A 224,526-nucleotide genomic window follows, 5' to 3' on the forward strand; every position below is an offset into this window, starting at 1 on the left:
CACGACGAACGCGCGCGTCTTCGCTCGGGTAGGGCGAGCTCATGGGTCACGGCCGGGTTGGCGGCGAATCGGGAACGAACTCAAGCGCGGAGCGTTGCTGCGTCTCCGGGCGAATGAAGCCTCCGTCGCACACGGCCATCGGGGCCGGATGCTCTGCCGCCGAACCGTACGTTTCGGCATGCCGATTTCGGAATGCTGGAACGCGGACTGGGCGATGCGGTCTTGCAGGACCGGGGACTACGCTACCGAGGTCAGCCGCCCAACCCCAAATCGAGTCAGCAGAATTGAGCTTTGATCAGCGCTTCTGCGCGATGGGCGGTGCTGCCGGGTCGGCAGCGGACTGCAGCAGGGTGCAGTTCGCGCACAGTCCGAACACGTCGACGACGTGCGCCGCACCGGTGAACCCGTGCTCGGCGGCCACGGCCTTGGCCCAGGCCTCGACCTCGTCGGCCGCGATCTCGACGGTGAGCCCGCAGTTGCGGCAGATCAGGTGATGGTGATGTCCCGTCGTGCTGCACGCGCGATAGAGCGCCTCGCCGTCGGGGGACTGCAGCGAATCGGCTTCACCGTTCGATGCGAGGTCGCCGAGGGCGCGGTACACGGTGGCGAGACCGATCGGCGAGCCGCTGGCGTGCAGCGTCGAGTGCAGCGCCTGCGCGCTGATGAACCCCTCGGTGTCGTCGAGAGCCTCGCGAACGGCCTCTCGCTGCCAGGTGTTGCGCTTCATGTGATGCGTGCGTCCTCTGCGGTCTCGACAGGTATGGAGACTCGCTTCAACGGTAGCGCCCTCAGCTTGGAGATTCCCAGAGACAGCAGGAAGAACGCGGTCGCCGCGAGGGCGATCGCAGGTCCGGCAGCGATCGCAAGGCCGCGCGAGGCGACGACGCCGAGCACCCCCGCCGCGGCGCCGATGACCGGGGCGACGACGAGCAGCCCGCGGAACGACGTCACGACGAGGCGCGCGGCGGCGGCTGGTGCAGCGATCAACGCGATGGCGAGGATCGCCCCGACGGCAGGCAGCGAGCTGACGACGGATGCCGCCGTCAGGCCGAGCACGAGCAGCTCGACCGGCCATTCGCGGAACCCGGCGGCCCGGAACCCGTGCGGGTCGAACGTCGAGAATGCGATCTGCTTGCCGAACAGGACGACGCACAGTGCGGCGACGACCGCGACACATGCTGCGAGCAGAATATCTCCGTCACCGACCGTGAGGATCGAGCCCACGAGCAGCGACTCCGCCCGCACCGGCAGCCCCGGAACCAGCGCTTGCAGCAGGGCTCCGGCCGCGAATCCACCGGTGAGCACGATGCCCGCCGCGACTTGCGCCCCCTGCCGACGAACGCGGGCGATCCCGGCCATGACACCGACCAGGGCCACGGATGCCACGGCGGCGCCCGCCGGCACGCTCACGCCGAGTGCCGCAGCCGCCACCGCCCCGGGGTAGGTGCCGTGGGTGAGCGCCTGGGCGAAGAACGTGCGACGGCGCACCACGACGAGTGCCCCGACGAAGCCGGCTCCCGCGCCGATGACGATCGCGGCGAGCAGCGCTCGCTCGAAGTACCCCATCAGCGCCCCTCCCCCGGTGCCGCCGGTCGATCCGCCGTCGGTCGAGCGGTCTCGGCCGGTCGAGGAGCGCCCGACGAAGGAGGCCGCGTATCGGGACCCGCACCCCGACGCGACCGCCGTTCGCGCCCGAACACCCGACTGCCGAACAGCACCAGCCCGTACCCGACCACGAAGACCGCCACCACGGTGCTGCCGGCCGGCAGGTCGAGCCCGGTTCCCACCGAGACGGCGAAGCCGAGCGCCAGACCGAGCCAGGCCGCGATCGCTGCGAACACCGCCGCGACCGGAAACAACCACCACAGTCGGATCGTCATGAGGCGGGCGGCCGCGCCCGGCACGATCAACAGTGCGAGTACGAGCAGCGTGCCGATCGTGCTCGCCGCGGCCACCACCACGAGCGCGATCGCGGCGTTCAGCACGAGATCGAGCACGAGCGCCGAGTCCCCGGCAGCACGGCTGCCCTTCGCGTCGAAGGCGCGATAGAGCTGCTGCTTCACCGTGATCGACACCGCGACGAGTGCCACGACGCTCACCAGGATCAAGGGCAGCACCTCGCCGGGCGGGATCGTGAGCACTCGTCCGAACAGCAGCGCCTCGAGCTCGCCGGCGTAGTCGTCGCTGCGCGAGACCACGATCACACCGACGCTGAATGCAGCCGTGAGCACGATGGCGATCGCGGCATCGGACGTGATGCCTGCGCGATCGAGCCAGGTGAGCGCGAGCGCGCCCCCGAGCGCGGCGATCGCCGCTCCGGGCAGGAGCCCTGCAGTGCCTCCGAGCGCGAGGCCGATGGCCAGTCCAGGGAAGACCGCGTGCGTGAGACCGTCGCTGATGAACTCGAGCCCCCGCAGGTTCACGAGGACCCCGACGACGCCGGCGACGACGGCGAGTACGAGCATCACGAGCAGGGCGCGGCCCATGAACGGTACGGCGAATGCCCCGAAGAGGGCGTCGGTCAGCGACATCCGTCACCGCCTGCTCCAACGGAGAGCGTATATGTCGATCTCGGCATCAATGACCTTCGTGGCCGGGCACGACGAGAGTGTGCTCGTCGAGTTCGACCTCGAGGCCCTCGAAGCACTCCTGCACGTTGCCGAGCGTCAGCACCTCGTCGACGGGACCGCTCGCGAGCTGGGTGCCGTTGACGAGCACCACCGAATCGCAGACGAGCCGTGCCAGTTCGAGGTCGTGGGTCGAGACGAGCACCGCCACTCCGCGCGTCTTCAGGGTGCGGATGGTGTCGACGAGCGCGTCGCGGTTCGCCTGATCGAGCCCGTTGAACGGCTCGTCGAGCAGCAGCAACGCGGGCTCCGACGCGAGCGCCCGCGCGAGCAGGCCGCGTTGCCGCTGTCCGCCGGAGAGTTCCCCGAACGGGCGGCGGGCGAGGGCGGTCAAGCCCACCGTCTCGAGTGCGTCGCGCACCGCGGCTCGATCGGCGCGCCCGGGCCAGCGAAGCAGGCCGAGCCGCCGGTAGCGACCTTGCATCACCACCTGTTCGAGGCTGATCGGGAAGTCGGGGTCGAGTTCGGCCGACTGGGGGAGGAACGCGATCATGCCACTTGCGGCATGCGCCGTGCTCGAACCGCCGGATGCCGCGGAGTCCGCGCCATCCGGAGCGCCGAGCTCGATCGTTCCCGCAGTCTTCGGCACGAGCCCGAGCACGCCCTTCAGCAGCGTGGACTTGCCGGCGCCGTTCGGCCCGATCAGCGCCACCGCCTCGCCCGGCATGATGTCGAGCTGCAGTCCGCTGACTCCGGAGCCGCCCGGATACGTGAAGGCGGCACCGCGCAGACGCAGCACGGGGGAGACGCTCATAGTGTCATCCTTGCAGTGCTGCGGGCACCGCGGTAGGCGTCACGCCCCAGGACTCGAGGATCAGGCGCGCATTGTGCATCTGGCTGCCGATGTAGGTCTCACCGTCGCTGCCGTCGACGCCGAGTGAATCACCGTAGAGTGCGTCGGGTCCGGAGTAGACGGTGACGCCCGCTTCTGCGGCGATCGTCTCGGCGGCCTTCGGCGAGATGGACGCCTCGGAGAAGACGGCCTTCACGCCGGTCGCTGCGATCTTCGCGACCAGGTCGTCGATCTCGGCGGCGCTCGGTTCGGCGTTGTCGTCGAAACTCGGAATGACACTGCCGACGAAGGTGATGTCGTACGCGTCGACGAAGTACGTGAACGCGTCGTGGTTGGTGACGAGCAGGCGATCGGCCGGCGGCACGGCCTCGACGTTCTCCTCGATCCACCCGTCGAGAGCGTCGAGCTCGGCGAGATACCCGGACTCGTTCTGCTCGATGGCGGCGGCGTCGACGCCCGGCACGTCGGCGAGACCGTGCGCGATGTTCTCGACCATCTGTTCGGCGAGCTCGGGGTCGGTCCAGATGTGCGGGTTGCCGGAGCCGTGGTCGTGGTCATCGTGCGAGTCGTCGGCGTGCTCGTCGGCGTGCTCGTCGGCGTGTTCGTCGGGAGCGTCCGTCTCGGCGGCATCCGCATCGTGATCGTGGTCGTCGACGGCTGCGTCGCCTTCTGCAGCGTCGTCGTGAGCATCGTCGTGGTCGTCGGTACCGAAGAGCTCGATGCCCGTACTCGCGTCGATCACCGTGCCATCGAAGCCGGACGCCTGCACGGCGTCATCGAGCCAGCTCTCGAGCCCGGCCCCGTTGACCACGAGCGCATCGGCGTTCGTGAGCGCGAGCAGTTGTGCCGCCGACGGGTCGAAGCTGTGCGCACTCTGCCCCGGTGAGAGCAACTGAGTGACCGAAGCGGTGTCGCCCACGAGCTCGCGGGTGAAGTCGCCGACCTGGGTCGTCGTCGCGACGATCGTGGGGCCGTCGGCGTCATCGGATGCCGCGGGTGCCGCGCACCCTGCGAGCACGAGTGTCGCCGAGATGAGCACCGCGCCGCCGGCGATGCAGACGAGGGGACGGCGAGGCGAGGTGCTGGATGGTGCGGTCATGATTCCACGGTAGGCTTATTGATAATGATTGTCAAAACCACCAGACAACGGCGGGCGGCACTCTGGGTGAACACCCGAGTGAGACCGGGGCATTCCCGGCGTCATCCTGTGCAGAGATCTGGCGAGTGTCGCACCGACGTGGGAGAGTGAAGCACGTGGATACGACGACGACCCCGCTCACGTTGCATCCGTTCACCGTCGCCGATGCCGAGCGAGTGCTCGCCGGCGAGGTCGACCCGCACGACGGGTGGGAGGGCGCATACGCCTTCACCGACGAGCCCGAGCTGCTCGCCGAGTACCTTCGTGCGGTGCAGGAGAACGGCGACCCGATGCCCTTCGGGCCGTACCTCGTGCGGCGCGGCCACGACGGCGCGGCGATCGGGGGAGTGAACCTGTTCGGGCCGCCCGGCGACGACGGGGCCGTCGAGTTCGCCTTCGGACTCGTGCCGGCCGTGCGCGGCCAGGGGCTCGCGCCTCACACGGTGACCGCTGTGATCGAGCTGGCGCGTGCCGCCGGCGTCGCGATCCTGCGCGCAGAGGCAGAGGTGGGCAACCTGCCTGCGAGGCGTGCACTCGAGAGCGCCGGCTTCACGCAGGCAACACGCACCCTCGACGCGATCACCTACGAGCTGCAGCTCTGACCTCACGCTCGGCTTCGGTGGGCATGCCCCCTCTCGCGGCTTCGACCGCGTAACCTGTGAAGCCGGTTACTCGAGGAGCAGCGCGGGTTCCTCGATGATCGAGGCGACATCGGCGAGGAAGCGCGACGCCACATCGCCATCGACGACGCGGTGGTCGAACGACGCACCGATCGTCGTGACGAAGCGCGGGCGCACCTCGCCGTCGACGACCCAGGGCTTCTGCTTGATGGTGCCGAGCGCCACGATGGCGACCTCGCCGGGGTTCAGGATCGGGGTGCCCGTATCCATGCCGAAGACCCCGATGTTCGTGATCGTGATCGTGCCGTTCTGCATCTCGGCCGGCTGCGTCTTGCCCTCGCGCGCGGTGAGCGTGAGCTGCTCGAGCGCAGTCGCGAGCTCGACCATCGACATCGCCTGCGCGTCTTTGACGTTCGGCACGATGAGCCCGCGCGGCGTCGCCGCGGCGATGCCGAGGTTGACGTAGTGCTTGACCACGATCTCGGAGTCGGTCCACTGCGCGTTCACCGTGGGATTGCGCCGCACCGCCCAGACGAGGGCCTTGGCCATGATGAGCAACGGTGAGATCTTCACGCCCGCGTAGTCGGGTGCGGCCTTCAGGCGCTTGAGGTACTCCATCGTGCGACTCGCGTCGACGTCGACGAAGAGGCTGACGTGCGGCGCCTGGAACGCGCTCTGCACCATGGCGTTCGCGATCGCCTTGCGCACGCCCTTGACCGGGATGCGCTCCTCGCGGCCCGACGGCCACTCGGGCGTCTGGATGTTGCGGAACACGCTGGCCTGGCTCGCCTCGCGAATCACGTCGTCGCGGGTGATGTCGCCGATCGGGCCGGTGGGCGCGACGCGCGACAGGTCGACGCCGAGGTCTTTCGCGAGCTTGCGGATCGGCGGCTTCGCGATCACGGGTACTCGTGCGGCCGGACGGGTCGGAGCCGGAGCAGGGGCGGCGGATGTCGCAGCGGCGACCGACCCGGCGGCGGGGCTCGCCGGTGCCGGCGGGGCCGGGGGAGTCGGAGCCGGGGGAGCGAGGTGCCCGTGCGCACCTTCGGGCGTGGGATGGCGACGGCGACGCGTCGCAGCGGGGCCCGAGCTGCCGTGGCCGACGAGCACCGCGCCGCTCTCTTCGGCGGCAGGCGCGGCAGCGGGGGCAGGCGCCGCGGCGGCGGTCGCGGTCGCGGCGGTCGCGTTGGCTGCCGCCACCGTCGCGGATGTCGACGGTGCCGCGCCGGCAGCGGCGTCGGCCACGGCGCCACCGGTGGGCGCATCGGTCGCGAGCCCCGCGGCATCCGTCTGGATCACCAGAATGGGCGTGCCGACGTCGACCGTGCTGCCCTCACCGACGAGCAGTTCGGAGACGACGCCTTCGAAAGCGCTCGGCAGCTCGACGAGCGACTTCGCCGTCTCGATCTCGACGAAGACCTGGTCGAGGCTGATGCGGTCACCGGGTGCGACGCGCCACTGCACGATCTCGGCCTCGGTGAGACCCTCGCCGACATCGGGGAGGGGGAATCGGATCTCGCTCATGCTCTTTACCCTCGCAGTCGGTCTATGCCGTCATCGTCATGTCAGTGCGCCGCGGCGCCGTCGTCAGAACGCCAGGGCCCGATCGACGGCTTCGAGCACCCGGTCGGGGCTCGGCAGGTACTCGGTCTCGAGCGCCGCCGGCGGGAACGGCGTGTCGAAGCCCGAGACCCGCAGCACCGGCGCCTCGAGCGCGTAGAACGCCCGCTCGGCGACCGTCGCGGCGATCTCGGAGCCGATGGACACGTTGCCGTACGCCTCTTGCGCGACCACGAGTCGGCCGGTGCGGTGCACCGAATCGAGCAGGGGGCCGTAGTCGATGGGGGAGAGGGAGCGGAGGTCGACGACCTCGAGGCTCCGACCCTCGGTGGCCGCGATGTCGGCGGCCTGCAGCAGGGTCGCCACCATCGCCCCGTGCCCGACGACCGTCACGTCGGTGCCGGGCCGCATGATGCGGCTCGCGTGCAACGGCAGGCCGGTGTGGTCGAGGTCGACCGGGCCCTTCGGCCAGTACCGGCTCTTCGGTTCGAAGAACAGCACGGGGTCGTCGGAGCGGATCGCCTCCTGGATCATCCAGTACGCGTCGTGCGGGTTCGACGGGCTCACGACGCGCAGCCCGGGGGTGTGTGCGAAGTACGCCTCTGGACTCTCTTGGTGGTGCTCGATCGAGCCGATGTGCCCGCCGTAGGGCACGCGGATCACGACGGGCATCGAGATGCTGCCGTCGTGGCGCACGGTCTGTCGGGCGAGCTGGGTCGTGATCTGGTCGAAGGCCGGGAAGATGAAGCCGTCGAACTGGATCTCGATGACGGGCCGGTAGCCGCGCATCGCGAGCCCGATCGCGGTGCCGACGATCGCCGACTCGGCGAGCGGGGTGTCGAGCACGCGCTTCTCGCCGAACTCCGCCGAGAGGCCCTCGGTCACGCGGAAGACGCCGCCGAGCGGGCCGATGTCTTCTCCCATGAGCAGCACCTTGTCGTCGGCGCGCATGGCGTCGCGGAGGCCCGCGGTGATCGCCTTGGCCATCGACAGGGTCTGCACGCCGCGCACGCCGGGCGCCTCACTCGTCGCGGCGGCGTCGGTCGCGGCATCCGTCACGGGGGTCTCCTCTTCGGTGCGGGCGCTCATGCCGCGCTCCCGTCAGGTGCGGTGTCGAACGAGTTCTCGAACTGGTCGAGCCACTCGGCCTGTTCGGCCATGAGCGGGTGCGGCTCGCTGTAGACGTGCTCGAAGATCACCTCGCGCGTGGGCGCCTGCAGTTCGAGCGCCCGGTGCCGGAGGTCGGCGGCGATGTCGTTCGCCTCGTCGTCGACGCCGGCGAAGAAGGCTGCGGATGCCCCGCGACCCTCGAGCCATGCGCGGTAGCGGGTGATCGGGTCGCGTGCCTCCCAGTAGGCGACTTCGTCGTCGGTGCGGTACTTCGTGGGGTCGTCGGCAGTGGTGTGGGCACCCATTCGGTAGGTGACGGCCTCGATGAGGCTCGGGCCGTCGCCGGCGCGGGCCTCTTCGAGCGCCTGACGGGTCACGGCGTAGCTCGCGAGCACGTCGTTGCCGTCGACGCGAATGCCCGGCATGCCGAAACCGCCGCCGCGCAGCGACAGCGGGCTGCGCGACTGGCGCGAGACCGGAACCGAGATCGCCCACTGGTTGTTCTGGATGAAGAAGACCTGCGGCGTCTGGTAGCTCGACGCGAAGACGAGGGCTTCGCTCGCGTCACCCTGCGAGGTCGAGCCGTCGCCGTAGTACACGAGCACCGCGGCATCCGTCTCTGGATCGCCAGTCGCGGTGGCGCCGTCGAACTGGAGGCCCATGGCGTACCCCGTCGCGTGCAGTGTCTGCGACGCGAGCACGAGCGTGTAGAGGTGGAAGTTGCCGTTCTCCTCGGGGTTCCAGCCGCCGAGGGTCGCGCCGCGCAGCAGCGCGAGGATGCGCACCGGGTCGAGGCCGCGGATGATGCCGACGATGTGCTCGCGGTACGACGGGAAGAGGTGGTCTTGCGGGCGCGCCGCGTGCGCGGAGCCGACCTGCGCCGCCTCTTGCCCGTGACTCGGCACCCACAGCGCGAGCTGGCCCTGCCGCTGCAGGTTGGCGCCCGCGACGTCGATGCGCCGGGAGACCGCCATGTCGCGGTAGAAGCGCTCGAGCTCGGCGTCGCTGAGCGCCTCGACGAGCGGGAGGTACGCCTCGGCTTCGGGGGTGGGGCGGAGTGCGCCCTCGGGGGTCAGGAGCTGAACCGTCGGCGCGGTGAACTCTCTCTCGCGGGCTGCCACCGTTCCACGCTACCCGTTAGTCGGGGAGCCCTTCTTGTGACGCAGGTACAAGCTCACTGAGAATCGTAAGGAGGATCTCCACAGACTGCTCCTCGCCGATCGAGACTCGAATGCCCTCTGGGGCGAAGGCCCGCGTCACCACCCCTGCGTCGAAGAGGCGGTCGGCGACCGCCGTCGTCGCCTCGCCGCTCGGCAGCCAGATGAAGTTGCCACGAGCCACCGGCACGGGCCAGCCCTGTTCGAGCAGTGCCTCGCGCACGCGATCGCGGCGCTCTGCGATGACGGCGACCCGCTGGAGCAGCTCGGCCGCTGCTGCCGGCTCGAGCGAGGCGAGGGCAGCGGATGCCGCGGCCGCAGTGACCCCGAGCGGGATCGCGGTGGCGCGGGCCGCGTCGAGCAACTCGATCGGACCGACGGCGTAGCCCACGCGGAGCCCGGCGAGCCCGTACGCCTTCGAGAAGGTGCGGAGCACGACGAGGTTCGGGTAGCGGCCGATGAGCGCGCGGCCGTCGACCGGGGCGTCACCGCCACGGTCGGCCGCTTCGCCGGCGTTCACGAACTCGATGTACGCCTCGTCGAGCAGCACGAGCCGGTCGGCGGGAACCTTCGCCATGAACGACTCGAACTCGGCGGCGGTCACGATGACGCCCGTGGGGTTGTTAGGCGAGCAGACGATGACGACGCGGGTGCGATCGGTGACGGCGGCGGCCATCGCGTCGAGGTCGTGCCCGTGATCGGCGCGGTTCGGCACGGGCACGCTCCTCGCGCCGGCGACGGTGACGAGACCGGGGTAGGCCTCGAACGAACGCCACGAGTAGACGACCTCGTCGCCGGGGGACGCAGCCGCGAGGATGAACTGGGCGAGGAGCGAGACCGACCCTGCGCCGACGAGCACCTCATCGGCGCTGACGCCGAAACGCTCGGCGAGCCGTTCGCGCAGGGCGAGGGCGGTTGCATCGGGGTACCGGTTGATGTGCTCGGCCGAGGCGGCGACGGCATCGACCACTGACGGCAGCGGGTCGAACGGGTTCTCGTTGCTCGAGAGCTTGAAGCCATCGGCCGGCGCCGGGCGCCCCTGACGATACGGCGGGAGGGCGGCGATCTCGGGGCGCAGGCGTACGCGTGCGCCCGTGGGCTCCAGTGCGGTCACGAATTCCACCGTACCCCTTCGCCCGGCGGGCGCCGTCTGACAAGGTGGAGGTATGCGGTTCATCGTCAAGGTCATCGTCGTCGCGTTCGCCCTCTGGCTCACGACCCTCATCGTCGCTGGCGTCAACGTGGTGCCCTACGAAGACACCACGGTCGCCAGCGTGCTCACCTACCTGCTCGTCGCGCTCATCTTCGGGTTGGTCAACGCGGTCATCGGCAACCTGATCAGAATCGTCGCCTTCCCGCTCTACGTGCTGACGCTCGGCCTCATCTCGTTCATCGTCAACGGGTTGCTGCTGCTGCTCGTCGACTGGATCAGCGACCTCATGGGCTTCGGTCTCGTGGTCGACAGCTTCTGGTGGGGCGTGCTCGGGGCACTCGTGCTCGGACTCATCAGCTGGCTCATCGGCCTCGTGGTTCGCCCGTCGTCGAAGGACTGACCTCGCGGGTGCCGATCCAGCGGCTCATCTCCCCGCTGCGGTCACCGGTGAACCCGGCGAGCCGCTCACGGAACGCGACGAGGCGCAGCTCCTCTGACGCGTCGACCAGCGTGCCGGTCTGCTGGTAGCGCCCGAGTTCGTGCGCCGGCACGGCGGTCTCGTACTCGACGCCGGGCTCGAGCACGCTGCGTGAGACGGTCAGGCGGTCGGGCGACGGATGCCCTGTGCCGCCGGTCGCCGGCACGAAGTCCTCCTCGTGCTCGATCGACAGCAGCGGCACGCCGTCGCGAAGCGGGGCAGTGGCGACCGGGCCGCCGACGCTGACCGCCGCGACCACGTTCAGCTCGGGGTCACCGGCGAGCGCGGCCGCCACGACGCCACCACCGGAGTGCCCGACGGGGATCAGTGGGTCGCCGGGCCGGGCGCCCGCCTCGGCCAGGGCCAGGCGCACGGCACGTTCGCCCGCGCCGGACTCTGCGCCCGAGAAGCGCAGGGTGTCGAGGGTCGAGTCGTCGGCGATGCCGTGCAGGTTGTTCGTCATGTCGTGCGTCTCGACGCCCGCCGTCAACCCGAAGTCGACCGTGCCGCCGATGTAGACGACCCAGCGGGCATCGTCGGGGTCGCCGTACCGTTCGACGCGGATCTGCGCCCCGGCGTCGGTCGTCGGGATGCGCTCGACCAGTTCGCCGATGCCGGTCGGCGGGGTCACCGGCCCCTGCTCGGGGTGGGCCGCACCCCGGGCGGCGGGCTCGCGGGCGCTCTGGTCGGCGCGACCGTCGGGCAGCGCTCGGGTCACCCGCACGGGAGCATCGACGAGTACCCGGCTGCCCGTCGCGGCACCGATCACCCCGGCGACGCCCAGGAGCATCGATGCGCTCTCGGGCGCGCCGACGGTGATGCCGGCCTGGGTGACCGGGCCCGGCAGGTGGAGGAGACCACCGGCGAACTCGTCGGCGGAATCCGCGGCCACTCGCACGAGCCTGACGAATGCCGGATCCGAGAGCAGCTCGCGGTGGTCGGCGAGCCAGTCGGTCAGCGGGCTGCGGCCACCGGTGATCGCGCTGATCGCGATGGAGGGCAGTGCTGCCACGACGATGAACGGCGCCGCCCAGCCCAGTGCCCACGCGCCGACCCGCCCGGCCATCGCCCACAGGCCGTCGACCATGCGCTCGGTGAAGCCGTACCGCTCGGCGCTCTCGATGAGCGAGTACCGCAAGAGGCCCGCCTCTGCGTGCGCCGAGGCGAGTCGGCGGATGGCGAGATCGAGCTGCCAGCACGGATCGGGCTGCACGCTCCACGCCGAGCCTCGGGCGATATCGAGCCGTGAGATTCCGCGCATGATGACCCCGGCACGTTCCGACCAGTCGCCGACGACGTGCTCGACCGTCATGAGCCGCACCGCCTCGGCGAACAACTCGTCGACGGCGACCGCGGTCGAACCCCCGCCGGAGAGGATCAGCGCGTCGTCCACGCTGCCGCTGCTTCGACGTCGACGCGGTGCGCCCGCGACGCATCCTGGCGAGCCGAGTCGGCCTGCAGGTCGAGCGCGCGACGCTCCTCGACGCGAACGGCCTTTTCATACGCCGCGAGCTCCGCGCGCATGTTCGCGATGCACGTTTCAAGCTCGGACTCGGCACCGGCGAGCGTTCCTTCGACCGAGGCGAGGGTTGCACGAAGGGTGTCGAGGCGTTCGAGATAGCGGTCGGCCGCGGTTGAACGCCAGCCGTCGGCACCGACCGGAACGATGGCCGGCCAACGGTCGCGCACCTCGGCGAGCAACGACCTGAGCATCACGAGGTGACGGGCGGCTTCTTCGGCGCGTTCCGGTGTGGCGGCGGTTCCCGTGAGTGCGGCGATCAGGGGATCGAGATCGGACATGCTCCGAGTCTCATCGGCGCGAGGCATCCGCTCATCGATCACCGCGAACGCTCGTGCGATCGGCGCGATGCAGCGGCTGTTGAGGCCGAGTCGGGCAACGTCCGACGCCCTCAGTCGGCCAGCACCTGCTCGAGCGCGTGCACACCCACCCGACCCAGGCGTCCTCCGGTGCCGATCGTGTCGACGATCGAGCTGCCGAGCACGAGCGCCCAACCGCGAGCGCGCTCCCACATCGCGGCATCCGTCGACCGTCGCCGGTCGACCTCGGCGCGGAACACCGCGCGAGCCGGGCCGTCGAACGTGAGCCACGCCGTCGCGAGGTCGCACGCCGGGTCGCCGGCGCAGACGTCTCCGAAGTCGACCACTGCAGCGAGACCGCCGGATGCGTCGAGCATGAGGTTCGCCGGGTGCAGGTCTCCGTGCAGCCAGGTCGGCGGGCGCGTCCATTCCGGTGCGGCGAGCGCCCGGTGCCACACCGCGCGCAGCGCGTCGCCATTCGGAAGCCCGCGCTCGAGCCTCGCCCGCACGGCCTCATCGCGCGCAGCGAGTGGTACGCCTCGATACTCGTTGAACGGTGCTTCGAGCGGTGCCGGCACCCCGAGCTCGACGACGAACCCCGCGAGCGCCGACGCCGCGGTCGTGCGCGCTGCGGCGGGCACGTCGGCCGCGGAGTCGCCGTCGAACCACGGCAGGATGCTCCACGGGAAGTCGAAGCCGAGCTCCGGCGCCGGCCGGCCGATGCGCACGGGAGCGGGCACCGGAATGTGCACGCGCTCGGCGATGCCGGGCAGCCACCGCTGCTCGTGCAGCACGAGACCGGCCGCGACCGAACGGCGGGGCAGCCGCACCACATGGTGCTCGCCGAGCCGGAACATCACGTTGTCCCAACCGTTGGCGAGGCGCGCGATCGGGGCCGCGAGGTCGGGATGCTGCGCCGCCACGAGCGCCTCGGCGAGCGCTTCGTCGACATGGATGTCGGGCTCGGGGGCATCCGTCATCGTCGCTCCCTTCGCATCTGACCGAGCTCGCCCCATCGCAAGGCGGCTCGCCAGCGTACCGCCCCCGAATTGGCTGCTGTGCGCTCGGCCGATGTCGTCCAGAATGGAACCCATGACGCGAGCGGATTCCGCTGGGGACGCCGCGCAGCCATTCCGGGTTTCCTTCGTGTGCACGGGCAACATCTGCCGATCACCGATGGCGGAGGTCGTGCTGCGCGCCCACGCCGACCGTGCCGGGCTCGCCGGCCGGCTGGCGATCGAGTCCGCGGCAACCGGCGACTGGCACGTCGGCGAGCCCGCCGACCCCCGCACGGTCGACGCGCTCGCCCGTGCAGGCTACGACGGTCACCACCACCGAGCCCGTCAGTTCGACGCCGCCGACTTTCCGCGACTCGACCTCGTCGTGGCGTTCGACCGGGGGCAGGCGCGAATCCTGCGCAATTGGGCACCGAACGCGGCCGAGCAGGAGAAGGTGCGGATGCTGCTCGAGTTCGAGCCCGAATCGACCGCGCTGGAAGACGTTCCCGACCCCTACTACTCCGACGCGGTGATGTTCGATCGAGTACTTGAGATGATTGAACGGTCGACGTCGGCGCTCTTCCGGCAACTCGCACCCGCACTCAGACAAGGAATTCGATGACTACGCTGCCTCCCCAGCCGCTCAGCCCCCTCGACGGCCGGTACCGCTCCGCGGTCGGCGAGCTCGGCGAGCACCTCTCCGAGGCGGGGCTCAACCGGGCGCGCGTGCACGTCGAGGTCGAGTGGCTGATCGCGCAGACCGACCGCGGGTTCTTCGGTACCTCGACGCTCTCGGAGCACGAGAAGGCAGCACTCCGCCAGGTCGTCGCCGACTTCGGCCAGGCCGACATCGACGAGCTCGCCGGCCTCGAGGCGACCACCCGCCACGACGTCAAGGCCGTGGAGTACTACGTGCGCCGCCGCCTCAGCGACCTGGGACTCGACGCCATCTCGGAGCTCACCCACTTCGCCTGCACGAGCGAAGACATCAACAACCTCTCGTACGCCGTCACCGTGCGCGACGCCGTTCGCGACGTGTGGCTGCCGAAGTACCGCGGAGTCATCGAGACGCTCGAAGCGCTCGCGCGCGAGCACCGCGACGCCTCGATGCTGTCGCGCACGCACGGCCAGCCCGCGACGCCGTCGACCATGGGCAAGGAGCTCGCGGTCTTCGCCTACCGCCTGCGCCGCATCGAGCGGCAGATCGAGGCGACCGAGTACCTCGGCAAGTTCTCGGGTGCGACCGGCACGTTCTCCGCGCACGTCGTCGCGGCTCCGGATGTCGCGTGGCCCGAGGTCTCACGCGAGTTCGTGGAGTCGCTCGGCCTGACCTGGAACCCGCTCACCACGCAGATCGAGTCGCACGACTGGCAGGCCGAGCTGTATGGCAAGATCTCGCACGCCAACCGGGTTCTGCACAACCTCGCGACCGACATCTGGACCTACATCTCGCTCGGCGTCTTCCGCCAGATCCCGGCGCCCGGCGCCACCGGCTCGTCGACGATGCCGCACAAGGTCAATCCGATCCGCTTCGAGAACGCAGAGGCGAACCTCGAGCTCTCGTCGGCGCTGCTCGACTCGCTCGCCGCGACGCTCGTGACCTCGCGCATGCAGCGCGACCTCACCGACTCGAGCGCGCAGCGCAACATCGGCGTCGGCTTCGGGCACTCGATGCTCGCGCTCGACAACATCCAGCGCGGCCTCGGTGAGATCGACCTCGACCTCGTCGTGCTCGCTGCAGACCTCGACTCGAACTGGGAGGTACTCGGCGAGGCGATCCAGACGGTGATCCGCGCCGAGGTCGTCGCCGGTCGATCGACGATCGCCGACCCCTACGCGATGCTCAAGGAGCTCACCCGCGGCAAGCGCGTCGGCGCCGCCGAACTCGCCGAGTTCGTCGAGGGCCTCGAGATCGGCGACGACGCCAAGCAGCGACTGCTCACGCTGACTCCGGGCTCGTACACCGGCATCGCTTCAGAACTCGTCGACCGGCTCGCCACCCCGCCGGTCGAGTAGGCGCGCAGCGCCGCCCGCCGGTCGAGTAGGCGCGCAGCGCCGTATCGAGACCCTGCGAATGGTCTCGATACGCTCGCTGACGCTCGCTACTCGACCGACGGCGGCCGCGGCTCAGTGGCCGCGCTGGGAGGGGGCGTCGGGGTCGGGCGGGACGTCACGGGATGCCGCGTCGCCGTCGAGCTCGGCGGTCTCTTCGGCGTTCGGCTTGACCGCCATCGACAGCAGCGCGAGCACCACGAGCACCACGATGAACACGATGCCGGCGACGATGAGCGCGAGCATCGGCTCGCGAGCCGTGATGAGCACCACGAGTCCGGTGAAGATCGCCGCGATCGCCGCGCCGCCGACGTACTCGGCGGGGCGCAGCACGTCGCGCCGACTCGGCTTGTAGTGATCGGGGTTCTGGGTCACGAGGTCTGCTCCGTTCCGGATGCGTGAGACGCGGCATCCGCTGGGCTGGTGGCCCACTTCAGCGAGAACCCGCCGATCAACAGGTAGACGCCGAGGATGACGAGGTAGCCGCCGAGCAGGCCGACCGTGGTGACGGCGTCGAGCGGGAACACGAGGAAGACGATCGCGAGAATCGCGGTGAGGGCGCCCACGGCGATCCAATCGCGAGCGGCCGCCGACCGGCCGCGCGCACGCAAGCCCGCGAAGAGCTCGACGAAGCCGGTGACGGCCGCCCAGACACTCACGAGGTAGAGCAGGAACGGCAGGCCGCCCGGCACGCTCACCGCGAGCAGACCGGCGGCGACGGTGACCACGGCCACGATCACGAAGAGCGAGCGGATGCCGCGTTCCGTCGTCAGTCGCAGGGTGAGCGCCCCGACGACGAGCCCCGACACGATCGCCCACGCACCGAAGACGAGCAGGCCGAAATCGGGGGAGTGGTTCTGCGAGAACGTGATGACGGCGGCGGGCACGAGGGCCAGGATGCCGCGAACGACGGGGACGACCCAGTACCGGGCACGCTCGGGGGCGGCGGCGATGGCCACGACGACCTCTTTCACATCGGTTGGGGTACCGATCCATCCTACGCGGGAGGCACCTGTGCGGAGTCCGGGGGCGGCGTGCTCGATGCGCGCGGTGCATTGCGGACGACGAGCGCCTCGCCGAGGCGGGAGAGCTCATTCCGAAGCGACTCGGGCTCCACGACCTCGAGGTACTCGGCCCATCCGGCGAGCCCCCGCGCGATCATCGCCGCGGTCGGCGCCGTCACCCGCACTCGTGAACGCCCGGGGTCGAGCTCGGCCTCCTCGACCGCACGCTGGCCGAACTGCGTCTGCAGCAGCGGCACGATGCCGGAGTCGACGATGATCGTCGCGGTGGCGCTCGCCCGCTGCCGGTCGACGGCGGCGGTCACGCGCTCCCAGACTTCGGTGAGGTCGAGGCCGTCGGGCCGGTCGGCTGCCTCGTCCGTGCGCACGGCATCGAGCATGCGGTCGACGCGGTAGGTGCGCTCGGCGCCGTCGACGGCGCCGAGCAGGTACCAGTGCTCCTGCTTCTGCACGAGGCCCCACGGGTCGACGATGCGTTCGACGGGCTCGCGGTTCCACGCGGCGTAGCGGACGCGAAGCCGCACTCGATCGACGATCGCCGTTTCGAGCACGGGCAGCAGCTCGGGTCGCACGGGCGACGGCCGGCCCCATTCGCCGGCATCGATGACGACCGCTTCGGCGGCCGCCTCGGCGTTCGTGCGAAAGGTCTCTGGCAGTGCCCGCACGAGCTTGCGGAGGGCGGCCTTCGCTTCGGGGTCGACGGATGCCGCGGGCCCGGCCAGCAGGAAGAGCGCGCGTGCCTCACCGGCCGAGAGCCCGCTGAGGTCGGTGCGCGCCCCACCGAGCAACTGCCACCCACCGCCACGGCCGATCTGCGGATACACGGGAATGCCCGCGGTCGAGAGCGCCTCGAGGTCACGGCGGGCGGTGGCGACGGAGACCTCGAGCTCTTCGGCGAGCTGCGCAGCGGTCACCCGACCCCGCGCCTGCAGGGTGAGGAGGACGGCCACGAGACGATCTGCGCGCATGTTCTCATTCTCGTCAGAAAAGTAGTCAAGAGGTGAGCACTTCTGCATTCGAGACTGTATTCATCACCTCGGAACACGGATGCATCACACGATGCGCACTCGAAAGGAACCCGCTCATGCTCAGAGGATTCGCCACCGTCAGCTACTACGCCGCCGATCTCGAGGCTGCCGCCGCCTGGTACGCCGAGGTGCTCGGCATCGAGCCCTACTACCGGGTGCCCGGTTACATCGAGTTCCGCGTCGGCGACGACGAAGACGAGCTCGGCCTGATCGACGCGAGGTACCGCCCGCCGGCACCCGAGGGACCGGCCGGCGAGGTCATCCACTGGCACGTCGACGACGTGCACGGCGCGTACGCGCGCCTGCTCGAACTCGGCGGCGCGAGCTACCAGGAGCCGACCGAACACGGGCCCGGCTTCGTCACGGCCTCGGTCGTCGACCCGTTCGGAAACATCCTCGGGGTCATGTTCAACCAGCACTGGGCCGACGCCCACACGCAACGACCCGCGCCGGTCGAGTAGCGAACGCCAGCGAGCGTATCGAGACCCACGACTGGTCTCGATACGCTCGCTTCGCTCGCTACTCGACCGGCGGGAATCGCTGCCTACTCGACGGGCGGAGTTCGTTCCCTACTCGACCGGCGGACTACAGCGACTTCACCGCCGCGAGCACCTTGCCCAGCGAGTCCTTCGCGTCGCCGAAGAGCAGTGTCGTCTGGGGCTCGAAGAGCAGCTCGTTCTCGATGCCGGCGAAGCCCGGCCGCATCGAACGCTTCAGGAACACGACCTGCCGCGCGGCGTCGACCTCGAGGATCGGCATGCCGTAGATCGGTGAGCCGGGCGTGGTCTTCGCGGCCGGGTTCACGACGTCGTTCGCGCCGACGACGAGCGCGACATCCGCCGTCTTGAACTCGGGGTTCACCTCGCTCATCTCCTTGAGCGACTCGTAGGGCACGTTCGCCTCGGCGAGCAGCACGTTCATGTGCCCCGGCATGCGACCGGCCACCGCGTGGATGCCGAAGACGACCTCGATGCCGCGCGACTCGAGTTCGCTCTGCAGCTCGGCGACGGTGTGCTGGCCCTGCGCCACGGCGAGCCCATAGCCGGGCACGATGATGACCTTCTGGGCATAGCCGAGAAGCACGGCCACATCTTCGGCGCTCGACGAGCGCACAGGCCGGTCGGAGGCCACGGTCGACCCCGCCGTCGAGCCGCCCTTGAAGGCGCCGAAGAGGATGCCGGCGACGCTGCGGCCCATCGCCGACGCCATCGCGCGGGTCAGGATCGTTCCGGAGGCGCCGACGAGCGTGCCGGCGATGATGAGCACCACGTTGCCGAGCACGAAGCCCGACGCCGCGACGGCGAGGCCCGTGAACGCGTTCAGGAGCGAGATGACGATCGGCACGTCGGCGCCGCCGACCGGCAGCACGAGCAGCACGCCGGTGATCAGCCCGAAAGCGAGCAGCACGACCGCGAGCCAGCCCGCACCCGTGAAGATCACGGCGACGGATGCCGCGAGTGCCACGAGTACCGAGGCGGTCATGATGACCGGCAGGCCGGGGAAGATCACGGGCCGGGTCGTCATGAGCTCCTGCAGCTTCGCGAAGGTCACGAGCGACCCCGCGAACGAGACGGCGCCCACGAGCAGCGTGAAGACGATCGCGAGGCGCACCCACGGGTCATCCGTGTGGGGCAGTTCGAGCAGCGCGACGAGTGCGGCCGCGCCACCGCCGACACCGTTGAAGAGGGCGACGAGCTGCGGCATCTGCGTCATCTGCACCCGGCGCGCGATCGGCGCGGCGATGGCCGAACCGATTGCGATCGCCGCGAGGATCCACGGGATGTTGTCGAGCTTCATCGAGAGGAACACGGTCACGACCGCGACGAGGGCGCCCGCCGCGCCGATGAGGTTGCCGCGGCGAGCGGTCTTCGGCGAGCTGAGGCCCTTCAGGGCGAGGACGAAGCAGATCGCGGCGACCAGGTAGAGCAGCGCCGTCCAGACGGGGGAGAGGAGCGTCATCGACCCGCCTCCTTGCGACCGCGGAACATCTCGAGCATGCGGTCGGTGACGACGAATCCGCCCACGAGGTTCGCGGTGGCGAGCACGACCGCGAGGAGCGCGAGTACGAGCGTCCACCCGTCGGCTGCCTGCCCCGCGACGATGATCGCACCGACCAGGATGATGCCGTGGATCGCGTTCGCGCCCGACATCAGCGGGGTGTGCAGGGTGCTCGAGACCTTCGAGACCACTTCGAATCCCACGAACACCGACAGCACGGTGATCGTGAGCAGGGCGATGCCGTCCATCAGTCGTGTCCTTCCTGGTTGAGGGCCTCGGCCGTGGGCGCGTGCCGCACCTCGCCGGCGAAGGTGAGGCAGGCCCCCGCGACGACCTCGTCGTCGAAGTCTGGTTCGACGACGCCGTTGTGCGTCATGAGCTCGACGAGGTTCGCGACGTTCTTCGCGTAGAGCCGCGAGGCGTCGGCGGGCATCGTCGACGCGACATCCTTCATGCCGACGATCGTCACCGTGCCATCGCCGCCGGCGGTCGGCACCGCGACATCCGCCCCGGCGACGGAGCCCTCGACGTTGCCGCCCGACTCGGCCGCAAGGTCGATGACCACCGAGCCGGGCCGCATCGCCGCGACCATCTCGCTCGTCACGAGCCGCGGTGCCGGGCGACCAGGGATCGCCGCGGTCGTGATGAGCACGTCGGCATCGGCGATGTACGGTGCGAGCAGCCGCCGTTGCGTCGCCGCACGGTCTTCGCCGAGCTCTTTCGCGTAGCCGCCCGCCGCGTCTGCGGCCGTGTCGAGCTCGAGGTTGATGAAGGTGCCGCCCATCGAGGCGACCTCGTCGGCCGACGCGGCGCGCACGTCGTTCGCCGACACCCGGGCGCCGAGCCGCTTCGCCGTGCCGATCGCCTGCAGGCCCGCGACGCCGGCGCCGAGCACCACGACCTTCGCCGGTGGAATCGTGCCGGCCGCCGTCATGAAGAGCGGGAAGAACCGGGGCAGGCGCATGGCCGCCTCGAGTACGCACCGATACCCCGCCACGAGCGCCTGGCTCGTCAGCGCGTCCATCGACTGCGCCCGCGAGATGCGCGGCACGAGTTCGAGCGCGAAGGACTTCACTCGGGCATCGCGCAACGCCCGCACCGTCTCGAGCTCGCTCGACGGCGAGGCGAGCCCGACCGTGATCGTGCCGCCGCGCAGTGCTGCGACGGTCTCGGCCGTGAGCGGGCGCACGTGCAGCAGCACGTCGATCGCGCCGAGGTCGAGCCCGTCGACGAGCTCTGCTCCCGCCTCGGCGTACCGCACGTCGCCATGGCCTGCTGCCTCACCGGCACTGCGCTCGATGGCGAGCTGCAGGCCGAGCGCGGCCAGTTGCCGAACGGTCTCGGGTGTCGCCGCCACCCGGCGCTCACCATCACGCCGCTCTCTCGGGATACCGACTCGCACGAAGCCTCCTTCAGACATGGGAGTGCAGCGGTGCCGTCGGCGAAGAGGGATCTCCGGTGCCGCGGCGCTGCTGCACGTGTCGTTCAGCGTACGGCTCCACGGGGCATCCGTTCGATGGATTCGCCGCATTCCCGGTGGAAAGTTCGTGCGTTCTTTCGGTCGGCGGAAATCGAGCGTCGATCGCGCTCGAGGCGCGGGACGGATGCCGCCGGGCGGCAGCGCGCGCACCGGGCGTATCCGAATACCGGTCGCGCCGTCCTAGTATCGGACGAACGACGCCGTTGGAGCCGACGGTCGGGGCGCGCACGTACGAAGGGCAGGGCGATGGCGGACAAGCCGGCAACGCACGCGGGTTCGCAGACGCTGAGCCGCGGCATCCGCGTGCTCGAGATTCTCGCCGCCGCCGACCGCAACCTGACGATCGACGAGCTCGCGGGTTCGCTCGGTGTGCATCGCTCGGTCGCCTACCGGCTGCTGCGCACGCTCGAAGACCACGGGCTCGTCACCCGCGACGCCGCCGGCCGCCTCGCCCTCGGCACGGGGCTCGCCGCACTCGCCTCGGGCGTGGCCCGGGATCTGCAGCACCTCGCGCTGCCCGAGCTCAACGAGGTCGCGAACGAGCTCGGCATGACGTGCCTGCTCGCCGTACTCGTCGACCACGAGGAGGCGGTGACCCTCGTGAGCGCCTCGCCCCGCCAATCGGTCGCCGTCGTGTCGTATCGCCCCGGCCACCGGCATCCGATCACACGCGGCGGGCCCGGCAAGGCGATCCTGCTCAGCCTTCCCGAGAGCGCATGGCCGGCCGAGCTGCCCGACGGACTCCGCGACGAGATCGCCGAGAGCCGGGAGCGCGGCTACGCGCGAAGCCACGACGAGGTCGTGCCCTCGCTCAGGTCGGTCGCCGTTCCACTGACCCTGCCGGGCCAGCCGCCGGCCTCGATCGCCGTGATCCACGTCGCGTTCACGCGCCCCGAGGCCGAGATCGCCGAGCGCCTGCAACTCGCCGCGGCGAGCATCGCCAGGGCGTACGGCGCCTGACGGCGACTCAGCGGGCGAGCAGGATGCCTCGGAAGAACTCGGCCAGTTCCCCGACCGCGTCGAACGGCAGCACGTTCGCGACGTAGTGGTCAGGGCGCACCACCACGACCGCACCGCCGCGGTCGATGCCGCGCGATTCGAAGATGTCGTGCTGGGGGTCGGCGGCATAGACCTTCTCGTAGTCGATCAGCTCGAACGGCCCCGTGCGCGGGAAGAACACCCGGGGAACCCGGCCGAGATCGACACCGGTGTGGTCCTGCTGGTAGACCACCTTGACGTCGAACAGGCTGTCGAGTTCGGCGCCCTCGGGGGTGAAGGCGACGACGGGCGAGTCGGATGCCTCGGCGAGCCAGTTCGCCCAGTCCGCGAGCGCCGTACCGTGCTCGGCGGGCGCCGCGGCATCCGCGAAGGCGTAGATGCGCCACCGCCCGTCGGCGCGGTGATGGTGACCGAGCTGCACCGGATTCGTGTCGGCGACTCGCTCGACCTGAGCCGATGTGAAGCGCTTGCCGATCGGGAAGCCGGTCGCGAGCGACTGATGCGTGTCGGCGGCGATCAGCATCGACGGCGCATACCGGGTCATGAACCCCGCCGGGAACTCGGCGGTCTGCACGTAGAAGTCCTCGAGCTCCGACGGGCTCGCATACTCCTCGGGCTTCTTCGCCATGAGGGTCGACCACTGCCGGTCGAAGTCGATGAGGTCCTTCGCGACGACGTGCCGCTCGGCGTGGTAGGTCTCGAGCAGCCGTTCGGGGCTCCGGCCGTCGAGCACGTGTCCGAGCTTCCAGCCGATGTTCCAGCCGTCCTGCATCGACACGTTCATGCCCTGGCCGGCCTTGGCACTGTGCGTGTGGCACGCGTCGCCCGTGATGAAGACCCGCGGAGTGCGGCTTCCCTGCTCGTCGACGGGAACGTCGTCGAATCGATCGGTCAGGCGGTGCCCGACCTCGTAGACGCTGTGCCAGGGCACGTTCCGCACGTCGAGCGAGTACGGGTGCAGGATCTCGTTCGCCTTCGCGATGATCTGGTCGAGACTCGTCTGCCGGACCGCACCGTGATCGGCGGCCGGCACTTCGCCGAGGTCGACGTACATGCGGAAGAGGTGCCCGCCCTCGCGCGGGATGAGCAGGATGTTGCCCGCTTCAGACTGGATCGAGCACTTGGTGCGGATGTCGGGGAAGTCGGTGACGGCGAGGGTGTCCATGACACCCCACGCGTGGAACGCCTGGGCGCCGAGGTGCTTCGCGCCGATCGCGTCGCGCACGGCGCTGCGGGCACCGTCGGCGCCGACGACGTACTTGGCACGGATGACACGGTGCCGGCCGTCGAGCGCACCGCCCGTGTGGATCAGGGTGACGGTGACCGGGTGGTCGCTCTGCTCGCGATCGTCGGCGACCTCGAGCGTGTGGAACTCGTAGCCGTAGTCGGGCGTGATTCGGGCGGGAGAGTTGCGTGCGAATTCGGCGAAGTAGTCGAGCACTCGCGCCTGGTTCACGATGAGATGCGGGAACTCGCTGATGCCGCTCGGGTCGTCGGCTGCGCGCGCCGCCCGGACGATGCGCGACGGGTCGCTCGGGTCGGGCTTCCAGAACGCCATCTCGGTGATGCGGTAGGCCTCGGCGGTGATCCGCTCGGCGAACCCGAACGCCTGGAAGGTCTCGACGCTGCGCGCCTGGATGCCGTCGGCCTGGCCGATCGCGAGTCGGCCGCCTCGGCGTTCGATGATGCGCGTCGTGACATTCGGGAACTGCGCGAGTTGGGCTGCGGCGACCATGCCCGCCGGGCCCGAGCCGACGATGAGCACGTCGACCTCGTCGGGCAGGTCTTCGGGCCGATCGATGCCGACGCCCGCGGCGGGTTGCACGCGCGGGTCACCGGACACGTAGCCGTAGTGGTGGAACTGCACCGCGTCTCCTCTCCTGCCCTGCGTCGCTGCAGGGCGAGTTCGATAATAGAATGGGAGATTCTCATATCGCGCAGTCAGCTTAGGCTGCCGGGCGCGCGGCGACAAGCCCGCTCAGCGAAGCGCCAGTCGAGTCTGCGTCTGAGCCGCCCCGCCCTCCTTCTTCAGGCTTCGGAGGAGGCGGTCGAGCGCGGCGGTGTCGCGGACCCGCACGTGCAGGAGATAGTCGTGCGGTCCGGTGACGTGCACGGCGTCTCGGATCGCCGGGAGCCGAGCGGCCCAGGCGAGAAACGCGTCGGAGTCCGCCCCCGGCTCGAGGCGGACGTCGACGAATGCCTCCAGCGCTGCGCTCGAATCGACCACATCGTCGGCGAGCACGACGCGGTACCCGAGGATGACGCCCTCACGCTCGAGCCGGCGCACGCGTGCCGCCGTCGCGTTCGTGCTCAGCCCGACCCGGCGACCGATCTCACTGAACGATGCCCGCCCGTCGGTGCGCAACACGCCGATGATCTGCTCGTCAAGTTGGCTCATGCGGTGAATTCTCTCACCCAGACGGCGCATTTGCGCAGTTCGCCCGCGCGCTCTCGGCCACGCTTGGCTCATGGAAGCCCTCACCGCACTCGGCCTCGGCGTGCTCGCCGGATTCGCCGTCGCGGTCCCGCTCGGTGCGATCGGCGTGCTCCTGGTGCAGGAGGGCGCGACCCGCGGTGCCAGGCGCGGGCTGGCGGCGGCGGCAGGGGTCGGCACCGTCGATGTCGTCTACTGCATCGTCGCCGTGACCGTCGGCTCCCTGCTCGCACCCGTCATCACCGGTTGGGGCCCCTGGCCGGGCATCGTCGGAGGCGGCGTGCTGATCGCGCTGGGTCTGCACGGCCTCCTGAAACTGACGCGGGCACGCGTGGGCGAGCCGGCTGAGACCGAACTCCCGGGCCGGCGGCGGTACCTGCTCTTCTTCGCGCTCACCGCGATCAACCCCGTCACCCTGCTCTACTTCGCCGCGCTCGTGACGAGCCTCGGCGAGACGATCGCGTCACCCGTCGCCGCCACGGTCTTCGTCGCCGGGGTCGGCGTCGCATCACTGAGCTGGCAAGTGCTGCTCGTTGCGCTCGGGGCGGGGATGCGGCAGAAGTCGGGTGGCGGCCTCAAGCGATGGACACCCGTCGTCGGCAACGGCATCGTCGCCGTCCTCGGCGCGGCGATGATCGCACACGCCTTCGCGTAGGGCGGCTCGAGCGCGCGCGGCGGCACGGGCGCGCGGCATTCGATCGGGCAGGATCGGAGAAGCGTGCGACGGATGTCCCCGCCTAACCTGAGATCGATGTCGCACGATCCGCGGCGTCGCCGACGAATCGCCGAAGGAGAGCACGACGATGGCCACCACCGACTCAGGACTCAGCAAAGACGAGCGCGACGCCGTCAAGCAGCGCGCGAAGGAACTTCGCGAGCAGGAGAAGGCCGGCAAGAACCGGGCGGCCGGCGACAAAGCCGTGCGCGACGCGATCGCTGAGATGGAACCCGACGACAAGTTGCTGGCCGAAGGGCTCTACAAGGTCGTGACCGACGTCGCGCCCGACCTGATGCCGAAGACGTATTACGGCATGCCCGGCTTCGCGAACTCCGAGGGCAAGATCGTCGTGTTCATCCAGGCCGCCAAGAAGTTCAAGACCCGCTACGCCACGATCGGGTTCGAAGACCGGGCCGCACTCGACGACGGCGACATGTGGGGCGTCGGCTTCGCGGTTCGCAACTGGACTCCGGCCGTCGAGCAGAAGGTCGCCGAACTCGTGCGCAAGGCCGTCAGCTGACGGCGGCGGTGACCTGGGGCCGCGCGTACTTCGCGGCGCAGGCGATCGCGGGGGCGGCCTGGTGGGTGGGCGTGTTCCTCTCGCCGTTCGTGCGCGAGACCACGCTCGGCGGCCTCGATCCCGTCGTCGTCGCGGCCTTCGACATCCCGTTGTTCGTGGGCGCCTCGGCACTGGCCGCGCTCGGGGCGAGGTGGGCTGCCGTCGTGAGCACCGCATGGACCGTCTTCGTCACCCTCGCCCTCGCGAGCTACGCGACCGTGACGGCCGAAGCCGGCTGGGGCGTGCTCCTGATGGCCGGTGCCACCTGCGGTTCGGTGATCGCGCTGTGCCTGGTGCTGCTCGGACGAGTGCCGACGGAGTGGATCCTCATCGGCCCCTTCGCCTTCCGTCCCGCCAGGATCGAGGTGGGCGCGGCCACTCACGTGGCCGCCACCGCCCTGCAGATCCTCGTGTTCTGGGGGGTGTTCCTCGGAGGGCTCCCGCTCCTGATCTCCGTCTTCGAGCGGTATTGGGGGCTGTCCGCGCCGTTTCCCCCGATCGTCGGCGCCGTCGGTGGCGCCGTCGGTGGCGCCGTGTTCCTGCTCGCAAGCGCGCTCGGCCTCTGGTCGGCGTCCGTGATGTCGACCCGCGGCGGCGGAACACCGCTTCCTGCGGCGATGCCCAATCGGCTCGTCATCGCGGGGCCGTACCGTTTCGTTCGCAACCCGATGGCCATTGCCGGCATCGTGCAGGGCGTCGCAGTCGGCCTCATGCTCGCCTCGTGGCTCGTCGTGGTCTACGCGATCGCCGGCTCGCTGGTCTGGAACTACGTCGTACGTCCTCACGAGGAATCCGACCTCGAGGCTCGTTTCGGCGAGGACTACCGGCGATATCGCTCGGCGGTGCGCTGCTGGTGCCCACGGCTGGCCGGCGGGTGGGTCCCCGCGTCCTGAGTTCAGCTATATTTAGAATATGCTGAATTTAGACCAGCACCTTTCGGTTCCGGGATGCTCCATCGCATTCCACGACTCCGGTGGCGCCGAGCCGGCCGTGCTGTTCCTGCACGGGGCGGGCGCCGATCACGTGATGTTCGCCGATCAGGCCGACGCCGTCGCTGCGGCCGGGCGCAGGGTCGTGCTGCTGGATCTGCGCGGCCACGGCCGATCCCGCCCGAACTCGTCGCCGCTCACCGCGGAAGCGCTCATGGGCGACACCGAGGCGTTGATCGGCGCGCTCCAGCTCGACCGACCCGTGCTCGTCGGCCACTCCCTCGGCGGCAACCTCGCCCAAGCGTTGGTCCGGCGGCATCCCTCTGCCTACTCCGGCCTCGCGGTGCTCGACTCGACGTGGAACACCGGCCCGCTGAGCTGGATGGAGCGGCAGTTGCTCCGCCTCGCGGCGCCCGGTCTCGCCCTCATCCCGGCGAAGCGCCTTCCCCGCATCATGGCCAGGGCTTCGGCGACATCCGACTTCGCCCGACGCGACGCCGAGCGCGCCTTCGGCCAGGTGAGCAAGCCGGAGTTCCTCGAGATCTGGCGAGCGACCACGAGCTTCGTCGACCCCGACGCGTCGTATCGCACGCCGGTGCCGCTGTGCCTGATCCGGGGAGCGGACGACCGCACGGGGAACATCTCGACCGCGATGCCTGCGTGGGCACGCCACGACGACGTCGATGAGCACGTGGTGCCGGACGCCGGCCATATCGTGAGTCAGGACGACCCGGCTTCCGTCACCGCCGAGCTCCTGCGGTTCCTCGCCTCGATCGAGGCCACGCGATGACGTCGGCCGAGGAGCACGAGTTCATCACTGCTGTGGGCGACCTGCTCGCCTCATGGAGCCTGTCGCGAGCGACCGGACGCATCTACGGCGCGCTGCTGCTCGAGGAACATGCGGTCTCACTAGATCGCGTCGCCGAGGTGGTCGGGCTCAGCAAGGGCCAGGTCAGCACATCCACCCGCGAACTCGCAGCCTGGGGCCTCGCCCGCACGATTCCTCAGCGCGGGAGCCGCCGCCTCCTCGTGGAGGCGACTCGCGGACTCGACGCCCTGCTCGAGGCCTCGCATCGCCGGGCTCGGACACTGATCGATGCGCTGCAGCTCGGGCGCGGACTCGTCGCGCAGCAGCCGGTCGCGCAGGGCCGGCTCGACGACATCATCACCCTGTTCGACGGCTACGTCGCCGCGGGCGAACAGATCCTCCGGCACGACGGGGATGCCGCGGCACGACGAATGCCGCCCGCATCCCGGTGAGGGAAGTTGGCGGCATCCGCTGCGTGGTCGTGAGGCCGGCGGACAGTGCTCGACCTCAGCTGACCTTGCGACGGTAGATCGCGATGGCCCAGACATAGGCGACCACGAGGATGCCGACGAGCCAGGCGAGGGCGATCCAGAGTTCGCTGCCGACCGGCTCCTGGGCGAACAGGGCGCGGATGCTGTTCACGATCGACGTCACGGGCTGGTTCTCGGCGAACCAGGCGACCGGGGCGGGCATCGTGTCGGTGGGCACGAATGCCGAGCTGATGAACGGCAGGAAGATCAGCGGGTAGCTGAACGCACTCGCGCCGTCGACGGTCTTCGCCGAGAGGCCGGCGATCACCGCGAGCCAGGTCAGGGCGAGGGTGAACATCACGAGGATGCCGACGACGGCGAGCCAGGCGCCCACGGATGCTCCGGTGCGGAACCCCATGATGAAGGCGACGCCGATGACGATCGCGATCGAGATCAGGTTCGACACGAGCGACGTGAGCACGTGGGCCCAGAGCACGCTCGACCGCGCGATCGGCATCGACTGGAAGCGTTCGAAGATGCCGCCCTGCATGTCGAGGAAGAGCCGGTACGCGGTGTAGGCGATGCCCGACGCGATCGTGATCAGCAGGATGCCGGGGAGCATGTAGTTGATGTACGACTCGTCTGAGCCGGTGTTGATCGCGCCGCCGAGCACGTACACGAAGAGCAGCATCAGCGCGATCGGGGTGACCGCGGTGGTGATGATCGTGTCGGGACTGCGGAGGATGTGGGTCAGCGAGCGACCGGTGAGAACCCGGGTGTCGCTGAGGACGTGGGTGGTCATCGTGCTTCCTTTCCTGCGGGCACTGCACCGTCGGTGCGGGCATCGGCGGTATCGGTCTCGCCGGTCTCCCCGACGAGGGCGAGGAACACGTCCTCGAGGGAGGGCTGCTTCTCGATGTACTCGACCTTGGCGGCCGGGAGGAGTTGCTTGAGTTCGGCGAGCGTGCCGTTCTGGATGATCGTGCCCTTGTGGAGGATCGCGATCCGGTCGGCGAGCTGCTCGGCCTCATCGAGGTACTGCGTGGTCAGCAGCACGGTCGTGCCGCCCGCGGCGAGCTCCTTGACCGTCTGCCACACCTCGATGCGCGCCTGCGGGTCGAGTCCCGTGGTCGGCTCGTCGAGGAAGATGATCGGCGGATCGCCGATCAGGCTCATCGAGATGTCGAGCCGGCGGCGCATGCCTCCCGAGTAGGTGCCGGCCCTGCGGCCGCCTGCTTCGGTGAGCGAGAAGCGGGCGAGCAGCTCGTCGGCGATCGCCCCCGGGTCTTTCAGGTGCCGGAGCTTCGCGATCAGCACGAGGTTCTCGCGGCCGGTGAGCACTTCATCGACCGCTGCGAACTGGCCGGTGAGGCTGATCGACTCGCGAACATCGCCGGCATTCGCCGCGACATCGAAGCCGTGCACCGTCGCGGCGCCCGCGTCGGCCTTCAGCAGCGTGGACAGGATGCGGACGAGCGTGGTCTTGCCGGCGCCGTTCGAGCCGAGCAGCGCGAAGATGCTGCCCGCCTTCACGTCGAAGTCCACACCCCGCAACACGTGCAGGTCGTTGAACGACTTCTCGATGCCCCGCACGCTGATGGCTGGTGCCGTGGTCATTTCCGTTCCTCTCGTTCTGCGTCGTCGATCGCCTTGGTGAGGCGAGCGCGCTCCTTATCGATCCACCGCTTGCCGGTGTAGGCCAGTGCGAACGCCTCGGCGAACTCGACCGGGTCGTCGCCGACGATCTCGCGCACCGGCGTGCCGTCGGTCGCGGCTCGGTCCCAGAGGTCGGCGAGGTCGCCGATCATCAGCGCCATGGTGTCGCCGTCAGTCACGTCGCCCCGGTAGAGGAGGTAGCGATGCACGGCGTTCGCCGCGGCAGCGTACGGTGCCGGCAGGTCGTCCATGCGGGCCTTGGCCTGCTTGTACTGCTTCTTCTGCTCGAGCGAGCCGGTGACGGCTTCGATCCACTTGGCAGCCATGACTACTCTCCTTCTTCGTTCGTGCGGTCGATGCGGTTGCGGAGCTGTTCGATGCGTTCGGCGAGGAAGCCCCAGGTGACCCAGAACTCCTCGAGGTACTCGCTGCCCGATGCGTTCAGCGTGTAGACCTTGCGCGGCGGGCCCTTCTCTGACGGGACCTTCTCGACGTCGACGAAGCCGCGCTGTTCGATCCTGACCAGCAGGGCGTATACGGTGCCTTCGGCGATGTCGGAGAAGCCCTGGTCGCGGAGTCGTGCGGTGATCTCATAGCCGTATGCCGGCTGGACTGCCAGGATCGCGAGCACGATGCCCTCGAGCGTGCCCTTCAGCATCTCGGTCGTCTGCTTGCCCATGGAACCCCTCCTTTCACTACTCGGTGTGGGTGAGTACTAGTACTCGGTGATGTTGACTACTGGTACATAGTAATCACAGGTACCGGTAGATAGCAACACTGAATAGCAAAGAAGTCCCCCGCGTTCCGAACGCGGGGACTCGAGCGGCAGAACGCCGATCAGTGCTGCATCCTGGGGTCCTCCGTGGGGTCGGCGTACATCGCCGGGCAGCCCTGATCGACGGCCTCGGGGAGCAATTCGTAGTGCCAGGGCTCGTTCGCGTAGACCTGGCAGAGTCCGTACGCCGCACCGTATTGCGACAACCAGTACGTGGCGTCGAACGGGCCGACGTCGACCGCGTCGCCCGACACGTGGGCGGATGCCTCGGGCGTGGCCACCCATCGGGCGGCTTCCTCAGCCGACCCGTACGTCGAGACCGCCTCGCGAAGCAGCTGATCCTGATACGCCGGGGAACGCCAGCCGTCGACGATGAGGAACTCGATGCCCTCCTCGGCGGCAGCGGCCGCCGACGCATCGCGGAGTGCCTGCACGAGGGCAGGGTCGAGATTGGCGATGCCGGCGTAGGCGCCGTCGTCGAGCGTCGCGCCGTCTGGCAGGACGCCGTCGGCTTCGGTCGCCGCACCACCGTGGAGCATCTCGCCGAAGGAGCGCGCGGCCGATGACCCCGGTTGCGCGGCGAGCACCCCGACGATCACCGCGGCGACGACGACCATCACGACGACGGTCAGACCGAGAAGCCGGCGGAATCGGGCGCGTGCTGCTGTCTGGTGACTCATGCTGCCAGTCAAGACAGCGTGGTGTTCCCAGCCCGTATCCGGTTCTCGATACGCCCACGATATGCGCCGGCTCCTAGCATGGGCATCATGCGCGTGCTGGTGGTGGAGGATGAGCCCTACATGGCAGAGGCCATCCGCGATGGGCTGCGCCTCGAAGCGATCGCGGCCGACATCGCCGGCGACGGGCACACTGCGCTCGAACTGCTGAGCATCAACTCCTACGACATCGCCGTGCTCGACCGCGACATCCCTGGGCCGTCCGGGGACGAGATCGCCGAACGCATCGTCGCCTCCGGGAGCGGGATGCCGATCCTCATGCTCACCGCCGCCGACCGACTCGATGACAAGGCCACGGGGTTCGGGCTCGGCGCCGACGACTACCTCACCAAGCCGTTCGAGCTGCGAGAACTCGTGCTGAGGCTGAGGGCGCTCGACCGCAGACGGGCGCACAACCGCCCGCCCGTGCGGGAGATCGCCGGCCTGCGCCTGGATCCGTTCCGCCGCGAGGTCTTTCGCGACGACCGCTACGTCGCGCTCACGAGAAAGCAGTTCGCCGTGCTCGAGGTGCTCGTCGCCGCCGAGGGCGGGGTGATCAGTGCCGAGGAGCTGCTCGAACGGGCCTGGGACGAGAACGCCGACCCGTTCACCAACGCGGTGCGCATCACCGTCTCGGCCCTGCGCAAACGCCTCGGCGAACCCTGGCTGATCGCCACGGTGGCCGGCGTCGGCTATCGCATCGACGTCGGACCAGACGCCGGCCCCGGCGCCGGGGGAGTCGAGCGTGGCTAGGGCGCCGGGCATGAGCGTGCGTCTCAAACTCACGCTCAGCTATGCCGGCTTCCTCATGCTCGCGGGCGCCCTGCTCCTCCTCATGGTGTGGGTGTTCCTCCTCCGCTACGTGCCCGCCAAGGCGGCGTTGACCATCGACGGATTCGTTCCCGGGCGCGACGACCTGATCCGCGCCTTCGCTCCGGCGGCCGGCGCGGCACTCGTCGCCCTGCTGGTGTTCGGCCTCGTAGGCGGGTGGTTCCTCGCCGGCCGCATGCTCGTGCCCTTGGCCCGCATCACGGACGCCACCCGGAGGGCCGCGAACGGGTCGCTCTCGTACCGCATCGAGCTCGACGGCCGCAACGACGAATTCCGCGAGCTCGCCGACAGCTTCGATGCCATGCTCGCGCGGCTCGAGGCGCACGTCGCCGAACAGCAGCGGTTCGCCGCGAACGCCTCGCATGAGCTGCGCACGCCGCTGGCGATCACCCAGACCCTGCTCGAGGTCGCCCGCAACGACCCCAAGGGCGTCACGGGCGAACTCGCCGAACGCCTCCTCGCCATCAACGCCCGGGCGATCGACCTCACCGAAGCGCTGCTCCTCCTCAGCCGGGCCGACCAGCGGTCGTTCAGCCGAGAGCGCGTCGACCTGTCGCTCCTCGCGGAGGAGGCGACCGAATCGCTCCTGCCGCTCGCGGAGCAGCACGGCGTCACCATCGAGACCTCCGGGGAGATCACCCCGACCGTCGGCTCGCCCGCGCTCCTGCTGCAGCTGACGACGAACCTCCTGCACAACGCCATCGTGCACAACCTGCCCGAGCACGGCACGGTGCACATCCACAGCGCCGCGGGCGCCGAGTTCGTCACGCTCACGATCGCCAACACCGGCGAGCTGCTCAGCCCACAGCTCGTCTCGACGCTCACCGAGCCGTTCCAGCGCGGCACCGAGCGCGTTCGCACCCACCACGCAGGGGTCGGTCTCGGCCTGGCGATCGTCAAGAGCATCACCCAGGCGCACGATGGAGTTCTCTCGATCGCGCCGCTCGCCGCCGGTGGGCTCCGCGTCTCGGTGCAGTTGCCCGCCGCGCCGCCTCCGCCTCGTGTCGCGTGACCACTACCCGATCGGGAAATCGAAGTAGGTGTCGGGAAACGGTTCGTCCCGCAGCGTGTAGTGCCACCACTCGGTCGGGTAGGGGCTGAATCCGGAGTCCTCCATGACCGAGCGCAGGTGCCGGCGGTTTCGCGCTTCGGCTCCCCGGATCCCATCGGCGTCGTGATGTGAGACCGAGTCCATCAGATCGTGGTCGCCGCCCATGGCGACGAGTTCACCGGTCTCCAGGTCGAAGAGCGTCAGGTCCACGGTGCTGCCCCGACTGTGGCCCGACCGGGCGGCCACGTAGCCGAGCTCGAACATCTCGGACCGGTCGATGTTCGGATAGTGCCGGCGCTTCGTTCGGCCGTCCTCCGCCTGCCGTGACCAGCGCAGAAAGCCGTCGACGGCTCGCTGGGGTCGATATCCATCCCACAGGAGCACGCCGAAACCCAGCGCTGCTGCCTTCTCGCGCGCGCACTCCAGTGCTCCGCACAGCGCGCGAGTGCCGACGATGCGATTGGCGGCGTATCCGTCGACCGGCTTGCCGGTGAAGTTGTCCCACGTCGCGTACTTCGCATCCCACCGGATCCCCGGCACCAGCTCATCCACGAAGACGAACTCGTCGATCATCGGCGTTCTCCGTTCAGTGCGAACGCCACCAGCCGGTCGATGACCCTGCCGAGGGGGATCCCCGCTGCCGCCATCATTCGCGGATACCGGCTGTACGAGGTCATGCCGGGGAATGTGTTGACCTCGTTGAGCACGACCTGTCCGTCATCCGTCAGGAACATGTCGACCCGCGACAGCCCCCGGCAACCCAGCGCCCGGTAGATCGCCTTCGCCGTCTGCTGCACGAGCAGGCGCGTCTCTGCGGGGATGTCGGCGGGAACGACCACGGTCGAGTTCTCGGAGCGGATCTCGGGCGCGTTCTCCTGGTGGATCCTGAAGAACCCGTGCGACAGCCGGATCTGGTCCACCTCGCCGACGATCAGCCCCGTGTCGGTCTCGAGCACGGCGCATCCGATCTCACTGCCGAGCACCGCCTCCTCGACCAGCACCTTCGAGTCGTACTGCCGCGCGTCGTCGACCGCGCCCGGCAGGTCTTCCCGGCGGTCCACACGACTGACCCCGAAGGAGGACCCCGATCGGGCCGGCTTCACGAAGACGGGGTACGTCAGGCGTTCGGCGTCGACATGCCCGTCGGCCGTCACCGTCCAGAACTTCGGCGCGGCGATTCCCGCGCTGCGAACGACGAGGTAGGCGAGCGACTTGTCCATGCACAGCGCCGAGCTCTGGATGTCGCATCCCACGTAGGGGATTCCGGAGAGTTCCAGCAAGCCCTGGATGGCGCCGTCCTCGCCGAGCGTGCCGTGCAAGACGGGCAGCACCACGTCCACGCGGATCGTCTCGAGCCGCCCCTCCGACTGCACGAGCAACCCGTGCACTCCTCGGTCGGGCGAGAGCGAGGTCGAACGGAAGGCGCTGTTCTCCCAGTCGGGTCCGGGGCTCTCGCAGAGCCGCCATTCGCCACTCGTCGTGATGCCGACGAAGAGCGGCTCGTACGCATCTGGGTCGAGGTTTCGGGCGACCTCCTGCGCCGACTTGACCGAGACGGGGTGTTCTTCCGAGGCGCCTCCGAAGAGGATCGCGATCTTCAACTTATCCATGCTGCCGTCCTCCGAATGCAACGCAATTGCGAATGGTGTTCGTGATCGTGTCGTGCAGGGCCTGCTCCGTGTAATAGGCGGTGTGCGGCGTGATGAGCACGTTGGGCAGCGCCTGCAGCCGCAGAAAGAGCGGGCTCTCGATCGGCCGGTTCCGGCGGTCGGCGTAGAAGATGCCCTCCTCGTCTTCGACCACGTCGAGCGCGGCGCCGCCGAGCCTGCCGCTCTCCAACGCTGCGACGAGCGCCTCGGTGTCGATGAGCGAGCCTCGGCCCGTGTTGACGACGATCGCGCCGGGCTTCATCCGCTCGAATCGCTCACGGTTCAGCAGATGTCTCGTCTCCGCAGTGAGGGGCGTATGCAGTGTCAGGATGTCGCTGCGCTCGAGCAACTCGTCGAGGGTGACGGAGCCCGCGGGCGTCGTGGGGCTGCGGTCGTGGGCGAGCACGAGGCATCCGAAGCCCTGCAATCTGTTCATGACGGCCGCGCCGATGCGACCGGTGCCGACGACGCCGACCGTCAGGTCGCGAAGCTCCCTGCCCCGAGTGGCATTCAGTCGGAAGTCGTGCGCTTCTGCGCGAGTGACGATCGATCGCGCGTTCCGCACGGCCATGAGCATCAACATGAGGGTGAAGTCGGCGACACTGTCGGGTGAGTACTCGACGCCCTCGACGGCGATGCCGACGCTCCGCGCGAAATCCACGTCGATGTGGTTGCGCCCGGCGCTTCTCGTCGAGATGTATGCGACCCCGGCGTCGCTCAGCAAGCGGAGCGTGGAGTTGGCCACGGGCGTCTTGTGGCCGACGCTGATGCAGCGATTCCCGAACGCCAGCCCGACATTGTCTTCGGCCACCGCGGCATCGATGATCGTCGGGATGACCCCGAAACGAGGCGCCACCTCACGGAACGCGGCGGCCTCATCGGGCCCGCATCCGTACACCGAGATGCCGGTTCGGGCGTGTATGCGGTAGGCCATGCCTCCAGTCAAGGCAGCCGGCTGTTGTCACGGCGTATCCGGATTCCGATACGCCCGCGATACGCCCCCGCGACCGGGCCTGCCCTACCGGGTCTCCTCCACGACCATGACCTCGCCGGCGGGCACGGTGATCGGCGCGTCATGGGCGATGCCGGTCAGCAGGTCTTTGCCGCGGGCCTGCACCGACCGCGGCACGTCGCTGTGGTTGATGGCGAAGAGGTACGAACCGGAGACTCCGACCCGACGCACGACCTCGAGGCCGGTTTCGGCCTCGGCGATCGGGTGGAGCCCGGCGAGTTCGACCAGCTCGTCGACGAGGGCGAGCAGGCCTTCGTCGTTCGGTCGGGTGGCCAGATACGTCGCCGTGCCCGAACCCTGGCGATTGCGCGTCAGCGCGGGCACCCCGCTCAGTTCGCCCGTGGTGTATGCAGCAAGAACCTCGGCGCCTCGCACCTCGAGCAGTTCCGTCCAGGCGCCGGCCGACCACCCGTTGTCCAGCGTGACCGACTCATCGGGCACCAGCGGGAAGAACTCGTCGACGAAGATGCCCAGCACTTCGCGGAATGCCCCGGAATAGCCGCCCGCGATCACGCGACCGTGCTCGTCGACGATTCCGGAGAGATAGCTGATCAGGGCATGACCACCGGCGTCGACGAACTCCGTCACCGCCGACGCCGTCCTGGCGTCGGCGAGGAAGAGGGTCGGCACGACGAGCAGGTCGAAGTGATCGAAACGGTCGTGTGGGTGGATCACCTCGACGGCGATCCCGCGAGCTGTCAGCGCACGATGGATCGCGACGGGCAGGTCGATGTAGTCGATCGTCTGCGAGCCCTTGCGAGTCGAGCGCCATGCGTACGCGGCATCCTGGTCAAAGAGGATGGCGACGCGACCGCGCTCGACGGTCGTCCCGACGGCCGGTGCGAGCGCTCGCAGTGAGGCGCCCAGACGCTCCACTTCGCGAAAGACCTTCGAATCGGCGCCCGAGTGGGTCAGGATGCCGGAGTGGAACTGCTCCGCTCCAGCGGTCGACATGCGCCACTGGAAGAACAGCGCGCCGTCGGCGCCCCGAGCGATGTGGGCCAGGCTGTGCCGAGTCAGTTCTCCCGCCGACTTCGCGCGATTGACCTGCTGCCAGTTCACCGCGCTGGTCGAGTGCTCGATCAGCAGCCAGGGTCGCCCGCCGCTCATCCCGCGGACCCGGTCGCCACTGAAAGCGAGTTCGGTGTGGCGGTGGGGGTTGGTCGAGATCGTGTAGTGGTCGTTCGCGACGACATCGACCTCCTTCGCCCAGCGCGCGTAGTCATCGACGCCCGGGTTGTTCATGACCATGAAGTTGGTCGTGATCGGAGTGTGCGGAGTGAGCTCGCGAAGCAGGTCCCGCTCGGCGCGGTAGTGGCCGAGCAGGGCATCGGAGGTGAACCGCTCGAAGTCGAGCAGGAGCCCCGGGTTGTGGTGGGTGCGGGCATGTCGAGGCGGGAGCACCTGGTCGAACGAGGTGTAGTGGTGCCCCCAGAATGCGGTGCCCCACGCGGCGTTGAGCGCCTCGGTATCGGAGTACTTCTCGACGAGCCAGGCCTGCCACGCGACCGCGGTCTCGTCGCTGTAGCACCGCGCGTTCTCATTGCCGATCTCATTGCTGACGTGCCAGAGCCTGAGCGCCGGGTGCGTTCCGTATCGCTCGGCGAGCGCGCGCACCATCCGCAGGGCGTAGCGCCTGAACGTGGCGGAGCTCGGGCTCCACGCGAGCCGGCCGCCCTGCGATGTGCGTACGCCGAACTCATCGACCGTCGCGATCTCGGGATGCGCCCGCATCAACCACATCGGAGGGGCAGCGGTGGGCGTGGCGAGGTTCACACCCACGCCGTTCTCGTGCAGAAGGTCCATGACCCGATCGAGCCATCCCCACTGGAACTCGCCGTCGGCGGTCTCGAGCAGCCCCCAGGAGAAGACGCCGAGATTGACGGAGTTGACGCCCGCGCGGCGCATGAGGGCGACGTCCTCCAACCACACGTCTTCGGGCCACTGCTCGGGGCTGTAGTCGCCCCCCAGCGCGAATCCGTCGGCGATCCAGGGGAACTGCTTCGGCTCCGGCAGGTCGGCGGAGTGGGAGGTGAACTGCGTGGTCATTTCGTGAAGGTCTCTCGTAGTGCGGTCGGAAATTCATCCCAATCGGAAGGTCCGGGCGGATCCTGCCAGACCTCCGGGCTCGGCCGGAGGCTCTCCAGGCGGGCCCAGAGCCCGTCGGGAATGGGGTGAGCGGCGAGGGCCATGGTGCGCTCGAGTTGGGCGGGCGAATTGATGCCGACGACCGTGGACGAGACACGCGGGTCGCGCATGCTGAACTGCAGGGCCGCGGCGGCGAGGGGCGCTCCAGCCTCGGCCGCGGCTCGACCCATTGCGTCGATCGCGTCGATCATCGCCGGCGGAGCGGGTCGGTACGCATACGACGTCGCCGGGGCCGGCCACTTGGCCAGCGGCGCCGACCCGTAGGGCGCGGCGTTGAACACCGTGACGCCGGCCCCGGACGCGAGGTCGAGCAGGCGGTCGGCGGAGCGGTCGACGAGTGTGAACCGGTTGTGCGTGATGACGGCATCGAAGAGGCCCGATTCGACGTACTTCTCGAGCATGCGGGCGGGGCCGCCGGAGATTCCGATGCGCGCGGCGCTCCCCTCGGCCTTCATGCGCACGAGCGCCTCGACGGCGCCGCCTGCGGAGAACGCTTCGGCGTAGGTCATCGACTCCGGGTCGTGCAGGTAGAGCAGGGGGATGACGTCGATTCCCAGCCGCTCGCGCGATTCGTCGAGCGAGCGGCGCATACGATCGCCGGAGAAGACGCCAGTGACCGGGTCGCGGTCGAGTTTGGTGGCGATGGTCACCCCCTCGGGAACCCCACCGCGGTGACGGATGGCGTCGCCGATGAGGCGCTCACTCAGACCGCCGCTGTACTCGTTCGACGTGTCGATGACACGCAGAACGGGTGCGGTGGCGCCATCGAACACCGCCGCGAGCGCGGCAGCCGGGTCGTCCCCCCGTGCGACGGCGGAAGCGAATGCGGACGTGCCGAGAGTCAGTGCAGAGAGATCGGTCGCCACGGTCATCCCTTCAGGCTGCCGCTGATGAGGTCGAGCTTCCAATAGCGCTGCAGGAACAGCATGATCGCGATGAGCGGGATGACCGACACCAGGGCGCCCATGATGGCGAGGCTGTACAGCGCCGGCGACCCGGTTCCGCGGTTGAGGAGCAGGTAGAGCCCGGTCGTCAGTGGGAACTTCGACTCGTCGCTCAGCATGATGAACGGCAGCAGGAAGTTGTTCCAGATGCCGATGAACTGCAGCATGAACACCGTCACCAAGCCGGGCACCATGATGGGTAGAGCGACCGAACGGAACGTGCGGAACTCGCTCGCGCCGTCGATCCGAGCCGCCTCGACGAGTTCCTCGGCAACCGAGCCCTGCGCGTAGATGCACGCGAGGTAGATGCCGAACGGGTTGATGACACTCGGCAGCAGCACCGACCAGTACGTGTTCGCCAGACCGACTTCCGACATCAACAGGTACTGGGGGATCGCCAGGGTGATCTGCGGTAGCAGCACGCCCGCCAGCAGCACGGCGAACACGAGTTGCCGGCCGCGGAACCGATAGCGCGCGAGGGCGTACCCGGCCGACGCGGAGACCAGTGTGGACAGCAGGGCCCCGCCGCCGGCGAAGATGAGGCTGTTGCCCGCCCACTGCCAGAACTGGCCACCCCCGTAGGTCGACAGGTCCGCGAGGTTGTCGAGGAACCCGGTGCCCGGAATGAACGAGAACGTGGTGAACAACTCACCGGGCGTCTTCGAACTCGCGGTGATCACCCACACCAGGGGAATCAGGGTGTACAGGGCGCCGATGAGCAGCAGCACGGTCGGGATGACCCGGGCGTCTCGACGGCGGCGGGAGGGTTGCGACGAAGTGGGGACGACACGGACATCGCGGCGGTCGCGAGTGGGTTGGAGTGTTGTGGTCATGATCACTTGCTCTCGTCGAATGTGCGCTGCTGGAGCAGTCGGAGAAGCCCGATCGAGATGACGAGGGTGCCGAGGGCCAGCACCACCGACATGGCTGCCGCGCCTGAGGCATTGTCGAGGGCGAACGCGTCGCGGTAGACCTTCATCAGCGGGAAGAAGGAATGCGAGATCGCGCTGGACAGGGACTTCAGGGTCGCGGGTTCGGAGTACGCCTGCAGCGTCGCGATGAGCGAGAACAGCAGCGTCAGGATCAGGGCCGGCGAGAGCAGCGGGATCTTGATCCGCCAAGCGATCTGCCACTCGGTCGCGCCGTCGATCTTCGCTGCTTCGTAGATCTCGCTCGGGATGGAACGCAGCGCCGTGTACAACACGATCATGTTGAAGCCGACTCCCGCCCAGATCGCGATGTTCGACAGCGATCCGTAGATCGCCGAGGAGTTCAAGAAGTCGATGGCCGGCAGTCCGACCGCTTGCAGCACGTAGTTGAAGGGACTCGTGCTGGGCAGGTACATGAACCCCCAGAGCAGCGTGGCGATCACCCCGGGAACGGCATAGGGAATGAAGATCGCAGTCCTCGTGAATCGCGTGAATCGCACTCGCGGCAGGTCGAGCAGCAGGGCGAAGAGCAGGGCGAGACCGAGCGTCAGTGGCACGGAGATGAATCCGAAGATGGCGAGTCGGCCGAGCGAGGCGAGGAGTTCAGGGTCGGTCAGCGCGTCGATGTAGCTCTCGAATCCGACGAACACCGGGCGCCGGATGCCGAAGGCTCCGCCGTCGACCTTCAGTTGCACGAAGCTCAGGTAGATCGCGTAGCCGATGGGGATCAGGAGGAAGACGGTGAAGAGCACGACCGCAGGGCTGAGGAACACCCACGGCGCAAGACGAGGTCGGGAGCCGCTCAGGCGGCGGCGCACTGGTGCGGTGATGTGCTGGGTGGTCATGGTTCTGCTTTCGTTGAGCACGGCCGGTGGCGGCGCGGGCGGGCTGCACGCCGCGCCGCCATCGGTTGCCGGCGCTACTTGACGGTGAATCCGGACTTTTCCAGGTCGGCGACGACCGCGTCCTGTGCCTTGCCGAGCACGTCCACGTACGAGCCCTTCGAGGCCGTCGCAGACTTGATCCCGTCGCTGTAGGCGTCGAAGGCGACCTGCACGTTGGGGCCCCAGGTGACGGGGGCGGTGTCGGCCGCCACCTCCGCGGCGAACGTCCAGAAGTCGGCCTGTCCGCTGACGAGCGCCGGCACCGGCTGGTCGGCGAGGGCGTCCTGGCCAGCGGTCGAAGCGGGGAAGAGTCCGCCCTTGTCGATGAGCTCGGTGGAGCCTTCTTCCGAGCCGTTGAGCCACTGCAGGAACTGCACCGCCTCCTCGGGGTGCTCGGAGGACTTGGTCACGAGCACCGAGGATCCGCCCATGAGTCCGACCTGGGTCTCACCGTCCCACGACGGCATCGGTGCCGCTGCCCAGAGGCCCGCGGTGTCGGGAGCGACCGACTCCATCACGCCGGGGGCCCAGACACCGGCGGTCCAGCTGAGCAGGGTGCCGTCGTTCATCATCGTGTTCCACTCGGGAGTGAAGAAATGTGTCGTGTCGGCGTAGCCGCTCTCGACGAGGTCCTGCCAGAAGGTCGCGACGCGCTCGGATGCAGCGCCGTCGATATCGACGGACCAGGATTCGCCATCCGTCGCCCACCACTCGGAACCGAGGGCCTGCGCGTACGCGGCGAAGGTCGATGCGTCATCGGGGTAGCCACCCAGGAAGGAGTTCGGTGCGACCTCCTTCACCTGCTTGGCAAGGGCCGCGTACTCGTCCCACGTCGTGGGGGGCGTAAGACCGTACTGCTCGAACAGGTCGGCGCGGTAGACGAAGATCATTGGCCCGATGTCCTGCGGTACCCCGTACACGCCCTCGCCCACTGTGACGAGGCTCATGGTGCCGTCGGAGAAGTCGGAGCTGAAGGTGTCGGCGTACTGGCTGATGTCTGCCGCCACATCACTCACGACGAGGTTCGGGAGCTTCTGGAACTCGGCCTGCGCCATGTCCGGGCCCTCGCCGGCGCGCTCGGCGGCGAGGAGCTTGGCGATCATGTCGTCGGCTCCGGCCGCCTCGGTGACCTTGACCTGGATGTCGGGGTGCTCGGCGTTCCAGACATCTGCCATCTCCTGAACGTTCGGGGCCCAGGTCCAGTAGTCGAGGGTGATGGGGCCGGAGGCGGTGTCTCCGCCGCCACCGGAGCAGCCGGTGAGGAGAAGCGCGCCGGCCGTGACGGCGGCGACGGATACTGCGCGGAATGTGTGCTTCATGGGTGCGTGCTACTCCCTTGTAGTGGCGATGATGCGCGAATTGCTGCGGGTGGCGAGCGTTTCGAAGGTCGGAGCTGATGGGGGACTGCCCTGTCCGTCGTGCGCTCTCGCGCGTGCCCGCCCATTTTGTACTCTCATGAAACAATATGTCAAGAGGCACAACAAATTCGCCGCATGAACGCGGAAACCGGCGTTGGAACCGTTAGACGACCCGTCGGATCGCGCTGACCGCTGCCGCCCAGGCGTAGTCGGCGAAGGAGAAGTCGTGGACTTCGATCTCCGGGCGCTCGGAGGCGGGGTCCAGCCTTTCGGCGAGCGCGATGTGCATCGCGGACCCGCCTGCACGCGCGACCGCGAGTCCCTCTCCCGTTACGATCACCTTTTCAGGATCGATGACGTTTGCCAGTTGGGCGATGACGACACCGAGTGCGTATCCGGCATCGTCGAGCGCACTCTGCGCCTCGCGGTCACCTGCGGCAGCACGCTCGAGGACCCGCGCGAAGCTGGTGTCGGCCGCGTTATGCAGGATGGCGGGGATCGTGACGTATGCCGACGCACATCCGACGTGACCCCGATCGCACGTCGGACCGTCGTGCCGCACGGGGATGTGACCGACCTTGCCGGGATGCCCGTTCGCGCCGCGTACGAGCTCGTCATTGACGACGATGCCCGCACCGATGCCGGCGCCCAGGCCGATCAGTACGAGGGAGCTGCGCCCGACCCCTGCTCCAAACCAGTGATGTGCGGCGGTGAGCGCCTGCACGTCATTGCCCATCGCGATAGGCAGGCCGGTTTCCGCCTCGACGAGCGACTCGAGGGGCACGTTGTCCCACCCGAGGAAGTGCGACCCCACGATGACCGATCGGCCGCGCACCTGCTCGACATCACCGGCGAGGCACACTCCCACAGATGTCAACCGCGGGTTGGCGGCCCTGAACCCCCTGACGACCTCTGCGATCTGGGTGACCACGTCGGGCGCGTATCGAGAGACGAGTGCCCGCTCCTCGATCTCGATGACGTTCGCCTGCAGGTCGGTCACCACCGCGTACAAGGCCTCGCCGGTGAGTTTCACCCCCGCGAACTGGGCCGAACTCGGCTCGAGATTCAAGATCTCCGACGGGCGTCCCCGCCCATTCGGGGCGTTGGTCTCGCCCTCGGTGACGAATTCGAGCTCGACGAGATCCCGTGCGAGGCGGGTGAGACTCGTCCGGGACAGCCCCGTGCGGCGAGCAAGCTCGGCGCGCGACGTCGACCCGTTGATGAGCAGCTCGAGAAGTACCGTTCGTTGGGCGTCATGGAGATCCGGCCAGGCCCACGCGGGCTCACTGCTCGACTCGACCATGAGGGGAGCCTACTGTCGCAACCGGCGAAGCGATGCGCCCCCGCTAGGCCGAAGTCGCGGCTCGCTCCATGCAGACGAGGCGGGGTCGCTCGTCCCACGACGGTACTCGGACGAAGCCCCGCCCAAGATAGAGCCGCAGCGCGGAGTCTCGCCAGTCCCAGACCGAGAGGCGCAGCGGTTCCTGCTGTTCCTGCTGTTCCTGCAGCACGGCATCGAGAAGCGCGGATCCGACCCCGCGCCCACGCGCACCTGGATCAGCCCAGAGTCGCTTGATCTCCATCGCATTCTCGGTTCTCGTGAGCACCGCGACGCCCACAGCGGCAGAGCCCAGCTCTGCGAGGGAGACCGACGCTCCCGCGTACGCCGCCGCCGGACGTGCGGCCTCGGCCTGGTAGCTCGCGGGGAGCTCGTCGTCGTCGCGGAAGGGCGCGCGCTGCAGGTGCGCAGCCTTCTCATGCTCCGTCTGGCGCAGGTATGCCTCGACGAGGCGACCCACCGTCGCTGAGTCGTGACCGCTCATGACAGCCCGACGAACGAGCGGGGGAGTCGAGACAGAGTGCACCCCTCATCATCACACCGGCCGTCGTTCCCGCTGCAATCCACCCAAAGACGGCTTCGGCGTCAGGCTGTGCGTCGACCATGACGACCTCCCTTGACAAGGTTACTGAGTTGACTCATAATTGAGCATACTCGGGTATCCGAGCAAAGAAGTCGTCAAGAAGGAGCACCATCGCATGCGAGCGTTCGTCGTCACCAAGTACACGGAGCCAGTCCAGGAGGCTGATGTCCCCGAGCCCGTCGTCGGCGAGCACGATGTCCTGGTGCGGGTGGACGCGGCCGGGCTGAACCCGCTGGACGAGGGGATCCGCACCGGTCGGTTCAAGCAGATCCTGCCGTACAGGCTGCCCCTGATCCTCGGCAACGATCTCGCCGGCACCGTCATCCGCGTCGGCGCGAAGGTGCGCCAGTTCAAGCCCGGCGACGAGGTATACGCCCGGCCCGACAAGGACCGCATCGGTACGTTCGCCGAGCGCATCGCCGTCGCTGAGGCCGACCTGGCACTCAAGCCTGCGTCGATCAGCATGGAGGAGGCGGGCTCGCTACCGCTGGTGGCGTTGACCGCGTGGCAGGCGCTCGTGGAGCGCGGGAACGTGCAGCCGGGGCAGAAGGTCCTCATCCACGCCGGCGCCGGCGGGGTCGGAACGATCGCGATCCAGCTTGCCAAGTACCTCGGCGCGACCGTCGCCACCACCGCCAGCGGCTCCAGCGCCGACTTCGTCCGCGAACTCGGAGCTGACACCGTCATCGACTACCGCACCCAGGACTTCGAACAGCTCCTTGACGGTTACGACCTGGTGCTGGACAGCCTCGGCGGGGAGAACCTCGAGAAGTCCCTGCGCGTCCTCAAGCGCGGCGGCAAGGCCATCGGCATCTCCGGCCCACCGGACCCGAGCTTCGCCCGCGAGATCGGCCTCAACCCCCTGATGCGCCTGGCGACCGCCGGGCTCAGCAGCAAGATTCGCAAGCAGGCGAAGAAGCTCGGTGTGAACTACGAGTTCCTGTTCATGCGCGCCAGCGGTGACCAGCTCAGGCAGATCACGGCACTCGTCGACCAAGGCGTGTTGCGCCCGGTCGTGGGCAAGGTCTTCGACTTCACCCAGACCCCGCAAGCCATGCAGTCCATCGCCACGGGCAGCATTCGCGGGAAAGGCGTCGTCACCGTCACCGGCTGATGCGCCTCCGACAATTCACCTCACCCCCCCCCATTCAGAAGGAAGAAACATGATGAGCAATACCAACACCTCACGAGAACCCGTGATCACCTCGTATGCGGAAGCGCCCGCCCGCACGATCAGCGCGAACGGCGTGACCTTCGCCTACCGCGAGCTGGGACCGAAGGGCGGCATCCCGGTCGTCTTCTTCGTGCACCTCGCCGCGACGCTCGACAACTGGGACCCCCGCATCGTCGACCCGATCGCGAAGAACCACCACGTCATCACCTTCGACCAGCGGGGTGTCGGCGCCTCCACCGGCAAAGTGCCCGACAGCATCGAGGCGATGGCCGACGACGCCTACACCTTCATCCGCGCGCTCGGGTTCGACAAGATCGACGTCTTCTCGTTCTCCCTCGGCGGCATGGTCGCCCAAGCCCTCGTGGTCAAGCACCCCGAACTCGTGCGCAAGCTCGTGCTCACCGGCACCGGGCCCGCCGGCGGGAAGGACATCGATAAGGTCGCCGGCACGACCTATTACGACATCCTGCGCGCGACCCTGACCCGGTCGGACCCGAAGGAGTTCCTGTTCTTCAACCGCGACACCTCCGGCAAGCGCGCCGGCAAGGCGTTCGTCAAGCGTCTCCAGGAGCGCACCGTCGACCGGGACGCCCCGGCCACCGTAAAGGTTCTCCAGACGCAGCTGAAAGCGATCAAGAAGTGGGGCCGCTCAGCGCCCGCCGACCTGTCGAAGCTCACCCAGCCCACCCTCATCGCGAACGGAGACAACGACCGGATGGTGCCCTCGGTGCTCTCCGAAGACCTGCACCGCCGCATCACGGGATCCGAACTGATCATCTACCCCGACTCCGGCCACGGCGGCATCTTCCAGTTCCACGACAAGTTCGCCCCTGTCGCGGCCGAGTTCCTCGCCCGCTGACCGGCACCCGACGTGCGGCGTCAGGCGTTCGTGCGCTGCAGTCCCGGGTAGAGCGCTTCGACCGGGCCGCTCAGCGCGGCCTTCAGCTGCACGGACGTCCCGTCGGCGAGCACCTCGTACTCGCCGGCTTCGACGGCATCCACTACGGCGCGCACGAGATCAGCCGGATCCATCTTGGGATCGCTCGTGTGCGCAGCCATCGCCGTGTCGACCCACCCGACGTGCACGCCCACAACATGGACTCCCTCAGGGGCGAGTTCCAGGCGCAGCGAGTTGGTGGCCGACCACAGGGCCGCCTTGGTGGCGCTGTAGATGCCGGCGACGGCGTACCAGCTCAGCGCGGAGTGGATATCGATGATCACAGACTCATTCCGTGCTGACAGGATCGGTGCGAACGCGCGGGCGAGGAACAGTGGGCCGAGGAAGTTCGTCTCGACGTTGTTCCGGATCTCCTCGTCGGTGTGGGTGAGGATTCCCGGGCTCTGCGTGGTCGCGCCCGCGTTGTTGATCAGCACGGTCACATCACCCGCGGCCGAGACTGCTGCCTGGATGGATGCGGGGTCGGTGACGTCGAGGGTGAGCGGCACGATGCGCTCGTCGTCCCAGGTGCGGGGGGTGCGAGCGGTGGCGTAGACCTTGCGTGCGCCGCGGGCGAGCGCTTCGTACACGAAGTGGGTTCCGATGCCACCGTTCGATCCCGTGACGAGGACGACGGCTCCGTTGAGTGAGGGCATGTTCACGTGCTTTCTCTTGGGGGTGGGATCCGCATCGCGGTACGGATCATCGTGGGAGAATGAACCGAGGCACATCCGAGTCCACACAGTTTTGACTATAATCAGAACTGAGCAAAGTCAGAGTCTATTCCCAGAGGAGACGCGCCATGACCCTCGCCCCACAGCCGATCGGACGGCGCGAGCGGAACAAGCAAGACAAGCTGGAGCGCATCACCGCCGCCGCCGGCGAGCTCTTCGCGAAGCACGGCGTCGACGAGGTCACGACCCAGCAGATCGCCGACAAGGCCGACATCGGCACGGGCACCCTGTTCCTCTACGCCAAGACCAAGGGCGAGCTGCTCCTGCTCGTGCAGAACTCCAGCTACAACGACGCCCTCGTGAAAGGCCGGGCAGCCGCCGAGGGGAGCTCCGACCCGCTCGAAGCGGTGATGGCAATCCTGCGTCCGGTCGTGGAATGCAACCGTACCCAGGTCGACAACGGGCGCACCTACCTCCGGGAGATCGTCTTCGGCGACCCCGAAGAGCCCTACCACCGCGACGCTCTCGCCCTCACCGTGCAGACCGAAGAGGCGATCGCGGAGGTGTTGAAACGCGACCAGCGCACCAGCGCCGATGACGCGGCCGCACTCGCGCACATCGTCTCCGCCGTCATGTTCCTCAGCATGGCGGCCACGATCTACATCGACCGCTCCGTCGACGAGATCCTCGACGACATCAGAGGCCAGGTGCGCGTTCTCCTGCCGCGCTGACCATTTCGCCGCCCGCAGCGCGACGAAACCTCGTCGCAAGGCGGTCGAACGCCACCGCGAGCTCGTCGCCCTCGATCACTTCGATGTCGGCGTCGAGCTGTGCCATCCACAGCGCGAGCCGGTGCGGGTCGTCGGAACCCAACTCGACACGGCAGGTCGACTCGTCGACCACCTCGATGTCGACCGGGATGTGGAGCTTCGCGGCGACCGCGGCTGCGGGAGCGTGCACGAGTATGCGAGCGCGGTACGTCCAGGCCGCCGTGATGACGCGCCTGACGACGTACTCGACGACATCGTCGTCCGGAATCACGCGTGGCCGGAACCGCGCACCCGTCGGCGCGTGCGGAACCATGCGATCGACACGGAAGACCCGCCAGTCCCCACGGTCGAGATCCCACGCCAACAGGTACCAGAGCGGCCCCCAGCACACCAGCCGTTGCGGTTCGGTGTGGCGCCCCGCTTCCTTGCCCCCCGGCTTCGTGTACCCGAACCGGAGCCGTTCGTGGCCGCGGATCGCGGAAGCGACCGCGGCGAGCGCCGAGAGATCGAGCGGCGGTCCAGCGCCCGCAACGACACTCGTCGCCTCACGTACCGCGTCGACGCGCCGACGTAGACGCGTCGGCAGCACCTGCTCCAACTTCGCGAGCGCGGTGAGGGATGTCTCTTCGACGCCGAGCCTCCAGGTCGCGACCGCGCCCAGCCCAACCGCAACAGCGACGGCCTCGTCGTCGTCGAGCAGCAGCGGGGGCATCGACGTCCCGGCGGCCAGCCGGTACCCGCCCGCGACGCCGGGCCGCGCGTCCACGGGATAGCCGAGTGACCGCAGCTTGCCGATGTCGGCGCGCACTGTGCGCGTGCTGACATGGAGCCGGCCGGCGAGCTCGGAGCTCGTCCAGTCGCGCTTGAGCTGCAGCAACGAGAGCAGCTCGAGCAGGCGGGCCGAGGTCTCCAACATGTTCTCGATCATCCCAGCAATCGCGGAAGCTAACCTTCCGCATTCCTTGGCACCGTGGATGTCATGACTGAGAACACCGCACTGACACCGTTCCGCATCGACATCCCGCAGGCCGACCTCGACGACCTGCGCAGCCGGCTGGCGCACACGCGCTGGCCGATCCCCGTCCCGGGCCGAGACGATCCCACCGACTTCAGCCGCGGCATCCCGCTGGGGTATCTGACGGAGCTCGCCGAGTACTGGCGCGACGGGTTCGACTGGCGCGCGCAGGAAGCGAAGCTCAACGAGTACGAACAGTTCACGACGGTCGTCGCCGGCCAGAGGTTCCACGTCGTCCATGCGCGATCGGCGAACCCCGAGGCCACCCCGCTCATCCTGAACAACGGCTGGCCGAGCTCGTTCGTCGAATACCAGCGACTCATCCCGCTCCTGACCGATGCGTTTCACGTGGTCATCCCATCGCTGCCCGGCTTCGGGTTCTCCACCCCGCTGTCAGGGACCGGCTGGCAGCTGGCGCGGACGGCGGACGCCTATGCCGAGATCATGACGCGTCTCGGCTATGAGCGGTTCGCGGCCCACGGCACCGACGTCGGCGCGGGCACCACCGGGCACCTCGCGGCGGTCTACCCGGAGCGCATCATCGGCACGCACTTCGGCGCAGACCGCGTATGGCTCGGGTTGGTCGGTGACAAGTTCCCCTACCCCACCGGCCTGTCGGGCGACGAGATCGCCCAGATCGAGGCGCTGCACACCGAGAGCGCGGCAGAGCGCGGATACATCGGGATGCACAATCACCGGCCCGACACGATCGGCCCGGCACTCACCGACTCGCCGGTCGGTCAGCTCGCGTGGATCGCCGAGAAGTTCAAGAGAAGGACGAGTGGCGGCTACCGAGCGCCGAACGTCGACCGCGACCAGCTCCTCACGAACATCAGCTTGTATTGGTTCACCCTCAGCGGCGCTTCGATCGCGCAGTTCTACTACGAGTCCGAGCACTCCGACCGCGGCATGGTCATGGCCTCCGGGGTGCCATCGGGATGGGCCGTGTTCGACACCCATCCGCTCGTGCGTCGCGCACTGGACCCCGGGAAGTCGATCGGCCACTGGAGCGAGTTCACAGAAGGCGGCCACTTCCCCGCGATGGAGGAGCCGAAGCTGCTCGCGGACGACATCCGCGACTGCTTCCGCGGCATTTCCTGACCGCTTCGGGGTTCGGAGTTCACAGAAGGCGGCACAATACAAATTGTGTGCACACGGTGTCCACGGTGTGTGAGGATGGTGAGATGCGCTTGATCACCATCCTGCTCACCATCCCCGTCGTCGGGCTGCTCACGCAGCCGTTGTGGGCGCCGAGCTGGGGCGCGGGCATCCTCGGTGAGGTCGCTGCGCTCGGCCTCTGGGGTTCGGCGGCCGCGATCTCCGTCTTCTTCGGCCTCGTCGCGCTCTACTGCCGCACACTCCAGCGCATGCAGGCGACAGTTCGGCCCGAGGCACGGGTACGCTCACCCCGCTCGGTGTGGCTGATGTTCGCGGTTCCGTTCAACTTCGTCGAGGACTTCTTCATCATCGCCGACCTCGGGACGAGCCTCCGGCGCGACGGACGCACTGGGCTCGGGGCCACGCGCGTGTGGCTCGCGCTTGGATTCCTGTGGTGCGCCCTTCAGATCGCCTCTCTGCTCCCCGGCGTCGTCGGAGTGGCTACCGGCGCGCTCGCCCTCGCGGTCTGGGCCGCGCATTGGTGGTTCACCATCGTCACGCACCGTCGGATCGCGGCACTCCGCCCCGAGGCCGCCGCATAGGCTGTGGCCGTGGTGCTTCCTCGATTCCGTCGACTCCCCAGTGATGAGCAGGCCCGCATCCTCGCCATCGCGGCCGATCACCTCGCCGAGCGAGGCCTCCCGGACATGTCACTCCTCGACGTCGCCGAGGCCGCCGGCGTCTCGCGCTCGGCGATGTACAACTACTTCGACGGCCGCGACGACCTCATCGATGCCGTGCGCGACGATGCCCGCGGACAAGTGGGGGCGGCGCTCGGGGAATGGACCCCCAGCACGACGGTTGCGGAGTTCTGGAGTGCATTCCACGCCGGCGCAGGCAGGCTGGGTGCGCTCCTCACCCTGCGCCCTGCGCTGCGCACCGTGCTCGCGGGGACCGACGTGGCCGCCGACGACTCCTGGCTCGCTGCGTTCGTCGCGAACGCAGCAGCGCTCGACCTCCTCTCCTTCGAAGACCGGGAACTCGCTCTCGCCGTGACCGCCGCGGTGCTCGGCGCGGTCGACCGGCTCGAAGTCGTGGAACCTGGCCGCGTCCCGCCCGAACACATCGAAGCGCTGCTCTCCGCCCTCTGGGCGGCGACCGCCTGAAGTCAGGCGCACTGTCGCCGCGAAGGGTCGTCTCTCGGGCGATCCGGCGGCTCAGTGTGCGACTGCGGCCCTGCGTGCTTCGACGTCGACGAGGACATCGACATTGTCAGTCCGTTGATCGACCGACCCGCGGCCTCGCGGCAGACGCCGGACGCTCTGATCCACTACCCCGGCAAGGAGTTGGGCAACGATTTCCGGGTCGGGATGCAGATATGGCCGATCCCAGAATGGGATCGTCGCTCGTGTCGTCGCGGTCAAGGTGAGGGCATTCTGCCGCTGGAGGAGCGACTCCAGTACGGCGGCGATGCCGAGCTGTCGACCGGTCAGGTCGTCGGCGCGGAGTGCGGAATCGAGCGCCTCACCCACCTCACCTGCGCACTCCAAGGTCTGGAAGAGCGTGCCGAACCACTTTGCATACGGCGGCCAGCGGCGTTCCAGCATGAACGCCATGTGCATTGCGGTGTGGACCAAGCGAGCAGCGATGATGCGGGAGCCTGCGTCGTCACCGACGTCAGCTGCGCGTCCCATCAGAGGGAGTTCCTGCTCGATGCGAATCCAGTCGCAGGCGAGCACGTACCGCCAGATATCGTCGGGATACCATTCGAGCGCCCGTCGAGCTGAGACAAGTTCATCGGAAGTCTCGGTGAAGAGCGGACCGGCGACGACTTCGAGTGCAGCCTGCCCTGAGAGCGATAGCCAATCATGGGCCGACGCGTCCGCACGAGGATCGAAACCCAGATGCGCGTTCAGGAAGTCGGAAACACTACGCACTTCGACCTGGTGCCGCCGCTCCGTCTGACCGGTGAAGGTGAATCGGATCGGCAACCCGCGAAAGCTGCCGGGGAGAAGCCGCTCAAGCTCCAGGTCGACGTCAGCTACTGCGGCATCCGGCACGAACAGGTTGAGCCGCAAGCCCCAGTCGTGATCGCGCGATACAGCGTCGTCGAGACCGAGGACATCAGAGCCAGCGCCAAGTCGACCAGCGGAATAGGAAAGGTTGGGGAACCGCTCCGCCAGTATCGGGCCCACGACTTCGAGGAAATACGCCCGCGAGAGGGCGAGGCCGTTCGTATCCGTATCGGTCACCTCCCCATCCTGCACGCCGGACCAAGGACCGGGAGTATCAGCCGTGTTCCTTCGCGTGCCGACTCGGCGCAGGATGCGATGTCCGGTTCCCGCCGGAGCAGCGCCGACGTTGCTGCTGGAATCCGAGTATGTCCTCTGACCGACGCCGTCCGTTTCCCGCCCGGTTCACCCGCATCGCCTGGTCGAGCGTCCTCACCCAGTTCGCCGAGCAGATCGCTCTCGTCGCTGCGCCCCTCGCGGCAGTGCTCGTGCTCGGCGCCGGAGCGACGGAGACCGCCCTCCTTCAGGTCGCGCAGACGCTCCCGTTTCTCCTGCTGTCCATTCCGTTCGGATTGATTGTCGATCGGTCCTCTGCGAAACGTGTGCTGGTCGCCTCGGAAGCCCTGCGTGCGCTCACGCTGGGGTGCACGGTCGTGCTGATCCTCATGGATTGGCTTACCTTCGAGGCGTTGCTCATCGTGGGTTTCGTCGGCGCGATCGGGACCGTCGGGGTCGGAGTGGCGATTCCTTCAGCCGTGCCGCAACTCGTCGCCCGCGATCGGCTGTTGGATGCCAACCAGTGGCTCGAGCTCGGGCGCAGCATCGCCTTCATCTCCGGGCCGGTCATCGCGGGTGCGATCGTATCCGTCGCCGGCGCCGAGACGGCCTTCGTGGTGGCGACGATCACCTGCAGTGCCGCGGTGGCGCTGCTCGCGCGGATCGACATCGCCCGTACGGCACCGACGTCCCGGAGAGTCTTGGGAGAGATCACCGACGGTCTGCGGTTCGTGCTCTCGCACGAACTTCTCCGCCCGATGATCGTGACATCGATGATCTTCAACGTCGGGTGGTTCCTCATCCAGTCGATCTTCGTCGTCTACGCCCTGAGGAATCTGGGGATGACACCGGCGACCGTCGGGATCGCCATGGGAGTGTTCGGAGCCGGCATGGTCATCGGTGCGCTGGCAGCCCGGCCACTGTCGAAACGCATCACTCTGGGGCGGATGTCGGCGCTGGGACCGGTCGGCGGGTTCGTCGCCGCGTGCCTGATGATGACCACCCTGTGGTTGCCGACCCCGGTCCTCGCACTCGGATCGTTCTTCCTGTTCGGGCTGGGACCCGTGCTCTGGTCGATATCCACCACCTCACTGCGACAGGCCGTCACTCCGTCACGCATGATCGGCAGAGTGTCATCTCTGCTCGTTGTCTCCACCTACGGTGCTCGCCCGATCGGCGCCGGATTGGGTGCGCTGATCGCGGCCGCCTTCGGAATGGAGTGGTGCATCGCCGTGGCCGCCGTGGTGTTCGCCGCGCAGCTGGCGGTCGTGCTCGCGTCCCGGCTCCCGGCGGTGCGAGAGCTTCCCGAGCTCCGCGTGGCCGTCTCTCGCTGAGCGACATCCGGTTCGTGGCCAGCGATACCGACCGTGTTCAGGCGTCCGCCGCGCTCGTAAGCTGAGCCGATGAGGAAATGGGTGGTGCTGGCATCGGCGGCGTTGGGGCTTGCCGGACTCGCGGCGCTTCTTGCCTGGCGAGGGCCCCGTCTGCCGCCCGGCACCGAGAGAACGATTGCCCGCATCCGTTCCGGTCCCGTGACGGGAGTCGTCAACGGCACGACCGGGTACGCCCAGTCCGGCGGGGTCCGGATCTGGTACGAGTCCATCCCTCCTGCCGGTGCGGAGAAGGGTGTCGTATTGCTCAACATCGCACTCGGTGTGGGCTCGTTGTTCTGGCCGCCCGCATTCCTGCGCGCCCTGTCGGCGGCGGGATACCGAGTGGTCAGGTACGACCACCGGGGTACCGGCGCATCGAGTTGGATGACGGGATGGAGCCGAGAGCATCCGTACTCGCTGATCGACATGGCGAACGATGCGATCGCCGTCCTCGACGAGCTTCGCATCGACCGCGCTCACGTGCTCGGGCTCTCCCTCGGAGGTTTCATCGCCCAAGAGGTCGCGATCGAATACCCCGAGCGTGTCCAGTCGCTCACCCTCATGTCGACATCGGCGGACCCCACCGACGCCGCTATGCCCGGACCACGGACCTGGCCGTTGATCCAGTCCGCGATAGCGGGCCTTCCGCTGTTGCGGTACCGCTTGCTCGGCGGCGAAACGAATCTCGTGAAGGAGATGCTCGCGGGGCTGGTCTCGCAAGGCGGAGACGAACCTGTCGACGTGGAAGAGTGGACCAGGATCGTTCTCTACGACCTGCGCGAACGAAACGGACTCAACCTCCGTGCACTGCTGCAGCACCAGGCTGCTGTCGCCGTGACCCGCTCCCGATACCCGCTTCTGGGCACGATCACGGCACCCACCCTCGTGATACATGGGAACGCCGACGCGTTCCTGCCGATCGAGCACGGGCACCGACTCGCCGCAGCCATCCCTTCCGCCCGCGGACTTTGGCTGGAAGACACCGGTCACCCGTTCCCATACCCTGACATGGGCGAGGTGGTGACGGCGATCACGAGCCACCTCGACGCCTCCGATCCCTGCACTGAAGCCCCAACGTGACAAGCACGAGACCGGATGCCGTCCCGGCCACGAGGACGGACCGGCTCATGACATCGCCTCCGCCGTCGCGCGCGCCGGTGCGGCGGTGCCCGCGACGTCCAGCTCCTCACGCCACCCGAAGCGATCGTGGAAGCGGCGGAGGAATGGTGGCGCCCACCAGTTGGCGCGCCCGGCCAGGCGCATGAACGCCGGCACGAGCACCCCGCGGATGATGGTGGCGTCGACGACGACCGCAAGGGCCATGCCGATGCCGAGCTGCTGGAGGAAGGTCACCTCGCTCGTCGCGTAGACGCCGAACGAGATCGCGAGGATCAGCGCGGCGGAGCTCACGAGTGGCGCCGAGCGTGCGATGCCACGCGGCACCGAGGCGACGACATCGCCCGTGCGGTCGTAGTCCTCCTTGATGCGGGCGAGGAGGAAGACCTCGTAGTCCATCGAGAGCCCGTACGCGATGCAGAACATGAGGAGCGGGATGCTCGGCTCGATCGCGCCGGTCGGCGCGAATCCGAGGATGCCGCTGAGGCCGCCCTCCTGGAACCCCCAGACGAGCACCCCGAACATCACCGAAAGCGACAGGAGGTTCAGGATCGAGGCTTTGAGCGGTGCGACGACGCTCCCCGTCATGAGGAAGAGCATGACGAAGGTGACGAGCAGGACGAGCCCCGCGACGAGCGGGAATCGCTCGAGGACGCCGGCCCGGTAGTCGGCGAGCTCGGCGGGGTAGCCGCCGACGACCGCGTCGAACTGCGCATCGAGGGCACGGATGTCGCTGACGAGGTCGATCGGGTCGGCGGCGAGTCGCTCGGTCGTCGGGAGCACGGCTATCCATGCGGCGTCGCCGTTGCGGAACCGGTCGGCGCCGAACGGCCCGGGGTCGCCGATACGCTCACCGTCGACGTACGCGCCGGTCGCGGCATCGACGCGCTCGATGCCGTCGAGCCGTGAGGCGGATTCGGCGTACGCGGCGATCGCGGCATCCGTCGCCGACTCGGTCACGATGTAGACGGCATCGGCGTCCTCCGCCGTGAAGTCCGACCGGATCGTGTCGTACATCGCGCGGACCGGCTGCGTCGCGCGCAGGATCCGATCGTCGGGCGGGCCGAAGTTCGTTGCGAGCGCCGGCGCGCCGAGGGCGAGCAGAACGACGAGTCCGAGCCCGCCCGCGAGTGCGGGACGGCGCATGACGCGCGTCGCGGTGCGGTACCAGAAGCCCTGCTCGGGCGCCGCCACGGCCGTGCCGGCCAACGCCGCCCGCTCGGGCCGCGCGACCCGGTGTCCCAGCAACCGCAGCGCGGCCGGGAGCAGCACCGTCGATCCGATGACCGCGGTCACGACCACAGCGATGCCCGCGTAGGCGAACGACGAGAGGAATGGGAACGGGAACACGAAGAGCACGGCGAGTGCCGCCGCGACGGTGGCGCCACTGAAGACGATCGTGCGCCCGGCCGCGCGCACTGAGGCCCGGACCGCGTCGGCGACCTCGCGGCCGGCGGCGAGCTCCTCCCGGAAGCGGTAGGTCATGAAGAGCCCGTAGTCGACGCCGAGGCCGATGCCCATGACGAGCGCGATGTTCGACGCGAAGGTCGAGATGTCGGTGAACTCCGACACGATTCGCAGGATCGCGAGCGTGCCGGCGACCGAGAAGAGCCCGACGGCCATCGTGACGAGCGCGGCGCTCAACCTCCGGTAGACGAGCCAGAGCAGCCCGATGACGAGCGGCAGGATGATCAGCTCGGCACGGAGGAAGTCGGTACGCGCCTGCTCGGCAACGGCTCGGAACACCTCATCGCTGCCACCGAGTTGCACGGCGATGGCCGCATCCTCGGCACCCGCGATGACCTCCGCCTCGAGTGCGGGGAGGAGTTCGCCGCGCACGTGATCGGCGTCGCCGCCGGCCCAGGCGAGGATCACCGCGGAATCGCGCTCGCTGCTCGCGAGGCTCGCCGGACCCTCGGGCGACCAGTACGACCAAACATCCCCGATGCCATCGAAGGCGGCGATCTGCTCGGTGAGCCCCGCTCCGGCCGCGGCGACGTCGGCATCGTCGACGTCGCCCCGCTTCGCTTCGACGAGCACGGCGATGTTCGGGCTGCTCGTGTTGAAGCGCTCCGCGAGGAGCTGGCGCGCCGCGACCGACTCCGAGCCCGGGGCGTCGTAGCGATTGAGCGAGAGCGACTCGATGGCGGTGACGGCGAGCGCCGCGAACACGATGAAGACGGCAACGGATGCCGCGACGACGGACTTGGGGAACCTGGACACCGCACGGGCGATCACGTCGAACCTCACCTAGAATATGCGAGCAAGTAGTCGCAAAAAAGAATACGAGCAGTTACTCGTGTTTGTCGACGTATGGAGTGCGATGTCAGCGGATTCCCAAGAAACGAAGCGGCAGGCCCGCGGTCGCGCGCGGATCGACCAGATCCTGCTCGCGGCGGCCGAGACCTTCGGCGACCTCGGCTACGAGTCCGCCACGACGAATGCGATCGCGGCGCGAGCCGGCATCTCGCCGGGCTCCCTCTACCAGTTCTTCAAGAACAAGGAGGACATCGCGAACGCGCTGTCCGAACGATATGCCGAGCAGCTGAGCGGCGTCGAGCTCGGCACGGGTGGCGTCGAGCCGGCGACCCTCGAATCCGCCGTGCACGCGGCCATCGTGCCCCTCGTCGAGTTCAACCGGGCGAACCCCGGCTACAAGGCTCTCTTCGCACGCACCGACATGCCGGCGAGCATGCTCGAGGCGGTCGCCCCCGTCAGGGAGAACCTTCACGGGCGCATCCGAGTGGGAGTCGCGCGCCTCCTGCCGCAACTCGACGACGGCGACCTCGAACGCACGGTGCTCGTCGTCATGCACATGGTGCAGGGACTCATGCCCCTGATCGTCGCCGCGCCCGACGCCGAGCGCGGCGCGCTCGTGCGCGAGCTCGAGCGGATTCTCGTGGCCTACCTGCAATCGCTCGCGTAGGGCCGAACGCTGCGACTGCGACGAGAGATCGACTGGCTGCGTGAGAACTTACAACTTGGCGGTTACGCCTGGACCATGTCGGCGAACCGCGAGAAGTGGCCATGGAACGCCACCGTGATGGTGCGAGTCGGCCCGTTGCGGTGCTTGGCGACGATGAGGTCGGCCTCCCCGGCACGCGGGCTGTCGCGCTCATAGGCGCTCTCGCGGTGCAACAGGATCACCATGTCGGCGTCCTGCTCGATCGAGCCCGATTCGCGCAGGTCGCTGAGGGCTGGCATCTTGTCGGCGCGCTGCTCTGGGCCACGGTTCAACTGCGACAGCGCGATGACCGGTACCTGTAGTTCTTTCGCGAGCAGCTTGAGCGCACGCGAGAACTCCGACACCTCCTGCTGGCGGCTCTCGACGCGCTTGCCGCTCGTCATCAGCTGCAGGTAGTCGATGACGACCATCTTGAGCCCGACGCGCTGCTTGAGCCGCCGGCACTTGGCGCGGATCTCGACGAGCGTCATGTTGGGGGAGTCGTCGAGGTAGAGCGGTGCGTCGTTGATGCGCCCTCGCGTCGCGGCGATCGTGGTCCAGTCGCGGGAGTCGACGGTGCCCTTGCGCATCATCTGCAGCGGCACGGATGCCTCGGCCGAGAGCAGTCGCATCGCGATCTCGCTCTTACCCATCTCGAGTGAGAAGAACACCGATGGCAGGTCGTTGGTGATGGATGCCGCGCGGGCGAAGTCGAGCGCCAGCGTCGACTTTCCCATGGCGGGTCGCGCCGCGACGATGATCATCTGGCCGGGGTGGAACCCGTTGGTCAGGTCGTCGAGGTCGGCGAACCCAGTGGGCACGCCCGTGAACTTGCCGTCGGTGTGCTTGGCCGCTTCGATCTCGTCGATCGCCGCGGTCACCGCGTCGGAGAGCGGCACGTAGTCTTCGGTCTCGACCGAACCGGTGACGCTGTAGATCTCGGCCTGCGCGTTGTTGACGAGGTCGGTGACCTCGCCCTCGCCCTGGTACCCCATCTGCACGATGCGGGTGCCGGCCTCGACGAGGCGGCGCAGCAGCGCGCGCTCGGCGACGATCGAGGAGTAGAAGCCGGCGTTCGCCGCGGTCGGCACGATGCTCGTGAGCGTGTGCAGGTACTCGACGCCGCCGGCACGCTGCAGATCGCCGGTCTTCGTGAGTTCATCGGTGACGGCGATCACGTCGGTCGGCTCACCGTGCGAGTACAGCGTGAGGATGGCGTTGAACACGACCTCGTGCTTCGGCACGTAGAAGTCGACGCCGCGCACGGTCTCGATCACGTCGGCGACGGCGTCTTTCGAGAGCATCATGCCGCCAAGCGCGCTCTGCTCGGCGAGGAGGTCGTGCGGAGGAACGCGTTCGCCCCGTCGGGCGGAACCCTCGTCGTCGGCCGGTTCTGCGAGCCCGATGTGCGCGATCGACAACTCCATGACCTCCGGTTCGGCTCAAACGGGCGAGCGACCCGCGCCCGCCACCCAGTCTCCCGGGAGCCGCCGACATGGCTGGCCGACCGGATCTGCAGACGAGGTGGAAGGGACGCTGCTTCACGATAGGGAAGGCCTGTGGAGTACACAACCTGGCCTGTGGATAACTCTGGGGACAAACTGGGCGAAACGCCGTAGAAGGTGTGCACTCAGCCTGTGGACAACTGTGGAATTCGTGTGAATTACACGAGTTGAATTTCAACCTGACCTGGCATTTTTTCTATACACACCTGTGAGTGAAAACTTCTTTGAAACTCCACTGCCGCTGTGGGTCGACCTGTGTACAACGGTCTCAGCAAACTCCGATCTCGACTTGCGCGACAGACGCGACGGGTGTACGCGAAAACGACGAAGCGGCGGCCCGGACCGAAGCCCGAACCGCCGCTTGCGTGTGCTGCGAGTTACTTCGCCGAGACCACCTGGAGGGTGATCGTCGCCGAGAGCTCGTCGTGCAGACGAACCGTCGCCTCGTGGTCACCGGTCGCCTTGATGGGCGCCGTGATCTCGATCTTGCGCTTGTCGATCTCGCCGAGACCGGCTGCCGCGACGGCGGCCGCGATGTCAGCGGTCTTGACGGAGCCGAAGAGGCGACCGCCGAGACCGGACTTGACGGCCAGCTTGACCTTGCTCGACTCGAGCTTGGCCTTGAGGGCCTGCGCGTCTTCGAGCGAGTGCAGCTCGCGGGCGATGCGGGCCGCCTTGATCTGCTCGACCTGCTTCTCGCCACCGCGCGACCACGCCACAGCGAAGCCCTGGGGAACGAGGTAGTTGCGAGCGTAACCGCTCTTGACCTCGACGACGTCGCCGGCCGTGCCGAGGCCGGTGACCTCGTGCGTGAGAATTACCTTAGCCATTGTCGTGCTCCTTAACGGCCAGAGCCCGAGTAGGGCAGAAGGGCCATCTCGCGCGCGTTCTTGACGGCGCGGGCGATGAGGCGCTGCTCCTGCACGGAGACACCGGTGATACGGCGGGCGCGGATCTTTCCACGCTCGGAGATGAACTTGCGAAGGGTTGCGACGTCCTTGTAGTCGATGACACCGACCTTGATGGACTTCGCCGGGGCGGCGTTCTTCGCGCCCTTCCCGCGGGTCGGCTTGCGGCGATCGCCGCTCGACTTTCCAGCCATTGTCTTTCCTGTCTGATTGAAAACGATTCGAGCGAACGGATGCTTCGAGGCATCCGCTCACCGGCCTCTGCGCCTGCGAGCAGGCTGGGCCTAGAAGGGGGTCTCGTCGCCGTAGCTCGTGCCGGGGGTGTTCCAGACATCGCCGCCGCTGCCGCCACCCTGGGGGGCTGCTGCTGCGGGAGTGCTGGGTGCCCACGGCTCGTCGGCACCAGCGCCGCCCCCGAAGGAGCCGCCTCCAGCGCCGCCTGCGCCACGGTTGGACTGGGCGCGCGTCACGGACGCGGTGGCGTAGCGCAGGCTCGGGCCGATCTCGTCGACCTCGAGCTCCATGGTGGTGCGCTTCTCGCCTTCCTTCGTCTCGTAGGAACGCTGCTTGAGACGCCCGGAAGCGATGACCCGGGAACCCTTGGTGAGTGAACCGGCGACGTGCTCGGCGAATTCACGCCAGACGCTCGCGCGCAGGAACAACGCTTCACCGTCTTTCCACTCGTTCGCCTGACGGTCGAACGTACGGGGAGTGGATGCGATGGTGAAGTTGGCAACCGCGAGGCCGTTCTGCGTGTAACGCAGCTCGGGATCTGCAGTGAGGTTGCCCACCACGGTGATGATGGTCTCGCCGGCCATGGGGACTAGGCGTCCTTCTCGGCCGATGCGGGAGCGGCGGCGACTGCAGCAGCGGGAGCGGCGGCAGCAGCTGCTGCCTTCGCGCCGGCCTTCGCCGAAGCGGCGGCCTTCTTCGCGGCCTTCGCCTCCTGGGCCTTCTGGTGTGCGGCGACCTGAGCGATCGCCTCTTCCGCACGCAGGACCTTGGTGCGCATGACGGCTTCGCTGAGGTTCAGCTGGCGGTCGAGCTCATCGGTGGTCTTGGACTCGGCGGTGAAGTCGACGACGGCGTAGATGCCCTCGTTCTTCTTGTTGATCTCGTACGCCAGACGACGGCGTCCCCAGATGTCGACCTTGTCGACAGTGCCGCCATCGTTTCGGATGACGTTGAGGAACTTGTCAAGGCTGGGAGCAACGGTGCGCTCATCGATCTCGGGATCGAGGATTACCATCAGCTCGTATTGGTGCATGACTAACCCACCTCCTTCGGACTCAAACGGCCACAGGATCTCTGCAGCAGGAGGGTTGTGCATACGTCACCAGTGGAGGCCGCACAATCGCGGCACACGGGCAACCTTGACAGCATAGCGGATGCCTCGTGCCGACGCCATTCAGCCGCGGGCGCCCTCGGCCGTGTCCGGCGCTGCGTCGGCGCCACGCGCCGCCCACCAGGCGCGCAACCGTTCGGTCGCGACATCCGGGCCGATGGGCCCCTCATCGAGACGCACCTCGAGCAGGTAGCGGTAGGCCTCGCCGACGACCGGACCCGGCTGCACGTCGAGCAGGCGCATGATGTCGGCGCCGTCGAGCTCGGGGCGCACGGCGGCGAGCTCCTCTTCTTCGGCGAGCACGGCGATGCGCTCCTCGAGGTCGTCGTAGGCGAACGCGAGCTGATCGGCCTTGCGCCGGTTGCGCGTCGTCACGTCGGCTCGCGCGAGGATGTGCAGTCGTTCGAGCTGGTCTCCGGCATCACGCACGTACCGGCGCACCGCCGAATCGGTCCACGCAGCGTCGGTGTAGCCGAAGAAGCGGAGGTGCAGCTCGATGAGGCGGGAGACCGCGGCGATCGTGTCGTTGTCGAAGCGCAGCGCACGCAGGCGTTTGCGGGCGAGCTTCGCGCCGACGACGTCGTGGTGGTAGAAGCTCACCGCGCCACCCGGCTCGAATCGCCGGGTCGCGGGCTTGCCGATGTCGTGCAGCAGCGCCGCGAGCCGCACGACGAGGTCGGGGGAGTCGAGCACGCCGCGCGCGATCTCGTACTCGATGGCCTGGTCGAGCACGGTGAGGCTGTGCTCGTAGACGTCCTTGTGCCGGTGATGCTCGTCGCGCTCGAGCGAGAGGGCGGGCAGTTCGGGAAGCACGCGTTGCGCGAGACCCGATTCCACGAGCAGACGGATGCCGCCGCGGGGCGACCGCGTCAACAGCAGCTTCGAGAGTTCGTCGCGCACTCGTTCGGCCGAGATGCGGTCGATCTCTGGCGCGAGCGTTGTCATCGCCTGCAACGTCGCCGGTTCCACCGTGAACTCGAGTTGGGCCGAGAAACGCGCGGCACGCAGCATCCGAAGCGGATCGTCGCCGAACGACTGCTCAGGCGCGGCGGGGGTGCGCAGCACACGCGCCACGAGGTCTTCGACCCCGCCCGACGGGTCGACGAGCTCGAGCTTCGGCAGGCGCAGGGCGAGGGCGTTGACCGAGAAGTCCCGGCGCGCGAGGTCGTCTTCGAGGGTCGTGCCGAAGACCACCTCGGGCTTGCGCGAACTGCCGTCGTAGGCGTCGGCGCGATACGTCGTGATCTCGACCTGCTCCCCGGCGATCTTCGCGCCGATGGTGCCGAACGCACGCCCGATGTCCCAGGTCGACTCGGCGATCGGTTTCACGATCGAGAGGATCTCGTCGGGGGTGGCGTCAGTCGTGAAGTCGAGATCGTTGACCGCGCGGCCGAGGAATGCGTCGCGAACGGGGCCGCCGACCAGTGCGAGCTCGTGGCCCGATGCCTCGAACGCGACAGCCAGTCGTGAAACCGTCGGCGAAGCCGCCAGCTCGCCCAGCCGGTCGAGGGCCGCCGCGACACTCTGCATGCATCCATGTTAAACGGCCACCGGAGTCCCCTGTGGACGGCCGGGCGAACGCCATGCGGCCACGCCGTAGAATCGCCAGCATGGTGCCCGAGTCGAACCCTGCGCGCCGTCGGCGCTCACGGGTCGAATCGACGGATGCCGCGCGCCGATGCTTCGCGCGTCTCGCCGACCGTCCCCGCCGCACCATGGCCGGCATCGGCGCCACGGGCGCGGCCATCGCCATGCTGGTGACGGCGCCCCTGACGGCCCACGCGTCGCTGGATGCGTCGACGGCCCGAGTCGCCTCGGCTGCCGTTGCGCCCTCGACCGGCGGTGTCGTCATGCGCGTGGCACCGACGGTCGGCACGACGATCACGCCCGGCGCCCCGATCACCCTCGAGATCGAGATCGAGAACACGACGACCGAGACGATCGCTGCGGGCAGCCTTCGCGTCATGCGCTCGGCCGACGCGATCGACGCAGTCGTCGAGCTCGACGCGTGGCTCGAGCAGGGCGGCGACGACGCCGAGGCACCCGAGGCAGAGGCCGTGGCGCCGCAGGCGCTCGATGGCATCGCCCTGGCCGATGCCGAAGCGGGTGCACTCGCTCCCGGCGCGGTCGAGGTGATCTCGGTCACGCTTGCGCCCGACGTCATCGACGAGGTCGACGACGCTCCGGTCGTCGGGCTCGGCGCGGAGCTGGTGGTCGACGGAGCACTCGTGGCGGCCGCGACCGACGCCTACGCCAACAGCGCAGCGGCCGCGTCCGACCCGATCTCGCTCGCGCTCGCCTATCCGCTGACCGTGCCCGCGTCGAGCGCGGGCATCATCGGCGCCGATGATCTCGAGAGCTGGACCTCGCCGTTCGGCCTTCTCGCCCGTCAGCTCGATGCGGTGGCCGGCCGGCCGGTCGCGATCGCGATCGACCCGCGTATCGTCGCATCGATCCGCGCCCTCGGCACCGCAGCGCCGCCGTCGGCGCTCGCCTGGCTCGACCGTCTCAGTGGGCTGCCGAACGAGATATTCCCGCTCGCGTATGCAGACGCCGACGTCGCAGCGCAGGTGCAGCTCGGCCTTCCGTCGCCGCTCGCACCCATCTCCTTCGCCGACATCCTCGATCCAGACGACTTCACCGTCGACGCTTCGGGCGAGGGCGGCGGCGACGTGCCACCCACCGACGCGACACCAACGCCCACCGCCACGCCCTCGACCCCGGCCCCAGGCGGCGTGCCCAGCACCGAAGACCTCCTCGCGTGGCCGTACACCCGCACCGACATCACCTGGCCCGCCGATGACACGGTCGCCGTCGGCAATCTCGGCGTTCTCGCCGCCGCGGGTTCGACCACGGCGATTCTCGCCCCGGGCAACGTCGTGCCGGTCGAGCCATGGTCGAACGCAGCGTCGAACGTCGATGCGGCGACGGCGGTCGCCGCCGACTCGCGGCTCACCGCGCCGCTGCGCGAAGCATCCGAAGCGCTGACCGACGCCGAGTGGCGCGCAGCGGCCGGCCTGCTCGGCGCCGAACTCGCGCTCGGGGGGGCGACCACGAGCGCTCGCCCGCTCACCCTGCTCGCCACCTTCGACCGGAGCGCCGGCACGCAGTCCGCCAGGGTCGCCGCGACGCTCGACGCGCTCGCGGCGAACGCCGGGGTGATACCCGCTTCGCTCTCCGACGCCATCGGTGCTCCCCCGGTCGATCGCGCACTCGTCGATCTTCCCGAGCAGGATCCCCGCCGGTCCAACGTCGACCGGCTCGTGCGAGCCGAGGCAGACGTCGCCGCCTTCTCGACAGTGCTCGACGACCCCGGCCTCCTGTCCGGGCCGGCTCGGCGCGACCTGCTGGCTCTGCTCGACGTCGCGTGGCTCGATGACCGCGAGGCGTGGGACACGGCCGTCGGTCAATGGCTGTTGACGCAGCGCAGCACGATCGGCGCCGTGTCCGTCGTACCGAGCAGCCCGATCACCGTGGTCTCGAGCGAAACGGGCGTGCCAACGACGATCCTCAACGCCCTGCCGTATCCCGTGACCGTCGTCGTCGACGTCGACCCGTCGAACGGCCGCCTCATCGTCGACGACCAGGCGACTGTGACGGTGGAGCCCGAGTCGCGCCGCATCGTTCGCGTCCCGGTCGCCGCCGGCATCGGCAACGGCAAGGTGAATCTCACGGTCTCGCTCGCCTCCACGGCCGGGGTCCCGATCGGCTCACCGGTCGTGATCCCCGCGAACGTGCAGGCCGACTGGGAGGGACTCGGTGCCGCGATCCTCGGCATCGTGGCCGTCGCCTTCTTCGGCATCGGCGTGTGGCGAAACATCCGCCGCCTTCGCAAGCAGCGGGCCGAGAAGGCTGACGCGGCCGCGGACACGACTGCTCCCGACACCGCTGCACCCGACGCGGATGCCTCGACGGATGCCGCGGCACCGGTCGACGAAGCGGGCACCGGGGACCCCGACAACGAGCGCCGTGATGGCTGAGGATCGCATCGGACGCGCAAGCGTCTTCCTCGCGTCGGGAACGATCGTCTCCCGCCTCCTCGGCTTCGTGAAGACCGCGCTGCTCGCTGCCGTCATCGGCGCCAGTGGTGCAGGTGCGAACGCGTTCGCCGCAGCGAATCAGCTCCCGAACACGATCTACGTCGTCGTAGCCGGTGGCGTGCTCAGCGCGGTGCTCGTGCCGCTCATCGTGCGATCGGCAGCGCATGCCGACGGCGGCTCGGCCTACATCAACAAGATCGTCACGCTGGGGTTCACGATCCTGGCCGGAGCCGCGGTGCTCGCCACGCTGCTGACCCCGGTGCTGACGCTGCTGATCGGCTCCCGAATGAGCGACGGCGTCTTCTCGCTCGCGGTCGCGTTCGGGTACTGGTGCCTGCCGCAGATCTTCTTCTACGGCATGTATTCGCTGCTCGGAGAGGTGCTGAACGCCCGTCGCGTGTTCGGACCGTTCACCTGGGTGCCGGTGCTGAACAACCTCGTCGCTCTGGCCGGTCTCGGACTCTTCGCGGTGATCTTCGGCGCCGATCCCGATGGGCTCAGGTCGGCGGGGGAGTGGAGCGCCGGCATGGTCGCCCTTCTCGCCGGCTCCGCCACGCTCGGAGTCGCACTCCAAGCGTTGATCCTGTTCTGGTTCTGGCGGCACGCCGGCTTGCGTTATCGGCCCGATTTCCGGTGGCGGGGCGTCGGCCTCCGCTCGACCGCCGGCATCGCCGGCTGGACGTTCGGAATGCTCCTCCTCACCACGGTCGCGGGATTCGTCGAGACCTCCGTGGTCGGCGTCTCAGCGAACTCGGGCGACGAAGCTTCGGTGTTCGTCTTGCAGACCGCGTGGCTGATCTTCATGCTGCCGCACTCGGTGATCACCGTTTCGATCGCAACGGCCTACTTCACGCGCATGAGCGAGCATGCTGCTGTCGGAGAGGTCGATCGGGTCCGCGCAGACCTCTCGAGTGCCGTGCGCGGCGTCGGTGTCATCATCGTGGTGGCGGCCGCGGTGCTCATCGTCTGCGCCTACCTCTTCGCACGGGTCTTCACCGAGGTCGAGCCGCTCATCTGGTCGATGGGCAACGTGATCATCGCCTACGTCATCGGTCTCATCGGTTTCAGTGTGCTGTTCATCGTGCAACGCACCTACTACTCGCTGGGCGATACGAAGACGCCGTTCTTCTTCACGCTCGTGCAGGTCGTGTTGTTCATCTCCGGAGCGCTCGCGTGCATCGCCCTCCCGACCTCCTGGGTCGCCTTCGGCATCGCGGCCGTCACCACCCTGGCCGGTCTGGTGCAACTGATCGTCGCCATCGTGCTGCTTCGACGGCGCATCGGCCCGCTCGACGGCCGGCGCATCGCGGTCACGTTCCTCCGATCCGGCGTGGCGCTCGTTCTGCCGGTCCTCGCCGGCGTGACCCTGCTCTTCGTGCTCGGCGGAACTCAGGCCTCCGGCTTCGCGCTCTCGAGCGTGTTCGGCGCGATCATCTCCATGGCGATCATCGGAACGGTGATGGCGGTGCTGTACTTCGCCGGCCTCTGGGTGCTTCACTCGCCCGAGCTGCGTGGATTCGCCGCCCCCGTCCTCGCGCGTCTCCGTCGGCGCTGAGCACGCCGACCACGCCGGGCGCGGGTACCCGAGACGACCCCGACCACGGTGCATCCGTCACACACGGGATCACCGACCGGGTGCGGAATACCCGCCGCTTAGACTGTGTTGAGCATGTCGTGGCATCCGATTCGTTGAATGCTACGAACCACCAGCAACGACGGGAGCGGGTTTGCGCGACATCATCATCATCGGTTCCGGCCCGGCCGGATTCACCGCCGCGATCTACGCCGCCCGCGCGCAGCTGAAACCACTGCTCATCGCGAGTTCCGTCGAGATCGGTGGCGAGCTGATGAACACGACCGAGGTCGAGAACTTCCCCGGGTTCCCCGAGGGCATCATGGGTCCCGACCTCATGACGAAGCTGCAGGCACAGGCCGAGCGCTTCGGAACCGAGGTCGTCTACGACGACGTGGTCGAGCTCGAGCTCGACGGCCCCGTCAAGCGCGTGAAGCTGGGCAACGGCGACGAACACGAGGCCGCCGCCGTCATCTATGCGACCGGTTCGGCCTACCGCAAGCTCGGCCTCTCCGAAGAAGAGGTGCTCTCCGGGCACGGTCTCTCCTGGTGCGCGACCTGCGACGGCTTCTTCTTCCGTCAGAAGACGATCGCCGTGGCCGGTGGCGGCGACTCCGCGATGGAGGAGGCGACCTTCCTCACGCGCTTCGCCGACAAGGTCTACGTGATCCACCGTCGCGACACGCTCAAGGCGTCGAAGATCATGCAGCAGCGCGCGTTCGACAACGAGAAGATCGAGTTCATCTGGAACGCCGAGATCACGGCGATCCACGGCACCGACGCCGTCACCGGAGTGACGCTGCGCGACACCGCGACCGGTGACGAGCGCGGCCTCGACCTCGATGGGCTGTTCATCGCCATCGGAAACGATCCCAGAACGCACTTGGTGCACGGCAAGCTCGATCTGACGGCCGAAGGCACCATCGCCGTCGAGGGTCGGAGTTCGAAGACCTCGCTTCCCGGCGTCTTCGCCGCAGGCGACGTCGTCGACCCGCACTATCGTCAGGCGATCACGGCGGCGGGCTCCGGCGCGGCCGCTGCGCTCGACGCCGAGCACTACCTCGCAGCCCTCGGCAACGAGAACGCAGCCGAGGCAATCCTCGAGACCGAGTTCGCTGCCGTCAACTGAGCGGGCGCGCCCGGTCCCGGCGACACGGATGCCGCCACGCCACCTGACCGCGGCATCCCCTCGGACTCACGAATTCCACCGCAAGGCTTCACGAAAAGGGAGAACGCAATGACTGCACGTGCAGTGACCGAGGCCACCTTCGAGCAGGAGGTCCTCAACAATGAGAAGGCTGTCCTCGTGGACTTCTGGGCCGAATGGTGCGGTCCGTGCCGTGCCGTCAGCCCGATCCTCGACCAGATCGCGAGCGAGCACGCCGACAAGCTCGACATCGTCAAGCTCAACGTCGACGAGAACCCGCAGCTCGCGATGAAGTACCAGATCACCGCGATCCCCGCGTTCAAGGTCTTCGAGAAGGGCGAGGTCGTCAAGACCGTCATCGGCGCCAAGCCGAAGCCCGCACTCGAGGCCGACCTCGCCGCCTACATCTCGTAGTCGGCGGTCGAACTTCAGACCCGTCCGGCGAAAGCCGGGCGGGTCTTTCGCGTCTTCGGCACGCGACGAACGTGGAGTCCCGCGAAAGATCCACCCGGTGGCCAGCAACTAGCATGGACATCCTGAACAGAACGGAAGCAGCGCAGTGGCAACTGACGGCGTCCCCCAGCGGACCGGCAACAATCTCGACCCTTGGTACGCGAATTACGCCGAGCGAGCCGCCGGGCTGGCCGCCTCAGAAGTTCGAGCCCTCTTCGCCGTCGCCTCCCGGCCCGAAGTGGTGTCGCTCGCCGGCGGCATGCCGTTCGTCTCCGCCCTCCCGCATGAACTCATCGTCTCCTCGATGGAGAAGGTCATGCGCGAACAGGGCGCGATGGCTCTTCAATACGGCTCTGGTCAGGGAATTCCGCAACTTCGCGAACAGATTCTCGAGGTGATGTCACTCGAGGGCATTCGCGGTGCGGTCGACAATGTGGTGACGGCGACCGGCTCGCAGCAGGCGCTCGACCTCGTCGCGAAGCTCTTCATCGACCCCGGAGACGTGATCCTCGCGGAGTCACCGAGCTATGTCGGTGCGCTCGGCGTCTTCCGGTCGTACCAGGCCAACGTCGTGCACGTCGCGATGGACGAACAGGGCCTCATTCCCGAAGCACTCCGGCAGACCATCGCTGCGCTCCGCGGCCAGGGCCGACGCATCAAGTTCCTGTACACGATCCCGAATTTCCATAACCCCGCCGGCGTGACGCTCTCGGCGGAGCGGCGCCCCGAGATCCTCGAGATCTGTCGGGCGAACGAGATCCTCGTGCTCGAAGACAATCCGTACGGGCTGCTGCATTTCGACGAGCCGGCACCCAATGCGCTGCGATCACTCGACCCCGAGGGCGTCATCTATCTCGGCTCGTTCTCGAAGACGCTCGCCCCCGGGTTCCGCGTCGGTTGGGCTCTCGCACCACATGCGATTCGCGAGAAGCTCATCCTCGCGGCCGAATCAGCGATTCTCTCACCGAGTTCCTTCAGCCAGCTCGTCGTCTCCGAGTATCTGGCGACCACCGATTGGCGAGCCCAGATCGATACGTTCCGCGGTGTGTATCGCGAGCGGAAGGACGCGATGATCGACGCGCTGGGCGAGCACCTGCCGCAGTTGAGTTGGACGAACCCCAACGGCGGCTTCTACGTCTGGGTCACCATGCCCGATGTGCTCGACTCGAAGCAGATGCTGCCTCGAGCGGTGAAGGAGTTGGTCGCCTACACGCCCGGCACCGCATTCTTCGCCGATGGGCGCGGGCGCCACGCGATGCGATTGTCGTTCTGCTATCCGACGCCCGAGGCGATCCGGCTCGGCATTCGCCGCCTCGCGACCGTCATCAACGGTGAACTCGACCTCCTCGATACGTTCGCCGGCACTGGACAACTCCAGCTCCCGCCGAGTGCGGACTACGATTCCGCGCCGCCGTCTGATCTGAAGTAGTGGAGAAAACCCTGATCATGAGTGATTCCGCCGATCTCTTCGTCGTCGTGCTCGCGGGCGGCATCTCACATGAGCGCGACATCTCGCTGCGCTCAGGACGCCGGGTCGCCGACGCCCTGACCGCGGCCGGACATCGCGTCGTGCTTCGTGACCCTGATGCGAGCTTGCTCCCGTACCTGGTGAGCGAGCAGCCCGACGTCGTCTTCCCGGCACTGCACGGATCGAGCGGAGAAGACGGCTCGCTGCTCGATCTGCTCCACTCCATCGACATGCCGACGGTGGGATCATCGGGAGCTGCGGCCAGGCGAGCGTGGTCGAAACCCGTCGCGAGTTCGCTCCTCGGCGCGACCGGCGTCGCGATTCCCGAGTCGATCGTGCTCTCGCACGAGTCCTTTCGTGAGCTCGGCGCATCCAGCGTTCTGCACGTCGTTCGATCCGCTCTCGAAGGCGGTATCGTCGTCAAGCCGGCGTCAGGCGGGTCCGCTCAGGGCGTCTCGATCGTCGAGGACACCGATGACCTGCCCCGAGCGATGGTCGAGGCGTTCACCTACGCCGACGTCGCCGTTGTCGAACGACGCATCGTCGGGACGGAGATCGCGGTCGCCGTCGTCGACACCGGAGACGGCCCGCGCGCCCTCCCGGCCGTCGAGATCGAGCCGACGACCGGCGTCTACAGTTTTCAAGCGCGATACAACGCGGGGGAGACCACGTTCTACGCGCCTTCACGGCTCGATGATGCGACCATCACCGCCGTCTCGGAGGCCGCCGTGCTCGCACATCGCACGCTCGGACTTCGTGATCTCTCGCGCATCGACTTCATCGTCGACGCGTCGGGCACTCCATGGTTCCTCGAGGCCAACGTGATTCCAGGCCTCACCGAGACGTCACTCGTGCCGCTCGCGATCGAGGCATCGGGCACGGATGCTTCAACGCTCTACAGCTCGCTGGTGAACGCCGCCTTGGCTCGCGCTCGCTGAGTGCCCGACCGAGTCACGAAGGGCCGGCCCATTCGGGTCGGCCCTTCGTGCATTTCAGCCCTGTCTCCGAAGTCGAACGATCCGGCGGCGGGGCGAACCGCCTGATTTCAGTTCGTCAGGAACGATTCTCCGCGTGAATTTCTGTCACACGCCATCGAGATTCTCTCCGAGTTCCGTGAGGATGCGGCGAAGATCTTGCACTGTTGCGAAATCCACTGTGATCTGGCCTTTTCGAGCGCCAAGCGCAATCTTGACGCGGGTGTCCAGTCGATCGCCGAGACGATTCGCCAGATCCTCGAGGAAATCCTGGCGCTTGCCGGCGGAAGGCTTCGGCCGTGACGGTTTGGGCTCCTTCGTGGCGACGGCCTCGGCTGCTCGAACCGACAACTCCTCGTTGACGATCTTGTCGGCGAAGCGCTGCATCGCCGAAGCATCATCGCCGATCGAGAGGATGGCTCGGGCATGACCAGCGGTCAGCACCCCAGCGGCAACACGGAGCTGCACGGCCTCGGGGAGCTTGAGCAAACGGAGCGTGTTCGAGATCTGTGGCCGTGAGCGACCGATGCGCGAGGCAAGTTGCTCTTGCGTGATGCCGAAGTCGGCAAGGAGCTGCTGGTAGGCCGAGGCCTCTTCGAGCGGATTGAGCTGGGACCGATGCAGGTTCTCGAGCAGCGCATCGCGCAGCATGTCTTCATTCGCGGTGTCTTTCACCACGGCGGGAATCGTGTCGAGCCCGGCCGCCTTCGTCGCCCGAAGTCGCCGCTCGCCCATGACCAGTTCGTACTTGCCGGGAAGGTCGGGGTGACGTCGAACGACGATCGGTTGCAACACCCCGAACTCGCGCACGCTGTGCACGAGTTCGGCCAGGTCGTCGGGGTCGAACACGCTCCGCGGCTGCTGGGCATTGGGAACGATGTCGTTCGGATCGAGGCGCGCCAGATGAGCGCCGGGAACGTTGAGCAGGCCCTCGTTCGCCGCAGCCTGCTCGACGACCGCGACCGCTGCCGTCGGCTGCGACTCGGAATCAGGGAAGAAGACGTCGACAGGACGCGCCCGGCTGCTGTCGTCACCGCTCGGAATCAGAGCGCCGATTCCGCGGCCGAGTCCGGTTCGTTTGGTTGCCATTAGTTCGACTCCTCGGGTTTCGCAGCTCCGCGACGTGCAATCTCCGCGGCTGCCTCTCGGTACGACAGGGAACCGCTCGACGCGTAGTCGTAACTGATCACGCTCTGCCCATAGCTCGGTGCCTCCGACACTCGAACCGAGCGGGGGATGATCGTCGCCAGCGTCTGGGTCGGGAAGTGGTCGCGAACCTCTTGAGCGACCTGTTGAGCCAGATTCGTGCGGGAGTCGTACATCGTCAGCAGGATCGTCGAGAGCCGGAGCTCGGGATTCAGGTGCTTCTCGATGAGCTCGATGTTGCTGAGAAGCTGGGAGAGCCCCTCGAGTGCGTAGTACTCGCACTGGATCGGGATCAACACCTCGCGAGCGGCGACGAACGCATTGATCGTCAGGAGCCCGAGGGAAGGTGGGCAGTCGATGAACACGTAGTTGTAGGGATGCTCCATCGCTGCGAGATGTGCGTCGAGGGCACGTCGGAGACGCTGCTCTCGGGCGACGAGCGAGACCAGCTCGATCTCCGCGCCGGCGAGATGGATGGTGGCGGGTACACAGTCGAGCAGCTCGTGCTCAGTCGACTTCTGCACGACTTCCGCGAGTGCGAGATCGGCGACGAGTACCTCGTAGACGCTCTTGCGCTCCGAGCGATGGTCGACGCCGAGAGCGGTCGAGGCGTTTCCTTGCGGATCCAGATCGATCACGAGCACCCGGGCTCCAGATCGAGCCAGTCCGGCTGCCAGGTTCACGGCAGTCGTCGTCTTGCCAACGCCGCCCTTCTGATTGGAGATCGTCAGCACGCGAGTCGAAGGGGGCAGCGGAAGGACCGCTTCTTCGAGGGCAATGCGCCGACGCGTCTCGTCGGCGAGTTCGTAAGCCAGGGGAGTTCCTCCGTGCTGTGGAGACGTTTCACGTGAAACATCTGGGTCGTGAATGGGGGCTTCGGGGACGGGAGTGGGGGACTCGCGGGTGTTCGCGCTTGCGTGCGCGAGCGGGGCATCGCGTTCGTTCATGGCCGGTTCACCGCGTCGCGCGATGGATGCGGGGTCAGCGGCCTGATCGTGCCCGAGGGCAGCGTCGAATCGTTGGGGCTCATCAAGCCTCTGTGCGGCCGCCGGTGACGCCGGACTGTCAACTGGTCGCGGATACACCGTGGCGGCGAGCGTCGATGGTGCCTCGGTCGTTCCGAACGGGTGCGCCGGCGGGAGACGCTCGGCAGATGGGATCACGGAGTCGATCTCACTCGCATTCGTGGTGAGCGCATCGTCTGCCTCATCCAACGCCCGCGCCGGGTGCAGCGCCGACGCCGTGTCAGCCGTTGCATCACCGACGATCTCGCGGATCAGGTCTTCAAGCAGCCGGTCGGGCGCGGGAGCTGCGCGGGGATCATCGCGAGCACTGAGTGGCTCGGCTTCGTCAGTGAGTGCGGCTGCCGTCGCCGCATCCCAATCGATGCTCGTCGCCGCTGCAGCCGGGTCGACGACCTCGCGACCTGGCGCCGGTGAATGAGACGGTGCTGCCGGGGTGTCTTCCGCAGAGACGTCAGTCTGATGAGGATCGATGATCGTCGGCGTCGTATCAATGGTCATCTGCTCCCCGGCCGCGGTGGGGATATCGACCGTCGAGCTGACACGAGCTTCTGGGCTCCAGGCGGGGTACTGCTTCGCAATGCCCGCTGGGCGAATCGAGGGGAGAGACTCGGCGGTTGCCGATTCGGGCGCGGACCGCGTGGCCTCGAGTTCGGGAGCCGGACCTGAATGATCTGTGTTGCTGTTCATCTCTTCTGGCGTGGGCTGAGGGCGCTTGCGGTGAAACCAGCCACGTCCCCCGCCTTGTGCCATACCGACCGCTCCAACCGTGTGCCGAGGGAGTTTCCGGTGATCTCCGGAGGTCTCGACCCGAGAGTCCAGCCTAACCGCCGCAACCGACTCTCGACCTTTCGACGAGCGAACTGGGACGAGATCCGGACTGATCCTCGCTGGGAAAGACTCCCGGGCGGCATCGGGAGGGTTCATAGACCGTCGGTCCGTGCCTTCGGCGTCAAGGGGCGTGGGCGTTGCGGGGTGCGAGTGCCCGGCATCGTACGCTCGGCACGGGCGGGTCTTCCTCGGCGGAGTGGGCGCGACGGCGAACCAAGGCTCCGAGTTGCACGAACTGTCGGGCACTCGGCAGGAGTACGCAACGTGTTGGTCTCTCGGCGAGACGATCTCGCCGTGCGCACCGCCTGAAGTGTCGGAGGACCGCAGGCCCTGCGAATGGGGCGCGGTTGATTATGGGTCGCAACAGCTCCCAGCCGGAGCGTAATCCCTGCACTTCCAGACGCGCGCGGCACAGCGGTGCGCGGACTCGATCGCGTCCCAGCATGTCGGTGACCGGGCACGGAGATCAGCAGAGACCAGCGCTGGTCGGAGGGTCAGTCGGCCGAGCGCAGCGGGACGTGCATCACCTGCAGGACTGGGCAGTTCGAACGGCGTGGATGCCGTCGATCGCCGCGGGGGCGGAAGTGGCAGCGTGGTCGGTGGGTTCGCGCAAGGAGCGTTGAGATGAGCGGACATGGTTCGCGAGACGTCGTGTCGAGCTTCTCAGCCTGATGTTGACGGACATTGGGGGAGCGGCCTGGCAACTCGAACCGGACGTACGAACCGGTTAGCGGCCGAAGAGGTCCGGTGGCCCTCGCCATGCGAATGCTGCGGCGCTGGTGAGTGGACGCTCATCGAGGGTGTTTCACGTGAAACATGCCCCGGCTACCCGGAGCGAACGTATCGCGAATGAGCCCGCCGGCCTCACTGGCTGATGTTCATTCCGTTGGTCGCTGTCACTGAAGGCCGAACGCGCTCGAGGGACATGAAGGTGTTTCACGTGAAACATGAGCCGGTTGTGACCACGAGAGTGATATGCATCGGCCTCACATGCGCGGTGTCATTTGCGCGGGCAATCCCGTTGAAGGCGATCCAGGCTTGAGAATGCGCTGGCGTGGTGGCACTCGACGCGGCTGTGGGGCGGGTGAGGGGAAGGGAAGGGTCGTCTGGCGAAGACCGTGGAGCGGCCGCAGTACACACCGGCGAGTGCGTTCAGGCGCACTGGGCGGCGGGGCACACAATCCCGACGGGCCGTCGATCCCGGGTGAGGTTTGGGCTGTTCTGGAGCCGTTGGTGCCGGTGCCGGTGGTGCGTTCGCGACCGTGGACGGATCATCGACTCGCGGTCGAGGGTATGGCCTGGAAGTGCCGCACGGGTGCGACCTGGCGGGATGTGCCGGAGCGGTTCGGGAAGTGGAACTCGATCTACAAGCGCTTCACGTGCTGGGCCGAGGACGGCACCTGGGAGACGCTCTTCGCTGAGGTGCAGAAAGTCCGACGCGGCCTGGAAGCTCGAATGGGTGGTGTCGATCGGCTCTCTATCGCGCGCGTGCACCAGCACGGTGCGACCGCGGCCGGCCACCGGCGTCCGTTGAGCTGGGTGATCACCGGCGGGGACATCAACGACACGACGATGATGGCTGCCACGCTCGATCAGATCAGCGTGCCGCGTCCGGTTGGCCCGCCGCGTCAGCGTCCCGATCGCGTGATCGCGCACAAGGGCTGCCCGTCGAAGAAGACCCGGGCTTGGCTGCGGGAGCGGAAGATCGCCGCGACGCTCCCCGAACGCGACGACCAGATCGAGCACCGCCGGAAGACGCCCGGCAGACCGATCGAGTTCGGCGACGAGCAGAAGGAGCGCTACAAGAGCCGCGACGTCGTCGAGCGGTGCTTCAACGAGCTCAAACAATGGCGAGGCATCGCGATGCCCTCAGACAAGACCGCCCGCGCCCACCATGCCGCGATCACCCTCGCCGCCACGCTCATCTGGATCAAGCCCGATCTGGCTCACACGGCGTAGCGGACCACCTCGAGCGGCCCCTCCTCGGGCGTCGGCGGCTCGAACCGCTCGAAGTACTCCGTCGCCGTCTGCTCGGTGAGCGGCCAATCGTCCGCCCGCCTCCCGTGTCGGTCACCGACTCGGCTCAGGATGGTGTCGAGGGTCGTTGCGATATAGACAGTCTCCGGCGCGATGCCCTGGGGTGCGAGCAGTGCGCGGAACTCATCGCGTTGTCGCCGGAACCAGAATCCGAAGTCGAGCACGACGTCGTTCCCAGCCGCGACGTGGCGCAGCAAGCGCGCCTTCAGGTCTGCGGACACCTCGGCGACCACGTCGGTGGAGGGCATCGTCGTGATTCCGCGATCCCAGAACTCCACCTCGAACGACAAACGCGTCCAACCCTCGCGCTCCAGGCGCTTGGCATAGGTGGTCTTGCCAGCACCACCTGGCCCGCACATCATCACGACGCGGGGTCGGAGAGTCTTGTTCACTGCCACCGGGCCGAGGTTACGCTCTGCCACTGACGTTGAAACTTGCAACGCTCCGCCCATCGCTGATCTGGATCAGATCGGACTTGATCCACACGCCCTAGGGGAGTGGTCGGCCGCAAGGCGATGGACCCGTCGGGACCCGAGGCTTCCGCGCACCGCTGGAGCATGAGTTCAACCGCGACGACACGGGTGGGCCACACTCGTTGGGCGTGGCGCTCCCTTCGCCATCGCGAACGGTACTGCGGCACGGCACTGCTGGTGCCGAGATATCAAGCCAGAGCCTGATCGCCGGGTATCCGAACAAGAACTGGGGGCGCGGATCGCCGGCGAGTGACGATCGTGGTTCGGCGGTGGCAACCGGCACTGCCCAAGCGTGGGCCGTCACCGGCGATGACCCTCTCGCTCGATCTGGGTGCACTCCAACACGGACGATGTGTGCGCCGAAGACTGCGAGGACGAGTCACCGACCGGCACCGAAGCGCCTGACGCGAGAGCCGGTCCACTCCGGATGGCTCAGCTGGTCCCAAGCTGAGAAGCGGCCGGACGTGTGGAGTTCTCGTACACGTCCATCAAAGCGAAGACGTCCGCTCCGACTCGCAGACCCCTGCCGTGACACTGAGGCTGAGTTTCGAGAGCGCCGGTGGACTTCGGCACGCGACGGGGTCATGCACGAGATCATCGCTCTGCTGAGTCCAGGGCGAGACCGCCATCGGGTGGAAGTGCCGGGGAATGGTGACGCCCCTCTTCGTTTCACGTGAAACGCATCCCTACGTCGATCTGGGAAGCACGCGTCACGAATGCCGGTCACTGGCGGTCGCCGCGAACACGCACACCGAGTCCCGACAGTGCGCGTCGAGGAAGGTCGATGATCTGCGCACCACGCACTCTCGCCCGCCCGCCCGATTGTTGCTCGACTCAATCGCTCAGTGAAGAACGGGGGCGGACCCTCGATCGTAATTCAGGTCGGCGAGGTCTGGCAGAGCCGCGTACCGAGAACTGAAGCGATACCGGCTGCCGCATCGACTCCGACCCGGCAACCTCATGCGTCCGGCGTGATCGACGTCGACCTGATGGGCAGCGACCATGGCGCGTCGGTGGACGTCACGCCCAAGCGTTCAGCGCGCGGTAGCGCGGAAGACCCTGGTCACCTCGGACACGACACCCTCGCCGAGTACGAGCACCTCGACATCATGGAGTTGATGCTTGCGGATGACCTTCTCGGCGGCACCGATCTCGCCGTCGACGCCGGCGCCCTTCATGAGCACGAGCTCACCGCCCGGACGAAGCAGGGGAGCGGTTACGGGAATGAGGGTACGGAGCGCACTCACTGCTCGCGCAGTCACCTGATCGAGTGAGTCGAACAGCTTCGATTCTTCGGCGCGAGCCCTGACGACGGTCACGTTCTCGAGTCCGAGTTCGCCCGCCTGACGCTCGAGCCACGCGACGCGACGTTCCATCGGTTCGATCAGGGTGAACGAGACGTCGGGGCGGATGATCGCAAGGACCAGACCGGGGAGACCGGCACCCGAGCCGACATCACCGACTCGACCAGGGTGCAGCAGGGGCGCCACCAGTGCACTGTTGAGCACGTGCCGCGTCCAGAGTCGGGGGAGTTCGAGCGGGCCGATCAGGCCGAGCTCCTCACCGTGCCGTGCCAGCGCCTCCGCGAAGGCGCGTCCGGATTCGATGTGCTCCCCGAAGAGCACGGCGGCTGCAGCAGGCTCTGGCTCCAGCACGGGTTCGACGTCGTCGGTCATGGTTTCACGTGAAACATCAGCCCACGCGAGTGATGACCGTGTGGCGCTCGGCACCCTCGCCGCGCGACTCTGAGTGGAGTCCGCGCTCAGCGACGAGATCGTGCACCAGCTTGCGCTCATACGACGACATCGCCGGCAGAGACGCCTCGGCCGCTCCGCCTTCGATGCGCTCGGACGCCCGCTCGACCAGGCTTGCGAGTTCATCGCGTCGCGCGTCACGCGATCCACCGATGTCGAGGATCAGGCGCGAGAACGCACCGGTCTTCGTCTGGACGGCGAGACGGGTGAGCTCTTGGAACGCACTGACCGTGTCTGGCTTCGACAGCAGATTGAGATTCGCACCCTCGCCTGCGTTGACCGAGACGTATGCGCGCCCGTTGCGGGCGTCGATGTCGATGTCACCATCGAGGTCCATGATGTCGAGCAGTTCTTCGATGTAGTCGGCCGCGATATCGCCCTCTTCTTCGAGTTGCGCGGTCGACCGGTCGACGGTCTCGTTCTGTATGTCGGTCATGGGTCTACTTCCCCTGCTTCTTCGCGCGGTTCTTGCTGACGGGCTGCTGGCGCTGCGTCTTCTTCGGTTCCTGCGGCTCGATCTCGGTCTTCTCTTCGACCACGAGCTTGCCCTTGCGTGCGAGTCGCTCCTCGCGCGCCTTCGCCGCCTCGCTGCCCGGAGTCGGCATGTTGCGGATGACCACGAACTGCTGACCCATGGTCCAGAAGTTCGAAACGAGCCAGTAGAACATGACGCCGATGGGGAAGGCGACACCGGAGAACGCGAAGACGAGAGGAAGCAGGTACAACAGGATGCGCTGTTGCCGGAACATCGGGCTCGCCTTGGTCTCGGGCGACATGTTCTTCGACACGATCTGCAGCTGCGTGATGAACTGCGACGCCGTCATCAGCACGATCATGACGCTCGCGACCACCATGACCTGCCACGGCTGGAACCCGTTGTTCCATGCGTTGATGAAGGTTTCGTTGAGGGGTGCACCCAAGAACACGGCGTTCGAGAACGAGTCGGCAAGCGTCGGTGTGAGCACGCCGACTCCACCGCGATCGGAATGGATCGAGGCATCGTTGAGTACCGAGAAGAGGCCGAAGAAGATCGGCATCTGCAGAAGCAGCGGCAAGCAGGAGGAGAGCGGGTTTGTGCCCGTCTTCTTGTAGAGCTCCATCGTCTCGCGGGACATCGCCTCGCGAGAGAACTGGTCTTTCTTGCCCTTGTACTTGTCCTGGATCTTCTTGAGCTGTGGCGCAACCTCGAGCATGCGCCGCTGGCTCTTGATCTGCCGAACGAAGATCGGGATCAGAGCGGCACGAACGACGATGACCAGACCGACGATCGACAGCACCCAGGTCAGTCCAGCGTCGGGGTCGAGCCCGACGAACCCCCACAAAGAGTGGAACGCGACGAGGATCAGCTCGATGACCCATTTGATGGGCCAGAGGACAATGCTGATGATGTCCATGTGGTTGAGTCAGTCCTTTCGGGACACGGTGGGGGAGAGGTGCGCGAAATCGCGATCGTGCGTGTGCTCGTGGTGAGCGGTCGCGGCGAACGCCGGTTCCGCGGCATCCGATGACCCGTGCCCCGCTGGAAGCACCCAGCCGAAGTCGGTCACGCGATACCGCGAGTGAGAGGCCTGCCGAACGTCATCGATGCCGCCCGCGGTCCAGGGGTTGCAACGGAGAATCCGCCACGCGGCGAGCACCGATCCTATGAGGAGGCCGCGCTGCTGAACAGAGCCGAGACCGTATGCCGAACAGGACGGGTAGTAGCGGCACACGTCGCCGTAGAGCGGCGAGATCACCGCGCGATAGCCGCGGATGACGAGCACGCCGAGATTTCGGGGGATGAGCGCGGCGAAGAGGACGGCGTTCTTCACGCTATTCGCCCTTCTCCGGAACCGGGGTAGCTGAAGCTCGCGTGCGACGTCGTGCGAGAGCGCCGAGCACCTCGGATCGGATCTCGCTCCACCGGGCGTCGGATGCCGACGGGAGAGCGCGCACGACCACGTCGACGTCGGCAATGCCCTCACCCAGCGCTTCGTGGCAGACCGCCTTCAGGCGGCGGCGCACGAGATTGCGACGAACGGCGCCGCCGACCTTCTTCGAGACGATGAAGCCGAAGCGCGCGTCGGTGCCCGACTCCCGTGAGCGCACATAACTCACGGTGTGGGCCCCGGCAACCTTCGCACCGCGGCGCACGATGACTCGATAGTCGTCGGCGCTCGTGATGCGATTGGCCTTGGCGAGCACCGAAGAACTATGCGGAGAGCTCGGTGCGGCCCTTGCCGCGACGTGCCGACAGGATGGCACGGCCGGCGCGGGTGCGCATGCGAAGGCGGAAGCCGTGCTTCTTGGCGCGACGACGGTTGTTCGGCTGGAAAGTACGCTTGCTCATTCTTCTTCTCCGGCGTTCGGATCTCCTCGCCGGGATCGCTCTACAGCGCGAAGGCGGGAAAACTGGGTGCCCTGATGGGCTGGGGTCAACTGATTAAAACTACGGCCTCGCGGCCTCGCGGTCAAACTGAACCTCATTCGACCGAGCGCAGTGCAAAAGAGACAGTATCGCGCCAACCTCGGGATCGCCTGTGGAACGACACGCCGACGCAGTCGAATCCCTCAAACGGCATTTGTCGCGGACGACTTCATTGGATAGCGTTTGACACCAGTTATCCCCAGCTCGGTGCGCGGAATCTCGGGCTTCTTCCGATTTCTCCCCACAGGGGGTGGATAACCTACTGAACACTCGCCTCGCGCCGCTTGCTCCGTCGATCGGGGGATCGATGAGCGGCAGACGACGGCACCGGATTGAATGCGGGGAACGATGACAGAACAGCCCATCTCGGATACGTGGGCGACGATCCTCGATCGGCTGTCAGACGACGACGCGATCACCCCGATGCTGCAGGGCTTCCTCAATCTGGTCGAACCGAAGGGAATCGCGGCCGGCACCTTCTACCTGGAGGTGCCGAACGATTTCACAGCGAGCATGCTGAACCAGCGCATGCGTGTGTCGCTGCTCTCTGCGATGAGCGTGGTCGAGGCACCCTCTCCGGTGACATCGTTCTACGTGGTCGTCAATCCCGAGCTCGAAGAGTCACGGGCTCCCGAGCCGCAGTCACCGTTCGTCGATGAACTGCTCGACCCGGTCGAGATGCCCGCCTCACCGCAATCGGTGTTCGAGAACACCAATCCGGTCGCGTCTCGCGACACCCGGCTGAATCCGAAGTACGCGTTCGACAGCTTCGTCATCGGGCAGTCGAACCGCTTCGCCCACGCCGCAGCGGTCGCCGTGGCGGAGGCTCCGGCGAAGGCCTACAACCCGCTCTTCATCTACGGCGACTCGGGGCTCGGCAAGACGCACCTCCTGCACGCGATCGGCCACTACGCGATGAGCCTCTACCCGGGCATCCGAGTGCGGTACGTGAGTTCCGAGGAGTTCACGAACGACTTCATCAACTCGATCGCGAACAACCGCGGCTCGCTCTTCCAGCAGCGCTACCGCAACATCGACATCCTGCTGATCGACGACATCCAGTTCTTGCAGGGTAAAGCGGAGACCCAGGAAGCCTTCTTCCACACCTTCAATACCCTGCACGATCACAACAAGCAGGTCGTGATCACGAGCGATGTGCCTCCCAAGCACCTGACCGGCTTTGAAGATCGCATGCGCAGCCGGTTCGAGTGGGGACTCATCACCGACGTGCAGGCACCCGACCTCGAGACGCGCATCGCGATCCTCCGCAAGAAGGCGCAATCCGAGCGACTCCAGGTACCCGACGACATCCTCGAATACATGGCGTCGAAGGTGTCGAGCAACATCCGCGAGCTCGAGGGCACGCTCATCCGTGTCACGGCCTTCGCGAGCCTGAACCGCACGCCGGTCGACATGCCCCTCGTACAGACGGTCCTGAAAGACCTCATCACGGATGACTCGGACAATGTCGTCTCGCCGGTCGACATCATCACGGCGACCGCCGACTACTTCAAGTTGACCGTCGACGACCTCTATGGTTCGAGCCGATCGCAAGCCGTGGCCACCGCTCGTCAGATCGCGATGTACCTCTGCCGTGAACTCACGAGCCTGTCGCTGCCGAAGATCGGTCAGCTCTTCGGCAATCGCGATCACACCACGGTCATGTATGCGAACAAGAAGATCTCGGAACTCATGAAGGAGCGACGCTCCATCTACAACCAGGTCACCGAGCTCACCGCGCGCATCAAGCAGGTCAGCCGCTACCGCTGAGTTCGGATGCGGTCCGACTCATTCAGCGCGCCCGAAAACGGGCACCGACGCCTGTTCCGCGTCGATTCAACACGATTCCCACAGTTGTGGAGAACCTGTGGATTGTTAAGGGGCAACCGCCCAGTGCCTGTTGAGACAGGGGCTCTGCCTGTGCAGAACAGTGTCATGCATTCGGCGACGGCAGGAGTCATCCGCCCATGAACCCACACACTGTGCACAGTTGCGATGGTCCGCGTTCGGCGTCGTTCCGCGGGTCTCCGAACACCATCCACAGTTTCCACAGCGGTTAACACTGTTAAGAGTTAATGGTTTAAGGGGAGATTCCCACAACCTCGAGATCGACGGACCTCGTTCGACAGTCGCGGCCGCACCGCGCCATCATCGATTCGCCCCACGTCGAGCCGAACTCTGCGGATAGCATGGGAGCCACCCAGCGACATCCACGACGGGAGAACCGTGAAGTTCCAGGTCAACCGCGACGTCTTCAGTGAGGCCGTTTCCTTCGCCGTCAAACTGCTGCCCCAGCGCACCACGTTGCCGATCCTGTCGGGAGTGCTGATCCAGGCGAACGCCGACGGACTCGTGCTGTCCTCCTTCGACTATGAGGTGTCTTCGCAGACCGAGATCCAGGCCGACGTCGAAGAGACCGGAACCGTGCTGGTCTCCGGGCGACTCCTCGCCGAGATCGCCGGCCGACTGCCGAACGCACCCGTGCGGGTGGCGACCGAAGACAGCCGCATCTCCGTGAGCTGCGGATCCGCGAGCTTCACCCTGTTGTCGATGCCGGTCGAGGAATATCCGTCGATTCCCGAGATCGGTCCCGAATCCGGTGTCGTTCCAGCCGAAGAATTCGCCGCCGCCGTCGCACAGGTCGCCGTCGCGGCCTCGCGCGACGATGTCACCCCGGTCATCACCGGCGTACAGCTCGAGGTTCACGCGAACAACCTGAGTCTCGTGGCCACCGACCGTTACCGCGTCGCGGTGCGGGAGCTCGACTGGGACGGGGGCACTGTCGCCGGCGACGAGACCGTCACCGCCCTCGTGCCGGCACGCACCCTGCAGGAGGTCGGCAAGACCTTCGGCCACTCCGGCACGATCTCCGTCTCGATCACGAGCCGCGACGACCGCGAGCTCATCGCCTTCAGCGCTGAGAAGAAGACCGTCACCTCATTGCTGATCAAGGGCAATTTCCCGCCCGTACGTCGGCTCTTCCCCGAGACGGTCGATAACTACGCGGTCGTGAACACGGCCGAACTCATCGAAGCCACCCGTCGTGTCGCGCTCGTGCTCGAGCGAGAAGCGGCGCTGCGCTACAGCTTCACCGCAGACGGGCTCACCCTCGAGGCCATCGGCAGCGAGCAGGCTCAGGCCTCGGAGTCGATCGACGCGATCCTCACTGGAGACGACACGGTGGTGTCGTTGAAGCCGCAGTTCCTGCTCGACGGTCTCGGCGCCGTGCACTCGGAGTTCGTGCGCGTCTCGTTCACGAAGACCGAGAATCCCAACAAGCCGGGTCCGGTGCTCATCACGAGTCAGTCCTCTCGCGAACAGGCGGGTGCCGACAGCTATCGCTACCTGCTGCAGCCGAACCTGTTGCTGCGATGACACCAACGCCGGTCGAGTAACGACGAAGGAGCGTATCGAGAGCCGATGGCGATCTCGATACGCTCGCTACTCGATCAACGCGAGCCGAGTCGGCGGTGCGGGGTAGCGTGGTGAATTGCGATTCCGGCGGCCGCGTGGCATCCGGATGCCTCGTCGTCGAAGGGAGTCGAACGTGCACGTCACCCGGCTCTCACTGACCGACTACCGCAACTACGAACGGGCCGATCTCGAGCTCGGACCGGGTGCCACGGTGCTCGTCGGCCGCAACGGACAGGGCAAGACCAACCTCGTCGAGGCGATCGGCTACCTCGCCACTCTGAGTTCGCACCGCGTCTCGGGTGACCAGGCACTCATCAGGGCTGGCGCCGACGCCGCGATCGTGCGGGCCCTGCTGTCGCACGGTGATCGTGAGCTCCTCGTCGAGTTGCAACTGAACCGCCAGGGTGCAAATCGGGCGCAACTCAATCGTTCGCCGGTGAAGACGAGAGAGCTCCCGCGATACGCGCACAGCGTGCTCTTCGCTCCCGAAGACCTGGCGATCGTACGGGGCGAGCCGTCGGTGCGGCGCCGGCTGCTCGATGAGCTGCTTGTGCAGCGCACCCCTCGGCTCGCCGGCGTCATGACCGACTACGAACGCGTGCTCAAGCAACGGAACTCGCTGTTGAAGAGCGCACGCGCACGCGGCCTCGCGGTCGACAAGCTGACGACGCTCGACATCTGGGACGAACGCCTCGTGACACTCGGTTCCGAGCTCATCGACCAGCGGCTGGCGCTCGTGGCAGAGCTTCGCGAGCCCCTTGCGGCGGCGTACCGATCGATCGTGGACGCGGATCATTCGCCGGGAATGAGCCCGTCACTCTCGATCGACGGTGCCGACCCCGACGGTGAGCCCGACACGTCGACCGCGTTCTCCGACCCCGGGTCGGGCACTCGCGAGCGGTTCGCCGATGCGTTGCAGGCGCTTCGCCCGAAAGAACTCGAGCGCGGTGTCACGCTCGTCGGCCCGCACCGCGACGACGTCGTGCTGTTGCTCAACGGTTTGCCGGCAAAGGGGTATGCGAGTCATGGCGAGTCATGGTCGTTCGCGCTCGCGCTCCGGCTGGCTTCGGCTGAGCTTCTCCGTCGCGACTCGATGACCGGCGACCCGGTGCTCGTGCTCGACGACGTCTTCGCCGAACTCGATCGGTTGCGGCGCGAACGTCTCGCGAGTGCCATCGTCGGCTTCGAGCAGGTGCTCGTGACGGCCGCGGTGATCGAAGACGTTCCCGCACCGCTCACCGCGCGAATCGTGCACATCGAGGGTGGTCGCATTCTCGATCCGGGAATGCCCGGGAGTGATGGCGGCCCTTCGATGGCTTCAGAGCTCAGCGCCGGGGAGGTGAGCGATGTCTGAAGCGTCACGCGTCTACCAGCACTTCCGTGAGATCTTCGGCGGCGAACCACGATCCCGCACGGGCCGGCCTGGTCGGGTACGCACACGCGAAGCGTCGGGCAGCCAGCCGTTCACGCCGGGGCGTGACCCGAGACCCCTGGCCGACACGATCGATTCGCTGAGCACCCAGCTCGGCTGGAACGGTCCGCTCTCGCAGCACGACGTGCTCGCCTCATGGGCTGACATCGCCGGCGAAGAGACCGCACGTCACTCGGAACCGATCGCGATCGAGGGCGGCATGCTGCAGGTGCGGTGCGAATCGACCGCGTGGGCGACCCAGTTGCGCATGATGCGCACGCAACTGCTCACCGAAATCACGACGCGGTTCCCGGGCGCCGGCGTCGAGACCATTCGCTTTCAAGGCCCTGATGCCCCCACCTGGAAAAGGGGCCCCAGATCGGTTCCAGGGCGTGGTCCGCGCGATACCTACGGCTAGGCAGGCAAATTCGGTCACTTCGAATCTGTTATCGCCCCAGATCGGCGCTTCACGGCACCCGTCGACCCCTGATTTGATAGGATCGAGAGTCGCCAGAATGACGGTCAGGAGCCCGATTCACACATGACAGCGGAACCCACGAAGGCCCAGTCACCGGCTTACGGTGCTGATGAGATCCAGGTACTCGAGGGCCTCGAAGCGGTTCGCAAGCGGCCGGGTATGTACATCGGCTCGACGGGTCCCCGAGGCCTGCACCATCTCGTCTCCGAGATCGTCGACAACTCGGTCGACGAAGCGCTTGCGGGCCATGCCACGACCATCGACGTCACGATCCTTCCCGATGGCGGCGTGCGCGTCATCGACGACGGTCGAGGCATCCCGGTCGACATCCACAAGGCCGAGGGCCGCTCCACTGTCGAGGTCGTGCTCACGGTGCTGCACGCGGGCGGCAAGTTCGGTGGTGGTGGGTATGCCGTTTCCGGCGGGCTGCACGGCGTCGGATCATCCGTCGTCAACGCCCTCTCCACCAAGCTCGATGTCGAGGTTCGCCGTCAAGGCCATGTCTGGCGCCAGTCGTTCACGGTGGGCGTGCCCGATGCCCCGCTCTCGAAAGACGAGCCGAGCGACGTGACCGGCACGACGATCACCTTCTGGCCGAGCGCCGACATCTTCGAGACCGTCGAGTTCGACTACGAGACGCTGCGTGCTCGATTCCAGCAGATGGCCTTCCTCAACAAGGGCCTGCGGATCACCCTGACCGATGAGCGCGTCGGCCACGTCGAGATCGATCCCGACGATACGGCAGCGAGCGAAGCAGAGGCCGGACCTCCCGGTCAGCGCACCGATACCTTCATGTACGAGCGGGGCCTCGTCGACTACGTCGAGTACCTGAACCGTTCGAAGAAGTCCGATGTCGTGAACGACGAGATCATCTCGTTCGAGACCGAAGACACCGATCGCAAGATCGCGCTCGAGGTGGCGATGCAGTGGACGACGTCGTACACCGAGTCGGTGCACACCTACGCGAACACGATCAACACCCATGAGGGCGGCACACACGAAGAGGGCTTCCGATCGGCGCTCACCACGCTCGTGAACAAGTACGCCCGCGAGAAGGGCATCATCAAGGAGAAAGACGAGAACCTCTCCGGCGACGACGTGCGCGAAGGTCTCACCGCGGTGATCTCGGTCAAACTCTCCGAGCCGCAGTTCGAGGGCCAGACGAAGACGAAGCTCGGCAACACCGAAGCGAAGTCGTTCGTCCAGAAGGTCACCGCCGACCAGCTCGGCGACTGGTTCGAACGCAACCCCACCCAGGCACGCGACATCATCCGCAAGGCGATCCAGGCGGCGACCGCTCGTCTCGCCGCACGCAAGGCTCGCGAAGCGACTCGTCGCAAGGGACTGCTCGAGTCGGGCGGCATGCCCGGCAAACTCAAGGACTGCTCGTCGAAAGACCCGTCGCTCTCCGAGATCTTCATCGTCGAGGGAGACTCGGCCGGCGGCTCCGCCGTGCAGGGACGCAACCCCGAGACCCAGGCGATCCTGCCGCTCCGCGGCAAGATCCTGAACGTCGAGAAGGCCCGGCTCGACCGCGCGCTCGGCAACGCCGAGGTGCAGGCCATGATCACCGCGTTCGGTGCGGGCATCGGTGAAGACTTCAACACCGACAAGGCCAGGTACCACAAGATCGTGCTCATGGCCGATGCCGACGTCGACGGCCAGCACATCACGACGCTCCTGCTCACCCTGCTGTTCCGCTACATGCGCCCGCTGATCGAGTTCGGGTACGTGTACCTCGCGCAGCCGCCGCTCTACCGGCTCAAGTGGACGAACGCCGATCACGAGTACGTCTACTCCGACAAGGAGCGCGACGCGCTGCTCGATGCGGGCGTCGCGTCGGGCAAGCGGATCCCGAAAGACAACGGCGTGCAGCGCTACAAGGGTCTCGGCGAGATGAACCACCAAGAGCTGTGGGAAACCACGATGAACCCCGAGACCCGCACGCTGCTGCAGGTCACCATGGACGACGCGGCCGCTGCCGACGAGATCTTCTCCACCTTGATGGGCGAAGACGTCGAGAGCCGCCGCAACTTCATCCAGAAGAACGCGAAGGACGTGCGTTTCCTTGACATCTGATGTGATCAACCCCGGCGACGAGGGGTACGAGGGCCCCGGCGTGCACGGCAGGATCGACCAGGTCGACCTGCAGCTCGAGATGCAGCGCTCCTACCTCGACTACGCGATGAGTGTCATCGTCGGGCGCGCCCTGCCCGACGTGCGCGACGGGTTGAAGCCCGTGCACCGACGCGTCATCTACGCGATGTACGACGGTGGCTATCGACCGGACCGCGCCTTCTCGAAATGCGCCCGCGTCGTCGGCGACGTCATGGGCCAGTTCCACCCGCACGGCGACACGGCGATCTACGACGCGCTCGTGCGGCTCGTGCAGCCGTGGAGCCTGCGCTATCCGCTCGCACTCGGCCAGGGCAACTTCGGCTCGCCGGGCAACGACGGCGCGGCCGCTCCCCGGTACACCGAGACGAAGATGGCTCCGCTCGCGCTCGAGATGGTTCGAGACATCGAGAAGGAGACCGTCGACTTCCAAGACAACTACGACGGCCGCACGCAGGAACCATCGATCCTGCCTGCGCGCTTCCCGAACCTGCTCGTCAACGGTTCGGTCGGCATCGCCGTCGGCATGGCGACGAACATCCCGCCGCACAACCTGCGCGAAGTGGCATCCGGAGCCCAGTGGTATCTCGAGCACCCCGAGGCCTCGCGCGAAGAGCTGCAAGAGGCGCTGATCCAGCGCATCAAGGGGCCCGACTTCCCGACCGGGGCGCAGATCCTCGGCGTGAAGGGCATCAACGACGCGTACCGCACCGGCCGCGGCTCGATTACGATGCGTGCGGTCGTCTCGGTCGAAGAGCTGCAGGGCCGTACGTGCCTCGTGATCACCGAGCTGCCGTACCAGGTGAACCCCGACAACCTCGCGATCAAGATCGCCGATCTCGTGAAAGACGGCAAGGTCGGCGGCATCGCCGACATCCGTGACGAGACCTCGGGTCGCACCGGCCAGCGCCTCGTGATCGTGCTGAAGCGCGACGCCGTGGCGAAGGTCGTGCTCAACAACCTCTACAAGCACACCCAGCTGCAAGACAACTTCGGCGCGAACATGCTCGCGATCGTCGACGGCATCCCGCGCACGCTCTCGATCGACGGGTTCATCGCGCACTGGGTCGACCACCAGATCGAGGTCATCGTTCGGCGCACGCAGTTCCTGCTGCGCGAGGCCGAGGCGCGCATGCATATCCTGCGGGCCTACCTCAAAGCGCTCGACGCACTCGACGAGGTCATCGCACTCATCCGCCGTTCGCCCACCGTCGAAGACGCCCGCGACGGGCTCATCGAGCTGCTCGACATCGATGAACTGCAGGCGCGAGCGATCCTCGATCTTCAACTGCGCCGCCTCGCTGCCCTCGAACGGCAGAAGATCAACGAAGAGGCCGAGAAGATCGCCGCGGAGATCGCCGACTACGAGTCGATTCTCGCCTCGCCCGACCGTCAGCGCACGATCGTCTCCGAAGAGCTCGCCGAGATCGTCGCGAAGTACGGCGATGAGCGTCGCACCCATATCGTGCCCGGCTTCGATGGCGACATGGCGGTCGAGGACCTCATCCCCGAAGAGGAGATGGTGGTCACGGTCACGCGCGGCGGCTACGTCAAGCGCACGCGCAGCGACAACTACCGCTCGCAGCACCGGGGCGGCAAGGGCGTGAAGGGCGCGCAACTGCGCGCCGACGACGTCGTCGAGCACTTCTTCGTCACCACGACGCACCACTGGCTGCTGTTCTTCACGAACATGGGCCGTGTGTACCGCGCGAAGGCCTACGAGATCCAAGAGGCCGGCCGCGATGCCAAGGGCCAGCACGTCGCGAACCTGCTCGAGATGCAGCCCGACGAGCAGATCGCCGAGATCCTCGATATCCGCGACTACGGGGTCGCGCAGTACCTCGTGCTCGCCACGCGCGACGGGCTGGTGAAGAAGACCGACCTGACGGCGTACGACACCAACCGTTCGCGCGGTGTCATCGCGATCAACCTGCGTGACGGCGACGAGCTCGTCTCGGCGATGCTCGCCGACGAGCACGACGAGATCCTGCTCGTCTCGAAGAAGGGCATGTCCCTGCGCTTCGAGGCGACGGATGAGGCCCTCCGCCCGATGGGCCGGTCGACCTCGGGTGTGAAGGGCATGTCGTTCCGGGCGGGCGACCAGTTGCTCGAGGCATCCGTCGTCGCGGGCTCGCAGGCCGAGGTCGCGCAGGATGTCCAGGCCGAGGTCTCCGCTGATGACGACGACGCTCGGTACGTCTTCGTCGTCACTGAGGGCGGCTATGCCAAGCGCACCGCCGTCGACCAGTACCGCCTGCAGAATCGCGGTGGACTCGGCATCAAGGTGGCCAAGCTGAGCGACGATCGAGGCGATCTTGCAGGCGCGCTCATCGTCGGCCACGACGACGAGGTGCTTGTGGTTCTTGCCAGTGGCAAGGTGGTACGCTCTGACGTCGCCGAGGTTCCCGCCAAAGGCAGGGACACGATGGGTGTCGTGTTCGCGAAATTCGCGGACGACGACCGAATCATCGCCATCGCGAAGAATTCCGAACGGAATCTCGTGGAGGAGGCCGCAGAGTCCGAAGCGGCCGAGCCCGCGCGAGAGGAGTAGCCGTACATGAGTAGCGTCGCCGAGAAGCTGGCCCGCAAATCGAACCGAAAGACCCCTGCCAAGCAGGTGCGCCTTCGGCTCGTCTACATCGACTTCTGGTCGGCGGTGAAGCTGTCGTTCCTCATCGCGGTGTGCCTTGCCGTGGTCAGCATCGTCGCCACGTTCCTCATCTACACGGTGTTGAACTCGACGGGCATCTTCAACAAGCTCAACGAGCTGGTGCAAGACGTCGCCGGCGCCGGCGGCGACCTCACGTCGATCCTGTCGCTCGGCAACGTCATGGGCTTCGCCGTCGTCGCCGCGCTGCTCAACCTGGTCGTGACGACTGCGCTCGGTGCGATTCTCGCCGTGCTCTACAACCTCAGCGTCAAGATCACGGGCGGCATCCTCGTCGGTTTCACGAACAACTGACGTCGACTTCGGCCGGATTCGGAGATTGCCAGAACGTCCGGTAGTCTTTCCTTCGGCCGAAATTCGGGGATATAGCTCAGGCGGTTAGAGCGCTTCGCTGATAACGAAGAGGTCCGAGGTTCAAGTCCTCGTATCCCCACTCCACAACTTCATAACCCAGGAATGCGCGGCATTCCACTCGGGGCCTTAGCTCAGTTGGTAGAGCGCCTGCTTTGCAAGCAGGATGTCGGGAGTTCGATTCTCCCAGGCTCCACAGTTTTCTTTCTCCTCCGTGACCGCCAGGCTTCCCCAACGGGCCCTGCCGATCAACGTCGATGACGTCCGCGCGTCCGAGAGTAACGTGGGGCCGGTAGGTCCACCGGTGCTGTCGGACGAGCCTGTTGAGCCCTCCAGGCACGAATCGCTTCACTTCTGACAGGATGATCCGATGATCCGAGAAGTTGGGGTGCAGGTGTGATCGATCCGTCGATCTCAGCGGAGGGTCGTCGAATTCAGGCCCTGCCGCCGCGGGCATCTCGAGAGTTGGAACGGTCGATCGCCCGGCTCACTTGGGAGATCTGGCCGTGGATGAATTGGATCGTGCCGGCGTTCGTGTGTCTGCACGGCCTGCTGGGAAACGGAGGTTGGGAGAGCCTGGTGCTCATTCCCGCCTCGGTGGTGCTGGTCCCCGGGACAGCGCTCCTTGGAGCGCTTCCTCGCTTCTTGCTCCGGAAACGGGGTCATCTGAGCACCCCGCTGCCGATAGTCCCGCTCCTGTTCGTCATCTGGTGGGGGTGGATCTGCTTCGGGGGCGCAATGCCCGGCGCGACGGACAGCGCCCCGCTGCCTTCGATCTTCAATACCCTGTCGGGCGAGAGCCTGCCGTCCGTGATCGAGGCGGCGCTCATGGTCGGCGGTGCCGCTGCTGCGATCCTTGCCTGGATCGCGGTGTTGATGATCGCGATAGTGCGAGCGAAGAAGGAGCCGAAGAACCCGCATCGCGCAAGCATCATCGTGGCCTGGGCTGCCGCATTCCTGATCCCGGTCGCCCTCATCGCGACGTGCGTGGCCGGTGCTCGCCTCGGAGCATCAGCCGTGGACGCGAGTGGCGACACCTTCGCAGCTGCCGAAGCGCGGGATCGCGACGCCCGGGACGACCTCGATCGGAAACGGTACGAGGCGACGCAGCAGGCTCTCTCGGAGGTCCGCGGACTCATCTCGCCAAGCGACTGGACCGGCGCGGAGGCGCACTCGACATCCTCGAGTCAGTGCCCATGGGCTACGGCAGCAACCGATTGTTACTCCTTGGATGCGCGCTTCGTCTTCGAGTCCTCCGGCGTGCTCGATTTCGCGACCCTCGCCGACTCGCTCAGCGCAAGAGGATGGGGTGTGCAACAGGTGGCTACAGATGAGTGGGGTGCAATGGAACTCGACACGCGCAGCTCTGATGGGGTTTCCGTCACGATCCGCTACTCGCAGGTGGAATCCGGGGAACACTTCGTCAACACCCGTGCGACGAGTCCGGGCTGGTGGGGTTCGAAGTACGACGTTCGGCTCGACGTCTACGACATCGATGGCGAAGCGACCTTTGCCGCCGACGAATATCCACAGCTTGAGGTCAGGGAGTAGCCACGGCAACGACCAGGTACCGCGGCACGCGAACTGGGTGCCGCTACAGTGTCCGAATGGACATCCGCATCGCTGCGTACGGGGTCATCATCCAAGACGGCCGCATACTGCTGTCGCACTGGAACGAGCACGGCCGATCGGGGTGGACCCTGCCGGGTGGCGGCATCGAGGGTGCCGAGCACCCGGTCGTTGCGGCCCGTCGGGAGATCGCCGAGGAGACCGGCTACGAGGCATCGATCGATCGCCTCTTGGGCATCGACACGATGATCGTGCCTGCAGCGAAGCGTCACGTCGGTGCCTCGCCCCTCTACGCGATGCGCGTGGTGTACCGGGCGACTGTCGTCGGAGGGGCGCTCCGCAACGAGGTCGACGGATCGAGCGATGAGGCGCGTTGGTTCGCGCTCGACGATGTGCCGCAGCTCAAGCGGGTCAGCCTGCTCGACATCGCTCTTCGATTGAACGCGGCCGAACCGGTCGACGGTGTTCCACCGGGAGCGGGTTCGTAGTATCCGGGTGAAACGCGCGGCCGTGTCGTCAACGGTCCGGCTGTGCCGGGTGAACCGTTCGCGACACGACCGCGAGACGCCGAGCTCCCCGGGGGTCGATGCCGTCGCGTGTGCGACGACCTCGGCCCGCGGGGGCCGGCTGTGGGGGTGCGTGATGGTCTGCATGGGAATCAGATCATCGGTTGCGCGATGAGCGCGATGCGCTGGAACTCGGCGGCCTGGAGGCGCGCCGCGACCAGCTCGTTGTGTCGACGCTCGGAGCTCGCCGAGTGGCTGCGCTGCTCGTCTTGACGACGACCCCAGGCGATGAGGGCGAGCCCGACACGGCGAGCGACGCGTTCGCGCAGCCGACGTGCATCAGCACGGAGGGTGACGGTCTGGGCCTGTGGGCTGCGACCGGCGATGAGAGTACTCGTATTCACGGTGATTCCTTCTGATGTGTTGTGTGTTGTGTGGTGGTGCGTTGTTGGCGACGAGTGTGAGGTGTCGTCGCCGGACGGCATCGCGGAACGCTGCCGAGAGCGATCGCTTCGAGCAGCGGATCGTCGGGGTGGCGCCGGCGCGGGCGATCGTCGGCCGGCGAGGCAGGCGATGCGCGCGCTCGAACTCGAGCGCCGGGCAGCATGACCCAGGGTTGGCAGCTCACCGGAGCATCCGTTCGTCACGATCGGTGACGTCGGCGACCGAAGTCGCCAGTGGAAGCGCGGTGGCTACCGCAGGGTCACGCCCGAAGGGCGGAGTGGGCGGTCAGCGCGAGTGCGCGTGATGCCCGGGGCGAACTGCTAGCAGGCCCGAGACGAAAGGAGGACTCCCGTGTGGGCCGCGGCAAACGCTGGCGTGAAGATGTGCTTCATCATGGGTATCAACTCCTCTCAAGTTCGGTGCAAGAACACCGGTGTCGACATTAGCGGGATCTTCACGCCAACCGCAAGGTGAATTCTCAGATTCGCTGAAAGTCAGTGCCCGCACTGAGATCTCGGGTCGCGGAACGACGATGGCCCCGCTTGATCAGGCGGGGCCATCGGTGAAGCTGAGAGCGATCAGATGTCGCTCGGAGATGCCGCGGACGGCTCATCGTCGGCGACCCAGAGCTCGTCGTCGGCGCGGAACGTCTGCCACACGGCGTACGCGACACCTGCGGCGGCGACGATACCGGCGCCGATGGCGAGGTACGTGCCGAAGCCCGGGCCGTTCTTCTGCTTGACCACGGCTGCCGCTCGAGGCGAGACCCGCTCGATGGCGCGACGGACCCGCGCATCGTTGGCGATGTCGCCGATCGACAGCACGGAACCGAGGGCGGTGCCTACTGTGCGCTCGACGGTGTCACCGGCGCTGCGAGCGACTCGGCCGGCCTGCTGGACCCCCGGCCGAACATAACTTTCGTAGCCGGTGCGTACCCGGGGAACGACCTCTTCGCGCGTGAGCTGACCGAGCTGGCGGCTCGCCTCGCGAGCGACGGCGTTCGCGTGCTCGAGCACGTGCTGCTGGTTCTCCCAGAGCTCCCCAGCGTTGCTCTGCAGTCGCTTGAGTTCCTTCCGGCGCTTGCGTGACAGGCTCATCTCGACCTCCATCGTTGTGAGCGAACTCCTCCATCTTGCCATCGAAACGGCTGGAAGCGGGGTGGGAGTCCGAATACGGCATGCGGCTTGACGAATCGGCCCGTGACAGAATATGAGGATGCCGATTCCCACCGCAGTTGCGACGCTCAACACCAACCACGGCCCCATCAAGGTCGACCTCTACGGCGACCACGCCCCGAAGACGGTCAAGAACTTCGTCGGCCTCGCCACCGGCGAGATCGAGTGGACCCACCCCGCCACGGGCGAGAAGTCCACAGCACCCCTCTACGACGGGGTCATCTTCCACCGCATCATCCCCGGATTCATGATCCAGGGCGGCGACCCGCTCGGTCAGGGCGTCGGCGGTCCCGGCTACCAGTTCGACGACGAGATCAACCCCGAGCTCGACTTCACCGAGCCCTACGTGCTCGCGATGGCCAACGCCGGCATTCAGATGGGGCGCGGCACCAACGGATCGCAGTTCTTCATCACCACCGGCCCAACCACATGGCTGCAGGGCAAGCACTCGATCTTCGGCAAAGTGAACGACGAGGCGAGTCGCGCGGTCGTCGACCGTCTCGGCGCGGTCGCGACCGACGGTCGTGACAAGCCCCTCGAGGACATCGTCATCGAGAGCGTCACCGTCGAGCAGCTCTGAACCGCGGGTGAGCGACTCGGGGCCTGATCGGGCGAACTTCTGTTATCGGCATCCCGATCGGCAGAGCTACATCCTGTGCCAACGGTGCGGGCGCACGATCTGCCCCGAGTGCCAGACCCAAGCCGCGGTGGGAGTCGTCTGCCCCGAGTGCATGCGTGAGCAGCGGGCCACGGCTCCACGCACGAAGCCGGCGGTCCTGACCCGCATGCGCTCCGCGGCAGGCCGTGGAGCCCCCGTGGTCACGTATTCCCTCATGGGAATCACATTCGCCGTATTCCTGCTGCAACTCGTGCCCGGGCTCGCGATCACCGATCGGCTGCTGTACGCGGGCGTCTACTCGCTGCCGGGCAATCTCGAGCCGTGGCGCATGATCACGTCGATCTTCGTGCACTCCACCGGCCTGATCTTCCACGTGCTGCTCAACATGTACACGCTGTGGATCTTCGGACAGCTGCTCGAAGGGCTGCTCGGGCGATGGCGGTTCCTGGCCCTGTACCTCATCGCCGGGTTGGGCGGTTCGATCGGCGTGCTCTGGCTCGGCGATCCTCGCGTCGCGGTGGTCGGCGCCTCAGGAGCGATCTTCGGCCTCATGGGTGCGTTCCTCGTGATCCAGCGGCGAATGGGCGGGCAGACGACGCAGCTGTTCGTGCTCCTCGGCATCAACCTCGTGATCGGCTTCGTACCCGGCTTCAACATCGCCTGGCAGGCGCACCTCGGCGGCCTCGCCGTCGGCGCGGTCATCGGGTTGATCTTCATCGAGACTCGCAAGCGTTCGCAGCAGAAGCTGCAGATCTGGCTGCTCGTCGCGGTTGCACTCGTGCTCGTGCTGTTGAGCTTCCGGTACTTCCTGCTGCCGATCGGCTGACGCCGTTCGAAGTTATCCACAGGAGTTTCCACAGCTGGGGAGAGTTACACAGGTGTAATTGTCGTCATTTCGGGGGACGAGGGGATGACCGGCTTTTCCACACCTGTGGATAAACCTGGTTTCCCGCTGGCCGTCTTCGGCAGGAGCGGCAACACGAGAGAGGGGCGGATGCCGCAGCATCCGCCCCTCTCTTGGGTGTCGTCGAGCCGGTCAGCGCCAGCGGGTGGTCATGAGGAAGCCGATGAAGGCGATGCCGAAGCCGATGAGGATGTTCCACGAGCCGAGGTCGGCGATGGGGAAGCGGCCCTGGCTCACGTAGAACACGATGATCCAGGCGAGCCCGACGAGCATGAAGCCGAACATGACGGGCTTGAACCACACCGGGTTCGGAGCCTCTTCGCCGCTCGGCTGTTCTGCGCGCGCGGGCTTCGGGGATTTCGTACGTGCCATGGGGGTGATTCTAGCCGAGCTTGGGCTTGCGAACACATTCGACTGAATGGCATGCGGGATAGAATCAGCGCTATGTCCGAGCCGCAACCCGACGCCCGGCGTGAGCGCCGCTTGTCGGAGCGTCAGCGCCCCCGCGTGAGCGTCGTCGGCGTGCTCGGCGAACTGCTGCTCACCGCCGGTGCGCTGATCCTCCTGTTCCTCGGCTGGCAGCTGTGGTGGAACGACGCGATCATGGCCGGACAGCAGTCGTCGGCGGCTTCCGAACGCAGCGCCGAATGGCTCGAACAGGCACGCGAGACGCAGGGAGATGCGCCACCTCCGGCGCCGGCCGACTACGGCGATCCGGTCGTCGACGCCACGGACTACGGCAACGGCGAGGCGTTCGCGGTGATGTACGTACCGCGCTTCGGCGAGGATTCGCAGCGCAACATCGCCGAGGGCTACGGGCTCGACGTGCTCAACAGCTTCGATCTCGGTGTCGGGCACTACCCCGACACGCAGATGCCCGGCGAGGTCGGCAACTTCGCGATCGCTGCGCACCGCAGCGCCTACGGCGGTGGCATGCACGAGATCGAGCAGCTGCAGCTCGGCGACGCGATCTACATCCAGACCAGAGACGGCTGGTACACCTACCGATTCCGTGACTTCGAATACGTGACACCCGAGACGGTCGACGTGCTGGCGCCGGTGCCGCATCACCCCGACCTCGCGCCGACCGACCGCATCGTGACGCTCACGAGCTGCAACCCGCTGTATTCCACGGCGGAGCGCATCATCGCCTACGGCGTGCTGGAGTCGTGGCAGCCGGGTTCAGCCGGACCGCCGGCCGAGATCGCGGCGACCGTCGCCACCTGGGGGAGCTGACATGTACGGTGCCCTCTGGCGCATTCTGCCCGGACCGGTCTGGCTGCGCATCATCCTCGTGCTGCTGCTGATCGCCGCAGCGGTGTTCGCCCTCTTTACCTGGGTGTTCCCCTGGGTCGACGGCATACTGAATCCGATCAACGTCACGGTGGAGCAATGACCCGCATCCTCGTCATCGACAACTACGACAGCTTCGTCTACACCCTCAACGGCTACCTGCAGGAGCTCGGAGCGGAGACCGAGGTCGTGCGCAATGACGCGTTCGACGTCGCCGAAGTATCGGCGCGGATCGCCGCGTACGACGCGGTGCTGATTTCTCCCGGACCGGGCAAGCCGTCGGACGCAGGCGTGTCGATCGCGATCGTCGAGGCCGCACTGGCCACGGGCCAACCGATTCTCGGCGTCTGCCTCGGCCATCAGGCGATCGCCGAGGCGTTCGGCGCCGTCGTCACCAACGCCGAAGAGCTCATGCACGGCAAGACGTCTCGCATCACTCACGACGCAAGTGCCTTCTACGAAGGTGTACCGCAACCGTTCACCGCGACGAGGTACCACTCGCTCGCGGTCGTCGACGACACGGTGCCCGCCTCGCTCGTGGTCACGAGCCGCACGCAGGGCGGCGTGATCATGGGACTTCGGCACGTGACGGCACCGATCTACGGCGTGCAGTTCCATCCCGAGTCGGTGCTGACCGAGGGCGGCTACCGCATGCTCGGCAACTGGCTCGCCGTTGCGGGGCTGCCCGAAGCACGCGAGCGTGCAGTTGGACTCAGCCCGCTGGTACGGGCCAACGCCACGAGTTCAGCGGTCTGATCGGCCCGGTTTCGGCGAGCTCGACGCGTGACTGGGTTTCGGTGAGCTCGCCCGTCGAGGAGTGTCAACCAGCGCAGTAGGTGAGTTCGACCGAGGAATGCTGCGGCACGTCGCCGGGCGGGATCGACTGCTGAGTGACCGGGGAGCCCGGTTGCGACTTGCACCCGGGATCGGGCTTCGGCACGGCGGTGAGCTGCAGGTTCTCTGCGGCGAGATACGAGGAGGCCGCCGCGAGCGTCTGCCCGGTGAGGTCAGTGAGCGTCACCATTCCGCTCGAGATGCGGAAGTCGACCGTCGATCCGGCCTCGACTGATGCACCGGCCTCAGGGGTCGTGCCGAGCACGGTATCGCCCGGCACCGTCGGAGACGGTTCTCTCGTCTCGGTGCCCGCCACGAGCCCGGCGGCAGCGAGGTCGGCCTTCGCCTGTTCGAGCGTCTTGTTCTGCAGATTGGGGATGGTGACCGCCTGCCGGCCCGTCGAGACGTACACGGTGACGGCGGTGCCCGCATCGACGGTCTCACCCGCGGGCGGGTCGCTTCGGATGACCTGGTCGGCGGGAACCGTTTCGCTGGTCTCGTCGATGCGGGTCGCAGGAAGGCCGAGTTCTTGCAGCGTTGCGACGGCCTCTTCGTAGGTCGCGCCGGTGAGCACCGGGATCTCTTTGACATTGGACGGCAGCTCGTCGGTCGGCTGCAGGTTGAACGCCCAGTACATGACGGCGATCACGATGACGATGACGCCGATGATGCCCGACCAGATCCAGATCGCCGGAGGGCGGCGCTGGGTGCGGGTCATCGTCTCGTCTTCGGCGAGTTGGCGCAGGGCGAGTTCGGAACTCGACAACGAGGACGTCGGGGCTCCGAAGAGCATCGTCGCCTGGTCGGGCTCTCGGTGCACGGGCACACGACCGGATGCAGCCGTGTCGACGTCGGCGCGGAACTCTGCAGCCGTCTGGTACCGCTGGTCGCGGTGCTTCGCGAGTGCGTGCAACACGACCGCATCGAGTGCGGGAGAGACCTTGGGGTTGATGACGCTCGGCTTGACCGGACGCTCGCTCACGTGCTGGTACGCCACCGCGACCGGGGTGTCGCCGCGGAACGGCGGCCGACCGGTCAGCATCTCGAAGAGCACCACGCCCGTGGAGTACAGGTCGGTGCGAGCGTCGACGGTCTCGCCTTTCGCCTGCTCGGGTGAGAAGTACGAGGCGGTCCCGAGGATCGCCGTGGTCTGGGCCACCGTCGTCGACGAGTCGGAGACGGCACGTGCGATGCCGAAGTCCATGACCTTCACCTGGCCGGTGGTGGTGATCATGATGTTGCCCGGCTTGATGTCGCGGTGCACGACTCCGGCGCGGTGCGAGTACTCGAGAGCGGTCAGCACGCCGTCGATGACCCGCACGGCCGCGGCGGCTTCGAGCGGCCCGTCGTGGATGATGTCCTTCAGGAGCCGTCCTTCGACGAACTCCATCACGATGAACGGCAGCTGCACCTCTTGGCCGGAGGCATCGACGACCGTCTCTTCACCCGCGTCGAAGACGCGAACGATCGTCGGATGCGCCATGCGAGCCGCCGACTGCGCCTCTTGACGGAAGCGCATGCGGAACGCCGGGTCGGTCGCGAGCTGCGGCTTCAGCAGCTTGATCGCGACCTGGCGCCCGAGCCGGGTGTCGGAGCCCACGTGCACGTCGGACATGCCGCCGCGTCCGATGAGGGCGCCGACGCGGTACCGACCCGCGAGCACTCGTCCTTCATCGTTCACCGTGGTTCCATCCCTCTCGTCGTCGTTGCTGCCGGCCGTCAGTTGTCCGTGTCGACGGTGACGGTCAGCGCCGGTGACGACGGTGAATTGACCTGGCCGCAGAAGTACTGGAACGTAACCTGGAACTCCTGCTGGCCGGCCATGACCTGCGCGCTGAGCGTCCCCGGGCCGACCGGTGCCGGTGCAGTTGCATCACCGGTCGTCTGAACCGCGTAGCCGGTGAGCTCTTGGCCTGCGGGGCACTGCTGAGCCGGCCACGAGATCGTGACGGGAACCTTGTTCGCCGGATTGTCATCGGGCGTGAACGGGTTCGGATTCGCGGTGGGCGCTGCAGACGGAGCGCTCGGCGCTTCGGGGTCGACGAAGTACGTGATCGTGACCTCGGAGCCGATCTTCATGTTGCCGGTCGGGTTCACGTCGTAGACGCGGCCGGCCTCGTCGGCTGTCGCCGCGGGGTTGCCCTCGACGGCGTTGACGATCATGCCGAGCCCCTCGAGCTTCGCGCGCGCCTCGTCGACCGTGAGGCCGAGGTAGTCCTCGCGATTGACCTGGGCGTTCGTGGGCGCCTCGGACGTCGGCGGCGGGGTGCTCGCCGGTGTCGACGGGCTCGACGCAGGCGTGCTCGGCGGGGTGCTCGGAGCATCCTTCGCGCCGCCGTTCATCGCGAACGCGATGATCGTGCCGATGAGCACGATCGCCAGCAGTGCGATGAGCACGATGAGCGGCCACGTCCAGGGGCTGCGCTTCTTCTTCTCTTCGACCGGCTCGTCGACGTCGGTCACGACACCGGCTGCCGACGGGAGCACCGTCGTCGCGGCGGTGGCACCGGCCTGCGGCATGAGCATGGTCGCGGCGGTCGCGCCTGCGGCACCGAGCACGGCGGGCACGGCGGCAGCCGCGGCCTGCACGTCGCCACGGCGCAGGGCCGTCGCGGCACGTGCGAGATGCGCGGCCGACTGGGGCCGATCGGCCGGGTTCTTGGCGATGCATCCGTAGACGAGGTTGCGCACCGGCTCGGAGACCGTCACCGGGAGGTCTGGCGGAGTCTCGTTGATCTGCGCCATCGCGATGGCGACTTGCGACTCGCCCGTGAATGGACGACGGCCGGCGAGCGCCTCATAGGCGACGATGCCGAGTGAGTAGATGTCGGTGGTCGGCGAAGCCGGGTGACCCGACGCCTGCTCGGGCGAGAGGTACTGCACGGTGCCCATGACCTGGCCGGTGGCGGTCAGCGGCACCTGGTCGGCGATGCGGGCGATGCCGAAGTCGGTGATCTTCACCCGACCGTCGGGCGTGATGAGCAGGTTGCCCGGCTTGATGTCGCGGTGCACGAGACCGGCGGCGTGCGCGGCCTGCAGGGCGGCCGCGGTCTGCGCGACGATGTCGAGGACCTTGTCGGTGGAGAGCACGTGCTCGCGCTCGAGAATGGTGGAGAGTGCCTCTCCGGGCACGAGTTCCATGACGAGGTACGCGCTGCCGTCTTCTTCGCCGTAGTCGAAGACGTTGGCGATGCCCTCATGGTTGACGAGTGCGGCGTGACGGGCTTCGGCGCGGAAGCGCTCGAGGAAGCCGGGGTCGCCGAGATACTCGTCTTTGAGGATCTTGATCGCCACCTGGCGACCGATCACGAGGTCGGTGGCCTGCCACACTTCGCCCATGCCGCCGATCGCGATGCGCGATTGCAGCTCGTAGCGCCCTCCGAAGGTGAGCCCTGCGCTCGGTCTCATTTGTTCAGCACCGCCTCTAGTACCTGCTTTGCGATGGGTGCGGCAACGAGATTGCCGTACCCCTCCTGGCCAAGTCCCCCGCCATCCTCAACGAGCACTGTGATCGCATACTGAGGATTGTCGGCGGGGGCAAAACCGGTGAACCAGAGAGTGTAGGGGTCACTCTCGCCGTTCTCCGCTGTACCTGTCTTACCGGCCACGCTGACGCCGTCTATTCTTGCATTACTCGCGGCCCCGTTCTCGACGCCGTTGATCATCATCGATACCATCGTGTTCGCCGTCTCCTCGCTGATCGCACGGCCGAACTCACGGCCCTCGAACTCCTGCAACGGAGTGAAGTCGGGTGCGGTGATCTGGTCGACGAGGTTCGGGTTCATCACGATGCCGTCGTTGGCGATCGCAGCCGAGACCATCGCCATCTGCATGGGCGTTGCGCGCACCTCGTACTGGCCGAACGCCGAGAGCGCCGTCTGGGCGTCGTCGAGTGCTCGGGGAAAGACGCTGGGCTCGGTCGCGGTGGGGATCTCGAACTCCGAGTTGAAGCCGAACTTCTCGGCCTGCTCGCGGATCGCGGCGTCGCCGAGTTCGATGCCGAGTTCGGCGAACGGGATGTTGCACGAGAGGCGCAGCGCCGTCGCGAGGCTCACGGTCGCACCGCCGCCGCAGTTGCCACCCTCGGTGTTGCGCACCACGGAGTCGGTGCCGGGCAGCGTGAAGGTGCCCGGGTTCGGCAGTTGGCTCTCGGGGGTGTACTTGCCCGACTCGAGGGCGGCCGCGACGACCACGAGCTTGAAGACCGAACCGGGCGGGTTCATGTCGCCGCCGGTCGCCCGGTTGAAGAGCGGGTCGCCCGGGTCGGCCAGCAGGCCCTCGTAGGTCGCGGTGACCTGGTCGTCGTCGTGCACGGCCATCGTGTTCGGGTCGTACGTCGGCTTCGAGACCATCGCGAGGATGCGGCCCGTGGATGGCTCGGTGACGATGACTGCGCCCGACTGTTCGCCGAGCGCATCCCAGGCGGCCTGCTGCGCCACGGGGTCGATCGCGACCTCGACGGATGCCCCCATCGGGTCCTGCCCGGAGATCAAGCGGTTGAGCGAGTCGAAGAACTGGCTCGACGACTGCCCGCTGAGGTAATCGTTGAGCGACCGCTCCAGCCCGGTGGCCTCGCCGTTCACCGGGATGAAGCCCGTGATCGGCGCGTACAACGGCCCGTTCGCGTAGACGCGCTGGAACTTGTAGTTGTCGTCGGAGGGCTGCGACGAGGCGATCGGCACGCCGTCGACGAGGATCGGGCCGCGCTCGATCGAGTAGCTCTCGTAGAGGGTTCGCGCGTTGCGGGAGTCGGCCTCGAGGGCCTCCGCCTGCACGTACTGGATGATCGTCGACGAGACGAGCAGCGTGAGGAACATCAGCAGCGCCACGATCGAGACGCGCTTGAGCTCGCGGTTCATCCGTCGATCACCAGCCTCGGATGGTTGCGGACCGTGTCGGACAGACGAAGCAGCAACGCCACGATGATCCAGTTCGCCACGAGCGACGAACCACCGGCGGCGAGGAACGGCGTGGTGAGACCGGTCAGCGGGATGACGCGGGTGACACCGCCGACGACGATGAAGACCTGCAGGGCCACGACGAACGCGAGCCCGACGCCGAGCAGCTTTCCGAAGTCGTCCTGGCCGGCGAAGCCGATGCGGAAACCGCGGGCGACGAAGAGCAGGTACAGCGCGAGGATCGCGAAGACGCCCGCCAGCCCGAGTTCCTCACCGAGACTCGCGATGATGTAGTCGCTCTGCGGCACCGGCGTGAGATCAGGTCGACCCTCGCCCCATCCCGTGCCGATCAGGCCGCCGTTCGCGAGTCCGAAGAGCCCCTGCACGAGCTGGTAGCTGCCGCCGGGGTCCGCGTTGAATCGTTCGTCGCTGAACGGGTCGAGCCAGTTCGCGAAACGGTTGCCGACGTAGTCGAGGGTCTGGCTGGCGATGATGGCGCCACCGATGAAGAGGCTCAGCCCGAGCACCACCCACGACAGCCGGCTCGTGGCCACGTAGAGCATGACGAGGAAGAGGCCGAAATACAGAAGCGCTGTTCCGAGGTCGCGTTGGAACACGATGACCGCCATCGACAACGCCCACACGATGAGCAACGGTCCGAGGTCGCGAGCGCGGGGGAACTGCATGCCGAGGAACTTGGTGCCCACCATCGACAGCGAGTCGCGGTTGCGCACGAGGTAGCCGGCGAAGAAGACGGCGAGGGCGATCTTCGCGATCTCACCGGGTTGGAACGTGGCGATGTCGCCGAAGCCGATCCACACGCGGGCCCCGTACACCTCGCGCCCGAGCCCGGGCACGAGCGGGAGCAGCAGCAGGACGATCGCGACGAGTCCGGCGAGGTAGGTGTACCGGAACAGCACGCGGTGGTTGCGGATCACGAAGATCGTGGCGATCGCGCAGATGATCGCGATCGCACTCCACGCGATCTGCCGCACCGCGGCCGAGTCCCAGCCGGCGTCGCCCTCGGCGATGTCGATGCGATAGATCATCGCGATGCCGAGGCCGTTCAGCACGGTCGCGACCGGCAGGAGGAACGGGTCGGCGTCGCGCGCCACGAAACGCATCGCGATGTGCAGGCCGAATACGAGGAGCGAGAGGCCGGCACCGAGCAGCACGAGTTGCGTGTCGACTCGGCCGAGTGCGCCGAACTGCACGAGCACGATAGCTGCGGCATTGATGAAACAGGCCACGAGGAGCAGCCAGAACTCGAGGTTCCGCAGCTTCTGCGGCATCCGGATGCGTCGGATGCCGTCTGGGGGAGTCGGGGGTCTCGATTCGCGGCCGACGTCGCCGGCGGTTCCGCGGCCGGCCTGCAGGTCACTCAACGGAATCCTCCAGCCGCTGGACGATGCGATACGCCTCGGAGAAGGAGCCCGCGCTGATGGTCTGCTCGACCCGCTGCTGATCGTAGGTGCGGAGCTCTGCGACGTCGAGCGCGGTTTCGGTGTGCAGTTCGTGCAACGAGATCGGCCCGAGGTCTTGCTGGATGCCCTGGAAGATCGCCACCCGCCCGTTCGATTCGCCCACGTAGTACCGGGTCTGCGTCCACTGGTAGCCGAGCACGAACGTCATCAGGATCGCGCCGATGAGCAGCACGATCCAGAAGCTCCAGACCCATCGGCGGCGGCGACGACGACGGGCATCCTCTTCGATGATCTCGTCGAAGTAGTCGGCCGAGTCGGGCTCGAAGTGCGTCTCCTGCACCGGGTGCGGCCGGAATGGAGTGAGACGGATACCGCGCGCACGCACCGGCTCGGGCTGGCCGAACGCGAGGGGGGCGGCCGCCGAGCCGACGATGAGCGGCGGGGTCGCCGGTGCCGGGGGCTCGCCGATGTCGAGGACCACGACCGTGACGTTGTCGGGAGCGCCGCCGTCGAGCGAGGCCTTCACGAGCCGGTCGGCGATCTGCTTGGCGCCGGCTTCGGCCGACATGAACTCGTGGATGTCATCGAAGGAGACGACACCCGACAGCCCGTCTGAGCAGAGCATCCAGCGATCGCCGGCACGAGCGTCGAGCACCATCGCGTCGATCTCAGGCGAGGCCTCGACGTCGCCGAGCACGCGCATCAGCACCGAGCGTCTCGGGTGCACCATCGCCTCTTCGGCGGTGATGCGGCCGGCGTCGACGAGTCGCTGCACGAAGGTGTGGTCTGTCGAGATCTGGCTGAGCTCGCCCGATCGCAGCAGGTAGATGCGTGAATCGCCGATGTGCGAGATGACGACACGGTCGCCGACGAGCAGCACCGCGCTGACGGTCGTTCCCATGCCGGTGAGTTCGGAGTGGTCGGCGACGGTCGCGGCGAGCTGCCGGTTGGCGGCGATCAGGGCACCCTCGAGGGCCGCGGCGGCTTCGGTCGTGCTGTCGTAGTCGACGTCGGCGTCGGCGATGCGGCGCGTCGCGATCGCGCTCGCGACGTCACCGCCGGCGTGTCCGCCCATGCCGTCGGCCACGACGAACAGCCGGCGCCCCGCGTAGCCGGAATCCTGGTTGTTCGAGCGGATGCGCCCCACATGCGAGACCGCTGCGCTCGCCTTCACCGTCGCCATGGGCTACCGCCGCAGCTCGAACGTCGTCGCTCCCACCTTGACGGTGGCTCCGAGCGGGATCGGGGTCGGCACGGTCACTCGGGAGCCGTTGAGGAAGGTGCCGTTGGTCGAATCGAGGTCTTGGATCATCCAGCGGCCGTTCCACTGCATGAGGCGGGCGTGATGGGTGGAGGTGTAGTCGTCGCGGATGATGATCGCCGAATCGCTCGACCGGCCGATCGTGATCTCGTCGTGGCCGAGCGGGAATTCGGCGCCGCTCTTCGTGCCGCTCGTGATCACGAGGCGGGCGGCGTTCTCGCTCGAGGCGAGTTCTCCATTGCCGCCGGCGGATGCCGCGGGCGCCTGGGCGACCGCCGCGGTGGGCGCTGCAGCGGACGCAGAGACCGGGGAGCTCGGGAACGCGGACGCGGCCGCCGGTGCGGCAACGGCTGCCGAATCGGGCTGCAGCTTTCGCACGCGCTGGCCGAACAGGTCGCTGCGCAGTGCGTAGACGATCGCGAAGATGAACACCCAGAGCAGCAGCAGGAAGCCGAGCTGGAGGACGAGGAGGGTCAGTTCGCTCATTCGCCGGGCCCCCAGAACCCGCCCATGTCGTGTCGTTCGGTGGCAGGGTCCGCGCGTCGGCGCGCGTCGCTGCCGCCGCCCCCCGACGCCTGCGCGAGCACCCGGAAGACGATGCGGGAGCGACCGATGGTGATCACCGAATCGGGTTCGAGGATCGCCTCTTTCACGGGCGAACCGTTGAGCTGGCTGCCGTTCGTCGAGCCGAGGTCGCGCACGCGCGCACGGCTGCCGTCCCACTGCACCTCGGCGTGCCGGCGCGAGGCGCCGGAGTCGTCGAGCGTGATGTCGGCCTCACTGCCACGGCCGATGACCGTGCGGCCCTTGAGGATGGGGTAGCGCTTGCCGTTCACCTCGAGCACCGGGGTCCAGGCGACCTGGCCCTTCACGTTCTGCGAATCGACCTGAACCATGCCGACGGCGAGGCCGTCGTCGGGTTCGAGCGCGATGGTGATGCCGCCGGCGAACTGGAAACGCTGGCTCGCTGCGTGCTTCTGCACGAGGTCGATGAGCTCGTCGGTGAGTGCCGGACCGAGGCTCGCCATGCGAACGTGGTCGTCGCGCGACATGCGCACGACGAAGCTGTTGGGCACGAGCACGCGGTCGCGTGAGACGACCGCAGCCTTCGTGTCGATCTCCCGCTTGAGGGCGGAGGTGATCTCGACGGGTTGCAGCCCCGAGCGGAAGGTCTTCGCGAACGCGCCGTTGACGGCTCGCTCGAGACCCTTCTCGAAGTTGTCCAGTAGGCCCACAGGTCTCCCGTTCCAGTTGCGCTCCGGCTCAGCCGTGACTGTGACATGGTAGCCCGAAGGGCTGTGAAGACTCGCGAATCAGTCGATCTGGATCGTCGAATCCGCCTCGTCGACGTCGAGCGAGAGCGTCGGGATCGACGCGGTCAGCAGGGTTCCGTCGGAACGACGCGAGCCGGCGACGTCGCGCATCGTGGGTGCTCCGTAGAGCCGCGGACCCTGGCCTTCAAGCGGAATGGAGACATCCGTGCCGCTCGTCACGGTCACGTCGACCCCGCGTACCCGAACCCGCGCCTCGGCCCCGTCTTCGACCGCGAACGTGATCGTCTCGGGTTCGAGGGTCACGCGCAGCCGCGTGCCGCGCAGTGTCACGCGGAACGTCAGCTTCGGCCAACCGTCGGGCAACCGCGGGTCGAAGGTGAAGGCGCCCTTGTGGTCGCGGAACCCGCCGAAGCCCGAGACGAGCGCGCTCCAGACACCGCCCGTCGATGCGACGTGCACGCCGTCGGCCGCGTTGTGATGCAGGTCGGCGAGGTCGACGAACAGCGCCGAGCGGAAGTAGCGCAGCGCGAGCTCGTGATAGCCGACCTCGGACGCGATGATCGACTGCACGACCGCCGAGAGCGTGGAGTCGCCGGTGGTCAGCGGGTCGTAGTACTCGAAGTTGGCACGTTTCGCCTCGGTCGAGAATCGATCGCCCTGCAGGTAGAGGGCGAGCACGACGTCCGCCTGCTTCAGCACCTGGAAGCGGTAGATGACGAGCGGGTGGTAGTGCAGCAGCAGCGGTCGGCGGTCTTCGGGGGTGTTCTCGAGGTCCCACAGCTCCTTCTGCAGGAACTGCGAATCCTGCGGGTGGATGCCGAGCTGCTCGTCGAACGGGATGTGCATGTGCGCCGCCGCCCGCCGCCAGCCCGCGACCTCGGCGGGCGTCACCTCGAGCCGCTCGACGAGGCGGTGGTAGGCGATGGGGTCGAGCACCTGCAGGTTGTCGACGGCGGATGCCGCGGCGGCGAGGTTCGCCCGCGCCATCACGTTCGTGTAGAGGTTGTCGTTGACGACCGTGGTGTACTCGTCGGGGCCGGTGACGCCGTGGATGTGGAAGATGTCATCGGTGTTGTTCGACCGCCAGAAGCCGAGGTCCTCCCACATGCGGGCCGTCTCGACGAGGATGTCGATCGCGCCGCGACCCAAGAAGTCTTGATCGCCCGTCGCGGCGACGTACTGGCACAGCGCGTAGGAGATGTCGGCATCGATGTGGTACTGCGCGGTGCCGGCGGCGTAGTACGCGCTCGACTCCTGCCCGTTGATCGTGCGCCACGGGAACAGGGCCCCGAGCTGGTTCAGCTCCTGCGCGCGGGCGCGGGCGGCAGGAAGCATCCGTTGCCGGAATCGCAGCACGTTGCGCGCGACGATCGGGGCCGTGTAGCTGAGGAACGGGAGGACGTAGACCTCGCTGTCCCAGAAGTAGTGGCCGCCGTACCCGGAACCGCTCACGCCCTTGGCGGCGACACCGTCGCCGTCGGTGCGCGCGGTGGCCTGCGCGAGCTGGAACAGGTTCCAGCGGGCCGCCTGCTGCAGGGACGCCTGGCCCTCGATCTCGACGTCGGCACGCGCCCAGAAATCGTCGAGCCAGGTGCGCTGCTGCGAGAACAGCGCCGCCACGCCCTGCTCGACCCCGCGGTCGAGGGTGCGATCGCACCGGTCGACGAGCTCTCGCGTCGGCACCGTGCGGGCCGTGTGATAGCTGATCGTCTTCGTCACGCGGATCGGGTGACCCTGCCTGGCCTGCACCCGGTAGGTGTGCTTGGCCAGGTCGTCGCCGATCGAGCTCGACTCGCTGTACTCGTTCTCGGTCGCGATCTGGTGCTCGGCGCCGACGGCGATCGTCATGCCCGAGTTCGTGGTCTGGTACCCGAGCACGTAGCGGCCGTTCTCGGCGCGCTTCACCCGCGGTTGCAGCACGCGCTCGTTGAACATCTCGGCCTTGCGGGGGTCGAAGGTGCCGACCGCCTCTGGCACGCCCGAGCGGTACTCGTCGCGACCGTCTTGACGGTTCAGGATCTGGCTCGAGATGGTGACCGCTGCGTCGGCGTCGAGCATCTCGACCTCGTAGTCGATCAGCGCGAGGTGCCGGTCGGTGAAGCTCACCATGCGCCGGCTCGTGATGAGCACGCGCTTGCCCGACGGGGTGCGCCACACGATCGAACGGCTCAGTGCGCCCAGGCGGAAGTCGAGTCGGCGCTCGTAGGAGAGGATCTCGGCGACCGTGAGCACGAGCGGCTCATCGTCGACGTAGAGACGGATGACCTTCGCGTCGGGCGCGTTCACGATCGTCTGCCCGACCCGTGCGAAGCCGAACGCCTCTTCAGCGTGCCTGATGGGCCAGGTCTCGTGGAACCCGTTCACGAAGGTGCCGTGCACGTGGCCGTCACGGCCCTCTTCGACGTTGCCGCGGAGGCCGAGGTAGCCGTTGCCGACGGCGAAGAGCGTCTCGGTGCGGCCCATGTCGGCCTCGCCGAACTCGGTCTCGACGAGCGCCCACTCGTCGATGGGGAACCGGGTGCGGTTCAGCGGGTCGTGGTCGGCGAACCTCATTCGCGTTCCTCTCGGGGGGTGGTGTTCGCGGGGGAGTCGTTCTTCGGAAGCTGGGGGATCAGCTCGTCGAGTTCGTCGACCACGATGTCGGCGCCGAGGGTGACGAGCACGTCGCGGCCGACGCCGCGATCGACCCCGATGACCACGCCGAAGTCGCCTGCCGCGCCGGCCTTCACGCCGGACTCGGCGTCTTCGACGACCGCGCACGCCGTGGTCGGCAGGCTGAGCAGCTCGGCGGCGCGCTCGAAGGTGTCGGGGGCCGGCTTGCCGGGGATGCCGTCGCGTGCCGCGACCGCCCCGTCGACGACGACCTCGAAGCGATCGGCGAGCCCTGCCGCGGCCAGCACCGACGGGGCGTTCTTCGAACTCGAGACGACGGCCACGAGGCATCCGCCGGCCTGCACTGCGTCGAGGAAGGCGACGCTCGCCGGGTAGGCGGCGACGCCCTCTTCTGCGAGGGTCTCGTTGAAGGCCTCGTTCTTGCGGTTGCCGAGGCCGTGCACGGTGTCTTCGGTGGGAGCGTCGGTCACGTCACCTTCGGGCACCTGGATGCCACGGCTCTCGAGCAGGCTGCGCACCCCGTCGTACCGGGGCTTGCCGTCGATGTACGAGAAGTAGTCGGACTCTTCGTACGGCGCGGCGCCATGCTGCTCGAGGTACGGCGTGAAGAGGCGCGCCCAGGCGTGCATGTGCACCGTCGCGGTCGGCGTGAGCACGCCGTCGAGGTCGAAGAGGTAACCGCGGATGTCGCGGAGAAGGGAGGCGTTGGAGGAATCGTTCATGGGGGAGTCGCGCGAGGTCACGGGCGGTCCTTTCGTCGCGTCGGTCGGGGGGCACCGAAACCCGCTGCTCGATGCTATTCCCGCGCGGCAGGCCAGCGCGACGTGGGAACCAGACTCGGAGGAATCACCAAGGGTCGGGAACGGACCGTCGCCGCGAGGCATCCGCCGGCCTCGAATGGCATTGCCGACGGTGAGATGTTAGTCTCGCTTGGTTGGAAGCACCTCGGTGCTCCACACGTGCGCGAGTGGCGGAATTGGCAGACGCGCTGGCTTCAGGTGCCAGTACTCGCAAGGGTGTGGGGGTTCAAGTCCCCCCTCGCGCACCACCTGACAACGGCCCCGACCTGGATGAGATCTCCAGGCGAGGGCCGTTCTCCATTGGCGCCGGGTTCCGGTACCGGCCGGTCGCCGCGAGCGGCTCAGGCGGTTTGCGCGATCGGCAGGACCTGGGCGGCGGGCAGCGACGCGAGGAACGCGCCGGTCACGAGCAGCTTCGAGCCGCGGATGCCGCTGCCGACGATCAGCCGGTCGTGCTCCGCGACCGAGGGGTCGATGAGAATCGGCCAGTCGGCGGGCAGGCCCGCGGGGGTGATGCCGCCGTATTCCATGCCGCTCAGCTCGACGGCCGCGTCCATGGGGGCGAAGGAGAGCTTGCGTGCGTCGAGGTGGCGGCGCACGGCGCCATTGACGTCGAGCCGGTCGGAGCCGCGCACGAGGCACGCCGCGTACCAGGTGCGTTCCCCGCGGCGGGCCTGCACGATCACGCAGTTCGCGCCGTCGGCCATGGAGATCTCGTAGTGCTCGCAGAAGGCGGCAGTGTCGGCGAGTGACGGGTCGATCGCGGCGACGAGCGCGCCCGGGGCATCCGTCGCCGACCCGCCGAGGCCGGCGAGTGCCGTTGCGGTCGGCGCGGCGAGCAGCGCGGGGGAGTCGAGTGCGGGCGTGAAGTCGAGGGTTCCGAAGCGCATGGTCCTCTCAGGCTACGACGGATGCTGCGAGTGGCGGACGGGCCGGTCGGGCGTCTTCGGCCGGCCCGTCTCGATCAGGCCGCCGACCAGCCGCCGTCGCTTGCGAGCACGATGCCGTTGACGTTCACGCCATCGTCGCTGAGCAAGAAGGTGAGAGATGCCGCGAGGGCCTCGGCCTCTGCGGCATCCGGCAGGAGCGTCATCGCCAGCTGCACGCGCTCGGCGCCGAGCGGGGACGCGAACTTCGCCTCGATGTTCGTGATGGTCGGGCCCGGTGCGACCGCGTTGACGCGCAGCCCGCTCGGGCCGTACATGAAGGCCGTCGACTTCGTGAGGCCGACGACCGCGTGCTTCGACGCCGTGTACGCGACGCCCGCGGCCGATCCACGCAGGGCCGCCTCCGAGGCGGTGTTCACGATCGATCCCGTGCCGCGGGCGACCATCACGGGCACCACGGCGCGCATGAGCTTCATGGTGCCGTCGACGTTGACCGAGAAGACGCGCTTCCATACTGCGTCGGTGAGCTCGCCGATGGGCGTCATGTCGTCCATGATGCCGGCGATGTTCGCGAGCCCGTCGATGCGGTCTCCAGCGGCGGCGACGATCTCGGCGACCTTGGCGTCGTCGGTGATGTCGGCGACGAGGGTCGTGATCTGCGCGCCGGCGTGCTCGGCGGCGAACTCGTCGAGGCGCTCCTGGGAGACGTCGACGGCGATGACCCGGCCACCCTCGCGGGCGATTCGCGACGCCGTGGCTCGACCGATGCCCGATCCGGCTCCCGTGACGATGATCGTCTTGCCCGTGAAGCGTCCCCGGTCGAGGCGCTCGACCCACTCGGGCGCCGCCATGGCGGGAGTGGCGGGAGCGGCCGGGGTGGCGTCGGATGCTGCGGCGTCGGTGGTGCCCGCGGCATCCGTCATCGCCGAAGCCCCGGCCGGCACGTCACCGGCGGCCGCGCGCGCGACGAGCTGGTCGACCGTCTCCTGGCTGAACTGGCCCTTGCTGAGTTTGATGAGGCGCTTGATGGCGAGGCGCTGCACAGGCCGCATCACATCGGCGTCCTGGCCGGCCTGCGCGAGCAGGTCGCGGAGGATCGGGCCGCCGACCGGGTGCTCGAGCCAGGTCTTGATGGAGTCGTCACCCGTGAGGGGCTTCGTGGTGCTCATGTCGGGATTCCTGCTCTTTCTGCTGCTGCGATGCTGCGCTCACCTACTACCGGACACGATTGTCCGGTAGTAAGGTAGCACTCGTGCCTGAACGTGGGGAGGGAACTTCCGAGGCCCGCAAGGCCAATCGCGGCCCGAGTGCCGGCCCCGAGAATCGGCGCGCGATCATCGATGCTGCACGGCGGGTGTTCGCCGTCGACGGACTGCAGGCGCCGTTCAACGCGATCGCGAAGAAGGCCGGGGTCGGGCAGGGCAGCCTCTACCGTCACTTCCCCGATCGGCTCGCCCTCGGCGTGGCCGTGTTCGACGAGAACATCGACGAGCTCGAGTCATCGGTGGCGCGCGAAGGGGCGACCCTCGACGACCTGCTCGACGCGATCATCGAGCAAGCCATGGTCTCGACGGCGCTGATCGACTTGATCTGGCGCCACCGCCACGACGACCGAGTCACCCACCTGCAGGACCGGATCGCCCGCATCGCCGAGACGATGCTCGCCCGTGAACGCGCCGCCGGTCGACTCGGCGACCACGTCGAGGTCGCCGACGTGCTGCTCGCGATCACCATGCTCTCCGACGTGCTCTCGCGTACGGACGAGGCCGATCGGCAGCCGGTCGCCCGGCGGGCGTGGGCGCTCTTCCACGCGGCGTTCGCCCCGCGCTGACGCGGCACTCGCCTCGAGCCGTCAGTTCCCCGCGCGGCGGAACCGCTCCGCGCCGAGTCGCAGCACCCGATCGGAACCGTCGTCGCCCACCGGCAGGAAACCGAGCCGCTCCGCGAGGGCGATCGATCGAGCATTGCCGGCGTCGACCACCGCGGTCACCCATTTCGCGCCGAGTCGCCCGAACGCGAGGTCGAGCATCGCAGTCGACGCCTCCGTCGCATAGCCGTGCCCCTCCCAGGCAGGCGCGAGGATCCAGCCGATCTCCGCCGAGCGCTCCCCGGCACCGACATCGCGCAGGTGCAGCGAGACGTCGCCGATGAGGATGCCGTCGCGCTCGACGCCGAGGGCGAGGAAGTCGTCCCGCTGCAGCAGCCGGGTATGCCGGGTGCGATGCGCGAGGTGCCGCGCGGACTGACGGCGACTGCGCTCGGGCCAGGGCAGGAACTCGAGCACCGTCGGCTCGCATTGGAGGGCGTACCACGCCGCGGCATCCGTCATGCGATGCGGGCGGAGCAGCAGCCGGTCGGTCTGCAGTGTCGGCGCGACGACCGGAGTGTCGAGGCGCGGACCTCGCAGCCAACGGGGTCGGCGCGGCGCGGCGAGTCGCAGCCGGCCGAGAGCTCGGGTCAGGGCGTGCAGTGCCCGGTCGCCGGAACGGCGGGTCGAACTGCCGACGAGGGCGGGAGCGAGAGCGCGCGTCATATGGCCCGACGTTAGAGAGCCGAGAATTGACCGCGGCATGCGATCATGTGAGCTCGCTATGAACTGGTGCGATTCCGACGGCATCGTGCAGTGTCGAGTCGATAATTGAGCGTGATCTCGCCTTCCCAGCTGCCCGTCGACGGCTCGCCTCGCCGTCGTGCGATGCTCGCGCAGTTGCCGCGGATCACCCGGCCCGACGGTGCACCGATCCGCGTGCTGTTCGTCGACGACGAGGTCACGCTCACCCGGCTCGTGAGTCTCGCACTCGCCTACGAGGGGTGGATCGTCGATGTCGCGCACACCGGCCACGACGCCCTCGAACTCGTCAGTGCCGCGCGACCCGACGTCGTCGTGCTCGACATCATGCTGCCCGACATCGACGGCATCACGGTGCTCCGACGCCTGCGTGAGTCGGGCTCAGCGGCGCCGACCCTCTTCCTCACCGCCCGCGACTCGGTCGACGACCGCATCATCGGCCTCACCGCGGGCGGCGACGACTACATGACGAAGCCGTTCAGCCTCGAGGAGCTCGTCGCCCGGTTGCGCGGGCTGCTCCGCCGCATCGTGCACGCACCGACCGAGGGCCTGCGGCTGCAGGTCGGCGACCTCGTGCTCGACGAGCGCAGCTACGAGACCTCTCGCGGCGATGAGCCGATCGCCCTGACCACGACGGAGTTCGAACTGCTGCGCTACCTCATGCGAAACCCGAACCACGTGCTGAGCCGGGCGCAGATCCTCGAGAACGTGTGGCACTACGACTTCGCCGGCAAGGCGAGCATCGTCGACCTCTACATCTCCTACCTGCGACGCAAGATCGATCGAGATCGCACCCCGCTCATCCACACCGTGCGCGGGGTCGGGTACATGCTCAGGTCGCCGGCATGAGCGCGCTCGGCGACCGGATGCGCAGGCCGATGACGTTGCGCACGAAGATCGTGGCCGGGGTCGCCGCACTCCTGGCCGCGATCCTCCTCACCGTCAGCATCTTCAGCGACATCGCGTTGCGCGCCACCGTGGACTCGATGGTCGACGGGCAGGTCGCGGCGTCGATGTCGGGATTCGAATACTCCGTGCACAAGAGCCGCAACAACGCGGACCGATCGGGAGATGCCGAGTCGCCGAAGGGATTCGGCAAGGAGCTCGTCGACTTCGTCGGGCACGCACCGGGCACCATCATCGCGATGACCATCGACGGCGAGATCGCGGATGCCGCGAGGTTCACCGATGCCGGAGGCGTACCGCTCGACGCGGCGACAGTCGACGAGATCGAGTCGGCGGCTGCTCGACTGTCTGCCGGCTTGAACCCCGACGCTCCGACGACCGACGGACTGGAACCCGTCGGCCTGCATCTCACCGAGTTCGGCGCCTACCGTGCGACGGTCGCCACCGATCGCGACGATTCACTGCTGTTCGTCGCCGTGAGCGCCGCGGCGGCGGAGCAGACCGTCGTCGCGCACACGATCGTCAACCTGGCCCTTGCGATGCTCGCGATCCTCACCGCGGTCGTGGGCGTCGCCCTGCTGGTTCGGGCGGCGTTGCGGCCGCTCTCCCGAGTGGCGGCCGCGGCATCCGCCGTCACCGACGTCTCCCTCGATTCGGGCGAGGTCTCGGTGCCCATCCGGCTCGACGCGCGTGACGTCGACGGGCGCACCGAGGTCGGCCGGGTCGGTCACGCGCTCGAGTTGCTGCTGCGTCACGTCGACGACGCCCTGCGGGTGCGGTCGGCCACCGACCGGCGGATGCGGCGGTTCATCACCGACGCGAGCCACGAGCTGCGAACACCGCTCGCGGCGATTCGCGGCTACGCCGAACTGACCCGGCAAGACAGCGCGCAATTGCCCGAGACGACAGAGTTCGCGCTCTCCCGCATCGAGTCCGAGGCGAACCGCATGAGCTCGCTCGTCTCCGAGCTGCTGCTGCTCGCGCGACTCGACGAAGGCCAGGACATGCAGCACGACGAGATCGACCTGGCCGACCTCGTCACCGCGGCGGTGAGCGACGCACAGGCGGCGTACCGCGACCACGAGTGGATCGCGCTCGTGCCAGATGCTGCGGTGACGATCAACGGCGATCCCGAGCGCCTGCACCAGATGATGAGCAACCTGCTCGGCAACGCCGGTGTGCACACGCCCGAGGGCACGACCATCACCGTGACCGTGGGTCTTCCGACGATGCACGGCGCCGCAGGCACCTCGGCCGGAGCGGTGCAGGTGCGGGTCGCCGATACCGGGCCCGGCATCGACGCCGATCTCGTCCCGATCCTGTTCGAGCGCTTCGTGCGCGGCGACCCGTCTCGCGGGCGCGGCAACGGCGGCACCGGGCTCGGCCTGGCGATCGTGCGCTCGATCGTCGAAGCGCACGACGGCACCGTGGCCGTGCACTCGAGCGATGCGGGTACGACCTTCCTCGTCGAGCTGCCGGCTGCACGTCGGTCGGCGCCGGCCGGTGGGGATGTCGATGCTGAGCCGACCGGCCGGACGAGCGCTGCGCCGAGCGTTTCGCCGCCGGTCATCGACCGGCCGGCAGCGGAGCACGAGGCATCCGTCGGCTGAGGCCCGGTTGTCAGGAGCGTCGTGCACACTGGAGCGATGATCGCCGATCACGCCCTCGACTGGCGGCCGCGGCATCCGACCGATCTGCGGCAGACGCTCGGCTCGCTCCGTCGTGGTGGTGGCGACCCGTCATTCCGCGCCGACTCCGCAGGGGCGATCTGGCGGGCGACGCGCACGGTCGAGGGTGATGCGACCCTGCGGTTGACCCAGCTCTCGGCGGAGCAGCTGCGCTGCGAGGCCTGGGGCCCCGGTGCCGGCGCTGCGGTCGCGCAAGCGCCCGAGCTGCTCGGCGAGGGCGACGACCCGGCCGGGTTCGACCCGCTCCTGCCCGTGCTCGACGACGCCCACCGCCGGAACCCGGGCCTCCGCATTCCGCGCACGGCGCAGGTCTTCGAAGCGCTCGCCGCGACGATTCTCGAGCAGAAGGTCATCACGCTGCAGGCGCACGACTCGTGGCGGCGCCTGCTGACCCGCTTCGGCACCGTGGCGCCGGGGCCGACGCCGCGGCCGATGCGGGTGGTGCCCTCGCCCGAGACCTGGCGCTCGATCCCCAGCTGGGAGTGGCATCGCGCGGGTGTCGACCCCAAGCGAGCTCGTGCACTGCAGAACGCCGCGGGGTACGCGGCCAAGCTCGAGGCCGTCGTCACGATGACCCCCGCGGACGCCGCGGCTCGCCTCACCCTGATGCCCGGCATCGGCCCCTGGAGCGTGGCCGAGGTCGCCCAGCGCGCCCTCGGCGATGCCGACGCCCTCTCGGTCGGCGACTACCACCTGTCGAACTACGTCGGCCACGCGCTGGCCGGGCGCGACATGACCGACGACGAGATGCTCGCAACGCTCGAGCCGTGGCGCGGCCACAGGTACCGGGTGGTTCGCCTGCTCGGCGCGGCCGGGGTGCGCGGGCGTCCGCGACGCGGACCACGCATGGAGTTCGTCGACCACCGTGCCATCTGAGGCCGCCTCGGAGGCGATGCCACCCGCGCTCATAGGACACGCATAGGCTCGCCTCGTAGCGTGCCCAGAGGTCGAAACCGGCCGATCCCGAATACGAAGGACGTCATGACCGTGAACACATCCGCCAGCTCCAAGGTCAACGTGCCGCTGATCCTGCTCTGGGTCGCGGCAGTGGCCCTGATCGGCGGGGGCTACTGGCTCCTGGCCTCCTCGACCGCCAAGCAGATCGAGCTCTACACTGCTGGCTCGCAAGACGTCGAGGGCCTGCTCACCGCGCAGTCGTCGACGACGATCGCCGGCCTGTTGCTCGCCGCCGGCGCACTCGCCGTGGTCATCGCGCTCGCCGTGCACGCGCTCGCCGTCGTGGCGGCCCGTGCGAAGGCGGCGGATGTCGCGGCGCCCGTCGACTTCGATGACGCGGCATTCGACGAGGGCGACGACCTCGACGATGCGCCCGTCGTGACGGCGGATCGCCCGGTCGTCACCGAGGCGTCAGCGCCGGTCGTCGCAGCTCCCTCCGCGGACGACACCGCTGCTGCGCCCGAGTCGACTCACGCAGCTGCCGACGACGAGGCGCCCGCCGCCTCCGAGTCCAAGTAGCTCCCAGCGCAGCGCCCACCGGCGCCACACACGATCGCGTCACCCCGAAGCCGACCCGCGGAGTTCTCCGCCCCGGTCGCCGCGGGGTGACGCGTTCGTGCGTTGCCCCTCACCGTGCGTGTGGCCCCACTCGACGAGCGGCTGCAACAGCTCGATCAACTGCAGGCCGGCCGCGCTCGGGTTGTAGGTGATCGTCACGGGAGTGGTCGCGCGCACGTGACGCTCGAGCACGCCTTCGTCTTCGAGTTCTTTGAGCCGCGCGGCGAGGAGCCGGTCGGAGATGCCCGTGACGGCGCCCCGATACTCGGAGAATCGACGGGCTCCGCGCACCCCGGCCAGCAGGATGGCGGCGTTCCACTTGCGGCCCGCGAACTCGACGGTGCCCTGGAAGCGCCGGCACGCGGCCTCGTCGATGTGCCCGAGTTCGTGCAGGCGTGCGCGGCGCTCATCGAGGTCGGTGACGGCGGCATCTGTCGTGTCGCGATGGGATTCCGGTTTGCGGCTTACCATAAGTAAGTAGCTTACCCCTCTTATGCGGATGCGGCATCCGTACAGCACGATGGAATCGTGGCGCCGCGTCCAGCGGGCGCCCTGAGCGATCGGAGCACGATGCACTACGGCCACGAGCTGCAGTTCGGCACCTTCATCACGCCGAAGAACGACCCCCCGCAGCAGGCCGTGCGCCTGGCCGAGCTCAGCGAGGCATCGGGCTACGACCTCGTCACCTTCCAGGACCACCCGTACCAGCCGGCGTTCCACGACACGCAGACGCTGCTCACCTGGGTCGCCGCGCGCACCGAGCGCATCCATCTCGCGGCGAACGTGACGAATCTGCCGTTGCGTCCGCCGGCCGTGCTGGCCCGAGCGGCTGCGAGTCTCGACCTGCTCTCGGGCGGACGCTTCGAACTCGGCCTCGGCTCCGGCGGCTTCTGGGACGCGATCGAGGCGATGGGCGGACGCCGGCTCACTCCGGGGCAGGCGGTCGATGCGCTCTCCGAGGCCATCGACATCATCCGCGGCGTCTGGGATCAAGGCGATCGCGCCCGCTTCGAGGTCGACGGCGACTACTACCGCGTCAGCGGAGCGAAGCGAGGGCCGGCGCCGGCGCACAACATCCCCATCTGGATCGGCGCCTACAAGCCGAGGATGCTGCGCCTCACCGGCCGCAAGGGCGACGGCTGGCTGCCCTCGCTCGGCTACATGAAGCCCGGCCAATTCGCCGAGTCGAACACGATCATCGATGATGCAGCCCTCGGGGCCGGCCGCGACCCTCGGGAGATCCGGCGCATCGTGAACATCGGCGGGCGATTCTCCGCCGGAGCCGGCGGCGGGTTCCTCGACGGGCCGGCAGCACAGTGGGTCGAGCAGTTGCTGCCGTACGTCGTGGACGACGGCGCGGGCACCTTCATCCTCGCCGGCGACGACCCGAGCGCGATCCAGCACTTCGCCGAGGAGGTGGCGCCCGCGCTGCGCGAGGCGGTCGCACGCGAGCTTCGAGTGACGGACGTCGCGGCATCCGCCGACCGTGTCGTGCCGGCCGCGGGCGGGACCGCGACGGGATCCGGGAACAGCGCCGTGCGCAGTTCCACCGTGCGGGCGAAGCGCCGCGACGGCATCGACTACGACGCGGTACCGGCGTCGCTGGCCGGCGATGCGATCGAGCCGGGCGACGCGGGCTACGTGCGGGTGAAGTCGACCTACCTGCGCGGCGGTGCGCCGGGGCTCGTGCTGCGACCGGCCGATGCCGCGCAGGTGGCCGACGCGATCGGCTTCGCGCGTGCGCACCCCGACGTGCCGCTCGGCGTGCGCAGCGGCGGCCACGGCATCAGCGGTCGATCGACGAACGACGGCGGCATCGTCATCGATCTCTCGCGCATGAACGCGATGGAGGTGCTCGACGAGTCACGTCGACTCGTGCGCGTGGAGGCCGGTGCACGCTGGCAGGAGGTGGCCGCGTTCCTTTCACCGCACGGTTGGGCGCTCTCGTCGGGCGACTACGGCGGCGTCGGGGTCGGCGGGCTCGCGACCGCGGGCGGCATCGGCTGGCTCGTGCGCGAGCACGGCCTGACGATCGACCACGTGCGCGCCGCCGAGGTCGTGCTGGCGAACGGCAGCATGGTGCGTGCGGATGCCGCGGAGCATCCGGATCTCTTCTGGGCCGTGCGCGGCGCAGGGGCGAACGTGGGCGTGGTGACGGCGTTCGAGTTCGAGGTCGACGAGGTCGGCCAGCTCGGCTTCGCGCAGCTCGGGTTCGACGCGAGCGACACCGCCGGGTTCCTGCTGGCGTGGGGCGACTGGGTCGTCGACTCGCCGCGAGACGTCACGAGCTTCCTCATCATGGGCGGTGCCAGGCCGGGCGAAGCGCCGGTCGCGCAGGTGATGGCGGTCATCGACTCCGACGACCCCGAGACGGTGGTTTCGCGGCTGCAGCCGCTCGCCGAAGCGGCACCGCTCGTCGCCCAGGATGTGCGGCTGACGAGTTACGCGTCGATCATGGCGAACGCCGCCGATGGCAGCCACGGCGCCGAGGGGGAGCCGACCGCGCGCACCGGCGTGATCGGGCGCATCTCTCCCGAGTTCGCGCGCGATGCCGCCCGATTCCTAGCGAGTGGGGCGAGCTACTTCTTCCAGCTGCGCGCGGTCGGTGGCGCGGTGCACGATGTGCCGACGGATGCCACGGCGTTCGCACACCGCGCGGCCGAGTTCTCGGTCGTCGCCTTCGGCTCGAGCCGGAACCAGACGAGCGAGAAGTGGAACGAGCTGATCGCGCCGCATGTCTCGGGCGCCTACGTGAGCTTCGAGACGGAGCAGGGAGCGGATGCGGTCGCCGCGGCCTACCCGCCCGCGACGCTCGAACGGCTGCGTGCGATCAAGCGCCGGGTCGACCCGGGCAACCTGTTCCGCGACAACACGAACGTCGAGCCGGCGTAGGTGCTGCGGGCCCGGCGTGCACATCTGTGCAGATGCCGAGAACCGGGATCGAATCGCGCGTCGATGGCGTTGGCCCAAGCATGACGAACATCGCACCTACTCACATCGGACTCATCGGCGCCGGACACATCGGAGGCGCGGTCGCCCGCGGACTCGTGAAACTCGGTCACCGAGTGACGATCAGCAACTCGCGCGGGCCCGAGACGCTCGCCGACCTCGTCGCCGAACTCGGCCCGAACGCGACGGCCGGCACGCCCGCCGAGGCGGCGGCAGCCGGAGAGTTCGTCGTCGTGACGGTGCCGTTCGCGGCCTACCGCGACGTTCCCGTTGCTCCACTCGCGGGCAAGATCGTGATCGACACGAACAACTACTACTGGGAGCGCGACGGCCACATCGACGAGCTCGATTCCGGTCGGGCAACCGTGTCGGGGCTGCTGCAGGCGCACCTGCCCGAGTCGCGGATCGCGAAGGGGTTCAATCACATCACGGCCGCTTCGATCCTCACCGACGGGTCGCCCGCCGGCACACCGGGTCGCCGCGCGCTCGCCACGGCGAGCGATTTCGACGATGCCGCCGCGCTCATGATGGGGCTCTACGATGACTTCGGCTTCGACGCCGTGACCGTCGGCTCGCTCGCCGAGAGCTGGCGCGTCGAGCGCGACCAGCCGGCGTACGTCTCGGTGCAGAACCGCGACGAGCTCATCGCGAACCTCGCGCGTGCCGAGCGCATGCTCGCGGCCTGACCCGCGGTACCCCTACTCGAGCCACTCGGTGATGAACGTCGGGCTCGCGTGAATGTGGGTGGAGATCATCGCCTCCGGCCCGATGACGACGAACTTGTGCGGCGTCAGCGCGGGCACCACGAGCACCTGCCCGCCCACGGCCTCGAGCCGTTCGTCGCCGACCGTGAACAACGCCCGCCCGTGCCTGATCACGAAGGTCTCGGTGTAGGGGTGCTGATGCAACCGCGGCCCGGAGCCATCGTTCGCGTTGTACGTCAGGATGAGCGAGACCTCTGAGCCGATCGACTCGCCCTCGATCGACTCGTGCCAGTCGATGTCGTCTTCCGCGCCACCGCTGCGCTGGTGCATCAGGACCATTGCCGATTCCTCCCCGAATCGTTCACGCCGCGGCATCCGCTCGGCTCAGCTGTCGACGCACACGGTACACCGCGCATGTCGCGCCCGCACCTGCGCCGGCGCCCGCCGACGCTACCTGAGCACAGCGTCGAGCACCGGGTGCAAGTGCTTCGTCGTGAGCACGGTCGCGGCGTGCCGGGCGCCGGCCGCGAGCGCATCTTCGAGGGAAGAGCCGGCGAGGTGCGCGTCGAGCACTCCCGCCATGAACGCGTCGCCGGCCCCGTTGGTGTCGAGCACGTCGACGGGTTCCGCGGCAACGCGGGTGCGCAGCATCCGCTCGTCGTCGCCGGCGCTCACGGCGATCGCCCCGCGCTCGCCGAGGGTGCAGACCACGACGGATGCCCCGCCGCGCACGCACTCGTGCATGAACGGCAGCGGGTCGTCGCTGATGCGGTCGGCGTTCATGAAGATCCAGTCGGCGGCCTCGATGAAGGGTCGGTGGAACTCGGCGGTGCCGTCGTAGTCGTGGATGTCGGTCCAGATCGGCCGGCCGGCAGCGCGCGCCGCCCCGATGAGTGCGCGCGAACGCTCGGAGAGGTCGAGCACGATCGCCGGGGCATCCGTCATCGCCTGCGTCAGCTCGGCCGACGGCGGCGTGCCGGGGTCGGACGGAGAAGAGAGGTAGAGCGAGACCCGCTCGCCAGCGCGGGTCATGAGGTTCAGGTGGCTCTCGGTGCGCGACGCGGTCAGCGCTGCGAGTTCGACCCCGGAGGCCTCGAGCGCACCACGCACGCGCCGGCCCTCGCCATCGTCGGCGATCAGCGTGTGCAGCAGCACCGCGCGCCCCAGGCCCGCGAGACCCAGCGCCTTGCCGGCGGAGGTGCCGCCGATCGTCTCGTAGTCATCGAGCGCGAACTGCATGTGCGGCACGGGCTCGGGCAGGTGCTCGAGGTAGACGATGCGGTTCCAGGCGGCGGGACCGGAGATGACGATGGGCGCATTCATGGTTCGCCAGCGTAGCGGTGCGCGCGGCGGGCTCCGGGCGGGCACTGATGACCGGCGCGGCGAGCGGGGTCACGCTTGAGTTGAGGAACACTCATGAAAGAGGTGCGCCATGCCGGTCACCATCGGCGGAGTCGAGTTGTACATGGGGCCGACCGCGGTCGGCGGGCCCGACGACCTCGACCAGGCCATCCGCGACTTCATCGACGGGGCGAAGCACAGCCTCGCGATCGCCGTGCAGGAGATCGACTCGCGGCCGATCGCCAAGGCGATCCTCGCGGCCAAGATCCGCGGCGTGCGGGTGCGGGTCATCCTCGAGGGCGACTACCTGACCGAGGAGAAGGCGCTCGAGGATCCGTGGGGCGTCACCGGTGCGCACGAGGAGAACCGCATCATCCAGGGCGCACTGCTGAAGGCGCGGGTCGACGTCGTCAGCGACCTGAACCCGAAGATCTTCCACCAGAAGTTCATCGTGCGCGATTCGGGCAAGCCGACGGCCGCGGTGCTGACGGGCTCGACCAACTTCACCCTCACCGACACCGGCAAGAACGAGGCATCCGGAATCGACGCCGGGCAGAACCTCAACCACGTCGTCGTGCTGCACGGCCAGCACGCCGCGACCGAGTACCTGCGCGAGTTCGAGCGCATGCGCTCCGGCACCTTCGGAGACCTGCACGAGCGCGTCGAGCCGAGACCGAAGGAGTTCGACCTGCCCGAAGTGCGGGTGAAGCCGCTCTTCGCCCCGCGGCACGGTCCGGAGATGGAGATCATGAAGCAGATGCTGAAGGCCCGCGGGAGCATCGACTTCGCGATGTTCACGTTCGCCCAGTCATCCGGAATCGACGACACGATGATCCGCCTGCGGCCGCTCGTGCCGCGCATCCGCGGCGTGCTCGACCGCGGCCAGGGCGCGGCGAAGTGGGCGGCGACGAGCGACCTCGGCAGAGGCGACGTCGAGCTCTTCACCAACAAGCGCAACACCGGGGTGCGCAAGCTCCACCACAAACTCATGGTCATCGACGAGCGGCTCCTCATCGTCGGCAGCTTCAACTACACGGCACCCGCGAACACCCTGAACGACGAGAACATCATCGTCATCGGCGACCTCGAAGAAGAGCAGGGCAGCCCAGCGGATGTCGCGCAGCGGGTGCTCGCCCGCTACGCCCTCACCGAGATCGACCGCATCATCGACGACCTCTCGTCGCCGGTGCCGGTGGCGCCCTGAGGTTCGAGCAGCACTCGTCCGCGTTGCCGCGCGCGGCAACGATCCCCGCTACGGTCGAGGCATGTTGTACGACGCCTTCAACTTCTCCTGGCTGTACGGCGGCGTGTGGGTGCTGTTCGCTCTCGCGCTGCTCACCGCACTCGTCTGCCTCAGTGTGCTGCTCATCGCTGCGGCGAGGGCATTGAATGCGTCGGCGAGGTGGCGTCGGGTGCAGACCGAGCTGCTGCTCGCCGAGACCGCGGCGGCTCCCGCCCCCGAGACCGCGCCGTGACGGTGACGAGCACGCTCGCGATCGATGCGGGCCAGTCGGGCATCAAGGTCAGGCACTCGGATGCCGCGGGCATCGGTGAGTGGTCGGCCCCCGGCATCCGAACCGACCTGCCGCTGCTGCCGCAACTCGCGCGCATCATCGAGCAGGCGCACGAGGCCGGCCGCACCGCCGAACGGGTCGGGCTCGGCGTCTCGGGGCTCACCGACGACGAATCCGATGCGGGCTACCTGCTCGCCGCCGCGGCGCCGCTCGGTGCCCGCAGCGTGCACCTCGCCCACGACTCCATCACCGCGTATCTCGGCGCACTCGGCGACGAGCGCGGCGTGGTCGTCGCGGCGGGCACGGGCGTCGTCACCCTCGCCGCCGGTGTCTCCGATATCGCCCGGGTGGACGGCTGGGGCTACATCATGGGCGACGCCGGCAGCGGGTACTGGCTCGGACGGGCCGGCCTCGACGCCGTCATGCGCGCCCACGACGGCCGCGGCGACCCGACCGTGCTGACCGAGGTCGTGCGCGCCGACTTCCCCGATCTCGAGGGGGCGTACATCGAGCTGCAGGCCGACCCCGAGCGGGTGCAGCGCGTCGCGTCGTACGCCCGTGCGGTCGCCGAGGCGGCCGCCGCCGGCGACGCAGTCGCCGAGCAGATCATCGCCGAAGGGGCGCGTGAGCTCGCGGCATCCGCGATCGCCGGACTGCGCCGTGTCGGTGAGCTCCACACGACCGCCTCACGCGTGCGCGGCGTCGGCGGGCTCTTCGCGGGCGAAGTGCTCGGGCGCGAGTTCGTCTCGGCCGTGCGCCGGGTGCTGCCGGCGGCCGACATCCGGCTCGGCGAAGCGCACCCGGTCGACGGCGCCGCCGCGCTCGCCGAGGTCGCCCCGACGAGCGCGCTCGCGCCGCATATCGCGTCGGCCGGCGTCTGACCGGCCGGCCGGGTTCCAGCTGCGCCCGGCCGGGCTTCAGCCGCGCGTCAGGTAGGCCTCGATGCGGTCGAACGCACCGTTCATGACCTCGTTCTGGAAGAAGTCGCGCACCTCGGGCGTCGGGAAGCCGGTCTGCTCGACGGTCATGAGGGTGCCGCCGTCGTTCGCCTCGAAGGTCACGACGATGTGCGTCGTCATCGTGTTTCCGTCGGGTTCGCTGCCGCTCGACTCGGTGACCAGGCGGTGCGGCCGATCGATCTCGAGGAAGGTCTGCACCTCGCGGAAGAGCAAGTCGCGGTTGGGACCCCAGACCGCGGTTTGCGTGCCACCCACCCGGAGGTCGACCTCGATCTCGACCACGCCGGGCTCCTCGTCGAGGATCGAGTACCAGATCTTCTGCTTCTCGGCGTCAGTGTAGGCGTCGAAGACGTCTTCCGGCGAGGCCGGCAGTTGGCGCTGGACCTTCATTCCGATCGTTTCGTTGATGTCGGTGTCGCTCATGATTCCGTTCCTTTCGAGAGGGTGAAGTAGGCGTCGAGGCCGTCGAGGCGACGGGCCCAGAGCCGTTGATAGAAGGTGATCCATGCCATGGCGTCGTCCAATCGCTCGGTGCCGAGGCTGACCTGGCGTACTCGGCCGACCTTCTCGGTCGTGACGAGACCTGCGGACTCGAGCACGTCGACGTGCTTGCGGATGCCGGTGAGGGTCATGCCGCTCGGTTCGGCGAGCTCGGTGATCGTGGCGGGGCCGGAGCCGAGCCGGGTGAGGATGTCGCGTCGCGTCTCGTCGGCGAGGGCGGCGAACGCCCGGTCGAGGTACGCCGGCGATGCGAACTGTTGCTGAACCATGTGGTTCAGTGTAGGACACTGAACCGAAAAGTTCAATGATCTGTTTCGTCGGCCGAGTAGCGAGCGCCGGCGAGCGTATCGAGACCACGCGTCGGGTCTCGATACGGCGCTGGCGCGCGTACTCGACCAGCGGGGTGGGGCGGCCGGCTCGACCGGCGGCTACATCGTGTCGAGGATCGCGACGAGGTGCTCGAACGTCGTGTTCGGGTTGACGATCGCGAATCGCGTGTTCGGCCGGCCGGCGTGCGAGCTCGGCGTGACGAAGGCGCGCTGTTCGTCGAGCAGCCGAGCCGACCAGGTGTCGTAGTCGGACTTCGACCAGCCGTCGCGTTCGAACACCACGACCGAGAGCTGCGGCGAACGCACGAGCGTGAACCCCTCGCGCGACGCGATCTCGTCGGCGATGCGCTCCGCGAGCGCGATCGAATTCGAGATCGCCTCGCGGTACGCCGCGCCGCCGTAGGTCGCGAGCGAGAACCAGAACGGCAGGCCGCGGGCTCGTCGGGTGAGGTGCGCCGCGTAATCCGACGGGCTCCAGTCGCCGCCCTCGGTGAGCGTGTCGAGGTACTCGGCGTGCTGCGTGTGTGCCCGACGCCCCCGCTCGGGGTCGCGGTAGATCAGCGCGCAGGCATCGAACGGCGCGAAGAGCCACTTGTGCGGGTCGACGATCACGGAGTCGGCGTGCTCGACCCCGGCGAAGCGGTGCCGCGCGAGCGGTGAGAGCATGCCGGCGAGACCATACGCCCCGTCGACATGGAACCAGAAGTCGAATTCGCGCTTGAGTTCGGCGATCGAGGCGAGGTCGTCGACGATGCCGAAGTTGGTCGATCCGGCGGTCGCGACGACGGCGAAGACGGATGCCCCGTGCGTCTCGAGTGCGGCCCGAACCTCTTCACCCCGCAGCACGCCGTCGCCGGCCGGGGTGACCGGCACCACGTCGACGTCCATGACTCGGGCGGCAGAGGCGATGGAGGAGTGGGCCTCGGCGCTGCACACGATCTTCCATCGGCCACCGGGCGGAGCCGGCACCGTGGCATCCGCGTCGTCGCCGGCGAGCTGGTGGCGCGCGTGCTCGCGTGCCGCGACGAGCGCCGACAGGTTGCCGAGCGTGCCGCCCTGTACGAAGACGCCGCCAGAGGTCGACGGCAGGCCGAACTCGCTGCCGAGCCACGACAACACCTCGTTCTCGGCGTAGACGGCGCCCGCACCCTCGAGCCAGGAACCGCCGTAGAGTGCGCTCGCCGAGACCACGAGGTCGAACGCCGTCGCTGCTTTCGTCGGCGCTGTCGGAATGAAGGAGAGGTACTGCGGGTGGTCGGTCGTGATGCACGCCGGGGCGAGCACGTGTTCGAAGAGGGCGAGCGCTCGGGCCGCGCCGATTCCGTCTTCGTCGATCGTGCGGCCGGCGAGGCGGCGCAGCTCGGCCTCGGAGACGGGCTTGTCGAGCGGGGTGTCGTCGCTCAGGATGCGGCGGCGCGAATAGGCGAGCACGAGGTCGACGAGGTGGGACGTCTCGTCGGAGGTCGAGTGCATGCGCGTGGCCGGGACGCGCGGTCCGTCGGCGGCGGTCGGGTCGAGGTTCGTCCCGCGGGCGGGTTCGTTGCGGTGCATCCGGATGTCCCTTTCGGCTCGGCCGCGCCGGGTCACCGGTGGGCCACAGGAAAGTTTCACATACTGCCGTTGATTCGCAAAGAAGTGTCAGGTTTCGTGCGTCGGGCGCACGAATCGCGTGCCGGGAGGTGCATGGATGCGGCGGATGGCGCGCGCCACGCAATCCCGCACACGGCCGCTGGCCGAGTGTTCATGCCGAGATCTCGTGAACTTCTTTCGGCCTACGGCGCGGGCCGATCGTTCGGCCGAGCGCGGTCAGCCGCGCACGAACTCCCGCACGACGGCCTCGTCGACGCTCACGCCCAGACCTGGGCCCGTCGGCACGACGAAGCCGCCGTCGGGCCGCACCTCGAGCGGCGTCGTGAGGATGCGGTTCGCGACGGGGAGCGTGAGCGGCTGGTACTCGAACGCGAGCAGCGATGCCGAACTCGCGGCGACGTGCACGCCGGCCGCCATGGCGATGCCGAATGCGGCCGAGTGGTGCGGCGCGACCTGCACGTGGAACGCGTCGGCGACCGCCGCGATCGCGAGCCCCTCGGTGATGCCCGTGCGCCCGATGTCGGGCTGGGTGAGACCTACGGCACGGCGCGTGAGCCAGTCGGTGAACTCGAATCGGCTGCGCATGGCCTCGCCCACCGCAACGGGAGTGTCGATCGCAGCGGCGAGGTCGCGGTGGCCCTCGACGTCTTCGGGGGCGAGCGGCGCCTCGAAGAACCAGGCGTGGCGTTCGTCGAGTTCGCGTCCGAGGGCCTTCGCCTCGCCGAGGCGGTAGCTCCAGTGCGCGTCGAGCGCGACCTCGAGGTCGGGATGCACGGCGCGGACGGCGTCGAAGGTCGCGAGGTCGGTGCGGAGGTCGGTGCCGAGGTGCATCTTGAACCGGCGCACGCCCGCTTCGACGAGCACTGCGGCCCCCTCGGCGATCTCCGCGTCGTCGGCGCCGCGGACCCCCGACACGTACGTCGGCAGCACTTCGGCGAAGCGCCCGCCAGCGAGCTCCGACACCGAGAGGCCGGTCGCCTTGCCCCAGAGGTCCCAGAGGGCGATGTCGACCGCGGCCATCGCATCGGCCTGGTGCCCCGTGAGGTGCCCGCGCTCACGCATCGATTCCGACATCCGGTGCCAGAGGGTGCGCACCGAGCGCGGGTCCTCGCCGAGGATGAGCGGGGTGAGCAGGTGGTCGACGATCGCGGCGGCGACCTCGGGCGCGACGGGGGCGAGCCCCTCGCCCCATCCGACCAGTCCGTCGTCGGTCTCGATCTTCACGATGAGCGTCTCGTAGCCGGGGGAGTAGAGGCTCCGCCACGGCGGCCGGATCATGTAGCCGCGGTGCTCGACCGCCGACTCGCCCGCGTAGGAGTTGTCGGCATCCTCCTTCGACAGGAAGAGGGGAAAGGTCTGGACGCGCGCGATTCTCACAGGGGTCTCCGGTGACGTGAGTGAACGAGAAGCCGTCGACGGATGCCGCGGCGTGGGGGTCAGATGGCCGCGAATGCCGTCGCGGAGTGGGACGGGCTGTAGCCGAGGGCGACGGAGATCTCGTCGGCAGCCTCGATCACCTGCAGGGCGAGCTCTTGATGCGGCGCCTGCAGGTCGAGCACCGAGAGCGGGCCGCTCGCCGAGAGCCCGGCGACGATCTCGCCGGCTCGATTGCGAATGGGGGCTGCGATGCACGCGCGCCCGAAGGCGAGCTCCTCGATCTCGGTCGCATAGCCACGGCTGCGGGTCTCATCGAGGGCGAGCTGCATCGCGCCGCGATCGACGATCGTGTGCGGGGTGAATCGTTGGGGGCTGTTCGCGAAGTACTCGTCGACGCGCGTCGCGGGCATGCCCGACAACAGCGCCTTGCCGAGGCCGGTGGCGTGCAGCGGGCCGGTGCGGCCGGCCATCGCGAACGACTTGGGGGCCAGCGCGCCCTCGAAGTTGCAGAGGTAGGTGAGCGTGAATCCGCTGAGTTCCGCGACGTTGACACCGATGCCGAGTCGGTGCGCGAGGTTCTGCGCGATCTGGCGGGATGCGCGGAAGATCGGCGAACCGTTCAGTGCGATGGTGCCGAGGGAGACGGCGGCCGGCCCGAGCCGGTACAGGCCCGTGCGGTCGTCTTGCACGACGAACGTCATGCGGTCGAGTGCCGACATCATGCGGGAGACCGTCGACTGGCCGAGGCCGGTGAGGGCGCAGAGCTCGGAGACGCGGAGTTCGCCGGCCTCTTCGGTGAAGCACGCGAGCAGGGACATCGCCCGTTCGACGGTCTGGGTGCCACCCACCGATTCGGATGCCATCGGGACTCCTTCTCATGCTGGTGCCGCTCGATGCGACGCTGCGGCTCGACGCCACTGCCCGTCATCCTAATGAGAGGAATGGCCGGGGGCAACACAAATATGGGTGAGTTATGCATTTTGTGGATTTCGAATCCGCATTGTGGTTTACTGGCCGCACGTCACCGTTGACGACTGATACAACGACGTACGGGGCCCTCACCCAAGGGCTGACCTCTCTCGGGAAGTGAACGCAATGCAGCAAGCCATCCTCGATCGGCCCGCGACACGCGAGTCGGCCGAGCCTCCACGCCAGGGGCGTCGCACGACCCTCGGGGCGAAGGATCGCACCTTCGGATTCATGATCGCCCTGCCGGCGATCCTGCTCTTCCTCGTGATCGCGATCTTCCCGCTCGTCTCGAGCATCGGCACGAGTCTCTACGACCAGTCGCTGCTCCGGCCCGATCGCACCTTCGTCGGCTTCGACAACTACACGGCGATCTTCGGCGAGTTCATGGCCCGCCTCGGCACGACGCTCACCTTCGCGACGCTCGCGACGATCTTCCCCGTGCTGCTCGGAGTCGCCCTCGCGATCCTGCTGAACGCACGCATCCGCGGGCGCAACATCCTGCGTGGCACCCTCATGCTGCCGTGGCTCCTGCCCGGCGTCGTCGTCTCGTTCCTCTGGGCGTGGATCTTCAACGACAGCTACGGCGTGCTGAACCACCTGCTGACCATGGTCGGCCTGCCCGAGGTGAGCATGCTCGGCAACCCGACCGGCGCGATGGCGGCGGTGGTCATCGCGAAGACCTGGCACTCGTTCCCCTGGATCATGGTCGTGGCCCTCTCGGTGCTGCAGACCCTGCCGAGCGAGCAGCTCGAGGCCGCGACGATCGACGGGGCCACGCGGTCGCAACGCTTCCGCTACATCTCGCTGCCGCACATCATCGGTCCGGTGGCCCTCGTCGCGACGCTCGAGTTCATCTACAACTTCGGCAACTTCGACACGATCTTCGTCATGACCGGCGGCGGGCCGGGCGACTCGACCACGACGCTCGCCGTCAGCCTCTATCAACTCGCGTTCGGCAGCTACGAGCTCGGCAAGGCCTCCGCCATGGGTGTGCTCTGGCTCATCCTCCTCGCGATCATCTCGAGCGGGTACCTGCTCCTCAACCGACGACTGGAGAAGCGATGAGCCGCGGCCGCGACATCGGCGAGGCGATCGTTCGCCCGAGACTCTCGATCCCGGGGCGCATCGCGCTCCTGCTGCTCGCCCTCTTCGGGCTGCTGCCGGTCTACTGGCTCGCGGCGACGGCGCTCATGAAGAAGGAGGCCGTCTTCGCGCTCGACCGGCCGCTCTTCCCGGTCGACCCGACCCTCGAGAACTTCATCGGGTTCTTCCAGAACGACGCACTGCTGCAGAACCTCGCGAACAGTTTCATCGTGTCGACCGGCACGGCCGTGCTCTCCGTGCTGGTGGGCGGCCTCATGGCGTACTCGCTCTCGAAGTTCCGCTACCGGGGCCGCAACCCGATCATGTTCATGTTCCTCATCGGGCAGTTGATCCCCGGGGCGCTGCTCCTGATCTCGCTGTACCTGATGCTGAGCTCGGCGGGCCTGCTCTACACCTACACGGCGCTCATCATCTCGTTCACGACGTTCACGCTGCCGCTCGTGGTCTTCCTGCTGAAGGGCATCATCGACGGCCTGCCCGACGACATCCTCGAAGCAGCGAAGGTCGACGGCCTCTCGCGCATCAGGACGATGTTCCAGATCGTCTTCCCGCTCGTGGTGCCGGGGCTCATCACGGCGGCGATGTTCGCCTTCATGCGCGGCTGGAGCGACCTGCTCTTCGCGCTCACGCTCGCGGGTCCCGACAAGCAGACGCTGCCGGCCGGCCTCACCCAGGCCTTCATCCGCGAGGGCACGGCCGATTGGCCCGCGCTCATGGCGGCATCCCTCATCACCTCGCTGCCGCTCGCCATCATCTTCATCCTCCTCCAGCGCTACTTCGTCTCCGGCCTCGCGTCGGGGGCGGTCAAGGGCTAGCGCAGCTCCACCGAACCACCCCCGACCCACCCCCTCGACGAAGGAGCAGTTCCCATGAACATCTCGACCTCGCAGCTCAGCCGCCGCGCCTTCCTCGGCGGTGGCACGGCGTTCGCCGCGCTCGGCGCCCTCGCCCTCGCGGGCTGCGCCACCCCCGCCGCACCGGGGGCCAGCGCGGGCGCGAACGCCGCGACCAAGGCCAAGACCATCAACTTCTACGGCAACTCGCTCGGCGAGGAGGCACTGAGGCCGGCCTGGGAGAGCGTGCTCAAGGGCTTCTCCGCCGAGGAGGGCGTCACGGTCTCGCCCGTGATCTACCCCTACGACCAGGCGGCGACGCAGCTCGCGCTCACCGGTCGCTCGGGCAAGCTCATGGGCGTCGGCCAGTCGGGCGGATGGCAGGTGCTCACACCGATGGACGTGCTCGCCGACCTCACCGAGCTGGCCGACGGACTCGGCATCCCGCAGGGCGTGCTCGACACCTACACGATGGACGGCAAACTCCTCGTGCTGCCGCTCACCGCGTCGGGCATCGGCATCATCACGAACGGTGAGATCGCCAAGAGCGTCGGCATCAAGTCGGGCATGACCGTCGAGCAGTTCGCGACCGCGCTCGAGAAGATCAAGTCGCAGGACTCGTCGCTGATCCCGTACGCGGCGGTCACGAAGAACCCCGACCTGAAGGATGCCGCGCACTGGATGTGGGGCTGGGGCAGCCCCGTCGTCACCGACGACTTCGAGTGCACGATCGGCGACAAGGAGAGCGTCGAGGCGATCACCTGGTACAAGGGACTGCAGGATGCCGGCCTGACGCAGCCGAACGTCGCCCGGGCAGACGGGCGCATCCTGTTCGCGAGCGGGCGCGCCGCCCTCTACGACGACGCTCCGCTCGCCTCGACCTTCGTGAAGACGAACGGTGCCGCACAGAACATCATCGACAACATCAGTGCGATCGCCCGGCCCACCGCCGACGGCAACCCCTCGTACAACCGCGCCTGGGGCGGCGGCCTGTTCGCGAGTGCGGGCGAGGGCGAGCTGACGAGCCGCGACTTCATCACCTACGCGGCGACGAACGTCGAGGCCGCGACGGCGCAGTACGAGCATTCGGGAGTCGCGCCGGCCGCGAAGTCCGTCGCCGACCAGATCCCGGCGCTCGCCGCCGACGAGTACCAGACCACGTTCCGCACCGAGGTCTCCGAGCACGCTCGCGGCGCCGCGTGGGACCGCGTGCCCGTGACCGCGCAGATCGACACCGCGATCGGTGCCGGCGTCGCGAACATCCTTGCGGGCCAGGTCGACGTGCAGTCCGGCCTCAACTCCCTGAAGAAGGAAGTGCAGGACCTGCTCGACGCGAACTCGTAACGCCTCGGCGCCGGCCGTCTGCAGGGGACACGCGGGCGGCCGGTGCCGAAATCGAAACGCCTCGGTGCCGGTCGTGTGCGGGGACACGCGGGCGGCCGGTGATCGGGGTGCCCTGAAGCATCCGCTGCATTGCAAAGGAGCACTGTCATGGCACTGAACCGATTCCACCTCCGTGTTCGCTCGCGGCGACTCGTCGCCCTCGGCGCGGCGCTCGCGGCGACGGGCGCGCTGCTCGTCGCGGCACCGCTCGCCGGTCCGGCCGAGGCCGCTGACGAATCGCTCCCCTCGAACGCTCCACCCGGTTACGAGCTCGCCTGGGCCGACGAGTTCGACGGGGTGAACGCTGACGGCACCGGACTCGACGAGAGCGAATGGTTCTTCCGCGAGGGCGAGAAGGCCGAGTGCTCGAACCAGCCCGACAACGTGAGCGTCGGCGGCGGCCTGTTGCACATCGCGCTGAAGGCCGAGTCGGCGAACGGCGAGAACTACACGTGCGGCGGCGTCATCTCGAACCGCTGGTTCGGCTACGGCTACTACGAGACGCGCGCGAAGCTCTGGGGCGACCAGGGCTTCCACTCCGCGTTCTGGACCACGGGGCTCACCGCCTACATCCCCGACGTGCCCGACTATCGCGGCCCGCACAACCGCATCAACGAGATCGACGGCTTCGAAGTCGACTCGCACGCACCCGACAAGCTCGCCTACCACTCGCACTGGTTCGTGCCCGAGCACGTCGGCAACCAGGGCAAGCTCATCACGCAGGCGGACTCCTCGCTCGAGTATCACAACTACGGCTTCGAGTGGACGCCGACCGAGGTGCGCTTCTACACCGACGGCGTGCTCATGAACACGCTGCCGAAGGCGGGGCCGCACGGCATCCAGAACATCTGGCTCACGACGCTCGGCTACACCGCGCCGGTCGACGAGTCGAACCTGCCGGGCGAGACGACGTGGGACTACTTCCGGTACTTCGCGCCGGTCGAGGGTGGGGCGGATGCCTCCGCGGCTCAGGTCGTCGTCGACAACGGCGATGCCGGCTACACCGAGGCGGGGCAGTGGGCCGACGAGCTCACCGACGGGCGGCAGGTCGCGTTCGGTGCTCAGGACAAGCGGGTGCGCCGCACGGATGTCGCAGGGGCATCCGCTGCGTGGACGCCGCCGCTGACCGACGCGGGGTCGTACGAGGTCTACGTCTGGAACTCGAACATCCTGCAGACAGGGCACTCGGCCGCCCGCTACACGGTCGCGCGCGACGGCGGCAGCACCGACGTCGTGCTCGACCAGCGCGCGTCGGGCCAGCAATGGGTGAGCCTCGGGGTGCACGACTTCTCGCCCGGACAGGGCCAAGGCGTCTCGGTGACCGGTGCCGCCGCCGGCGCCGGCGTGCTGCGCGCCGACGCGGTGAAGTTCGTGCCTGCCGTCGTGATCGACAACGGCGGGCCCGGCTACACCGAGGCCGGCGCATGGGGCGGCTCGACGAGCATCAAGGGCTGGCGCGGCAGCGACACCCGGTACGCGAGCGCCTCGAGCGCGACCGCGCGTTGGACGCCGGAGCTCGCGGAGACCGGCACGTACGACGTGTACGCCTGGGTCGTTCCGCGCGACGCGAACTCGTCGAACGCGCGCTACACGGTCGTCGCCGGTGGCGACAGCACCGAGGTGGCGATCGACGCGAGCGTGCCGACGGCGAAGTGGGTGCGGCTCGGGAACTTCGAGCTCGCCGCGGGCGACTACGTGGAGCTCGGCAAGGACTTCGGCGTGACGGGGCTCATGCGGGCCGACGCCGTGAAGTTCATCGCCGCGGCACCCGAGTCAGGAGCCCCGGCGACGCCGACCGGCCTCGAGGTCGAGGTCGAGCGCACGCCGCCGATCGGCGACAACTGGTTCACGGCCGAGTGGCAGGGCGTCGCCGATGCCGACCTCGTCGGGTACCACGTGTACCTCGACGGGCAGCGACTCACCTGGCAGCCCGTGCAGCGCACCTCGTTCGCCTTCCACGAGTTGCTCGGCGGCGAGACGTACTCGATCACGGTGACCGCGGTCGATCGGCTCGGCAACGAGTCCGCGGCATCCGCTGCCGTCGACGCGGTCGTGCCGGTCGACAAGCACGCGCCGAAGCCGCCGACCGGTGTCGTGGCCGAGGCCGCCAACGGCAAGGCGGTGCTCTACTGGGACCAGAACTCCGAACTCGACCTCGGCGGCTACAACGTCTACGCCGACGGCGAGCTCATCACGCCCGTGCCGTTCGGCAACACGAACGACGCGCACAACCGCGACCTCGGCTTCGAGGTGCCCGACCTCGAGAACGGCGTCGCCCACACGATCGAGATCACGACGCTCGACTTCGTCGGCAACGAGTCGAAGCCGACCACCGTCGAGGTGACCCCGCTGCCGATGACGATCATCGGTGTGCAGGACGACGGCTACACCGAGACCGCGGGCACCTGGGCCCCGTCGAGCGTGCCCGGCTGGCTCGCGTCGAAGACGCGCGCGAGCATCAACGGGATCGCGAGCGTCGAGTGGCGACCCGAGCTGCCGGCGGCGGGTGAGTACGAGGTCTGGGCGTGGGTGCCGAACCACGCGAACTCGACGCCGGTGGCGCGGTACACGGTGACCGGGGCCGGCGGCACGACCGTCACCGAGATCGACCAGCGCAGCGGCGGCGCGAAGTGGGTGTCGCTCGGCACTGCGCAGTTCGACGCCGGCACCGCGGGTGCCGTCACGCTCACGAACAGTGCGGCCGGCTACCTGCGCACGAACGTCGTGAAGTTCGTGCCGGTGGGCGACTAGCCGAGCGAGACCGCGACCGCTGAGGCGGGTGCGCCGGCACAGAGCCGGGGCACCCGCCTCAGTTGGTTTGCGACGGAGGGCGTCCTCGCACCGCGAGAGCCGCCCGCTCGCGCCGCTAGAGCCAGCGCGCGCGCAGCTCGGGCTTGAGCCACGCCGCGGGGGAGGAGATCGACAGGCCACCATCGACGGGGATCGTCGTGCCCGTGACGAAGGAGGCGGCGTCGGAGCCGAGGAAGGCCACGACGGCGGCGACCTCCTCGGGTCGGCCGATGCGGCCGAGCGGGTAGCCCTCGCTCTCGCCGGTGTCGGTCGCCGAGATGCTCCCGGGTTCCACGGCGTTGACACGGATGCCCCGGGGGCCGTAGTCGAGCGCCAGCTGCCGCACGAGGCCCTCGACGCCGGCCTTCGCCGCTGCGTACGCGGGCAGGCCAGGGGCGGCGAGTGAGGCATTGACCGAAGTGACCGCCACGATCGATGAACCGGGTGCCAGGCGCGGTAGCGCGGCGCGGGCCACGAAGAACGCCGAGTCGAGGGTCGCGCCCAGCGCACCCCGCCAGTCGTCGTCGCTCGTGGCATCGGCCCGGCCGATCGGCATGCGCGCGGCGGCGAGCACCACGGTGTCGAGCCGGCCGAGGGCCTGCTCGGCGTCGGCGACCGCCTGCTCCGCGGCATCCGCTCGGCTGCAGTCGGCGACGAGGTACCGCTCGAAGACGGGGTCGACGGATGGCTCCAGCCCGACTCCGACGACGGCGTCGCCACGCTCGGCGAAGGCGCGCGCGATGGCGAGGCCGATGTCGGAGGTGCCGCCGATCAGCAGCACGCCGCGGCGGTTCACACGCGCACCGGGATCGGCAGGGGCGGAAGCTCGAGCTCCTCGATCACGAGGTCGACGGCGGCGCGACTGCCGGCGTCGAGCGGCGCAGCGGGGTAGCGCACGGTCGCGTGGTCGATGATGCCGCGCGCCACGAGCACCTCTTTGTGCACCGCCCACGCGATGCCGCCCTGCAGGCCGACCAGCACGAGCGGCAGCATACGACGAAAGCCCGCGCGCGCTTCGTCGACGCGCCCCGCCACGAACTGCGCGAGCACGGGGGCGAGCAGGTCGGCGAACTCGCAGGCCGGCATCGTGCCCACGGCGCCTCGCGCGTACTCCTCGAGGCAGAACTGCGCGTTCTGGCCGCCGAGCACGGCGAAGTCGGCGTCGCCGATCGCGTCGACGACCGCACCGACCTTGGGCGCGGTCGGTGGAGCTTCGATCTTCACGGAGTCGACGCCGTCGAGTCGGGCGAGTTCGGCGATGAGTGACGGGGCCATGGCGACGCCGGTCACGCCCGGGGCATCCTGCACCATCACCGACAGCGACGTGGCAGCCGCGACCTCGCCGTAGAAGTCGACGAGGGTGGCCGCCGGCGGCTTCACCATGAAGGGCGGCAGCACCATGAGGGCGTCGGCGCCGCCGTCTTGGGCGATGAGCGCCTGCTCGATCGAGGTGGCGGTCGAGGTGCCGTTCACGCCGGCGACGACGGGTACTCGGCCGGCGACGAGTTCGACGACGTCGGCGAGAATCGTGCGCCGCTCGGCGGCGGTGAGTGCGAACCCCTCGCTCGCCATGCCGAAGACGGCCACGCCGTCGACGCCGGAGGCGAGCTCGAACTCGACGAGGCGGCGAAGGCTCCCGCGGTCGAGTGCGCCCGCCTCGTCGAACGGGGTGGCCAGGATCGGCATCAAGCCGTGCAGCTTCGGGGCCATCGGCCACGTCCTCTTCTCAGCGTCGTTGCTCTTCAGTCGCTCACTCTCGCAAGTGACATTCATATTGTGAGTTAGTCTGCCATATATCGGGTATCGCCACCAATGAAGGATGTCACGGATGTCGCGCTCCACGCCCTCACGAACCGTCGAGATCATCTCCGTCGGCCGATATGCACAGGCCGAGTCACCTCGCTGGGACGGCCGCGACGGTGGTCTCGCCTGGATCGACATGGTGACGGGCTCATTCCACCGGGGGCGTCTCGAGGGTGGAGCGGTCGTGCCCGGCGCCGCCGTCACCGTCGGGGCGCGCATCGGAGCGCCGGTGCCGCTCGCCGAGCCGGACGCGGGTTGGGCCGTGGCGGTCGACCGTGGCGTCGTGCACGTGGGCGACGACCGGGTCGTCTCATCGCTCGCCACCGACATCGCCGCGGCCGGCAGCTACATGAACGACGGCGGGTGCGACCCGTTCGGCCGCTTCTGGGTGGGCAGCCAGTCGATGCCCCGAGCACCGCACTGCGCGCTGTGGAGCATCGACCCCGACGGCGTTGCGACCGAGCGCCTCGGCGGGGTCACGGTCTCCAACGGGCTCGCCTTCGATCGCACCGGCGAAACGCTGTACTACATCGACACGCTGCCGCACCGCAGCATCGAGGCCTTCGACGTCTCGCCCGACGGCCGGCTCGGCAACCGGCGCACGGTGTGCCGAGTCGAGGGCGGCAACCCCGACGGCATGACGATCGACCTCGAGGGCATGCTGTGGGTCGCGGTGTGGGATGCCGCCGAGGTGCGCCGCTACTCGCCCCAGGGCGCGCTGCTCGAGACGATCGAGCTGCCGTCGCGGCGGCCCACCGCGGTCGCGCTCGTCGGCAGCCTGCTCGTGATCACGACGGCGAGCATCGGCCTGTCGAACCCATCCGACGCCGACGGTGCGCTGCTCGGCGTCGAGGTCGAGGTCGGCGGGGCGCCGGCGCTGCCGTGGCGTGGCGTCGGACCGCACACCGCTTCGTAGCGGACGATCGGCGCGCCTCGCTGCGCGTCTACGCCAGGCGGTCGGCGGGGAGCGCGAAGAAGTCGGCGGCATCCTGCCGCGCCAGCCGTTCGGAGGCCTCCGCGATCGGCCCGTCGAGGTGCCCGTTCGCGCGGACGCTCAGTCGCTTCGGACCGGTGAGCGCGTGGTAGACGGCGAACTGCCCACGCGGGTCGACGGCAGGATCGAGCACCGCCGCTGCCACATGCACCGGGATGCGGATGCGCCGTGCGGCGATCGCGGCGTCGAAATAGTCGAGCACGGGGCGTGCCTCGGGGTGCCGCTGCAAGTGCTGGCGCACGGCCTCGCCGCTGCCGGTGCATCGACGGGTGAGTCGGATCGCGTGATGCCCGAAGCTCGGCACGTCCAGCGAGGCGCGGCGGAAGCGGGAGTCCCAGGGCAGGGCCATCGCCCCGACGCCGCCACCGAAGCTCCCGCCGCTGAAGTCGAGCACCCCGGCCGCTGCGGGGGCGGCCTCGAGCAGCACGGTCGCGGCTCGCCAGATGTCTGCGGCGGCGAAGCGGTGCGAGTACGCGTCGCGGTGCGCGATGCCCGCGAGCACATGCTCGTCGGGGAGGGCCGGGAAGCGGCTCGAGGTGTTCGGGAGCGTGCCCGGCGCCGCAGGGAAGATCGCGGCCGTTCCCGCGGGCACCAGGTCGGGGTCGGGGGCGGCGCGGCCCCCGTAGCCGTGCCCGACCACGAGGCCGCGGCGGACGCCGGTTTCGCCGCTCGGCACCATCATGAACGCCACGGCCTCTTCGCCGGCCGACGAATCGAAGCGGATCTCCGTCACGTGATGCGTCTCGGTGGCGTCGAGTTCGCGCGAGAGCCGCCACGAGACCGGTGCGGTGCCGAACTCGTCGAACGTCTCGCGCCAGAACTCGTCGAAGTCGGCGGGCTCCTCCGGCAGTGCGGGGGCGGTCAGCAGCGCGGTCAGCGAGTACTCGGTCAGTTCCTCGGGGTACAGGGTCACCGCGGTTCCTCTCAGGGCGAGTGCATGATCGACGCTACCGGCGTCGCTGACAGCATGGCCATTGACACTCTCGCATAACACATGCATCATATGCATCATGGATTCAACGCAGAACCCAGAGGCCGATGATCGTTCCGGGCTGTGGAGCCGCCGTTCCGCGCTCCGCCTGCTGATGGTCGCGGGCGTGCTCCCGGCGGTCCTCGGTGGCCACCCCGACGCCGCCGCAGCAGATCCGGGGTTCAGCGGCGCGAACGGAGCGTACGCCGACGCCCTGCGCCGGTTGGACAAACCGAACCTCTCGTTGACGCGAGTGGCGCGACTGGTCGGGCGCAATCACCGGATGACGTTCTTCCAGGCCCGGTGGGATGGCGGTGAGACGATCGTCCGCGACCTCGAGATCAAGCACGATGGCCGGTGGCTGTCGCTGACCGACCCCGAGCAGCGCTTCGACGAGCAATGGGTCGTGTTGGCCGGCACCCTGCCGTCCGGCAGCGCGCCGGAGCTGTACGGGCCGCTCCAGCCGGCGTGGCTGGGCTTCACCTCGTATCGGCGTCTCGGCGGTCAGGTGATCGAGCTGCGCACCAGCACCGACGACGTGGAACTCGTCGTGCGCTGGCGACTCGACGGCGACCACCCGGAGGCGCACTACGTGCTCACGGCCAAGCGCGCCGGCGACTACCTCGTCGGGTACCAGAGCCAGGACGCCAAGGGCCTCGACGGCATCGACGAGGTGCTCTGCGGGTCGTACCAGCACGCACTCTCCGTCGTCGACGGCTCGGCGCCGCTCGGTGCGTGGGAACTCTTCGCCCCGATGGCGCTGACCCAGTACCCGGTCGGTGACGTCGCGGTCACCTCGGGGGTCTACCTCCCGGCCGAGGTGGCCGAGTTCGTGCACGAACGCCACCTGATGTCCGACCGCCAGCCCTATGGGATGAGCCTGCGCAATGACAGCCTCGACATCGTGCCGAGCATCTATGCACCGTATCCGGGCCTTCGAACGGCCATGGCGGCCGGTGAGCGACGTGGCTTCGCCTTCGGCCTCGCTGCCCGCGCCGGCTCCCTGTACGACACTTACTCCCAGTTGTGCCGTGGCGAGTACGGCCTGAAGGCCTACCGGCACAACGTCTACGACCGATCGTTGACCGACGCGGTCCACGCCATGACGGAGTTGATCGCCATCGAGCCCGACGGAGACGACTCGGTCGACTACATCCCGTCCTTCTCCGGGTGGTGGAACCGGGGCAAGGGGTTCGTCGACGTCGAGAACGAGGACGCGGTCCGCACCGCGGCCAGCGGCGTGCTCCTCTCCGCGCACTACCTGACCGGCGTCGCGGACGGCACCCTCTACGATCGGCGTGCCCGGCCTGCGATCGAGTACCAGTTGTCCCGCAAGGGCATCGGACACTCGCCGGTGATCGGCGGCGCGGTCTACAACGACACGACGCAGTACCGGATCGCGCGGATCCCCACCGACGCCGTGAACCTGGCTGCGCTCTCTCAACTGACGCACGGCCGCAACGCGGGAATCCAGCGACTGGCGCTGAGCGCCACCAAGGCGGGCGTCGTCGGTCAGAGCCGGGCGCCGTTCGCGACCGCACTCGCCACCCATCAGATCACAGGAGACCCGGCATACCTCGCCGAGGCCACCCTCATCGCGAAGCGCTACGTGCAGGACGAGATCATCACGCCGTATCGCGGCAACGGGCAACCGCCGGGAGGGTTCGCCTACAGCTTCTCCAAGTACTGGGTCGACCTGCTGGTGCTGTTCGAGCTGACCGGCGAGGCCGAGTTCCTCGACGGGGCCTATCGGGAGGCCCAGCGCTTCATCACCCAGACCGCGGTTCGCCCCGTGCCGGACCAGACGATCACCGTGCCGGAGGGGCACGTGATCACGCAGCAGTACGACTGGGAGACACGGTCGTCCCTGCCGTCCTATCCGACCACCGAAGTCGCTCCCGAGACCGTGCCGGCCTGGTATGTCTCCACCACCGGACTCACGTTCGAGGCGCTGTCGTCGTTCAAACTCGGTGACAGTTCGCTGACCGACCCGGGTGGCGGCTACGTCTTCAATCCCTGCTGGGCCGGGGCGCTGCTGCGGCTGGCTCATCACACGGGCGACCCATTGCTGGCCGACGTCGCGCACAACATGGTGATCGGCCGGTTCACCACCTATCCCGGCTACTACAGCCGTCAGTTCCAGGTGGCCCAGCTGAAGCCGGACTTCGCCACCAGCGGTCCGGTCGGGATCACCGGGTACTACTTCCACCATGCACCCGCCCAGCTCGGCCTCGCGATGGACTATCTGATCAACGAGAGCTTCTACCGGAGCTCGGGCAAGATCGACTTCCCGCACGCGTTCGAAGCCGACTTCGCCTACTTCAAGTACTTCGCGTACGGCCACGCCCCCGGCACCTTCTTCGGCGAGGAGGGCGTGTGGCCGTACTTCCCGGCCGGCCTGATCTCCCTCGACAACCCGCTGGTCAACTGGATGGCAGGCGTCGGGAACGATGCCCTGTACGTCAGCCTCACGAACTCCGCGTCCGACGCGCAGTTCGTCGTCGTCGACCTCACCGGTGAACTGACCGGCGTGGTGGCGAGCGACGCGCCGGCGGTCGAGGTGGTGGCCGCCGACGGCAGTCGCTCGTCCCATGTTGCCAACGGCGGGCGGCTCCGGGTGAGGGTGCCCGGACACGGGCTCGTCGCCCTGGTCGTGCGGGGGGTGTCGGTGGAGCGAACGGCGCTGCCCTTCGATGACCTCGTCGATCACGGCCCCGACAGCTTCCACGAGGTCGACTCCGATCCGGCCACCGACTACGGCCTCGCCCGCGGCGTGCTCCTCGTGCGACCCGACGGCCGAGGCTACGACGCCTATGTGCAGATCGACACGGAGGAGCCGGCCACCCTCAGCTATCGGATCGGCGACCGCCCGGTGCGGGATGCGGCGCCGAAGGGCTACCCGTACGAGTGGACGATCGCGGTCGACTCCCTGGCCGAGACGTTCAGTTACACGATCACCGTCGGCGCGGTGACCACCGAGGAGGTCACCCTGAGCCTGCCGGCGAGGATCAGCGGCGCCGAGAGCGGGGTGAGCGGCGACGTGATCGCCCAGGCCACGGGCACCGCCGGCGACCGGGTGCCGCTCGTGATCGAGGTGCGCAATGCGACCGCGGAGCCATTCAGCGGTGACGTGGCCCTGACGTTGCCCGACGGCTGGCAACTGGACGGAATCGTGCCGACGGTCTCCGTTCCCGCGCTGGGAGCGACCCGGGTCGACTCGGCCGCGATCATCGCGCCGACCGCCGCGCTCGGAGAGACTCGGGTCGAGGCGGCGTTGACGGCTTCCGGAAGTGATCCAGTGGTGCTGAGGCCGGCGGCGATCGAAGTGATCGACAGTCGCCGGGTGGTGTCGCTGACCACCGACACCGCAATCGTCAGCGGACCGGGTGCGACCGCCCAGCTGACCGCGCTGGTGATCAACACCGGCGTCACACCGCTGCGCGGCACCTTGGCTCTCTACGGCGTCTCCGGGTGGAGCATCGGTCAGCGGGATGCGGTGATCGAGGTGCCGCCGCGATCCGACCTGACCCACACGTGGACGGTGACGGCCGGGCCGGCCGTTCGCCCGGGATCGACGAATCGGTTCGAGGCTCGCCTGGACCAGACGCTGCGCCGTGGAGTACTGGTCCGGGTCGCCGACGAGGGCGTGATCGCCCACACCCAGTCTCCATGGCCGGGCTATCTGGAAACCGGGCTCTGGTACCCGAGCGGCTTGGCCGGCTGGAACGGCACTCGAACGCGCTACAGCGATGTCGACTCGGTGGGCAGCACCGTGACCTGGACCGTGAACCTGCCCGAGCCCGGCATGTATCGGGTCTCGGTCTGGTACCCCACCAACCCGACGACCACCTCCTCGGCCGCCTACGTCGTCGAGCACGAGGCCGGCAGTACCGAGGTGGTCGTGAACCAGACCGAGGGAGCCGGGGCGTGGCGCTCGCTCGGCAGCTTCCGCTACGGCGCCGGCGCCGTCGGTGTCGTGCGATTGGAAGTGCGCAATCCCGCCTTCCACCGCGCGAGCGCTGCGCAGTTCCTCCGCACCGGGAGCTGACCCGCGGGGTGCCCGGCGCCCGCCCATACGTGGAGAAGTTGCCAAACACACACTCTCGTTCTAAACTGACTGGTCAGTACAAAACGAGGGAGAAGCAACGTGTCGATCATCGTGCGGGCGCACGAACTCGCCCTCCACTCCAAGCGCGGCGCCGTCTACGGCCCCGTGAACCTCATCGCCGACGATGGGCTCACCGTGCTCTACGGCCCTGCCGGCAGTGGCCGAACGAGCCTGCTGCTCACCCTCGCCGGTCGCATGAAGCCCACGAGCGGCGCGGCGGAGGTGCTCGGCCACGAGCTGCCGCGACGCGCTCGGCCCGTGCAGACGTCGACGGCGATCGCCGGGTTCCAGGGCATCGACACGCTCGAGGAATCAGTGACGGTCGGTGCGGCCATTCGCGAACGGGCCGCCTGGCTCGCGCCCTGGTGGGCGATCGTGCGCCGCACCGATGGAGCCGAACTGCGCCGCGTGCTCACCCCGGTCTTCGGCGACGTGCCGCTCCCGGCCGTCGACACCCTGATCTGGGACCTCGATGAAGTGCAGACCGTGCTCCTGCGAATCGCCCTCGCGATGATGAGCGAACCGCGGGTGCTCTTCTTCGACCAGATCGAGCAGCTGCAGGCGCCCGCCGCCCGGCTCGTGCTCTGGCAGCGCCTCGACGCGATCGCCGGCGCAGGCACCGCCGTCGTGGCATCCGCTGCCGCGCCGGACTCTGCGATCTGGAACGAGCTCGGCATCGCCCCGCTCGCCTTCGACATCACCCCCACCGCGCTCGAGGGCACGGCGACCAGCGAGCCCGCCACCGCCGACGCCACCGACCGCATCCTGGAGACCGCCTGATGTTCGCCTTCCTTTCCTCCGGCACCGAGCTGCGCCGTTTCCGCAAGGGCGTACTGCCCAAGATCGCGCTCGTCGTGCTCCTTTTCATCCCGCTCATCTACGGTGCCCTCTACCTCTGGGCGTTCTGGGCGCCGACCGACGAGCTGAAGAACCTGCCCGTCGCCCTCGTGAACGAAGACGCCGGCGCCATCCGCGACGGCTCCCCGATCACGGCGGGCGACGACCTCGTCGACGAGCTGACGGCCGGCGGCGAACTCGACTGGCAGGTGACGGATGCCGCGGATGCCACGACCGGCGTGACCGATGGCGACTACTACTTCGCCGTCACCATCCCGCGCGACTTCTCGGCCAGCGCGGTCTCGGTCGGCACCGATGACCCGAAGGCGGCGACCGTCGAGGTCGACTACAACGATTCGAACAGCTTCCTCGCCTCTACCCTCGGCAAGCAGGCCATGGTGCAGCTGCGCGACGCCGTGGCCGAACAGGTCGGCCAGCACACCGCCGACGCGATGCTCGTCGGCATCGACGACGCCGGCGACGGCATCCGTGCCGCCGCTGACGGCGCCGGCACCCTCGCCGAGGGGGCGGCGACCGCGAATGACGGCGCCGGCCGGCTCGTCATCGGCCTCGGTGACCTCGCGAGCGGTGCGAACGGCCTCGACGGCGGCGCATCAAAACTCGCCGACGGCACGGGCACCCTCGCCGAAGGGCTCGACCAGCTCACGTCGGGAGCGAGCACGCTCTCGAGCGGGGCGAGCCGCGTGGCGGATGGCGCGGCCGAGCTCTCGGGCAAGGTGAACGAGGCCGCGGCAGGCTCCGCGCAGCTCGCGCAGGGCGCACATCAGCTCGCCGACGGCTCAGGAGCGATCGCGGGGGGAACCCAGCAGGTCTCCGATTCGGTGGCTGCAGTGCTCGCTGCCATGCAGGAGCACCCCGAGCTTCCCGCTGCGGCGTACCTCGACTCGATGCAGCAACTGTCCGACGGCGCCTCGACGACGAGCAATGGCGTGCAGGCGTACGCCGCGAAGAGTGCAGCGTACGCGGGAGCGGTGGATCAGCTCTCCGGCGGGCTCAGTGCCGGTGCGCCGAAAGCGGCCGAGCTCGCGGCGGGCGCGGCCCAGGTGCGCGATGGCGCGTCGACCCTCGCGGGAAAGTCGGGCGAAGCGGCATCCGGAGCTCACACGATCTCGGACGGTGCGGCGGCACTCAGCGCCGGAACCGGCGAGCTGATGAACGGCACCGACCAGCTCGCCGACGGCGGCACGCAGCTCGCCTCGGGCGCGACCCGGCTCGCCGACGGCAGTCGGACCCTGGCCGACAAGCTCGACGACGGCGCCACCGAGGCGCCGCAGCTCAGCGCCGCCGACATCGCGGCGAAGGCCGAGGTCATGGCCTCACCGGTGCAGCTCGACGAGCGCTGGCAGCACGAGTCGAAGAGCTTCGGCGAGGGATTCGCCCCCTTCTTCATCGCACTCGCGACCTTCGTCGGCGCCCTCATCACGTGGTTGATCCTGCGTGCCCTGCCGACCCGTGCGCTCGCCGCCTCGGCGACCGGGCTCCGTGCCGTCATGACCGGGTTCATGCCCGCCATGGCGATCGGCGCCGGCCAGGTCGTGATCATGGTGCTCGTGCTGGTCTACGGCATCGGCCTCGAGCCGGCCTACTGGCTCGCGACCTCCGCGTTCATCTACCTCGTGACGCTCGCGTTCCTCGCGCTGCAGCAGATGTTCATCATCGTGCTCGGCACGGCAGCGGGCCGGGTCGTCAGCCTCGTGCTGCTGATGCTGCAGCTGAGCTCGTCGGGCGGCACCTACCCGGTGGAGACCACACCGCAGTTCTTCCAGGCGCTGCATCCGTTCATGCCCGCCTCGTACGTCGTGAGCGGCCTGCGCGAGCTCATCACCGGGGGCGTGGACTCTAGACTGTGGCTTTCGGTGCTCGTACTGGTCGGCATCCTCGTCGGGTCGCTCGCGATCAGCGCCTGGAGCGCCGGCAAGCAGCGCATGTGGAGCGTCGGCCGGCTACACCCCGAGCTGGCGATCTAGGCGTCGGCTCGAGCGAACGAAGGAGACAGCATGGCCCGCGCGACCACCACGAAGCGCGCCATCCTCGACGCTGCGCTCGAACTGGCGGCCACGAAGGGCATCACCGGCACGACCATGGACGAGGTCGCCGAGCTCGCCGGCGTCGCCAAGGGCAGCCTCTACTACAACTTCAGCTCGAAGGACCAGCTCTTCGAGGCGCTGCTGCACGAGGGGGTCGGCGCGCTCGCCGACTCGCTCCGCAGCGCCAAGGGCGAGTTGCGCGGCTGGGAGGCGATCAACGCGCTCGTCACGAACCTGCTCGACCTGATCGCTGCGAACGCGCCGCTCGCCAAACTCATGGCGTCCGAGATCTTCCGCACCGACCGCGCCTGGCAGGAGACGCTGTTCGCACTTCGACACGACGCGCTCGCGGTCTTCGCCGAGGCGATCGACGAGACGGATGTCGCGGACGGACGCAGTGCCATCATGGCGTCCGGCGTCTTCGGCGCCGTGCTCATGTCGGGACTCGAGTGGCTCGTGTTCGAGCCGCACCGCGACCGCGACGACGTCGCGGCGGCCATTCTCGCGACCCTGCGCCTGCGCTGAGGAGGAGGTGAGCCATGCCGACCGCAACAGGAGACTTCGAGCTGACCACGGCCGAGCTGCGAGTCGTCGCCCGATACGCAGCGGAGAGCGCCCGATTGACGCTGCACCTGTTCGAAGCGGTCAGTCCTGACGACCCTCGGCCGCGCGCGGCTCTCGATGCCGCCTGGGTCTTCGCCGACGGTGACGCTCGCACCAAGCTGCAGCGCGTCACGGCGCTCGACGCCCACCGAGCCGCGAAAGACGTGGCCGACGAAGCTGCGCAGCATGCTGCACGCGCTGCCGGTGACGCCGCGGCCGCCGCCTATCTGCATCCGCTCGCCAAAGCCACGCAGGTCGGCCACATCCTCCGCGCTGCCGCGAGTGCGGCGCGTGCTGCCGAGCTCAGCGCCGGCGATGACCCCGCCGTCGGTGAGGCGTTCATCGAGCAGGCCCGGGTACGGGCGACGCCGGTCCTGATCGACGTGCTCAATCGATACCCCCTCGCGCCGGTGAGCACGAGCCGGGTCGGATCCCTCATGAAGGTGTTGGACGCCTCGCTGCGATACTCCGCGGTTTAGTCATGCTGTCGAAGAGTGAGCATGAAGCGCGGCTTGGGGCGGCGTACCGCTCCCACGCGTTCGTCGAACCGAATCGCAGCGGAGGGGATCGATCAGGCACGTCAGCTGCGCCAGTGGTTTCACCAGCGCGGAGACGCACGGGTAGCCGCCGTGTCGTGCGAGCCGTGTCGGCGGGGTGTGGTCGACTCGAAGCATGGGTTTCGACGCGCGGTTCCTCGGTGTGCAGGCGGCGATGCCGCGAGTCGGCGAAGCGCATGATGCGGTGCCGGCCGAACACGATGCGGTCGTCGAGCTCGACTACCTGCATTTCACGGTCGTGCTCGACACGGCTCGTCGCCTCGCCCGGGTCACCGGCGTCAACATCGACGGTGCCGATCTCGTCGAGGTCGACCGCGGCGGCGACGACTGGCGACTCGATGAACGCATTCCCGCGGATTGGCAGGCGGGGCCCGAGATCTACGCTCGCAACGACTTCGATCGCGGGCATCTCGTGCGTCGCCGCGACCCGGTGTGGGGCACCCCCGAGGTCGCGGCCCGCGCCAACGCCGAGACGTTCCGCTACCCCAACGCAGCCCCGCAGGCGTCGGGATTCAACCAGTCGAAAGAGCTGTGGCTCGGCCTCGAAGACCACGTGCTCGGCCACGCCGAGGTGCACGAGCTGAAGCTCAGCGTCTTCACGGCGCCGGTGCTCGCCGCCGGCGACCCGCCCTACCGGGGCATCCGCGTGCCGTTGCGCTTCTGGAAGGTCGCGGCGTGGAATTCGGGTGACGCTCTCGCGACGACGGCATTCGTGGTCGACCAGGCGCCGCTCGTCGACACCAGCGAGCTCGCGGCACCGGCGCCCGGCGGGGCGCCGCCGCTTGGTCCGTTCCGCACCTTCCAGGTCGCGGTGTCGGATGTCGCGGGGCTGACCGGCCTCGAGATGCCCGAGCTCATCGCCGCCGACGTGCTCCCGCCGACGATCGCCGCCCGCGGGTGGCGGCGGCTCGAGGCATCCGACGACATCTGGCTCTGACGGGAGCCGTCGGTCGGGTGGCGAGCGCAGTGAGCGTATCGAGACCTCGCCCTGCTCGGGTCTCGATACGCGTCCTCCTTCGTCGGGCGCTACTCGACCGGCGGCGGTGAGGCGCGCTTCGCCTTGCGGGCGGCCTTCGTCGCGGCATCCGACTCGGCCATGAGCTCCTTCGCCTCGTCGAGGTCGCCGAGGAGCGGGCGGATCCAGAACGAGTTCGGGTTCGCGTCGACGAGCACCATGCGCACGAGCAAGGTGAGCGGAATCGCGAGGATCGCCCCGATCGGCCCGAGGATCAGCGCCCAGAACAGCACCGAGAAGAACGTGATCGTCTGGCTGAGGGCGACGGCGTTGCCCACCACCTTCGGCTGGATGATCGACTGGATGATCGCGTTCACGAGGCCGTAGACGATGATCACGGCGATGACCATCGGCCAGCCGCCGACGAGTGCGCCGAAGATGATCGGCGGGATGATCGCGATGAAGTAGCCGATGTTCGGGATGAAGCTGCAGAGGAACGCGAGCAGGCCCCAGATGAACGCGCCGGGTACGCCGATGATGATGAGCGCGAGCCAGTTGACGAATCCCTGCGCGAGGCCGAGCACGGTGGTCACGACCATGTAGCGGCGCACGTTCGATCCGTACCTCGTGAGCGCGGTCACGAGGAGCGGCCGGCGCGGCCGCAGTTGTCGCAGGAGGGTCGGGAGGTAGCCGGCATCCGACGCCATGAGGATCAGCATGGTGAAGATGACGACGAGACCCGATGCCCATCCGGCGACGCCGCCGACGAGACTGCCGAAAAAGGCGATGAGCGCCGACGGGTCGAAGTCGGCGAAGAGGGCATCGACTCCCTCCGCACCGATGCCGAGCGAGCCGAGCCAGGCCGCGAGATCGGCGCCCCACTGCTTGATCTCGTCGGCGAACTGGGGCAGCAGCGTCGTGAACTGCCCGAACGCGACGAGCACGGCGTAGCCGAAGCCGACGAGCAGCACCGTCACCGCGGCGATGACCGAGCCGGTCGCGAGACCGCGGGGCACCCCGCGCGTCTCGAGAGCCACTCGCAGCGGATGCACGCAGATCGTCAGCACGAGGGCGAGGAACACCGGGGCGACGATCGAGGCGATGCCGGCGAGACCGAATGCGGCGACTGCTGCGCCGCCGAGGCCGACGAGGATGAAGGCGTTGCGGTGTTCGCCACCCGTCATGCTGGCGACCGTCTCGTCAGCGTCGCTCGGGGCGGCTTCGGGCGTTGATCGCTTTCTGTTCCACCACATGGGGACTCCGATCCGCGTGCCGCACGGCCGCGCCTGCCCCCACGATAGCGAGCAGGGCTCGGCATCGGTCGGATTCTCGCGAGAATTCGGCAACCCGGTTCAGCGATCCGGCGAGGTCGACCGCGGAGAACAGGAGCTTCCTCGATGGAGTCTGGCATCCGGCGCTGCGCGGTGCGACAGTTGGATCATGGGCGAGGCCCCTGCGACACCCGCTTCCGAGACGCCCGCCGCCGCGGCATCCCTCGGGACGATCGACACCGACGTGCTCATCGTGGGTGCCGGGCCGAGCGGGCTGATGCTCGCGGTATGCCTGGCGAAACTCGGCGTCGCCGCGATCATCGTCGACGGCAAGGACGGTCCGACCCGCGAGTCCCGGGCGCTCGCGGTGCAAGCGCGCTCGATGGAGCTCTACGACCAGCTCGGCCTCATCGATCGGGTGCTCGCCGAGCGTTCATCGGCCACCGTGGTCGTCCCCGGCGCGGGCCGAGGGCACCGGCCGTTCGGTCGGATCGAACTGCGCGCCTTCGGCGCGGGGGTCACGCCGTATCGCGAGATCACGGTCTTCGAGCAGAGCCGCAACGAACGCCTGCTCGTCGATGCGCTCGGCGAGCTCGGCCGCGGTGTGCGGTGGAGGCATCGCCTCGAGCGACTCGAGGTGGCGCCCGCCGCAGGAGGACGCGTATCGAGACCTCCACGAGGACTGGATGCGCCCGTCACCGCGACGCTCGCCGCGCCGACCGGTGCCGTCACGGTGCGCGCCCGATTCTGCGTCGGCGCCGACGGCGCGCACTCCGTGGTGCGAAGCACGCTCGGCATCCCGTTCGAAGGGGTGACGAACGCGCACTCCTTCTTCGTCGCGGATGCCTCGGGCGCCACCGGCCTCGTCGACGGCGCGATCAACGTGCGCATCACGGCCGAGCAATTCCTGCTCGCCTTCCCGATGGGGCCGCGACGAGCGCGACTCCTCGGGGTGATGCACGATCGCGACCGCGATGAGCACGGCGAGCTGCCGGAGCCGCTCGTGCGCGAGATGCTCGAACGCGAGTTCGGCGTGCGGTACGCGGCATCCGACTGGTTCACGACCTACCGGCTGCACCACCGACTCGCAGCACGCTTCCGCAAGGGGCCGTGCTTCCTCGTCGGCGATGCCGCGCACATCCACTCGCCCGTCGGCGCGCAGGGCATGAACACCGGGCTGCAGGAGGCGCACAACCTCGCGTGCGCGCTCGCCGATGTGCTCATCGACGGAATGCCCGACCGTCGGCTCGACCGGTACGAGGCCGAGCGGCGACCCGTCGGACAGGTGCTCGTCGCGACGACCGATCGGGCATTCGGGGTGGTGACGTCGGCGACACCGCTCGCGCGCTTCGTGCGCGGACGCATCGTGCCGCTGCTCGGCCCGATCGCCGTTCGGCTGCTGCCGCGGCTGATCGGCGGACGTCGAGTGTTCGGCTACCTGTCGCAGACCCGCATCAGGTATCGAATGCCGGAGGCCGGGGGCGGGCGAGGAGACCACGCGATCGGGGTGCGGCTGCCCTGGACCGGCGGCAACATCACCGCGCTGCGTTCGATGCGCTGGCAGGTGCACGGCTACGGCGTGCCCGAACGGACGGTGCGCCGCATCGCCGCCGAGCTCGACGTGGAGGCGCATGTCTTCCCGCGCCACACGACAGGCCCGCGACGCCGACGCCTGCGGGCCGACCGCGTCTACCTCGTGCGCCGGGACGGCTTCGTGGTGGCCGAGGTGCTCGCGCCCGGCACCGGTGCAGCGCTCGACAGCGCACGCGCTCGCCTCGCTGGGGCGTGATCGGGCACGAGCCTGAGCTTCGATTCAGGCAATAGACGCCGGCTCAGGACGATTCTCGCGAGAACGTCCTGAGCCGGGGCCTTTCTCCTGATTCGGTGCCGTGCGGTGCGGTGCCGTGCCGTGCCGTGCGGTGCGGTGCGGTGCCGTGCGGTGCGGTGCGGTGCGGTGCGGTGCGGTGCGTGCCGTGCGGCGGGCTGCGTGCGGGTGCGTGCGGGTGCGTGCGCCGGCGCTGGCCGTGACGGATGCGCCCGACGTATCGTGGAGGCGAGGTGGGATCCGGTCGGCTTCCGCCCGAGCGTGCTTCGCGTCGACGACGTCGGGAGGGACCATGGCCACCATTGCGTGGATCGGTCTGGGCAACATGGGCGGCCCGATGGCGGCCAATCTCGTGGCGGCCGGACACCTCGTGCGAGGCGTCGATCCGGTACCGGCCGCACGCACGGCAGCAGCCGAGCGCGGGGTGCGCGTGGTCGGAACCATCGCCGAGGCGACCGCCGGCGCCGATGCCGTGTTCACGTCGCTGCCGCGCAGCGAGCACGTGCGCGAGGTCTTCGGCGGTGATGACGGCGTGTGGGCGACGGCACCGCGCACGGCCCTGCTGCTCGACACCTCGACCGTCGATGCGGCGACCTCGCGCTTCTGCCACGAGGCATCCGCCGACCGGGCATACCGTTTCGTCGACGCGCCGGTCTCTGGCGGCATCGCGGGCGCCGAGGCGGGCACGCTCACCTTCATGCTCGGCGGTGAGCCGGCGGATGTCGCGGAGGCATCCGGGCTCGTCGAGCCGCTCGCCGGGCACGTCTTCGACCTCGGCGGCCCGACGATGGGCATCGCCGCGAAGCTCGCGAACAACCTGATGCTCTTCGTTTCGCTGCTCGGTGTCGCGGAGGGTTCGCAGCTCGCCGAGGAGCTCAGGCTCGACGCGGCGAAGTTCTACGAAGTGGCATCCGTCTCGTCGGGGGAGTCGTGGCCGTTGCGCACCTGGTACCCGGCGCCGGGGGTCGTGCCGACGAGTCCGGCGAATCGCGGCTTCGACGCGACGTTCACGACGGTGCTCGCCGAGAAGGATCTCTCGTTCGCGGTGGCAGCGGGCGAGGCCGCCGGTCTGCACCTTCCGGCGGCGCGCATCGCGCTCGAGCAGTTCGCCCGGCTCATCGACGAGGGCCTCGGCGGCAAGGATGCGAGCCTCATCGTGAAGTACGCCTCCGCCGACGGGCGGGTCGCGGGCTTCGAGCCGCCGGAGCCGCTCGCGTAGTCGAGCGGTGCGCGTCAGCCGCGGTGCGCGTCAGCCGCGCTGCACGGCCGCGATCACCTCGGTGAGACGGTCGCGCAGGCCGCCGAGCTCGTCGAGACTCATGCCGATCCGGTCGACGACCTGCGGCGGTATCTCGAGTGCCCGTTCGCGCAGCGCGCGCCCGGCGTCGGTCAGCGCGACGTCGAGTGCTCGCTCGTCGCGCGCATTGCGCTCGCGGGTGATGGAGCCCTGAGCCTCGAGGCGTTTCAGCAGCGGCGAGAGCGTGGCCGGTTCGAGTTGCAGTGCCTCGCCGAGGTCGCGCACGGTGCGCGGGCTGCGCTGCCAGAGGGCGAGCATGACGAGGTACTGCGGGTGCGTGAGGCCGAGCGGCTCGAGGATCGGGCGGTAGACGCCGATGACACCGCGTGCGGCGACCGCGAGCGCGAAGCACACCTGGTTCTCGAGCGCGAGCAGGTCGTCGGCGCCGTGCTGCGACGGCCGAGCGGATGCCGCGGGGGCGTGTTCGTCGGTCGCGACGGAGGCGCCGGGGCGGGGTGTGCTGCTGGCGTTCATGGGCTTCCAGTATGACGTGGGGTTAATAGTTAGTACACTAATGATTGTGACACGAAGAAAGCGCGACATCCCGCCGGGCGTCCAGGGCGCCCAGCGCGGCTACGCCGGGTTCATCGACCGGCTGAACGCGAAGCTGCTGCCGTACATCGGCCCGCCGCCGCTCGGCCCGTATGACGATGCACCCGTCGCCGCGGCACCGCCGGCCTGCCCGATCTGCGGCGCGCCGATGTCGAGTCACGTCATCGACCGCTCGGGCGAGCGCACCCAGTTGCACTGCCCATGAACCCGCGGGAGTCGTCGCGCCCGATCTCGGCGCCCCGATACAGTGACGTTGTGAGCGACTACGACGTGCTGGAAATGGGCGGCCTCGACGACTGGCGGAGCCACTACGGCGGCTTCCGCCCCGAGAGTTCACGCGACGGTCGACGCGTCGTCGATCACGAACTCACGATGCAGTACATCGGCATGACCGCGAACGCATTCGAACCAGGCGAAGAGGCCGGGTACTGGCACACGCACGCTCGGGTCGAAGAGGCGTACGTCTTCCTCGCCGGTCGTGGGCAGATGGGCCTGAACGACGCGGTCGTCGACGTCGGCCCCGGAACGGTGGTGCGGGTCGGCCAGGGAGTCTGGCGCACCTGGCGCTGCGTGCCCGACAGCCCGGAGCAGCTGAGGTGGCTGTGCATCCGCGCGGGTGGCTCGGAGCTGCCCCACCTTCCCGACGACGGCCAACGCGACAACGACCGTCCGTCGCCCTGGTAGCTCGCCGTCGCTCGCGACGCACTTCGTGAGCGCCTCGCTTCCGAATCCGATCGCCGTCGCCCTGTCGGTCGCTCGCGATCGGGCGTAGCGTCGTCATATGTACGGCGCACGCCATCGCATGGACGAAGCGAATCGTCGCATCGACGAAGCGGACCGTCGCATGGACGAGGCGATCCGAACAGGGCCGGTACGAACGGGCCTGTACCTGACGCTCGGCACGGTGCTCACCGTCATCGGGCTGATCGGCATCGGCCTCTACGCGCTCAGCCCGCGGGACACCCCCGCAGACGGCGACCCGCAGGCCGACGCCGCCTGGCAGTCGGGCGTGATCCTCGGCGCAGCGGTGGCCACCGGTGTGGGGGTGCTCCTGCTGCTCTGGGTGCTCATCGCCCACGTGCGAGCCCGGCGCGCAGACGACGACGCGTGATGCGCGAGCAGCGGCTCAGCCCTGCGCCGCCAGCCGCCGACTCACCCAGCGTTCGTACTGCGCCCATGGGTCGCGCACGCCCAGGCGCAAGTCGGCGACGTGCGCGAGCAGTGCGTCGTGCACCGCGAACCACTCGGTGCCGGCGAACCGGTGTGCCGCGAACTGCTCGTGCCGGCGCCGCTCGACGAGGCGATCGCCGAGTTCGAACGCGAGTACCTCGTCGTGCGGCAGGCTCGCCACCCGCATGCGGGGGTTCGCCGAGGTGCCGATCTTGATCTGGCCGCGGTAACGGAGGTAGTAGACGACGTCGACTCGCGGATCGGCGACGGTGAGATCGGGCACGTCGCCGACGCGCCACTCGCAGACCGCACAGACCCGGCCCGACGGGTACTCGACGCCGACCGGGCACCCGCAGACGAGACAGGGCCCCGGCAGCAGGTCGGTGACGCCGACGCCGCGGGCGACCCAGTCGTAGGCCTCGAGCAAGTGCCTCGTGCAGAGCTCGAGCGGCGCGAGCGGCTCGGCCGGTCGTGGGCACGGGCCGTCGGCGAGCGTGATGCTGCACGACCGCTTCGCGGCATCCGCTCTGCTCATCTCGGCAGGCTACCCCTGACCACCGACGCGCTCACCGGCGCGTCGGATGCCCGCGATAGGCTCGATCTCCGACCGCCGAACGGCGGCGGACACCGAAGTTCGAGAGGTCGATCGGCATGCCCCTGTGGCGCAAGCGAGAGCGGCGGCGCTTCAAGCCGTTCGATCGCCACGCCCTGCCCGAGGTTCCTCCGCCCACGTTCGACGAGATGCTCGCAGAGGGCGTGCTCGTCGCCGAGTCCGCAGGGCGCATGGCGCTCAAGAACCGGCTCATCGTCGAGGCGCTGCGAGGAGAAGAGCCGTTCGCGCCCGAGCGGGCCGCGGCCGCTGCCCGCGAGGTGCTCTACGAGCTCGTGCGCGAGGCCGACGAAGTCGCCGAGCTCACCGGCGAGACCCGCTCTGCGGCAGCGCGACGCGAGGGTCGGTCGTCGCACGAACACGACTACCGGCGAGCCGATGCCGCGAACCTGCGTCGTCGCGAGCAGGTCTACGCCGCCGTATCGAAAGAGCTGTGGCAACGCCGCAGCGACCCCGAGTACCTCGAGAAGTTCGCCGAGCGCGCCCGCGACGAAGCGTGGCAGGAGGTCTCGGGAGCGATCGAGATCCGTCTCGAGCGCGAGTGGGGCGAATGGCCCCAGATCGAGGTCGACGAGACCTACGAGGCCGAACGAGAGGGGCGTGTGCACGACCTGCTGGCCGACCTCGAGCGCGGCGTCGCCGCCGCCGAAGCAGAGCGGGCCAGGCGCGCCGAGGCGAACGACCCGTTCCGAGGATTCGTGGGCTGAGCGTGGAGCGATGAGCGGGCGCTCGGAGGCCCGCCGGTCGAAGTGGCGGCTCGCTGCGCTGTCGATCGGGCAGGTCGTCAGCTGGGGCATCCTCTACTACGCGATGATCGTCGCGGCGCCCGAGGTGTCTCGCGAGACCGGGTGGTCGCTCGTTGCGATCACCTCGGCATTCTCGGCCGGGCTCGTCGTCTCGGCGCTCGTCGGCGTGCTCGTCGGGCGCCTCCTCGACGAGCGCGGGCCCCGCACGGTGATGAGCGCGGGGTCGGTGATCGGCGCGCTCGGGCTCGTCGGCGTCGCGTCGGCACCAGACCTCATCGTCTTCGTCGCCGCATGGGTCGTGTGCGGAGTCGCCCAGTCGGCCGTGCTCTACCAAGCCGCGTTCACGGTGATCACCCGGCGCTACGGCGAGCGGCGGCAGGCGCCGATGACGATCCTCACCCTCGCCGGCGGGCTCGCGTCGACGATCTTCGCGCCGATCGTCGCGGGCCTGCTCTCCGTGCTCGACTGGCGGGCGACGTTCCTCGTGCTCGCCGCGGTGCTCGCGGTCGTGACGGTGCCGCTGCACCTGCTGTCGCTCGAACGCCGCTGGCCGCACCGGCCTGCACAGCATCACGAGTCCGCGCACACGGTGTCGTCGGTGCTACGCACGCGGCGCTTCTGGATGCTCGAGATCACGATGATCACTGTCGGCGTGGCGCTGATGAGCGTGACGCTCGCCGCGGTGCCGCTCTACATGGAGAAGGGCCTGACCTTCGAGTTCGCGGCGCTCGCGCTCGGCCTGATCGGGGCCGGACAGGTGGTCGGCCGATTGCTGTTCCTCGTGCTGCCGCGTGGTGCACAGCCGCGGGTGCCGGTCGCGGTCGTGTGCGCGCTCGCCGCGGTGTCGCTCGCGGCCCTCGCGCTCGTGCCCGGCCCGATCTGGTTGCTCGTCACGATCGGCATCGTCGCGGGCGCCGTGCGTGGCGCCAACACCCTCGTGCAGGCGTCAGCGGTCGCCGACCGCTGGGGCACCCGCAACTACGGTGCGATCAACGGCGCCTTCGCGGCCCCGATCACGATCGCGATGGCCCTGTCGCCGGCCATCGGTCCGGCCGTGGTCGCGGGCGTCGGCTCCTACGCGGCGATGACGGCGATCATGGCGGGGCTCGCGCTGGTCGCGATGTTCACGGCGCGCGCGAGCTAGAGGTTCCGGCGGCGTCGGGGCCATCGGCGTCGTCCGCCGCCGGGTTGCTCCCGTGCGATTCGTCAGGGCGTCTCGAGGATGATCGCGGCCTGCTCCTCGACCGGGTCGGCGAAGCCGTTCGCCGCCAGGTAGTGCTCGGCGTCGAGCGCGGCCGCGCATCCGGTGCCGGCGGCGGTGATGGCCTGGCGGTAGCGCTTGTCGACGAGGTCACCGCAGGCGAAGACGCCCTCGAGGTTCGTTCGGGTCGACGGATGCTGCACCAGCACGTAGCCCTCGTCGTCGAGTTCGACCTGGCCGGCGACGAGCGCACTGCGCGGGTCGTGCCCGATCGCGATGAAGAGGCCGGTCGCGTCGATTGCGGCATCCTCACCGGTGGTGGTGTCGCGCAGTCGCAGGCGCTCGAGTCCGTCGTCACCTTCTGCGGCGATGATCTCGGCGTTCCAGTACGGGCGGATCTTCGGGTTCGAGAACGCGCGCTCCTGCATGATGCGCGAGGCGCGCAGCGAGTCGCGCCGGTGCACGAGGGTGACCGAGTCGGCGAAACGGGTGAGGAACATCGCCTCTTCGAGTGCCGAGTCGCCGCCGCCGACGACCGCGATGTCCTTGCCCCTGAAGAAGAACCCGTCGCAGGTCGCGCACCACGAGACGCCGCGGCCCGTCAGCCGCTCCTCGCCCTCGACGCCGAGCTTGCGGTAGGCGGAGCCCATGGCCAGGACGACGGTGCGCGCCCGGTATTCGACGCCGTTGATGGTGCGGATGGTCTTCACGTCATCGGCGAGTTCGACCTCGGTCGCGTCGTCGTAGACGATGCGTGCGCCGAAGCGCTCGGCTTGCTGGCGCATCTGCTCCATGAGTTCGGGGCCCATGATGCCCTCGGCGAATCCGGGGAAGTTCTCGACCTCGGTCGTCGTGACGAGCGCGCCGCCCGCTTCGACCGAGCTCGCGAGCACGACCGGTGCGAGGCCGGCCCTGGCGAGGTACACGGCCGCCGTGTAGCCCGACGGGCCCGAGCCGATGACGACGACGTTCTCGATGGTCTGATCGCTCATGCGGGTGCGACCTCGAGGCTCTGGAGCAATTCGTCGATGTGGGCGCGGATCTCGTCGCGCACCCGTCGCACCTCGTCGAGGCTGAGCTGATCGGGGTCGTCGAGCGCCCAATCGAGGTACCGCTTGCCCGGGTAGATCGGGCACGCGTCGCCGCAACCCATCGTGACGACGACGTCTGCGGCCTGCACGACATCGTCGGTGAGGGGCTTCGGGAACTCGTGGCTCACGTCGAGCCCGAGTTCTTCGAGCGCGGCGACCACCGCGGGGTTCAGCTCGGCGGCCGGCATCGATCCCGCCGATCGCACGTGCACGCGGTCGCCGCCCATGCTGTGCGTGAGTACGGCCGCCATCTGCGAGCGACCGGCGTTCTGCTCGCAGACGAACAGCACCTCGGGCACCGCATGAGCGATGGCTCCCTTCGCCTGGGCGAGCGCGGTCAGCCGGTCGGCGGCGAATCGAACCACGCGGTTGGCGAGGTGCGCCTTGACCGTCGCCGTGCGAAGCAGCGCGGTGTAGGACTCGAGCACATACCGCTCGACGGTCTCGGCATTGAAGGTGCCGTCGAACCGTGCCGTCAGCTCGAGCGAGAGGTCGTGGAGATAGCGTTCGGGGAAGTTGAGTCCCGGCAGGCCACGTCGCCCTGCGGTGTCGAGCTCGGCCATGATCTAGGCCGCTGCCGGAGCGATTTCAGCGAGGAGCGCCTCGACGCGGCCTCGGATGTCGTCGCGCACGCGGCGCACGGTGACGATGTCCTTGCCGGCCGGGTCTTCGAGTTCCCAGTCTTCGTACCGCTTGCCGGGGAAGATGGGGCACGCGTCGCCGCAGCCCATCGTGATGACGACGTCGGACTCCTTCACGGCGTCGACCGTGAGGATCTTCGGGGTGTTGCCCGCGATGTCGATGCCCTCTTCGGCCATCGCCTCGATGGCCACGGGGTTGATCTGGTCTTTCGGCTCCGAGCCGGCGGACAACACGTCGACACGGCCACCGGCGAGCTCGCGGAGGTAGCCGGCGGCCATCTGCGAGCGGCCCGCGTTGTGGACGCAGACGAACAGGACGGAGGGCTTCTCAGTAGTCATACCGCAATGATAGACGGTGATCTATCATTTGGCTACCGCGGTGGGAGCCTTCGTTCTCGCGGAGCCGGAGACGGAGCCGGAATCGATGCCGGCGGAGCCCGCTCCGCTCGTCCGGGCCGGGAAGAGGAAGCTCACGATGAGCACGCCGACCAGCCCGCCGGCGAGCTGCGCGGCGAGGTACGGCGCGACCGACGCCGGCGCGATGCCCGCGAAGGTGTCGGAGAAGATGCGACCGATGGTCACGGCCGGGTTGGCGAACGAGGTCGAACTCGTGAACCAGTAGGCCGCGCCGATGTAGGCGCCGACGGCGGCCGGGATGATCCGCGTGTTGCCGCTTCGAACGAGCGCGAAGATCACCACGACGAGACCCGCGGTCGCGACGACCTCGGCGAGGAGGGTCTCCGGTGCTGCACGCTCGCTCGACGAGATCGTGGTGGGCACCGCGAACATGGCGTTCGCGAGCAGCGCGCCCGCGATCGCGCCGAGCACTTGCGCGCCGGCATAGGGGGCGACGTCTCGAGCGGCGAAGCCGGGCTCGCCCGAACGGCGCGACAACCACCAGTCGGCCAGTGACACGACCGGGTTGAAGTGGGCGCCCGACAGGGGTGCGAGCACGGCGATGAGCACCGCCAGGCCGAGCGTGGTGGCGAGGCTGTTCTCGAGCAGTTGCAGGCCGACGTCGCCGGGGGAGAGCTCGGCGGCGGCGATGCCGGAACCGACGACGATCGCGACGAGGAGGCCGGTGCCGAGGCACTCGGCGACGAGGCGGCGAAGGAGCGGGGCAGGGCTGGGCGAGGGGGACTCGTCGGCGGTCATGGGTCCTGTCGATCTCAGAGGGTGGTGAGCAGCTGGCGGATTCGGCGCTCGATGTCGTCCCGGATCTCGCGCACTTCGGTGAGGGGCTTCCCGACCGGGTCGGGAAGGTCCCAATCGAGGTATCTGCGGCCCGGGTAGATCGGGCATGCATCGCCGCAGCCCATCGTGATGACGACATCCGCTGCACGTACGACCTCGTCGGTCAGCGGCTTCGGATACTCGCCGGCCAGTGGCACGCCGATCTCATCGAGCGCGGTCACCACGGAGCTTCGCACCTCGCCGGCCGGATCCGACCCTGCAGTCCGCACGTGCACGCGATCACCTGCCAGATGCCGCAGGATCGCCGAGGCCATCTGGGAGCGGCCGGCGTTCTGCACGCACACGAACAGCACCTCCGGTACGCCGGCGCCCGGCGCGGTGTCATCCCGGGCGAGTGCCTCGAGTCGATCCGCCGCGAACTGCGCCGCGAGCGAGGGAACGCGCTGGCCCGGGGTCGGTCGTGCCGAGAGCAGTTCGTAGCTCTCACGGACGTATCGCTCGACCGTCTCTGCGTTGAACACGCCCTGGAACCGTTCGCTGAGGTCGTGCACGACGCGATCGAGGATCGGCTCCACGGCGACCTCGGCCTCGGGCCGGCCCAGCATCTCGGCGATGCGATCCGAGTGCGCCGGCGCCAGTGAGTACCAGGTGCGGCGCCCGTCGGGCTCGCGCGTCAGCAGGCCTTCATCGAGCAGCGCCTTCACGTGATGACTCACGGTCGGTTGCCGAAGTCCGAGCTCGTCGGCGAGGCGACCGACGAGGACCCTGCCGTCAGGCGCGGCGAGGATGCTCCGAAGGATGTGGGCGCGCGTCGGATCGGCCACGAGCCGAAGCTCCCGCGTCGCCTCCACCGCATCACTCATAGATGGGAGTCTATGGCACGGAGGTCGGCGTCGTGCCGGGGTGGTGTCTGAGTGCTAGAGGCCGGCGCCGAGATTGCCGGCGAGCCGGCCGTGCATGGTGGCACTCGCCTCGTTCATGCCGACGATCACGGCCCGCTTGCCGTGGCGCTCGTACTTGTTGGTGATGGCATCGAGCGCGGCGACGGTCGAGGCATCCCAGATGTGCGATCCCGACATGTCGATGACGATGCGGTCAGGGTCGTCGGCGTATTCGAACTGCGTGGTGAGGTCGTTCGACGAGGCGAAGAAGAGCTCGCCGATCACGGTGTAGTAGGCCGTCGGTACGGGTTCGTCCGGCTCGACCGTGCGTTCCACGGCGGCGAAGTGGGCGACACGGCGGGCGAAGGCGATCATCGCGACGATGACGCCGACGATGACGCCGATCGCGAGGTTGTGGGTGATGACGACGATCGCGACGGTCGCGGCCATGACGGTGGTCTCGCTCTTCGGCATGCGCTTGAGCGTCGACCAGCGAATGGAGTGCCAGTCGAATGTCGCGACGGAGACCATGATCATGACGGCGACGAGTGCGGCCATGGGAATGATCGCGACGATGTCGCCGAGGCCGACGACGAGGATCAGCAGGAAGACGCCCGCCAGGAAGGTGGAGATGCGGGTGCGGGCGCCCGAGGCCTTCACGTTGATCATCGTCTGGCCGATCATGGCGCAGCCGCCCATGCCGCCGAAGAGGCCGGAGAGCACGTTCGACGCGCCCTGGCCGAGGGCTTCGCGGGTCTTGCGGGAGTGGGTGTCGGTGACGTCGTCGACGAGCTTGGCCGTCATGAGCGACTCGAGCAGGCCCACGAGGGCCATCGCGAGTGCGTACGGGGCGATGATGACGAACGTCTCCCACGTGAGCGGGATGTTCGGGATGAAGAGCTCGGGCAGGCTCTCGGGCAGTTCGCCCTCGTCGCCGACGGTCGGAACGTTGAGTGCCGTGACGACCGTTGCGATGGTGATGAGCACGATGGCGACGAGCGGCGCCGGGACCACCTTCGTGAGCCGCGGCATGACGACCATGATGAGAATGCCGACCGCGACGAGCGGGTACACCAGCCACGGCACGCCGATCAGGTGGGGGAGCTGGGCGCTGAAGATCAGGATCGCGAGTGCGTTCACGAAGCCGACCATCACGCTTCGCGGGATGAAGCGCATGAGCTTGGCGACGCCGAGCACGCCCATCAGCACCTGGAAGATGCCGGCGAGGATGACGGTGGCGATGAAGTAGTCCATGCCGTAGTCGCGGGCGACAGGTGCGATCACGAGTGCGACGGCACCCGTCGCAGCGGTGATCATGGCCGGACGGCCGCCGAGGAATGCGATGGACACCGCCATCACGAACGACGAGAAGAGGCCGACGCGCGGATCGACGCCGGCGAGGATCGAGAAGGAGATCGCCTCGGGGATCAGTGCGAGGGCGACGACGAGACCCGCGAGAACTTCGCGGGTGAGAATGCGCGGGCTGCGCAGGGCGGCGAGCACCGAGGGTTCGGGTTTGTAGCGGTTGGGCGCATCTGGGCGCGTGACGATAGCCAAAGGTGGTCTCCAGGGGCGAGGGCTCGGCTCTCAGCAAGCCGCGGACGAAGTCGAGTGTGGAGCGCCACGTTGCGCAGCGGCCAGAACGGCCGAGTCGGTGTGAACACCGACGATCACCTGACGGACTCTACCCTTCGAATCGCCCGCGCTCCGGCGGCGGCATCCCCCTCGCCGCCGGAGACCCCGTCGCTCAGCTGCAGCAGCCGCCGCTCGCGCCGCCCGCGCTGGGAGCGCTCGACGAGCACACGCCGGTGGCCGGCAGCACGAGTTCGACGTTGCGCGCCGCCGCGGCATCGCCGTCGAGCCATGCCGACACCGAGCGCACCTGCTCGTATCCGGTCGCGAGCAGGAAGGTCGGCGCGCGGCCGTAGCTCTTCATGCCGACGATGAAGAAGTCGCGTTCGGGCTGCGTGAGTTCGGCGAAGCCGTGCGGTTCGACGGTGCCGCACGAGTGCACGTTCGGGTCGATGAGCGGGGCGAGACGCCGAGGCGCCTCGACGATGTCGTCGAGCTCGAGTCGGATCTCGCGCAGCATGTCGAGGTTCGGGCGGAAGCCGGTGGCGTTCACGATGCGGTCGGCCGAGATGGTCTCGAGTCCGTCGCCGCGACGGCCGGTGATGCGGGCGACGGATGCCTCGTCGTCGATGCCCCGGGCGAGTCGCACGATCTCGAAGCGATCGACGAGTTCGATGCGGCCGGCGTCGACGAGCGCGTCGACCCGAGCGCCGATCGATGCGCGGGCTGCGAGCTCGTCGGTGGGCGACGTCGACACCCGGGCCGCCGTGGCGTTGCGGATCACCCAGGTGATGCGGGTGTCGGGCTCCTGCTCGGCGAGCGTCGCGAGCTTGAGCAGCGTGTTCGCGGCGGAGTGACCGGCGCCGACGACGACCGTGTGCCTGCCCGCGAATGCGGCGCGCTCGCTGCCGAGCACGTCGGGCAGGGCGTGGGTCACGAGGTCGGCGACGTCGAGCAGCCCGAGCGGGTCGAGTCCGGAGGAGCCGAGGCTGTTGGGCGTGCGGTAGGTGCCCGAGGCGTCGATCACGGCGCGGGCGGTGAGCTCTTCGACGCCGTCGGCGGTGCGGACGCGGAGCAGGAACGGAGCCTGTGCGCGCCCGGTGGTGCGGGTGCGGTCCATGCCCTCGCGCGTGACGTCGGTGACGTCGACGCCGAGCCGGGTGCGGCCGGCGATCGACGGAAGGGCCGCGAGGGGGGCGAGGAACCGCTCGACGAGTTCGGCGCCGGTGGGCAGGGCGTCGGCGGATGGCTCGGACCAGCCGGTCTCGGCGAGGAGCCGCTTGGCGGCGGGGTCGACGAGGTGCTTCCACGGGGAGAACAGTCGGGTGTGGCCCCACTGCATCACACTCGCGCCGATGCGGTCGCCGGCTTCGAGCAGCACGAAGTCGATGCCGCGTTCGGTGAGGTTCGCCGCGGCTGCCAGGCCGATCGGCCCGGCACCGACGATGGCGACGGGCAGGCCCTGCAGCCGTGTCGGGGCGGTGGTCTTCGGTGCGGTGAGGTCGATGAGGGTCATCCGTGTCTCGCATTCATTGAAGGTTGTCGATATAGAGAGTGTGGCGACTATATCGACAGATGTCAATATACGGGTAGAGTGTTCTCGTGACCATCATCGAGCTGCCCCTCGTCTCGCGCGACATCGCCGAGGCGGCGACCGCTGCCGCCGACGCGCCCGTCGCATGCTGCGGACCGCTCACCCGCGAGACCATCACGGCGAACGACGCAGACGTCTTCGCGCGAAAGCTGAAGGCCCTCGCCGACCCGGTTCGCCTGCGGCTCGTCTCGATCGTGGCGGCATCCGAGGGGCAAGAGGCGTGCGTCTGCGATCTCACCGAGCCGGTCGGGCTCAGTCAGCCCACGGTCTCGCACCACCTGAAGATCCTCACCGAGGCCGGGTTCCTCTCACGCTCGAAGCGCGGCACCTGGGCGTACTTCCGCCTCGTGCCGGGCGCGCTCGAGGCGGTCGCTGCGCCGCTCGTCTCCGTTTGACTCGTGGTGGCCGCACTCGGCCACCGCCTCGGTAGCGTTGCACCATGGAACGACGACGCGTGGACTGGGCTGCAGGGACATGGACGAGGGACCCGGCGACGGCGCGCCTCGACGGGGAGCACCTGCTCGTGGGTGCTGCTGACGGCAGTGACTACTGGCGCACCACCCACTACGGATTCGTGCACGACGATGGCCACGCGCTGCTCGGCGAATGGCCGGCGGGTACCGCCGTCGAGGTGACCTTCGACGCCTCGAGCCTGAGCGCGGCCTACGACCAAGCGGGCATCATGCTGCATGCCGGACCCGAACGCTGGGTGAAGGCCGGCCTCGAGATCTCCGACGGCGTGCTGCAGCTCGGCGCCGTCGTGACGAACGGCGTCTCGGACTGGTCGATGGCCCCCGTGCCCGATTGGGCCGGGCAGCTCATCACCGTGCGCGCGAGCCACGGTGGCGTCGCCGGCGACTCCGTCGTGCTGCGCGCCCGCACCGAATCGAGCGCATGGCGCACGATTCGCGTCGCGCCGTTCACGGCGGAGCTCGCGTCGGCGGGCCCGCTCGTCTGCGCGCCGATGCGCGGCGACCTCGAAGTGCGGTTCACCGGGTGGACGATGGCGCCTGCCGACCTCGACGTGCACGAGGACCCGCCGATCGGCTGACGTGCCGGCGGTTCTCCGAAACTCAGGAGAACAGCCCGAGGGTGGATGCGGCATCCCTGGCGAGAAGGAAGCCGACGATTCCGACGATCCACGCGGTGTTCTCCGCCGAGTTCTTCTCGAGCCACGCCGCGAACTTGGCGAGCGGCGGTTCGACGAGTCGCCGCGCGACGACTCGCGCCGTCAGCAGCAGGAGCGCCGGGGCGATCATCACGAGGCAGTAGACGGCGAGCACTCCTGCCCACAACTGCGGTGGCAACCCGGCCGCCGTGATCATTCCCACCGCGCCGAGGTAGGGGAGCATCGTCGCCACCTCCACGAGTCCGGCACCGAGGGCGAGGGCGACCACGAGGGTCGGCGAGCCGTCGCCCATCGCGCGGTCTCGGAGCCGGGTGAGTCGACCGGGCGGGCGTTCCTCGCCCTCCGGCCGCTTGCGGTCGATCCAGAAGCTTCCGACGAGGAGTCCGACGCCGAGGATGAGCTGGGTCCAGCGCGCGGCCGGGGTACGGAGGAGTTCCGCGAACCCGGTGAGCAGTGCATCGGCGCCGGCGGTGAGCGCAAGGCCCACGAGGAAGTAGAACACGGCGATCGTGGCGAGGTAGAGCAGCACTCGTCCGGTGCGAACGCGCCCCGGGGCGACGAGGAAGAACAGCGGGATGAGCAGGGTCCCGATACTGAGGCTGTCGACGAGGGCGAGGGCGGCCAGGGTGAGGCCGAGGTCCAGAGTCATGACTCCACCTTCGGGGCGCAACTGCGCGGCGCGCATCGGGCGAACGATGACCCCCTGGTACATCCTTCGGACGACCGCCGCCACCGCGCCGTGTGCTGTGATGGGGGCATGGAGTGGCGCAATGCGGCGGTCGTGCGGCAAGTGAGGCGTCTCTACGCTGCCTGGCCTGATCTCGTGACCGCGCTCGCCACGGCTGCTGCGGGCGTCGCGTTCATCGCCATCGGGCTGACGAATCTCTGGTCGGGCGTCACGTGGGCGCCCGAGATCAGCCCGTGGTGGCACGTCATCCCGATCCTCGTCGGCTCCGCACTCATGCTCGGCAAGCGGCACCGCCCGATGACCATGCTGCTCGCCGGCACCGCGGTGGCCGGCGTCGACATCTGGCTCGGCGGCAGCCTCGGCATGGTTCTCGTCTTCTTCGACCTCCTCTACTCCGCTGTCCTCTTCGGGCGCGCGCGCCACGTCCGGGCGATCCTCGCCGTCATCGTGGTGCTCGTCGTCGCTGCGCTCCTCGGGCCGCTGCTCGCCGGCGCGACCCTGCAGGCCGGGGTGCTGCTCGCCCTCCAGGCGTTCCTCCTCCTCGGCACCGCGTACTGGTGGGGGATGTCCGTGCGTCGGAGTCGCGAGGTGGCGGCGCTGTCCGAGGCGCGGGCGCGTGACGCGGAACGCTTCTCCGACATCGTCAAGGCCGACACCGTGAGGCAGGAACGCGGTCGGATGGCTCGCGACCTGCACGACGTCATCGCGGGCAACCTCTCGGCGATCGCGATCCATGCGGAGGCGGCGCTGTCCTCCACCAGCCAGGCGCACGATCGGTCTGCACTGCGCGCGATTCGCGAGGCGAGCATCGACGGCCTCGACGAGATGCGCTCGATGATCCTCGTGCTGCGGTCAGGGTCCGACCCGCTGATCGCTCCGCCGCGCCTGGCGGAACTCCCTGATCTCGTGGCGCGGAGCTCGGCGGTGAAGGTCACCGTCGTGGGCGAGACGCCGCAGGTTCCCACGGCGATCGACCAGGCGCTCGCCCGCATCGTCAGCGAGGGGCTCAGCAATGCGGCACGGCACGCGCCCGGAGCGGATGTGGAGATCCGCTTCCACGCGACCGAGGCGACAGCCGAGGTGGACATCCTCTCCCGAGGGGGCGCCCCGTCTGCGCCGACCATCGGCACCGGCCAGGGAATCAGCCTGCTCCGGGAGCGCGCCGAACTGCTCGGCGGCACGCTGGCCGCGGCTCCGGTCGATGGCGGATGGCAGCTCCACGCCCGTATACCTCGGAGCGCCCAATGACCGTACGAGTCCTCATCGCCGACGATCACGCTGCCATCCGGGCCGGGCTGCGCACGCTCCTCGATTCCGCGGACATCGAGGTCGTGGGCGAGGCCGCCGACGGTGCCGCTGCGGTGCGGAACACGCGAGCGCTCCGGCCCGATGTCGTGCTCATGGACGTGCGCATGCCCGGCACCGACGGCATCGACGCGACACGGGCGATCGTCGCCGAGAGGCTCGCCGAAGTCCTCGTGCTGACCACGTTCGACCTCGACGAGTACGTGTTCGGTGCCGTGCGAGCCGGCGCGGCGGGATTCCTCCTCAAGTCCGCGAGCGCTGGAGCACTGCACGCCGCGGTGCATGCGGTTGCTCGGGGCGAGGGGGCGCTCGCGCCCGAGGTGACACGTCGGCTGCTCGACGCCTTCGCGACGGTCGCGGTACCGGACGAGCCGGATCCCGTCATCGCGCAATTGACCCAGCGTGAGCGCGAAGTACTCGCGGGGCTCGGACGCGGTCTGTCCAATGCCGATCTCGCGGGCGAGCTCGGCATCAGCGAGTCGACGGCCAAGACGCACGTCTCGCGGGTGCTCGGCAAGCTCGGCGTCGCGTCGCGCATGGAAGCAGCGGTGCTCGCCCGGCGTGCGGCGCTCGAGTAGGCCGGGTGATCAGGGAAGCTGCGGCGGGCCGTAACGAGCGAGGAACGTCATCACCGCTTCATCGGCGATGCGGGCGAGTTCGGCGTCGTCGTAGGGTCGGGTGCTTCCCGCGAGCGTGAGCCGGTTGAGCGGAGCCGCAACCACCAGCCAGGTGAAATGCTCCGCGGCGGTGTACGCCGGCTCGGCTCGCAGCGCCCCCCGCTGCGAGAGCACGGAGAGTGCATCCGCGAGGGCGGCGATGTTCCGCTCCCAGCTGCGCTCGACGTAGTCGGAGGCGACCGAGGGGAATCGAGCGGCCTCAGCCGCGACGAGTGTGCGCATCTGCAGCACGGCGGGCGACAGCACCCCGCGCTGGAGCACACCGGCGAGCTGTCGCAGCTGGGCGACGGGATCGTCGGCGGCCGATAGGGCATCGGTGTGCGGCTTCATCGCATCGCGCCCGCGGTCGACCCAGTCGGAGACAACGGCGGCGTACAACTCGCTCTTCGAGGGGAAGTCGCGGTAGAGGGATGCCTTCGAGATGTGCGCCGCCGAGGCGACCGAGTCCATGGTGGTGCCGGCGAACCCGCGCGAGAGGAACTGTTCACGCGCGATGTCGAGCAGGGCGGTTCCGGCGATCCCGCGCGGACGGCCGAGTCGGCGCACTTCGCTGATCCCCATGGCCCTCCAATTTTAGTACTTGACAGTACTTTACATGGGGTCTACGTTGGAATAAAGAACCCAGCCGTACTAAATAGAGAGGTGGAGTCGATGCTCGCCTTGGGAATCGCGATCGCGGCGGTGGCTGCGTTCGTCCTCAGCTCCATTTACTACATCGTCGCTCCGGCAGCGCCACCGGCCTCCGCCGAACGCGGCACTGCCCGCGACGAGCGCCCGAAGCCATGGCAGATCCTGCTCGAGCTGGTGCGCAGCGCCGTCGTCGCGGGCCTGATGGCTGGTCTGTTGGCTGCTGCAGGCTGGTCGGGCCCCGGGGCGGGTGCTCTGCTCGGAGTCGCCCTCTTCGCATTGCCCCTCGTGCTGCTCGCCGGTTCGGTGCAATGGGAGCGGGTGCCGGTGTCGACCGCAGTGCTCCACGCCGGAGACTGGCTGCTGAAGCTCGTGCTCGTCGGCGCCATCGTCGGTTTCTTCATCTGACCCAGCGAACCGAACTCGAGAAAGGACACCGCATGACCAGCAGGGAAGGCCCCCTCGACATCACCTTCAGTGCCGTGCTCGGCAAGGTGCAGCCGGGTGACACCTGGACGTGCGTGAAGCTGCCCGACAGCGCAGCCGTCTTCGGTACCCGCGGCCTCGTCAAAGTGGCCGGCACGGTCGACGGCGTGGAATTCCGGAGCTCGTTCATGGCGCTCGGCGACGGCACGCACAAATTGCCGATCGCGGCCGAGCTCCGTCGATCGATCGGCAAGACAGACGGAGACGAGGTCACCGTGCACCTGACCCGACGACTCGGGTGACGGTGTGAACTCCGGCCGGGCCCGTGGGAGCATGAATCGCGTGTTCATCCGTGCTGCCGTGCCATCCGACGCCGCTCCGCTCAGTCGACTCCTGAACCGGGTGATCGACGAAGGCGACAAGACGGCGATCGACGCGCACCTCTCGGACGAGGAGTTCGCCGAGTGGTTCCTCACCGGCAGCCACTGCGTCAGCTGCACCGTTGCACAGGATGAGACCGGCCGCGTGCTCGGCTTTCAAGCCCTCGAGCGGTTTCACGACGACCTGCCAGAGGGCATGGCCGACATCGGAACGTTCGTGTCGCAGGAGGCGCGCGGGACGGGCGTCGGAACCGCACTCATCAATGCGTCGGTGCGTGAAGCGCGCGAGCGCGGCCTCACGGCGATCCGAGCGGTGATCCTCCGCACGAACGCCGGCGCCGTCGGCTACTACCGGTCGACCGGGTTCGTGGCGGAAGCCGAAGCGCCCGCTTCGAGCTCAGTTGCGCTGATCCTCGTGCTGCCGCGCTGAGGATCACCCGCGGCGGTGCACTCCGTCGAGCGTGCCGAGCGAGAACGGATGCCCCGGCGTGCGCGCCGAGGCATTCGTCGGTCGTCGCTCAGCTCGCCGGCGTGATGTTGTGGTTCTGGCGGAACACGTTGCCGGGGTCGAGCTGCGCCTTCACTCGACGCAGGCGCTCGAGCGTGGCCGGCGGGTACATCGCCGCGGTGATCGCCTCGCCGCGTTCTGCCGCGAAGTTGCCGTAGACGCCGTTCGTGAAGGCGAGTGCGGCATCGCTGCCGGCCCTCGCCGCCGCGAGCTGCTCGGCCGTCGCGTCGAGCGGAAGCACGCCGTTGACGATGAGGAGGGCCTCGGCGTCGCGGTGCGCGATGGCGGTCGCGTCGGGGGCGACGCGCGAGAACGCACCGCCGAGTGCACGCAGCAGCACCATTGTGGGCACCGGGCGATCGTAGGCCGCGGCGACCGCGTCGAGTGCCGCGTCGGAGAGCTCGGGTACGAAGCCGTTGCCGCCGACGAACTGCAGCGGCGGTCGGCCAGGAGGCGCGTCTTCGAGAAGATCACCATAGGAGGTCGGCGCGAGCGAGACCTCGGTCACCGACGGCAGCGCCAGGAGCGGGGCGAGCAGCTCACGGAGCTGCTCTTCGCCGCCCTGCAACGCGACGCCGAGCTGCGGACCCGCCGGCACCCCCGGGGCGAACGGCGGCATCAGCATCAGCGACGAGTTGAGCTCGTCGGGGCCGGCGCGCATCACGTCGCGCCAGGCTCGCAGCACCGCGGGCACGTCGGAGCGGTCGAACCGCACGTGGCCGCCGACGAGGCCGTCGGCCGGCGCCGCCTGGAAGCTGAAGCGCGTCACCACGCCGAAGTTGCCGCCGCCGCCGCGAAGCGCCCAGAACACCTCGGGGTGCTCGGTCTCGTTCACGGTGAGCACCTCGCCCGCGGCGGTGACCAGCTCGACCTCGCGCAGCGCGTCGACCGTGAGCCCGTGCGCTCGCACGAGCCAGCCGATGCCGCCGCCGAGCGCGAGGCCGCCGACGCCGACCTGGCGCGTGTCGCCCGAGCTCACGCCGAGCCCGTGCGGACCGAGCACGCCGGCGACGTCGCCCCAGCGTGCACCGCCGCCGACGGTGACGATGCCGGCGGCGTCGACCTCGATCTTCGTGAATTCGGCCAGATCGACGACGAGCCCGTCTTCGACCGGAAGGAGGCCGTGGCCGCCGCTGCGCACGGCGATGGGAAGACCGGCGGCGGCGGCGAGGCCGACCGCCGCAGCGACCTCGTGTGCGGTGTGCGGTCGTACGACCGCCTCGGGCTCGCCGACGCCCGCGAAGACGGTGCGGCCGGACTCGTATTCGGTTGCGCCGGGACCATGCGCCCGGCCTGGAATTCGCTCGCTCAGATCGGAGAGAAGAGGCATTTCGTCAGTCTGGCAGTGGCCCGTGACATCCGGAATGCTGCTCGCTCAGCGCTGAATCCATGCGCGCGCATGCTGCATCGCAGCCCGCTCGCCCTACTCCCCGCTCGGGTGCGCCCCCGCCGCGTCGATGACCCAGGCGGAGGCGAACGCGCGTTCGCGCCATGCGGAGTACCGCCCTGAGACACCGCCGTGCCCGGCGGCCATCTCGATCTTCAGCAGTGGGTCGGCGCCGACATCGCGGAGCTTCGCCACCCACTTCGCCGGCTCGACGTAGAGCACGCGGGTGTCGTTGAGCGAGGTGACGGCGAGGATGCGCGGGTAGTGCCGGCCGCCGTGGGCGCCGTCGTGCACGTTCTCGATGGGGGAGTACGACTTCATGTAGGAGTAGACCTCTTCGTCGTCGAGCGGGTTGCCCCACTCGTCCCACTCGATGACGGTGAGCGGCAGCGACGGGTCGAGGATAGAGGTCAGCGGGTCGACGAACGGCACCTCGGCGAGGAAGCCCGAGAAGTACTGCGGCGCCAGGTTCGCGACGGCGCCGACGAGCAGCCCGCCCGCGCTGCCGCCCTGGGCCACGAGCCGGTCGGGTGCCGTGATGTCGTTGTCGATGAGGTGGCGGGCGGCGGCGACGAAGTCGGTGAACGTGTTGCGCTTCTCGAGCTTCTTGCCGTGCTCGTACCAGAGCCGGCCCATCTCGCCGCCGCCGCGCACGTGCGCCACGGCGAAGATCATGCCGCGGTCGAGCAAAGACAGGCGGGGGATGCCGAAGCCCGGGTCGATCGAGTGCTCGTACGATCCGTAGCCGTAGAGCACCGTCGGCGCGGGCGTGCCGAGGTCGACGAGGTCGTGCCGGTAGACGAGCGACACCGGGATGCGGGTGCCGTCGTCGGCGATCGCCCACTCGCGGCGCTGCGCGTAACGGGTGGCGTCGTAGTCGCCGAGCACGGCCTGGCGTTTGCGCAGCCGCCGCTCGCCGGTCGCCACGACCACGTCGTACACGGTCGACGGCGTCACGAAGCTCGTGTACCCGATGCGCAGGGTCGGCTGCGTCCAGTCGGGGTTTCCGGCGAGCCCCACCGAGAACAGCGCCTCGTCGAACGCGAGCTCGTGCAGGGTGTCGTCGGGGGTGGCGTCCGCCGGCAGGCCGGCCTCTGGCACCTTCGCGACCGCGACGCGCGGCAGGCCGTCGCGGCGATACTCGACCGCGACGAAGTCGCGGAACGCGTCCACTCCTTCGAGGCGAACGGCCGGGTCGTGAGGCAGCAGCATCCGCCGCTCGCCCTGCGGGTCGGATGCCGCCACGCTCACGAGCTCGAAGTTCACGGCGCCGTCGTTGTGCACGATGAGCAGGCGGTCTCTTGCGCCGGCGACCACGTGCTCGACGTCGTATTCGACCCCGTCCTTGCGGGGCCAGACCACGGTGAACTCACCGGTGGGCTCGGCTGCGTCGAGCAGCCAGGTCTCGCTCGTGATGTTCGACCCGGCTTCGACGACGAGGAACCGGCGGCTGCGGGTGACGCCGACGCCGAGCCAGAAGCGTTCGTCGGGTTCGTGGAAGACCGAGACGTCGTCGGATGCCGCGGTGCCGATCTCGTGGCGCCAGATCGTGTCGGGGCGCCACGACTCGTCGACGGTCGCGTAGAAGACGTACCGACCGCTCGGGTCGAACGTCGCGCCGCCGGCGGTGCCCTCGATCACGTCGTCGTATTCGCGACCGGAGCCGTCGAGCGCGCGCAACCGGATCGTGTACCGCTCGTCGCCCTCGACATCGGTCGCGTAGAGCAGGGTCGACCCATCGGGGGTGACGTCGAAGCTGCCGAGCGAGTAGAACTCGTGGCCCTCGGCCTCTGCGTTGTCGTCGAGGAGCACCTGCTCGCCGGGGAGCGGGGTGCCGGAGGCATCCGTGACCGGGGGCTCCCAGTCGTCGGGACCTGCAGCCGGCACCCGGCAGTGGATGCCGTACTGCCGACCCTCGGCCGTGCGGGTGAAGTACCACCAGTCGCCCTCGCGCGTGGGCACGCTGAGGTCGGTCTCCTGGGTGCGCGTCTTGATCTCCTCGAAGATCTGCTCCTGCAGGATCGCGAGATGCTCGGTCTTCGCCTTCGTATAGGCGTTCTCTTCGTGGAGGTGGGCGACGACGGCCGGGTCGTCCTTCTCGCGCAGCCACTCGTAGTCGTCGATCACCACGTCACCGTGGTGCTCGCGGCGGGTCGGTCGCTTCTCGGTGTTCGGCGGAGTCAGCACGTCACCACGGTACTCCCGCACCGGCGACTCCCGACTCCGCGGGCGGCGTTCGCTGCTCGGCTGCGACGACGAGGAAGGTCGCCCGAATGGAGTCGGCGAGCAACTTAGGTTAGCCTTCTCTCACTCCGATGTTCGGAGTCCCCCTCATATTCTCCCGTCCCCCACGGAGGCGAAGCGTGCCCATCCGCCCGCTCGAGTCGACCGCGCTGCGGCTGACTCGCGGACCGTCGTCGGCGCCCGCTCTCGTCGCCGGCCAGTCGACGATCGATCACGGCGAGCTGCGCGATCGCGTCGATGCGCGACGGCATGAGCTCGGCTCCGAACGGCGACTCGTGATGATCGCCGGCGCGAACGAGGTCGAACCGATCGTCACCTACCTCGCTGCGCTCGAGGGCGGCCATCCGGTGCTCTTCGTCGACGGGGATCCGTCGAGCAACCGGCAGCACCGCGAGGCGCTCATCGAGCGGTTCGATCCCGATGTGATCGCCGGCGGTGACGCCGGTAGCGCGCCCGGCGTCACCGGCTGGTCACTCATCGAGCGTCGTGACGGCACGCGTCACGACCTCCACCCCGAGCTCGCGCTGCTCGCGAGCACCTCGGGTTCGACCGGTTCCCCGAAGCTCGTCCGGCTGAGCCGCACGAACGTCGAGAGCAACGCGGTCGCCATCGCCGACTACTTGAACCTCGGCGTCGCCGACCGTGCAGCGACCACGCTGCCGCTGCACTACTGCTACGGGCTCTCGGTGGTCAACAGCCACCTCGTCGCGGGCGGCAGCCTCGTGCTGCAGTCGCACTCGGTCGTCGACGACGAGTTCTGGCGCGCCTTCGATCGCGCAGAGGCGACCTCGTTCGCCGGCGTGCCGTACACCTTCGACCTGCTCGATGCGGCAGGGTTCGCCGATCGGGCGACGCCGAGCCTGCGCTACGTGACCCAGGCGGGCGGGCGGCTCCGCCCCGAGCAGGTGCGTCACTACGCCCGTCTCGGCCGTGAACGCGGCTTCGAGTTCGTCGTCATGTACGGGCAGACCGAGGCGACCGCTCGCATGGCCTACCTGCCGCCTCGTCTCGCCGAATCGGCGGCCGGGGCGATCGGCGTGCCGATTCCCGGCGGGCGGTTCCGCATCGACGAACCCCGTGACGACGGCGTCGGCGAACTCGTCTACTCCGGTCCGAACGTGATGCTCGGCTACGCAGAGGAGCCGGCGGACTTCGCTGCAGGACGCGTCGTCGACGAGTTGCGCACCGGCGACCTCGCGCGCCGGCGTGACGACGGGCTCTTCGAGGTCGTCGGGCGCAGCAGCCGCTTCGTGAAGGTCTTCGGCCTGCGCATCGACCTCGACCGGGTCGAACGGCTGCTCGGCGACGACGGCTTCGAGGTGCGCACGGCGAGCTCCGACGAACGGCTGCTGCTCTTCGTGCGCGCCGAGCGGTTCGCCGGCGCGGTGCGCGACCGGGCCGCGGCGCACACCGGCCTTCCGACGCACGCGATCCGGGTGCACGCGATCGACGAGTTCCCGCGCACCTCGAGCGGCAAGCCCGACACGGCGGCACTCGTGCGGTACGCCGCCGCGCTCGACTCCTGCGTTCCGCCCGCGACCCGCCCGGGCGCCGACGCCACCGCCTCCATCGACGGCGCGACCTGCCCCGCGACATCCGCTGAGCAGGTCACGCCCGACGCCGTCCGCCTGCTGTACACCGCCCTGCTCGGCACGAGCGGTGTCACCCTCGATGATTCGTTCTCGGGTCTCGGCGGCGATTCGCTCAGCTACGTCGAGGTCTCGTTGCGCCTCGAATCGCTGCTCGGTGCGCTGCCACGCGAGTGGCCCACGATGACGGTGCGCGAGCTCGGTACGGTGGCCGCGCCCGATCGAGCGGATGCCCCGCCGCCCGCCGATCCCGAGCGCACCGCGGCCACGCGCTCGACGGTCGCACGCTCTCGCATCCGCCGCCTGCCCCGCATCGAGACGCCGGCCCTGCTGCGCGCCGTCGCGATCGTGCTGATCGTCGGCACGCACGCGAACCTCTTCGACCTCAAGGGCGGCGCCCACCTGCTGCTCGCCGTTGCGGGGTACAACCTGGCGAGATTCCAGCTGGCGGATGTCCCGGGTCGACGCCGATCGCTCGCGTTGCTGCGCAGCACTCGCCAGTTGCTCGTGCCGGCCGTGCTGTGGGTCGGCGCGGTCGCGCTCGTCACCGGCTACTACCGGCCCGAGACCGTGCTGTTCGTGAACAACTTCGGCGGCGAGTCGACCTGGAGCGTGCACTGGCAGTTCTGGTTCATCGAGGCGGTCGCCTGGTCGCTGCTCGGGCTCGCGGCACTGCTCGCCGTTCCCGGCATCGACCGGGTCGAGCGGCGACACCCCTACGCGTTCGCGTTCGTGGTGCTCGCCCTGGCGCTCGCGGCGCGCACGCTCCTGCTCGGGGGCGTCGAGGCTCACGCCACCGAGCGATACACGACCGCCATGGTGCTCTGGTGCCTCGCCCTCGGCTGGCTCATCGCGCGCTCGCGCACGCTCCTGCAGCGGTGGGTGGCGACCGTGGTCGCCCTTGCGAGCATCGTCGGGTTCTTCGGCACCCCAACCCGCGAGTTCATCATCCTGATCGGGCTGCTGCTGCTGATCTGGCTGCCGGCCGTGCCGTTGCCGCGCCTGCTCGTGCCGGTCGTCGGCCTGCTCGCCGGGGCATCCATGTTCATCTACCTGACGCACTGGCAGGTGTACCCGTCGCTCGAGAACCACCTTCCGTGGCTCGCGACGCTGCTCTCGCTCGCCGTCGGCCTCGCGGCATGGAAGCTCTACGTCTTCGCCGCCGCGCGAGTCACCGCGCGAGTCACCGCGCTGGTCAGGGCGCGTCGGCGCTGACCGAGGGTTCCGGGTCGGGTCGGGTCGGGGCGGCGACCGGGTAGAGCACCACGCCACCGTCGACCCGCACCTCGACCCGGGCACCGGGGTCGACCCCGACGACCTCGTGGTGGGGCAGTCGCAACTCGATCGTCGACGGCGCGTCGTCGCCGAGCCGCAGTTGCACCTCGGTGATCGGACCGACGCGGCGGACGCCGGTGACGGTCGCGTTCGGCACCGATGCCGCCGAGGCCGACGAGCGCACCTCGAACTGCGACGGGCGCACCATCGCGACTGAGGCGCTGCCGCCGCTTCGATCGTGCCGGATCGGGATGCGTCCGAGCACGCACTCTGCGCAGCCGCTGCCGAGCGTGGCGGGCAGCAGCACCGCAGCGCCCAGGAAGGCCGCGATCTCGGGTGTGGCCGGACTGTCGTAGACCTCCGACGGAACGCCCGATTGGGCGAGCCGGCCATCGACCATGATGCCGATGCCGTGGCCGAAGGTGAGCGCCTCGTCCTGGTCGTGGGTGACGAGCACGGCGGTGGTCGCCGAGCGCTCGAGCGCCTCGATGACGGCTCGGCGCGTCTGCTCGCGCAGCCCGGTGTCGAGGGCGCTGAACGGTTCGTCGAGCAGGATCACGGCGGGCCGCGGAGCGAGAGCCCGGGCGAGGGCGACGCGCTGCTGCTGGCCGCCCGAGAGTTGGTGGGGGAACCGCTCGGCGAGGGCGGGGTCGAGTGCGGCGAGGCTCATCGCCTCGCGCACGCGGGCGGCGCGGTCGCGCGCGCCGCGGAGCCCGAAGCCGATGTTGCCCGCGACCGTGAGGTGCGGGAAGAGAGCGCCGTCCTGTGCGACGTAGCCGATGCCGCGGCGGTGAGCGGGCACCGAGCGCCCGCCGCCTCCTGCGAGCACGCGATCACCGAGGGCGATGCGTCCGTGGTCGGGCTCCTCGAACCCCGCGATGAGTCGCAGCAGCGTGCTCTTGCCGCTGCCCGAGGCGCCGACGATCGCCGTGCGGGACCCGTCGGGCACGTCGAGCGAGATGTCGTCGAGCACTCCCGTGCTCCCGAACGACTTCGCGACGGATTCGATCACGAGCCTCATCGCGCCCGCCATCCCCGAGCCTGCGCGAACATCAGCCCGACGGCCGGAATCGAGAGCAGGATGAGCACCAGTGCATAGGGGGCGGCACCCGGGTAGTCGATGGCGGATGCGGCCGACCAGAACTGCGTGGCCAGGGTGCGCGTGCCGGTCGGCGCGAGCAGCAGGGTCGCGGTGAGCTCGTTGGCGGCTCCGAGCGCGACGAGGGCCGCGCCGGCGGCGATCGAGGGAACGAGTAGCGGAACGGTCACGCGCAGCCGGGCCGTGAAGGGTGAGACGCCGAGCGAGCGGGCGGCTTCTTCGAGCGACTCGGGGACTTGCGCGATGCCCGCCCGCAGCGACACCAGCGCGCGGGGGAGGAACACGATCACATAGGCCACCATGACGGTGAACACCGTTTGGTACAAGGCGGGCGCGAGACGGAGCGTCACGGTGACGAGCGCGAGCGCGACGATGATGGCGGGCAGGCTGCTCGCCACGTAGTACGGCGCCTCGAGTGCGCGGCTCCGTCGGGCGGGGAAGCGGCCCACGAGCCACGCCACGGGGAACGCCACGAGGATCGCTCCGATCGCGCCGCCGGCGCCGAGCAGCGCGGTCTGCAGCGCGGTCGATGCGAGGTCGGCGAAGGCCGAACCGTCGGCGGCGCCGAGCCACCGCAGCACGCTCGCGAGCGGCACCGCGGTCGCCGCGAGCACGAGCGCCGAGAGCGCGACGAAGGCGGGTGCGGTCGCGCGCCCGAGCCGGAGCGGCACCGCCGGGTGCGGGCTGCCCGAGCCGACGCGTGCGTACCGCCCGCGACCCCGCGCCGACGACTCGGCGATGAGCAGCAACAGGCACAGCGCGGTCAGCACGACACCGAGCGACGCCGCGGATGGTCCGGCGAACGTCGACTGGTACGCGACGACGATCGCCGTGGTGAAGGTGTCGAAGCGTACGAAGGCGAACGCGCCGTACTCGGCGAGCAGGTGCAGGGCGACGATCAGGCCGCCGCCGAGGATCGCGAGTCGCAGCTGCGGCAGTACGACCCGGGCGAAGACCGCCCACGAGCCGTCGCCGAGCGAGCGGGCCGACTCCTCGAGGGCCGGGTCGAGTCCTCGCAGCGTTGCGAGGACCGGAAGGTAGACGAGGGGGGAGTAGGCGAGCACGGCCACGAGGAGCCCGCCGCCGAGGCCGTGGATCGACGGGATCGCGCTCGCCCAGCCGTAGCTGGCGACGAAGGCCGGGATGGCGAGTGGCGCCGCGAGCAGTACCGCGAACACTCGGCGGCCGGGCAGGTCGGTGCGTTCGACGAGCCAGGCTCCGCCGACGCCGAGCGCGATCGTCGTCGGCACTCCGAGCACCAGCAGCAGCACGGTGTTCAGCAGCAGCTCGCCCACCCGGGGGCGGAATACCAGCTCGGCGAGTTCGGCCCATCCGATCTCGATGACCGTCGCCACCACGTAGCCGACCGGCACGAGCATGACGGCCGCGAGCACCACGACGAGCGCCACCAGTGCGGTCGGCGGCCGTCGCGCGCCGTCGCCCGATCGTCCCTGCCCGCCAGTGGTGCGGGCCGGGGCGTCGATCGCAGCGGCTGTCGTCAGAGCAGACCGGCGTTCGTCATGAGGTCGATGACCTGGGGGCCGTTGAGCTTGGACGGGTCGACGGTCGGCGCGTCGAGCGTGTCGAGTGCCGGCAGCGGCGACTTGGCCGGGATGCCGCTCGAGACGGGGTATTCGAAGCTGTATCCCTCGCCGAGGATGGTCTGGCCCTGCTCGCCCGCGAGGAACGCAAGGAATTGCTGCGCCTGCTTCTCGTGCGTGCTCGATGCGAGCACGCCGCCGCCCGAGACGCTCACGAAGGCGCCCGGATCCTGGTTGCCGAAGTAGTGGAGCTTCGTGTTGCCGCTGTTCTCGGCCGTCTTGTCTTGATCGCGGAACCAGTAGTAGTGGTAGATGACGCCGGCGGGGATCTCGCCGGCGTTCACGGCCTTCATGGTCGCGATGTTGTTCTGGTACACGGTCGCGTTCTCGGCCATGCCGTCGAGCCAGGCCGCGGTCGCCGCTTCGCCCTCGAGTGCGAGCATCGCCGAGATGATCGCCTGGAAGTCGGCGCCGCCGGGGGCGCCGCCCCAGCGGTCCTTCCACTCGGGCTTCTCGAGGTCCATGAGCGATGCCGGCAGCTCGGCGTCGCTGAGCAGCTCGGGGTTGTAGACGAGCACCGTCGAGCGCGCGGCGATGCCGGTCCAGAGCCCGCTCGACGGGCGGTACGCCTCGGGCACGAGCTCGAGCGTCGCCGCGTCGACCGGGGCGAACAACCCGGCGTTCTCGACGAGCGACATCGCCGGAGAGTTCTCGGTGAGGAACACGTCGGCCTTCGATGCCGCGCCCTCCTGCACGAGCTGGTTGCCGAGTTCGCTGTCGGACCCGTGCCGCAGCACGACCTCGATGCCGGTCTCCTCGGTGAAGGCGGCCACCCACTCCTCGGTGAGTTGCTCGTGCTGCGCGTTGTAGACGACGAGCGCGTCGTCCGGCGCAGCATCGGACGCCGTACCGTCGGACGACGCGGGCGCGGAGCATCCGGTCAATGCGGCGGCGAGGGCGACGGTCACTGCGGACGCGACGAATGAGGGGAGAAGGCGGCGCATCACGAGGCTCTTTCGGATTCGAAGTGGAGGAGAGGCTATCCTAACCTGCGCGGATTGCCGTCGGAGACTTCGGGCGACATCCGGTGAGGCCACGTGCTCCAGACCGTGACGAGGTCCCGAACTGGCTCTTTCCGGAGATCGAGCGATGTGGTTGGGTGAGCCATGGACACGGGTGACGGCACCACGAAACCGTTCAACGGCCGGCTCGCCATTCTGCTCGCGATGGCGATGTTCGTGCTCGTCGTCGACACCTCGCTCATGAACGTGTCGATCTCCGCGGTCGTGGAAGACCTCGGCACGACCGCGAGCGGCGTGCAGGGCGCGATCGCCCTCGAGGCGCTCGTCTCGGCCGCGTTCATCCTCATCGGCGGCAAGACCGGTGACCTCATCGGACGGAAGCTCGCGTACATCCTCGGGCTGCTCGGCTACGCGGTCGGCGCGATCGCGATGACGCTCGCCCAAGACCTCACGGCGATCATCGTCTTCTGGGCGATCATCGGCGGCATCGGCGCGTCGCTGCTGCTCCCGTCGATGCAATCCCTCATCCACGGCAACTTCGAAGGCGCGCATCAGAAGCGCGTGTACGCCCTCGTCGGCGCGTCAGCCGCGATCGCAGCCGGCGTCGGCCCGTTGCTCGGCGGCTTCATCACGACCTTCCTCTCGTGGCGGGTGGGGTTCCTCCTCGAGGCCGTCGTGATCGCCGTCGTGCTCTCGGGCATCAAGCTCGTGAAGGACGTGCCCTACACCGGTTCGCGTGCGGTCGACTGGGTCGGCGCGGCACTCTCGGTCGTCGGCATGGGCGGCGTCGTGCTCGGCATCCTCGTCTGGCAGGAGGGCGGACAGTACGTCGCCCTCATCATCGGCGTCGGGGCGATCGCCCTCGTCGGGTTCGTCTGGTGGCTGCGGGCACGCAAGCGGCGTGAACGTGCCACCCTCGTCGATCCGGTGCTGTTCGAATCGAAGGTGTTCAAGGCGGGAGTGAGCGGCCAGCTCCTGCAGCAGATCGCCCTCGGCGGTTCCATGATCGTGCTGCCCCTCTACCTCCAGATGGTGCTCGGGTACAACGCGCTGCTCGCCGGTCTCTCCATCGCGCCGCTCTCGCTGAGCATGTTCGTGGTCGCGCTGCTCGCCGGGAAGCGAGCGAACGGTCGTCCGAGCTCGATCATCCTGTGGGGGTTCATGCTCCTCGTCGTCGGATTGTCCGCAGTGGTCGTGGTCGTGCCGCGTGCCGACTCGGGATGGTGGCTCGCCATTCCGCTCGTCATCGCCGGAGGCGGCCTCGGGCTGCTCGTGTCACAACTCAACAACTACACGTTGTCGCCGATCTCCGACGAGCGGGTGAGCGAGGCGGCCGGCGTGAACTCGGCCGCAGGGTCGTTCGGGCTGTCATTCGGCCTCGCCTTCGCGGGCGCCATCATGCTCGCCGTGCTCGCCTTCACGTTCACGGCTCGCGCGGAGTCGAGCGCGGTGCTCGCGCCCGACGACCGGGAACGCGTCGCGGTCGCCCTGGAAGAGGACGCCCAGCTCATGTCGGATCTGCAGCTCGAGGAGCTGCTCGCGGACGAGCCCGACGAGGTGCAGGACGAGATCATCGCCATCAACACCGAGTCCCGGCCGATCGCCCTGCAGGTCGCACTGCTCATCCCCATCCTCGCAGGGCTGCTCGGCATCATCACCGCGCTGAGGATGCGACGACTTCCCGACCCGAAACCCTCCTCGGCGGCAGCGGGAACCCTGCTCGGCTGACGGCCAGCGGGGCGAGTACCACGTGCATTCGCAAGGTGCGGGTGCAGCACTGAAGACGAACGGAGTACCAGGATGAGCGGATCCTCACCCATCGCGCGAGTTCTTCGCCACCCGATCGCCAGCGAGGAGTCGAGGGAATCCTCGGCGCTCCTCATCGGTGCCGGCGCGTTCGTCGTGGGTGCGCTCGCGGGGCTCCTCGTGTTCTGGGGGCGAGAGGTACCGATCGCGGGCCGGGGGTCCCTGGGCGACGTCGTCGCCGTCGGCGGAGCGCTCGCCGCGATCGCGGCGTTCCTCTTCGGATGCGCACTGCGACGGGCCCGGATCCGCCAGGCCGCGCCGGGAGACGGTATGCGGCCGCGGCTGCATTGGTTCGACATCGCGGCACTGACCCTCGCGCACGCGATCATCGCCCTGCTCGGATGGGCCGGACTCGCGTCGCTGCTCAGCCAGAGCTTCATCGGCGCGAGCGTGTACTCGTTCTCGGCGGCCGTCCTGACGGGTGTCGCGCTGGCGGTCACCGCCTACATGGCGTTCCTCTCTGCGGTGAACCTCACCCCGATGCTCCTGTCGCTGGTGCTCGCACTGTTCCTGGTGGTCGGTGCCCTCACCAGCATGCTCAGCGCGACCGACCCGCTCTGGTGGCAGAAGAACCTCAGCACGCTCGGAATCAGCGACGACGTCTCAGCGCTGGCGTTCAACCTGACGCTGATCATCGCCGGCGTGATGGTGACGACGATCGCCCACTACGCGACCGCGTTCCTGCCGAACTCGACCCGATCCGAGTCGCGCGGCCGCAACCTGGTTCGCTTCGCGCTCGTGCTCATCGGGGTGCTCCTCGCCTGCGTGGGAATCTTCCCCGTCGACGAGTTCCTGGAGGCGCACAATCTGGCGGCCACCGGCATGGCGATCGTCTACGTCGCGATGGTCGTGAGCCTGCGCTGGCTTGTTCCGTCGATGCCCCGGGTCTTCATCCTGCTCGGCTACGTCTATGTCGGAGTCATCGTGGTGCTGGCGGTCTTCTTCGTCACCGGGTATTACAACCTCACCGCCGTCGAACTGGTCGCCGCCGTGCTCATCTTCAGCTGGGTCATCGTCTTCCTGCGCAACACCGGGGCGAGCGAGTAGGGCACAGGGTCTCGATACGCTCGCTGTCGCTCGCTACTCGACCGGCGAGGCCCGATCGCGCGGCAGAGGGACCCCCAGAACGGCCGAAACTGTTGTTTTCTCAACTTCGTCGGCGGGACACTTCAGTCATGTCCATTTCACGGCGGGGCCCGGTGGTCGGGCGAATCGTGGTGTTCGCATGCGCGCTCGGATTGCTCGCGGCATGCACATCGGGCGGCACGCCGCCCGCAACGTCACCGACTCCGACGGCATCGATTCCCGGTTCGGCCGAACCGGACCAGATGCAGGGCGGCGACTCCGTCGAGGCCGACGCCATCATGGAGATCGTGCGCGACTACATGGACGAGGCGCACCTGAAGGCGGTCATCGTGAAGGTGACGGTCGACGGGACCGAGATCGTGACCGCCGCCGAGGGCGAGTCCATGACCGGAGTGCCGGCCACGACCGACATGCACTTCCGCAACGGCGCTGTCGCGATCTCGTACGTGTCGACGCTGATGCTGCAATTGGTCGACGAGAAGAAGATGAGCCTCGATGACACGGTGTCGAAGTACCTGCCCGATCTGCCGCACGCCGACGAGGTCACCATCGAGCAGCTGGCGCAGATGACGTCGGGGTATCAAGACTTCGTGCTCGGCAACGAGGAGTTCGCCGAGATCGCCTATTCCGACGTGTTCAGGGCCTGGACGACAGAAGACCAGCTCGCGCTCGCGATGGACAAGCCGCTCTGGTTCGAGCCGGGCACCAACTGGGCCTACGCGCACACCAACTACGTCATCCTCGGACTGGTGCTCGAGGAGGTCACCGGCATGTCGCTCGAAGACGCACTGCAGGAGCGGGTGCTCGACCCGTTGGAGCTGACGAACACCAGGGCGTCGCTCACCGCGGAGATCCCCGAGCCGGCGCTGCACGCCTACAGCTCGGAGCGGCGCACCTTCTTCAACATTCCGGCGGGCACCCCGTTCTACGAGGATTCCACGAACTGGAACCCGTCGTGGACCATCAGCCACGGTGCCATCCAGACGAGCAACATCGATGACCTGCTGGCCAGCGCTGTCGCGGTCGGCACGGGCGAACTGCTGTCGGAGGCATCCTACGAGGCGATGACCTCGACCGATCTGCGCGGCAAGACGACGGCGATCGACGGATGCGTCAACTGCCGCCCGCTCGATGAGTTCGCCACGTACGGACTCGGGCTGTGGATCACCGGCGACTGGTTGCTCCAGAACCCGCTCTTCTACGGCTACGCAGCGGTGAACGCGTACTTGCCGTCGGAGAAGATCGCAATCGCCGTCGCCGTCACCTACGAGGAGGAGGCGTTCGACAGCGAAGGCAACTACTCCAACGGCGGCGACGCGCTGTTCCGCAAGATCGGCGCATACCTCGCCCCGGACGACGCCCCGCCCGTGCGGCCGTCGCCCTGAAGGTCACCCGGTCTTCGTCCAGTCGAGGTTGAGCACGTCGCCGATGTAGACGTTCTCGCCGAAATCGTGCACCTGGGGGTTCATGCGCAGGAGCTGCTGCTGCGGCAGGTCGAATCGCTGGGCGATGTCGAAGAAGTGATCGCCCGAGACGACGGTGTAGCTGGTCGGCATGCCGCTGCCGTCGACCACCGGAGAGCCGTTGGCGCCGTCGCGTGCACCGAGGTCGACCGCCGGGCCGGGTTCGTATACCGGGGCGGGGGCATTCGGCACGGGCTCGGGCGCGGGGGCGGGAGCGGGTTCGGCGACCGGCGGCGCAACGGGAGTCGGGGTCGGGGTGGGGGTGGGCGTCGCGGTGACGGTCGCGATGATCGTGACCGGCGGGGGAGCCGGGGCGCCGACGCATCCGCTCATCGTGATCACGGCGGCGATGCCGAGCCCGGCCAGACCGATCTGGGCGGCGCCCCACGCCGCCGTGCCGTGCGCTCGCCTCACCGGGCCTCCGAACCGTAGGGTGGCGCGCCGCCCTCGGCGCGCCGGTCGGTTCACACTATCGGGCGGGAAGCGCTTTCGACAGCACTCGCAGCGCCGCTCTCGATGATCGCGGCACGGATGCCCGCGAGCCCTTCGGTGAGCTGGGTGTCGCTCGGCGAGGCGTAGCCGAAGACGATGCCGGGCTGCTCCTCGCCGGGCACCGCCGAGTAGTCCGCGAGCGGCGCGACGGCGATGCCCGCGGCCGCGAGGCGAGCGACGAGGGCAGCGGATGTCGCGGCATCCGGCAACCCGACCACGGCGTGCAGCCCGCCATCGAGCCCAGACAGCGGCGCGCCGGGCAACCCGCCGAGCGCGTCGAGCACGAGGCGACGCCGGTGGGCGTACTCGCGCCGCGTGGCAGCGATGTGCCGGCGCACGGCGCCGCCGGCGAGCAGGGCTGCGATGGCGTCCTGCGCGACACCGGGCACCGGGCAGGCTTCATCGGCGCGGACCTCGGCGACCGCGGCACGCAATGCCGGGTTCGCCTCAGCGGGCGGCAGCACGAGGTAGCCGAGACGGATCCACGGCGTCAGCACTTTCGAGAAGCTGCCCACGAGCACGGTCAGGCCGGCGTCGTCGAGCGAGGCGAGCGCCGGCAGCGGCGGTCCGGTGTGGCGGAACTCGCTGTCGTAGTCGTCTTCGATCACGAGGGTGCCCGTCGAGCGGGCCCAGGCCAGCAGCTCGAGTCGGGTCGCGACGAGAAGGCGGCCGCCGAGCGGATACTGGTGGCTGGGCGTCACCATGACGGCGTCGGGTCGTCGCCGTGCGCGTCGCAGCGCCTCAAGATCGAGGCCGTCGACGTCGACCGCGATGGCGACGGTGCGCACGCCACGGCGTTCGAGCGTGCGGCGCGCAGAGGGGTAGCCGGGATGCTCGACCGCGATGACCGGCCGCGGCCCGGCGAGAGTGCTGAGCGCGGAGGCCAGCAGGCCGATGGCCTCGCTCGTGCCCGCGGTGATCACGACGTCGTCGGGGGAGCACTCCACGCCGCGGGCGTGGCGCAGGTGATCGGCGATCTCGGCGCGCAGTCGATCGACCCCGAACGGCGGCGGCGACAGAGAGGGGATGTCGAGGGCTGCGGCGTGCCGCCACGCGGCACGCCAGGCGCGAGTGTCGATCCGTGCCGTCGACGGATGGCCCGGCAGCAGGGAGATGCGGGGTTCGGCGCGGGCATCGGTTGACGGTGGGGCGGCGTCGGCGGCGCGGGCCGTTCGGGCCGTGCGCGGCGCGCCGCCGGTCGTCGGGAGCTCGGCAATGCGGGTCGCGGCGCCCTGCCGCATTTCGAGATAGCCCTCACCGGCGAGTTGCTCGTAGGCGGTCACGACGGCACTGCGGGAGACGCCGACTTCGCGCGCGAGTGCGCGAGTCGAGGGCATCGGATCACCCGGGCGGAGTGCGCCCCCGAGAATGCCGCGGCGCACGCCCTCGATGAGCTGTACGCCGAGGGGATGGTCGGACTCACGGTCGATCGAGAGGAGGGGGCCGTCCATGCGAGCTCCACTGGACTGGTCGAATGTGCGAGAACTGGACTCGCAACACGACCAGTGTACCGCGAGACTCGGAGCGTGACCACGATCGACGATCCCACTCTCCCCACGCCCGCACCACGCCGCATCCGTCGCCTGTCCGAGCGACAGACGACCGACCGCGACGCCCTCTTCGAACTGCTCGACACCGAACTCGTCGGGCACCTAGCCGCCGCCGTCGACGGTGTGCCCGTCGTCGTGCCCATGGGCTTCGCGCGTGCGGGCGAGTACGTGCTGCTGCACGGCTCGACCGGCGGCGGGTTCGCCCTGCGCGCGGCATCCGAACGCCAGACCGTCGCCTTCGCCGTGACCGCGCTCGACGGCCTCGTCTTCGCCCGGTCGCTCTTCGACAGCTCCATGAACTACCGCAGCGCGGTCGCCTACGGGGTGCTCGAGCCGGTCGACGGCGACCGAGCGGATGCCGCGCTGCTCGCGCTCTCGGAACGGCTCATGCCCGGCCGGCCCGCCGAACTGCGGACGACGAAGCGCAAGGAGGTCGCCGCGACGCGCGTACTGCGGTTGCGACTCGACGACGTGGTCATGAAGATGCGTGCGGCCGGAGCATCCGAGGCGCCCGACGACGGCGAGGACCACTCGGTGTGGGCAGGGGTGGTTCCGCTCAGCCGGGCGTGGGGCGAGCCCGAGCCGTCGCCGCTCACCCCCGAGGGAACCCTGACGCCCCAGTCGGTGGTCGCCCTGACGACGCGGACCGGCGAAGGCCAGAAGCTTTGATGAGGTTTCATCACATATTGTGATGGCCGTGAGAGGAATCACCCCGTGTTCGCACTCCTGTTCCTGCTGCTGATCTCCCTGGTCACCGTCGTCGCCGTTTCCGCCGCCGTCGTGCAGTTCGCACGTGACGGATACCGGCGCACCCCGACCCTTCCTCACTGAGCGCCATCGGCTGCAGCCGCCTGATCGGACCGAAGTCCGTCATTCCTGCGGCCAGGTCCGCGCCCGAGTGCCTAGGCACTCGGGCGAGGAAATAGGGCGATCGCCCGATGGGTCGCGGGTGCCTTAGCGAGCACGCTGGAGGCATCCGGTCGAGAGGATCGGAGGCACACCAGGAGGCATCATGCAGTTCTCGGCAGACTTCGTCGCATTGCACGCACACCAGACCGACGTGCTGCGCGCCGAGTGGGAGCTCGGCCTGCAGCGCGACAACGAGGAGCGCGGTTCAGGTGACGCGGTGGCGTCACCCGAACCCGTGCGGCGGCACCGCCGGCACCACGCGCATCGGGCTCCCCGCCTCGCGCTGCGGTGACCACGGCCGCACCCTCGGCGCCCGCGCCCGCCGGGCCGTCGGCGCAGCAGCTGAATCTGCGGCGCACGGCGGGGGGCGTTCCGCTGAGCGCGATCACGGATGCTGCGGCAGCCGCGGATGTCGGCGGTACGTGGCACGATGAGATCGTGACCACGTCAGCGGCGGCCATGGTCGGCCGCGACGCCGACCTCTCGAGGCTCAACGAGCGACTCGACGAGGTGCGCGCCGGCGCGCCGTTCACGGTCGTCATCGGCGGCGAGGCCGGCATCGGCAAGACCCGGCTGATCCGCGAGTTCCAGAGTGGACTTCCGGCCGACGTGCGCCTGCTCGCCGGGCAGTGCGTCGATCTCGGCAGCGTGGCGGCACCGTATGCCCCCGTCAAGACGGCACTGCGCACGCTCGTCGCCGACCTCGGGGCCGAGCGGGTGCTCGAGGCGGCCGGGCCCGGCCGCTCGGCGCTCGCTGCGCTGCTGCCCGAGCTCGCGGCATCCGGGTCCGTCACGCCGACCGCAGAGGCCCCGGCCGGCGTCGGCGCCGCCACCGGGCAGCTGCACGAGGGCATCGCGGTGCTGCTCGAGACCCTGTCGCGCGAGCGACCCATCGTGTTCCTCATCGAAGACCTGCACTGGGTCGACGCCGCCACGCTCGCTCTCTTGCGGTTCCTCATGCGCGCGCTCGGCTCGAGCCGGGTGCTCACGGTGCTCACGTACCGAACCGAAGACGTCACGCGGGGCCATCCGCTGCGGCCATTCCTCTCCGAGGCCGAGCGCGACCGCTGGGTCGAGCGCCGCGACCTCTCGCGGCTCACGCGCGCGCAGGTGCGAAAGCTCACGAAGTCGCTCACGGGCGAGGCGCCGACCGACCAGGTGATCGCGACCGTCTTCCGCCGCAGCGACGGGGTGCCCTTCTTCGTCGAAGAGCTCGTCGGGCTCGACGGGTGCCGCGACGAGAGCGACTTGCCCGACACCTTGCGCGAGCTGCTGCTCGCTCGGTACGAACGACTCTCCGAGAGCTCGCAGGCGCTGCTCCGGCTCGTCAGCGTCGGCGGCGTGCGCATCTCGCACGCGATGCTCGAGTCGGTCTTCGACGGCACGGCGGGCGAGCTCGAACTCGCCGCGCGCGAGAGCGTGCTGGCCGGCGTGCTCACGATCGACGGCGACGACTACGCGTTCCGGCACGCCTTGGTGCGCGAGGCGATCCTCGCCGACCTGCTCCCGGGCGAACGGGCCCGCTTCCACTCGCGCTATGCCGAGGCCTACGAGGCCGCCGCCGCGGCGGGCACGCGACGCCTCGCGGCCGAGATCTCCTTCCACTGGCTCGGTGCGCACGACGCCGCCCGGGCGTTCCCCGCGACGATTCAGGCGATGCGCGAAGCTCGCGCGGCTGCGGCCTACGCGACCGCCGCCCAACTCGGCGAGCGTGCCCTCGGCCTGTGGGACGTCGTGCCCGACCCGGCACGCAGCGCCGGCATGTCGAAACTCGAACTCATGGGCCGTACGGCGTCGCACTTGCGCAACGCGGGCGAGGGTGAGCGCAGCCTCACCCTCGTGAAGGCCGCGCTCGCCGAATGCCCGCGTGATGACCCTCAGTACCCCCGATTTCTGCGCGACAAGGCGATGTACCTTGCCAACGTCGGGCGCCCGGGCTCCATCCCGGTGCTCGAAGAGGCACTCGAGGCACTTGGCGAACACGGCTCGAGTGAGCTGCGCATGACGACGCTCACCGGCCTTTCGGGCCGGCTCATGATCGAGGGCCGTCTCGACGAAGCCGTCGAGACAGCCGAGCGCGCGCTCGCCGTGGCGATCGAGATCGACTCTCCGCGCTATGCCTCGATCGCCACGAACGTCGCGGCGGTCAGTCGAGCGAGTCGCGGCGAGGTCGAGGCGGGACTCGCCGGTCTCGAGCGCGCGCGAGAGCTCGCCGAGGGTGACGGTGCTGCCATGCTGCGCTACTGGGTCAACGCCTCCGACCTGCAGTACCTCGTCGGCAACCATCACGAGGCGGTGCGACTCGCCGAAGAGGGGCTCGAGCAGGCCCGCGCCCAGGGCGTCGAGCGCAGCTCGGGCGTCATTCTCGCCTCGAACGCCGTCGACCCGCTCTTCGCGCTCGGCGAATGGGATCGCGCCGCCGCGCTCGTCGAACGCGCCATCGCCCTCGACCCCCCGGGCCCCTTCGGCGTCTACCTGCAGCGCGCCCGCATCTGGGCCATCCTCTGGCTCGGCGAACCGGTGCGCGCCGCCGAGCAGCTCCGGTCCTTCCGGTCGGCGTGGGGCGACGTCATGGAGGTCGAGACGCAGACGAGGCTCAGCGTGAGTCGGGTCGGGGCCGAGGTGGCTCTCGCCAACGGCGACGTGGCCGAAGCCTGGCGCGAGGTGCGGCGAGCGCTCGAGATCCGTGACGCGCCGCTGCCCGGCTACGCCCTGCCGCTGCTCTGGGTCGCGGCGAGGGTCGTCGGTGCCGCGCGGTCCGGCATCGCCGAGCGCGCGGGCGGACTCGCCGACGCGCTCACGGCTGAGATCAGCGGGGCCGAGCCGGCGTTCCGTGCGCTGCTCGATCGACTGGAGACCTGGCCCACGCACCGGCTCTGGTCGGCGTTCTTCGACGCCGAGCTCGCCGAAGCGGCGGATGTCTCCGATGGCTCCGGCGGCCCAGCCGGTTCGGATGGCGCAGCCTGGCGGGCAGCGGCGCAAGCCGCTGCGGCGCCCACTGCGCCCGGCTATCTCGCTCCGTACGCCCTGCTCCGACAGGGCGAGGCCGAGCTCGCGTGCGGTGACCGCGCCATTGCCAAGGTGACGCTGCAGAGCGCGCTCGACCTGGCGTTGAGCGGCGGTGTCGGTGCGATCCGCGATCGAGTGAGGCAGGTGGCTGCGGCCGCAGGCATCGCGCTCGACGGCGGCATGGGCGGTGGCGTCGCCCGCTCGGGCGCGAGCACCGGCGGCTCGGCTCCGGGCATCGCGGGCGCGCCGGCATCCGACGACGCGGCCGCCGCCGCCGCTGCGACCGCCGAGCTCACGGCCCGCGAGCGACAGGTGCTCGAGCTCATCGCCGAGGGGCTCAGCAATCGCCAGATCGGCGAGCGACTCTTCATCAGCGGCAAGACCGCGAGCGTGCACGTCTCGGCGATCCTCCGCAAGCTCGGCGCGGCGACCCGCACCGAGGCTGCCTACCGCGCGGGCGTGCTGCGCTGACGCCTGGCGTGCTGCGCAGTGAGAACGCTCAGCGCGCGGGCCTGAACCCCCGCGCGACGTCGATCAAGATCCTGGTGCCGAACCCGGTCGCGCCCTTCGAGCGCCAGGAGTCGTCGGTATCCGACTGCATCGTGCCCGCGATGTCGAGGTGCGCCCACGGGGTCGAGCCGACGAAGTGATCGAGGAAGAGCGCCGCCGTCGTCGCCCCGGCGAACGGGCCGCCGAGATTCGCGATGTCGGCGATGTCGGAGTCGAGCTGCTTGCGGTACCTGCGCTCGAGCGGCAGCCGCCACACCTGCTCGCCAGTGGCGGCGGCGGCTCGTTCGACGGTGCCGAGCGTCGTCTCGTCGTTGCCGAACAGGGCCGCGGTCGAGGTGCCGAGTGCCATCAGCGCCGCTCCCGTGAGTGTCGCGATGTCGACGATCGCGTCGACCTCGTCTTCGTTCGCGAGGGCGATGGCGTCCATCATCACCAGTCGGCCCTCAGCGTCGGTGTTCCGCACCTCGACGGTGGTGCCGTCGCGTGCCGTGAGCACGTCGCCGAGTTGGTAGGCGGACCCCGACGGCATGTTGTCGGTGCACATGAGCCAGCCGGTCACGGTCGCAGTGGCATCGAGCGCGCGCAGCGCGGTGAAGGCGCCGAGCACGGATGCCGCGCCGCCCATGTCCATCTTCATGAGCAGGTGCATCGGGTCGGACGGCTTCAGGCTGATGCCGCCCGAGTCGTACATGATGCCCTTGCCGACGAGTCCGAGGTGGCCGGTGGAGGCGCCGCGCGGGGTGTAGCGCAGTTTCACCATGCGCGGTTCCTCCGTCGACCCGCGATTGACGCCGAGCAGGCCGCCGCAGCCGAGTTCGATGAGCTGCTGCTTGTCGAAGATCTCGACGTCGAAGCCGAAGCGCGTGCCGAGGGCGACGGCGGTCTCGGCCAGCTCGGTGGCGGTGAGGTGCCCGGCGGGCGTGTTCGCGAGATCGCGCGCGACGTTCGCCGCTCGCGCGGCGATGAGCCCTACCTCGATGCCGGCTGACAGCTCGGCGGCGCCCGACCTCTTCGGCAGCACGTCGCCGATGCGCACGGCGAGCCGTTCGAGCGGCGCGTCCGAGGGCTTGGCCGAGAGGCCCCGGTAGCGGTATCGCCCGAGCGCCGCTCCCTCGGCGATCGCCTGCCCGGCCGTCGCTGGGTCGAGTTCGCCGAGTCCCGGGATCTCGAACCCCAGGCGGGCGCTCGTCGATGCGGCACGCGCGAAGTTCGCAGTCGCGTCGCGCAAGCCGTCGATCGTGAGCTCAGCCGCGGCACCGCCGCCGACGAGGAAGACGGGCGCCTCGCCCGGCACGAGCAGGGTCTGACCGGGCTTCGCTTCGAACCCGGCCCGCTGCCATGCAGCGGGAGCGAGCCCGGCGATGGAGTCCTGCTCCGATGCATCCGTGAAGACCAGCACTCCGGTCGCCTCGACATCGTCCAGCGCGTCGTCGAGCACGACTGCGGGCGCGTGCGCGAGCGACGGCGTGGCGGTGAAGTTCGCGGGAATGAGCTTGTTCGCGCTGCGAGTCGTGGTCATGCGAGCGCCTCCGTTTCGTCGACAGGGTCGATGGGGTCGTCGTCGTCGGGCTCGAGCTTCTCGGGCAGTTCGTCATGGCGCCGGCCCGGCATACGGGTCGCCGGCACGATCGCGAGCAGTGCCAGGGCGGCAAGGCCCAGCAGTGAGACCTGCAACGACTGCAACCGTGCTTCGGCGTTCACGGCGATAGCGGCGTCGAGCTCGGGTCCGGTCGCCCGGGACTCGAGAACCGCCGCGAGCTGCTCGTTCGTGAGGAAGTCGGCCTCGTTGAGGTTGACCTGCGAGATGAGCTCGTCGGAGATCTCGGGGTGCTCCTGCGCACCCGTCAACAGCATCGTCGAGAGCATGCCCACCGCGAAGGCCGTGCCGACGGCGATGCCCACGCTGCCCGACAGGTTGTGCACGAGCCCGCGCCAAGCGCCGACGTCGCCGGCGAGTTGCTTCGGTGCCGAGGAGAGCAGCGTGTTGAACACGAGCGCGACGATCGCACCCTGTCCGAGACCGAGCAGGATGAGGCCGGCCACGACGAAGCCCTGGCTCCACTCACCGCGCACCGTGAACGCGAGCAGTGTGAGCGCGGATGCCACGACGACGAAGCCCGCGCTCGCGATCACACGTGGCGTGAATCGGCCGTAGAGGGAGGCGACGAAGGTCGAGGCGAGGAAGATCGACAGCGTGTACGGGATGATCGAGAACGACGTCTCGATGCTCGACTGGCCCTGCACGACCTGGATGTAGAGCGGAATCAGGAAGTTCGCGGCCGTGCCGACGAAGAGCATGATGCCCATGCACGCCGTGATCGCACGCTCGGAGCCCGTCGCGAGCACGCGCAGGTCGAAGATTCGCGGCTTGCCTTCGCGCCCACGGCGGCGCAGCCACGAGAAGAACACCTGGCCCACGATGAGTCCGGCGAGCACGAGGAGCGGGGCGGGCGAGATCCCGAGCACGTCGAACGGCGCCTGATCGGTCGCGAGCCAGACACCCCAGCTCGCGAGCCCCGAGAAGCCGAAGCTCAGCAGGATGACGGCGACGGCGGCGAGGATGGCGCCGGTCCAGTCGATCGACAGACCGGGCTGGGCCGGCACGCGCTTCAGGCGGAAGCTCAGCAGCACGTTGATGACGGCGAGCCCGACCATGAGCGCGAACGACCAACGCCAGCCGATCGTGTTCGCGAACCAGCCGGCGAGGAGGAGCGCGAGCACGCCCGCCGCCGGGATCGCCGCGGCGAGCAGGCCGATCGCCCTCCCCTGCTGCAAGCCCCGGTAGTTCGTGGCGATGAACACGGTGAGCGCGGGGGCGATGAGGGCGATGACGGCACCCGAAGACGCCTGTGCGATGAAGAGCATGGCAGGCGAGACGCTGAGTGCGACCCCGAGCATCGCGACCCCGTGGATCACGACGGCGATCTGGAAGACGCCGCGGCTGCCGAAGCGCGAGCTCACCTTCGCTCCGAGCAGGATGAACGCCGCCATCGCGAAGGTGCCCGCGGTGATCGCCGTGCCGACCGAACTCGCCGGGGTGTCGAGATCGGTGGTGATACCGGCCATTGAAACGGTCAGCGCGTTCACGGCGAACGATGCCTGGATCTGGGTGAGCACCACCACGATGAGCGGCAGCCATGAGGTCTTCGGAATCGGAACGGTGACGGATGCCTCGGCCTGCATGCTCATGAACGTCCCCCCGGGTTCGAGCTGATCCTGATGCTCACCGTACTGCGTGGACAGCACCGGCGGAACTGTCTCGTCGACGGGCGAGGGAATGCTCCGCCGCGCTCCGTGGCGGAGCGTCATTGCGGTCGTCGCACGGACCCCTGCTGCGACGGATGCCTCGCGGCTAGTGTGAGCGCATGAACCCCGTCGCGACCACGCTCGTCATCCTGGCGCTCGCGATCGTGGCGTTCATGTCGAATCGGGTGCCGCTCGGCATCGTCGCGATCGGCGTCTCCGTCGCGCTCTGGCTCACGGGCATCCTCGACCTCGGGCAGGCGCTCGCCGGCTTCGGCGACCCGACGGTGATCTTCATCGCCGCCCTCTTCGTCGTGAGCGAGTCGCTCGACTCGACCGGGGTCACGGCGTGGGCAGGGCAGCAGGTCATCGGCCGTGCCGGCACGAAACGCCGGTCGCTGCTGCTCGTGGTGTGCCTCCTCGTCGCCGGTGCGACCGCGCTGATCAGCGTCAACGGCGCCGTCGCGGCGTTCATCCCGGTCGTCGTCGTCGTCGCGACGCGGGCCGGTATCCCGCCGTCGCAGATGCTCATGCCGCTCGCGTTCTCGGCCCACGCCGGGTCGCTGCTCGCGCTCACGGGCACGCCGGTGAACATCATCGTGAGCGAGGCGGCCGCCGACGCCGGTGCCCGGCCGTTCGGCTTCTTCGAGTTCGGTCTCGTGGGGGTGCCGCTCGTCGTCGGCACGCTGCTCATCGTCTCGCTCATCGGGCGTCGACTGCTGCCCGAACGTGCGCCGACGACGCTGCCGCAAGACGTGAGCGCGCACGCACGCACCCTTCGACAGCAGTACGACCTGCCCGAGGGCCGCGAGCTGATGGGTGCGAGCCACGGCGTCACCGAGGTGGTGGTGGCTCCTCGATCGAAGCTCATCGGCCTGCACCTCTTTCCCGGCATGGTGACTCCGAGCGGCGATCTCGTCGTGCTCGCCGTGCAACGGGCCGGCGAAGACCTCGTCGGCGCCGAGTCTCGGCTGCAGGCCGGCGACATGCTGCTGCTCACCGGCGCGTGGGACCAGCTCGAACGCAATACCGCCGGACCCCATGTGCTCGTCGTCGACGAGCCGGCGCTGATGCGCCGTGCCGTGCCGCTCGGCGCCGGTGCCAAGCGCGCGGTCGTGATCCTCGCCGCCATGGTGGTGCTGCTCGCCACGGGCCTCGTGCCGCCGGCGATCGCGGGCCTCGCCGCGGCATCCGCTCTCGTGCTCACCCGCGTGGTGTCGCCCACGCAGGCGTACCGCAGCATCTCGTGGACGACGGTCGTGCTGGTCGCGGGCATGATCCCGCTCTCGACGGCCTTCATCACCACCGGCACCGCCGACGTCATCGCCGAGGGACTGCTCGGACTCGTGGGCGATGCTTCGCCGTACCTCGCACTGTTCGCGATCTGCGCGCTGACGATGGTGCTCGGCCAGCTCATCTCGAACACCGCGACGGTGCTGATCGTCGCACCGGTCGCGATGGTCGTCGCGGCTGACCTCGGCGTCTCGGTGCTGCCGTTCATGATGGCGCTCACGGTGTCGGGGGCGGCGTCGTTCCTCACCCCGGTGGCGACGCCCGCCAACACGATGGTGCTCGAGCCCGGCGGCTACCGCTTCGGCGACTACTGGAAGCTCGGGTTGCCCCTGCTGGTCCTGTTCCTGCTCGTCGCGGTGTTCTACGTGCCCCTCATCTGGCCGTTCTGAGCCCTGAACCGTCTCGAGCGCCACGGATAGGCTCGATGGTCATGGGGCGCGAGCGACGAACGGATGACGCGATTCCGCCGCGCCCGAGCATCGCGACCGTGGCTGCGGCGGCGGGCGTCTCACCCACGACCGTCTCGCACGCGCTGAGCGGGAGCCGCGCGGTGCGCGCTGAGACGCGCGACCGGGTCATCCGCATCGCCGCCGAGCTCGGCTACACGCCCAACCGGCTCGCGAGCGGGCTGCGGCTGCAGCGCTCGGGCGTGGTCGGACTCGCGAGCGATCACATCGCGACGACCGCGTTCGCCGGTCGCATCGTGCGGGGCGCACAGGAGGCGGCTCGTGAGCGCGACGTCGTGCTGATGGTGGTCGACTCCGAGGGCGATCCCCAGTTCGAGGCACGCCAGCTGCGATCCCTGGTCGATCGTCGCGTCGACGGCATTCTGCTCGCGCGCATGTTCCACCAGGAGGTGCACCGGCCCGATGCGCTCGGAACGACGCCCGTCGTGCTCGTCGACGCCGTGCCTGCCGACGGATGGCGCGTGCCGGCGATCGCCCCCGACGAGCACGCGATCGCCGAGACGGCGGTGCAGCACCTGCTCGCCGCGGGGCATCGCCGCATCGCATTCGCGACGACGACGGACGACGCGCCGGCGAGTCGCGGCCGGGAGTCGGGGTTCCGTGCCGCGCTCGCCGCCGCCGGACTCGACGGCAGCCGTGCGCTCGTCGAGCGCGGCGCGTCCGATGCCATCGGGGGCAGAGCTGCCGGCGGCCGTCTCCTCGACCGGTCGCCGGCCGAACGGCCCACAGCGGTGTTCTGCTTCAACGACCAGATGGCCATGGGCGTGTACCAGGCGGCGGCGGCACTCGGGCTCGACGTGCCGCGCGACTGCTCGGTGCTCGGGGTCGACGATCTCGACATCGTCGCGGCGGCGCTCGTCCCCGCACTCACCACCATCGCACTGCCGCACCGCGAGATGGGCCGCTGGGGCATGAGCAGGCTGCTCGACCTGATCGACGGCGTCGATCAGGTGCCGGGAGCGGCGGCGGATGTCGCGGCGCCGGTGCTGCTCACATGCGAGCTGATCGAGCGGGGCTCGGTCGCGCGGCCCCAGCGCTGAGCGGCCGCCGAGCCCCGGGCCCGCGCGCCACCCCTCGCCTCAGCGGCGGGTCGGGGCCGGCGCACGCTCGACCGCTGCCACGGCGAGGGGCGTGAGGCGGAGCGAGCGGAGCTCCGTCTGCCCGCCGATGGACTCCACCGAGAGTCCGTTCGCCCCGGGCGCCCCGAACACGACGTTCGAGAGCACCGCTTCGCCGTCGTTCACGAACACCTCGACCGACGCCGTGTCGACGATGAGATCGAGGGTCACGACTCCGTCTCGAGTGGGTGCGGGCGCGGAGCGCACTTCTCGGTAGACCTCTGGCATCGAGGCGGCGACGGCATCGGCATCTCGGGCGACGAAGACGGTGCCGGCGCCGAAGTCGACCCCGACGGTCGCGAATGCCCCGTCTCCCTCCTTGATGCGGAAGCGCACCTCCGAGGCCGGATCGTCCGGATCGGGAGCGACCTCGACGCGCAGTCGGTAGGCGTCGGATCCGGGTTGGGGGAGCGAGGTGCTCGAGGCATCCGTCACCCGCAGGTCCTTCGCGATCTCGGTGTCGCCCGCGAGTGAGGCGAGCGCCTCGACCGGCGTCGAGACGAGCGTCGGCCGCCCATCGACAGTGCGGAGCGCGAGTTCTCGTACGACCGAGTCGGTGCCGCCGTGCCAGTCTTCGGTGGGCTGCTCGCCCGCGTAGGCCCAGTTGTTCAGCCAGCCGATCGAATAGCGCGAAGCGAGGCGTTCGGCTTCGGGCAGGCGCGGGTCCTCCCACGTCACCGCCGCGTAGAAGTCGGCGCCACGATCGAGCCAGGACGGGACAGGCGCGTCACCGGCGCCATCGCCGGCATCGGCGCCGGCGCCATCGGCGGTGAACGTCTCGCCATTCCAGTCGCCCGTCCAGTACGCGGTGCCCGTGGTCATGCCCTGCTCGGCGCCGTTGACGCCGGCAGCGAGCACCCAGGTCGTCTTCGACGGGTCGCCGTCGAGTGACATCTGGAAGAGATCGGGGCATTCGAGCACCCCGAGGTCGTCGCGCTCGAATGCCGACCGGTACGTCCACGCCTTCAGGTCGGGCGAGGTGTAGAAGCCGATGCGGTGGCCCTCGGCGAGCACCATGAGCCATTCGCGGCGCTCGTCGTCCCACACGATCTTCGGATCGCGCCAGTGCGCTTCGCCGGGGTTGCCCATGACGGGATTGCCGTCGAACGGCTCGAATCGGGAGCCGCCGTCGGTCGACACGAAGAGCGACTGCTGCTGCACGCCCTCGTGCTGCTGCGTCAGGATCGCGATCACGGCGTCTTCGCCGAATCCCGCCGTGTTCTCCGTGTCGATCACGGCGCTGCCGGTCTCGATGTCGCCGAGCCCGTTCTCGTACTTCTCGATCGCGACGCCCTCGTCGCGCCAGTGCACGAGGTCGGTCGAGGTCGCGTGATACCACTCGGTGCCGTTCCCTTCGGGGTAGTCGGCGTTGTAGAGGTAGTAGTAGTGCCAGCGCCCATCGAGCCAGAGCGGCCGCTGGGGATCGTTCATCCAGCGTTCGGCCGGCGTGAGATGCACGGCGGGTCGGTAGGGCGACCAGTCGGCGGGTCGCGTGAACTCTCGTTCCGCGGTGGGCGTCGGGGCGGCGTCGGTCGGACGCGGCGACTCGCTGCCCGGCGCGAGCACGATGACGGCGACGACGGCGGCGATCGCCGCCGCGGCCGCGACCGTCACGAGCGTGAGCCTCGCGGCCGTCGAGTGCACGCCCCGGCCCGAGCGTGTGCCTGCTCGATCGCCCGGCGGCGCTTCGCGTCGAGGTGTTCGGTTCATGATCCTCCGTCGTGGTTCACGCACCGCGTGCAGTCGGATCCGCCAGCGAGGCGGTCATCGACCGGCGATGCGCCTTCGCGGTTTGTCTGTGGGGAGGAGCGCAAGCGCCACTCGAGGAATCGCAGGCCACGTTAGTGAGATGCAAATCGATTTGCAAACATCGATCGAGCTGTTGTCCGAATGAACGCGCGACCATCCCCGCCCTGCTGCTGATCTGGGAATTTCCCGAAGAACGCGCCGCACGGGCAATCCGGTGCGAGGGGTTGACATCGTTGTCAGAATTCGCATAGGTTCCTGTGTCGGGGAGCACAAGCGTCACATTTCGAGGGTCGTACCTTCATCCACGAAAGGTGACGAACATGTCAACATCCACTGGGCGCTTGACGCGCCCACTCATCGGAGGAATGGTCGCGGCGGGAGCCATGGTCGCGACCCTCTTCACGGGCGCGGCCGGAGCCGTCGCCGCACCAGACGATCTGCAGCCCGGCCCCGAGCCGACGCTGCACACGCAAGAGGCCTACGCGCCCGAGGACGACTTCACCGCGAAGTGGACCCGCGCCGACGCCCGTCAGCTCCAGCGCCTGTCCGACCCCGCTGCGCCATCGCGCGAGAACTCGATGCCGACCGCGCTCACCATGCCGACGGTGCCGCAGGACTTCCCCGACATGTCGAACGGCGAGGTCTGGGTCTGGGACACCTGGCCGCTGACCGATGAGGACGGCAACCAGTACAGCGTCAACGGCAAGGAGATCATCTTCTCGCTGGTCGCCGACCGCAGCCTCGGCTTCGACGAGCGACACCAGTACGCCAAGATCGGCTACTTCTTCCGCCCGGCCGGCATCCCCGTCGACGAGCGGCCCGAGAACGGCGGCTGGACCTACGGCGGCCTCGTCTTCGATGAAGGCGTGACCGGCGAGATCTTCGACGACCAGTCCTACAGCCACCAGACCCAGTGGTCGGGCTCCGCGCGCATCATGAAGGGCGGCGAGATCAAGCTCTTCTTCACGGATGTCGCGTTCTACCGTGACGCTGCAGGCAACGACATCAAACCCTACGACCCGCGCATCGCGCTGAGCGTCGGGCACGTGCACGCCAACAAGAACGGCGTGAAGTTCACGGGCTTCAACTCGGTCACCGACCTGCTCCAGGCCGACGGCACGTACTACCAGACCGGTGCGCAGAACCCGTTCTTCAACTTCCGCGACCCGTTCACCTTCGAGGACCCGGCGCACCCGGGTGAGACCTACATGGTGTTCGAGGGCAACTCGGCGATGCCTCGCGACTCGGCGACGTGCAACGCCGAAGACCTCGGGTATCGAGAGGGCGACCCCTACGCCGAGACCGTCGAAGCGGTCAACGCCTCGGGCGCGCCGTACCAGATCGGCAACATCGGTCTGGCGAAGGCGAAGAACGACGAGCTCACCGAGTGGGAGTTCCTGCCGCCCATCCTCTCGGCCAACTGCGTCACCGACCAGACCGAGCGACCGCAGTTCGTGTTCGAGGACGGCAAGGCCTACCTCTTCACGATCAGCCACCGCGGCACCTTCGCGGCGGGCATCGATGGCCCCGAGGGCGTCTACGGCTTCGTCGGCGACGGCATCCGCAGCGACTTCCAGCCGCTGAACAGCGGCTCGGGCCTCGCGCTCGGCAACCCGACGAACCTCAACTTCGCCGGCGGCCAGCCGTTCGCGCCCGACTTCAACCAGCACCCGGGCCACTTCCAGGCGTACTCGCACTACGTCATGCCCGGCGGCCTGGTGCAGTCGTTCATCGACACGATCGGCACGCACGACGACTTCGTGCGCGGCGGCACGCTCGCCCCGACCGTGAAGATCGACCTCGATGGCGTGAACAGCGCGGTCGACTACACCTACGGCAACGACGGGCTCGGCGGTTGGGCCGACATCCCGGCGAACATCGACGTCAACTCAGGCGGCAAGGTGCAGTAACGCTCGAACGACGGATGCCCCGGGGAATCGATCCCCGGGGCATCCGCTCGTGCGCCGTGCTGGGTGCACGGTCGAACGTGGACTACAGGGCCAACGCGGGGATGGCGCCCATCATGCCCACGGCGAGCACACCGAGTGCGGCGAGTGCCGCCATCGCGGCCGCCGCGCCGGCGGTGCGCCAGTGTGGTTTCGTCGTCATAGTTGGTCTTGCCCTTCATCGGGAGGTTGGGGCTTGGTCACGACGTCCGATGTGACATCGTTATCAGGCGGTCATACTACACAGCTTGCCCGGACGCCGCAAGAGAACATCGGACGTTTGCGAACGTGGCCGACACCCGTTCCTCCCACGAGGCGGGTGGGAGGCGACGATCGGCACGTGGCATCCCACCCGTGTTTCAGCCGGCGACCCGCACGAGGAGCTCACCCCCGTGCGTGACGCCGGCCGAGTTCTCGAGCTCGACCGTGTACCGGTGATCGCCTGCCGCGGCATCCGTGATCGAGAACTTCACCATTCGGTCGCTGTCGTCCGTGCGGTACTCCCGGGCGATCACGCGGCCGTCCTCGATGAGCCGCACGACCGTCGTCGGCTCGCCCTTCGCGACCTTCACCTTCACGACGTAGTCGCCGTCCTTGTCGGCCGACTTCGGGCCCGAGGTCGACGAGAGCTCGGCGGCGGACGGCGCCGCCGCGGCACCGTCGACGCCGGCCTCCTGGTACATCGCCCCGTGCATCGGCGTCACGGTCAGCGACTCGAGCGTCGCGCCGTCGCCCTCGGCCCAGAGTCCGATGGCGTCCGCCCCGGCGTTCGGGAACACCTGGTCGGTGATCGTGGTGCGACCGTCGGCGGTGAACACCTCGACCGAGGAGCGGTCGACGTAGGCGGTCAACGCGATCGTGCCGTCGTCGCGCAGCGCCACCGGCGCATCATCGAGCGAGGCGAACGTCGGATGGAACGCCGTGCTTCCCGAGTCTCGACGGTCGACGAACAGGCGACCGGATGCCGCGTCGTACCCGATGCGCGTCGCCGACTCGCCGTCGCCCAGCACGCTGAGCCCGGCCGCGTCGGCGTCGCCGGGCCGCAGCACGGCGTCGATGCGCACGACTTCGCCCGACACGGGCAGCGTCTCGGAGCCCGCCGCGATCGGCCGCGAGGCATCCGTGTACGCCCGATCGGTCTGCTCGAGTTCTGCGAATTCGGGCACCACCTGCTGCACGAGCCGGGGGCCGCGTTCGGTCGTCACGAGCGACACATCACGCGGCAGCGCCATCGCGCTCCGCCATGTGCCCGTCGGGATGTCGTTCGCGTAGTCCCAGTTGTTCATCCAGCCGAGCATCACGCGGCGACCGTCGGGTGCATTGCCGAACGACACGGTCGCGTAGTAGTCGCGGCCCCAGTCGAGCCAGTCGTAACCCTCGATGCGCGGAGCGGCCGGGGCATCCGCGAACATCACCTGGTCGACGAGCACATGACCCCACCCGAACCGGTTGTTGTCGATGATGCGAACGGATGCCTCATGGCCGGCGAACTCGGCGACGTTCCAGTTCACCCAGTCGAGGTTCTCGCTGTTGCTGCCAGTGGCGGTGCGCACGATCTCGCCGTCGACGACGAGGTTGACGCTGGTCTCCTCCGACCTCGCCTGCGCCGGCTCGGCGCCGAGCACGACGTGGTCGAGCGTGAGGTGGCCCCAGCCGCCCGTCGCGTCGTCGTGCACCTGGAACCGCGCGTCGCGACCGGCGAACTCCGCGACCTCCCACGACTGCCAGTTCAGCTGGCCGGCCTCGGGACCGGTCGCAGTGCGCACGACCTCGCCGTCTACGAGCAGCCGCACCTCGAGCGTGCCGTTGAAGCGCTTGCCGCCGCCGAGCAGGAACGACAGGCGGTCCTCGCCGGGCTCGATCGTGAAGGCCGGCGACGTGAGGTCGCCGAGGTTGTCGTCGCCCTTCGGGCCGCCCTCCCAGGTGTTGATGCGCTTCTGGCCGAGGTAGTAGTCGCCGCCGGCCGTCGACGGGTTGCGCCACGGCTCGGTCGCGAGATCGCCCGTCGCCTCCCAGCCGGCGTCGGCGAGGGTCGTGCCGTCGGGGAACTCGAATCCGTCGAACAGCAGGCGCCCCGCCGGCGGCTCGTTGCCGAGCTGCGTGCCGTCGACGTGCGGGTGATTGCCGCCGCCGACGAGCAGGTTGACGTAGTCGGCCTCGATCGTGAAGGCCGGCGACTCCATGCTGCCGATGGGCCAGTCGTGGTCGGCGAAGCCGTTCACGAGGCCGGCGCCGATGAAGCCCGAGACGGTGTTCTGCCCGGCGAGGGTGCCGGTGGCCGGAGCATCCGTGAAGGGGCCGTTCGCCCAGTTGCCGGGTTCGTTGGCGACCGTCCAGCCGCCATAGGTGCCGTCGTCGAACCCGGCGAAGAGGTCGCCGGCCGGCGCCGCGGCATCCGACACCGTGCTCTCGGAGGTGAAGGTGGTGCCGTCGAAATCGCCGACGAAGTACTGGCCACCCGAGCCGCCCGCGACCGAGCCCGGGTTGAGGTTCACGACCATGACCCACTTCGTGTTCGCGGGGTCGCCGTCGACCGGGAGCGGGAACAGGTCGGGGCACTCCCAGATGCCTCCCGTCGCGTTGGCCGGACCGAAGTCGCTGAGGTGGGTCCAGTTCGTGAGGTCATCGCTTCGGTACAGCACGACCTGGTACTGCAGCGCCTCGACCGCGACCATCACCCAGTAGGACTCGCCCGTCTCGGGGTCGGTGTATCGGATCACCTTCGGATCGCGGAAGTTCGCGGAATCGCGGTCGAGCACCGGGTTGCCCTGGTACTTCGTCCACGTCTGGCCGTCGTCGAGGCTGTAGGCGAGCGACTGGGCCTGCTTGCCGGCATGCGTCGGGTGCGCGTTCGTGTAGGCGCTCGTGTAGATCGCGACCATCGGCGGGTTCTCGGCGGTGCCGAGTCCACTCGTGTTCTGCTCGTCGACGACGACCGAGCCCGAGAAGATGTCCTCGATCGCAACGCCCTCCTCGTCGAACGTCTGGGGAATCGCGATCGGCTGCTCCTCCCAGTGCACGAGGTCGGTGCTCGTCGCGTGGCCCCAGCTCATGTTGCCCCAGCGCGTGCCCGCGGGGTTGTGCTGGAAGAACATGTGCCACGTGCCGTCGTTGTAGACGAGGCCGTTCGGGTCGTTCATCCAGTTGCGTTCGGGAGTGAAATGCAGACGCGGGCGGTACTGCTCGGTCGCCGGGTCGGGCCCGTCGTCATCCGCCATCGCCGGCATGGCGCCGAGCATGCCGAGTGCCAGCGCGGCAGCAGCCGTCGCGGCCACTGTGCGCCATCGTGATTTCGTCGTCATCGTTCGAGTCGCCCTTCATTGCGCGAGTATCGATGCCACCGTGACATCGTTGTCAGTGAGTGACGGCGATGTTACGGAGTGTCCGACGGACATTGCAAGCGGTCGCTCGTCGAGGAGAAGCGCGCGCCGCGCAGCGCGCAACCGATGGACACACCACTAGGCTCCGGATGACGGGATCGCCGAGTGGGGGAAGTGCCATGACGACTGCGAGTGAAACCAGCACTGCGACATCGACTCGGCGCGCCGCCCCGGTGTTCGCGGTGGCCAGGCTGGCGATCGTCGCGCTCGTGGTGACAGCGATCGTCGCGACCTTCTTCGACACGGCATCGCGGGCGACGATCAACCCGTTCAACTTCTTCGGGTTCTTCACAATGCAGAGCAACATCATCACCGCCGTGGTCTTGTTCCTGGCCGCCCTGGCCACCTTCATGGGCCGCCCGCAGACACCACTCCTGCAGTTCGCCCGTGCGTGCGCGACGACCTACATCGTGATCGTCGGAATCGTCTACAACCTCCTCTTGGCAGGGCTCGAGGGTGGCATCTCCCTGGATTGGGCGAACTGGGTGCTCCACGTCCTCTTCCCCATCTACGCCATCGCGGATTGGATCCTCTTCGGGGACCGCGATGCGCTTCCCTGGAGACGCCTCTGGGTCGTGCTGATCTACCCGGTGATCTGGATCGTCGTCGTGATCCTCCGTGGCGCGACCGACGGCTGGGTGCCGTACCCGTTCCTCGACCCCGACACGGGGTACGGCAGCGTCGCGCTCTACTCGCTGATGATCTTCATCGCCACCATCGTCGTCGGCGCCCTCGTCTTCGCCCTCAGCCGGGTTCGCGTGCTTCGACCCTGACCTCGGCGAACACGTCCAGGTGAACCGTCGTCAGCTCGGGAAACGGGCCTCCGGCTGCGGTACGCGCAGCAGTGCGCCCTCGTGCCGGACGGTCGCCGAGGCGACGGTCATGGCCTCGTGCAGGGACGCGCTCCACGTCGCCGCCGTCTGCGGGAGGCCGCCGGAGGCGACCTGGTGCACGATCGAGGAGAGTGTCGCGTCGCCGGCTCCCATCGTGTCGACGATCGGCCCCGGCAGATCGACGATGTCCGAGTGCACGGTGACGTCACCGTGGCGCACCCATGCCCCGGCGCGCCCGGCCGTGGCGAGGATCGCGCCCTGCGCGCCGCTCGGGTCTCGGAGGCGTCGTACGAACGCGTCGAGCGTGTCGCCGAGCAGAAGCTCCGCGTCTTCGTCGCCCACCTTCGTGAGCAACGCCCGGGACGCGAAGTCCTCGAAGCCGGCGAGAAATGCGGCGCGGTCGGCGAGCATGCCCGCTCGCGGGTTGCCGTCGACCACCACCCGACCTTCGGGCCGCGCGATCGCACCCACGAGCTCGGCGTACTGCTCGGCGTCGTCGAACGGGAAGCAGCTGACGACGACGAGGTCGGCCTCGTCGATCGCGGCGCGGGTGGCGTCGTCGAAGCGGATGCGTCGCCGCTGCGCGGCCTCGTTGAACTCGTAGCGCGGCTCGCCGTCGGTGCGATCGGAGACGGCGCGCGAGGTGCCGTGCTCCGACGGGCTCTCGACGAGTCGCACGCCGTAGTCGCGCAGGTACGAGCGGATGCGGGTCGCCGGATCGTCGTCGCCGAGCATGGCGACGAGTGTCACCCGTTCGCCGAGCAGTGCGAGCCCGACGGCGACGTTCAGCGCGGCTCCGCCGATGAACTCACGTGAGCCGCTCGGGTCTCTCAGCTCGTCGATGAGCGCGTCGCCGATGACCGTGATGCGGGCGCCGTGCTCGGCGCGTTCCTGCGACATCCGCTCACCCCTCCGATCGCGGCGCGATCTCGCCCGAGCCGCGCACCAGCAACCGAGTGGGCACGATCGTGCGCGCCGCGGGGGTGGAATCGCCGTCGAGGCGGGCGAAGACCCGCTCGGCCGCGGCGCGACCGATCGCCTGCGGGTTCTGCGCGACCACCGTCACGCCCGGATCGAGCAGGTCGCCGAGCGGAATGTCGTCGAAGCCGACGAGCGCGGTGTCATGGTGGCGGCCGAGTTCGCGCAGCGCGCGGATGACGCCGATGGTCACGAGGTTCTGGCTGGAGAAGATCGCGGTGGGCGGGTTCGGCGCGTCGAAGAGCGCGAGGGTCGCGGCGCGCGACGTCGCCTCGTCGTGCAGCCCCTCGATGACCTGCTGGCCTCGAGTGGAGACACCGGCGCGGCCGAGTTCGTCGAGGTAGCCGCGGTGACGCTCACGTGCCGTCTGGATCTCGGGGCGGTCGCCGAGGTAGGCGATCTCTCGGTGCCCGTGCTCGAGTAGGTGGCGGGTCGCGAGCGCTGCACCCTCGGCGTTGTCGCTGACCACGGCGTCGGAGGTGATGCCCGCCGGCTCGCGGTCGACGAAGACCACCGGGGTGCCGCGGCGCAGCTCGGGGCCGAGGTAGGCCTGGCTCTCGGAGACGGTGGTGAGGATCAGGCCGTCGACGCGGCGACGGAGGAAGGCGGAGACCGATTCCTGTTCGCGGGCGGGGTCGTCGTCGAGGCTCGAGGCGAACACCGAGACGCCGCGGGCGAGTGCGGCGTCTTCGACGGCGCGGTGCACCGCGCCCGAGAACGGGTTGTCGACGCTGCCGACGAGGAGGCCGAGGGTGCGCGTGCGGCCGTCGGCACGGCGGAGGTTCCCGGCGTGCAGGTCGGGCTGGTAGTCGAGCGTGCGGGCCGCCGCGTTGACCTTGGCGATCGTGGCCGCCGACACGTTGGGCTCGCCGTTGATCACTCGCGAGACTGTCTTCACTCCGACCCCGGCCAGTGCGGCCACGTGCCGCATCGTCGGCCGCGAACGCGCGCCCTCGTGCGCTGTATTCGTGTTTGACAACGGTGTCACAATCTGCTCCCAAATGTGCAAGTTGGACTTGACTATACATGCGGTGATGGGCTAGACCTAACAATGACATCGTTGTCAGGAAGACAACGGGCCTTCCAACACCAGAGGAGATTCATCGATGAATCACACAGCACCCGGTGCACTCCGCCGGCGTCTCATCGCCGCAGGCTCGCTCACTGCGGCCGCGGCACTCGCCCTCACCGGCTGCGCCGGTGGCGCTGACACGGGCGACGGCGGCGATGCCGACGCGATCGGCGTCTCGCTCATCGTCAAGACCACGACCAACCCGTTCTTCGTCGCCATGCAGGACGGCGCCGAGGCGGCCGCCGACGAACTCGGCGTCGAGCTCACCCTCGCCGCGGGCAAGGAGGACGGCGACGAGGACACCCAGATCCAGGCCATCGAGAACGCCATCTCCAAGGGCGACGCGGGCATCCTGATCACCCCCAACGGCCCCGGCGTCGAAGACGCACTCGTGAAGGCCCGCGATGCCGGACTCTTCGTGATCGCCCTCGACACCCCGCCGGCCGACCCCGAGGCCGTCGACATCACCTTCGCGACCGACAACTTCGCCGCCGGCCAGGAGATCGGCCGCTGGACGGCGGCCAAGCTCGCCGGCGAGACGGCGACCATCGCCCTCATCGACCTCTTCGACGACAAGATCGTCTCCGTCGACTACAACCGCGACCAGGGCTTCCTCGACGGCATGGGCATCGACACTGCCGACGCCGAGGTGAACGGCGACGAGGCGAAGACCGGTACGTACAGCGGCGGCGACTACGAGATCGTCGGCAACGAGGCATCCGGTGGAGCAGAAGACGGCGGCCGCACCGCCGCCGAGACCCTGCTCTCGAAGAACCCCGACATCAACGTGGTCTACACGATCAACGAACCGGCCGCCTACGGCGCCTACGAGGCGTTCAAGGCAGCCGGCAAAGAAGACGTGATCGTCGTCTCCGTCGACGGCGGCTGCGCCGGCGTCGACCAGGTCGCCGAGGGCATCATCGGCGCGACGAGCCAGCAGTACCCGGTCAAGATGGCCGAGCTCGGCGTGCAGGCGATCTTCGACCTCGTGAAGACCGGCGAAGCACCCGAGACGACCGAGGGGCTCGACTTCTTCGACACCGGTGTCGCGCTCGTCACCGACGACCCCCAAGACGGCGTCGAGTCCATCGACACCGCGCAGGGCGGCGAGATCTGCTGGGGCTGACCCTCGGCACCGCAACGTGAGCGGTGCCGGTCGGTGACGGATGCCTCGGGGCGACGCCTCGCGCTTCAGCCCCGCGGCATCCGGTCCCTCCCGGCCGGCACCCCTCACCCACCGAACATCGGAGTATCAACGTGACCCAGCAGACCTCCGAGCCGCCGACGTCGGCGCTCGACCTGGCCGAGGAGTTCCTCGACCGCACCACGCCCCTCAGCCGCGTCCGCAACATCCTGCACCGCTACCCGGCCGTCAGCCCGGCGATCGTGCTCGTGCTCGCCGTCATCGTCTTCGGCCTGCTGAACGACCGCTTCCTGAACCCGGCGAACCTCTCGCTCATCACGCAGCAGGTCGCCGTGGTCGGAACACTCGCCGTCGCCCAGACGCTCATCATCCTCACCGCAGGCATCGACCTCTCGGTCGGCGCGGTCATGGTGCTGAGCTCGATGGTGATGGCGCAGACGAGCGTGCAGCTCGGTCTCCCGGGCGTGCTGGCCATCGGCCTCGGCCTCGTCGTCGGTCTCGCAGCCGGCGCGCTCAACGGCTTCCTCGTCACCCGTCTGAAGCTGCCCCCCTTCATCGTGACGCTCGGCACGCTCAGCATCTTCGTCGCGCTCACCCTGCTGTACTCGGGGGGCGCAACCGTCCGCGGGGCGGAGATGCCCGAACTGCTCACCGCGATGGGCGCCACCTTCACCATCGGCGGCGTGAACTTCACCATCGGCGTGCTGATGATGCTGGTGCTCTACGTGGTGGTCGCCCTGATCCTCGCGAAGACGGCCTGGGGCCGACACGTCTACGCGGTCGGCGACGACCCCGAGGCCGCGCGCCTCGCCGGCATCAGCGTGAACCGGGTGCTGATGAGCGTCTACCTCGCGGCGGGAGCGATCCTCGCGCTCGGTGCCTGGATTCAGATCGGTCGTACGAACGCCGCGTCGCCCAACGCGGGCGCAGAACTCAACCTCGACTCGATCACCGCCGTCGTCATCGGCGGCACGAGCCTCTTCGGCGGCCGCGGCACCGTGTGGGGCACCCTGCTCGGCGCCCTCATCGTCGGCGTCTTCCGCAACGGACTCTCGCTCGCGGGGCTCGACGTGCTCTGGCAGACCTTCGCCGTGGGCGTGCTCATCGTCGTGGCCGTCTCGGTCGACCAGTGGATTCGAAAGGTACGCAAATGACCACCGCAACGGATGCCGCGGGCCAGGCGCCCGCCGCCGGCCCCGCAGAGACCCGCACCCCGATCCTCAGTGCGCGCCGGCTCGTGAAGACCTTCGGCCGCGTCGTCGGCCTCGACGGGGTGAGCCTCGAGCTCTATCCCGGCGAGGTGCTCGCCATCATCGGCGACAACGGCGCCGGCAAGTCGACGCTCATCAAGTGCCTGACCGGGGCTGAGATCCCCGACGAGGGCGAGATCTTCCTCGACGGCAAGCCCGTGCACTTCAAGCGTCCGCAGGACGCCCGGGCGGCCGGCATCGAGACCGTCTACCAGAACCTCGCCGTCTCGCCCGCGCTCGACGTGGCCGCGAACCTGTTCCTCGGGCGCGAGGAGCGCAAGCGCGGCATCCTCGGCTCGGTCTTCCGCGTCGTCGACCAGAAGGGCATGCGCGAGAAGGCACGCAACGAATTGCGCGCGCTCGGAATCTCGACGCTGCAAGACGTCACGGTGCCCGTCGAGAACCTCTCGGGCGGACAGCGCCAGGCCGTCGCCGTTGCGCGCGCCGCGGCGTTCGGGTCGAAGGTCGTGGTGCTCGACGAGCCCACCGCGGCGCTCGGCGTGCGCGAGTCGAACCAGGTGCTCGAGCTCATCAAGAACCTGCGCGACCGCGGCATCCCCGTCATCCTCATCTCGCACAACATGCCGCAGGTGTTCGACGTGGCCGACCGCATCCACATCCAGCGCCTCGGCAAGCGGGCCGCGACCATCACGCCCGAGTCGCACTCGATGACCGATGCCGTCGCCATCATGACCGGCGCGGCGAAGGCGTGAACGAAGCGAGCGCCGGCGTGACGGCCGACGTGACGGCCGATATGACGGTGACGGCCGACGGTCGGGTCGAACTGATCGCCGAGTTCACCGCCGTCGCCGGCCGCGAGGAGGAGGTCGAGCGCCTCCTCCTCGCGCTGACGGCGGAGGTCCGGCGAGAGAGCGGATGCCTCGACTTCACCCCGCGTCGTGTGGTCGCCGCTCCCTCGGGGGCTGCCGCAGCGGGACCCTCGCCGATCGGAACACGGTTCGTGGTGTCCGAGGCATATCGGGATGCCGCCGCCTTCGCCGAGCATCTCGCTGCACCGTACGGCGCCGACTTCAACGCCGCCCTCGGCCCGCTGATCGTCGAACGCGGTTCGGTGCTGACGTTCCTGCGCCCGCTGGCCTGAGCCCGCGCACATGCCACGACCTTTTGACGGAGCGGGGAGGCGATGAATCCTCCGTGGTCCGTCAAAAGGTCGTGACAGCCCGAGGTCGAAGCGACCGGTCGGCGCCGGTAGCCTTGAGGGTCGACCACGAGGAGCACGAGCACCATGAAACCCGGACCGAGGCGCAGCGTCAGCCAGGTCGACATCGTCGATGCGGCGTTCGAGATCCTCGAGCAGAAGGGTTTCGCCGCCGTCTCCGTGCGCGGGGTCGCGGCGGCGCTCGGCCTCACGCCCACCGCGATCTACACGTACTTCCCGTCGAAGAACGCCCTGCTCCGGGCCATGGTCGAAGAGCTGCTCTCGAGCCTCGATCTCGCCGCGGCATCCGACCCCGACGTCGCCTGGCGCAGCCGCGTGTACGCGCTCGCCGCTGCGCTGCGCGCACGTCTCGCCGAGCACACGGGTGCGATGGTGCTCGTCACGAGCGGGCCGCTCGACGGGCAGCACGCGCTCGGCCTGAGTGAAACCCTCATCGCCGGTTTCATGGGTGGGGGGATGCCGCTCGACGACGCCGCCCGTGCCGCGCACGCGGTGCGCGCCCACGTGCTCGGGGTCGCCGCGCTCGATGCCGCCGAGCGTGCGAACGACGCCGAGGCGACTGCAAATGCGACTTCGGCCGGCGCCCTCTGGTCGGATGCCTCGAGCCATCCGCTGACCGAGGCGACGGCCCATCTCTTCGCCGATGCCGCGGACGTCCCTGCGGGCCCCGTCGATGACTCCGATGGCACCGTCGTCGTGGATTTGGCGTTCGGGTGGGGCCTCGACCGCCTGCTCGACGGACTGCTCGCCCGGGTCGAGGAGCCCGCGACCGTCCGCGACTGATCGCCGTACGGCGGTCCGACTTCCCTGCACCATCGGTGTACAGCTCGATCGCCCGAGTGCGTCGCAGAGGCATCGCCGAACGCGGCGAGGCGCCGACCCCCGGAAGGGAGCCGACGCCTCGTCGTTCGTGCTGGTGTTGCCGGTGTCGCCCGATCAGCCTGCTGCGGGCGGGGTGATCGAGATGAGCGCGGACTGGTTGCCCTTGAACGCCTTCTTCACCTGGATCACCGTGCCGTAGCCCACGCCGTCGTCAGCGGGGTTGCCGGTACCGAAGACGCCACCGAGCGGGCTCGCAGCTCCGTACAGGTCGGTCAGCGGGTTGCCGTCGAAGTCGACGATCCGCGTGCTGTACGGCGCGTTGCCGACCGAGGGCACGACCACCGAACCGTCGCGGAAGCGGCGGGCCAGTCGACCGTCGGGCAGGACTTCGAGACCCGAGGTCCAGCCGAGGTCGTCGGTGAAGGTGCTCACCGGCTCGCGCGACGGGATGTCGGTGCAGTACTCGGTCGTCAGCTCCGCACCCGTGAAGCACTCCGTGAAGGCGTACGTCGGGGTGAGGCCGAAGGCGACGTCAGAGGACTGCGAGCGCGACGGCAGGTTGTGCTGCAGCGTGCCGTCGGCCGCGGCCGCCTCGCCCGTGCGGCGCAGCGGGTCGAAGTGGCTGTCGACGAGCAGCAGGCCGCCCTTGGCGCCGTAGCTCGGCAGAGCCGTCTCGTTGGTGCGCACGTGGTTCGTCTCACCGTAGGTCGTGTCGCGGTACCAGACCAACGCTCCGGGAGCGTTGTAGGCGAGCTTCTCGACCTTCCATGCGCCGGCGTTGTACACCGAGTTGTAGCCGTACTTCAGCCCTTCGTCGAAGCCGTCGAAGTTGCGCCACTCGACCATGTAGTACTGGGCCTTGCTCGAGGTGCCGGTGTCGATGCGCCAGCCGGGGCCGGTCGTGTCGGCGAAGGTGGTGACCTCGGCGGTCCAGCCGTTCTCACCGCTCTCGACGTCGTCGCTCCACACCGTTTCGGTGCCGCTCGTGACGGCGAAGTCATCGGCGAACCAGCCGCGCTCCTGGAAGGCGGCGTCGGTGGCGAGACGCAGGCGAACGCCCACCGTGGTGCCCGCGTACGACGAGAGGTCGACGTACTGGCGAGCCCAGCCGTGCGAGTCGCCCGTGAGACCGTACTGCTTGTTGCCGAAGGTGGCGAGGTTGCCGTTCGGGTCGGGGTAGCCGTCGGGAGTGGTGGCCTCCGTGCCGTCTTCGTTGAAGACCTTCACGTCGGTCCAGGTGGTGCCGCCGTCGGTCGAGACCTCGACGAAGCCGTAGTCCCAGTCCGCTTCGATGACGAAGTTGTTGCTCATCCAGAACTTCGCGTCGGTCGGTACGTCGACCGTGCGCGAGATGCGGATGTCGCCCCAGTCCTGGTCGGCTCCGGTGTACCACATGTTCTCGCCGCTGGCCGGCTCGGCGAGGGTGATCACCTTGTCGGGAAGGTTGATCTTCACGCCGTCTTCGGAGCCCTTGGGCGAGCGAGACGCCTGGCCGACCTTGATGGTCTCGGCGTCGTCACCCGGGTTCATGACGACCGGGTCGACCCAGCCGAGCACCCACTTGTCCCAGATGCCCATGTGGGTGGGCATCGACTGGAAGATGGGGCCGGAGTGCGATCCCGAGGACATGAGGTCCCAGAAGTCGACGTCGGAGTTGCCCTGGTTCGAGGTGTCGTACAGGTCGGGCAGGCCGAGGTCGTGGCCGTACTCGTGCGCGAACACGCCGACACCCGAGTCTTCGGGCTGCACGATGTAGTTCGACAGCTTGAGGTCGGTGCCGGGGATGTCCGCGCCTCCTGCGACAGCGGAGGAGTGCGCCCAGATGGCGTACGTGCCCTGCTCGCCGCCGTTGCCGGACTTGTCTTCGCCGGCGTGCACGAGCACGACGTGGTCGATGACGCCGTCGGGCTCGTTGAAGTCGCCGTCGCCGTCACGGTCGCCCTGGTCTTCGATGTCGTACTCGTCCCAGGGGAAGTCGGGCTGCGCCTCTGCGAGAGCCGCGACCGCATCGATCGGCAGCTGACCCGGACCCTTGGGGTTGTCGGGGTGGCCCTGCTGGTCTTGGACCTCGCCGGCCTCGTACACGCCCTCTTCGTTCTGGAAGCAGAGGCTCGCGCCGTACCAGCCCTCGGAGTGCGGCACGGTGATCCACGGGGTGGCCTCACCGGAGACGGTGTATGCGCCGCGGGACATCTCCTCGTACATCGACTTCATCGTGTAGCCCGAGATGTCGAAGCCGGGCTGGCCGTCGGGGCCGGTGAGGTCGGTGCGCACACGGTCGGTGATGCCTTCGTCGGTGAAGAGCATCTTGTTGTAGTGCTCGGTCGAGAAGTCGGGCACCCACATCGTGTTGTTGTCTTCGAGCTCGAAGCTCGCAGGGTCGGGGATGCCGTTGTGCAACGGGCCGTTCTGCACGTTGCCGGGCATGCACTGCTTCGAGCCGAACTCAGTGGGCACGTACGTGCCGGTGAAGTCGTCGTTCGCGTTCTCGTTGAACTCGACGAGGATCGTCAGCAGCTTCGCTTCCTGCGTCGTCTCGGCCTGCTTGAAGTTCGACTTCTTGGGCTTCTTGTCGTGCTTGGGCTTCTTCAGCTCCTTGGGGTTCTTGCCCGTCGCGATCGACTTCGCCTCGAGCGTGGCGAGTCCCTTCGCGGCGATCGGGTTGCCCTGCGCGTACTTCTGATCGAACGCCTCGGCGTCGGCCTGAATCTGCGCCGACGACTTGGCGGTGACACCGTCGACGAGCACTTCGCCGTCGGTGTCGAGCGCGAGGTCGGCACGAGGCGCGACGTAGTTCATGTAGTACTCGGAGTCGCTGATCACCGGTGGCGACACCGGTGCTTCAGCTGCGACCGCCCCGCTCGCGCCGAACGACACCAAACCGGTGGCGGCGAGCGCGAAGACCGGGATGACCGCAACCGCGCGCCTCCGCGCGCGGCCCGTGAATCCAGACATGCTTCTCCCTTCGAACGACCCGCGGAGGTGACCGCGGGTCGCGTACGACGTTCGTCGGTGGGCGAACGTACTCGGAATCCTGCCGTGCATTGCGTCACCTATGGAAGGGCTGTGCGCAATCTCCGAATGAGGACGCAGCTCTGTTGCGCGGCGACGGTGATTGGCGACCGATCAGGGGCGCGTCGGCCCCCGAAGAGGGGGTCTGTTGCGTGAGGCGAGGCATCGGCCCGGCCACTCGTCGTCGGCGAGGCTACGCTGGGCACGAGCATCGGGGCGGCGGGTTTCGAACGGCGAAGCGCTCCGCGACCGGCACAGTCGAGGGGGTTTGCGTGAAGATCGAGTTCGGCGGAATCAGGCAACGGCGCGCGGCATCCGTGGCCGTGGTCATGGCCGTCGCGGGAGTGCTCGCGCTCGGAGGCTGTGCGCCCGGCGGAGACGACCCCGTCGGCGGCGACGGGAGCGCGCTGCCACCAGTCATCGTCGACGTGAACGAGGTCGACGGCACGACGGTCGAGGTCGACGACAACCGATCGATAGACCTCACGGGCGACGACGAGACGTTCGCGGAGTGGACGGCCGAGATCTCCGACCCGGCGATCGTCGAGTTCACGCCGGGCCGCGACGACGGCAGCGCCCAGTACAACCCGGGCCTGACCGCGACGGCGGTCGGCGAGACCGAGGTGACCCTCGAGAACGGCGCCACCGGTGATTCGGTCTCGTTCACCGTGCAGGTGGTGCCTGACCGGGAGTGACCGCGGCGCTCCTGCGCTCAGCCGAGCAGGAGCGTGCGCAGCTGGTCGGCGGAGTGCACGACCGCCATGGCGTCGGCGGCTTCGTCGGGGGATCCGTAGCCCCATTCCACGAGGATCGTGGGGACGCCGTTCGCGAGCGCGCCGAGCGTGTCGTACCCGCGGTCGCCGACCATCACCGAGTGCTCGGTGTTGACGCCGAGCGCCTGCAAGCGACGCAGGGCCTCGGCGACGACGTCGGCCTTGGTGCTGCGCTCCTCGTCGTCGCTGGCACCCGCGATCACGGCGAAGTACTGGCTGAGCCCCTGGTGATCGAGCACCTTGGTGGCCATCGACTCGGGCTTGGAGGTCGCGAGGGCGATGGGGATGCCGGCGGCGTGCAGCCGCTCGAGCACGCCGGCGACACCCGGGAAGACGGGAGAGCGCAGCACGTGCTCGCCGTAGTGGTCGCGATAGACGTTGAGGGCCTCCCACGCTTCGGCGTCGTCGAAGCCGGCCGTCAGGCGCAGGCTGTCGAGCAGGGGCGGCCCCACGTAGGAGAGCAGCACCTCATCGCTCGGCACGGGCAGGTTCAGCTCGGTGAACATGTGGGCGAGCGACGCGGTGATGTCGGATGCCGAGTCGACGATCGTGCCGTCGAGGTCGAACAGCACGGCCGTCCAGGTTCGGGTCGGCGCGGGCGTCGTCGGGGTCGTCAGGGTCTCGGAAGTCACCGTGACATCCTAGGCCCCCCGAATGCGAGGTTTGCTCAGTCAACACCCAGCGGGCCGAGCGGGGCATTCCGGCCGCGCATCAGAACAGCCGGGTGTGCCCGCCGTCGACGCCGCGCATCGCGTCGTAGTCGAGCACGACGCAGCGGATGCCGCGATCTTCGGCGAGCGTGCGCGCCTGCGGCTTGATCTCCTGCGCCGCGAACACGCCGGTGACCGGCGCGAGGTGCGGGTCGCGGTTCATGAGCTCGAGGTAGCGGGTCAGCTGCTCGACGCCGTCGATGTCGCCGCGGCGCTTGAGTTCGACGGCGACCGAGGCGCCCGAGGCATCCGTCGCCAGGATGTCGACCGGCCCGATCGCGGTCATGTACTCACGACGAACCAGGCGGTGGCCGTCGCCGAGGAGCTCGATCTGCTCGGCGAGCAGCTTCTGCAGGTGCGCCTCGACGCCGTCTTTCTGCAGGCCGGGGTCGATGCCGAGCTCGTGCGCCGAGTCGTGCAGCACCTCGTGGATCGAGACGATCAGCTGGTCGGCGGTCTTCTGGTGCACGACCTTCCACAACTCGACGATGCCGGCGGTGCGCTGGTCGTCGTCGGGCTCGAGCGCCGTGAGCGTGCAGGGCGGGCTCATCCAGTTGAGCGGCTTGTAGCTGCCGCCGTCGGAGTGCACGAGCAGGCTGCCGTCGCCTTTCACCATGAGCAGGCGGGTGGCGAGGGGGAGATGGGCCGCGAGGCGCCCCGCGTAATCGACGGAGCAACGGGCGATGACGAGACGCACCTGTCGAGTGTACGGCGAGCGGATGACGCGGCGCTCGCGCTACCCCTGGGACGAGCCGTCGTGCGGGCGGGCCTCGTGGTGCCGCATCCCAGCGCTGCGCTCGCGCTCCTTCATCTCCGCCTCGAACACGTGCCGACGCCCGCCGACGAGCTCGTCGCGAGCGGCGCGCTCCGACGCTGCGACCGCGGCGAAGTAGCCGTCGTCGTACTCTTCGACGATCTGGAACGTCCACCGGCCCTCGAGCACGTTGCGGCCGACGATCTCGGCATCGATGCGGTCGGCGATCGCGTCGTGCCCGGCCTCCCGGAACAGGCGCACCGCTTCGCCGATCGCGAGGTCGGCAGTGCCGGTGAGCCGGTGGAACCGGTAGAGCGAGCCGCGGGCGTCTTCGAGCACCTCGAGGGCCTCGGAGAACTTGCCGAGCGCCTCGACGGTGGCATCGCTCACGCCGTTCGGCCGGGTGTGCTCCGGTCGCGGGGTGTCGGTGTCGTCGGATTCGGCGTCGTCGTGAGTGCGCATGAGGGCATTCTGCGCCGCGGATGTCGCGTGCGTCACCCCCTTGCGTCCGCCCTGATCTCAGTCCGAAGAGCGAGCGAGCGGGCCGCTGCGCTCCCGCGCGGCGGGTGCCGCGAGCGCCGAGAGCACGAGGAGCCCCAGGATCACGAGCAGCGCGTTCAGGATGCCGAAGTGCTCGCCGAGGAACCCGAGCAGCGGCGGCCCGGCGAGGAACGCGGTGTACCCGATCATGGCGACAGCACTCACGCGGGCTGCCGCGCCGTCGGGGGAGTCCGCTGCGGCCGACATGCCCACGGGGAATCCGAGCGAGCAGCCGATGCCCCAGAGCGCCGTACCGACGATGAGCACCCACGGCTCGCTGCCGAAGATGAACATGCTGAGCCCGATGATGCCGACGATGGCGAGGCTGCGCAGCACCGGCACGCGGCCGAAGCGGTCGAGCAGCGGCCCGCCGAGCACGCGGGCGGCGGTGATCGCCACCGTGAAGACGCCGAACACGATCGCGCCGGTGGTCTCGTCGAAGCCGTGCCCGTCGACGACGGCGAGGGCGAGCCAGTCGTTCGCCGAGCCCTCGGCGAACGACATGCCGAGCATGATCACGCCGATGAGCAGCAGTCGCACGTCGCCCCACACTGCGAGGTTGTCGCGCAGGCGCTGCGTCCACGGCGGGCGGGGTGCGTCGGTGTGCAGGTCGTCGCCGACCTCGGCGCGCATCGGCACGTAGCGAACCGCGATCACGACGGCGACCGCGATGAGCACGGCGACGATGCCGAGATGCACCGTCACCGAGAGCTGCAGGGCGGATGCCGCGGCGGCGAGTCCGGCGCCGGCGACCGTGCCGAACGAGAAGAAGGCGTGCATGAGCGGCATCACGGTCTTGCCGAGCTCGCGCTCGGCCTCGGCGCCCTCGACGTTCATCATGACGTCGACGGCGCCGTTGCCGAAGCCGAAGAGGATGAGGCCGATGACGACGAGGGGCACCGACGAGAGGGTGGCCCCGCCGATGCCGACGAGCACGAGTCCGACCGATACGGTCATGAGGGACCCGATCATGCCGGTGCGCGCACCGAAGCGGGCGAGCAGCCAGGGGGCGGCGATGAGTCCGAGCACGGAGCCGATCGAGCCGGTCAGGATGACGAGGCCGACGCCCTGCGTGCTGAGCTCGGTGTCGTCGCGAATCGCCGGGATACGGGCCACCCAGCTGGCAAGACTGAGGCCGCTGAGGAAGAAGATCGCGAAGATCGCGTTGCGCCAGGCGAGGAGTTCTCGGGTCGGTCGGCCCGTTCGGGCGGAGGCTCGGGGTGTTTCGCTCATCGTCTCTGCTTCTTCGTCATCGGTTCGGCCGTGCGGGTCGAATCGATTCGATCGACCCGACCTGTGAACCATATCGAGCACTCCGAGTGAGCGCAACCGAGCATGCTCTCGCCCGTCGTCGCCGCGAAACTGGGGGCTTGCGGCGCCGGTGAGTCCCGCGCTAGGTTCCACTGCTAAACGATTAACACGATTCGTGACATCGTCGCCGACGGCCGCCGATCCGGCCCGTCGGTCGGCGACGCACCGCGGATCCACCTGCATCCCCCCGCCCTCCGAAGGAGAATCATGCTCCACAGCACTCGCACCGGCCGCACCGTCGCGGCCCTGGCCGCGTCGACCGTGGCCCTCGTGGCCCTCGCCGCCTGCTCGTCAGGCGGTGGCGACACCGGCGGCACCGGCGACGTCACCCTCACGTACGGCATCTGGGACCCGAACCAGCAGCCCGCCATGGAGGAGATCGCCGCAGCGTTCACCGAGGAGCACCCGAACGTCACCGTCGACATCCAGCTGACCCCGTACAAGGAGTACTTCACGAAGCTGCAGACCTCGGTCTCGGGCGGCGCCGCTCCCGACGTGTTCTGGATGAACGGCCCGAACTTCCAGCTCTACGCCGCGAACGGCGTGCTCGCTCCCCTCGACGACGAGGGCATCGAGGCATCCGACTACCCGCAGGGCCTCATCGACCTGTACACCTTCGACGGCAGCCTCTACGGCGCCCCGAAGGACTTCGACACCGTCGCGCTCTGGTACAACACCGAACTCTTCGACGCCGCGGGCGTCGCGTATCCGACCGCGGGCTGGACCTGGGACGACCTGAATGCCGCCGCGGCAGCACTCACCGACCCGGCGACCGGGGTGTACGGAATCACGGCGAGCCAGTACGGCCAGGAGAACTTCTACAACTCGATCGCGCAGGCCGGTGGCGAGGTCATCGACGCCGACGGCACCGAGAGCGGCTACGGCTCGCCCGAGGCGCTCGAGGGCGTCACGCTCTGGACCGACCTGATCGCCGCCGGTTCGTCGCCGACCGCGCAGCAGATGACCGACACCAACCCGGAGGACTTCTTCCTCTCCGGCAAGTCGGCCATGTTCCAGAACGGCTCATGGGCGGCGGTCGCCTATGCGGAGAACCCCGACATCGCCGACACGGTGAATGTCGCGCCGTTGCCCGCGGGCCCCGAGGGCAACCAGAGCGTGATCCACGGCATCGGCAACGTCGCCAACGCGAAGAGCGATCACCTCGATGTCGCCACCGAGTTCGCCGCCTTCGCGAGCGGCGAGACCGCCGCGAAGATCCAGGCCGAGACCGGCACCGTCATTCCCGCCTTCAACGGCACGCAGGACGCCTGGGTCGACGCGCTTCCGCAGTACGACCTGCAGGTCTACATCGACGCACTCGAGACCGCGGTGCCCTACCCCGTCTCGAAGAACACCGCGGCGTGGACCGCGATCGAGAGCGAGGTGCTCTCGCAGGTCTGGGCGGGCACCCTCGCTCCGGAAGACGGACTGCAGCAGCTCGCCGACGAGATGCAGGCCGCACTCGACGCGGAGTCGGAGTAAGCGCATGACCGAGTTGATCGCGCAGCGCTCCGCGGCGCCGATCGCCGAGCTCGACGGGGGGCGGCTCGGGGGAGCCGCCCCCGGCCCCGCCGCCCGCACGCGTCGGCGTCGCGGCCCGGCCCAGTCCGGGTGGTGGGCCCTGCTCTTCATCGGGCCCACCGCCGCCGGCCTCCTCGCGTTCTACCTCTGGCCGACCGTGCGCACCCTCATCCTCTCGTTCACGAAGTCGGGTCCGTTCGGCGGCTCCGAGTTCGTCGGCTTCGACAACTACGTCGCCCTCGTCCAAGACCCCGAGCTCATCGGAGCGCTCCGCAACACGGCCCTCTACACGGTCATCGTGCTCATCGGCATCCCGCTCGCCGTGGGCATCGCAGCCCTGCTCAACACCACGAACCTGCGCGGCCGCGGCGTCTACCGCACGCTGTACTTCATCCCGGTGGTGACGATGCCGGCGGCGATCGCCCTCGTCTGGCGCATGATCTACAACGGCGACTACGGCGTGCTCAACGAGGTGCTCGGAGTCGTCGGCATCGAGGGTCGCAGTTGGCTCACCGACCCGAACACGGCGCTCGTCGCGATCGCGGTCGTCGGCATCTGGGCCGGCCTCGGCACCAACATCGTGATCTTCCTCGCCGGCCTGCAGGGCATTCCCGACACGGTCATGGAGGCCGCCGACCTCGACGGCGCCGGCCCCGTGCGCAAGTTCTTCTCGATCACGATGCCACTGCTCTCGCCGAGCATCTTCTTCGTGAGCGTGATCAGCGTCATCGGCGCGCTGCAGGTCTTCGACCTCGTCTACATGATGCTCGGACGCAACAACCCGGCGATGCCGAACACCCGCACGATCGTGTACCTCTTCTACCAGGCGGGGTTCCTCGACAACGAGCGCGGCTACGCGGCGGCGATCGCGTTCCTCCTGCTCCTCATCATCCTGGTGCTGACCGTCGTGCAGTTCCGGCTGCAGAAGAAGTGGGTGCACTATGAGTGACCTCTCCCTCGACACCCGGGCGATGACCGGCGCGGATGCCGCGGGCGGCCGTCGCCGCGAGGCATCCGCTGCTCGTGGCCGTCGCAACCGTGGTCACTGGATCGTGCACCTGCTGCTCGGCGGCGGCGCCGTGATCATGGTGTTCCCGTTCATCTGGCAGACCCTGACGGCGTTCAAGACGTTCCAGGACTCGGTGCAGGTGCCGCCCGTGATCCTGCCCGACCCGTGGGTGTTCACGAACTTCGCCGAGGTCTTCGACTCGATGCCGTTCGGCCAGATGTTCCTGAACTCGGTCGTGCTGACGATCGGGCGCACCGTCGGCCAGGTGGTGCTCTGCACGATGGCGGGCTACGCCTTCGCGCGCATCCCCTTCAGAGGCCGCAACGTCGTGTTCGTCGTGTTCCTCTCGGTGCTCATGGTGCCCTCGCAGCTGTACCTGCTGCCGCAGTACGAGATCATCCAGTCACTCGGCTGGCTGAACACGCTGCAGGCCCTCATCGTGCCGGGCATCTTCAGCGCATTCGGCACGTTCCTCATGCGGCAGTTCTTCATGTCGATGCCGTCGGAACTCGAGGAGGCCGCGCGCATCGACGGTGCGAACCCGTGGCAGACCTTCTGGCGCATCATGGTGCCGCTCGCACGGCCGGGCATCATCGCCCTCGTGGTCTTCACGGTGCTGTGGTCGTGGAACGACCTGCTCTGGCCGCTCGTCGTGACGACCGATCCCGAGAAGATGCCGCTCTCGGTCGGCTTGTCGCAGCTCGTCGGGCTGCACGGCACTGACTACCCTGTGCTCATGGCCGGCGCCCTGCTCGCGACGCTGCCGATGCTGATCACGTTCATGATCCTGCAGAAGCAGTTCATCCAGGGCATCGCGTTCTCGGGAACGAAGGGATGACGCGATGACGCAGGCGCAGGAACAGGAACCCGACGAGCGTGCGGCCGCGCCGCGCCGACGTCCGACGCTGCGCATGGTCGCCGAGCTCGCCGGCGTCTCGACGGCGACCGTGTCGTACGTGTTCTCGGGTCGAAACGGCGGTGACTCCGGTGTCGCCGAGCCGACCGCGAAGCGCGTGCTCGACGCGGCCGAGCAGTTGAACTACCGCCCGAACCGCGCCGCACGCACGATCCGCACCGGGCGCAGCGACACCGTGCAGCTCTCGCTGCACATGCTGAGCGACCCCTGGTCGCTCGCCGTCGCGGCCGCCGTGAATGCAGAGGCGAACCGGCACGGATTGACGACCCTGATCCTTGCCGACGGCGACTGGTACGCCGCGCTCGACCGGGTCGAGAGCGACGTCGCCTACCTCGACGGTGCGGTCGACACCGATGACGGCAAGCGCAAGCTGCAGGCCCTCGTCGAGCGCGGGCAGCGGCTCGTGGTGTTCTCCGAGACGCTCGAGCCCGCCGGGTACGACGTGATCCGCTCCGATGCCCTTCCCGGGTGCTACCTCGCGATGGATCACCTGCTCGAACGCCACACGGCGATCGGATGCCTCGTGGCCGACGGCGCCGTGCGCTCGCCCGAGCACTCGCGCTACACGCCCTACCTCGAGCGCATGCGCGACCACGGGCTGGCCGTCGACCCGTCGCACACGGCGAGCTACGCCGAGACGCAGGCGAGCGCGTTCACCGCGGCGGTCGCGCTGCTCTCGCAGGAGAACCGGCCGACGGCGGTGTACGCGACGACCGACTTCGCGGCGATCGCGGCGATCAACGCGGCCCACATGCTGGGCCTGCGGGTGCCGCACGATGTCGCGGTGGTCGGCGTGGGCAACACCCCAGACGCGCAGGCCGTCGCGCCGACGCTCACCACCGTCGGTCCGAGCGACTTCTACGAGCGCCAGGCCGAGATCATCGTGGCCCGGGCGCTCGACACCGAGGCGCCCGAGCCGCAGCTGCACGAGTTCCCGTGGTCGCTGTTCCCAGGGGGGTCGACCGACCTCGACGCACCGCCGCGCGCACCGCGCGTCACCGAACTTCCGTAATACCCGAAGGAGCACCACCCCGTGGATCTGAACATCGGCATCATCGGCTTCGGCGCGCGCGCCTCGCTCTGGAAGGAGGCCCACCGGCCAGGCCAGGGCTCGCGCGTCGTCGCGGTGTGCGACCTCTCAGAGCGCTCACGGGCCGATGCCCGCGCGGCGCTGCCCGAGGCATCCGTCACCGACTCGCTCGACGAACTGCTCGCGAGCGGCATCGACGCCGTCATGGTGCTGACCCCCGACCACCAGCACGCCTCCGTCGCGATCGCGGCGCTCGAGGCCGGAGTGCCGGTCTTCTGCGAGAAGCCGCTCGCCGTCACGATCGCCGACGCCGACGCGATGCTCGAGACCGCCAGGCGCACCGGCACCCGCCTGTACATCGGTCACAACATGCGGCACATGCCCGTGATCGTGCTCATGCGCAAACTCATCCTCGAGGGGCGCATCGGCGAGGTGAAAGCCGTGTGGTGCCGTCACTTCGTCGGCAACGGCGGCGACTACTACTTCAAGGACTGGCACGCCGAGCGTGCGAAGACGACGGGGCTGCTGCTGCAGAAGGGCGCCCACGACCTCGACGTCATCCACTGGCTGGCCGGTGCGTACACCGAGCAGGTGCAGGCGATGGGCTCGCTCAGCGTCTACGGCGAGATCGACGACCGCCGCGATCGCTCCGACGAGCGCATGCGCGACTGGTTCAGCCTCGACAACTGGCCGCCCGCGTCGCAGACGGGCCTGAACCCCGTGATCGACGTCGAGGACATCTCGATGGTCAACATGCGCCTCGGCAACGGCGTGCTCGCGAGCTACCAGCAGTGCCACTTCACGCCCGACTACTGGCGCAACTACACGATCATCGGCACCGAGGGGCGCATCGAGAACCTCGGCGACGTCGCCGGCACCGAGGTGCGTCTCTGGAACCGCCGGCACCAGGGTGCGGCGCCCGCCGACGAGACCTTCATCGTGCCCGAGGCCGATGAGGAGGCCGGCCACGACGGCGCG

General features: G+C 68.7%; 210 protein-coding genes and 3 tRNA genes (1 of these 213 only partly in view). 103 read left to right on the top strand and 110 right to left on the bottom strand.

Going from position 1 to position 224,526, the window contains the following annotated elements:
- Positions 1–295 precede the first annotated feature (295 nt).
- From AC6CH0_RS04480 to AC6CH0_RS04500, 5 genes are read right to left on the bottom strand one after another with little or no spacing between them, the layout of a single operon-like run.
- On the bottom strand, positions 296–727 hold the full coding sequence (locus AC6CH0_RS04480; RefSeq protein WP_498098535.1) for a Fur family transcriptional regulator: 432 nt from the start codon (positions 725–727) through the stop codon (positions 296–298).
- Positions 724–1,566, bottom strand: coding sequence for a metal ABC transporter permease (locus AC6CH0_RS04485; RefSeq protein ID WP_498098537.1), 843 nt, complete (start codon positions 1,564–1,566; stop codon positions 724–726). The genes AC6CH0_RS04480 and AC6CH0_RS04485 overlap by 4 nt, the downstream gene beginning before the upstream one ends.
- Entirely contained in the window at positions 1,566–2,531 is a 966-nt protein-coding gene (locus tag AC6CH0_RS04490; RefSeq protein WP_498098539.1) for a metal ABC transporter permease, read from the bottom strand. Before AC6CH0_RS04490 ends, AC6CH0_RS04485 begins: the two co-directional genes overlap by 1 nt.
- A 46-nt stretch (positions 2,532–2,577) precedes the next feature.
- Positions 2,578–3,381 carry a metal ABC transporter ATP-binding protein gene (locus AC6CH0_RS04495; RefSeq protein ID WP_498098541.1) on the bottom strand — a complete coding sequence of 268 codons (804 nt, stop codon included), beginning with the start codon at positions 3,379–3,381 and terminating at the stop codon, positions 2,578–2,580.
- Between the two features lie 4 nt (positions 3,382–3,385).
- Entirely contained in the window at positions 3,386–4,519 is a 1,134-nt protein-coding gene (locus tag AC6CH0_RS04500; RefSeq protein WP_498098543.1) for a metal ABC transporter substrate-binding protein, read from the bottom strand.
- A 155-nt stretch (positions 4,520–4,674) separates the two neighbouring features.
- Here AC6CH0_RS04500 and AC6CH0_RS04505 point away from each other — a divergent pair, with 155 nt between their 5' ends.
- Positions 4,675–5,160 (top strand): GNAT family N-acetyltransferase, encoded by a 486-nt coding sequence (locus AC6CH0_RS04505; protein WP_498098545.1) that lies wholly within the window; start codon positions 4,675–4,677, stop codon positions 5,158–5,160.
- A gap of 66 nt (positions 5,161–5,226) precedes the next feature.
- On the opposite strand, the gene AC6CH0_RS04510 is transcribed toward AC6CH0_RS04505, so the two are convergent.
- The 4 genes from AC6CH0_RS04510 to AC6CH0_RS04525 all read right to left on the bottom strand — a co-directional run bounded on the left by AC6CH0_RS04510 (position 5,227) and on the right by AC6CH0_RS04525 (position 10,119).
- Positions 5,227–6,702, bottom strand: a complete 1,476-nt coding sequence (locus AC6CH0_RS04510) for a dihydrolipoamide acetyltransferase family protein (protein WP_498098547.1) — start codon at positions 6,700–6,702, stop codon at positions 5,227–5,229.
- A 63-nt stretch (positions 6,703–6,765) separates the two neighbouring features.
- Positions 6,766–7,725 carry an alpha-ketoacid dehydrogenase subunit beta gene (locus tag AC6CH0_RS04515; RefSeq protein ID WP_498101026.1) on the bottom strand — a complete coding sequence of 320 codons (960 nt, stop codon included), beginning with the start codon at positions 7,723–7,725 and terminating at the stop codon, positions 6,766–6,768.
- 98 nt (positions 7,726–7,823) lie between these two features.
- Positions 7,824–8,969, bottom strand: a complete 1,146-nt coding sequence (locus tag AC6CH0_RS04520; protein ID WP_498098549.1) for a thiamine pyrophosphate-dependent dehydrogenase E1 component subunit alpha — start codon at positions 8,967–8,969, stop codon at positions 7,824–7,826.
- A 16-nt stretch (positions 8,970–8,985) separates the two neighbouring features.
- Positions 8,986–10,119, bottom strand: a complete 1,134-nt coding sequence (locus AC6CH0_RS04525; protein WP_498098551.1) for a histidinol-phosphate transaminase — start codon at positions 10,117–10,119, stop codon at positions 8,986–8,988.
- 52 nt (positions 10,120–10,171) lie between these two features.
- Between AC6CH0_RS04525 and AC6CH0_RS04530 the strand changes: the two genes are divergently transcribed.
- The gene (locus AC6CH0_RS04530; RefSeq protein ID WP_498098553.1) at positions 10,172–10,558 is read left to right on the top strand and encodes a phage holin family protein; all 387 of its coding nucleotides are present in this window, start codon (positions 10,172–10,174) and stop codon (positions 10,556–10,558) included.
- On the opposite strand, the gene AC6CH0_RS04535 is transcribed toward AC6CH0_RS04530, so the two are convergent.
- From AC6CH0_RS04535 to AC6CH0_RS04545, 3 genes are all read right to left on the bottom strand, one after another.
- Positions 10,521–12,029 carry a hypothetical protein gene (locus tag AC6CH0_RS04535; protein WP_498098555.1) on the bottom strand — a complete coding sequence of 503 codons (1,509 nt, stop codon included), beginning with the start codon at positions 12,027–12,029 and terminating at the stop codon, positions 10,521–10,523. The two genes, AC6CH0_RS04530 and AC6CH0_RS04535, sit on opposite strands and share 38 nt — an antisense overlap.
- A complete protein-coding gene (locus AC6CH0_RS04540) occupies positions 12,014–12,436 on the bottom strand; it encodes a hypothetical protein (RefSeq protein ID WP_498098557.1) in 423 nt (140 codons plus the stop codon). Before AC6CH0_RS04540 ends, AC6CH0_RS04535 begins: the two co-directional genes overlap by 16 nt.
- Positions 12,437–12,546: 110 nt before the next feature.
- Entirely contained in the window at positions 12,547–13,434 is an 888-nt protein-coding gene (locus AC6CH0_RS04545; protein ID WP_498098559.1) for an aminoglycoside phosphotransferase family protein, read from the bottom strand.
- A gap of 112 nt (positions 13,435–13,546) precedes the next feature.
- On the opposite strand from AC6CH0_RS04545, the gene AC6CH0_RS04550 reads away from it, so the two are divergent.
- Both AC6CH0_RS04550 and purB read left to right on the top strand, forming a co-directional pair.
- Entirely contained in the window at positions 13,547–14,074 is a 528-nt protein-coding gene (locus tag AC6CH0_RS04550) for a low molecular weight protein-tyrosine-phosphatase (protein WP_498098561.1), read from the top strand.
- A complete protein-coding gene (purB, locus tag AC6CH0_RS04555; RefSeq protein WP_498098563.1) occupies positions 14,071–15,468 on the top strand; it encodes an adenylosuccinate lyase in 1,398 nt (465 codons plus the stop codon). The genes AC6CH0_RS04550 and purB overlap by 4 nt, the downstream gene beginning before the upstream one ends.
- Positions 15,469–15,579: 111 nt before the next feature.
- On the opposite strand, the gene AC6CH0_RS04560 is transcribed toward purB, so the two are convergent.
- From AC6CH0_RS04560 to AC6CH0_RS04570, 3 genes are read right to left on the bottom strand one after another with little or no spacing between them, the layout of a single operon-like run.
- Positions 15,580–15,879, bottom strand: a complete 300-nt coding sequence (locus tag AC6CH0_RS04560) for a hypothetical protein (protein ID WP_498098565.1) — start codon at positions 15,877–15,879, stop codon at positions 15,580–15,582.
- Positions 15,876–16,463, bottom strand: a complete 588-nt coding sequence (locus AC6CH0_RS04565; protein WP_498098567.1) for a DUF308 domain-containing protein — start codon at positions 16,461–16,463, stop codon at positions 15,876–15,878. Before AC6CH0_RS04565 ends, AC6CH0_RS04560 begins: the two co-directional genes overlap by 4 nt.
- 38 nt (positions 16,464–16,501) lie before the next feature.
- Positions 16,502–17,494 carry a helix-turn-helix transcriptional regulator gene (locus tag AC6CH0_RS04570; RefSeq protein WP_498098569.1) on the bottom strand — a complete coding sequence of 331 codons (993 nt, stop codon included), beginning with the start codon at positions 17,492–17,494 and terminating at the stop codon, positions 16,502–16,504.
- A 116-nt stretch (positions 17,495–17,610) separates the two neighbouring features.
- Here AC6CH0_RS04570 and AC6CH0_RS04575 point away from each other — a divergent pair, with 116 nt between their 5' ends.
- On the top strand, positions 17,611–18,015 hold the full coding sequence (locus tag AC6CH0_RS04575) for a VOC family protein (protein WP_498098571.1): 405 nt from the start codon (positions 17,611–17,613) through the stop codon (positions 18,013–18,015).
- 124 nt (positions 18,016–18,139) lie between these two features.
- Here AC6CH0_RS04575 and AC6CH0_RS04580 read toward each other — a convergent pair whose 3' ends face one another.
- Genes AC6CH0_RS04580 through AC6CH0_RS04590 form a run of 3 tightly spaced genes read right to left on the bottom strand, consistent with a single transcriptional unit; the run spans position 18,140 to position 20,954 of the window.
- A complete protein-coding gene (locus AC6CH0_RS04580; RefSeq protein WP_498098573.1) occupies positions 18,140–19,513 on the bottom strand; it encodes an NAD(P)(+) transhydrogenase (Re/Si-specific) subunit beta in 1,374 nt (457 codons plus the stop codon).
- Entirely contained in the window at positions 19,510–19,800 is a 291-nt protein-coding gene (locus AC6CH0_RS04585; protein WP_498098575.1) for an NAD(P) transhydrogenase subunit alpha part 2, read from the bottom strand. The genes AC6CH0_RS04580 and AC6CH0_RS04585 overlap by 4 nt, the downstream gene beginning before the upstream one ends.
- Entirely contained in the window at positions 19,800–20,954 is a 1,155-nt protein-coding gene (locus AC6CH0_RS04590) for a Re/Si-specific NAD(P)(+) transhydrogenase subunit alpha (RefSeq protein ID WP_498098577.1), read from the bottom strand. The genes AC6CH0_RS04585 and AC6CH0_RS04590 overlap by 1 nt, the downstream gene beginning before the upstream one ends.
- A 324-nt stretch (positions 20,955–21,278) precedes the next feature.
- On the opposite strand from AC6CH0_RS04590, the gene AC6CH0_RS04595 reads away from it, so the two are divergent.
- Complete coding sequence (locus tag AC6CH0_RS04595) at positions 21,279–21,992, top strand: IclR family transcriptional regulator (RefSeq protein WP_498098579.1); 714 nt, start codon at positions 21,279–21,281, stop codon at positions 21,990–21,992.
- 7 nt (positions 21,993–21,999) lie between these two features.
- Here the strand turns inward: AC6CH0_RS04595 and AC6CH0_RS04600 are convergent, their stop codons facing one another.
- Together AC6CH0_RS04600 and AC6CH0_RS04605 are read right to left on the bottom strand one after the other, a co-directional pair.
- The gene (locus tag AC6CH0_RS04600; RefSeq protein WP_498098581.1) at positions 22,000–23,898 is read right to left on the bottom strand and encodes an FAD-binding monooxygenase; all 1,899 of its coding nucleotides are present in this window, start codon (positions 23,896–23,898) and stop codon (positions 22,000–22,002) included.
- A gap of 111 nt (positions 23,899–24,009) precedes the next feature.
- A complete protein-coding gene (locus AC6CH0_RS04605; RefSeq protein ID WP_498098583.1) occupies positions 24,010–24,429 on the bottom strand; it encodes an Lrp/AsnC family transcriptional regulator in 420 nt (139 codons plus the stop codon).
- A gap of 70 nt (positions 24,430–24,499) precedes the next feature.
- Between AC6CH0_RS04605 and AC6CH0_RS04610 the strand changes: the two genes are divergently transcribed.
- The 5 genes from AC6CH0_RS04610 to AC6CH0_RS04630 all read left to right on the top strand — a co-directional run bounded on the left by AC6CH0_RS04610 (position 24,500) and on the right by AC6CH0_RS04630 (position 27,931).
- Complete coding sequence (locus AC6CH0_RS04610; protein ID WP_498098584.1) at positions 24,500–25,120, top strand: LysE family transporter; 621 nt, start codon at positions 24,500–24,502, stop codon at positions 25,118–25,120.
- Positions 25,121–25,268: 148 nt separating this feature from the next.
- Positions 25,269–25,703: an iron chaperone gene (locus AC6CH0_RS04615; protein ID WP_498098586.1), complete on the top strand. Its 435-nt coding sequence runs from the start codon at positions 25,269–25,271 to the stop codon at positions 25,701–25,703.
- An 8-nt stretch (positions 25,704–25,711) separates the two neighbouring features.
- Positions 25,712–26,635: a methyltransferase family protein gene (locus AC6CH0_RS04620; RefSeq protein WP_498098588.1), complete on the top strand. Its 924-nt coding sequence runs from the start codon at positions 25,712–25,714 to the stop codon at positions 26,633–26,635.
- Positions 26,636–26,654: 19 nt separating this feature from the next.
- Entirely contained in the window at positions 26,655–27,461 is an 807-nt protein-coding gene (locus tag AC6CH0_RS04625; RefSeq protein ID WP_498098589.1) for an alpha/beta fold hydrolase, read from the top strand.
- On the top strand, positions 27,458–27,931 hold the full coding sequence (locus tag AC6CH0_RS04630; protein ID WP_498098590.1) for a GbsR/MarR family transcriptional regulator: 474 nt from the start codon (positions 27,458–27,460) through the stop codon (positions 27,929–27,931). Before AC6CH0_RS04625 ends, AC6CH0_RS04630 begins: the two co-directional genes overlap by 4 nt.
- Positions 27,932–27,986: 55 nt before the next feature.
- On the opposite strand, the gene AC6CH0_RS04635 is transcribed toward AC6CH0_RS04630, so the two are convergent.
- The 5 genes from AC6CH0_RS04635 to AC6CH0_RS04655 form a co-directional block, all read right to left on the bottom strand.
- Positions 27,987–28,751, bottom strand: coding sequence for an ABC transporter permease (locus AC6CH0_RS04635; protein ID WP_498098591.1), 765 nt, complete (start codon positions 28,749–28,751; stop codon positions 27,987–27,989).
- On the bottom strand, positions 28,748–29,566 hold the full coding sequence (locus tag AC6CH0_RS04640; protein ID WP_498098592.1) for an ABC transporter ATP-binding protein: 819 nt from the start codon (positions 29,564–29,566) through the stop codon (positions 28,748–28,750). Before AC6CH0_RS04640 ends, AC6CH0_RS04635 begins: the two co-directional genes overlap by 4 nt.
- The gene (locus AC6CH0_RS04645) at positions 29,563–29,931 is read right to left on the bottom strand and encodes a DUF1048 domain-containing protein (protein ID WP_498098593.1); all 369 of its coding nucleotides are present in this window, start codon (positions 29,929–29,931) and stop codon (positions 29,563–29,565) included. The genes AC6CH0_RS04640 and AC6CH0_RS04645 overlap by 4 nt, the downstream gene beginning before the upstream one ends.
- Positions 29,932–29,933: 2 nt before the next feature.
- Positions 29,934–30,284, bottom strand: a complete 351-nt coding sequence (locus AC6CH0_RS04650; protein WP_498098594.1) for a PadR family transcriptional regulator — start codon at positions 30,282–30,284, stop codon at positions 29,934–29,936.
- A gap of 158 nt (positions 30,285–30,442) precedes the next feature.
- Entirely contained in the window at positions 30,443–31,060 is a 618-nt protein-coding gene (locus AC6CH0_RS04655) for a M15 family metallopeptidase (RefSeq protein WP_498098595.1), read from the bottom strand.
- An 87-nt stretch (positions 31,061–31,147) separates the two neighbouring features.
- Here AC6CH0_RS04655 and AC6CH0_RS04660 point away from each other — a divergent pair, with 87 nt between their 5' ends.
- Both AC6CH0_RS04660 and AC6CH0_RS04665 read left to right on the top strand, forming a co-directional pair.
- Positions 31,148–31,849, top strand: coding sequence for a response regulator transcription factor (locus AC6CH0_RS04660; protein WP_498098596.1), 702 nt, complete (start codon positions 31,148–31,150; stop codon positions 31,847–31,849).
- Positions 31,850–31,859: 10 nt separating this feature from the next.
- On the top strand, positions 31,860–32,939 hold the full coding sequence (locus AC6CH0_RS04665; RefSeq protein ID WP_498098597.1) for a sensor histidine kinase: 1,080 nt from the start codon (positions 31,860–31,862) through the stop codon (positions 32,937–32,939).
- A gap of 3 nt (positions 32,940–32,942) precedes the next feature.
- Here the strand turns inward: AC6CH0_RS04665 and vanX are convergent, their stop codons facing one another.
- From vanX to AC6CH0_RS04715, 10 genes are all read right to left on the bottom strand, one after another.
- Complete coding sequence (gene vanX, locus AC6CH0_RS04670) at positions 32,943–33,551, bottom strand: D-Ala-D-Ala dipeptidase VanX (RefSeq protein ID WP_498098598.1); 609 nt, start codon at positions 33,549–33,551, stop codon at positions 32,943–32,945.
- A complete protein-coding gene (gene vanA, locus AC6CH0_RS04675; RefSeq protein ID WP_498098599.1) occupies positions 33,548–34,588 on the bottom strand; it encodes a D-alanine--(R)-lactate ligase in 1,041 nt (346 codons plus the stop codon). Before vanA ends, vanX begins: the two co-directional genes overlap by 4 nt.
- Positions 34,581–35,561, bottom strand: coding sequence for a D-isomer specific 2-hydroxyacid dehydrogenase family protein (locus AC6CH0_RS04680; protein ID WP_498098601.1), 981 nt, complete (start codon positions 35,559–35,561; stop codon positions 34,581–34,583). The genes vanA and AC6CH0_RS04680 overlap by 8 nt, the downstream gene beginning before the upstream one ends.
- An 84-nt stretch (positions 35,562–35,645) precedes the next feature.
- Positions 35,646–37,688 carry a beta-galactosidase gene (locus AC6CH0_RS04685; protein WP_498098602.1) on the bottom strand — a complete coding sequence of 681 codons (2,043 nt, stop codon included), beginning with the start codon at positions 37,686–37,688 and terminating at the stop codon, positions 35,646–35,648.
- A complete protein-coding gene (locus AC6CH0_RS04690; protein ID WP_498098603.1) occupies positions 37,685–38,659 on the bottom strand; it encodes an aldo/keto reductase in 975 nt (324 codons plus the stop codon). The genes AC6CH0_RS04685 and AC6CH0_RS04690 overlap by 4 nt, the downstream gene beginning before the upstream one ends.
- Entirely contained in the window at positions 38,656–39,564 is a 909-nt protein-coding gene (locus tag AC6CH0_RS04695; RefSeq protein WP_498098604.1) for a carbohydrate ABC transporter permease, read from the bottom strand. The genes AC6CH0_RS04690 and AC6CH0_RS04695 overlap by 4 nt, the downstream gene beginning before the upstream one ends.
- Positions 39,565–39,566: 2 nt before the next feature.
- Positions 39,567–40,505 (bottom strand): carbohydrate ABC transporter permease, encoded by a 939-nt coding sequence (locus AC6CH0_RS04700; protein ID WP_498098605.1) that lies wholly within the window; start codon positions 40,503–40,505, stop codon positions 39,567–39,569.
- Positions 40,506–40,579: 74 nt separating this feature from the next.
- Positions 40,580–41,863, bottom strand: coding sequence for an ABC transporter substrate-binding protein (locus AC6CH0_RS04705; RefSeq protein WP_498098606.1), 1,284 nt, complete (start codon positions 41,861–41,863; stop codon positions 40,580–40,582).
- A gap of 202 nt (positions 41,864–42,065) precedes the next feature.
- Positions 42,066–43,205 carry an ROK family transcriptional regulator gene (locus AC6CH0_RS04710; RefSeq protein ID WP_498098607.1) on the bottom strand — a complete coding sequence of 380 codons (1,140 nt, stop codon included), beginning with the start codon at positions 43,203–43,205 and terminating at the stop codon, positions 42,066–42,068.
- A gap of 43 nt (positions 43,206–43,248) precedes the next feature.
- Positions 43,249–43,725, bottom strand: a complete 477-nt coding sequence (locus AC6CH0_RS04715) for a GNAT family N-acetyltransferase (protein ID WP_498098608.1) — start codon at positions 43,723–43,725, stop codon at positions 43,249–43,251.
- A gap of 214 nt (positions 43,726–43,939) precedes the next feature.
- Between AC6CH0_RS04715 and AC6CH0_RS04720 the strand changes: the two genes are divergently transcribed.
- Both AC6CH0_RS04720 and AC6CH0_RS04725 read left to right on the top strand, forming a co-directional pair.
- Positions 43,940–44,938: an NADP-dependent oxidoreductase gene (locus tag AC6CH0_RS04720; protein WP_498098609.1), complete on the top strand. Its 999-nt coding sequence runs from the start codon at positions 43,940–43,942 to the stop codon at positions 44,936–44,938.
- Between the two features lie 52 nt (positions 44,939–44,990).
- Entirely contained in the window at positions 44,991–45,857 is an 867-nt protein-coding gene (locus tag AC6CH0_RS04725) for an alpha/beta fold hydrolase (RefSeq protein ID WP_498101028.1), read from the top strand.
- Positions 45,858–45,877: 20 nt separating this feature from the next.
- Here AC6CH0_RS04725 and AC6CH0_RS04730 read toward each other — a convergent pair whose 3' ends face one another.
- Positions 45,878–46,591: an SDR family oxidoreductase gene (locus AC6CH0_RS04730; protein WP_498098610.1), complete on the bottom strand. Its 714-nt coding sequence runs from the start codon at positions 46,589–46,591 to the stop codon at positions 45,878–45,880.
- Between the two features lie 146 nt (positions 46,592–46,737).
- On the opposite strand from AC6CH0_RS04730, the gene AC6CH0_RS04735 reads away from it, so the two are divergent.
- Positions 46,738–47,340: a TetR/AcrR family transcriptional regulator gene (locus AC6CH0_RS04735; protein WP_498098611.1), complete on the top strand. Its 603-nt coding sequence runs from the start codon at positions 46,738–46,740 to the stop codon at positions 47,338–47,340.
- Here AC6CH0_RS04735 and AC6CH0_RS04740 read toward each other — a convergent pair.
- Positions 47,306–48,295: a helix-turn-helix transcriptional regulator gene (locus AC6CH0_RS04740; protein ID WP_498098612.1), complete on the bottom strand. Its 990-nt coding sequence runs from the start codon at positions 48,293–48,295 to the stop codon at positions 47,306–47,308. The two genes, AC6CH0_RS04735 and AC6CH0_RS04740, sit on opposite strands and share 35 nt — an antisense overlap.
- 63 nt (positions 48,296–48,358) lie before the next feature.
- Between AC6CH0_RS04740 and AC6CH0_RS04745 the strand changes: the two genes are divergently transcribed.
- The 3 genes from AC6CH0_RS04745 to AC6CH0_RS04755 all read left to right on the top strand — a co-directional run bounded on the left by AC6CH0_RS04745 (position 48,359) and on the right by AC6CH0_RS04755 (position 50,658).
- Positions 48,359–49,495: an epoxide hydrolase family protein gene (locus tag AC6CH0_RS04745; RefSeq protein WP_498098613.1), complete on the top strand. Its 1,137-nt coding sequence runs from the start codon at positions 48,359–48,361 to the stop codon at positions 49,493–49,495.
- A gap of 83 nt (positions 49,496–49,578) precedes the next feature.
- Entirely contained in the window at positions 49,579–50,094 is a 516-nt protein-coding gene (locus AC6CH0_RS04750; RefSeq protein ID WP_498098615.1) for a hypothetical protein, read from the top strand.
- Positions 50,095–50,103: 9 nt separating this feature from the next.
- The gene (locus tag AC6CH0_RS04755; protein ID WP_498098616.1) at positions 50,104–50,658 is read left to right on the top strand and encodes a TetR family transcriptional regulator; all 555 of its coding nucleotides are present in this window, start codon (positions 50,104–50,106) and stop codon (positions 50,656–50,658) included.
- Between the two features lie 51 nt (positions 50,659–50,709).
- Here the strand turns inward: AC6CH0_RS04755 and AC6CH0_RS04760 are convergent, their stop codons facing one another.
- Positions 50,710–51,744 carry a DUF4037 domain-containing protein gene (locus AC6CH0_RS04760; protein ID WP_498098617.1) on the bottom strand — a complete coding sequence of 345 codons (1,035 nt, stop codon included), beginning with the start codon at positions 51,742–51,744 and terminating at the stop codon, positions 50,710–50,712.
- A gap of 128 nt (positions 51,745–51,872) precedes the next feature.
- On the opposite strand from AC6CH0_RS04760, the gene AC6CH0_RS04765 reads away from it, so the two are divergent.
- Together AC6CH0_RS04765 and AC6CH0_RS04770 are read left to right on the top strand one after the other, a co-directional pair.
- Positions 51,873–53,114 (top strand): MFS transporter, encoded by a 1,242-nt coding sequence (locus AC6CH0_RS04765; RefSeq protein WP_498098618.1) that lies wholly within the window; start codon positions 51,873–51,875, stop codon positions 53,112–53,114.
- Between the two features lie 69 nt (positions 53,115–53,183).
- A complete protein-coding gene (locus tag AC6CH0_RS04770) occupies positions 53,184–54,233 on the top strand; it encodes an alpha/beta fold hydrolase (protein WP_498098620.1) in 1,050 nt (349 codons plus the stop codon).
- Positions 54,234–54,278: 45 nt separating this feature from the next.
- Here the strand turns inward: AC6CH0_RS04770 and AC6CH0_RS04775 are convergent, their stop codons facing one another.
- Complete coding sequence (locus AC6CH0_RS04775) at positions 54,279–56,519, bottom strand: MMPL family transporter (protein WP_498098621.1); 2,241 nt, start codon at positions 56,517–56,519, stop codon at positions 54,279–54,281.
- Between the two features lie 73 nt (positions 56,520–56,592).
- Here AC6CH0_RS04775 and AC6CH0_RS04780 point away from each other — a divergent pair, with 73 nt between their 5' ends.
- Positions 56,593–57,195, top strand: a complete 603-nt coding sequence (locus AC6CH0_RS04780; protein WP_498098622.1) for a TetR/AcrR family transcriptional regulator — start codon at positions 56,593–56,595, stop codon at positions 57,193–57,195.
- Between the two features lie 62 nt (positions 57,196–57,257).
- On the opposite strand, the gene dnaB is transcribed toward AC6CH0_RS04780, so the two are convergent.
- The 6 genes from dnaB to AC6CH0_RS04810 all read right to left on the bottom strand — a co-directional run bounded on the left by dnaB (position 57,258) and on the right by AC6CH0_RS04810 (position 62,501).
- Entirely contained in the window at positions 57,258–58,634 is a 1,377-nt protein-coding gene (gene dnaB, locus AC6CH0_RS04785) for a replicative DNA helicase (RefSeq protein WP_498101030.1), read from the bottom strand.
- A 461-nt stretch (positions 58,635–59,095) separates the two neighbouring features.
- Positions 59,096–59,548 carry a 50S ribosomal protein L9 gene (rplI, locus tag AC6CH0_RS04790; RefSeq protein WP_498098624.1) on the bottom strand — a complete coding sequence of 151 codons (453 nt, stop codon included), beginning with the start codon at positions 59,546–59,548 and terminating at the stop codon, positions 59,096–59,098.
- Positions 59,549–59,559: 11 nt separating this feature from the next.
- A complete protein-coding gene (gene rpsR, locus AC6CH0_RS04795) occupies positions 59,560–59,820 on the bottom strand; it encodes a 30S ribosomal protein S18 (protein ID WP_022892391.1) in 261 nt (86 codons plus the stop codon).
- Between the two features lie 90 nt (positions 59,821–59,910).
- Positions 59,911–60,444: a single-stranded DNA-binding protein gene (locus AC6CH0_RS04800; protein WP_022892390.1), complete on the bottom strand. Its 534-nt coding sequence runs from the start codon at positions 60,442–60,444 to the stop codon at positions 59,911–59,913.
- Between the two features lie 5 nt (positions 60,445–60,449).
- Complete coding sequence (gene rpsF, locus AC6CH0_RS04805; protein WP_498098625.1) at positions 60,450–60,893, bottom strand: 30S ribosomal protein S6; 444 nt, start codon at positions 60,891–60,893, stop codon at positions 60,450–60,452.
- 141 nt (positions 60,894–61,034) lie between these two features.
- On the bottom strand, positions 61,035–62,501 hold the full coding sequence (locus AC6CH0_RS04810; protein WP_498098626.1) for a CCA tRNA nucleotidyltransferase: 1,467 nt from the start codon (positions 62,499–62,501) through the stop codon (positions 61,035–61,037).
- A gap of 80 nt (positions 62,502–62,581) precedes the next feature.
- Between AC6CH0_RS04810 and AC6CH0_RS04815 the strand changes: the two genes are divergently transcribed.
- The 6 genes from AC6CH0_RS04815 (at position 62,582) to AC6CH0_RS04840 (ending at position 70,590) form a co-directional block, all read left to right on the top strand.
- Positions 62,582–64,951, top strand: a complete 2,370-nt coding sequence (locus AC6CH0_RS04815) for a DUF6049 family protein (RefSeq protein WP_498098627.1) — start codon at positions 62,582–62,584, stop codon at positions 64,949–64,951.
- Positions 64,944–66,566 carry a murein biosynthesis integral membrane protein MurJ gene (gene murJ / locus AC6CH0_RS04820; protein ID WP_498098628.1) on the top strand — a complete coding sequence of 541 codons (1,623 nt, stop codon included), beginning with the start codon at positions 64,944–64,946 and terminating at the stop codon, positions 66,564–66,566. Before AC6CH0_RS04815 ends, murJ begins: the two co-directional genes overlap by 8 nt.
- Positions 66,567–66,738: 172 nt before the next feature.
- Complete coding sequence (gene trxB / locus AC6CH0_RS04825) at positions 66,739–67,713, top strand: thioredoxin-disulfide reductase (RefSeq protein WP_498098629.1); 975 nt, start codon at positions 66,739–66,741, stop codon at positions 67,711–67,713.
- Between the two features lie 108 nt (positions 67,714–67,821).
- Complete coding sequence (gene trxA / locus AC6CH0_RS04830) at positions 67,822–68,145, top strand: thioredoxin (protein ID WP_157428045.1); 324 nt, start codon at positions 67,822–67,824, stop codon at positions 68,143–68,145.
- Positions 68,146–68,290: 145 nt separating this feature from the next.
- On the top strand, positions 68,291–69,613 hold the full coding sequence (locus AC6CH0_RS04835; protein ID WP_498098630.1) for an aminotransferase-like domain-containing protein: 1,323 nt from the start codon (positions 68,291–68,293) through the stop codon (positions 69,611–69,613).
- 17 nt (positions 69,614–69,630) lie between these two features.
- On the top strand, positions 69,631–70,590 hold the full coding sequence (locus tag AC6CH0_RS04840; RefSeq protein WP_498098631.1) for a D-alanine--D-alanine ligase family protein: 960 nt from the start codon (positions 69,631–69,633) through the stop codon (positions 70,588–70,590).
- Positions 70,591–70,734: 144 nt separating this feature from the next.
- Here AC6CH0_RS04840 and AC6CH0_RS04845 read toward each other — a convergent pair whose 3' ends face one another.
- A complete protein-coding gene (locus AC6CH0_RS04845) occupies positions 70,735–71,715 on the bottom strand; it encodes a ParB/RepB/Spo0J family partition protein (protein WP_498098632.1) in 981 nt (326 codons plus the stop codon).
- Positions 71,715–72,719, bottom strand: a complete 1,005-nt coding sequence (locus AC6CH0_RS04850; RefSeq protein ID WP_498098633.1) for a ParA family protein — start codon at positions 72,717–72,719, stop codon at positions 71,715–71,717. Before AC6CH0_RS04850 ends, AC6CH0_RS04845 begins: the two co-directional genes overlap by 1 nt.
- 2,052 nt (positions 72,720–74,771) lie before the next feature.
- On the opposite strand from AC6CH0_RS04850, the gene AC6CH0_RS04855 reads away from it, so the two are divergent.
- Positions 74,772–75,584, top strand: a complete 813-nt coding sequence (locus tag AC6CH0_RS04855; RefSeq protein ID WP_498098634.1) for a transposase — start codon at positions 74,772–74,774, stop codon at positions 75,582–75,584.
- Here the strand turns inward: AC6CH0_RS04855 and AC6CH0_RS04860 are convergent.
- The 7 genes from AC6CH0_RS04860 to rpmH all read right to left on the bottom strand — a co-directional run bounded on the left by AC6CH0_RS04860 (position 75,572) and on the right by rpmH (position 80,218).
- Complete coding sequence (locus AC6CH0_RS04860) at positions 75,572–76,114, bottom strand: P-loop nucleotide/nucleoside kinase family protein (RefSeq protein ID WP_498098635.1); 543 nt, start codon at positions 76,112–76,114, stop codon at positions 75,572–75,574. The two genes, AC6CH0_RS04855 and AC6CH0_RS04860, sit on opposite strands and share 13 nt — an antisense overlap.
- Before the next feature lie 1,055 nt (positions 76,115–77,169).
- On the bottom strand, positions 77,170–77,811 hold the full coding sequence (gene rsmG, locus AC6CH0_RS04865) for a 16S rRNA (guanine(527)-N(7))-methyltransferase RsmG (protein ID WP_498098636.1): 642 nt from the start codon (positions 77,809–77,811) through the stop codon (positions 77,170–77,172).
- Positions 77,812–77,827: 16 nt separating this feature from the next.
- Positions 77,828–78,325, bottom strand: a complete 498-nt coding sequence (locus tag AC6CH0_RS04870) for a Jag family protein (RefSeq protein WP_498098637.1) — start codon at positions 78,323–78,325, stop codon at positions 77,828–77,830.
- 4 nt (positions 78,326–78,329) lie between these two features.
- Entirely contained in the window at positions 78,330–79,283 is a 954-nt protein-coding gene (gene yidC / locus AC6CH0_RS04875) for a membrane protein insertase YidC (protein WP_498098638.1), read from the bottom strand.
- 9 nt (positions 79,284–79,292) lie between these two features.
- Positions 79,293–79,700, bottom strand: a complete 408-nt coding sequence (gene yidD, locus AC6CH0_RS04880) for a membrane protein insertion efficiency factor YidD (protein WP_498098639.1) — start codon at positions 79,698–79,700, stop codon at positions 79,293–79,295.
- 1 nt (position 79,701) lies between these two features.
- On the bottom strand, positions 79,702–80,073 hold the full coding sequence (gene rnpA, locus AC6CH0_RS04885) for a ribonuclease P protein component (RefSeq protein ID WP_498098640.1): 372 nt from the start codon (positions 80,071–80,073) through the stop codon (positions 79,702–79,704).
- 7 nt (positions 80,074–80,080) lie between these two features.
- A complete protein-coding gene (gene rpmH / locus AC6CH0_RS04890) occupies positions 80,081–80,218 on the bottom strand; it encodes a 50S ribosomal protein L34 (RefSeq protein ID WP_022892375.1) in 138 nt (45 codons plus the stop codon).
- Between the two features lie 426 nt (positions 80,219–80,644).
- Here rpmH and dnaA point away from each other — a divergent pair, with 426 nt between their 5' ends.
- The 11 genes from dnaA to AC6CH0_RS04945 all read left to right on the top strand — a co-directional run bounded on the left by dnaA (position 80,645) and on the right by AC6CH0_RS04945 (position 92,790).
- Complete coding sequence (dnaA, locus tag AC6CH0_RS04895) at positions 80,645–82,066, top strand: chromosomal replication initiator protein DnaA (protein ID WP_498098641.1); 1,422 nt, start codon at positions 80,645–80,647, stop codon at positions 82,064–82,066.
- Positions 82,067–82,522: 456 nt separating this feature from the next.
- Positions 82,523–83,671: a DNA polymerase III subunit beta gene (gene dnaN / locus AC6CH0_RS04900; RefSeq protein WP_498098642.1), complete on the top strand. Its 1,149-nt coding sequence runs from the start codon at positions 82,523–82,525 to the stop codon at positions 83,669–83,671.
- Positions 83,672–83,843: 172 nt separating this feature from the next.
- Positions 83,844–85,064, top strand: coding sequence for a DNA replication/repair protein RecF (recF, locus tag AC6CH0_RS04905; protein ID WP_498098643.1), 1,221 nt, complete (start codon positions 83,844–83,846; stop codon positions 85,062–85,064).
- Entirely contained in the window at positions 85,057–85,539 is a 483-nt protein-coding gene (locus AC6CH0_RS04910; RefSeq protein WP_498098645.1) for a DciA family protein, read from the top strand. The genes recF and AC6CH0_RS04910 overlap by 8 nt, the downstream gene beginning before the upstream one ends.
- A 123-nt stretch (positions 85,540–85,662) precedes the next feature.
- Positions 85,663–87,678, top strand: a complete 2,016-nt coding sequence (gyrB, locus tag AC6CH0_RS04915) for a DNA topoisomerase (ATP-hydrolyzing) subunit B (protein WP_498098647.1) — start codon at positions 85,663–85,665, stop codon at positions 87,676–87,678.
- A 79-nt stretch (positions 87,679–87,757) separates the two neighbouring features.
- Positions 87,758–90,265 (top strand): DNA gyrase subunit A, encoded by a 2,508-nt coding sequence (gene gyrA, locus AC6CH0_RS04920; RefSeq protein WP_498101032.1) that lies wholly within the window; start codon positions 87,758–87,760, stop codon positions 90,263–90,265.
- A gap of 6 nt (positions 90,266–90,271) precedes the next feature.
- Positions 90,272–90,676, top strand: coding sequence for a DUF3566 domain-containing protein (locus AC6CH0_RS04925; protein ID WP_498098649.1), 405 nt, complete (start codon positions 90,272–90,274; stop codon positions 90,674–90,676).
- Between the two features lie 65 nt (positions 90,677–90,741).
- Positions 90,742–90,815: transfer RNA gene (locus tag AC6CH0_RS04930), tRNA-Ile, on the top strand.
- Between the two features lie 41 nt (positions 90,816–90,856).
- Positions 90,857–90,929: transfer RNA gene (locus AC6CH0_RS04935), tRNA-Ala, on the top strand.
- 200 nt (positions 90,930–91,129) lie between these two features.
- A complete protein-coding gene (locus tag AC6CH0_RS04940) occupies positions 91,130–92,284 on the top strand; it encodes a hypothetical protein (RefSeq protein WP_498098650.1) in 1,155 nt (384 codons plus the stop codon).
- Positions 92,285–92,340: 56 nt separating this feature from the next.
- Positions 92,341–92,790 (top strand): NUDIX hydrolase, encoded by a 450-nt coding sequence (locus tag AC6CH0_RS04945; RefSeq protein ID WP_498098651.1) that lies wholly within the window; start codon positions 92,341–92,343, stop codon positions 92,788–92,790.
- Between the two features lie 170 nt (positions 92,791–92,960).
- On the opposite strand, the gene AC6CH0_RS04950 is transcribed toward AC6CH0_RS04945, so the two are convergent.
- Both AC6CH0_RS04950 and AC6CH0_RS04955 read right to left on the bottom strand, forming a co-directional pair.
- On the bottom strand, positions 92,961–93,212 hold the full coding sequence (locus tag AC6CH0_RS04950) for a hypothetical protein (RefSeq protein ID WP_498098652.1): 252 nt from the start codon (positions 93,210–93,212) through the stop codon (positions 92,961–92,963).
- 618 nt (positions 93,213–93,830) lie between these two features.
- Positions 93,831–94,349: a DNA helicase gene (locus AC6CH0_RS04955; protein WP_498098653.1), complete on the bottom strand. Its 519-nt coding sequence runs from the start codon at positions 94,347–94,349 to the stop codon at positions 93,831–93,833.
- A gap of 118 nt (positions 94,350–94,467) precedes the next feature.
- On the opposite strand from AC6CH0_RS04955, the gene AC6CH0_RS04960 reads away from it, so the two are divergent.
- Both AC6CH0_RS04960 and AC6CH0_RS04965 read left to right on the top strand, forming a co-directional pair.
- Positions 94,468–95,007, top strand: coding sequence for a peptidylprolyl isomerase (locus AC6CH0_RS04960; RefSeq protein WP_498098654.1), 540 nt, complete (start codon positions 94,468–94,470; stop codon positions 95,005–95,007).
- A 253-nt stretch (positions 95,008–95,260) separates the two neighbouring features.
- Complete coding sequence (locus tag AC6CH0_RS04965; protein WP_498098655.1) at positions 95,261–95,872, top strand: rhomboid family intramembrane serine protease; 612 nt, start codon at positions 95,261–95,263, stop codon at positions 95,870–95,872.
- 210 nt (positions 95,873–96,082) lie between these two features.
- On the opposite strand, the gene AC6CH0_RS04970 is transcribed toward AC6CH0_RS04965, so the two are convergent.
- Positions 96,083–96,322, bottom strand: coding sequence for a cell division protein CrgA (locus tag AC6CH0_RS04970; RefSeq protein WP_498098656.1), 240 nt, complete (start codon positions 96,320–96,322; stop codon positions 96,083–96,085).
- A gap of 72 nt (positions 96,323–96,394) precedes the next feature.
- On the opposite strand from AC6CH0_RS04970, the gene AC6CH0_RS04975 reads away from it, so the two are divergent.
- The 3 genes from AC6CH0_RS04975 to AC6CH0_RS04985 are packed head-to-tail and all read left to right on the top strand — an operon-like array spanning position 96,395 to position 97,999.
- Positions 96,395–97,186, top strand: a complete 792-nt coding sequence (locus AC6CH0_RS04975; protein WP_498098657.1) for a class E sortase — start codon at positions 96,395–96,397, stop codon at positions 97,184–97,186.
- 1 nt (position 97,187) lies between these two features.
- Positions 97,188–97,346 (top strand): hypothetical protein, encoded by a 159-nt coding sequence (locus tag AC6CH0_RS04980; protein WP_498098659.1) that lies wholly within the window; start codon positions 97,188–97,190, stop codon positions 97,344–97,346.
- Positions 97,343–97,999 carry an anthranilate synthase component II gene (locus AC6CH0_RS04985; protein ID WP_498098660.1) on the top strand — a complete coding sequence of 219 codons (657 nt, stop codon included), beginning with the start codon at positions 97,343–97,345 and terminating at the stop codon, positions 97,997–97,999. Before AC6CH0_RS04980 ends, AC6CH0_RS04985 begins: the two co-directional genes overlap by 4 nt.
- Positions 98,000–98,063: 64 nt before the next feature.
- Here the strand turns inward: AC6CH0_RS04985 and pknB are convergent, their stop codons facing one another.
- The 9 genes from pknB to AC6CH0_RS05030 all read right to left on the bottom strand — a co-directional run bounded on the left by pknB (position 98,064) and on the right by AC6CH0_RS05030 (position 110,269).
- Positions 98,064–99,758, bottom strand: a complete 1,695-nt coding sequence (gene pknB / locus AC6CH0_RS04990) for a Stk1 family PASTA domain-containing Ser/Thr kinase (protein ID WP_498098661.1) — start codon at positions 99,756–99,758, stop codon at positions 98,064–98,066.
- A gap of 38 nt (positions 99,759–99,796) precedes the next feature.
- Positions 99,797–101,485 (bottom strand): protein kinase domain-containing protein, encoded by a 1,689-nt coding sequence (locus tag AC6CH0_RS04995; protein ID WP_498098662.1) that lies wholly within the window; start codon positions 101,483–101,485, stop codon positions 99,797–99,799.
- Positions 101,482–102,936 carry a peptidoglycan D,D-transpeptidase FtsI family protein gene (locus AC6CH0_RS05000; protein WP_498098663.1) on the bottom strand — a complete coding sequence of 485 codons (1,455 nt, stop codon included), beginning with the start codon at positions 102,934–102,936 and terminating at the stop codon, positions 101,482–101,484. Before AC6CH0_RS05000 ends, AC6CH0_RS04995 begins: the two co-directional genes overlap by 4 nt.
- Positions 102,933–104,267: an FtsW/RodA/SpoVE family cell cycle protein gene (locus tag AC6CH0_RS05005; protein ID WP_498101034.1), complete on the bottom strand. Its 1,335-nt coding sequence runs from the start codon at positions 104,265–104,267 to the stop codon at positions 102,933–102,935. Before AC6CH0_RS05005 ends, AC6CH0_RS05000 begins: the two co-directional genes overlap by 4 nt.
- Before the next feature lie 85 nt (positions 104,268–104,352).
- On the bottom strand, positions 104,353–105,582 hold the full coding sequence (locus AC6CH0_RS05010; protein WP_498098664.1) for a PP2C family protein-serine/threonine phosphatase: 1,230 nt from the start codon (positions 105,580–105,582) through the stop codon (positions 104,353–104,355).
- A 3-nt stretch (positions 105,583–105,585) separates the two neighbouring features.
- A complete protein-coding gene (locus AC6CH0_RS05015; protein ID WP_498098665.1) occupies positions 105,586–106,146 on the bottom strand; it encodes an FHA domain-containing protein FhaB/FipA in 561 nt (186 codons plus the stop codon).
- Positions 106,143–106,895, bottom strand: a complete 753-nt coding sequence (locus AC6CH0_RS05020) for an FHA domain-containing protein (protein WP_498098666.1) — start codon at positions 106,893–106,895, stop codon at positions 106,143–106,145. Before AC6CH0_RS05020 ends, AC6CH0_RS05015 begins: the two co-directional genes overlap by 4 nt.
- Positions 106,896–106,973: 78 nt before the next feature.
- Positions 106,974–109,487 (bottom strand): glycoside hydrolase family 65 protein, encoded by a 2,514-nt coding sequence (locus AC6CH0_RS05025; protein WP_498098668.1) that lies wholly within the window; start codon positions 109,485–109,487, stop codon positions 106,974–106,976.
- The gene (locus tag AC6CH0_RS05030; RefSeq protein ID WP_498098669.1) at positions 109,484–110,269 is read right to left on the bottom strand and encodes an HAD family hydrolase; all 786 of its coding nucleotides are present in this window, start codon (positions 110,267–110,269) and stop codon (positions 109,484–109,486) included. The genes AC6CH0_RS05025 and AC6CH0_RS05030 overlap by 4 nt, the downstream gene beginning before the upstream one ends.
- A gap of 239 nt (positions 110,270–110,508) precedes the next feature.
- On the opposite strand from AC6CH0_RS05030, the gene AC6CH0_RS05035 reads away from it, so the two are divergent.
- A tRNA-Leu gene (locus AC6CH0_RS05035) sits at positions 110,509–110,595 on the top strand.
- A gap of 93 nt (positions 110,596–110,688) precedes the next feature.
- On the opposite strand, the gene AC6CH0_RS05040 is transcribed toward AC6CH0_RS05035, so the two are convergent.
- A complete protein-coding gene (locus tag AC6CH0_RS05040) occupies positions 110,689–111,237 on the bottom strand; it encodes a YbaK/EbsC family protein (RefSeq protein WP_498098670.1) in 549 nt (182 codons plus the stop codon).
- A 74-nt stretch (positions 111,238–111,311) separates the two neighbouring features.
- Positions 111,312–112,403, bottom strand: coding sequence for an SDR family NAD(P)-dependent oxidoreductase (locus tag AC6CH0_RS05045; protein WP_498098672.1), 1,092 nt, complete (start codon positions 112,401–112,403; stop codon positions 111,312–111,314).
- Positions 112,404–112,486: 83 nt separating this feature from the next.
- Here AC6CH0_RS05045 and AC6CH0_RS05050 point away from each other — a divergent pair, with 83 nt between their 5' ends.
- On the top strand, positions 112,487–113,065 hold the full coding sequence (locus AC6CH0_RS05050) for a TetR/AcrR family transcriptional regulator (protein WP_498098674.1): 579 nt from the start codon (positions 112,487–112,489) through the stop codon (positions 113,063–113,065).
- Between the two features lie 21 nt (positions 113,066–113,086).
- Here AC6CH0_RS05050 and AC6CH0_RS05055 read toward each other — a convergent pair whose 3' ends face one another.
- Complete coding sequence (locus tag AC6CH0_RS05055) at positions 113,087–113,767, bottom strand: GNAT family N-acetyltransferase (RefSeq protein WP_498098675.1); 681 nt, start codon at positions 113,765–113,767, stop codon at positions 113,087–113,089.
- A gap of 162 nt (positions 113,768–113,929) precedes the next feature.
- On the opposite strand from AC6CH0_RS05055, the gene AC6CH0_RS05060 reads away from it, so the two are divergent.
- From AC6CH0_RS05060 to AC6CH0_RS05075, 4 genes are all read left to right on the top strand, one after another.
- On the top strand, positions 113,930–114,652 hold the full coding sequence (locus AC6CH0_RS05060; protein ID WP_498101036.1) for a response regulator transcription factor: 723 nt from the start codon (positions 113,930–113,932) through the stop codon (positions 114,650–114,652).
- Between the two features lie 29 nt (positions 114,653–114,681).
- Complete coding sequence (locus tag AC6CH0_RS05065) at positions 114,682–116,319, top strand: sensor histidine kinase (protein ID WP_498098677.1); 1,638 nt, start codon at positions 114,682–114,684, stop codon at positions 116,317–116,319.
- A 36-nt stretch (positions 116,320–116,355) separates the two neighbouring features.
- Entirely contained in the window at positions 116,356–117,273 is a 918-nt protein-coding gene (locus tag AC6CH0_RS05070) for a DNA-3-methyladenine glycosylase family protein (RefSeq protein ID WP_498098678.1), read from the top strand.
- 105 nt (positions 117,274–117,378) lie between these two features.
- Positions 117,379–117,873 carry a hypothetical protein gene (locus AC6CH0_RS05075; protein WP_498098679.1) on the top strand — a complete coding sequence of 165 codons (495 nt, stop codon included), beginning with the start codon at positions 117,379–117,381 and terminating at the stop codon, positions 117,871–117,873.
- 39 nt (positions 117,874–117,912) lie between these two features.
- Here AC6CH0_RS05075 and AC6CH0_RS05080 read toward each other — a convergent pair whose 3' ends face one another.
- Positions 117,913–118,383 (bottom strand): winged helix-turn-helix transcriptional regulator, encoded by a 471-nt coding sequence (locus AC6CH0_RS05080; protein ID WP_498098680.1) that lies wholly within the window; start codon positions 118,381–118,383, stop codon positions 117,913–117,915.
- Between the two features lie 57 nt (positions 118,384–118,440).
- Here AC6CH0_RS05080 and AC6CH0_RS05085 point away from each other — a divergent pair, with 57 nt between their 5' ends.
- Positions 118,441–120,804, top strand: a complete 2,364-nt coding sequence (locus AC6CH0_RS05085; protein ID WP_498098681.1) for an LLM class flavin-dependent oxidoreductase — start codon at positions 118,441–118,443, stop codon at positions 120,802–120,804.
- Positions 120,805–120,884: 80 nt separating this feature from the next.
- Positions 120,885–121,547, top strand: coding sequence for an NADPH-dependent F420 reductase (locus AC6CH0_RS05090; RefSeq protein ID WP_498098682.1), 663 nt, complete (start codon positions 120,885–120,887; stop codon positions 121,545–121,547).
- A gap of 12 nt (positions 121,548–121,559) precedes the next feature.
- Here AC6CH0_RS05090 and AC6CH0_RS05095 read toward each other — a convergent pair whose 3' ends face one another.
- Positions 121,560–121,904 carry a cupin domain-containing protein gene (locus tag AC6CH0_RS05095; protein ID WP_498098684.1) on the bottom strand — a complete coding sequence of 115 codons (345 nt, stop codon included), beginning with the start codon at positions 121,902–121,904 and terminating at the stop codon, positions 121,560–121,562.
- A 111-nt stretch (positions 121,905–122,015) separates the two neighbouring features.
- The gene (locus AC6CH0_RS05100) at positions 122,016–122,888 is read right to left on the bottom strand and encodes a carbohydrate kinase family protein (protein WP_498098685.1); all 873 of its coding nucleotides are present in this window, start codon (positions 122,886–122,888) and stop codon (positions 122,016–122,018) included.
- A 109-nt stretch (positions 122,889–122,997) separates the two neighbouring features.
- On the opposite strand from AC6CH0_RS05100, the gene AC6CH0_RS05105 reads away from it, so the two are divergent.
- The 3 genes from AC6CH0_RS05105 (at position 122,998) to AC6CH0_RS05115 (ending at position 125,301) form a co-directional block, all read left to right on the top strand.
- Positions 122,998–124,110, top strand: a complete 1,113-nt coding sequence (locus AC6CH0_RS05105; protein ID WP_498098686.1) for a phospholipase D-like domain-containing protein — start codon at positions 122,998–123,000, stop codon at positions 124,108–124,110.
- Positions 124,111–124,171: 61 nt separating this feature from the next.
- Positions 124,172–124,381 carry a hypothetical protein gene (locus AC6CH0_RS05110; protein WP_498098687.1) on the top strand — a complete coding sequence of 70 codons (210 nt, stop codon included), beginning with the start codon at positions 124,172–124,174 and terminating at the stop codon, positions 124,379–124,381.
- On the top strand, positions 124,378–125,301 hold the full coding sequence (locus tag AC6CH0_RS05115; protein ID WP_498098688.1) for a BadF/BadG/BcrA/BcrD ATPase family protein: 924 nt from the start codon (positions 124,378–124,380) through the stop codon (positions 125,299–125,301). Before AC6CH0_RS05110 ends, AC6CH0_RS05115 begins: the two co-directional genes overlap by 4 nt.
- A gap of 36 nt (positions 125,302–125,337) precedes the next feature.
- Here the strand turns inward: AC6CH0_RS05115 and AC6CH0_RS05120 are convergent, their stop codons facing one another.
- The 5 genes from AC6CH0_RS05120 to AC6CH0_RS05140 form a co-directional block, all read right to left on the bottom strand.
- Complete coding sequence (locus AC6CH0_RS05120) at positions 125,338–125,802, bottom strand: SRPBCC family protein (protein ID WP_498098689.1); 465 nt, start codon at positions 125,800–125,802, stop codon at positions 125,338–125,340.
- On the bottom strand, positions 125,799–126,149 hold the full coding sequence (locus AC6CH0_RS05125; protein WP_498098690.1) for an ArsR/SmtB family transcription factor: 351 nt from the start codon (positions 126,147–126,149) through the stop codon (positions 125,799–125,801). The genes AC6CH0_RS05120 and AC6CH0_RS05125 overlap by 4 nt, the downstream gene beginning before the upstream one ends.
- Before the next feature lie 159 nt (positions 126,150–126,308).
- The gene (locus AC6CH0_RS05130; RefSeq protein WP_498101038.1) at positions 126,309–127,682 is read right to left on the bottom strand and encodes a pyridoxal phosphate-dependent decarboxylase family protein; all 1,374 of its coding nucleotides are present in this window, start codon (positions 127,680–127,682) and stop codon (positions 126,309–126,311) included.
- Between the two features lie 333 nt (positions 127,683–128,015).
- Positions 128,016–129,176 (bottom strand): mandelate racemase/muconate lactonizing enzyme family protein, encoded by a 1,161-nt coding sequence (locus AC6CH0_RS05135; protein ID WP_498098691.1) that lies wholly within the window; start codon positions 129,174–129,176, stop codon positions 128,016–128,018.
- A gap of 59 nt (positions 129,177–129,235) precedes the next feature.
- Positions 129,236–130,039 (bottom strand): IclR family transcriptional regulator, encoded by an 804-nt coding sequence (locus AC6CH0_RS05140; protein ID WP_498098692.1) that lies wholly within the window; start codon positions 130,037–130,039, stop codon positions 129,236–129,238.
- Positions 130,040–130,271: 232 nt separating this feature from the next.
- On the opposite strand from AC6CH0_RS05140, the gene AC6CH0_RS05145 reads away from it, so the two are divergent.
- The 4 genes from AC6CH0_RS05145 (at position 130,272) to AC6CH0_RS05160 (ending at position 136,216) form a co-directional block, all read left to right on the top strand.
- A complete protein-coding gene (locus tag AC6CH0_RS05145; RefSeq protein ID WP_498098693.1) occupies positions 130,272–131,210 on the top strand; it encodes a carbohydrate ABC transporter permease in 939 nt (312 codons plus the stop codon).
- A complete protein-coding gene (locus AC6CH0_RS05150) occupies positions 131,207–132,064 on the top strand; it encodes a carbohydrate ABC transporter permease (RefSeq protein ID WP_498098694.1) in 858 nt (285 codons plus the stop codon). The genes AC6CH0_RS05145 and AC6CH0_RS05150 overlap by 4 nt, the downstream gene beginning before the upstream one ends.
- 54 nt (positions 132,065–132,118) lie before the next feature.
- Complete coding sequence (locus tag AC6CH0_RS05155; RefSeq protein ID WP_498098695.1) at positions 132,119–133,426, top strand: ABC transporter substrate-binding protein; 1,308 nt, start codon at positions 132,119–132,121, stop codon at positions 133,424–133,426.
- A gap of 147 nt (positions 133,427–133,573) precedes the next feature.
- Positions 133,574–136,216: a golvesin C-terminal-like domain-containing protein gene (locus AC6CH0_RS05160; protein ID WP_498098696.1), complete on the top strand. Its 2,643-nt coding sequence runs from the start codon at positions 133,574–133,576 to the stop codon at positions 136,214–136,216.
- 115 nt (positions 136,217–136,331) lie between these two features.
- On the opposite strand, the gene AC6CH0_RS05165 is transcribed toward AC6CH0_RS05160, so the two are convergent.
- Both AC6CH0_RS05165 and AC6CH0_RS05170 read right to left on the bottom strand, forming a co-directional pair.
- The gene (locus tag AC6CH0_RS05165; protein WP_498098698.1) at positions 136,332–137,051 is read right to left on the bottom strand and encodes an SDR family NAD(P)-dependent oxidoreductase; all 720 of its coding nucleotides are present in this window, start codon (positions 137,049–137,051) and stop codon (positions 136,332–136,334) included.
- Positions 137,048–137,965: a dihydrodipicolinate synthase family protein gene (locus AC6CH0_RS05170; RefSeq protein WP_498098699.1), complete on the bottom strand. Its 918-nt coding sequence runs from the start codon at positions 137,963–137,965 to the stop codon at positions 137,048–137,050. Before AC6CH0_RS05170 ends, AC6CH0_RS05165 begins: the two co-directional genes overlap by 4 nt.
- Positions 137,966–138,083: 118 nt before the next feature.
- On the opposite strand from AC6CH0_RS05170, the gene AC6CH0_RS05175 reads away from it, so the two are divergent.
- Positions 138,084–138,974, top strand: coding sequence for an SMP-30/gluconolactonase/LRE family protein (locus tag AC6CH0_RS05175; protein WP_498098700.1), 891 nt, complete (start codon positions 138,084–138,086; stop codon positions 138,972–138,974).
- 28 nt (positions 138,975–139,002) lie between these two features.
- Here AC6CH0_RS05175 and AC6CH0_RS05180 read toward each other — a convergent pair whose 3' ends face one another.
- Entirely contained in the window at positions 139,003–139,965 is a 963-nt protein-coding gene (locus AC6CH0_RS05180) for an acetylxylan esterase (RefSeq protein ID WP_498098701.1), read from the bottom strand.
- Positions 139,966–140,062: 97 nt separating this feature from the next.
- On the opposite strand from AC6CH0_RS05180, the gene AC6CH0_RS05185 reads away from it, so the two are divergent.
- The 6 genes from AC6CH0_RS05185 (at position 140,063) to AC6CH0_RS05210 (ending at position 149,112) form a co-directional block, all read left to right on the top strand.
- Complete coding sequence (locus tag AC6CH0_RS05185) at positions 140,063–144,070, top strand: golvesin C-terminal-like domain-containing protein (protein ID WP_498098702.1); 4,008 nt, start codon at positions 140,063–140,065, stop codon at positions 144,068–144,070.
- A 99-nt stretch (positions 144,071–144,169) separates the two neighbouring features.
- Entirely contained in the window at positions 144,170–144,910 is a 741-nt protein-coding gene (locus AC6CH0_RS05190) for an ATP-binding cassette domain-containing protein (protein WP_498098703.1), read from the top strand.
- Positions 144,910–146,955, top strand: coding sequence for a YhgE/Pip family protein (locus tag AC6CH0_RS05195; protein WP_498098704.1), 2,046 nt, complete (start codon positions 144,910–144,912; stop codon positions 146,953–146,955). The genes AC6CH0_RS05190 and AC6CH0_RS05195 overlap by 1 nt, the downstream gene beginning before the upstream one ends.
- 30 nt (positions 146,956–146,985) lie before the next feature.
- Positions 146,986–147,540: a TetR/AcrR family transcriptional regulator gene (locus AC6CH0_RS05200; protein ID WP_498098705.1), complete on the top strand. Its 555-nt coding sequence runs from the start codon at positions 146,986–146,988 to the stop codon at positions 147,538–147,540.
- Between the two features lie 14 nt (positions 147,541–147,554).
- A complete protein-coding gene (locus AC6CH0_RS05205) occupies positions 147,555–148,097 on the top strand; it encodes a putative immunity protein (protein WP_498098706.1) in 543 nt (180 codons plus the stop codon).
- A 193-nt stretch (positions 148,098–148,290) separates the two neighbouring features.
- Positions 148,291–149,112, top strand: a complete 822-nt coding sequence (locus AC6CH0_RS05210; protein WP_498098708.1) for a DNA/RNA non-specific endonuclease — start codon at positions 148,291–148,293, stop codon at positions 149,110–149,112.
- A gap of 89 nt (positions 149,113–149,201) precedes the next feature.
- Here the strand turns inward: AC6CH0_RS05210 and AC6CH0_RS05215 are convergent, their stop codons facing one another.
- On the bottom strand, positions 149,202–150,314 hold the full coding sequence (locus tag AC6CH0_RS05215) for an AI-2E family transporter (protein WP_498098709.1): 1,113 nt from the start codon (positions 150,312–150,314) through the stop codon (positions 149,202–149,204).
- Between the two features lie 256 nt (positions 150,315–150,570).
- On the opposite strand from AC6CH0_RS05215, the gene AC6CH0_RS05220 reads away from it, so the two are divergent.
- Together AC6CH0_RS05220 and AC6CH0_RS05225 are read left to right on the top strand one after the other, a co-directional pair.
- Positions 150,571–152,190, top strand: a complete 1,620-nt coding sequence (locus AC6CH0_RS05220) for an FAD-dependent monooxygenase (RefSeq protein WP_498098710.1) — start codon at positions 150,571–150,573, stop codon at positions 152,188–152,190.
- 328 nt (positions 152,191–152,518) lie between these two features.
- On the top strand, positions 152,519–153,445 hold the full coding sequence (locus AC6CH0_RS05225) for an NAD(P)-dependent oxidoreductase (RefSeq protein WP_498098711.1): 927 nt from the start codon (positions 152,519–152,521) through the stop codon (positions 153,443–153,445).
- Positions 153,446–153,475: 30 nt separating this feature from the next.
- Here the strand turns inward: AC6CH0_RS05225 and AC6CH0_RS05230 are convergent, their stop codons facing one another.
- Positions 153,476–153,997, bottom strand: coding sequence for a MarR family winged helix-turn-helix transcriptional regulator (locus tag AC6CH0_RS05230; RefSeq protein ID WP_498098712.1), 522 nt, complete (start codon positions 153,995–153,997; stop codon positions 153,476–153,478).
- 46 nt (positions 153,998–154,043) lie between these two features.
- Between AC6CH0_RS05230 and AC6CH0_RS05235 the strand changes: the two genes are divergently transcribed.
- From AC6CH0_RS05235 to AC6CH0_RS05245, 3 genes are all read left to right on the top strand, one after another.
- Positions 154,044–154,280, top strand: a complete 237-nt coding sequence (locus tag AC6CH0_RS05235) for a hypothetical protein (protein ID WP_498098714.1) — start codon at positions 154,044–154,046, stop codon at positions 154,278–154,280.
- 50 nt (positions 154,281–154,330) lie between these two features.
- Positions 154,331–154,759: a cupin domain-containing protein gene (locus AC6CH0_RS05240; RefSeq protein ID WP_498098715.1), complete on the top strand. Its 429-nt coding sequence runs from the start codon at positions 154,331–154,333 to the stop codon at positions 154,757–154,759.
- Between the two features lie 97 nt (positions 154,760–154,856).
- The gene (locus AC6CH0_RS05245; RefSeq protein WP_498098716.1) at positions 154,857–155,186 is read left to right on the top strand and encodes a hypothetical protein; all 330 of its coding nucleotides are present in this window, start codon (positions 154,857–154,859) and stop codon (positions 155,184–155,186) included.
- A gap of 15 nt (positions 155,187–155,201) precedes the next feature.
- On the opposite strand, the gene AC6CH0_RS05250 is transcribed toward AC6CH0_RS05245, so the two are convergent.
- Positions 155,202–155,780, bottom strand: a complete 579-nt coding sequence (locus AC6CH0_RS05250; protein ID WP_498098717.1) for a GIY-YIG nuclease family protein — start codon at positions 155,778–155,780, stop codon at positions 155,202–155,204.
- Between the two features lie 116 nt (positions 155,781–155,896).
- Between AC6CH0_RS05250 and AC6CH0_RS05255 the strand changes: the two genes are divergently transcribed.
- Both AC6CH0_RS05255 and AC6CH0_RS05260 read left to right on the top strand, forming a co-directional pair.
- The gene (locus tag AC6CH0_RS05255) at positions 155,897–156,562 is read left to right on the top strand and encodes an asparagine synthase (protein ID WP_498098719.1); all 666 of its coding nucleotides are present in this window, start codon (positions 155,897–155,899) and stop codon (positions 156,560–156,562) included.
- A gap of 10 nt (positions 156,563–156,572) precedes the next feature.
- Positions 156,573–157,745 (top strand): MFS transporter, encoded by a 1,173-nt coding sequence (locus AC6CH0_RS05260; RefSeq protein WP_498098720.1) that lies wholly within the window; start codon positions 156,573–156,575, stop codon positions 157,743–157,745.
- Between the two features lie 62 nt (positions 157,746–157,807).
- Here AC6CH0_RS05260 and trxB (AC6CH0_RS05265) read toward each other — a convergent pair whose 3' ends face one another.
- The 7 genes from trxB (AC6CH0_RS05265) to AC6CH0_RS05295 all read right to left on the bottom strand — a co-directional run bounded on the left by trxB (AC6CH0_RS05265) (position 157,808) and on the right by AC6CH0_RS05295 (position 164,697).
- Positions 157,808–158,794, bottom strand: a complete 987-nt coding sequence (gene trxB, locus AC6CH0_RS05265) for a thioredoxin-disulfide reductase (RefSeq protein ID WP_498098722.1) — start codon at positions 158,792–158,794, stop codon at positions 157,808–157,810.
- Positions 158,791–159,456 carry an arsenate reductase ArsC gene (locus AC6CH0_RS05270; RefSeq protein ID WP_498098723.1) on the bottom strand — a complete coding sequence of 222 codons (666 nt, stop codon included), beginning with the start codon at positions 159,454–159,456 and terminating at the stop codon, positions 158,791–158,793. Before AC6CH0_RS05270 ends, trxB (AC6CH0_RS05265) begins: the two co-directional genes overlap by 4 nt.
- A 3-nt stretch (positions 159,457–159,459) precedes the next feature.
- Positions 159,460–159,873, bottom strand: a complete 414-nt coding sequence (locus AC6CH0_RS05275; RefSeq protein WP_498098724.1) for an arsenate reductase ArsC — start codon at positions 159,871–159,873, stop codon at positions 159,460–159,462.
- Positions 159,874–159,897: 24 nt separating this feature from the next.
- A complete protein-coding gene (locus AC6CH0_RS05280) occupies positions 159,898–160,689 on the bottom strand; it encodes an MIP/aquaporin family protein (protein ID WP_498098725.1) in 792 nt (263 codons plus the stop codon).
- A 14-nt stretch (positions 160,690–160,703) separates the two neighbouring features.
- Positions 160,704–161,591 carry a metalloregulator ArsR/SmtB family transcription factor gene (locus tag AC6CH0_RS05285; protein WP_498098726.1) on the bottom strand — a complete coding sequence of 296 codons (888 nt, stop codon included), beginning with the start codon at positions 161,589–161,591 and terminating at the stop codon, positions 160,704–160,706.
- A gap of 54 nt (positions 161,592–161,645) precedes the next feature.
- Complete coding sequence (locus AC6CH0_RS05290; protein ID WP_498098727.1) at positions 161,646–163,166, bottom strand: SulP family inorganic anion transporter; 1,521 nt, start codon at positions 163,164–163,166, stop codon at positions 161,646–161,648.
- Between the two features lie 190 nt (positions 163,167–163,356).
- Positions 163,357–164,697 (bottom strand): NAD(P)-binding domain-containing protein, encoded by a 1,341-nt coding sequence (locus tag AC6CH0_RS05295; protein ID WP_498098728.1) that lies wholly within the window; start codon positions 164,695–164,697, stop codon positions 163,357–163,359.
- Positions 164,698–164,819: 122 nt separating this feature from the next.
- Between AC6CH0_RS05295 and AC6CH0_RS05300 the strand changes: the two genes are divergently transcribed.
- Complete coding sequence (locus tag AC6CH0_RS05300) at positions 164,820–165,170, top strand: ArsR/SmtB family transcription factor (RefSeq protein ID WP_498101040.1); 351 nt, start codon at positions 164,820–164,822, stop codon at positions 165,168–165,170.
- A gap of 44 nt (positions 165,171–165,214) precedes the next feature.
- Complete coding sequence (locus tag AC6CH0_RS05305; protein WP_498098729.1) at positions 165,215–165,826, top strand: DUF1349 domain-containing protein; 612 nt, start codon at positions 165,215–165,217, stop codon at positions 165,824–165,826.
- Positions 165,827–165,848: 22 nt separating this feature from the next.
- On the opposite strand, the gene AC6CH0_RS05310 is transcribed toward AC6CH0_RS05305, so the two are convergent.
- Positions 165,849–166,553 carry a GAP family protein gene (locus AC6CH0_RS05310; RefSeq protein ID WP_498098730.1) on the bottom strand — a complete coding sequence of 235 codons (705 nt, stop codon included), beginning with the start codon at positions 166,551–166,553 and terminating at the stop codon, positions 165,849–165,851.
- A 174-nt stretch (positions 166,554–166,727) separates the two neighbouring features.
- On the opposite strand from AC6CH0_RS05310, the gene AC6CH0_RS05315 reads away from it, so the two are divergent.
- Together AC6CH0_RS05315 and AC6CH0_RS05320 are read left to right on the top strand one after the other, a co-directional pair.
- Positions 166,728–167,840: a sensor histidine kinase gene (locus tag AC6CH0_RS05315; RefSeq protein ID WP_498098731.1), complete on the top strand. Its 1,113-nt coding sequence runs from the start codon at positions 166,728–166,730 to the stop codon at positions 167,838–167,840.
- Positions 167,837–168,475, top strand: a complete 639-nt coding sequence (locus AC6CH0_RS05320) for a response regulator (RefSeq protein ID WP_498098732.1) — start codon at positions 167,837–167,839, stop codon at positions 168,473–168,475. The genes AC6CH0_RS05315 and AC6CH0_RS05320 overlap by 4 nt, the downstream gene beginning before the upstream one ends.
- 9 nt (positions 168,476–168,484) lie before the next feature.
- Here AC6CH0_RS05320 and AC6CH0_RS05325 read toward each other — a convergent pair whose 3' ends face one another.
- Complete coding sequence (locus AC6CH0_RS05325; protein WP_498098733.1) at positions 168,485–169,135, bottom strand: TetR/AcrR family transcriptional regulator; 651 nt, start codon at positions 169,133–169,135, stop codon at positions 168,485–168,487.
- Between the two features lie 90 nt (positions 169,136–169,225).
- Between AC6CH0_RS05325 and AC6CH0_RS05330 the strand changes: the two genes are divergently transcribed.
- From AC6CH0_RS05330 to AC6CH0_RS05340, 3 genes are read left to right on the top strand one after another with little or no spacing between them, the layout of a single operon-like run.
- Positions 169,226–169,609, top strand: coding sequence for a DUF1761 domain-containing protein (locus AC6CH0_RS05330; RefSeq protein WP_498098734.1), 384 nt, complete (start codon positions 169,226–169,228; stop codon positions 169,607–169,609).
- A gap of 32 nt (positions 169,610–169,641) precedes the next feature.
- Complete coding sequence (locus AC6CH0_RS05335; RefSeq protein WP_498098735.1) at positions 169,642–169,929, top strand: DUF1905 domain-containing protein; 288 nt, start codon at positions 169,642–169,644, stop codon at positions 169,927–169,929.
- 31 nt (positions 169,930–169,960) lie between these two features.
- Entirely contained in the window at positions 169,961–170,437 is a 477-nt protein-coding gene (locus tag AC6CH0_RS05340; protein WP_498098736.1) for a GNAT family N-acetyltransferase, read from the top strand.
- Between the two features lie 88 nt (positions 170,438–170,525).
- Here the strand turns inward: AC6CH0_RS05340 and AC6CH0_RS05345 are convergent, their stop codons facing one another.
- Both AC6CH0_RS05345 and AC6CH0_RS05350 read right to left on the bottom strand, forming a co-directional pair.
- A complete protein-coding gene (locus AC6CH0_RS05345) occupies positions 170,526–171,845 on the bottom strand; it encodes an FAD-binding oxidoreductase (RefSeq protein ID WP_498098737.1) in 1,320 nt (439 codons plus the stop codon).
- A 93-nt stretch (positions 171,846–171,938) separates the two neighbouring features.
- A complete protein-coding gene (locus tag AC6CH0_RS05350) occupies positions 171,939–174,089 on the bottom strand; it encodes a S9 family peptidase (RefSeq protein ID WP_498098738.1) in 2,151 nt (716 codons plus the stop codon).
- Positions 174,090–174,265: 176 nt separating this feature from the next.
- Between AC6CH0_RS05350 and AC6CH0_RS05355 the strand changes: the two genes are divergently transcribed.
- Positions 174,266–176,950, top strand: a complete 2,685-nt coding sequence (locus AC6CH0_RS05355) for an AMP-binding protein (RefSeq protein WP_498098739.1) — start codon at positions 174,266–174,268, stop codon at positions 176,948–176,950.
- Here the strand turns inward: AC6CH0_RS05355 and AC6CH0_RS05360 are convergent.
- The 3 genes from AC6CH0_RS05360 to AC6CH0_RS05370 form a co-directional block, all read right to left on the bottom strand.
- Positions 176,931–178,031, bottom strand: coding sequence for an ABC transporter ATP-binding protein (locus AC6CH0_RS05360; protein WP_498098740.1), 1,101 nt, complete (start codon positions 178,029–178,031; stop codon positions 176,931–176,933). The two genes, AC6CH0_RS05355 and AC6CH0_RS05360, sit on opposite strands and share 20 nt — an antisense overlap.
- A complete protein-coding gene (locus tag AC6CH0_RS05365; protein WP_498101042.1) occupies positions 178,028–179,488 on the bottom strand; it encodes an ABC transporter permease in 1,461 nt (486 codons plus the stop codon). Before AC6CH0_RS05365 ends, AC6CH0_RS05360 begins: the two co-directional genes overlap by 4 nt.
- A gap of 119 nt (positions 179,489–179,607) precedes the next feature.
- Entirely contained in the window at positions 179,608–180,654 is a 1,047-nt protein-coding gene (locus AC6CH0_RS05370; RefSeq protein ID WP_498098741.1) for an iron ABC transporter substrate-binding protein, read from the bottom strand.
- 162 nt (positions 180,655–180,816) lie between these two features.
- On the opposite strand from AC6CH0_RS05370, the gene AC6CH0_RS05375 reads away from it, so the two are divergent.
- The 3 genes from AC6CH0_RS05375 (at position 180,817) to AC6CH0_RS05385 (ending at position 184,949) form a co-directional block, all read left to right on the top strand.
- The gene (locus AC6CH0_RS05375; protein WP_498098742.1) at positions 180,817–182,400 is read left to right on the top strand and encodes an MFS transporter; all 1,584 of its coding nucleotides are present in this window, start codon (positions 180,817–180,819) and stop codon (positions 182,398–182,400) included.
- Between the two features lie 72 nt (positions 182,401–182,472).
- A complete protein-coding gene (locus AC6CH0_RS05380; protein ID WP_498098743.1) occupies positions 182,473–183,525 on the top strand; it encodes a hypothetical protein in 1,053 nt (350 codons plus the stop codon).
- 128 nt (positions 183,526–183,653) lie between these two features.
- The gene (locus AC6CH0_RS05385) at positions 183,654–184,949 is read left to right on the top strand and encodes a serine hydrolase domain-containing protein (RefSeq protein WP_498098744.1); all 1,296 of its coding nucleotides are present in this window, start codon (positions 183,654–183,656) and stop codon (positions 184,947–184,949) included.
- Positions 184,950–184,952: 3 nt separating this feature from the next.
- On the opposite strand, the gene AC6CH0_RS05390 is transcribed toward AC6CH0_RS05385, so the two are convergent.
- Both AC6CH0_RS05390 and pdxR read right to left on the bottom strand, forming a co-directional pair.
- A complete protein-coding gene (locus AC6CH0_RS05390) occupies positions 184,953–185,441 on the bottom strand; it encodes a LysM peptidoglycan-binding domain-containing protein (protein ID WP_498098745.1) in 489 nt (162 codons plus the stop codon).
- A gap of 50 nt (positions 185,442–185,491) precedes the next feature.
- On the bottom strand, positions 185,492–186,970 hold the full coding sequence (gene pdxR / locus AC6CH0_RS05395; protein WP_498098746.1) for a MocR-like pyridoxine biosynthesis transcription factor PdxR: 1,479 nt from the start codon (positions 186,968–186,970) through the stop codon (positions 185,492–185,494).
- Positions 186,971–187,045: 75 nt separating this feature from the next.
- Here pdxR and AC6CH0_RS05400 point away from each other — a divergent pair, with 75 nt between their 5' ends.
- The 3 genes from AC6CH0_RS05400 to AC6CH0_RS05410 all read left to right on the top strand — a co-directional run bounded on the left by AC6CH0_RS05400 (position 187,046) and on the right by AC6CH0_RS05410 (position 191,458).
- The gene (locus AC6CH0_RS05400) at positions 187,046–187,738 is read left to right on the top strand and encodes a pyridoxamine 5'-phosphate oxidase family protein (RefSeq protein WP_498098747.1); all 693 of its coding nucleotides are present in this window, start codon (positions 187,046–187,048) and stop codon (positions 187,736–187,738) included.
- 343 nt (positions 187,739–188,081) lie between these two features.
- A complete protein-coding gene (locus AC6CH0_RS05405) occupies positions 188,082–188,270 on the top strand; it encodes a hypothetical protein (RefSeq protein WP_498098748.1) in 189 nt (62 codons plus the stop codon).
- Entirely contained in the window at positions 188,267–191,458 is a 3,192-nt protein-coding gene (locus AC6CH0_RS05410; protein ID WP_498098749.1) for a helix-turn-helix transcriptional regulator, read from the top strand. The genes AC6CH0_RS05405 and AC6CH0_RS05410 overlap by 4 nt, the downstream gene beginning before the upstream one ends.
- A gap of 28 nt (positions 191,459–191,486) precedes the next feature.
- On the opposite strand, the gene AC6CH0_RS05415 is transcribed toward AC6CH0_RS05410, so the two are convergent.
- Positions 191,487–193,016: a leucyl aminopeptidase gene (locus AC6CH0_RS05415; protein WP_498098750.1), complete on the bottom strand. Its 1,530-nt coding sequence runs from the start codon at positions 193,014–193,016 to the stop codon at positions 191,487–191,489.
- Entirely contained in the window at positions 193,013–194,686 is a 1,674-nt protein-coding gene (locus AC6CH0_RS05420; protein WP_498098751.1) for an MFS transporter, read from the bottom strand. The genes AC6CH0_RS05415 and AC6CH0_RS05420 overlap by 4 nt, the downstream gene beginning before the upstream one ends.
- 176 nt (positions 194,687–194,862) lie before the next feature.
- Here AC6CH0_RS05420 and AC6CH0_RS05425 point away from each other — a divergent pair, with 176 nt between their 5' ends.
- A complete protein-coding gene (locus tag AC6CH0_RS05425) occupies positions 194,863–196,422 on the top strand; it encodes an SLC13 family permease (protein WP_498098752.1) in 1,560 nt (519 codons plus the stop codon).
- A gap of 41 nt (positions 196,423–196,463) precedes the next feature.
- Positions 196,464–197,540: a LacI family DNA-binding transcriptional regulator gene (locus AC6CH0_RS05430; RefSeq protein ID WP_498098753.1), complete on the top strand. Its 1,077-nt coding sequence runs from the start codon at positions 196,464–196,466 to the stop codon at positions 197,538–197,540.
- A 39-nt stretch (positions 197,541–197,579) separates the two neighbouring features.
- On the opposite strand, the gene AC6CH0_RS05435 is transcribed toward AC6CH0_RS05430, so the two are convergent.
- Positions 197,580–199,328, bottom strand: coding sequence for a glycoside hydrolase family 32 protein (locus AC6CH0_RS05435; protein WP_498098754.1), 1,749 nt, complete (start codon positions 199,326–199,328; stop codon positions 197,580–197,582).
- A gap of 404 nt (positions 199,329–199,732) precedes the next feature.
- Between AC6CH0_RS05435 and AC6CH0_RS05440 the strand changes: the two genes are divergently transcribed.
- The gene (locus AC6CH0_RS05440; protein ID WP_498101044.1) at positions 199,733–201,277 is read left to right on the top strand and encodes a glycoside hydrolase family 68 protein; all 1,545 of its coding nucleotides are present in this window, start codon (positions 199,733–199,735) and stop codon (positions 201,275–201,277) included.
- Positions 201,278–201,672: 395 nt separating this feature from the next.
- On the opposite strand, the gene AC6CH0_RS05445 is transcribed toward AC6CH0_RS05440, so the two are convergent.
- Positions 201,673–204,615 (bottom strand): GH32 C-terminal domain-containing protein, encoded by a 2,943-nt coding sequence (locus AC6CH0_RS05445; RefSeq protein WP_498098755.1) that lies wholly within the window; start codon positions 204,613–204,615, stop codon positions 201,673–201,675.
- Positions 204,616–204,812: 197 nt separating this feature from the next.
- Here AC6CH0_RS05445 and AC6CH0_RS05450 point away from each other — a divergent pair, with 197 nt between their 5' ends.
- Positions 204,813–205,466 carry a Pr6Pr family membrane protein gene (locus tag AC6CH0_RS05450; protein ID WP_498098756.1) on the top strand — a complete coding sequence of 218 codons (654 nt, stop codon included), beginning with the start codon at positions 204,813–204,815 and terminating at the stop codon, positions 205,464–205,466.
- A 30-nt stretch (positions 205,467–205,496) separates the two neighbouring features.
- Here the strand turns inward: AC6CH0_RS05450 and AC6CH0_RS05455 are convergent, their stop codons facing one another.
- Complete coding sequence (locus AC6CH0_RS05455) at positions 205,497–206,426, bottom strand: carbohydrate kinase family protein (protein WP_498098757.1); 930 nt, start codon at positions 206,424–206,426, stop codon at positions 205,497–205,499.
- Positions 206,427–206,430: 4 nt separating this feature from the next.
- Entirely contained in the window at positions 206,431–207,435 is a 1,005-nt protein-coding gene (locus AC6CH0_RS05460; RefSeq protein WP_498098759.1) for a LacI family DNA-binding transcriptional regulator, read from the bottom strand.
- 175 nt (positions 207,436–207,610) lie between these two features.
- Here AC6CH0_RS05460 and AC6CH0_RS05465 point away from each other — a divergent pair, with 175 nt between their 5' ends.
- The 5 genes from AC6CH0_RS05465 to AC6CH0_RS05485 all read left to right on the top strand — a co-directional run bounded on the left by AC6CH0_RS05465 (position 207,611) and on the right by AC6CH0_RS05485 (position 211,933).
- The gene (locus tag AC6CH0_RS05465; protein WP_498098761.1) at positions 207,611–208,702 is read left to right on the top strand and encodes a substrate-binding domain-containing protein; all 1,092 of its coding nucleotides are present in this window, start codon (positions 207,611–207,613) and stop codon (positions 208,700–208,702) included.
- A gap of 131 nt (positions 208,703–208,833) precedes the next feature.
- Positions 208,834–209,874, top strand: coding sequence for an ABC transporter permease (locus tag AC6CH0_RS05470; protein WP_498098763.1), 1,041 nt, complete (start codon positions 208,834–208,836; stop codon positions 209,872–209,874).
- The gene (locus tag AC6CH0_RS05475; protein ID WP_498098765.1) at positions 209,871–210,683 is read left to right on the top strand and encodes an ATP-binding cassette domain-containing protein; all 813 of its coding nucleotides are present in this window, start codon (positions 209,871–209,873) and stop codon (positions 210,681–210,683) included. The genes AC6CH0_RS05470 and AC6CH0_RS05475 overlap by 4 nt, the downstream gene beginning before the upstream one ends.
- A complete protein-coding gene (locus tag AC6CH0_RS05480; protein ID WP_498098766.1) occupies positions 210,680–211,072 on the top strand; it encodes a putative quinol monooxygenase in 393 nt (130 codons plus the stop codon). The genes AC6CH0_RS05475 and AC6CH0_RS05480 overlap by 4 nt, the downstream gene beginning before the upstream one ends.
- Before the next feature lie 144 nt (positions 211,073–211,216).
- Positions 211,217–211,933 (top strand): TetR/AcrR family transcriptional regulator, encoded by a 717-nt coding sequence (locus tag AC6CH0_RS05485; protein ID WP_498098768.1) that lies wholly within the window; start codon positions 211,217–211,219, stop codon positions 211,931–211,933.
- Between the two features lie 153 nt (positions 211,934–212,086).
- Here the strand turns inward: AC6CH0_RS05485 and AC6CH0_RS05490 are convergent, their stop codons facing one another.
- A complete protein-coding gene (locus AC6CH0_RS05490) occupies positions 212,087–214,927 on the bottom strand; it encodes an immune inhibitor A domain-containing protein (RefSeq protein WP_498098769.1) in 2,841 nt (946 codons plus the stop codon).
- Positions 214,928–215,256: 329 nt separating this feature from the next.
- On the opposite strand from AC6CH0_RS05490, the gene AC6CH0_RS05495 reads away from it, so the two are divergent.
- The gene (locus AC6CH0_RS05495) at positions 215,257–215,679 is read left to right on the top strand and encodes a hypothetical protein (protein ID WP_498098770.1); all 423 of its coding nucleotides are present in this window, start codon (positions 215,257–215,259) and stop codon (positions 215,677–215,679) included.
- 17 nt (positions 215,680–215,696) lie between these two features.
- Here the strand turns inward: AC6CH0_RS05495 and AC6CH0_RS05500 are convergent, their stop codons facing one another.
- The 4 genes from AC6CH0_RS05500 to AC6CH0_RS05515 form a co-directional block, all read right to left on the bottom strand.
- The gene (locus AC6CH0_RS05500; protein ID WP_498098771.1) at positions 215,697–216,389 is read right to left on the bottom strand and encodes an HAD hydrolase-like protein; all 693 of its coding nucleotides are present in this window, start codon (positions 216,387–216,389) and stop codon (positions 215,697–215,699) included.
- Between the two features lie 79 nt (positions 216,390–216,468).
- On the bottom strand, positions 216,469–217,164 hold the full coding sequence (gene nucS, locus AC6CH0_RS05505) for an endonuclease NucS (RefSeq protein WP_498098773.1): 696 nt from the start codon (positions 217,162–217,164) through the stop codon (positions 216,469–216,471).
- Positions 217,165–217,203: 39 nt separating this feature from the next.
- Complete coding sequence (locus tag AC6CH0_RS05510; protein WP_498098774.1) at positions 217,204–217,683, bottom strand: hypothetical protein; 480 nt, start codon at positions 217,681–217,683, stop codon at positions 217,204–217,206.
- A gap of 57 nt (positions 217,684–217,740) precedes the next feature.
- On the bottom strand, positions 217,741–218,994 hold the full coding sequence (locus tag AC6CH0_RS05515) for an MFS transporter (RefSeq protein WP_498098775.1): 1,254 nt from the start codon (positions 218,992–218,994) through the stop codon (positions 217,741–217,743).
- A 285-nt stretch (positions 218,995–219,279) separates the two neighbouring features.
- On the opposite strand from AC6CH0_RS05515, the gene AC6CH0_RS05520 reads away from it, so the two are divergent.
- The 5 genes in view from AC6CH0_RS05520 to AC6CH0_RS05540 are tightly spaced (at most 21 nt apart) and all read left to right on the top strand, a layout consistent with a single transcriptional unit that may run on beyond the window.
- Complete coding sequence (locus AC6CH0_RS05520) at positions 219,280–220,554, top strand: ABC transporter substrate-binding protein (RefSeq protein WP_498098776.1); 1,275 nt, start codon at positions 219,280–219,282, stop codon at positions 220,552–220,554.
- A gap of 4 nt (positions 220,555–220,558) precedes the next feature.
- Positions 220,559–221,542, top strand: coding sequence for a carbohydrate ABC transporter permease (locus tag AC6CH0_RS05525; protein WP_498098777.1), 984 nt, complete (start codon positions 220,559–220,561; stop codon positions 221,540–221,542).
- Positions 221,535–222,440 carry a carbohydrate ABC transporter permease gene (locus AC6CH0_RS05530; RefSeq protein WP_498098778.1) on the top strand — a complete coding sequence of 302 codons (906 nt, stop codon included), beginning with the start codon at positions 221,535–221,537 and terminating at the stop codon, positions 222,438–222,440. Before AC6CH0_RS05525 ends, AC6CH0_RS05530 begins: the two co-directional genes overlap by 8 nt.
- A 4-nt stretch (positions 222,441–222,444) precedes the next feature.
- On the top strand, positions 222,445–223,530 hold the full coding sequence (locus AC6CH0_RS05535; RefSeq protein ID WP_498098779.1) for a LacI family DNA-binding transcriptional regulator: 1,086 nt from the start codon (positions 222,445–222,447) through the stop codon (positions 223,528–223,530).
- A 21-nt stretch (positions 223,531–223,551) separates the two neighbouring features.
- Positions 223,552–224,526, top strand: partial view of a Gfo/Idh/MocA family protein gene (locus AC6CH0_RS05540; RefSeq protein WP_498098780.1) — the 5' portion only. It continues 228 nt past the right edge of the window; the window shows 975 of its 1,203 coding nt (coding positions 1–975); its start codon is at positions 223,552–223,554; the stop codon falls past the right edge of the window.

It is taken from the genome of Agromyces sp. GQ35 (genome assembly GCF_059758475.1).

What these genes read in the sequence shown, in the direction of transcription:
- AC6CH0_RS04480 (WP_498098535.1), bottom strand. Translation starts at nt 727, where the DNA reads ATGAAGCGCAACACCTGGCAGCGAGAGGCCGTTCGCGAGGCTCTCGAC.
- AC6CH0_RS04485 (WP_498098537.1), bottom strand. Translation starts at nt 1,566, where the DNA reads ATGGGGTACTTCGAGCGAGCGCTGCTCGCCGCGATCGTCATCGGCGCG.
- AC6CH0_RS04490 (WP_498098539.1), bottom strand. Translation starts at nt 2,531, where the DNA reads ATGTCGCTGACCGACGCCCTCTTCGGGGCATTCGCCGTACCGTTCATG.
- AC6CH0_RS04495 (WP_498098541.1), bottom strand. Translation starts at nt 3,381, where the DNA reads ATGAGCGTCTCCCCCGTGCTGCGTCTGCGCGGTGCCGCCTTCACGTAT.
- AC6CH0_RS04500 (WP_498098543.1), bottom strand. Translation starts at nt 4,519, where the DNA reads ATGACCGCACCATCCAGCACCTCGCCTCGCCGTCCCCTCGTCTGCATC.
- AC6CH0_RS04510 (WP_498098547.1), bottom strand. Translation starts at nt 6,702, where the DNA reads ATGAGCGAGATCCGATTCCCCCTCCCCGATGTCGGCGAGGGTCTCACC.
- AC6CH0_RS04515 (WP_498101026.1), bottom strand. Translation starts at nt 7,725, where the DNA reads ATGGCCAAGGCGATCACCGCGGGCCTCCGCGACGCCATGCGCGCCGAC.
- AC6CH0_RS04530 (WP_498098553.1), top strand. Translation starts at nt 10,172, where the DNA reads ATGCGGTTCATCGTCAAGGTCATCGTCGTCGCGTTCGCCCTCTGGCTC.
- AC6CH0_RS04540 (WP_498098557.1), bottom strand. Translation starts at nt 12,436, where the DNA reads ATGTCCGATCTCGATCCCCTGATCGCCGCACTCACGGGAACCGCCGCC.
- AC6CH0_RS04545 (WP_498098559.1), bottom strand. Translation starts at nt 13,434, where the DNA reads ATGACGGATGCCCCCGAGCCCGACATCCATGTCGACGAAGCGCTCGCC.
- AC6CH0_RS04550 (WP_498098561.1), top strand. Translation starts at nt 13,547, where the DNA reads ATGACGCGAGCGGATTCCGCTGGGGACGCCGCGCAGCCATTCCGGGTT.
- purB (WP_498098563.1), top strand. Translation starts at nt 14,071, where the DNA reads ATGACTACGCTGCCTCCCCAGCCGCTCAGCCCCCTCGACGGCCGGTAC.
- AC6CH0_RS04570 (WP_498098569.1), bottom strand. Translation starts at nt 17,494, where the DNA reads ATGCGCGCAGATCGTCTCGTGGCCGTCCTCCTCACCCTGCAGGCGCGG.
- AC6CH0_RS04575 (WP_498098571.1), top strand. Translation starts at nt 17,611, where the DNA reads ATGCTCAGAGGATTCGCCACCGTCAGCTACTACGCCGCCGATCTCGAG.
- AC6CH0_RS04580 (WP_498098573.1), bottom strand. Translation starts at nt 19,513, where the DNA reads ATGACGCTCCTCTCCCCCGTCTGGACGGCGCTGCTCTACCTGGTCGCC.
- AC6CH0_RS04585 (WP_498098575.1), bottom strand. Translation starts at nt 19,800, where the DNA reads ATGGACGGCATCGCCCTGCTCACGATCACCGTGCTGTCGGTGTTCGTG.
- AC6CH0_RS04595 (WP_498098579.1), top strand. Translation starts at nt 21,279, where the DNA reads ATGGCGGACAAGCCGGCAACGCACGCGGGTTCGCAGACGCTGAGCCGC.
- AC6CH0_RS04605 (WP_498098583.1), bottom strand. Translation starts at nt 24,429, where the DNA reads ATGAGCCAACTTGACGAGCAGATCATCGGCGTGTTGCGCACCGACGGG.
- AC6CH0_RS04610 (WP_498098584.1), top strand. Translation starts at nt 24,500, where the DNA reads ATGGAAGCCCTCACCGCACTCGGCCTCGGCGTGCTCGCCGGATTCGCC.
- AC6CH0_RS04615 (WP_498098586.1), top strand. Translation starts at nt 25,269, where the DNA reads ATGGCCACCACCGACTCAGGACTCAGCAAAGACGAGCGCGACGCCGTC.
- AC6CH0_RS04625 (WP_498098589.1), top strand. Translation starts at nt 26,655, where the DNA reads ATGCTGAATTTAGACCAGCACCTTTCGGTTCCGGGATGCTCCATCGCA.
- AC6CH0_RS04630 (WP_498098590.1), top strand. Translation starts at nt 27,458, where the DNA reads ATGACGTCGGCCGAGGAGCACGAGTTCATCACTGCTGTGGGCGACCTG.
- AC6CH0_RS04635 (WP_498098591.1), bottom strand. Translation starts at nt 28,751, where the DNA reads ATGACCACCCACGTCCTCAGCGACACCCGGGTTCTCACCGGTCGCTCG.
- AC6CH0_RS04640 (WP_498098592.1), bottom strand. Translation starts at nt 29,566, where the DNA reads ATGACCACGGCACCAGCCATCAGCGTGCGGGGCATCGAGAAGTCGTTC.
- AC6CH0_RS04645 (WP_498098593.1), bottom strand. Translation starts at nt 29,931, where the DNA reads ATGGCTGCCAAGTGGATCGAAGCCGTCACCGGCTCGCTCGAGCAGAAG.
- AC6CH0_RS04650 (WP_498098594.1), bottom strand. Translation starts at nt 30,284, where the DNA reads ATGGGCAAGCAGACGACCGAGATGCTGAAGGGCACGCTCGAGGGCATC.
- AC6CH0_RS04655 (WP_498098595.1), bottom strand. Translation starts at nt 31,060, where the DNA reads ATGAGTCACCAGACAGCAGCACGCGCCCGATTCCGCCGGCTTCTCGGT.
- AC6CH0_RS04660 (WP_498098596.1), top strand. Translation starts at nt 31,148, where the DNA reads ATGCGCGTGCTGGTGGTGGAGGATGAGCCCTACATGGCAGAGGCCATC.
- AC6CH0_RS04665 (WP_498098597.1), top strand. Translation starts at nt 31,860, where the DNA reads ATGAGCGTGCGTCTCAAACTCACGCTCAGCTATGCCGGCTTCCTCATG.
- vanX (WP_498098598.1), bottom strand. Translation starts at nt 33,551, where the DNA reads ATGATCGACGAGTTCGTCTTCGTGGATGAGCTGGTGCCGGGGATCCGG.
- vanA (WP_498098599.1), bottom strand. Translation starts at nt 34,588, where the DNA reads ATGGATAAGTTGAAGATCGCGATCCTCTTCGGAGGCGCCTCGGAAGAA.
- AC6CH0_RS04680 (WP_498098601.1), bottom strand. Translation starts at nt 35,561, where the DNA reads ATGGCCTACCGCATACACGCCCGAACCGGCATCTCGGTGTACGGATGC.
- AC6CH0_RS04685 (WP_498098602.1), bottom strand. Translation starts at nt 37,688, where the DNA reads ATGACCACGCAGTTCACCTCCCACTCCGCCGACCTGCCGGAGCCGAAG.
- AC6CH0_RS04690 (WP_498098603.1), bottom strand. Translation starts at nt 38,659, where the DNA reads ATGACCGTGGCGACCGATCTCTCTGCACTGACTCTCGGCACGTCCGCA.
- AC6CH0_RS04695 (WP_498098604.1), bottom strand. Translation starts at nt 39,564, where the DNA reads ATGACCACAACACTCCAACCCACTCGCGACCGCCGCGATGTCCGTGTC.
- AC6CH0_RS04700 (WP_498098605.1), bottom strand. Translation starts at nt 40,505, where the DNA reads ATGACCACCCAGCACATCACCGCACCAGTGCGCCGCCGCCTGAGCGGC.
- AC6CH0_RS04705 (WP_498098606.1), bottom strand. Translation starts at nt 41,863, where the DNA reads ATGAAGCACACATTCCGCGCAGTATCCGTCGCCGCCGTCACGGCCGGC.
- AC6CH0_RS04710 (WP_498098607.1), bottom strand. Translation starts at nt 43,205, where the DNA reads ATGGTCGAGTCGAGCAGTGAGCCCGCGTGGGCCTGGCCGGATCTCCAT.
- AC6CH0_RS04715 (WP_498098608.1), bottom strand. Translation starts at nt 43,725, where the DNA reads ATGAGCGGTCACGACTCAGCGACGGTGGGTCGCCTCGTCGAGGCATAC.
- AC6CH0_RS04720 (WP_498098609.1), top strand. Translation starts at nt 43,940, where the DNA reads ATGCGAGCGTTCGTCGTCACCAAGTACACGGAGCCAGTCCAGGAGGCT.
- AC6CH0_RS04725 (WP_498101028.1), top strand. Translation starts at nt 44,991, where the DNA reads ATGAGCAATACCAACACCTCACGAGAACCCGTGATCACCTCGTATGCG.
- AC6CH0_RS04730 (WP_498098610.1), bottom strand. Translation starts at nt 46,591, where the DNA reads ATGCCCTCACTCAACGGAGCCGTCGTCCTCGTCACGGGATCGAACGGT.
- AC6CH0_RS04735 (WP_498098611.1), top strand. Translation starts at nt 46,738, where the DNA reads ATGACCCTCGCCCCACAGCCGATCGGACGGCGCGAGCGGAACAAGCAA.
- AC6CH0_RS04740 (WP_498098612.1), bottom strand. Translation starts at nt 48,295, where the DNA reads ATGTTGGAGACCTCGGCCCGCCTGCTCGAGCTGCTCTCGTTGCTGCAG.
- AC6CH0_RS04745 (WP_498098613.1), top strand. Translation starts at nt 48,359, where the DNA reads ATGACTGAGAACACCGCACTGACACCGTTCCGCATCGACATCCCGCAG.
- AC6CH0_RS04750 (WP_498098615.1), top strand. Translation starts at nt 49,579, where the DNA reads ATGCGCTTGATCACCATCCTGCTCACCATCCCCGTCGTCGGGCTGCTC.
- AC6CH0_RS04765 (WP_498098618.1), top strand. Translation starts at nt 51,873, where the DNA reads ATGTCCTCTGACCGACGCCGTCCGTTTCCCGCCCGGTTCACCCGCATC.
- AC6CH0_RS04770 (WP_498098620.1), top strand. Translation starts at nt 53,184, where the DNA reads ATGAGGAAATGGGTGGTGCTGGCATCGGCGGCGTTGGGGCTTGCCGGA.
- AC6CH0_RS04780 (WP_498098622.1), top strand. Translation starts at nt 56,593, where the DNA reads ATGTCAGCGGATTCCCAAGAAACGAAGCGGCAGGCCCGCGGTCGCGCG.
- rplI (WP_498098624.1), bottom strand. Translation starts at nt 59,548, where the DNA reads ATGGCTAAGGTAATTCTCACGCACGAGGTCACCGGCCTCGGCACGGCC.
- rpsR (WP_022892391.1), bottom strand. Translation starts at nt 59,820, where the DNA reads ATGGCTGGAAAGTCGAGCGGCGATCGCCGCAAGCCGACCCGCGGGAAG.
- AC6CH0_RS04800 (WP_022892390.1), bottom strand. Translation starts at nt 60,444, where the DNA reads ATGGCCGGCGAGACCATCATCACCGTGGTGGGCAACCTCACTGCAGAT.
- rpsF (WP_498098625.1), bottom strand. Translation starts at nt 60,893, where the DNA reads ATGCACCAATACGAGCTGATGGTAATCCTCGATCCCGAGATCGATGAG.
- AC6CH0_RS04810 (WP_498098626.1), bottom strand. Translation starts at nt 62,501, where the DNA reads ATGCAGAGTGTCGCGGCGGCCCTCGACCGGCTGGGCGAGCTGGCGGCT.
- AC6CH0_RS04815 (WP_498098627.1), top strand. Translation starts at nt 62,582, where the DNA reads ATGGTGCCCGAGTCGAACCCTGCGCGCCGTCGGCGCTCACGGGTCGAA.
- murJ (WP_498098628.1), top strand. Translation starts at nt 64,944, where the DNA reads ATGGCTGAGGATCGCATCGGACGCGCAAGCGTCTTCCTCGCGTCGGGA.
- trxA (WP_157428045.1), top strand. Translation starts at nt 67,822, where the DNA reads ATGACTGCACGTGCAGTGACCGAGGCCACCTTCGAGCAGGAGGTCCTC.
- AC6CH0_RS04840 (WP_498098631.1), top strand. Translation starts at nt 69,631, where the DNA reads ATGAGTGATTCCGCCGATCTCTTCGTCGTCGTGCTCGCGGGCGGCATC.
- AC6CH0_RS04845 (WP_498098632.1), bottom strand. Translation starts at nt 71,715, where the DNA reads ATGGCAACCAAACGAACCGGACTCGGCCGCGGAATCGGCGCTCTGATT.
- AC6CH0_RS04850 (WP_498098633.1), bottom strand. Translation starts at nt 72,719, where the DNA reads ATGAACGAACGCGATGCCCCGCTCGCGCACGCAAGCGCGAACACCCGC.
- AC6CH0_RS04860 (WP_498098635.1), bottom strand. Translation starts at nt 76,114, where the DNA reads ATGGGCGGAGCGTTGCAAGTTTCAACGTCAGTGGCAGAGCGTAACCTC.
- rsmG (WP_498098636.1), bottom strand. Translation starts at nt 77,811, where the DNA reads ATGACCGACGACGTCGAACCCGTGCTGGAGCCAGAGCCTGCTGCAGCC.
- AC6CH0_RS04870 (WP_498098637.1), bottom strand. Translation starts at nt 78,325, where the DNA reads ATGACCGACATACAGAACGAGACCGTCGACCGGTCGACCGCGCAACTC.
- yidC (WP_498098638.1), bottom strand. Translation starts at nt 79,283, where the DNA reads ATGGACATCATCAGCATTGTCCTCTGGCCCATCAAATGGGTCATCGAG.
- rpmH (WP_022892375.1), bottom strand. Translation starts at nt 80,218, where the DNA reads ATGAGCAAGCGTACTTTCCAGCCGAACAACCGTCGTCGCGCCAAGAAG.
- dnaA (WP_498098641.1), top strand. Translation starts at nt 80,645, where the DNA reads ATGACAGAACAGCCCATCTCGGATACGTGGGCGACGATCCTCGATCGG.
- AC6CH0_RS04910 (WP_498098645.1), top strand. Translation starts at nt 85,057, where the DNA reads ATGTCTGAAGCGTCACGCGTCTACCAGCACTTCCGTGAGATCTTCGGC.
- gyrB (WP_498098647.1), top strand. Translation starts at nt 85,663, where the DNA reads ATGACAGCGGAACCCACGAAGGCCCAGTCACCGGCTTACGGTGCTGAT.
- gyrA (WP_498101032.1), top strand. Translation starts at nt 87,758, where the DNA reads ATGCAGCGCTCCTACCTCGACTACGCGATGAGTGTCATCGTCGGGCGC.
- AC6CH0_RS04925 (WP_498098649.1), top strand. Translation starts at nt 90,272, where the DNA reads ATGAGTAGCGTCGCCGAGAAGCTGGCCCGCAAATCGAACCGAAAGACC.
- AC6CH0_RS04945 (WP_498098651.1), top strand. Translation starts at nt 92,341, where the DNA reads ATGGACATCCGCATCGCTGCGTACGGGGTCATCATCCAAGACGGCCGC.
- AC6CH0_RS04955 (WP_498098653.1), bottom strand. Translation starts at nt 94,349, where the DNA reads ATGAGCCTGTCACGCAAGCGCCGGAAGGAACTCAAGCGACTGCAGAGC.
- AC6CH0_RS04960 (WP_498098654.1), top strand. Translation starts at nt 94,468, where the DNA reads ATGCCGATTCCCACCGCAGTTGCGACGCTCAACACCAACCACGGCCCC.
- AC6CH0_RS04965 (WP_498098655.1), top strand. Translation starts at nt 95,261, where the DNA reads ATGGGAATCACATTCGCCGTATTCCTGCTGCAACTCGTGCCCGGGCTC.
- AC6CH0_RS04970 (WP_498098656.1), bottom strand. Translation starts at nt 96,322, where the DNA reads ATGGCACGTACGAAATCCCCGAAGCCCGCGCGCGCAGAACAGCCGAGC.
- AC6CH0_RS04975 (WP_498098657.1), top strand. Translation starts at nt 96,395, where the DNA reads ATGTCCGAGCCGCAACCCGACGCCCGGCGTGAGCGCCGCTTGTCGGAG.
- AC6CH0_RS04980 (WP_498098659.1), top strand. Translation starts at nt 97,188, where the DNA reads ATGTACGGTGCCCTCTGGCGCATTCTGCCCGGACCGGTCTGGCTGCGC.
- AC6CH0_RS04985 (WP_498098660.1), top strand. Translation starts at nt 97,343, where the DNA reads ATGACCCGCATCCTCGTCATCGACAACTACGACAGCTTCGTCTACACC.
- AC6CH0_RS04995 (WP_498098662.1), bottom strand. Translation starts at nt 101,485, where the DNA reads ATGAGACCGAGCGCAGGGCTCACCTTCGGAGGGCGCTACGAGCTGCAA.
- AC6CH0_RS05000 (WP_498098663.1), bottom strand. Translation starts at nt 102,936, where the DNA reads ATGAACCGCGAGCTCAAGCGCGTCTCGATCGTGGCGCTGCTGATGTTC.
- AC6CH0_RS05005 (WP_498101034.1), bottom strand. Translation starts at nt 104,267, where the DNA reads ATGCCGCAGAAGCTGCGGAACCTCGAGTTCTGGCTGCTCCTCGTGGCC.
- AC6CH0_RS05010 (WP_498098664.1), bottom strand. Translation starts at nt 105,582, where the DNA reads ATGGCGACGGTGAAGGCGAGCGCAGCGGTCTCGCATGTGGGGCGCATC.
- AC6CH0_RS05015 (WP_498098665.1), bottom strand. Translation starts at nt 106,146, where the DNA reads ATGAGCGAACTGACCCTCCTCGTCCTCCAGCTCGGCTTCCTGCTGCTG.
- AC6CH0_RS05025 (WP_498098668.1), bottom strand. Translation starts at nt 109,487, where the DNA reads ATGAGGTTCGCCGACCACGACCCGCTGAACCGCACCCGGTTCCCCATC.
- AC6CH0_RS05030 (WP_498098669.1), bottom strand. Translation starts at nt 110,269, where the DNA reads ATGAACGATTCCTCCAACGCCTCCCTTCTCCGCGACATCCGCGGTTAC.
- AC6CH0_RS05040 (WP_498098670.1), bottom strand. Translation starts at nt 111,237, where the DNA reads ATGCGCTTCGGAACCCTCGACTTCACGCCCGCACTCGACTCCCCCGCG.
- AC6CH0_RS05045 (WP_498098672.1), bottom strand. Translation starts at nt 112,403, where the DNA reads ATGAGCACCACGAAGCCCCTCACGGGTGACGACTCCATCAAGACCTGG.
- AC6CH0_RS05055 (WP_498098675.1), bottom strand. Translation starts at nt 113,767, where the DNA reads ATGACGCGCGCTCTCGCTCCCGCCCTCGTCGGCAGTTCGACCCGCCGT.
- AC6CH0_RS05060 (WP_498101036.1), top strand. Translation starts at nt 113,930, where the DNA reads ATGCTCGCGCAGTTGCCGCGGATCACCCGGCCCGACGGTGCACCGATC.
- AC6CH0_RS05065 (WP_498098677.1), top strand. Translation starts at nt 114,682, where the DNA reads ATGACGTTGCGCACGAAGATCGTGGCCGGGGTCGCCGCACTCCTGGCC.
- AC6CH0_RS05070 (WP_498098678.1), top strand. Translation starts at nt 116,356, where the DNA reads ATGATCGCCGATCACGCCCTCGACTGGCGGCCGCGGCATCCGACCGAT.
- AC6CH0_RS05075 (WP_498098679.1), top strand. Translation starts at nt 117,379, where the DNA reads ATGACCGTGAACACATCCGCCAGCTCCAAGGTCAACGTGCCGCTGATC.
- AC6CH0_RS05080 (WP_498098680.1), bottom strand. Translation starts at nt 118,383, where the DNA reads ATGGTAAGCCGCAAACCGGAATCCCATCGCGACACGACAGATGCCGCC.
- AC6CH0_RS05090 (WP_498098682.1), top strand. Translation starts at nt 120,885, where the DNA reads ATGACGAACATCGCACCTACTCACATCGGACTCATCGGCGCCGGACAC.
- AC6CH0_RS05095 (WP_498098684.1), bottom strand. Translation starts at nt 121,904, where the DNA reads ATGGTCCTGATGCACCAGCGCAGCGGTGGCGCGGAAGACGACATCGAC.
- AC6CH0_RS05100 (WP_498098685.1), bottom strand. Translation starts at nt 122,888, where the DNA reads ATGAATGCGCCCATCGTCATCTCCGGTCCCGCCGCCTGGAACCGCATC.
- AC6CH0_RS05105 (WP_498098686.1), top strand. Translation starts at nt 122,998, where the DNA reads ATGCCGGTCACCATCGGCGGAGTCGAGTTGTACATGGGGCCGACCGCG.
- AC6CH0_RS05110 (WP_498098687.1), top strand. Translation starts at nt 124,172, where the DNA reads ATGTTGTACGACGCCTTCAACTTCTCCTGGCTGTACGGCGGCGTGTGG.
- AC6CH0_RS05120 (WP_498098689.1), bottom strand. Translation starts at nt 125,802, where the DNA reads ATGAGCGACACCGACATCAACGAAACGATCGGAATGAAGGTCCAGCGC.
- AC6CH0_RS05125 (WP_498098690.1), bottom strand. Translation starts at nt 126,149, where the DNA reads ATGGTTCAGCAACAGTTCGCATCGCCGGCGTACCTCGACCGGGCGTTC.
- AC6CH0_RS05130 (WP_498101038.1), bottom strand. Translation starts at nt 127,682, where the DNA reads ATGCACTCGACCTCCGACGAGACGTCCCACCTCGTCGACCTCGTGCTC.
- AC6CH0_RS05140 (WP_498098692.1), bottom strand. Translation starts at nt 130,039, where the DNA reads ATGGCATCCGAATCGGTGGGTGGCACCCAGACCGTCGAACGGGCGATG.
- AC6CH0_RS05145 (WP_498098693.1), top strand. Translation starts at nt 130,272, where the DNA reads ATGCAGCAAGCCATCCTCGATCGGCCCGCGACACGCGAGTCGGCCGAG.
- AC6CH0_RS05150 (WP_498098694.1), top strand. Translation starts at nt 131,207, where the DNA reads ATGAGCCGCGGCCGCGACATCGGCGAGGCGATCGTTCGCCCGAGACTC.
- AC6CH0_RS05155 (WP_498098695.1), top strand. Translation starts at nt 132,119, where the DNA reads ATGAACATCTCGACCTCGCAGCTCAGCCGCCGCGCCTTCCTCGGCGGT.
- AC6CH0_RS05160 (WP_498098696.1), top strand. Translation starts at nt 133,574, where the DNA reads ATGGCACTGAACCGATTCCACCTCCGTGTTCGCTCGCGGCGACTCGTC.
- AC6CH0_RS05170 (WP_498098699.1), bottom strand. Translation starts at nt 137,965, where the DNA reads ATGGCCCCGAAGCTGCACGGCTTGATGCCGATCCTGGCCACCCCGTTC.
- AC6CH0_RS05175 (WP_498098700.1), top strand. Translation starts at nt 138,084, where the DNA reads ATGTCGCGCTCCACGCCCTCACGAACCGTCGAGATCATCTCCGTCGGC.
- AC6CH0_RS05185 (WP_498098702.1), top strand. Translation starts at nt 140,063, where the DNA reads ATGGATTCAACGCAGAACCCAGAGGCCGATGATCGTTCCGGGCTGTGG.
- AC6CH0_RS05195 (WP_498098704.1), top strand. Translation starts at nt 144,910, where the DNA reads ATGTTCGCCTTCCTTTCCTCCGGCACCGAGCTGCGCCGTTTCCGCAAG.
- AC6CH0_RS05200 (WP_498098705.1), top strand. Translation starts at nt 146,986, where the DNA reads ATGGCCCGCGCGACCACCACGAAGCGCGCCATCCTCGACGCTGCGCTC.
- AC6CH0_RS05205 (WP_498098706.1), top strand. Translation starts at nt 147,555, where the DNA reads ATGCCGACCGCAACAGGAGACTTCGAGCTGACCACGGCCGAGCTGCGA.
- AC6CH0_RS05210 (WP_498098708.1), top strand. Translation starts at nt 148,291, where the DNA reads ATGGGTTTCGACGCGCGGTTCCTCGGTGTGCAGGCGGCGATGCCGCGA.
- AC6CH0_RS05215 (WP_498098709.1), bottom strand. Translation starts at nt 150,314, where the DNA reads ATGACGGGTGGCGAACACCGCAACGCCTTCATCCTCGTCGGCCTCGGC.
- AC6CH0_RS05220 (WP_498098710.1), top strand. Translation starts at nt 150,571, where the DNA reads ATGGGCGAGGCCCCTGCGACACCCGCTTCCGAGACGCCCGCCGCCGCG.
- AC6CH0_RS05225 (WP_498098711.1), top strand. Translation starts at nt 152,519, where the DNA reads ATGGCCACCATTGCGTGGATCGGTCTGGGCAACATGGGCGGCCCGATG.
- AC6CH0_RS05230 (WP_498098712.1), bottom strand. Translation starts at nt 153,997, where the DNA reads ATGAACGCCAGCAGCACACCCCGCCCCGGCGCCTCCGTCGCGACCGAC.
- AC6CH0_RS05245 (WP_498098716.1), top strand. Translation starts at nt 154,857, where the DNA reads ATGTACGGCGCACGCCATCGCATGGACGAAGCGAATCGTCGCATCGAC.
- AC6CH0_RS05250 (WP_498098717.1), bottom strand. Translation starts at nt 155,780, where the DNA reads ATGAGCAGAGCGGATGCCGCGAAGCGGTCGTGCAGCATCACGCTCGCC.
- AC6CH0_RS05255 (WP_498098719.1), top strand. Translation starts at nt 155,897, where the DNA reads ATGCCCCTGTGGCGCAAGCGAGAGCGGCGGCGCTTCAAGCCGTTCGAT.
- AC6CH0_RS05260 (WP_498098720.1), top strand. Translation starts at nt 156,573, where the DNA reads ATGAGCGGGCGCTCGGAGGCCCGCCGGTCGAAGTGGCGGCTCGCTGCG.
- trxB (WP_498098722.1), bottom strand. Translation starts at nt 158,794, where the DNA reads ATGAGCGATCAGACCATCGAGAACGTCGTCGTCATCGGCTCGGGCCCG.
- AC6CH0_RS05270 (WP_498098723.1), bottom strand. Translation starts at nt 159,456, where the DNA reads ATGGCCGAGCTCGACACCGCAGGGCGACGTGGCCTGCCGGGACTCAAC.
- AC6CH0_RS05275 (WP_498098724.1), bottom strand. Translation starts at nt 159,873, where the DNA reads ATGACTACTGAGAAGCCCTCCGTCCTGTTCGTCTGCGTCCACAACGCG.
- AC6CH0_RS05280 (WP_498098725.1), bottom strand. Translation starts at nt 160,689, where the DNA reads ATGACCGCCGACGAGTCCCCCTCGCCCAGCCCTGCCCCGCTCCTTCGC.
- AC6CH0_RS05285 (WP_498098726.1), bottom strand. Translation starts at nt 161,591, where the DNA reads ATGAGTGATGCGGTGGAGGCGACGCGGGAGCTTCGGCTCGTGGCCGAT.
- AC6CH0_RS05295 (WP_498098728.1), bottom strand. Translation starts at nt 164,697, where the DNA reads ATGACCCTCATCGACCTCACCGCACCGAAGACCACCGCCCCGACACGG.
- AC6CH0_RS05305 (WP_498098729.1), top strand. Translation starts at nt 165,215, where the DNA reads ATGGAACGACGACGCGTGGACTGGGCTGCAGGGACATGGACGAGGGAC.
- AC6CH0_RS05310 (WP_498098730.1), bottom strand. Translation starts at nt 166,553, where the DNA reads ATGACTCTGGACCTCGGCCTCACCCTGGCCGCCCTCGCCCTCGTCGAC.
- AC6CH0_RS05320 (WP_498098732.1), top strand. Translation starts at nt 167,837, where the DNA reads ATGACCGTACGAGTCCTCATCGCCGACGATCACGCTGCCATCCGGGCC.
- AC6CH0_RS05325 (WP_498098733.1), bottom strand. Translation starts at nt 169,135, where the DNA reads ATGGGGATCAGCGAAGTGCGCCGACTCGGCCGTCCGCGCGGGATCGCC.
- AC6CH0_RS05330 (WP_498098734.1), top strand. Translation starts at nt 169,226, where the DNA reads ATGCTCGCCTTGGGAATCGCGATCGCGGCGGTGGCTGCGTTCGTCCTC.
- AC6CH0_RS05335 (WP_498098735.1), top strand. Translation starts at nt 169,642, where the DNA reads ATGACCAGCAGGGAAGGCCCCCTCGACATCACCTTCAGTGCCGTGCTC.
- AC6CH0_RS05340 (WP_498098736.1), top strand. Translation starts at nt 169,961, where the DNA reads ATGAATCGCGTGTTCATCCGTGCTGCCGTGCCATCCGACGCCGCTCCG.
- AC6CH0_RS05345 (WP_498098737.1), bottom strand. Translation starts at nt 171,845, where the DNA reads ATGCCTCTTCTCTCCGATCTGAGCGAGCGAATTCCAGGCCGGGCGCAT.
- AC6CH0_RS05360 (WP_498098740.1), bottom strand. Translation starts at nt 178,031, where the DNA reads ATGAGGCTCGTGATCGAATCCGTCGCGAAGTCGTTCGGGAGCACGGGA.
- AC6CH0_RS05365 (WP_498101042.1), bottom strand. Translation starts at nt 179,488, where the DNA reads ATGCTCGTGCCGGTCGGCTACGTGGTGGCGACGGTCATCGAGATCGGA.
- AC6CH0_RS05370 (WP_498098741.1), bottom strand. Translation starts at nt 180,654, where the DNA reads ATGCGCCGCCTTCTCCCCTCATTCGTCGCGTCCGCAGTGACCGTCGCC.
- AC6CH0_RS05375 (WP_498098742.1), top strand. Translation starts at nt 180,817, where the DNA reads ATGGACACGGGTGACGGCACCACGAAACCGTTCAACGGCCGGCTCGCC.
- AC6CH0_RS05380 (WP_498098743.1), top strand. Translation starts at nt 182,473, where the DNA reads ATGAGCGGATCCTCACCCATCGCGCGAGTTCTTCGCCACCCGATCGCC.
- AC6CH0_RS05385 (WP_498098744.1), top strand. Translation starts at nt 183,654, where the DNA reads ATGTCCATTTCACGGCGGGGCCCGGTGGTCGGGCGAATCGTGGTGTTC.
- pdxR (WP_498098746.1), bottom strand. Translation starts at nt 186,970, where the DNA reads ATGGACGGCCCCCTCCTCTCGATCGACCGTGAGTCCGACCATCCCCTC.
- AC6CH0_RS05405 (WP_498098748.1), top strand. Translation starts at nt 188,082, where the DNA reads ATGCAGTTCTCGGCAGACTTCGTCGCATTGCACGCACACCAGACCGAC.
- AC6CH0_RS05415 (WP_498098750.1), bottom strand. Translation starts at nt 193,016, where the DNA reads ATGACCACGACTCGCAGCGCGAACAAGCTCATTCCCGCGAACTTCACC.
- AC6CH0_RS05420 (WP_498098751.1), bottom strand. Translation starts at nt 194,686, where the DNA reads ATGAGCATGCAGGCCGAGGCATCCGTCACCGTTCCGATTCCGAAGACC.
- AC6CH0_RS05425 (WP_498098752.1), top strand. Translation starts at nt 194,863, where the DNA reads ATGAACCCCGTCGCGACCACGCTCGTCATCCTGGCGCTCGCGATCGTG.
- AC6CH0_RS05430 (WP_498098753.1), top strand. Translation starts at nt 196,464, where the DNA reads ATGGGGCGCGAGCGACGAACGGATGACGCGATTCCGCCGCGCCCGAGC.
- AC6CH0_RS05435 (WP_498098754.1), bottom strand. Translation starts at nt 199,328, where the DNA reads ATGAACCGAACACCTCGACGCGAAGCGCCGCCGGGCGATCGAGCAGGC.
- AC6CH0_RS05440 (WP_498101044.1), top strand. Translation starts at nt 199,733, where the DNA reads ATGGTCGCGGCGGGAGCCATGGTCGCGACCCTCTTCACGGGCGCGGCC.
- AC6CH0_RS05445 (WP_498098755.1), bottom strand. Translation starts at nt 204,615, where the DNA reads ATGACGACGAAATCACGATGGCGCACAGTGGCCGCGACGGCTGCTGCC.
- AC6CH0_RS05450 (WP_498098756.1), top strand. Translation starts at nt 204,813, where the DNA reads ATGACGACTGCGAGTGAAACCAGCACTGCGACATCGACTCGGCGCGCC.
- AC6CH0_RS05455 (WP_498098757.1), bottom strand. Translation starts at nt 206,426, where the DNA reads ATGTCGCAGGAACGCGCCGAGCACGGCGCCCGCATCACGGTCATCGGC.
- AC6CH0_RS05460 (WP_498098759.1), bottom strand. Translation starts at nt 207,435, where the DNA reads ATGCGGCACGTGGCCGCACTGGCCGGGGTCGGAGTGAAGACAGTCTCG.
- AC6CH0_RS05465 (WP_498098761.1), top strand. Translation starts at nt 207,611, where the DNA reads ATGAATCACACAGCACCCGGTGCACTCCGCCGGCGTCTCATCGCCGCA.
- AC6CH0_RS05475 (WP_498098765.1), top strand. Translation starts at nt 209,871, where the DNA reads ATGACCACCGCAACGGATGCCGCGGGCCAGGCGCCCGCCGCCGGCCCC.
- AC6CH0_RS05485 (WP_498098768.1), top strand. Translation starts at nt 211,217, where the DNA reads ATGAAACCCGGACCGAGGCGCAGCGTCAGCCAGGTCGACATCGTCGAT.
- AC6CH0_RS05490 (WP_498098769.1), bottom strand. Translation starts at nt 214,927, where the DNA reads ATGTCTGGATTCACGGGCCGCGCGCGGAGGCGCGCGGTTGCGGTCATC.
- AC6CH0_RS05510 (WP_498098774.1), bottom strand. Translation starts at nt 217,683, where the DNA reads ATGCGCACTCACGACGACGCCGAATCCGACGACACCGACACCCCGCGA.
- AC6CH0_RS05515 (WP_498098775.1), bottom strand. Translation starts at nt 218,994, where the DNA reads ATGAGCGAAACACCCCGAGCCTCCGCCCGAACGGGCCGACCGACCCGA.
- AC6CH0_RS05520 (WP_498098776.1), top strand. Translation starts at nt 219,280, where the DNA reads ATGCTCCACAGCACTCGCACCGGCCGCACCGTCGCGGCCCTGGCCGCG.
- AC6CH0_RS05525 (WP_498098777.1), top strand. Translation starts at nt 220,559, where the DNA reads ATGACCGAGTTGATCGCGCAGCGCTCCGCGGCGCCGATCGCCGAGCTC.
- AC6CH0_RS05530 (WP_498098778.1), top strand. Translation starts at nt 221,535, where the DNA reads ATGAGTGACCTCTCCCTCGACACCCGGGCGATGACCGGCGCGGATGCC.
- AC6CH0_RS05535 (WP_498098779.1), top strand. Translation starts at nt 222,445, where the DNA reads ATGACGCAGGCGCAGGAACAGGAACCCGACGAGCGTGCGGCCGCGCCG.